Origin of the sequence: Nocardioides aequoreus, from assembly GCF_000720335.1 — a bacterium.
Lineage (GTDB): Bacteria > Actinomycetota > Actinomycetes > Propionibacteriales > Nocardioidaceae > Marmoricola > Marmoricola aequoreus.
The window spans coordinates 1-225283 of the sequence record NZ_JOJN01000002.1 but is presented as its reverse complement, the minus strand read 5'-3'; the positions used below and the strand labels follow the sequence as shown (position 1 = coordinate 225283).

At 73.1% G+C, this 225283-nt stretch carries 220 protein-coding genes and 1 tRNA gene (1 of these 221 cut by a window edge); 135 read left to right on the top strand and 86 right to left on the bottom strand.

All coding sequences use genetic code 11. From position 1 onward, the window contains the following. The 14 genes from rpsE to rplQ all read left to right on the top strand — a co-directional run. Window positions 1–125: the 3' end of a 30S ribosomal protein S5 gene (gene rpsE / locus IG63_RS0103600; protein ID WP_030483016.1), read on the top strand. It extends 496 nt beyond the left edge of the window; 125 of the gene's 621 nt are visible here — the last part of the coding sequence; its start codon lies off the left edge, out of view; the stop codon is at window positions 123–125. Beyond that, entirely contained in the window at window positions 125–307 is a 183-nt protein-coding gene (gene rpmD / locus IG63_RS0103595; RefSeq protein WP_030483015.1) for a 50S ribosomal protein L30, read from the top strand. Before rpsE ends, rpmD begins: the two co-directional genes overlap by 1 nt. A 1-nt stretch (window position 308) precedes the next feature. After that, window positions 309–749 carry a 50S ribosomal protein L15 gene (rplO, locus tag IG63_RS0103590; RefSeq protein WP_030483014.1) on the top strand — a complete coding sequence of 147 codons (441 nt, stop codon included), beginning with the start codon at window positions 309–311 and terminating at the stop codon, window positions 747–749. Window positions 750–882: 133 nt separating this feature from the next. Then, window positions 883–2178 (top strand): preprotein translocase subunit SecY, encoded by a 1296-nt coding sequence (gene secY / locus IG63_RS0103585; RefSeq protein WP_030483013.1) that lies wholly within the window; start codon window positions 883–885, stop codon window positions 2176–2178. Beyond that, window positions 2178–2753: an adenylate kinase gene (locus tag IG63_RS0103580; RefSeq protein ID WP_030483012.1), complete on the top strand. Its 576-nt coding sequence runs from the start codon at window positions 2178–2180 to the stop codon at window positions 2751–2753. The genes secY and IG63_RS0103580 overlap by 1 nt, the downstream gene beginning before the upstream one ends. 5 nt (window positions 2754–2758) lie before the next feature. Beyond that, entirely contained in the window at window positions 2759–3604 is an 846-nt protein-coding gene (gene map, locus IG63_RS0103575) for a type I methionyl aminopeptidase (RefSeq protein WP_030483011.1), read from the top strand. Between the two features lie 3 nt (window positions 3605–3607). Continuing rightward, window positions 3608–4345, top strand: a complete 738-nt coding sequence (locus IG63_RS0103570) for a glutamine amidotransferase (protein ID WP_030483010.1) — start codon at window positions 3608–3610, stop codon at window positions 4343–4345. Window positions 4346–4756: 411 nt separating this feature from the next. Beyond that, window positions 4757–4978, top strand: coding sequence for a translation initiation factor IF-1 (gene infA, locus IG63_RS0103565; RefSeq protein ID WP_030483009.1), 222 nt, complete (start codon window positions 4757–4759; stop codon window positions 4976–4978). A 26-nt stretch (window positions 4979–5004) separates the two neighbouring features. Continuing rightward, a complete protein-coding gene (gene rpmJ / locus IG63_RS0103560) occupies window positions 5005–5118 on the top strand; it encodes a 50S ribosomal protein L36 (RefSeq protein WP_004008316.1) in 114 nt (37 codons plus the stop codon). A gap of 198 nt (window positions 5119–5316) precedes the next feature. Next, entirely contained in the window at window positions 5317–5691 is a 375-nt protein-coding gene (gene rpsM, locus IG63_RS0103555) for a 30S ribosomal protein S13 (protein ID WP_030483008.1), read from the top strand. Window positions 5692–5747: 56 nt separating this feature from the next. After that, a complete protein-coding gene (rpsK, locus tag IG63_RS0103550) occupies window positions 5748–6155 on the top strand; it encodes a 30S ribosomal protein S11 (RefSeq protein ID WP_030483007.1) in 408 nt (135 codons plus the stop codon). A 33-nt stretch (window positions 6156–6188) separates the two neighbouring features. After that, a complete protein-coding gene (gene rpsD / locus IG63_RS0103545; RefSeq protein ID WP_030483006.1) occupies window positions 6189–6797 on the top strand; it encodes a 30S ribosomal protein S4 in 609 nt (202 codons plus the stop codon). 100 nt (window positions 6798–6897) lie between these two features. Continuing rightward, the gene (locus IG63_RS0103540; protein ID WP_030483005.1) at window positions 6898–7908 is read left to right on the top strand and encodes a DNA-directed RNA polymerase subunit alpha; all 1011 of its coding nucleotides are present in this window, start codon (window positions 6898–6900) and stop codon (window positions 7906–7908) included. A 69-nt stretch (window positions 7909–7977) separates the two neighbouring features. Then, window positions 7978–8658: a 50S ribosomal protein L17 gene (rplQ, locus tag IG63_RS0103535; protein ID WP_030483004.1), complete on the top strand. Its 681-nt coding sequence runs from the start codon at window positions 7978–7980 to the stop codon at window positions 8656–8658. 57 nt (window positions 8659–8715) lie between these two features. Here the strand turns inward: rplQ and IG63_RS0103530 are convergent, their stop codons facing one another. Together IG63_RS0103530 and IG63_RS0103525 are read right to left on the bottom strand one after the other, a co-directional pair. Next, window positions 8716–9069: a GatB/YqeY domain-containing protein gene (locus IG63_RS0103530; protein WP_030483003.1), complete on the bottom strand. Its 354-nt coding sequence runs from the start codon at window positions 9067–9069 to the stop codon at window positions 8716–8718. 43 nt (window positions 9070–9112) lie between these two features. Continuing rightward, window positions 9113–10798, bottom strand: a complete 1686-nt coding sequence (locus IG63_RS0103525) for an NAD(P)/FAD-dependent oxidoreductase (protein WP_030483002.1) — start codon at window positions 10796–10798, stop codon at window positions 9113–9115. 36 nt (window positions 10799–10834) lie between these two features. Between IG63_RS0103525 and truA the strand changes: the two genes are divergently transcribed. Then, window positions 10835–11677: a tRNA pseudouridine(38-40) synthase TruA gene (gene truA, locus IG63_RS0103520; RefSeq protein WP_030483001.1), complete on the top strand. Its 843-nt coding sequence runs from the start codon at window positions 10835–10837 to the stop codon at window positions 11675–11677. Here the strand turns inward: truA and IG63_RS0103515 are convergent. Beyond that, window positions 11596–11982 (bottom strand): single-stranded DNA-binding protein, encoded by a 387-nt coding sequence (locus tag IG63_RS0103515; RefSeq protein ID WP_051706118.1) that lies wholly within the window; start codon window positions 11980–11982, stop codon window positions 11596–11598. The two genes, truA and IG63_RS0103515, sit on opposite strands and share 82 nt — an antisense overlap. A gap of 124 nt (window positions 11983–12106) precedes the next feature. Here IG63_RS0103515 and IG63_RS0103510 point away from each other — a divergent pair, with 124 nt between their 5' ends. Continuing rightward, window positions 12107–12712 (top strand): class I SAM-dependent methyltransferase, encoded by a 606-nt coding sequence (locus IG63_RS0103510; protein ID WP_030482999.1) that lies wholly within the window; start codon window positions 12107–12109, stop codon window positions 12710–12712. Window positions 12713–12721: 9 nt separating this feature from the next. Here the strand turns inward: IG63_RS0103510 and IG63_RS0103505 are convergent, their stop codons facing one another. The 5 genes from IG63_RS0103505 to IG63_RS21260 form a co-directional block, all read right to left on the bottom strand. Next, window positions 12722–13978, bottom strand: coding sequence for an Nramp family divalent metal transporter (locus IG63_RS0103505; protein ID WP_030482998.1), 1257 nt, complete (start codon window positions 13976–13978; stop codon window positions 12722–12724). 51 nt (window positions 13979–14029) lie between these two features. Continuing rightward, window positions 14030–15181 (bottom strand): acyl-CoA dehydrogenase family protein, encoded by a 1152-nt coding sequence (locus IG63_RS0103500; RefSeq protein ID WP_030482997.1) that lies wholly within the window; start codon window positions 15179–15181, stop codon window positions 14030–14032. 190 nt (window positions 15182–15371) lie between these two features. Then, the gene (locus IG63_RS0103495; protein ID WP_030482996.1) at window positions 15372–16793 is read right to left on the bottom strand and encodes a YlbE family protein; all 1422 of its coding nucleotides are present in this window, start codon (window positions 16791–16793) and stop codon (window positions 15372–15374) included. Next, entirely contained in the window at window positions 16790–18214 is a 1425-nt protein-coding gene (locus tag IG63_RS0103490; RefSeq protein WP_030482995.1) for an AllF/FdrA family protein, read from the bottom strand. The genes IG63_RS0103495 and IG63_RS0103490 overlap by 4 nt, the downstream gene beginning before the upstream one ends. Next, window positions 18211–18885 carry an oxamate carbamoyltransferase subunit AllH family protein gene (locus IG63_RS21260; RefSeq protein ID WP_169741753.1) on the bottom strand — a complete coding sequence of 225 codons (675 nt, stop codon included), beginning with the start codon at window positions 18883–18885 and terminating at the stop codon, window positions 18211–18213. The genes IG63_RS0103490 and IG63_RS21260 overlap by 4 nt, the downstream gene beginning before the upstream one ends. A gap of 79 nt (window positions 18886–18964) precedes the next feature. Here IG63_RS21260 and IG63_RS0103480 point away from each other — a divergent pair, with 79 nt between their 5' ends. From IG63_RS0103480 to IG63_RS0103410, 15 genes are all read left to right on the top strand, one after another. Continuing rightward, window positions 18965–20233, top strand: coding sequence for a PucR family transcriptional regulator (locus tag IG63_RS0103480; protein ID WP_051706117.1), 1269 nt, complete (start codon window positions 18965–18967; stop codon window positions 20231–20233). A gap of 145 nt (window positions 20234–20378) precedes the next feature. Continuing rightward, on the top strand, window positions 20379–21737 hold the full coding sequence (locus tag IG63_RS0103475) for a uracil-xanthine permease family protein (RefSeq protein ID WP_211249184.1): 1359 nt from the start codon (window positions 20379–20381) through the stop codon (window positions 21735–21737). A gap of 7 nt (window positions 21738–21744) precedes the next feature. Beyond that, the gene (locus tag IG63_RS0103470; protein ID WP_030482991.1) at window positions 21745–22584 is read left to right on the top strand and encodes an FAD binding domain-containing protein; all 840 of its coding nucleotides are present in this window, start codon (window positions 21745–21747) and stop codon (window positions 22582–22584) included. Continuing rightward, on the top strand, window positions 22581–23120 hold the full coding sequence (locus IG63_RS0103465; protein WP_030482990.1) for a (2Fe-2S)-binding protein: 540 nt from the start codon (window positions 22581–22583) through the stop codon (window positions 23118–23120). Before IG63_RS0103470 ends, IG63_RS0103465 begins: the two co-directional genes overlap by 4 nt. Continuing rightward, entirely contained in the window at window positions 23117–25504 is a 2388-nt protein-coding gene (gene cutA / locus IG63_RS0103460; protein ID WP_030482989.1) for an aerobic carbon-monoxide dehydrogenase large subunit, read from the top strand. Before IG63_RS0103465 ends, cutA begins: the two co-directional genes overlap by 4 nt. Then, window positions 25501–26154: an SRPBCC family protein gene (locus IG63_RS0103455; protein ID WP_030482988.1), complete on the top strand. Its 654-nt coding sequence runs from the start codon at window positions 25501–25503 to the stop codon at window positions 26152–26154. Before cutA ends, IG63_RS0103455 begins: the two co-directional genes overlap by 4 nt. Beyond that, window positions 26151–27536 (top strand): amidase, encoded by a 1386-nt coding sequence (locus IG63_RS0103450; protein ID WP_030482987.1) that lies wholly within the window; start codon window positions 26151–26153, stop codon window positions 27534–27536. Before IG63_RS0103455 ends, IG63_RS0103450 begins: the two co-directional genes overlap by 4 nt. Window positions 27537–27778: 242 nt before the next feature. Next, window positions 27779–29854 (top strand): hydantoinase/oxoprolinase family protein, encoded by a 2076-nt coding sequence (locus IG63_RS0103445; protein ID WP_030482986.1) that lies wholly within the window; start codon window positions 27779–27781, stop codon window positions 29852–29854. Continuing rightward, window positions 29851–31785, top strand: coding sequence for a hydantoinase B/oxoprolinase family protein (locus tag IG63_RS0103440; RefSeq protein WP_030482985.1), 1935 nt, complete (start codon window positions 29851–29853; stop codon window positions 31783–31785). Before IG63_RS0103445 ends, IG63_RS0103440 begins: the two co-directional genes overlap by 4 nt. Beyond that, a complete protein-coding gene (locus tag IG63_RS0103435; RefSeq protein ID WP_051706115.1) occupies window positions 31782–32492 on the top strand; it encodes an SDR family oxidoreductase in 711 nt (236 codons plus the stop codon). Before IG63_RS0103440 ends, IG63_RS0103435 begins: the two co-directional genes overlap by 4 nt. Beyond that, window positions 32489–33493 carry a carbamate kinase gene (locus tag IG63_RS0103430; protein ID WP_245604292.1) on the top strand — a complete coding sequence of 335 codons (1005 nt, stop codon included), beginning with the start codon at window positions 32489–32491 and terminating at the stop codon, window positions 33491–33493. Before IG63_RS0103435 ends, IG63_RS0103430 begins: the two co-directional genes overlap by 4 nt. A gap of 23 nt (window positions 33494–33516) precedes the next feature. After that, window positions 33517–34611, top strand: coding sequence for a barbiturase (gene bar, locus IG63_RS0103425; RefSeq protein ID WP_030482982.1), 1095 nt, complete (start codon window positions 33517–33519; stop codon window positions 34609–34611). A 204-nt stretch (window positions 34612–34815) separates the two neighbouring features. Beyond that, window positions 34816–36501: an ABC-F family ATP-binding cassette domain-containing protein gene (locus IG63_RS0103420; protein ID WP_030482981.1), complete on the top strand. Its 1686-nt coding sequence runs from the start codon at window positions 34816–34818 to the stop codon at window positions 36499–36501. Window positions 36502–36535: 34 nt separating this feature from the next. Then, complete coding sequence (locus IG63_RS0103415; RefSeq protein WP_245604290.1) at window positions 36536–37432, top strand: EamA family transporter; 897 nt, start codon at window positions 36536–36538, stop codon at window positions 37430–37432. An 85-nt stretch (window positions 37433–37517) separates the two neighbouring features. After that, complete coding sequence (locus IG63_RS0103410; protein ID WP_211249183.1) at window positions 37518–39134, top strand: long-chain-fatty-acid--CoA ligase; 1617 nt, start codon at window positions 37518–37520, stop codon at window positions 39132–39134. Window positions 39135–39336: 202 nt separating this feature from the next. Here the strand turns inward: IG63_RS0103410 and IG63_RS0103405 are convergent, their stop codons facing one another. Further along, window positions 39337–40317, bottom strand: coding sequence for a hypothetical protein (locus IG63_RS0103405; RefSeq protein WP_157210007.1), 981 nt, complete (start codon window positions 40315–40317; stop codon window positions 39337–39339). A 67-nt stretch (window positions 40318–40384) separates the two neighbouring features. Here IG63_RS0103405 and IG63_RS21255 point away from each other — a divergent pair, with 67 nt between their 5' ends. Then, window positions 40385–42523: a glycosyltransferase gene (locus IG63_RS21255; protein ID WP_169741752.1), complete on the top strand. Its 2139-nt coding sequence runs from the start codon at window positions 40385–40387 to the stop codon at window positions 42521–42523. Window positions 42524–42577: 54 nt separating this feature from the next. Then, on the top strand, window positions 42578–43981 hold the full coding sequence (locus IG63_RS22535) for a glycoside hydrolase family 16 protein (protein WP_036194363.1): 1404 nt from the start codon (window positions 42578–42580) through the stop codon (window positions 43979–43981). 27 nt (window positions 43982–44008) lie between these two features. On the opposite strand, the gene IG63_RS0103390 is transcribed toward IG63_RS22535, so the two are convergent. Both IG63_RS0103390 and IG63_RS0103385 read right to left on the bottom strand, forming a co-directional pair. Next, on the bottom strand, window positions 44009–44440 hold the full coding sequence (locus IG63_RS0103390) for a hypothetical protein (protein WP_030482976.1): 432 nt from the start codon (window positions 44438–44440) through the stop codon (window positions 44009–44011). Continuing rightward, on the bottom strand, window positions 44398–45072 hold the full coding sequence (locus IG63_RS0103385) for a class I SAM-dependent methyltransferase (RefSeq protein ID WP_030482975.1): 675 nt from the start codon (window positions 45070–45072) through the stop codon (window positions 44398–44400). Before IG63_RS0103385 ends, IG63_RS0103390 begins: the two co-directional genes overlap by 43 nt. Before the next feature lie 102 nt (window positions 45073–45174). On the opposite strand from IG63_RS0103385, the gene IG63_RS0103380 reads away from it, so the two are divergent. From IG63_RS0103380 to wecC, 4 genes are read left to right on the top strand one after another with little or no spacing between them, the layout of a single operon-like run. After that, window positions 45175–46377: a glycoside hydrolase family 16 protein gene (locus IG63_RS0103380; RefSeq protein ID WP_030482974.1), complete on the top strand. Its 1203-nt coding sequence runs from the start codon at window positions 45175–45177 to the stop codon at window positions 46375–46377. A gap of 52 nt (window positions 46378–46429) precedes the next feature. Beyond that, complete coding sequence (locus tag IG63_RS0103375; RefSeq protein ID WP_030482973.1) at window positions 46430–47527, top strand: glycoside hydrolase family 16 protein; 1098 nt, start codon at window positions 46430–46432, stop codon at window positions 47525–47527. 58 nt (window positions 47528–47585) lie between these two features. Next, a complete protein-coding gene (wecB, locus tag IG63_RS0103370) occupies window positions 47586–48764 on the top strand; it encodes a non-hydrolyzing UDP-N-acetylglucosamine 2-epimerase (protein WP_030482972.1) in 1179 nt (392 codons plus the stop codon). Beyond that, window positions 48761–50026: a UDP-N-acetyl-D-mannosamine dehydrogenase gene (wecC, locus tag IG63_RS0103365; protein ID WP_030482971.1), complete on the top strand. Its 1266-nt coding sequence runs from the start codon at window positions 48761–48763 to the stop codon at window positions 50024–50026. Before wecB ends, wecC begins: the two co-directional genes overlap by 4 nt. 7 nt (window positions 50027–50033) lie before the next feature. Here wecC and IG63_RS0103360 read toward each other — a convergent pair whose 3' ends face one another. Then, window positions 50034–51335: a tyrosine-protein kinase domain-containing protein gene (locus tag IG63_RS0103360; protein ID WP_030482970.1), complete on the bottom strand. Its 1302-nt coding sequence runs from the start codon at window positions 51333–51335 to the stop codon at window positions 50034–50036. A 112-nt stretch (window positions 51336–51447) separates the two neighbouring features. Between IG63_RS0103360 and IG63_RS0103355 the strand changes: the two genes are divergently transcribed. The 6 genes from IG63_RS0103355 to IG63_RS0103330 all read left to right on the top strand — a co-directional run bounded on the left by IG63_RS0103355 (window position 51448) and on the right by IG63_RS0103330 (window position 58740). After that, on the top strand, window positions 51448–52719 hold the full coding sequence (locus IG63_RS0103355) for an O-antigen ligase family protein (protein WP_030482969.1): 1272 nt from the start codon (window positions 51448–51450) through the stop codon (window positions 52717–52719). 197 nt (window positions 52720–52916) lie between these two features. Beyond that, entirely contained in the window at window positions 52917–54752 is a 1836-nt protein-coding gene (locus IG63_RS0103350; RefSeq protein WP_157210006.1) for a polysaccharide biosynthesis protein, read from the top strand. 88 nt (window positions 54753–54840) lie between these two features. Then, window positions 54841–55983 (top strand): DegT/DnrJ/EryC1/StrS family aminotransferase, encoded by a 1143-nt coding sequence (locus IG63_RS0103345; protein ID WP_051706112.1) that lies wholly within the window; start codon window positions 54841–54843, stop codon window positions 55981–55983. Continuing rightward, window positions 55970–56626 (top strand): sugar transferase, encoded by a 657-nt coding sequence (locus IG63_RS0103340; RefSeq protein ID WP_030482966.1) that lies wholly within the window; start codon window positions 55970–55972, stop codon window positions 56624–56626. The genes IG63_RS0103345 and IG63_RS0103340 overlap by 14 nt, the downstream gene beginning before the upstream one ends. A gap of 97 nt (window positions 56627–56723) precedes the next feature. Further along, on the top strand, window positions 56724–57353 hold the full coding sequence (locus IG63_RS0103335) for a YveK family protein (RefSeq protein ID WP_030482965.1): 630 nt from the start codon (window positions 56724–56726) through the stop codon (window positions 57351–57353). 115 nt (window positions 57354–57468) lie between these two features. Beyond that, the gene (locus IG63_RS0103330; RefSeq protein ID WP_157210004.1) at window positions 57469–58740 is read left to right on the top strand and encodes a hypothetical protein; all 1272 of its coding nucleotides are present in this window, start codon (window positions 57469–57471) and stop codon (window positions 58738–58740) included. A 33-nt stretch (window positions 58741–58773) separates the two neighbouring features. On the opposite strand, the gene IG63_RS0103325 is transcribed toward IG63_RS0103330, so the two are convergent. The 7 genes from IG63_RS0103325 to IG63_RS0103295 all read right to left on the bottom strand — a co-directional run bounded on the left by IG63_RS0103325 (window position 58774) and on the right by IG63_RS0103295 (window position 67016). Further along, window positions 58774–60009: a glycosyltransferase family 4 protein gene (locus IG63_RS0103325; RefSeq protein WP_030482963.1), complete on the bottom strand. Its 1236-nt coding sequence runs from the start codon at window positions 60007–60009 to the stop codon at window positions 58774–58776. A gap of 3 nt (window positions 60010–60012) precedes the next feature. Then, window positions 60013–61722 carry a hypothetical protein gene (locus IG63_RS0103320; RefSeq protein WP_211249182.1) on the bottom strand — a complete coding sequence of 570 codons (1710 nt, stop codon included), beginning with the start codon at window positions 61720–61722 and terminating at the stop codon, window positions 60013–60015. A gap of 141 nt (window positions 61723–61863) precedes the next feature. Beyond that, a complete protein-coding gene (locus tag IG63_RS0103315) occupies window positions 61864–62952 on the bottom strand; it encodes a glycosyltransferase (RefSeq protein WP_084596710.1) in 1089 nt (362 codons plus the stop codon). A gap of 62 nt (window positions 62953–63014) precedes the next feature. Continuing rightward, window positions 63015–64319: a nucleotide sugar dehydrogenase gene (locus IG63_RS0103310; protein ID WP_030482960.1), complete on the bottom strand. Its 1305-nt coding sequence runs from the start codon at window positions 64317–64319 to the stop codon at window positions 63015–63017. A gap of 14 nt (window positions 64320–64333) precedes the next feature. Continuing rightward, window positions 64334–65326: a Gfo/Idh/MocA family protein gene (locus tag IG63_RS0103305; protein WP_030482959.1), complete on the bottom strand. Its 993-nt coding sequence runs from the start codon at window positions 65324–65326 to the stop codon at window positions 64334–64336. A 2-nt stretch (window positions 65327–65328) separates the two neighbouring features. Continuing rightward, window positions 65329–66420: a DegT/DnrJ/EryC1/StrS family aminotransferase gene (locus IG63_RS0103300; protein ID WP_030482958.1), complete on the bottom strand. Its 1092-nt coding sequence runs from the start codon at window positions 66418–66420 to the stop codon at window positions 65329–65331. After that, window positions 66417–67016, bottom strand: coding sequence for an acyltransferase (locus tag IG63_RS0103295; RefSeq protein WP_030482957.1), 600 nt, complete (start codon window positions 67014–67016; stop codon window positions 66417–66419). The genes IG63_RS0103300 and IG63_RS0103295 overlap by 4 nt, the downstream gene beginning before the upstream one ends. A 160-nt stretch (window positions 67017–67176) precedes the next feature. Between IG63_RS0103295 and IG63_RS0103290 the strand changes: the two genes are divergently transcribed. Further along, on the top strand, window positions 67177–68655 hold the full coding sequence (locus tag IG63_RS0103290) for a lipopolysaccharide biosynthesis protein (protein WP_030482956.1): 1479 nt from the start codon (window positions 67177–67179) through the stop codon (window positions 68653–68655). Window positions 68656–68769: 114 nt separating this feature from the next. After that, on the top strand, window positions 68770–70122 hold the full coding sequence (locus IG63_RS0103285; RefSeq protein ID WP_030482955.1) for a hypothetical protein: 1353 nt from the start codon (window positions 68770–68772) through the stop codon (window positions 70120–70122). A gap of 42 nt (window positions 70123–70164) precedes the next feature. Here IG63_RS0103285 and IG63_RS0103280 read toward each other — a convergent pair whose 3' ends face one another. From IG63_RS0103280 to IG63_RS20375, 4 genes are all read right to left on the bottom strand, one after another. Further along, window positions 70165–70812: a NeuD/PglB/VioB family sugar acetyltransferase gene (locus IG63_RS0103280; RefSeq protein WP_030482954.1), complete on the bottom strand. Its 648-nt coding sequence runs from the start codon at window positions 70810–70812 to the stop codon at window positions 70165–70167. Window positions 70813–70820: 8 nt separating this feature from the next. Next, window positions 70821–72122, bottom strand: coding sequence for a citrate synthase (locus tag IG63_RS0103275; protein WP_030482953.1), 1302 nt, complete (start codon window positions 72120–72122; stop codon window positions 70821–70823). Between the two features lie 145 nt (window positions 72123–72267). Then, window positions 72268–72441, bottom strand: a complete 174-nt coding sequence (locus IG63_RS23785; protein ID WP_157210003.1) for an SGNH hydrolase domain-containing protein — start codon at window positions 72439–72441, stop codon at window positions 72268–72270. Continuing rightward, entirely contained in the window at window positions 72432–74384 is a 1953-nt protein-coding gene (locus IG63_RS20375) for an acyltransferase family protein (protein WP_051706111.1), read from the bottom strand. Before IG63_RS20375 ends, IG63_RS23785 begins: the two co-directional genes overlap by 10 nt. Window positions 74385–74679: 295 nt before the next feature. Here IG63_RS20375 and rplM point away from each other — a divergent pair, with 295 nt between their 5' ends. The 3 genes from rplM to glmM are packed head-to-tail and all read left to right on the top strand — an operon-like array spanning window position 74680 to window position 77020. Then, window positions 74680–75123: a 50S ribosomal protein L13 gene (gene rplM / locus IG63_RS0103265; RefSeq protein WP_030482952.1), complete on the top strand. Its 444-nt coding sequence runs from the start codon at window positions 74680–74682 to the stop codon at window positions 75121–75123. 30 nt (window positions 75124–75153) lie between these two features. Beyond that, window positions 75154–75657, top strand: a complete 504-nt coding sequence (gene rpsI / locus IG63_RS0103260; protein ID WP_030482951.1) for a 30S ribosomal protein S9 — start codon at window positions 75154–75156, stop codon at window positions 75655–75657. A gap of 19 nt (window positions 75658–75676) precedes the next feature. Further along, entirely contained in the window at window positions 75677–77020 is a 1344-nt protein-coding gene (glmM, locus tag IG63_RS0103255) for a phosphoglucosamine mutase (protein ID WP_030482950.1), read from the top strand. 66 nt (window positions 77021–77086) lie between these two features. Here the strand turns inward: glmM and IG63_RS0103250 are convergent, their stop codons facing one another. From IG63_RS0103250 to IG63_RS0103240, 3 genes are read right to left on the bottom strand one after another with little or no spacing between them, the layout of a single operon-like run. After that, window positions 77087–77419 (bottom strand): antibiotic biosynthesis monooxygenase family protein, encoded by a 333-nt coding sequence (locus IG63_RS0103250; RefSeq protein ID WP_030482949.1) that lies wholly within the window; start codon window positions 77417–77419, stop codon window positions 77087–77089. A gap of 53 nt (window positions 77420–77472) precedes the next feature. After that, window positions 77473–77847, bottom strand: coding sequence for a YciI family protein (locus tag IG63_RS0103245; protein ID WP_030482948.1), 375 nt, complete (start codon window positions 77845–77847; stop codon window positions 77473–77475). Between the two features lie 54 nt (window positions 77848–77901). Further along, window positions 77902–78600: an NUDIX hydrolase gene (locus IG63_RS0103240; protein ID WP_030482947.1), complete on the bottom strand. Its 699-nt coding sequence runs from the start codon at window positions 78598–78600 to the stop codon at window positions 77902–77904. A gap of 63 nt (window positions 78601–78663) precedes the next feature. Between IG63_RS0103240 and nadA the strand changes: the two genes are divergently transcribed. Genes nadA through nadC form a run of 3 tightly spaced genes read left to right on the top strand, consistent with a single transcriptional unit; the run spans window position 78664 to window position 82012 of the window. Then, window positions 78664–79647: a quinolinate synthase NadA gene (gene nadA / locus IG63_RS0103235; protein ID WP_030482946.1), complete on the top strand. Its 984-nt coding sequence runs from the start codon at window positions 78664–78666 to the stop codon at window positions 79645–79647. After that, the gene (nadB, locus tag IG63_RS0103230; RefSeq protein WP_051706110.1) at window positions 79644–81143 is read left to right on the top strand and encodes an L-aspartate oxidase; all 1500 of its coding nucleotides are present in this window, start codon (window positions 79644–79646) and stop codon (window positions 81141–81143) included. Before nadA ends, nadB begins: the two co-directional genes overlap by 4 nt. Continuing rightward, entirely contained in the window at window positions 81140–82012 is an 873-nt protein-coding gene (gene nadC / locus IG63_RS0103225) for a carboxylating nicotinate-nucleotide diphosphorylase (RefSeq protein WP_030482944.1), read from the top strand. Before nadB ends, nadC begins: the two co-directional genes overlap by 4 nt. A 766-nt stretch (window positions 82013–82778) precedes the next feature. Here the strand turns inward: nadC and IG63_RS0103220 are convergent. The 5 genes from IG63_RS0103220 to IG63_RS0103200 all read right to left on the bottom strand — a co-directional run bounded on the left by IG63_RS0103220 (window position 82779) and on the right by IG63_RS0103200 (window position 87024). Continuing rightward, on the bottom strand, window positions 82779–83411 hold the full coding sequence (locus IG63_RS0103220; protein WP_030482943.1) for a hemerythrin domain-containing protein: 633 nt from the start codon (window positions 83409–83411) through the stop codon (window positions 82779–82781). Between the two features lie 179 nt (window positions 83412–83590). Then, window positions 83591–83977, bottom strand: a complete 387-nt coding sequence (locus tag IG63_RS0103215) for a universal stress protein (RefSeq protein WP_030482942.1) — start codon at window positions 83975–83977, stop codon at window positions 83591–83593. Then, a complete protein-coding gene (locus tag IG63_RS0103210) occupies window positions 83974–85494 on the bottom strand; it encodes a tripartite tricarboxylate transporter permease (RefSeq protein WP_030482941.1) in 1521 nt (506 codons plus the stop codon). The genes IG63_RS0103215 and IG63_RS0103210 overlap by 4 nt, the downstream gene beginning before the upstream one ends. A 1-nt stretch (window position 85495) precedes the next feature. Continuing rightward, window positions 85496–86026, bottom strand: coding sequence for a tripartite tricarboxylate transporter TctB family protein (locus tag IG63_RS0103205; protein WP_030482940.1), 531 nt, complete (start codon window positions 86024–86026; stop codon window positions 85496–85498). Further along, window positions 86023–87024, bottom strand: coding sequence for a Bug family tripartite tricarboxylate transporter substrate binding protein (locus IG63_RS0103200; RefSeq protein ID WP_030482939.1), 1002 nt, complete (start codon window positions 87022–87024; stop codon window positions 86023–86025). Before IG63_RS0103200 ends, IG63_RS0103205 begins: the two co-directional genes overlap by 4 nt. Window positions 87025–87117: 93 nt before the next feature. Here IG63_RS0103200 and IG63_RS0103195 point away from each other — a divergent pair, with 93 nt between their 5' ends. Both IG63_RS0103195 and IG63_RS0103190 read left to right on the top strand, forming a co-directional pair. Continuing rightward, window positions 87118–88803, top strand: a complete 1686-nt coding sequence (locus tag IG63_RS0103195; RefSeq protein WP_051706109.1) for a sensor histidine kinase — start codon at window positions 87118–87120, stop codon at window positions 88801–88803. Next, entirely contained in the window at window positions 88800–89492 is a 693-nt protein-coding gene (locus IG63_RS0103190) for a response regulator (RefSeq protein ID WP_157210002.1), read from the top strand. The genes IG63_RS0103195 and IG63_RS0103190 overlap by 4 nt, the downstream gene beginning before the upstream one ends. Before the next feature lie 2 nt (window positions 89493–89494). Here IG63_RS0103190 and IG63_RS0103185 read toward each other — a convergent pair whose 3' ends face one another. Next, the gene (locus IG63_RS0103185) at window positions 89495–90616 is read right to left on the bottom strand and encodes a 5-methyltetrahydropteroyltriglutamate--homocysteine S-methyltransferase (protein ID WP_030482936.1); all 1122 of its coding nucleotides are present in this window, start codon (window positions 90614–90616) and stop codon (window positions 89495–89497) included. 106 nt (window positions 90617–90722) lie between these two features. On the opposite strand from IG63_RS0103185, the gene IG63_RS0103180 reads away from it, so the two are divergent. The 4 genes from IG63_RS0103180 to IG63_RS0103165 are packed head-to-tail and all read left to right on the top strand — an operon-like array spanning window position 90723 to window position 94387. Continuing rightward, a complete protein-coding gene (locus tag IG63_RS0103180) occupies window positions 90723–91868 on the top strand; it encodes a FecCD family ABC transporter permease (RefSeq protein WP_245604287.1) in 1146 nt (381 codons plus the stop codon). Further along, on the top strand, window positions 91852–92853 hold the full coding sequence (locus tag IG63_RS0103175; protein ID WP_036194358.1) for an ABC transporter substrate-binding protein: 1002 nt from the start codon (window positions 91852–91854) through the stop codon (window positions 92851–92853). Before IG63_RS0103180 ends, IG63_RS0103175 begins: the two co-directional genes overlap by 17 nt. After that, window positions 92850–93647: an ABC transporter ATP-binding protein gene (locus IG63_RS0103170; RefSeq protein WP_030482933.1), complete on the top strand. Its 798-nt coding sequence runs from the start codon at window positions 92850–92852 to the stop codon at window positions 93645–93647. Before IG63_RS0103175 ends, IG63_RS0103170 begins: the two co-directional genes overlap by 4 nt. Continuing rightward, window positions 93644–94387, top strand: a complete 744-nt coding sequence (locus IG63_RS0103165; protein WP_051706108.1) for a class I SAM-dependent methyltransferase — start codon at window positions 93644–93646, stop codon at window positions 94385–94387. Before IG63_RS0103170 ends, IG63_RS0103165 begins: the two co-directional genes overlap by 4 nt. Here the strand turns inward: IG63_RS0103165 and IG63_RS0103160 are convergent. Both IG63_RS0103160 and coaA read right to left on the bottom strand, forming a co-directional pair. Then, the gene (locus IG63_RS0103160; RefSeq protein ID WP_051706107.1) at window positions 94371–95030 is read right to left on the bottom strand and encodes a class I SAM-dependent methyltransferase; all 660 of its coding nucleotides are present in this window, start codon (window positions 95028–95030) and stop codon (window positions 94371–94373) included. The genes IG63_RS0103165 and IG63_RS0103160 overlap by 17 nt on opposite strands. Continuing rightward, window positions 95027–95998, bottom strand: a complete 972-nt coding sequence (gene coaA / locus IG63_RS0103155) for a type I pantothenate kinase (RefSeq protein ID WP_030482931.1) — start codon at window positions 95996–95998, stop codon at window positions 95027–95029. The genes IG63_RS0103160 and coaA overlap by 4 nt, the downstream gene beginning before the upstream one ends. Before the next feature lie 62 nt (window positions 95999–96060). Here coaA and glmS point away from each other — a divergent pair, with 62 nt between their 5' ends. The 9 genes from glmS to tsaB all read left to right on the top strand — a co-directional run bounded on the left by glmS (window position 96061) and on the right by tsaB (window position 104339). Then, window positions 96061–97902 carry a glutamine--fructose-6-phosphate transaminase (isomerizing) gene (gene glmS / locus IG63_RS0103150; RefSeq protein ID WP_030482930.1) on the top strand — a complete coding sequence of 614 codons (1842 nt, stop codon included), beginning with the start codon at window positions 96061–96063 and terminating at the stop codon, window positions 97900–97902. Between the two features lie 4 nt (window positions 97903–97906). Further along, window positions 97907–98257: a holo-ACP synthase gene (locus IG63_RS0103145; RefSeq protein WP_030482929.1), complete on the top strand. Its 351-nt coding sequence runs from the start codon at window positions 97907–97909 to the stop codon at window positions 98255–98257. 254 nt (window positions 98258–98511) lie between these two features. After that, the gene (locus IG63_RS0103140; protein ID WP_030482928.1) at window positions 98512–98832 is read left to right on the top strand and encodes a GIY-YIG nuclease family protein; all 321 of its coding nucleotides are present in this window, start codon (window positions 98512–98514) and stop codon (window positions 98830–98832) included. A gap of 131 nt (window positions 98833–98963) precedes the next feature. Further along, window positions 98964–99164: a hypothetical protein gene (locus IG63_RS0103135; RefSeq protein ID WP_030482927.1), complete on the top strand. Its 201-nt coding sequence runs from the start codon at window positions 98964–98966 to the stop codon at window positions 99162–99164. Window positions 99165–99187: 23 nt separating this feature from the next. Beyond that, complete coding sequence (locus IG63_RS0103130) at window positions 99188–100561, top strand: bifunctional ADP-dependent NAD(P)H-hydrate dehydratase/NAD(P)H-hydrate epimerase (RefSeq protein ID WP_030482926.1); 1374 nt, start codon at window positions 99188–99190, stop codon at window positions 100559–100561. Between the two features lie 29 nt (window positions 100562–100590). Beyond that, window positions 100591–101766 carry an alanine racemase gene (gene alr / locus IG63_RS0103125; protein ID WP_036194356.1) on the top strand — a complete coding sequence of 392 codons (1176 nt, stop codon included), beginning with the start codon at window positions 100591–100593 and terminating at the stop codon, window positions 101764–101766. Next, a complete protein-coding gene (locus IG63_RS20370; RefSeq protein WP_036194354.1) occupies window positions 101763–102806 on the top strand; it encodes an alpha/beta fold hydrolase in 1044 nt (347 codons plus the stop codon). The genes alr and IG63_RS20370 overlap by 4 nt, the downstream gene beginning before the upstream one ends. After that, window positions 102803–103696, top strand: coding sequence for a tRNA (adenosine(37)-N6)-threonylcarbamoyltransferase complex ATPase subunit type 1 TsaE (gene tsaE / locus IG63_RS22525; RefSeq protein ID WP_030482923.1), 894 nt, complete (start codon window positions 102803–102805; stop codon window positions 103694–103696). The genes IG63_RS20370 and tsaE overlap by 4 nt, the downstream gene beginning before the upstream one ends. Window positions 103697–103709: 13 nt before the next feature. Beyond that, window positions 103710–104339: a tRNA (adenosine(37)-N6)-threonylcarbamoyltransferase complex dimerization subunit type 1 TsaB gene (gene tsaB, locus IG63_RS0103110; protein WP_030482922.1), complete on the top strand. Its 630-nt coding sequence runs from the start codon at window positions 103710–103712 to the stop codon at window positions 104337–104339. On the opposite strand, the gene IG63_RS0103105 is transcribed toward tsaB, so the two are convergent. The 8 genes from IG63_RS0103105 to IG63_RS0103070 form a co-directional block, all read right to left on the bottom strand. After that, window positions 104332–105111, bottom strand: a complete 780-nt coding sequence (locus IG63_RS0103105; RefSeq protein ID WP_245604285.1) for a DUF1295 domain-containing protein — start codon at window positions 105109–105111, stop codon at window positions 104332–104334. The genes tsaB and IG63_RS0103105 overlap by 8 nt on opposite strands. Before the next feature lies 1 nt (window position 105112). Continuing rightward, window positions 105113–106405 carry an SAM-dependent methyltransferase gene (locus tag IG63_RS0103100; protein WP_030482920.1) on the bottom strand — a complete coding sequence of 431 codons (1293 nt, stop codon included), beginning with the start codon at window positions 106403–106405 and terminating at the stop codon, window positions 105113–105115. Then, complete coding sequence (locus tag IG63_RS0103095; protein WP_030482919.1) at window positions 106402–107703, bottom strand: SAM-dependent methyltransferase; 1302 nt, start codon at window positions 107701–107703, stop codon at window positions 106402–106404. Before IG63_RS0103095 ends, IG63_RS0103100 begins: the two co-directional genes overlap by 4 nt. After that, window positions 107700–109757 carry an FAD-dependent oxidoreductase gene (locus tag IG63_RS0103090; RefSeq protein WP_030482918.1) on the bottom strand — a complete coding sequence of 686 codons (2058 nt, stop codon included), beginning with the start codon at window positions 109755–109757 and terminating at the stop codon, window positions 107700–107702. The genes IG63_RS0103095 and IG63_RS0103090 overlap by 4 nt, the downstream gene beginning before the upstream one ends. After that, window positions 109754–110542, bottom strand: a complete 789-nt coding sequence (locus IG63_RS0103085) for an anti-sigma factor (RefSeq protein WP_030482917.1) — start codon at window positions 110540–110542, stop codon at window positions 109754–109756. Before IG63_RS0103085 ends, IG63_RS0103090 begins: the two co-directional genes overlap by 4 nt. Further along, window positions 110539–111147, bottom strand: coding sequence for an ECF RNA polymerase sigma factor SigK (sigK, locus tag IG63_RS0103080; protein WP_030482916.1), 609 nt, complete (start codon window positions 111145–111147; stop codon window positions 110539–110541). Before sigK ends, IG63_RS0103085 begins: the two co-directional genes overlap by 4 nt. A 46-nt stretch (window positions 111148–111193) precedes the next feature. Then, entirely contained in the window at window positions 111194–111805 is a 612-nt protein-coding gene (locus IG63_RS0103075) for a fasciclin domain-containing protein (protein ID WP_245604283.1), read from the bottom strand. 126 nt (window positions 111806–111931) lie between these two features. Beyond that, window positions 111932–113446 carry a molybdopterin-dependent oxidoreductase gene (locus IG63_RS0103070; protein ID WP_051706106.1) on the bottom strand — a complete coding sequence of 505 codons (1515 nt, stop codon included), beginning with the start codon at window positions 113444–113446 and terminating at the stop codon, window positions 111932–111934. A 176-nt stretch (window positions 113447–113622) separates the two neighbouring features. Here IG63_RS0103070 and IG63_RS0103065 point away from each other — a divergent pair, with 176 nt between their 5' ends. After that, entirely contained in the window at window positions 113623–114105 is a 483-nt protein-coding gene (locus IG63_RS0103065; RefSeq protein WP_030482913.1) for a GNAT family N-acetyltransferase, read from the top strand. On the opposite strand, the gene IG63_RS0103060 is transcribed toward IG63_RS0103065, so the two are convergent. After that, window positions 114033–115268: a M20 metallopeptidase family protein gene (locus IG63_RS0103060; protein WP_030482912.1), complete on the bottom strand. Its 1236-nt coding sequence runs from the start codon at window positions 115266–115268 to the stop codon at window positions 114033–114035. The two genes, IG63_RS0103065 and IG63_RS0103060, sit on opposite strands and share 73 nt — an antisense overlap. A gap of 34 nt (window positions 115269–115302) precedes the next feature. On the opposite strand from IG63_RS0103060, the gene tsaD reads away from it, so the two are divergent. The 4 genes from tsaD to IG63_RS0103040 all read left to right on the top strand — a co-directional run bounded on the left by tsaD (window position 115303) and on the right by IG63_RS0103040 (window position 118541). Beyond that, complete coding sequence (gene tsaD / locus IG63_RS0103055; RefSeq protein ID WP_030482911.1) at window positions 115303–116346, top strand: tRNA (adenosine(37)-N6)-threonylcarbamoyltransferase complex transferase subunit TsaD; 1044 nt, start codon at window positions 115303–115305, stop codon at window positions 116344–116346. Window positions 116347–116410: 64 nt separating this feature from the next. Continuing rightward, on the top strand, window positions 116411–117520 hold the full coding sequence (locus IG63_RS0103050; RefSeq protein ID WP_030482910.1) for an S-(hydroxymethyl)mycothiol dehydrogenase: 1110 nt from the start codon (window positions 116411–116413) through the stop codon (window positions 117518–117520). Window positions 117521–117585: 65 nt separating this feature from the next. Next, window positions 117586–118194, top strand: coding sequence for an MBL fold metallo-hydrolase (locus tag IG63_RS0103045; protein WP_030482909.1), 609 nt, complete (start codon window positions 117586–117588; stop codon window positions 118192–118194). Next, window positions 118191–118541 carry a VanZ family protein gene (locus IG63_RS0103040; protein WP_030482908.1) on the top strand — a complete coding sequence of 117 codons (351 nt, stop codon included), beginning with the start codon at window positions 118191–118193 and terminating at the stop codon, window positions 118539–118541. Before IG63_RS0103045 ends, IG63_RS0103040 begins: the two co-directional genes overlap by 4 nt. Here the strand turns inward: IG63_RS0103040 and IG63_RS0103035 are convergent. Then, window positions 118492–119658 carry a class I SAM-dependent methyltransferase gene (locus IG63_RS0103035; RefSeq protein WP_030482907.1) on the bottom strand — a complete coding sequence of 389 codons (1167 nt, stop codon included), beginning with the start codon at window positions 119656–119658 and terminating at the stop codon, window positions 118492–118494. The two genes, IG63_RS0103040 and IG63_RS0103035, sit on opposite strands and share 50 nt — an antisense overlap. 194 nt (window positions 119659–119852) lie before the next feature. On the opposite strand from IG63_RS0103035, the gene groES reads away from it, so the two are divergent. From groES to IG63_RS0102995, 8 genes are all read left to right on the top strand, one after another. Beyond that, the gene (groES, locus tag IG63_RS0103030; RefSeq protein WP_030482906.1) at window positions 119853–120146 is read left to right on the top strand and encodes a co-chaperone GroES; all 294 of its coding nucleotides are present in this window, start codon (window positions 119853–119855) and stop codon (window positions 120144–120146) included. A gap of 83 nt (window positions 120147–120229) precedes the next feature. Beyond that, window positions 120230–121846 carry a chaperonin GroEL gene (groL, locus tag IG63_RS0103025; protein ID WP_030482905.1) on the top strand — a complete coding sequence of 539 codons (1617 nt, stop codon included), beginning with the start codon at window positions 120230–120232 and terminating at the stop codon, window positions 121844–121846. A 149-nt stretch (window positions 121847–121995) separates the two neighbouring features. Further along, window positions 121996–122814 carry a GNAT family N-acetyltransferase gene (locus IG63_RS0103020; protein ID WP_030482904.1) on the top strand — a complete coding sequence of 273 codons (819 nt, stop codon included), beginning with the start codon at window positions 121996–121998 and terminating at the stop codon, window positions 122812–122814. A 48-nt stretch (window positions 122815–122862) separates the two neighbouring features. Then, complete coding sequence (guaB, locus tag IG63_RS0103015; RefSeq protein ID WP_030482903.1) at window positions 122863–124371, top strand: IMP dehydrogenase; 1509 nt, start codon at window positions 122863–122865, stop codon at window positions 124369–124371. After that, window positions 124362–125456 carry a GNAT family N-acetyltransferase gene (locus IG63_RS21975; protein WP_084596558.1) on the top strand — a complete coding sequence of 365 codons (1095 nt, stop codon included), beginning with the start codon at window positions 124362–124364 and terminating at the stop codon, window positions 125454–125456. Before guaB ends, IG63_RS21975 begins: the two co-directional genes overlap by 10 nt. Window positions 125457–125465: 9 nt before the next feature. After that, a complete protein-coding gene (locus IG63_RS0103005) occupies window positions 125466–126572 on the top strand; it encodes a GuaB3 family IMP dehydrogenase-related protein (protein ID WP_030482901.1) in 1107 nt (368 codons plus the stop codon). A 112-nt stretch (window positions 126573–126684) separates the two neighbouring features. Further along, a complete protein-coding gene (locus tag IG63_RS0103000) occupies window positions 126685–128115 on the top strand; it encodes an APC family permease (RefSeq protein ID WP_051706104.1) in 1431 nt (476 codons plus the stop codon). 1 nt (window position 128116) lies between these two features. Next, window positions 128117–128569, top strand: a complete 453-nt coding sequence (locus tag IG63_RS0102995) for a universal stress protein (RefSeq protein ID WP_030482899.1) — start codon at window positions 128117–128119, stop codon at window positions 128567–128569. Between the two features lie 8 nt (window positions 128570–128577). Here the strand turns inward: IG63_RS0102995 and IG63_RS0102990 are convergent, their stop codons facing one another. Together IG63_RS0102990 and IG63_RS0102985 are read right to left on the bottom strand one after the other, a co-directional pair. Next, complete coding sequence (locus IG63_RS0102990) at window positions 128578–129108, bottom strand: SRPBCC family protein (protein ID WP_030482898.1); 531 nt, start codon at window positions 129106–129108, stop codon at window positions 128578–128580. Continuing rightward, window positions 129108–129428 carry an ArsR/SmtB family transcription factor gene (locus IG63_RS0102985; protein WP_030482897.1) on the bottom strand — a complete coding sequence of 107 codons (321 nt, stop codon included), beginning with the start codon at window positions 129426–129428 and terminating at the stop codon, window positions 129108–129110. Before IG63_RS0102985 ends, IG63_RS0102990 begins: the two co-directional genes overlap by 1 nt. Window positions 129429–129536: 108 nt before the next feature. Here IG63_RS0102985 and IG63_RS0102980 point away from each other — a divergent pair, with 108 nt between their 5' ends. The 14 genes from IG63_RS0102980 (at window position 129537) to IG63_RS0102915 (ending at window position 142582) form a co-directional block, all read left to right on the top strand. Next, window positions 129537–129956: a VOC family protein gene (locus tag IG63_RS0102980; protein WP_030482896.1), complete on the top strand. Its 420-nt coding sequence runs from the start codon at window positions 129537–129539 to the stop codon at window positions 129954–129956. Window positions 129957–130020: 64 nt separating this feature from the next. Continuing rightward, window positions 130021–133548 carry a transcription-repair coupling factor gene (gene mfd / locus IG63_RS0102975; protein WP_030482895.1) on the top strand — a complete coding sequence of 1176 codons (3528 nt, stop codon included), beginning with the start codon at window positions 130021–130023 and terminating at the stop codon, window positions 133546–133548. Beyond that, window positions 133545–134228 carry a hypothetical protein gene (locus IG63_RS0102970; protein ID WP_030482894.1) on the top strand — a complete coding sequence of 228 codons (684 nt, stop codon included), beginning with the start codon at window positions 133545–133547 and terminating at the stop codon, window positions 134226–134228. The genes mfd and IG63_RS0102970 overlap by 4 nt, the downstream gene beginning before the upstream one ends. After that, complete coding sequence (locus tag IG63_RS0102965; protein ID WP_051706103.1) at window positions 134225–134887, top strand: MazG nucleotide pyrophosphohydrolase domain-containing protein; 663 nt, start codon at window positions 134225–134227, stop codon at window positions 134885–134887. The genes IG63_RS0102970 and IG63_RS0102965 overlap by 4 nt, the downstream gene beginning before the upstream one ends. After that, window positions 134884–135591: a hypothetical protein gene (locus IG63_RS0102960; protein WP_030482892.1), complete on the top strand. Its 708-nt coding sequence runs from the start codon at window positions 134884–134886 to the stop codon at window positions 135589–135591. Before IG63_RS0102965 ends, IG63_RS0102960 begins: the two co-directional genes overlap by 4 nt. Window positions 135592–135666: 75 nt before the next feature. Further along, the gene (eno, locus tag IG63_RS0102955; protein WP_030482891.1) at window positions 135667–136944 is read left to right on the top strand and encodes a phosphopyruvate hydratase; all 1278 of its coding nucleotides are present in this window, start codon (window positions 135667–135669) and stop codon (window positions 136942–136944) included. Between the two features lie 26 nt (window positions 136945–136970). Then, on the top strand, window positions 136971–137516 hold the full coding sequence (locus tag IG63_RS0102950; RefSeq protein WP_051706102.1) for an FtsB family cell division protein: 546 nt from the start codon (window positions 136971–136973) through the stop codon (window positions 137514–137516). An 8-nt stretch (window positions 137517–137524) separates the two neighbouring features. After that, window positions 137525–138031 carry a DUF501 domain-containing protein gene (locus tag IG63_RS0102945; protein ID WP_030482889.1) on the top strand — a complete coding sequence of 169 codons (507 nt, stop codon included), beginning with the start codon at window positions 137525–137527 and terminating at the stop codon, window positions 138029–138031. Continuing rightward, the gene (locus IG63_RS0102940; RefSeq protein ID WP_030482888.1) at window positions 138028–138945 is read left to right on the top strand and encodes a Ppx/GppA phosphatase family protein; all 918 of its coding nucleotides are present in this window, start codon (window positions 138028–138030) and stop codon (window positions 138943–138945) included. The genes IG63_RS0102945 and IG63_RS0102940 overlap by 4 nt, the downstream gene beginning before the upstream one ends. Then, on the top strand, window positions 138942–139910 hold the full coding sequence (locus tag IG63_RS0102935; RefSeq protein ID WP_211249180.1) for a YihY/virulence factor BrkB family protein: 969 nt from the start codon (window positions 138942–138944) through the stop codon (window positions 139908–139910). The genes IG63_RS0102940 and IG63_RS0102935 overlap by 4 nt, the downstream gene beginning before the upstream one ends. Continuing rightward, window positions 139907–140638, top strand: coding sequence for a uracil-DNA glycosylase (locus IG63_RS0102930; protein ID WP_281174261.1), 732 nt, complete (start codon window positions 139907–139909; stop codon window positions 140636–140638). Before IG63_RS0102935 ends, IG63_RS0102930 begins: the two co-directional genes overlap by 4 nt. A 23-nt stretch (window positions 140639–140661) precedes the next feature. Further along, window positions 140662–140735 (top strand) — tRNA-Leu (locus IG63_RS0102925). A 41-nt stretch (window positions 140736–140776) separates the two neighbouring features. Then, window positions 140777–141574: a nucleotidyltransferase domain-containing protein gene (locus IG63_RS0102920; protein ID WP_030482885.1), complete on the top strand. Its 798-nt coding sequence runs from the start codon at window positions 140777–140779 to the stop codon at window positions 141572–141574. 156 nt (window positions 141575–141730) lie between these two features. Next, window positions 141731–142582: a Bax inhibitor-1/YccA family protein gene (locus tag IG63_RS0102915; RefSeq protein ID WP_030482884.1), complete on the top strand. Its 852-nt coding sequence runs from the start codon at window positions 141731–141733 to the stop codon at window positions 142580–142582. Window positions 142583–142625: 43 nt separating this feature from the next. Here the strand turns inward: IG63_RS0102915 and IG63_RS0102910 are convergent, their stop codons facing one another. Then, a complete protein-coding gene (locus IG63_RS0102910; protein WP_030482883.1) occupies window positions 142626–143660 on the bottom strand; it encodes an SGNH/GDSL hydrolase family protein in 1035 nt (344 codons plus the stop codon). 43 nt (window positions 143661–143703) lie between these two features. Then, complete coding sequence (locus IG63_RS0102905; RefSeq protein ID WP_030482882.1) at window positions 143704–144990, bottom strand: endonuclease/exonuclease/phosphatase family protein; 1287 nt, start codon at window positions 144988–144990, stop codon at window positions 143704–143706. 206 nt (window positions 144991–145196) lie between these two features. Here IG63_RS0102905 and IG63_RS0102900 point away from each other — a divergent pair, with 206 nt between their 5' ends. Further along, window positions 145197–146573 (top strand): cystathionine beta-synthase, encoded by a 1377-nt coding sequence (locus IG63_RS0102900; RefSeq protein ID WP_030482881.1) that lies wholly within the window; start codon window positions 145197–145199, stop codon window positions 146571–146573. 246 nt (window positions 146574–146819) lie between these two features. Here IG63_RS0102900 and IG63_RS0102895 read toward each other — a convergent pair whose 3' ends face one another. Next, window positions 146820–147467, bottom strand: a complete 648-nt coding sequence (locus IG63_RS0102895) for an IMPACT family protein (RefSeq protein ID WP_245604281.1) — start codon at window positions 147465–147467, stop codon at window positions 146820–146822. A gap of 98 nt (window positions 147468–147565) precedes the next feature. Between IG63_RS0102895 and IG63_RS0102890 the strand changes: the two genes are divergently transcribed. Beyond that, window positions 147566–148450: a TroA family protein gene (locus IG63_RS0102890; protein ID WP_030482879.1), complete on the top strand. Its 885-nt coding sequence runs from the start codon at window positions 147566–147568 to the stop codon at window positions 148448–148450. A 6-nt stretch (window positions 148451–148456) separates the two neighbouring features. On the opposite strand, the gene IG63_RS0102885 is transcribed toward IG63_RS0102890, so the two are convergent. The 3 genes from IG63_RS0102885 to msrA all read right to left on the bottom strand — a co-directional run bounded on the left by IG63_RS0102885 (window position 148457) and on the right by msrA (window position 151582). Beyond that, window positions 148457–150229 carry a glycoside hydrolase family 2 protein gene (locus tag IG63_RS0102885; protein WP_030482878.1) on the bottom strand — a complete coding sequence of 591 codons (1773 nt, stop codon included), beginning with the start codon at window positions 150227–150229 and terminating at the stop codon, window positions 148457–148459. 7 nt (window positions 150230–150236) lie between these two features. Continuing rightward, window positions 150237–150860, bottom strand: coding sequence for a hypothetical protein (locus tag IG63_RS0102880; RefSeq protein WP_030482877.1), 624 nt, complete (start codon window positions 150858–150860; stop codon window positions 150237–150239). A gap of 71 nt (window positions 150861–150931) precedes the next feature. Further along, complete coding sequence (gene msrA, locus IG63_RS0102875) at window positions 150932–151582, bottom strand: peptide-methionine (S)-S-oxide reductase MsrA (protein ID WP_051706101.1); 651 nt, start codon at window positions 151580–151582, stop codon at window positions 150932–150934. Between the two features lie 77 nt (window positions 151583–151659). On the opposite strand from msrA, the gene IG63_RS0102870 reads away from it, so the two are divergent. Together IG63_RS0102870 and IG63_RS0102865 are read left to right on the top strand one after the other, a co-directional pair. Next, window positions 151660–152844 carry a cystathionine gamma-synthase gene (locus IG63_RS0102870; RefSeq protein WP_030482875.1) on the top strand — a complete coding sequence of 395 codons (1185 nt, stop codon included), beginning with the start codon at window positions 151660–151662 and terminating at the stop codon, window positions 152842–152844. Beyond that, complete coding sequence (locus tag IG63_RS0102865; RefSeq protein ID WP_030482874.1) at window positions 152841–153161, top strand: YidH family protein; 321 nt, start codon at window positions 152841–152843, stop codon at window positions 153159–153161. The genes IG63_RS0102870 and IG63_RS0102865 overlap by 4 nt, the downstream gene beginning before the upstream one ends. Before the next feature lie 153 nt (window positions 153162–153314). Here the strand turns inward: IG63_RS0102865 and glsA are convergent, their stop codons facing one another. Next, window positions 153315–155132, bottom strand: coding sequence for a glutaminase A (gene glsA / locus IG63_RS0102860; protein WP_030482873.1), 1818 nt, complete (start codon window positions 155130–155132; stop codon window positions 153315–153317). A 43-nt stretch (window positions 155133–155175) separates the two neighbouring features. Between glsA and IG63_RS0102855 the strand changes: the two genes are divergently transcribed. Both IG63_RS0102855 and ilvA read left to right on the top strand, forming a co-directional pair. Beyond that, on the top strand, window positions 155176–156504 hold the full coding sequence (locus tag IG63_RS0102855) for an AI-2E family transporter (RefSeq protein ID WP_051706100.1): 1329 nt from the start codon (window positions 155176–155178) through the stop codon (window positions 156502–156504). Then, window positions 156501–157703: a threonine ammonia-lyase gene (ilvA, locus tag IG63_RS0102850; RefSeq protein WP_030482871.1), complete on the top strand. Its 1203-nt coding sequence runs from the start codon at window positions 156501–156503 to the stop codon at window positions 157701–157703. Before IG63_RS0102855 ends, ilvA begins: the two co-directional genes overlap by 4 nt. Before the next feature lie 15 nt (window positions 157704–157718). On the opposite strand, the gene greA is transcribed toward ilvA, so the two are convergent. Both greA and IG63_RS0102840 read right to left on the bottom strand, forming a co-directional pair. After that, complete coding sequence (greA, locus tag IG63_RS0102845; RefSeq protein WP_030482870.1) at window positions 157719–158213, bottom strand: transcription elongation factor GreA; 495 nt, start codon at window positions 158211–158213, stop codon at window positions 157719–157721. A gap of 133 nt (window positions 158214–158346) precedes the next feature. Next, complete coding sequence (locus IG63_RS0102840) at window positions 158347–158757, bottom strand: DUF4307 domain-containing protein (protein ID WP_169741750.1); 411 nt, start codon at window positions 158755–158757, stop codon at window positions 158347–158349. Window positions 158758–158791: 34 nt separating this feature from the next. Between IG63_RS0102840 and mca the strand changes: the two genes are divergently transcribed. Together mca and IG63_RS0102830 are read left to right on the top strand one after the other, a co-directional pair. Further along, the gene (gene mca / locus IG63_RS0102835; protein ID WP_030482868.1) at window positions 158792–159673 is read left to right on the top strand and encodes a mycothiol conjugate amidase Mca; all 882 of its coding nucleotides are present in this window, start codon (window positions 158792–158794) and stop codon (window positions 159671–159673) included. A 34-nt stretch (window positions 159674–159707) separates the two neighbouring features. Then, on the top strand, window positions 159708–159962 hold the full coding sequence (locus tag IG63_RS0102830) for a hypothetical protein (RefSeq protein WP_157210000.1): 255 nt from the start codon (window positions 159708–159710) through the stop codon (window positions 159960–159962). A gap of 20 nt (window positions 159963–159982) precedes the next feature. Here the strand turns inward: IG63_RS0102830 and IG63_RS0102825 are convergent, their stop codons facing one another. After that, a complete protein-coding gene (locus tag IG63_RS0102825) occupies window positions 159983–160579 on the bottom strand; it encodes a class I SAM-dependent methyltransferase (RefSeq protein WP_030482866.1) in 597 nt (198 codons plus the stop codon). A gap of 96 nt (window positions 160580–160675) precedes the next feature. Between IG63_RS0102825 and IG63_RS21970 the strand changes: the two genes are divergently transcribed. The 5 genes from IG63_RS21970 to IG63_RS0102800 all read left to right on the top strand — a co-directional run bounded on the left by IG63_RS21970 (window position 160676) and on the right by IG63_RS0102800 (window position 165109). Continuing rightward, entirely contained in the window at window positions 160676–160849 is a 174-nt protein-coding gene (locus IG63_RS21970) for a CsbD family protein (protein ID WP_084596543.1), read from the top strand. Window positions 160850–161004: 155 nt separating this feature from the next. Next, the gene (gene nhaA / locus IG63_RS0102815; RefSeq protein ID WP_030482865.1) at window positions 161005–162321 is read left to right on the top strand and encodes a Na+/H+ antiporter NhaA; all 1317 of its coding nucleotides are present in this window, start codon (window positions 161005–161007) and stop codon (window positions 162319–162321) included. 9 nt (window positions 162322–162330) lie between these two features. After that, window positions 162331–163104: a (Fe-S)-binding protein gene (locus IG63_RS0102810; protein WP_030482864.1), complete on the top strand. Its 774-nt coding sequence runs from the start codon at window positions 162331–162333 to the stop codon at window positions 163102–163104. Then, window positions 163101–164534 carry a lactate utilization protein B gene (locus IG63_RS0102805; RefSeq protein ID WP_051706098.1) on the top strand — a complete coding sequence of 478 codons (1434 nt, stop codon included), beginning with the start codon at window positions 163101–163103 and terminating at the stop codon, window positions 164532–164534. Before IG63_RS0102810 ends, IG63_RS0102805 begins: the two co-directional genes overlap by 4 nt. Beyond that, window positions 164531–165109, top strand: coding sequence for a LutC/YkgG family protein (locus IG63_RS0102800; RefSeq protein WP_030482862.1), 579 nt, complete (start codon window positions 164531–164533; stop codon window positions 165107–165109). Before IG63_RS0102805 ends, IG63_RS0102800 begins: the two co-directional genes overlap by 4 nt. Window positions 165110–165293: 184 nt before the next feature. Here IG63_RS0102800 and IG63_RS0102795 read toward each other — a convergent pair whose 3' ends face one another. Genes IG63_RS0102795 through trhA form a run of 4 tightly spaced genes read right to left on the bottom strand, consistent with a single transcriptional unit; the run spans window position 165294 to window position 170039 of the window. Then, a complete protein-coding gene (locus IG63_RS0102795) occupies window positions 165294–167051 on the bottom strand; it encodes an ABC transporter ATP-binding protein (protein WP_030482861.1) in 1758 nt (585 codons plus the stop codon). Beyond that, window positions 167048–168790 carry an ABC transporter transmembrane domain-containing protein gene (locus IG63_RS0102790; RefSeq protein ID WP_211249179.1) on the bottom strand — a complete coding sequence of 581 codons (1743 nt, stop codon included), beginning with the start codon at window positions 168788–168790 and terminating at the stop codon, window positions 167048–167050. The genes IG63_RS0102795 and IG63_RS0102790 overlap by 4 nt, the downstream gene beginning before the upstream one ends. Window positions 168791–168832: 42 nt before the next feature. Then, the gene (locus IG63_RS0102785) at window positions 168833–169264 is read right to left on the bottom strand and encodes a hypothetical protein (protein WP_030482859.1); all 432 of its coding nucleotides are present in this window, start codon (window positions 169262–169264) and stop codon (window positions 168833–168835) included. 13 nt (window positions 169265–169277) lie between these two features. Beyond that, on the bottom strand, window positions 169278–170039 hold the full coding sequence (gene trhA, locus IG63_RS0102780; RefSeq protein WP_084596541.1) for a PAQR family membrane homeostasis protein TrhA: 762 nt from the start codon (window positions 170037–170039) through the stop codon (window positions 169278–169280). 94 nt (window positions 170040–170133) lie between these two features. Here trhA and IG63_RS0102775 point away from each other — a divergent pair, with 94 nt between their 5' ends. Further along, window positions 170134–170910: an isoprenyl transferase gene (locus IG63_RS0102775; RefSeq protein WP_030482857.1), complete on the top strand. Its 777-nt coding sequence runs from the start codon at window positions 170134–170136 to the stop codon at window positions 170908–170910. Window positions 170911–171304: 394 nt separating this feature from the next. After that, window positions 171305–172615 (top strand): RNA 5'-3' helicase PhoH2, encoded by a 1311-nt coding sequence (gene phoH2 / locus IG63_RS0102770; protein WP_036194348.1) that lies wholly within the window; start codon window positions 171305–171307, stop codon window positions 172613–172615. A 430-nt stretch (window positions 172616–173045) separates the two neighbouring features. On the opposite strand, the gene IG63_RS23475 is transcribed toward phoH2, so the two are convergent. Continuing rightward, window positions 173046–174359, bottom strand: a complete 1314-nt coding sequence (locus IG63_RS23475; RefSeq protein WP_030482855.1) for an HNH endonuclease signature motif containing protein — start codon at window positions 174357–174359, stop codon at window positions 173046–173048. A 538-nt stretch (window positions 174360–174897) separates the two neighbouring features. Here IG63_RS23475 and IG63_RS0102760 point away from each other — a divergent pair. Together IG63_RS0102760 and IG63_RS0102755 are read left to right on the top strand one after the other, a co-directional pair. Further along, on the top strand, window positions 174898–175542 hold the full coding sequence (locus tag IG63_RS0102760; protein ID WP_030482854.1) for an aggregation-promoting factor C-terminal-like domain-containing protein: 645 nt from the start codon (window positions 174898–174900) through the stop codon (window positions 175540–175542). Between the two features lie 14 nt (window positions 175543–175556). Next, window positions 175557–176063: a mycothiol transferase gene (locus IG63_RS0102755; protein WP_051706095.1), complete on the top strand. Its 507-nt coding sequence runs from the start codon at window positions 175557–175559 to the stop codon at window positions 176061–176063. Between the two features lie 24 nt (window positions 176064–176087). Here IG63_RS0102755 and IG63_RS0102750 read toward each other — a convergent pair whose 3' ends face one another. Genes IG63_RS0102750 through IG63_RS0102740 form a run of 3 tightly spaced genes read right to left on the bottom strand, consistent with a single transcriptional unit; the run spans window position 176088 to window position 179117 of the window. Then, the gene (locus IG63_RS0102750; protein ID WP_030482852.1) at window positions 176088–177485 is read right to left on the bottom strand and encodes a class II fumarate hydratase; all 1398 of its coding nucleotides are present in this window, start codon (window positions 177483–177485) and stop codon (window positions 176088–176090) included. Between the two features lie 21 nt (window positions 177486–177506). Continuing rightward, window positions 177507–178457, bottom strand: coding sequence for a D-2-hydroxyacid dehydrogenase family protein (locus IG63_RS0102745; protein ID WP_030482851.1), 951 nt, complete (start codon window positions 178455–178457; stop codon window positions 177507–177509). A 9-nt stretch (window positions 178458–178466) separates the two neighbouring features. Beyond that, window positions 178467–179117, bottom strand: a complete 651-nt coding sequence (locus tag IG63_RS0102740) for an HNH endonuclease family protein (protein ID WP_030482850.1) — start codon at window positions 179115–179117, stop codon at window positions 178467–178469. A gap of 146 nt (window positions 179118–179263) precedes the next feature. On the opposite strand from IG63_RS0102740, the gene IG63_RS0102735 reads away from it, so the two are divergent. Further along, a complete protein-coding gene (locus IG63_RS0102735) occupies window positions 179264–180145 on the top strand; it encodes an SMP-30/gluconolactonase/LRE family protein (RefSeq protein WP_030482849.1) in 882 nt (293 codons plus the stop codon). Here the strand turns inward: IG63_RS0102735 and IG63_RS0102730 are convergent. The 5 genes from IG63_RS0102730 to IG63_RS0102710 form a co-directional block, all read right to left on the bottom strand. Continuing rightward, the gene (locus IG63_RS0102730; RefSeq protein WP_051706094.1) at window positions 180132–180848 is read right to left on the bottom strand and encodes a spermine/spermidine synthase domain-containing protein; all 717 of its coding nucleotides are present in this window, start codon (window positions 180846–180848) and stop codon (window positions 180132–180134) included. The genes IG63_RS0102735 and IG63_RS0102730 overlap by 14 nt on opposite strands. A 21-nt stretch (window positions 180849–180869) precedes the next feature. Then, window positions 180870–181892, bottom strand: coding sequence for a LacI family DNA-binding transcriptional regulator (locus tag IG63_RS0102725; RefSeq protein ID WP_030482847.1), 1023 nt, complete (start codon window positions 181890–181892; stop codon window positions 180870–180872). A 9-nt stretch (window positions 181893–181901) separates the two neighbouring features. Further along, window positions 181902–182840: a carbohydrate ABC transporter permease gene (locus tag IG63_RS0102720; RefSeq protein WP_030482846.1), complete on the bottom strand. Its 939-nt coding sequence runs from the start codon at window positions 182838–182840 to the stop codon at window positions 181902–181904. A gap of 67 nt (window positions 182841–182907) precedes the next feature. Then, window positions 182908–183873 carry a carbohydrate ABC transporter permease gene (locus IG63_RS0102715; protein ID WP_030482845.1) on the bottom strand — a complete coding sequence of 322 codons (966 nt, stop codon included), beginning with the start codon at window positions 183871–183873 and terminating at the stop codon, window positions 182908–182910. Window positions 183874–183960: 87 nt separating this feature from the next. Then, a complete protein-coding gene (locus IG63_RS0102710; RefSeq protein WP_030482844.1) occupies window positions 183961–185349 on the bottom strand; it encodes an ABC transporter substrate-binding protein in 1389 nt (462 codons plus the stop codon). Window positions 185350–185655: 306 nt separating this feature from the next. Between IG63_RS0102710 and IG63_RS0102705 the strand changes: the two genes are divergently transcribed. Continuing rightward, window positions 185656–186738 carry an ABC transporter ATP-binding protein gene (locus IG63_RS0102705; protein ID WP_030482843.1) on the top strand — a complete coding sequence of 361 codons (1083 nt, stop codon included), beginning with the start codon at window positions 185656–185658 and terminating at the stop codon, window positions 186736–186738. On the opposite strand, the gene IG63_RS0102700 is transcribed toward IG63_RS0102705, so the two are convergent. Then, window positions 186728–187726 carry an alpha/beta fold hydrolase gene (locus IG63_RS0102700; RefSeq protein WP_084596538.1) on the bottom strand — a complete coding sequence of 333 codons (999 nt, stop codon included), beginning with the start codon at window positions 187724–187726 and terminating at the stop codon, window positions 186728–186730. The genes IG63_RS0102705 and IG63_RS0102700 overlap by 11 nt on opposite strands. Window positions 187727–187792: 66 nt before the next feature. Here IG63_RS0102700 and IG63_RS0102695 point away from each other — a divergent pair, with 66 nt between their 5' ends. Beyond that, a complete protein-coding gene (locus IG63_RS0102695; RefSeq protein WP_157209999.1) occupies window positions 187793–188650 on the top strand; it encodes an alpha/beta fold hydrolase in 858 nt (285 codons plus the stop codon). Here IG63_RS0102695 and IG63_RS0102690 read toward each other — a convergent pair. Together IG63_RS0102690 and glpX are read right to left on the bottom strand one after the other, a co-directional pair. Beyond that, entirely contained in the window at window positions 188604–189527 is a 924-nt protein-coding gene (locus IG63_RS0102690) for a carbohydrate kinase family protein (RefSeq protein ID WP_030482840.1), read from the bottom strand. The two genes, IG63_RS0102695 and IG63_RS0102690, sit on opposite strands and share 47 nt — an antisense overlap. Further along, entirely contained in the window at window positions 189527–190558 is a 1032-nt protein-coding gene (gene glpX, locus IG63_RS0102685; protein ID WP_030482839.1) for a class II fructose-bisphosphatase, read from the bottom strand. The genes IG63_RS0102690 and glpX overlap by 1 nt, the downstream gene beginning before the upstream one ends. Window positions 190559–190600: 42 nt before the next feature. Here glpX and IG63_RS0102680 point away from each other — a divergent pair, with 42 nt between their 5' ends. Then, window positions 190601–191173, top strand: coding sequence for a DUF4245 family protein (locus IG63_RS0102680; RefSeq protein ID WP_030482838.1), 573 nt, complete (start codon window positions 190601–190603; stop codon window positions 191171–191173). Window positions 191174–191237: 64 nt separating this feature from the next. Here the strand turns inward: IG63_RS0102680 and IG63_RS0102675 are convergent, their stop codons facing one another. Both IG63_RS0102675 and xseA read right to left on the bottom strand, forming a co-directional pair. Further along, the gene (locus IG63_RS0102675; protein ID WP_030482837.1) at window positions 191238–191456 is read right to left on the bottom strand and encodes an exodeoxyribonuclease VII small subunit; all 219 of its coding nucleotides are present in this window, start codon (window positions 191454–191456) and stop codon (window positions 191238–191240) included. Beyond that, entirely contained in the window at window positions 191446–192696 is a 1251-nt protein-coding gene (xseA, locus tag IG63_RS0102670; RefSeq protein ID WP_030482836.1) for an exodeoxyribonuclease VII large subunit, read from the bottom strand. The genes IG63_RS0102675 and xseA overlap by 11 nt, the downstream gene beginning before the upstream one ends. A gap of 79 nt (window positions 192697–192775) precedes the next feature. On the opposite strand from xseA, the gene IG63_RS0102665 reads away from it, so the two are divergent. Then, window positions 192776–193774 (top strand): 4-hydroxy-3-methylbut-2-enyl diphosphate reductase, encoded by a 999-nt coding sequence (locus tag IG63_RS0102665; protein ID WP_051706092.1) that lies wholly within the window; start codon window positions 192776–192778, stop codon window positions 193772–193774. Window positions 193775–193791: 17 nt separating this feature from the next. Then, the gene (locus IG63_RS0102660; RefSeq protein WP_030482834.1) at window positions 193792–194412 is read left to right on the top strand and encodes an L-threonylcarbamoyladenylate synthase; all 621 of its coding nucleotides are present in this window, start codon (window positions 193792–193794) and stop codon (window positions 194410–194412) included. Here IG63_RS0102660 and IG63_RS0102655 read toward each other — a convergent pair. Genes IG63_RS0102655 through IG63_RS0102645 form a run of 3 tightly spaced genes read right to left on the bottom strand, consistent with a single transcriptional unit; the run spans window position 194361 to window position 196748 of the window. Then, the gene (locus IG63_RS0102655; RefSeq protein ID WP_051706091.1) at window positions 194361–194810 is read right to left on the bottom strand and encodes a DUF6542 domain-containing protein; all 450 of its coding nucleotides are present in this window, start codon (window positions 194808–194810) and stop codon (window positions 194361–194363) included. The two genes, IG63_RS0102660 and IG63_RS0102655, sit on opposite strands and share 52 nt — an antisense overlap. Before the next feature lie 20 nt (window positions 194811–194830). Continuing rightward, the gene (locus IG63_RS0102650) at window positions 194831–195913 is read right to left on the bottom strand and encodes a DNA recombination protein RmuC (RefSeq protein WP_051706090.1); all 1083 of its coding nucleotides are present in this window, start codon (window positions 195911–195913) and stop codon (window positions 194831–194833) included. A 58-nt stretch (window positions 195914–195971) separates the two neighbouring features. Next, the gene (locus IG63_RS0102645; RefSeq protein WP_030482831.1) at window positions 195972–196748 is read right to left on the bottom strand and encodes an exodeoxyribonuclease III; all 777 of its coding nucleotides are present in this window, start codon (window positions 196746–196748) and stop codon (window positions 195972–195974) included. A 40-nt stretch (window positions 196749–196788) separates the two neighbouring features. Here IG63_RS0102645 and IG63_RS0102640 point away from each other — a divergent pair, with 40 nt between their 5' ends. The 3 genes from IG63_RS0102640 to IG63_RS0102635 all read left to right on the top strand — a co-directional run bounded on the left by IG63_RS0102640 (window position 196789) and on the right by IG63_RS0102635 (window position 199903). Then, a complete protein-coding gene (locus tag IG63_RS0102640; protein ID WP_030482830.1) occupies window positions 196789–197115 on the top strand; it encodes a TraR/DksA family transcriptional regulator in 327 nt (108 codons plus the stop codon). Window positions 197116–197196: 81 nt separating this feature from the next. Then, window positions 197197–197373 (top strand): hypothetical protein, encoded by a 177-nt coding sequence (locus IG63_RS22520; protein ID WP_157209998.1) that lies wholly within the window; start codon window positions 197197–197199, stop codon window positions 197371–197373. Window positions 197374–197410: 37 nt separating this feature from the next. After that, window positions 197411–199903, top strand: a complete 2493-nt coding sequence (locus IG63_RS0102635) for a DEAD/DEAH box helicase (protein WP_030482829.1) — start codon at window positions 197411–197413, stop codon at window positions 199901–199903. A gap of 242 nt (window positions 199904–200145) precedes the next feature. Here IG63_RS0102635 and IG63_RS0102630 read toward each other — a convergent pair whose 3' ends face one another. Genes IG63_RS0102630 through IG63_RS0102615 form a run of 4 tightly spaced genes read right to left on the bottom strand, consistent with a single transcriptional unit; the run spans window position 200146 to window position 205418 of the window. Next, window positions 200146–201339 (bottom strand): acyl-CoA dehydrogenase family protein, encoded by a 1194-nt coding sequence (locus IG63_RS0102630; protein ID WP_030482828.1) that lies wholly within the window; start codon window positions 201337–201339, stop codon window positions 200146–200148. After that, complete coding sequence (gene phaZ / locus IG63_RS0102625; RefSeq protein ID WP_030482827.1) at window positions 201336–202196, bottom strand: poly(3-hydroxyalkanoate) depolymerase; 861 nt, start codon at window positions 202194–202196, stop codon at window positions 201336–201338. Before phaZ ends, IG63_RS0102630 begins: the two co-directional genes overlap by 4 nt. Next, window positions 202180–203922, bottom strand: a complete 1743-nt coding sequence (locus IG63_RS0102620; RefSeq protein WP_051706089.1) for a PHA/PHB synthase family protein — start codon at window positions 203920–203922, stop codon at window positions 202180–202182. Before IG63_RS0102620 ends, phaZ begins: the two co-directional genes overlap by 17 nt. Further along, entirely contained in the window at window positions 203919–205418 is a 1500-nt protein-coding gene (locus IG63_RS0102615; protein ID WP_030482825.1) for a long-chain-fatty-acid--CoA ligase, read from the bottom strand. The genes IG63_RS0102620 and IG63_RS0102615 overlap by 4 nt, the downstream gene beginning before the upstream one ends. A gap of 88 nt (window positions 205419–205506) precedes the next feature. Here IG63_RS0102615 and ychF point away from each other — a divergent pair, with 88 nt between their 5' ends. From ychF to IG63_RS23470, 3 genes are all read left to right on the top strand, one after another. Next, entirely contained in the window at window positions 205507–206583 is a 1077-nt protein-coding gene (gene ychF, locus IG63_RS0102610) for a redox-regulated ATPase YchF (protein ID WP_030482824.1), read from the top strand. A gap of 365 nt (window positions 206584–206948) precedes the next feature. Further along, window positions 206949–207953: a lytic transglycosylase domain-containing protein gene (locus tag IG63_RS22515; RefSeq protein ID WP_157209997.1), complete on the top strand. Its 1005-nt coding sequence runs from the start codon at window positions 206949–206951 to the stop codon at window positions 207951–207953. A gap of 10 nt (window positions 207954–207963) precedes the next feature. Further along, complete coding sequence (locus IG63_RS23470) at window positions 207964–208290, top strand: hypothetical protein (RefSeq protein ID WP_051706087.1); 327 nt, start codon at window positions 207964–207966, stop codon at window positions 208288–208290. A 91-nt stretch (window positions 208291–208381) separates the two neighbouring features. Here IG63_RS23470 and IG63_RS0102600 read toward each other — a convergent pair whose 3' ends face one another. Continuing rightward, window positions 208382–209347: a hypothetical protein gene (locus IG63_RS0102600; RefSeq protein ID WP_030482823.1), complete on the bottom strand. Its 966-nt coding sequence runs from the start codon at window positions 209345–209347 to the stop codon at window positions 208382–208384. Window positions 209348–209365: 18 nt separating this feature from the next. Between IG63_RS0102600 and IG63_RS0102595 the strand changes: the two genes are divergently transcribed. The 5 genes from IG63_RS0102595 to IG63_RS23175 all read left to right on the top strand — a co-directional run bounded on the left by IG63_RS0102595 (window position 209366) and on the right by IG63_RS23175 (window position 214085). Then, window positions 209366–209662 carry a hypothetical protein gene (locus IG63_RS0102595; protein WP_030482822.1) on the top strand — a complete coding sequence of 99 codons (297 nt, stop codon included), beginning with the start codon at window positions 209366–209368 and terminating at the stop codon, window positions 209660–209662. Between the two features lie 10 nt (window positions 209663–209672). Further along, window positions 209673–210605 carry an N-acetyl-1-D-myo-inositol-2-amino-2-deoxy-alpha-D-glucopyranoside deacetylase gene (gene mshB / locus IG63_RS0102590; protein WP_030482821.1) on the top strand — a complete coding sequence of 311 codons (933 nt, stop codon included), beginning with the start codon at window positions 209673–209675 and terminating at the stop codon, window positions 210603–210605. 3 nt (window positions 210606–210608) lie between these two features. Further along, on the top strand, window positions 210609–212471 hold the full coding sequence (locus IG63_RS0102585; protein ID WP_051706086.1) for a VanW family protein: 1863 nt from the start codon (window positions 210609–210611) through the stop codon (window positions 212469–212471). A 485-nt stretch (window positions 212472–212956) separates the two neighbouring features. Further along, entirely contained in the window at window positions 212957–213235 is a 279-nt protein-coding gene (locus IG63_RS0102575; protein WP_030482818.1) for a hypothetical protein, read from the top strand. 94 nt (window positions 213236–213329) lie between these two features. Next, window positions 213330–214085 carry a prealbumin-like fold domain-containing protein gene (locus IG63_RS23175; RefSeq protein WP_030482817.1) on the top strand — a complete coding sequence of 252 codons (756 nt, stop codon included), beginning with the start codon at window positions 213330–213332 and terminating at the stop codon, window positions 214083–214085. On the opposite strand, the gene IG63_RS0102565 is transcribed toward IG63_RS23175, so the two are convergent. Beyond that, a complete protein-coding gene (locus tag IG63_RS0102565; RefSeq protein ID WP_051706085.1) occupies window positions 214067–215056 on the bottom strand; it encodes a GNAT family N-acetyltransferase in 990 nt (329 codons plus the stop codon). The two genes, IG63_RS23175 and IG63_RS0102565, sit on opposite strands and share 19 nt — an antisense overlap. A 73-nt stretch (window positions 215057–215129) precedes the next feature. On the opposite strand from IG63_RS0102565, the gene fdxA reads away from it, so the two are divergent. Both fdxA and dapC read left to right on the top strand, forming a co-directional pair. Further along, complete coding sequence (fdxA, locus tag IG63_RS0102560) at window positions 215130–215453, top strand: ferredoxin (RefSeq protein WP_030482815.1); 324 nt, start codon at window positions 215130–215132, stop codon at window positions 215451–215453. 7 nt (window positions 215454–215460) lie between these two features. Further along, on the top strand, window positions 215461–216582 hold the full coding sequence (dapC, locus tag IG63_RS0102555; RefSeq protein WP_036194344.1) for a succinyldiaminopimelate transaminase: 1122 nt from the start codon (window positions 215461–215463) through the stop codon (window positions 216580–216582). A 9-nt stretch (window positions 216583–216591) separates the two neighbouring features. Here the strand turns inward: dapC and IG63_RS0102550 are convergent, their stop codons facing one another. Together IG63_RS0102550 and dapD are read right to left on the bottom strand one after the other, a co-directional pair. After that, window positions 216592–217440 (bottom strand): hypothetical protein, encoded by an 849-nt coding sequence (locus IG63_RS0102550; protein ID WP_051706084.1) that lies wholly within the window; start codon window positions 217438–217440, stop codon window positions 216592–216594. 9 nt (window positions 217441–217449) lie between these two features. Further along, window positions 217450–218436, bottom strand: coding sequence for a 2,3,4,5-tetrahydropyridine-2,6-dicarboxylate N-succinyltransferase (dapD, locus tag IG63_RS0102545; RefSeq protein WP_051706083.1), 987 nt, complete (start codon window positions 218434–218436; stop codon window positions 217450–217452). 155 nt (window positions 218437–218591) lie between these two features. On the opposite strand from dapD, the gene IG63_RS0102540 reads away from it, so the two are divergent. The 5 genes from IG63_RS0102540 (at window position 218592) to IG63_RS0102520 (ending at window position 224028) form a co-directional block, all read left to right on the top strand. Continuing rightward, window positions 218592–219116 carry a (2Fe-2S)-binding protein gene (locus tag IG63_RS0102540; RefSeq protein ID WP_030482811.1) on the top strand — a complete coding sequence of 175 codons (525 nt, stop codon included), beginning with the start codon at window positions 218592–218594 and terminating at the stop codon, window positions 219114–219116. A gap of 3 nt (window positions 219117–219119) precedes the next feature. Further along, on the top strand, window positions 219120–221615 hold the full coding sequence (locus IG63_RS0102535) for a xanthine dehydrogenase family protein molybdopterin-binding subunit (RefSeq protein ID WP_030482810.1): 2496 nt from the start codon (window positions 219120–219122) through the stop codon (window positions 221613–221615). Next, complete coding sequence (locus tag IG63_RS0102530) at window positions 221612–222466, top strand: FAD binding domain-containing protein (protein WP_030482809.1); 855 nt, start codon at window positions 221612–221614, stop codon at window positions 222464–222466. Before IG63_RS0102535 ends, IG63_RS0102530 begins: the two co-directional genes overlap by 4 nt. Continuing rightward, entirely contained in the window at window positions 222466–223194 is a 729-nt protein-coding gene (locus IG63_RS0102525; protein WP_030482808.1) for an SRPBCC family protein, read from the top strand. The genes IG63_RS0102530 and IG63_RS0102525 overlap by 1 nt, the downstream gene beginning before the upstream one ends. 93 nt (window positions 223195–223287) lie before the next feature. Next, the gene (locus IG63_RS0102520; protein ID WP_245604279.1) at window positions 223288–224028 is read left to right on the top strand and encodes a GntR family transcriptional regulator; all 741 of its coding nucleotides are present in this window, start codon (window positions 223288–223290) and stop codon (window positions 224026–224028) included. Window positions 224029–224125: 97 nt separating this feature from the next. On the opposite strand, the gene IG63_RS0102515 is transcribed toward IG63_RS0102520, so the two are convergent. Beyond that, window positions 224126–224476: a hypothetical protein gene (locus IG63_RS0102515; protein ID WP_030482806.1), complete on the bottom strand. Its 351-nt coding sequence runs from the start codon at window positions 224474–224476 to the stop codon at window positions 224126–224128. A 10-nt stretch (window positions 224477–224486) separates the two neighbouring features. Here IG63_RS0102515 and IG63_RS0102510 point away from each other — a divergent pair, with 10 nt between their 5' ends. Then, window positions 224487–225191, top strand: coding sequence for a copper homeostasis protein CutC (locus tag IG63_RS0102510; protein WP_051706081.1), 705 nt, complete (start codon window positions 224487–224489; stop codon window positions 225189–225191). The last annotated feature ends 92 nt before the right edge of the window (window positions 225192–225283 follow it).

Here is a 225283-nt window from a genome sequence, read left to right as displayed (position 1 = left end):
CCCTGGAGGAGCCCGAGGCCGTGGCGGCCCGCCGTGGTCTGCCCGTCGAGCACGTCGCCCCGGCGGCGCTGCTCAAGGCCAAGGCCGAGGTGCCCGACGGCGTCAGCCAGGAGGTGGCCTCCTGATGGCGCAGCTGAAGGTCCAGCAGAAGAAGTCCACCATCGGCTGCAAGCAGAACCAGCGCGACACCCTGCGCACGCTGGGTCTCAAGCGGATCGGTGACGTGGTCGTCAAGGAGGACCGCCCGGAGGTCCGGGGCATGGTCCACACCGTCCGTCACCTGGTGACGGTCGAGGAGGTCGACTGACATGACCCTCAAGGTCCACCACCTGCGTCCGGCTCCCGGCGCCAAGACCGCCAAGACCCGTGTGGGTCGCGGTGAGGCGTCCAAGGGCAAGACCGCCGGCCGCGGCACCAAGGGCTCCAAGGCCCGCAACCAGATCCCGGCCGGCTTCGAGGGTGGGCAGATGCCCATCCACATGCGCCTGCCGAAGCTCAAGGGCTTCAAGAACCCCTTCAAGGTCGACTACCAGGTCGTCAACCTCGACCGCATCGCCGCGCTCTTCCCCGAGGGCGGCGCGGTCTCGGTCGACGAGCTGGTCGCCCGCGGCGCCGTCCGCAAGGGCCGGCCCGTGAAGGTGCTCGGCGAGGGCGAGATCTCCGTGGCGGTCCAGGTGACCGCCGAGAAGTTCTCCTCCAGCGCCAAGGAGAAGATCGCGGCTGCCGGTGGCACCGCGACCGAGTCCTGAGGCACCGACCGACCTGTCTGCAGGGCAGGAGACCCCACTGCTCCGGTAGGGGCGCGGGTCTCCTGCCCTGTTAGGCTTCCACGGATCTTCTACCGCGTGGCCTCGTGGCCCGCCACACCTTGAGAGGGCGATCTTGCTAGGGGCATTCGTCAACGCGTTCCGCACGCCGGACCTGCGCAAGAAGCTGCTCTTCGTCCTCTTCATCGTCGCGATCTTCCGGCTGGGCTCGCAGGTGCCCGCTCCCGGGGTGCACGTGGCCAACGTCCAGGAGTGCTTCAACAGCATCGAGGACGGCAGCATCTACGGGCTGATCAACCTCTTCTCCGGCGGCGCGCTGCTCCAGCTGACCATCTTCGCGCTGGGCGTCATGCCCTACATCACCGCGAGCATCATCCTGCAGCTGCTGGTGGTCGTGATCCCACGGCTGGAGGCGTTGAAGAAGGAGGGGCAGTCCGGTCAGGCCAAGATCACCCAGTACACCCGCTACCTGACCCTCGCCCTCGCCGTGCTCCAGGCCACCGGCATCGTGGCGTTGGCCCGCACCGGCAACCTGCTGCCCAACTGCAACCGCGACCTGCTCTACCGCGACAGCTGGCAGACCGCGGCGCTGATGGTCATCACCATGACCGCCGGAACCGCGATCATCATGTGGTTCGGCGAGCTGATCACCGAGAAGGGGATCGGCAACGGCATGTCGATCCTGATCTTCACGCAGGTCGTCGCCACCTTCCCGGCCTCGCTCTGGGCCGTGCAGCAGTCGGAGGGCCCGTGGGTCTTCGGCTCGGTGATCCTGATCGGACTCATCGTCATGGCGGCGGTCGTCTTCATCGAGCAGGCGCAGCGCCGGATCCCGGTGCAGTACGCCCGCCGCATGGTGGGGCGCAAGATGTTCGGCGGGTCCTCGACGTACGTGCCGCTGAAGGTCAACCAGGCCGGCATCATCCCGGTCATCTTCGCCTCGAGCCTGCTCTACCTGCCCACGATGGCGGTGCAGTTCAACCAGGACTCTCAGTCGCAGTGGGTGCAGTGGATCTCGACCTACTTCGTGCGCGGTGACCACCCGCTCTACATGATCGCGTACTTCCTGCTGATCATCTTCTTCACCTACTTCTACGTCGCGATCAACTTCAACCCCCAAGAGGTTGCCGACAACATGAAGAAGTACGGCGGCTTCATCCCCGGGATCCGGGCTGGCAAGCCGACCGAGGAATACCTCTCCTACGTGCTGTCCCGGATCACCTTCCCGGGCGCCCTCTACCTGGGCCTGATCTCGCTCATCCCGCTGGTCGCGCTCATCCTGGTCAACGCCAACCAGAACTTCCCGTTCGGTGGCACCTCGATCCTGATCATGGTCGGTGTCGCGCTCGACACCGTGAAGCAGATCGAGAGCCAGCTCCAGCAGCGCAACTACGAAGGATTCCTCCGCTGATGCGAATCATCTTCATGGGCCCTCCCGGCGCCGGGAAGGGCACGCAGGCCCAGCGGGTCGCGGCCCGCTACGGCATCCCTGCGATCTCCACCGGTGACATCTTCCGCTCCAACGTCTCCGCGGGCACCGAGCTCGGGGTCAAGGCCCAGCAGTACATGGACGCCGGGGAGTACGTGCCCGACGAGGTCACCAACCTGATGGTGCGCGACCGCATCGACGAGCCCGACGCGGCGCCCGGCTTCCTGCTCGACGGCTACCCGCGGACGCTCGCCCAGGTCGAGGAGCTCGACGGGATGATCCGCCACACCGGCCACAAGCTCGACGCCGCCGTGGTGCTCACCGCCGACGACGAGGAGCTGGTGCGGCGGCTGCTCGCCCGCGCCGAGAGCGACGGCCGCGCCGACGACACCGAGGAGATCATCCGGCGGCGCCAGGAGGTCTACAACGAGCAGACCGCACCGCTGATCGACGACTACCGCGAGCGCGGCGTCCTGGTCGAGGTCGACGGCATGGGCGAGATCGACGAGGTCACCGCCCGCATCTTCGCCGCGCTCGAGGGCGTCTCCGAGAGCTGAGCGTCATGGGTTGGCTCGACCGGGGCATCGAGATCAAGACCCCGGAGCAGATCGCGCTGATGCGCCGCGCCGGGCTGCTCGTCGGGCAGACGCTCGAGCTGCTGCGCGACGCGGTGCGCCCCGGCGTCACGACCGCGCAACTCGACCGTCTCGCCGAGGAGCACATCCGCGACCACGGCGGCACCCCGTCGTTCCTCGGGTACGGCGAGCCGCCCTTCCCGGCGACCATCTGTGCCTCGGTCAACGACGCCGTGGTGCACGGCATCCCGGGCGACCGGGTGCTGGTCGAGGGCGACGTCCTCTCCGTCGACTGCGGGGCGATCGTCGAGGGCTACCACGGCGACGCCGCGGTGTCCGTGGCCGTCGGGCAGGTCGCGCCCGAGGTCGAGGAGCTGATGCGGGTGACCGAGGAGGCGCTCTGGGCGGGCATCGCCGCGGCGCACCTCGGCGGTCGCGTCGGCGACATCTCGCACGCCGTCGAGCAGCACGTGCGCTCCCAGCCCCACCCGTCGGGCGGCAGCTGGGGGATCGTGGAGGAGTTCACCGGTCACGGCATCGGCACGGCGATGCACCAGCCCCCCAACGTGCCCAACGTCGGCCGGCCCGGTCGGGGAGCCCGGCTGGAGCGGGGACTGGCCCTGGCCGTGGAGCCGATGATCACCCTGGGCAGCCGGCACCCGGTGCTCGACGACGACGAGTGGACGGTGCTGACCGAGGACGGCAGCTGGGCCGCGCACTACGAGCACACCTTCACCCTGACCCCCGACGGCGCGTGGGTGCTGACGGCGCTCGACGGGGGGCGCGCCCGGCTCGCGGAGCTCGGCGTCCCCTTCGGCGGCGGTGACGACTAGCCCATGCGGCCCTTCCTGCTGATCTCGATCCGGGGGGAGCGCGCCGCCGCGGACGACGAGTACGACGCGTTCCTGCGCCTCTCGGGTCTCGGCGAGGCCGACCTTCGCCGGGTCGACCTGCACGCCGCGCCGCTGCCCGAGCTCGACCTGGCCGACTGGGCCGGCGTGGTGCTGGGCGGGGGCCCGTGGAACGCCGGCGACCCCGAGGAGCGCAAGCCCGAGGCGCAGCGCCGTGCCGAGCGGGGGCTCTGGTCGCTGATGGACCAGGTGGTCGCCCGCGACGTGCCCTTCCTGGGCTGCTGCTACGGCGTCGGGGTCCTCGGCCTCCACCAGGGCGGCACCGTCGACCGGGAGCACCCCGAGGCGGTCGGCCCGCTCTCGGTGACCTTGACCGACGAGGGGATGGCCGACCCCCTGCTGGCCGGTCTCCCGCGCGACTTCGCGGCGTACGGCGGCCACAAGGAGGCCGCCGCCACGCTGCCCCCCGGCGCGGTGGTGCTCGCGACCTCCGCGGCGTGCCCGGTGCAGGCCTTCCGGGTCGGGCAGCACGTCTACGCCACCCAGTTCCACCCCGAGCTGGACACCGAGGGCGTCTGCACCCGCATCGAGGTCTACAAGAGCGCCGGCTACTTCCCCCCGGGGGAGGCCGAGGCGCTCAAGGCCTACAGCCGCAGCGTCGAGGTCACCCACCCCCAGCGCATCCTGGCCCGCTTCGTCGGGCGCTACGCCGAGGTCGCGTGAGGCGCCTCCTTGACCTCCCGCCGCCCACCAGGGCTTCGCCAGCTCACGTCGTCCCGCGGGTCTCGAGACGGTGGCTCTCGGCCCCTCCTCCGTCGGGTACGAGAGCCACCTCCTCGACCTCCCGCCGCCCGCAGGGCTTCGCGAGCTCAGCCCTGGCGGCGTGAATTAGGGATTGAACGCGGAGATCGCTAGACTCGGCTCTTGGCCCAACGTGGGTCCGTCTCGTGGTGCCTCGCGGCTGCCCGGATGCCCTCCCTCTCCTCGCTCGATGACCGAGCGGTGCGAGCGGAGCCGCGCCTGGGATCGGGGTACCGCACCGGGTCGGTCCACGAGGTCCACCGGGTCCTGAGTCAGGACCCGGGCGGTTCCCGGGCCACGGCAGACGATGACAGCGAGCAGATTGCGGAGGACATGCCGAAGAAGGAAGGCGTGATCGAGATGGAGGGCTCCGTCGTGGAGGCCCTCCCCAATGCCATGTTCCGGGTGGAGCTCTCCAACGGACACAAGGTGCTCGCCCACATCAGCGGCAAGATGCGCCAGCACTACATCCGGATCCTCCCCGAGGACCGCGTGGTGGTGGAGCTCTCGCCGTACGACCTCAGTCGAGGTCGCATCGTCTACCGCTACAAGTAAGCAGCCGACCCCGAGAAAGGGCTGACATGAAGGTCAACCCGAGCGTCAAGCCGATCTGTGACAAGTGCAAGGTGATCCGTCGCCACGGCCGCGTCATGGTGATCTGCGAGAACCCTCGCCACAAGCAGCGCCAGGGCTGAGGGCCTCCAAGGCTCGACCGCCTGACAACTGAAGACGACCACCACGTGATCGCTAGCCGGGGGAGACCCCGGTGAAGCCACCTCCGGAGCGGATGGCCGGAGCCCTGGTCCGTGCAGGCTCGACCGAGAGGTCGACCTTGCGGGACGACGGGACGCGACACGACGACACCGCCGCGAACCGAAAGGAAACGCCACTCCATGGCACGCCTTGTTGGAGTCGACCTCCCGCGCGACAAGCGCATCGAGGTCGCACTCACCTACATCTACGGCATCGGCCGTACCCGCGCCCAGAAGGTGCTCGCCGCGACCGGGGTCGACCCGAACGCGCGCGTCCACACCCTGGGCGACGACGAGCTGGTCAAGCTCCGCGACGAGATCGAGGCCAACTTCAAGATCGAGGGTGACCTCCGTCGCGAGGTCCAGGCCGACATCCGTCGCAAGATCGAGATCGGCAGCTACCAGGGTCGCCGTCACCGCATGGGCCTGCCCGTGCGCGGACAGCGCACCAAGACCAATGCGCGCACCCGCAAGGGTCCCAAGCGCACCGTCGCCGGCAAGAAGAAGGCCAAGTAACAGCCCCCGGGCTGTTGGCCCCCCACGTAGCTGACCAGCTAGTCAAGGAGTAACGCATGCCTCCCAAGAGCCGCAGCGCGGCCGGCGCCAAGAAGGTGCGCCGCAAGGAGAAGAAGAACGTCGCCCAGGGCGAGGCTCACATCAAGAGCACGTTCAACAACACCATCGTCACGATCACCGACCCCACCGGTGCGGTGATCTCGTGGGCCTCTGCCGGCACCGTCGGCTTCAAGGGCTCGCGCAAGTCCACCCCGTTCGCCGCCCAGATGGCCGCCGAGGCCGCGGGTCGCCGTGCGATGGACCACGGGATGAAGAAGATCGACGTCTTCGTCAAGGGCCCGGGCTCGGGCCGCGAGACGGCGATCCGATCGCTGGGTGCCATCGGCCTCGAGGTCGGCACCATCCAGGACGTCACCCCGACCCCGCACAACGGCTGCCGCCCGCCCAAGCGCCGGCGCGTCTGACCGAGCGACACCCCAGAACAGGAGACTTGCACCATGGCCCGATACACCGGCCCCATGTCGAAGAAGTCGCGCCGTCTCGGTGTCGACCTCGTCGGCGAGGACAAGGCGTTCGAGAAGCGCCCCTACGCACCCGGCCAGCACGGCCGGACCCGCATCAAGGAGTCCGAGTACCGCAACCAGCTGCAGGAGAAGCAGAAGGCCCGCTTCACCTACGGCGTGATGGAGAAGCAGTTCCACAAGTACTACGTGGAGGCTGCCCGCCGCACCGGCAAGACCGGTGACAACCTGCTGCAGCTGCTCGAGTGCCGCCTCGACAACGTGGTCTACCGCGCCGGCTTCGCGCGGACCCGTCGTCACGCGCGCCAGCTCGTCGTGCACGGTCACTTCCGCGTCAACGGCATCAAGGTCGACATCCCGTCGTACCAGGTCGAGGCGCACGACATCATCGACGTGCGCGAGAAGAGCCTCGAGATGACGCCCTTCATCGTGGCTCGCGAGACCCACGGCGAGCGGATCGTCCCGGCGTGGCTCGAGGCCATCCCGTCGCGCATGCGCATCCTGGTCCACTCGCTGCCCGTCCGCGCGCAGATCGAGCTGCCGGTCCAGGAGCAGCTCATCGTCGAGTACTACTCCAAGAAGTGAGCCGGCCCGGCGCACGCCGGGTCCCTCACTGCCACCGCACCACCCCCGCCAGAAGTTCGAGCCCGTCAAATAGCGGGTGGGCTCGGAAAGGAAGACACCAGTGCTCATCGCCCAGCGCCCGACCCTGTCGGAGGAGTCCGTCGAGGAGTTCCGCTCCCGGTTCGTCATCGAGCCGCTCGAGCCCGGCTTCGGCTACACCCTCGGCAACTCGCTGCGTCGCACCCTGCTGTCGTCGATCCCCGGTGCCTCGGTCACGAGCATCAAGATCGACGGCGCCCTGCACGAGTTCTCCACGATCGAGGGCGTCAAGCAGGACGCGACCGAGATCATCTTGAACCTGAAGGCCCTCGTGGTCTCCAGCGAGCACGACGAGCCGATGGTGATCGTGCTCCGCAAGTCCGGCGCCGGTGAGGTCACCGCCGCCGACATCGAGTGCCCGGCCGGCGTCGAGGTGCACAACCCCGACCTGAAGATCGCCACGCTCAACGACAAGGGCTCCATCGAGATGGAGCTCGTGGTCGAGCGCGGCCGCGGCTACGTCTCGGCCCAGCAGAACAAGGGCGCCGACAACGAGATCGGCCGGCTCCCGGTCGACTCGATCTACAGCCCCGTGCTGAAGGTGACCTACAAGGTCGAGGCCACCCGAGTCGAGCAGCGCACTGACTTCGACAAGCTGGTCATCGACGTCGAGACCAAGCCGTCGATCACCCCGCGCGACGCCATCGCCTCGGCGGGCAAGACCCTCGTCGAGCTCTTCGGCCTGGCCCGGGAGCTCAACGTCGAGGCCGAGGGCATCGACATCGGCCCCTCGCCGGTCGACGAGCAGCTGGCGCAGGACCTGGCGCTGCCGGTCGAGGACCTCAACCTCACCGTCCGCTCCTACAACTGCCTCAAGCGCGAGGGCATCCACACCGTGGGCGAGCTCATCTCGCGCTCGGAGCAGGACCTGCTCGACATCCGCAACTTCGGTGCGAAGTCGATCGACGAGGTGAAGGCCAAGCTGGTCGAGATGGGTCTGTCCCTCAAGGACAGCGCCCCCGGCTTCGACCCGGCGACCGCCCTCGCGGCGTACGACGACGACGACAGCTACGTCGAGGACGAGCAGTACTGAGCACCGGTCACTCCTGACCACCACCTCTACTCCGGTACCTGACACGGCCGGGGAGAATCGAGAGAAGCGATGCCTACCCCCAAGAAGGGCGCCCGGCTGGGCGCCGGTCCCGCCCACCAGCGTCTGATGGTGGCGGGTCTGGCCACCCAGCTCTTCGAGCACGGCCGGATCACCACCACCGAGGCGAAGGCGCGCGTGCTGCGTCCCGTCGCGGAGAAGCTGATCACCAAGGCCAAGAAGGCCGAGCTCGGCACGGTCGCGAGCCTGCACCAGCGCCGCGAGGTGCTGAAGACCATCCGTGACAAGGAGGTCGTGCACGCGCTCTTCACCGAGATCGCGCCGCGCTACGCGGAGCGTCCCGGTGGCTACACCCGGATCACCAAGATCGGCCCCCGCAAGGGCGACAACGCCCCGATGGCCGTCATCGAGCTGGTGACCGAGGACTACGCGCCGACCCAGCGTGCGACCCGGCCGGCCACGGCTGCTGCCGCGACGCCGGCCCCGGCCGACGAGCCCGTGACCGACGAGACCGTGACCGACGAGACCGCCACCGACGAGACCGAGGAGGCGCCCGCCGCCGACGAGGCCGCCGTCGAGGCGGAGGAGGCCGCGGTCGAGGCGGAGGAGGCTGCTGCGGAGGCCGAGGCTGCCGCCGCGAAGGCCAACGAGGCTGCCGCCAAGGCCGAGGAGGCTGCTGCGGACGCCGAGGAGGCTGCCGCCGAGTCGTCCTCCGACGACACCAAGGCCTGAGGCTCGACCCCAGGCTCACGAGGGCCCGTCACCGCACTGCGCGGTGACGGGCCCTCGTCACGTCCCGAGCAGCTCGCGCAGGACCGCGGCCTCGCTGCGCAGCGCCGTGGCGCGCCGGTCGTCACCGGCGGCGGCGTACGTCGTCGCGGCCTGCTCGCGCTCCTCGACCTCGAGGCGGATCACGGCGACGACCTCGAGCTCGCTGAGCGGGCGGCGCGCCACCTCGGTGGCACCCACCCCGGTCGGCGCCGACTCCAGGGCGCCCGCGGACGCTGCAGCCGGCACGGCCTCGGCGTTGTCGATCGCGGCCAGGGTGGTGCGCAGCACCCGCAGCCGGTCGCGGTCGCGGGCCTTCATGGCCGGACGCACCGCCTCGGTGAGGCGGGCGCGCAGGCCGAGGGTCGTGGTCACGCAGCGACGGTAGTGCCGGTGGGTGGGTCGCTCCCAGTGCTTTTCAGGGGGCGAGGTAGGCGTGCACGAGCGGGACCACGCTGGCGCCCTCGCCGGAGGCGGCCGCGACGCGCTTCATCGAGCCCGCGCGGGTGTCGCCCGCCGCGAAGACCCCGGGGAGCGTCGTGGCCAGCGCGGCCGGAGGACGGCCGTCGACCCACGCCTCCTGCGGCACGTCGCGACCGGTGAGCACGAAGCCGCGCCCGTCGAGCGCGACCTGCTCCGGCAGCCAGTCGCCGTGCGGGTCGGCGCCGAGCAGCAGGAAGAGCCCGCCGGTCTGGTGCCGGCTGACCTCCCCGGTCTCCAGGTCGCGGATGTCGAGCCACTGCAGCCGCTCGGCACCGCCGCCGTCGACGACCTCGGCGCACGGGCGCACCGAGACGTTGGAGGTGTAGCGCAGCTCGCGCACCAGGTAGTCCGACATGGTCTCCTCGATGCCGCGGCGGCGGACGAGCAGCGTGACCGAGCGGGCGTAGCGCGCGAGGTGCACCGCCGCCTGGCCCGCGGAGTTGCCGCCGCCCACGACGAAGACGTCCTGGCCGGCGCACTCGTGGGCGGCGCTGACCGCGGCGCCGTAGTGCACGCCGAGGCCCACCCGCTCCTCGATGGCCGGCACGCCGAGCCGGCGGTAGCTGACGCCGCTGGCCACCACCACCGCCCGGGCGCGCAGCGTGCCTCCACCCGTGACGACCTCGTGCGGGTCTCCCGCGACCGCCGCCGGGCGCAGCTCCCGGACCGGCCACCCGGTGAAGAAGCGCGTCCCGAAGCGGATCGCCTGGTTGCGGGCGCGCTGGGCCAGGCGCATCCCCGAGATGCCGCGGGGGAAGCCGAGGTAGTTGCGGATCATCGAGCTGGTGCCGGCCTGTCCGCCGACGGCGCCCGACTCCAGCACCACCGTGCGCAACCCCTCCGAGGAGCCGTAGACCGCCGCCGCGAGCCCGGCCGGTCCGGCCCCGACGACCACGAGGTCGACGACGTCGTCGAGGTCCACCTGCTCGGGCGCCCCGTAGATGGTGGCCGCGAGCTGCTCCACCGAGGTGATCAGCATGGGCTCGTGAGCCAGCGTCTTGACGAGCGGGTACGCCGCCTCGCGCGACCCGTCGGCGCCGGTCCACGCGGCCACCAGGGCAGCACCGACCTCGCTGTCGAGGTCGAGGACGGCGGCCTGCATCCCCATCTGGAAGCAGAAGTCGCGCAGCGCCACGGTGAGCGCGTCGAGGACGGGGGAGACCACGACCACGGCGGGCGCGTCGGGGGAGGGGTTGTGGGAGCCCCAGTCGGAGAGCAGCTCGGTGAGCGCGGCGTGGAACTCCTCGTCGCGAGGCCCCCGCGGCATCAGCAGGTAGGCGTCGTACTTGCCGCTGGCCATGCCGTGGCGCAACGCGTCGGCGCGCTCGCGGAAGCGCGTGAGGTGGGCGACCACCACCCGGCGGGCGCGGGGCACCAGCCGTCGCCAGGAGTGCACGGCGTACAGCAGGTCGGCGTCGGGCAGGTCGGCCTCGGTCACGAGCAGCGCGACGTCGTCGTCGGGCCCCAGGCCCCGGAGCAGCGCCTCGGTCTCGGCCGCGCCGGACGTCCAGCGCACGTCGTACTCCTCGACGTAGCGGCGCAGGGGCCGCGCGAGCTCGTCGCGGTGGTCGGGGGCGCAGACGACGACGAGGGGCCGGCGTGCGGCTGGCTCGACACTCATGACGCGATCATGACCCTCGCTGAGTAGGTTGGCGCGGTGCGACTGCGGATCGACCTGGGCTACGACGGGGCCGGCTTCCACGGCTGGGCACGGCAGCCGGGCCTGCGCACCGTGCAGGGGGAGCTCGAGCGGGCGCTCGACACGGTGCTGCGCACCAGCGGCACCGAGCTGACCGTGGCCGGGCGCACCGACACCGGGGTGCACGCCCGCGGCCAGGTGTGCCACGTCGACGTCGATCCCGACGCGCTGGCCGCGGCCGCGACCCGTCGCGAGGAGGGTCTGGCCGCGCTGCGCCGGCGGCTCGACGGCGTGCTCGACCCCGACGTGCGCGTGCACCGGGTGGGTGTCGCCCCGGAGGGCTTCGACGCCCGCTTCTCGGCGCTGTGGCGCCGCTACGCCTACCGCATCGCCGACCGGCCCGAGTCGGTCGACCCGCTGACCCGGGGGCACGTGCTCGCCTGGGGGCGACCGCTCGACCTCGAGGCCGTCGCCGCGGCGTCCCGGCTGCTCCTCGGCGAGCACGACTTCGCGGCCTTCTGCAAGCGCCGCGAGGGCGCGACCACGGTGCGCACGCTGCTCGACCTGGCGTGGGAGCGCGACGCCACCGGCGTGGTCACCGCGACGGTGCGGGCCGATGCCTTCTGCCACAGCATGGTGCGCTCGCTCGTGGGCTGCCTGATGGCCGTGGGTGAGGGGCGGCGGCCGCCCGCCTGGGCGGGGGAGGTGCTGACCGCCGCGGTGCGGGACCCGTCGGTGACGGTGGTGCAGGCCCACGGGCTCACCCTGGAGGAGGTCGCCTACCCGGCCGACGACGCGCTGGCCGCCCGGGCACGCGAGGCCCGCGCCGTGCGCACCACCCGGCCGGCCTCGACCTCGTAGCGACTGGTGCGGCCGGCGCCCGCGGCGAAGAAGCGCCGCCGCAGCGCGCCGGTCACCTCGACCACGTCGTCGGCGCGCAGCGCGAGCGCCGTGCGCTGGGTGCGCCTGGACCAGCACGCCACGTCGATGACGTCGACGCGTCGGCCGGCGGCGTCGGCCCGCGCCGGCCGGTCGACGACCAGGCGCAGGGTCACGAGCAGGTCGCCGCTGGGCAGCTCGCGCGACTCGGGCTCGGTGGAGACGCGGCCGCGCAGCCGCACCTCGTTGGTGTGCGCGGAGGAGGGGTCGGTGGTCCGGTCAGCCATGCGCGCAGTCCACGTCGTCCCTCGGACACCCGCACGGCCCCCTGCCCACCGTGTGGAAAGGTGGGCTTCGGTGACCGGCTGTGGACGCTGGTCGGTCGTGTCGGTGAGGCGAAGGGGCAGCAGGGTGACGGAGCACTACTACAGCTCCGATCCCTCCGCACCCTTCCGCCGCGTGCCCGTCCGCGCCGACGTGTGGGGCCACTGGCTCGAGCTGACCACCGGCTCCGGCGTCTTCGCCCAGGGCAGGCTCGACACCGGCACGGGCGTGCTGCTGCGCGAGGTCGGGCCACCGGTCGACGCGCGCGAGGTGCTCGACCTCGGCTGCGGCTACGGCGTCATCGGGGTGGCCGTCGCGCTGGCGGTGCCCGAGTCCCGCGTGACGGCCGTCGACGTCAACGAGCGTGCCCTGCTGCTGGCCCGGGAGAACGCCGCGGCGCTGGGGGTCGACGACCGGCTCGAGGTCTCGCTGCCCGACGCGGTCGACCCCGACCGGCGCTTCGACGAGATCTGGTCCAACCCGCCGATCCGCATCGGCAAGGAGGCGCTGCACGCCCTGCTGCTGCAGTGGCTGCCACGACTGCGCCCCGGCGGGCGCGCGGTGCTGGTCGTCGGCAAGAACCTCGGCTCCGACCCGTTGGCCCGCTGGCTCACCGAGCAGGGCTGGCCGACCGAGAAGGTCGCCAGCGCCAAGGGCTTCCGGGTGCTGGTGGCTCAGGCGTCGTCGAGCTGAGGCCGGTGCTCAGGCCCCCGAGACGGCCTTGCGCACCTCGTTGAGGCACAGCGCCGCGAAGGCGAGCGCGCACAGGACCATGGCAGCGTTGGAGTGCCACTTGTTGCGCCACTCCGGCGGCGTGCGGTCGGAGTTCAGCAGCCACAGCAGCGTCACGGCGAGGAAGGGCATGAAGAAGGCGCCCAGCACGCCGTAGGCGAGGATCAGCCACACCGGCTGGCCGAGGAAGAGCATGATCATCGGCGGGAAGGTCAGCCACGCCACGTAGGCCTTGTACCAGGTGCCGCCGGCGCGGCGGGCCGGGTCGTCGGCGGCCAGGCCGCGCGCGTGCCCCACGAAGTCGGCGAACATCAGGCTGACGCCGTTCCAGACCCCCACCAGCGACGACATGGCGGCCGCCCAGAAGCCGACGAGGAAGACGGTGCCGGCGGCGGCGCCGTACCGGTCCTCGAGCACCTGGGACAGGTCGAGCAGCCCCTGGTCGCCGGTGGAGACCGCGATGCCGGCGGAGTAGAGCAGCTCGGCGCCGACGATCAGCGTCGCGACGACGAAGAGGCCGGTGACGAGGTAGGCGACGGTGTTGTCGATGCGCATCACGCGCATGAACTCCGGGGAGCTCCAGCCCTTCTCGCGCAGCCAGTAGCCGTACGCCGCCAGCGTGATCGTGCCGCCCACCCCGCCGGCCAGGCTCAGCGTGTAGACCAGCCCGCCCTCGGGGATGAGGGGCACCAGGCCGGTCACCACCTCGCCGAGGTTGGGCAGGGTGAGCGCCGCGGCGCCGACCATCGTGACGAACATCAGCAGGACCAGCGAGCCGAGCACCTTCTCGAAGCTGGCGTAGTGGCCGGCCCACACCAGGGCCAGGCCCAGCAGGCCGGAGACGATGCCCCAGGCGGTGACGGGCAGGACGGGGAAGAGCGAGTGCAGCGGGAGGCCCGTGCCGGCCATGGCGGCGGCGCCGTACACGAAGCCCCAGATGACGATGTACGGCGCGAAGTACCACGTCGTCCACGACCCGAGGCTGGTCCAGCCCTCGTAGATGGTCTTGCCGGTCGACAGGCTCCAGCGGCCCGCGCCCTCGACGAGCACGATCTTCATCAGGCAGCCGACCACCGCGCACCACAGCAGCGCGTAGCCGTAGCCCGCGCCGGCGACGAGCGTCGCGACGAGGTCGGCGGCGCCGACGCCGGTGGCGGCCACGACCAGGCCCGGCCCGATCAGCCTCCAGCGGGTGGCAGGGACCTGGGCGTCGGTCTGGGACGACATGGGGGCCCGACCCTAGGCGGTGGACCGGTGGACTGGCCAATGTGGGACGAGTCAGACGAAGGCGCCGATCCCGGTCTCCGCGCGGCCGATGAGCAGCTTCTGGATCTGGCTGGTGCCCTCGTAGAGGGTCATCACGCGGGCGTCGCGCAGGTACTTCTCGGCCGGGTACTCATCGACGTACCCCGCCCCGCCGTGCACCTGGATGGCGAGGTTGGCGGCGCGCACCGCGGCCTCGCTGGCGAAGAGCTTGGCCTTGGACGCCGCGGTGCCGAAGGGCTCGCCGCGGTCGCAGAGGTCGGCCGCGCGCCAGACCAGCAGCCGCGCGGCGTCGGCGTCGAGCGAGATGTCGGCGATCATGTCCTGCACCAGCTGGAAGCCGGCCAGGGGACGGCCGAACTGGGTGCGGCTGGTGGCGTAGGCCACCGAGACCTCCAGGCAGCCCTGCACGATGCCGACGCAGCCTGCGGCGACGGCGATACGGCCCTTGTCGAGCGAGCTCATCGCGATCTTGAAGCCCTGCCCCTCCTCGCCGAGCATCGCGCTCGCCGGCACGCGCACGCCGGTGAGGAAGAGCTCGGCCGTGGCCTGGCCGCGGAGGCCGAGCTTGCCCTTGATCTCGCGCGCCTCGAAGCCCTCGGCGTCCGTCGGCACCAGGAAGGCGGAGATGCCGCGGGGACCGTCGCCGCCGGTGCGGGCGAAGACCAGGGCGACGTCGGCCCAGGTGCCGTTGGTGATGTAGAGCTTCTGCCCGTCGAGCACCCAGTCGTCGCCGTCGCGTCGCGCGCGGGTGGTGAGGTTGCCGGCGTCGGAGCCGACCCCGGGCTCGGTCAGGCCGAAGCAGCCGAGGATCTCGGCGCTCGCCAGCCGGGGCAGGTACGCCGCCCGCTGCTCGTCGTCGCCGAAGTGCAGGATCGACTTGCCGACCAGCCCGCTGGAGACCGACACGATGCCGCGCAGCGCCGAGTCGGCCCGGCCGAGCTCCTCCATGGCGATGGCGTAGGTGACGTAGTCGCCCCCGACGCCGCCGTGCTCCTCGGGGATGGTGAGCCCGAAGAAGCCGAGCTCGGCCATCTTGGGCACGACGTCGAGGTCGACCGCCTCCCGGCGGTCCCACGCCGAGCGGTGCGGCACCGCCTCCTTGTCGAGGAAGGCCCGTGCGGCGTCCTTGAACGCCCGCTGCTCCTCACTGAGCGAGAGATCCATGCTCCTCACTCTGGCACGCGCCGCCGACCCGCCTGAGATGCACGCCCATCCGCCTGAGATGCGCGCCCATCCGCCTGAGATGCCGGCATATGAGGCGGGTCGGCGTGCACATGAGGCGGGTCGGCGTGCACATGGGGCGGGTCGGTGTGCACATGAGGCGGGTCGGCGTGCATCTGGGGCGGGTGGGCGGTCAGGAGGGGGAGGGGGGCACGCGGCGGGCGAGGGCGTGGAGGGCCTTCGGGAAGATATCGGCGGGCGGGGTGACCAGGCCGGCGCCGACCTGGCCGACGCCGGCGACGGCCCCGGCCATGCCGGTGTTGATCTGCGGGAGGATGCCGGTGCGGCAGACCTTGGTGACGTCGATGCCGGTCGGGGTGCCCTGGAACTCCAGGACCGGGACCGACCAGCGGGGGTTCTCCGCCAGCGCGATCTCGTGCATCCGCCGCGTCGTCGCCAGGGCGTCGCCGACCGAGCCGCCGACGAGGCGGACGATCGCGGGCGCCGTGGCCATCGCGAAGCCCCCGATCCCGGCGGTCTCGGTGATGGCGGAGTCGCCGATGTCGGGGTTGGCGTCGTCGGGGCCGTAGTCGCCGAGGAAGAGCCCGTCGGCCACCTGGGCGGGGCCGGTGAACCACTCGTCGCCCGTGCCGGCGACCTGGATGCCGAAGTCGGTGCCGTTGCGCGCCATCGCGACGACCATCGTGGAGCCGTCGATGCCGCGAGCGGCGTCGAGGGCGAGCTTGCACGCCGGCATCGCGAGGTTGAGGAAGAAGTGGTCGTTGCCCCCGACGAAGCGCATCGCCTCGGCGACGTCGGCGGCGTCCGTTGCGTCCGGACCCCGGCTGCTCAGCACCATCGCCGGACCGAGGTCGCGCAGCAGCATCAGCGTGCCGGCGCGGTTGCGGTTGTGGGCCTCGTCGCCCATCTGCAGCATCTGGGTCAGGATGCCCGTGACGTCGACGGGGCCGGCGGAGTCGCGCACGGTGCGGACGGCGCGCTGCAGCAGCGGCCCGAGCACGTCGCCCATCCAGCGCAGCCGCTGCAGCACCTCGGGGCCGTAGGCGCCGTAGCGCAGCACCTTGCCCAGGCCCTCGTTGAGGGTGCAGTGCGTACGCCGCCCGGTGGCGGCGTCCTCGAGCACGAACATCCACATGCTCGGGGTGACGACGCCGGCCATGGGGCCGACCGAGTCGTGGTGGTGGCAGGGGTCGAGGGAGACCGAGTCGCCGGACTCGAAGAGCGCGGCGGCGTCCTCGGGGTCCTCCACCAGGCCCTCGAGGGCGGCGCCGCCCATGAGCGCCCCGCGCAGCGGCCCGGAGGCGCGCTCCCACGTGATCGGCGGGCCGGCGTGGAGGAACTGGCCGCGCTCGAGCCCCAGCAGCTCGGAGGCGGGGGCGACGTCGACCAGCGTGGCCGTGGTGCCGAGCACCGCCTCGACCGCGCGCTCGTTGGCCGTACGCCGCCGCGGGTCGGCCGCGACCAGGGCGAGGTCGGCCTCGGTGCCCTCCATGGGCGGGCGCCAGTCGACGCGGGAGACCGGCACGGCCTGATCGGCGACGGCGTCGGCCAGCAGGTCGGCACCGACGTTGACGACGGCGGTGGGGGCGCTCATGCGCGGGCTCCCTTCACGAGCTCGACCGCGCGGCGCGTCGCGCCGGCGTTGGAGAGGTGGACCTCGGCCCCGGCGTCGGCCAGCGCGCGCACCTGCCGGTCGAGGTCCTGGGGGTCGGCGGCGGTGCCGACGACGGCGACGACCACGGGCCGGGTCACCGCGGCGACGGCGGGCGCGAGCAGCGCGGCCGGGTCGGCCTCCGCGCCGTGGCCCAGCACGACGTCGAGCAGCACCACGGCCGTCTCGGGGTCGGCGGCGGCCCGAGCCAGGTGCTCCAGGCGCAGCGTCGGGTCGATCATCGGGTGGGCGCGGCCGCCGGTGTAGGCGTCGTCGCCGAAGTCGACGAAGGTGTGGCCGTCGCCCAGCTCGGCGGTGGCGACCAGGCGGGCCTCGCTCGCGAGGGTGCCGCCGACGAAGAGGCCCCGCAGTGCCGTGCCGCCCGACGGAGCGGCGGCCGAGCCCACGACCGGCCAGGCCGGCACCTCGCGGCCGAGCCGCCGGAGCACCCGCTCCGCGGCGGCGGTCAGGTCGGGCTGCCCGGGGCCGAGCAGGGCGAGCTCGACGGGGGTGCCGAGGCCGGCGGCGTGCTCCTCGATCTCGGTGGCGACGTCGTCGGCCGGCGGCTTGGAGACCAGCACGACCAGCTCGACCTCGGGGTCGTCGTCGAGGCGCCGCAGCGCCTCGCGCGTGGCGAGCCCGCGGACCTCGGCGGAGAGGTCGCGGCCGCCGACGCCGAGCGCGGAGGAGACCCCGACGCCGGCGTGGTCGAGCAGGGCCAGCAGCTGCTGGCACCCGGTGCCGGAGGCGGCCACGATGCCGACGGGGCCGGGGGAGACGGTGTTGGCGAAGCCGAGCCCGAGGCCGCCCACGACCGCGGTGCCGCAGTCAGGACCCATCACGAGCACGCCGCGCTCGGCGGCGGCGCGCTTGAGCGCGACCTCCTGCTCGACGGGCACGTTGTCGCTGAAGACCATCACGTCACGGCCCGCGTCGACGGCGTCCATCGCCTCGACGAGGGCGCTCGGACCGGGCACCGAGACCAGCGCCACCGCGTCGGGCGCACGCCGCAGCGCGCTGCCCGTGGTGCGGGGGGCGGCCACCTCGGCGGTGCCCTCGTCGCGCCGGCCGGCCTGCTGCAGCGCGGTGTCGACGCCGGCGAGCGCGGCGTCCAGCGCCGTGCCCTCCGCGAGCCGCAGCGCGACGACCATGTCGTTGGGGCCGGCCTCGGCCGGCACCTCGAAGCCCATCTCCAGCAGCACGTCGACGTTGAGCGGCGTGGCCATGGCGACCTGGGCCGCGACGACGCCGTCGAGCGCCTGCACGCTGCGGCTGACCTGCAGCAGGGTCACCGAGTCGGCGTAGGCGCCGGGGCGCAGCTCGACGTGGGAGGTCGTGGGCGCGGCGGACGTGGGGGTGCTCATGCGGCTCCTCGGGCGGGGGCGGACGGGTCGAGGTGGGTGAGCGCGAGGCGGGCGCCGGCCAGCAGGCCGCGACCGGAGGAGTGACCGACGGCGCTCAGCCTGGCGGCGGCCTCGGCCTCCTCGTCGCTGCCGCGGGCGGCGAGCCACGTGGCGAACTGGGGCAGCACCTCGCCGTGCGTGGCGCACTCGAGCAGGGTGGCCGAGAGCAGCGTGGTGCGGTGCGACCCCGTGCGCACGGCCTCGTCGACCTCGGGGGTCGCCAGCCCGGCGGCGCGGTGGACGGCGAGCCAGCCGCACAGCACGTCGTCGTCGTACGGCGTGAGGCCGTCGCCGCGGCCGATCGTGCGCACCTCGTCGGGCGTCGGCGCGGGCCCGGTGGCGGTGACGCGCAGCTGCGGGACCCGCACGTCGACGAGCCGCCCGACGAGCACCGGCTCGCCGTCGACGTGCAGGCGGCCGCCGACCAGCGCGGCCCCGCCGACCTCGACCCGGGCCAGCTCCGAGCGCAGGCCGCACGGCACCGCGACGGCGTGGCGGCCGAGCAGCCCGACGCAGCGGCCGGCCACCTCGACGTACGCCGCGTCGGCACCGCGGTGCAGCACGCGCAGCGGCCCGTCGGGCGCCGAGCGCAGCCACGAGTGCACCCGGGGGGACGCGCTCACGGGGATCACCCGGTCGACGGTAGTCGCGGCAGCGGCGCTCGGGTGATGTGAGAACCTCATCAAAGATCGACCCCGAGAGGCCCAAGACTTGATAGACGACGGCCAGGCCCTGACCCGTACGGCGCCGACGGCGCTGGCGCGGGTCGACGCCCTGCACACCGGCCTGACCCAGATCGTGCTCGAGGGCGGCGACCTGGCCGGCATCGCGGCCGAGGTGGGCCGTGCCCTCGACGTGGGGGTGGTCTTCACCTCCTCCGACGGCCGCGAGCGCGCCTCCGCGCTGCCCGACGACATGCGTGCGGCGCTCGCCGAGCGCGACCTGGTCGACCCGACAGGCCGGCTGCGCGTGGAGCGGATGGACCCGCGCGGGGCCTCCGTCGGCGACGGCGAGGCCCGCGCGCTCCGCGTCGCCGCGGGCGGGGCCGACCTGGCCCGGCTCGTCTGCCTGCGCCGTGACGACCGGCTCAGCCCCGACGACGTGCACGCGCTCGAGCGCGCGGCCGCGGTGGCCGCGCTGCTGATCACCCGCGAGGAGGCCGTCACCGCGGTCGAGAACAAGTACCAGGGCGACTTCCTGCGCGACCTGCTGCTGCGCCGCGCCACCGACCCGGCGTACGTCGCGGAGCACGCCACGACCTTCGGCTGGCGACTCGAGCGCCCCGTGGTGGTCGTCGTCGCCGAGCTCGACCCGGATCCCGAGGGCACCGGCTCGAGCACGCAGTGGCGCCACTGGCAGGAGCGCTTCTCCTCCGCGTGGCGGCAGGTGAGCCGCAGCCTGGGGGAGGGGATCCCGAGCGTCGACTTCTCCTCCGAGGTCGTGACGCTGCTCCCGGTCGCGGAAGACGACGCTCCGCCCGCGGGGCACGACGTCGTACGCCGCGCCGTCACCGCGGTGGCCGGCGACCGCGGCGGTGGGCGCCGGTCCTTCTCGGTCGGGGTGAGCCGGCTCGCCTCCGGCATCGAGGACCTGCCCGAGGCCTACGCGCACGCGCGGCGCGCGGTCGAGGTGGGCCGCCGGGTCGACGGGCCCGGCTCGACGACCTGGTTCGACCAGCTCGGGCTGCACCGCCTGGTGGCGCTGGTGCCCGACGTGGAGGAGGTGCGCCGCTTCGTCGCCGACGTCCTCGGACCGCTGGAGGAGCCGACCGAGGAGGCGGCCGACCTGCGCGAGAGCCTGCAGCTGCTGCTCGACACCAACTTCAACGTCGCGGAGGCCGCGCGGCTGCAGTTCTTCCACTACAACACGATGCGCTACCGGGTCGCGAAGCTGGAGCGGCTGCTCGGCCCGCTTTCGACCGATCCGCACGTCCGGCTCGACGTGGCGGTCGCCCTGCAGGTCCGCAAGCTGCGGGAGTGAGCGTCACCACCAGCCGTGGTGCTCCACAAGTTGCCATCTCGGTGGCAACCTCTTCGGCACAGATGGCCGTCGCAGTGAGTGGTCCGGGTCACTAACTTCGTGCAGACGGCTCGGGGACCGACCGACGGCGAAAGGCACGATGGCGATGTCGATGTTCAAGTGGGACGTGGTGGATCCCGCCCCTGGCGAGGCGGTCGCGCCGCACCAGCGGCTGGCATGGGGCAAGACCGTCGGGCTCGGCGCCCAGCACGTGGTGGCGATGTTCGGCGCCACCTTCGTCTTCCCCCTGGTGATGGGGCTCGACCCCAACCTCGCCATCATGTTCTCCGGCATCTGCACGATCATGTTCCTGCTCGTGTGCGCCAACAAGGTGCCGAGCTACCTCGGCACCTCCGCCTCCTTCGTGGGCGGCGTCGCGGCGATCCGCGCCCAGGGCGGTGACTCCGCCGACGTCACCGGCGCGATCCTGGTCGCCGGCCTGGTGCTGCTCGCCGTCGGCGTGCTGGTGCACTTCAGCGGCTCCGGCGTGATCCACAAGGTGCTGCCGCCCGCCGTGACCGGCGCGGTCGTCATGCTCATCGGCTTCAACCTCGCTCCCGTGGTCGCCAGCGTCTACTGGCCGCAGGACCAGTGGGTGGCGCTGCTCACCGCGACCTTCATGGTCATGGCCGCCGTGATGCTGCCGGGCTTCTGGTCGCGCATCGCGGTCTTCCTCGCGCTGGTCTTCGGCTACCTGCTCTCGTGGGCCTTCGACGGCATCTTCGGCCCCATCACCTCGGTGCTGGGCGGGGCCACGGAGGCCACCACCCACGACCGGGTCTCCTGGGCCGCGGTCGGCGATGCCAGCTGGATCGGGCTGCCGAGCGGCACCCTGGCCGACGGCGTCAGCGCCGTCCACGCCCCCAGCGTCTCCTTCACCTTCGTGCTGCTGGTGCTGCCCGGCGTCATCGCGCTGATCGCGGAGAACGCCGGCCACGTCAAGGCGGTCGCCGAGATGACCGGCGAGGACCTCGACCCCTACATGGGCCGGGCGCTCGGCGCCGACGGCGCCGCCACCGCGCTGGCCAGCCTCTTCGGCGGCAGCCCTACCACGACGTACGCCGAGAACATCGGCGTCATGAGCGCCACCAAGGTCTACTCGACCGCGGCCTACTACGCCGCCGCGATCTTCGCGATCCTGCTCGGCCTCTGCCCCAAGTTCGGCGCCATCGTCAACGCCACCCCCGGCGGTGTGCTCGGCGGCATCACCGTGGTGCTCTACGGCATGATCGGCCTGGTCGGCGCCAAGATCTGGGTCGACAACCGGGTCGACTTCGCCGATCCGGTCAACATCGTCGGGCTGGCCGCGGGCATCATCATCGGCGTCGGCAACGTCAGCCTCGTCGTGACCGACGACTTCGAGCTCACCGGCATCGCCTTCGGCACCATCGTCGTGATCGTCTACTACCACCTGGTGGCCCGCGGCAGGAGCCGCACGTCGGGCGAGGTGACCAGGGCCCTATGAGGTCACGGTGAAGCCCGCCCCCTTCGACTACGTCCGGGCCGCGTCGGTCGCCGAGGCGGTCTCCGCCCTGGCGGGCGACCCCGGCGCGAAGGTGCTGGCGGGCGGCCAGAGCCTGGTCCCGCTGCTCTCCATGCGGCTGGCCGCGCCGTCGCTCCTCGTCGACATCAACGAGGTCCCCGGCCTGGCCGACGTCACCGTCGAGGAGACCGGCGTGCGGGTCGGGGCCCTGGCGCGGCACGCCGCCGTGCTCGACTCCGACGACGTACGCCGCGTGCAGCCGCTGGTGAGCCTGGCGCTGGCCCACGTGGCCCACGCGACCATCCGCAACCGCGGCACCACGGTCGGCTCGCTCGTGCACGCCGACGCCGCCGCCGAGATGCCGGTGGTCCTGCGCCTGCTCGGGGGCTCGGTCGAGGTCGAGGGCAGCGCCGGACGCCGCACCATCGCGGCCGACGACCTCTACCTCGGTCCGCTCGAGAGCTCGCTGGCCCACGACGAGGTCGCGGTCTCGGCGCTCTTCCCCGCGCTCGCCCCGGGGGCCGGCGTCGCCTTCGACGAGATCGCCCGTCGCCACGGCGACTACGCGATGGCCGGGGCCGCCGCCCTGGTCGACGGCGACGCGGTGCGGGTCGGCTACCTCTCGGTCAGCGACGTGCCCACCGTCGTCGACCTCACCGGCGTACCCGACGACGAGCTGGGGGAGGCGGCGCTCGCCCGGCTCGAGCCGATGGACGACATCCACGCCACCGCGACCTACCGCGCCCAGCTGGTGCGCGTGCTCACCGCCCGGGTGGTCGCGGCCGCCCGCAGCCACGCCGCGGCCCACGACCAGCAGGAGGCGAGATGACCGAGCAGCTCCACGAGATCCGGCTCACCGTCAACGGCGCCGCGCACGAGCTGCGGGTGCCGGCCCGGCGGCTGCTCTCCGACGCGCTGCGCCACGACCTCGGGCTCACCGGCACCCACGTCGGCTGCGAGCACGGCGTCTGCGGCGCGTGCACCGTCCTGCTCGACGGGGCGCCCACCCGCGCCTGCCTCGTCCTCGCCGTGACGGCGGCCGACCACGAGATCACCACCGTGGAGGGGCTCACCGAGCCCGACGGCTCGCTCGGCCCCGTGCAGCAGGCCTTCGCGGAGTGCCACGGCCTGCAGTGCGGCTTCTGCACCCCGGGCTTCCTGACCACCATCCACGCCGGGCTGCGCGACAACCCCTCCCCGACGCACGAGGAGGCCCGCGAGATGGTCGCGGGCAACCTGTGCCGCTGCACCGGCTACCAGAACATCGTCAAGGCGGTCGAGCGGGCCGCCGCCCTTCGACAGGCTCAGGGACCGGCAGGACAGGCTCAGGGACCGGCCGGACAGGGGCAGGTGGAGCGGTCGTGAGCACCAAGCTGATGGGCCAGCCGGTGCAGCGGGTCGAGGACCAGCGCTTCCTGCGCGGCCTCGGCCGCTACGTCGACGACGTCGACACCGGTCCCGGCACGCTGCACGCCGCGGTGCTGCGCAGCCCCCACGCGCACGCCCGCATCCTCGACATCGACGTGGAGGCGGTGCTCGACCTCGACGGCGTGCACGCCGTCTACACCCACGACGACCTGACCGGCCCCATGGCCGAGCCGCTGCCGCTGCTGATCCCGCACCCGGCGCTGACCCACGGCCGCACGCAGCACGCCCTGGCCAAGGACGAGGTCAACTACGTCGGCGAGGCCATCGCCTTCGTGGTGGCCGACGACCGCTACGTCGCGGAGGACGCCGTCGCCCGCATCGTCGTGACCTACGACGTGCTGCCGCCCGTGGTCGGCCTCGAGGCGGCTCGCGCCGGCGAGCGGCTGGTGCACGACGACGTGCCCGGCAACCTCGCGGCGCGGCTGGAGCAGGAGGTCGGCGACGCGCGCGCCGCGATCGCCGCGGCTCCGCACCGCCTCGAGCTCGACCTCACCATCGAGCGCAGCGCGTGCATGCCGCTGGAGGGCCGCGGCACGGTCGCGCGCTGGGAGCCCGACCTCGACCGGCTGCAGCTGTGGACCTCCACGCAGACCTCCACCGGCGTCCGCGCGGCCGTGGCCGTCAAGCTCGGCCTCGACCTCGGCCAGGTCGACGTGATCACCCCCGACGTGGGCGGCGGCTTCGGCGTCAAGGTGGTGCACCCGTGGCCCGAGGAGCTGCTCGTGCCGTACGCCGCCCGGGCGCTCGGCCGGCCGGTGAAGTTCACCGAGGACCGCCGCGAGCACTTCATCTCCTCCGCGCACGAGCGCGGGCAGGTGCAGCACGTCGAGGTCGGCTTCGACGACGACGGCCGCGTGCTCGGGCTCGACGTGGAGTTCTGGCACGACAACGGCGCCTACACGCCGTACGGCCTGATCGTCCCGATCATCACCTCCACGCAGCTGCTCGGGCCCTACAAGCCCGGCGCCTACCGGGTCGTCTTCGAGTCGCTCTACACCAACACCGTCATCGTCACGCCCTACCGCGGCGCCGGCCGGCCGCAGGGCTGCTACGCGATGGAGCGCACGATGGACGCCGTGGCGGCGTACCTCGGCAAGGACCGCACCGAGGTGCGTGCCGCCAACTTCATCCAGCCAGACGAGTTCCCCTACGACCACGGCCTGGTCTTCCAGGACGGCCGCGAGCTGGAGTACGACTCCGGCGACTACCCCGCGTCGCTGGAGAAGCTCAAGGAGCTGGTCGGCTGGGACGACTTCCCCGCCTACCAGCGCGAGATGGCCGCGCAGGGACGCCGGGTCGGCATCGGCCTCGCCTGCTACGTCGAGGGCACCGGCGTCGGCCCCTACGAGGGTGCCCACGTGCACGTCGAGACCAGTGGCAAGGTCAAGGTCGCCACCGGGCTCACCACGCAGGGCCAGGGCCACGCCACCGTCTTCGCGCAGCTGGTGGCCGACGAGCTCGGGGTGCGCTTCGAGGACGTCGAGGTGGTCACCGGCGACACCCGGCGGATGCCGTACGCCGTGGGCACCTACGCCTCGCGCGCCGCGGTGATGAGCGGCTCGGCGGTGCACCTGGCCGCCCGGCGCGCGAAGGAGAAGGCGCTGCGGATCGCCGCCGACGCCCTGGAGGCCGACCCCGCCGACCTGCAGATCGTCGACGGCGTGGTCTCGGTCAAGGGCGCGCCCGACAGCGCGATCGACCTCGGCACCGTCTCGGTGCTCTCCAACCCGCTGCGCTACGCCTTCGACGAGGCCTCCAAGGCGGCCACGCAGTTCTCCGTCGGCGACAACAGCTTGCCGCCGGTGCCCGAGGACGAGGAGCCGGGCCTGGAGGGCAAGGACTTCTACTCGCCGCCGCGCGCCACCTTCGCCTCGGGCATGCACGCCGTGATCGTCGAGACCGACCCGGAGACCGCCGAGGTCACGATCCTGAAGTACGCCGTGGTGCACGACTGCGGCCACCTGATCAACCCGATGATCGTCGAGGGCCAGATCCACGGCGGCGTCGCGCAGGGCATCGGGGGCGCGCTCTACGAGCGGATGGCCTACGACGAGTCCGGCCAGCTGCTCAACGCCTCCTTCATGGACTTCCTGATGCCCTACGTCACCGAGATCCCCGACGGCATCGACATCGACCACCTCGAGACGCCCTCGCCGCTCAACCCGCTGGGCATCAAGGGCGCCGGCGAGGCCGGCGTCATCCCGTCGGCGGCGGTCTTCGCCGCGGCGATCGAGGACGCCGAGGGCCTCGCCATCCGCGCGATGCCGATCTCGCCCTCCGACCTGCACACCCTGCGACTCTCCCAGGAGCACCCCCGATGAAGATCTCCGGCAGCAACGTCGTCGCCCACCCGGTCGGCGAGGTCTGGGACGCGCTGCTCGACCCCCGCGTCCTGGTCGCGACGATCCCGGGCTGCGAGCGGCTCGAGACCACCGGCCCCGACGAGTACGCCATGACCGTCACCGCGGGCGTGGCGGCGATCAAGGGCACCTACGCCGGGTCCTGCGCGCTCTCGGACCTGCGCAAGCACGAGTCGCTGGTGATGCGGCTCAGCGGGGCCGGAGCACCGGGCACCATCGACGCCGCCGTCGACGTCGCCTTCGAGGACCTCGGCGCCGAGGGCACCCGGATCAGCTACGAGGCCGACGCCACGGTGGGCGGCATGGTGGGCGGCGTCGGCCAGCGGATACTCGCCTCGGTCTCCAAGCGGATGGCCGCGGAGTTCTTCGGCAACGTCGCCGGAGCCATCGGGCAAGCCACCCCCTCGGCCGCGCCCGTCTCACCCGGCGCGCCGGTCGAGCCTGTCGCGACCGCCCGGGCCGTCGAGACCTCGCCCGGCGTCTTCACCGCCCCGGCTGCCCCGACGTCGTCCGCGGGGGTCTCGCAGGACTTCTACCGCGGGGTCGGCGTGGGCGCCGGGCTGGTGCTGCTCGGCGTCGTCGCCGGCGCCGTGCTGGGCCGTCGACGATGACGCTGTCGGTCGAGTCGACGGCCCGCGAGCAGGCGGACGCCGTACGCCGCCGCGAGGTCTCCGCGCGCGAGCTGATGGACCTCCACCTCGCCCGCATCGCGGAGCGCAACCCGCAGCTCAACGCGATCGTCTCGCTCGACGAGGAGCGCGCCCGCGCTGGGGCCGCGGCCGCCGACGAGGCGCTTGCCCTGGGCGCCGACGTCGGTCCGCTGCACGGCCTGCCCTTCGCCTTCAAGGACACCCACGAGGTGGCGGGGTGGCGCACGACCTACGGCTCGCCGCTGCGGGTCGACCACGTGCCCGAGCGCGACGAGCTGATCGTCGAGCGGGTACGCCGCGCGGGCGTGGTGGTGCTGGGCCGCACCAACGTGCCGGAGTTCGCCGCCGGATCGCACACCTTCAACACCGTCTTCGGCACCACGCTGAACCCGGTCGACCCGACCCGGTCGGCGGGGGGCTCCTCGGGCGGTGCGGCGTGCGCGCTCGCCTCGGGCATGGTGCCGCTCGCCGACGGCTCCGACATGGGCGGCTCGCTGCGCAACCCCGCCTCGTTTTGCGGCGTGGTGGGGCTGCGGCCCTCGCTCGGCCGGGTGCCCGAGTGGCCGCTGTACAACCAGTGGGAGTCGACCTCGGTGGGCGGTCCGATGGCCCGCAACGTCGGTGACCTCGCGCTGCTGCTCTCCGTGATGGCCGGTCCCGACCCCCGGGCGCCGCTCGCGCTAGGCGATCCGGGCGTGCTCTTCGCGCCGCCGCTGCGGGGGAGCCTCGACGGCGTACGGGTCGCGGTGTCGCCCACGCTCGGCGGCGCGCTCGAGGTCGACCACGAGGTGGCCGCGGTCGTCGACGCCTCGGCCGGGGTGCTGGCGAGGGCCGGGGCCGTCGTCTCCGACGCGCACCCCTCGCTGCCCGAGGCCGACGACACCTTCCGCACGCTGCGCGCCTGGCACTTCCAAGCCAAGCTCGGCCCGCTGCTCGAGGCCCACCCCGACGCCTTCAAGGCCTCGCTGGCCGACAACATCCGGGCCGGTGCCGACCTCACCGGCGCCGACGTCGCCCGGGGCTACACCCAGCGCACGGCGCTCGCGGAGCGGATGCGCGAGTTCTTCGCCAACCACGACGTGCTGGTGCTGCCGGCCTCCCAGGTCCCGCCCTTCCCGGCCGACCAGGAGTTCCCCACCGAGATCAACGGCGAGCCGACGTCGTCCTACCTCGACTGGATGCGCGCGGCGTACGTCATCACCGTCACCGGCTGCCCGGCCGTCTCCGTGCCCTTCGGTCGCACCCGCGACGGCCTCCCCGTCGGCCTCCAGCTCGTCGCCCCCCACGGCCACGACCGGCGCCTGCTCGAGGTCGCCGCGGCCGTGGAGGCGCTGGCCGGCTGAGCGCGGACTTTCCGCGGGGAAAGCACCTCGACAACGGTTTCCGCGCGATCGGATCGTCGTACGTCGGCGTGTCGGGTGCCTTCGGCGCGGAAACGCGAGCGCGGAGGTCTTTCCCCGCGGAAAGCCACGCCGGCCACGCCGGCGGCGCACGCACCCCACTGGCAGAAGTTGGCACGCGTAGGCCGCCCCCTCAGCAAGGTTCGCCGTGGACCGGGCGCGTGGGGGTCGGTTGAATCGACGTCGTGAGCCAGCGCATCAGGATCGGCATCGACACGGGCGGCACCTTCACCGACGTGGTGGCCTTCGACGAGACGTCGGGGGAGATCGTCACCACCAAGACGCCCTCGACCCCGAGCAACCCGGCCGACGGCTTCCTGGCCGGCATCGACAAGGTGCTCGGGCTGCTGGGGGCCGACGGCTCGGCGATCGAGGCGGTCAGTCACGGCACCACGGTCGCGACCAACCAGCTGCTCGAGGGCAAGGTCGACCGGCTGGGCTTCGTCACCAACACCGGCTACGAGGCGATGCTGGAGATCGCTCGGCAGTCCGTGCCCGACGGCTACGGCAACTCCTACTTCTGGGTCAAGCCGTCGCGCATCGTGCCCCGCGACCTGGTCCGCGGCGTCGAGGGGCGGCTCGCCGTCGACGGCAGCGAGGTCCGGCCCTTCGACGAGGAGGGCGCCCGCGAGGTGGCGCGGTGGTACCGCGCGCAAGGGGTCACGACGCTCGGCGTCTGCTTCCTGCACGCCTACGCCAACCCCGAGCACGAGGAGCGGATGCGCGCGGTGCTCGCCGAGGAGCACCCCGACGCCGTGGTCTCGCTCTCCAGCCAGGTGCTGCGGGAGTACCGGGAGTACGAGCGGGCGATGACGACGCTCGTCGATGCGGCGGTCAAGCCGCGGCTCTCGGCGTACGTCAACAACATCAAGGCGCGGCTGACGTCGTACGACGACCGCGAGCTGCCCTTCTACGTGATGAAGAGCAACGGCGGCGTGCTGAGCGCCGACGAGGTCGTGCACCAGCCGATCACCACCGTGCTCTCGGGCCCGGCCGCGGGCGCGCTGGGCGCGGCCCTGATCGCGCAGGTCGCGGGCTTCGACAAGGTGCTCACCTCCGACGGCGGCGGCACCTCGACCGACGTCAGCGTGGTCATCGACGGCGAGCCGACCCTGACCACCGAGGGCTCGGTGGGCGCCTTCCCGTCCAAGATCCCGATGATCGACGTGGTCACGGTGGGGGCGGGCGGCGGCTCGATCGCCTGGCTCTCGCCCGAGGGCACGCTCAAGGTGGGGCCGCAGTCGGCCGGCGCCGACCCCGGCCCGCTCTGCTACGGCAAGGGCGGCGCCGACGTCACCATCACCGACGCCCACGTCTTCCTCGGCCGGATCCCCCCGCATCTGCTCGGCGGCGAGATCCCGCTCGACGTCGAGGCGGCGCGCACCGGCGTCGAGGAGCTCGCGGCGCGGCTCGAGCTGGCCCCGGAGGCCTGCGCGAGCGGGGTGCTGGAGATCTCGGCGTGGAACCAGGCCAACGCGCTGCGCCAGGTCACGGTCAAGCGCGGCCTCGACGTCCGCGACTTCACGCTGGTCACCTTCGGCGGCTCCGGCTCGCTGCTGCTGTGCCGGCTCGTCGACATCCTCGGGCTCGAGGCGGTGCTGGTGCCGCCCGACCCGGGCAACGTCTCCGCCTTCGGCCTGCTCACCGTCGACGTCAAGAACGACTACGTGCAGACCCACGTCTCGCTCGCCGAGTCGCTCGAGCCGGGCGACGTGGCCGCGGTGTACGACGACCTCGCGACGCAGGCGGCCGGGGCGCTGGCCAAGGAGGGCTTCGCGCCCGAGCAGCACCACTTCGTCCGCACCGCCGACCTGCGCTACTTCGGGCAGGCCTTCGAGGTGCGCGTGGCCGTGCCCGAGGGCGACGTCGACCGGGCGCTGCTCGACGAGGTGGCCCGGCGCTTCCACGCCGAGCACCGTGGCCTCTACGGCTACGACTTCGCCGACGACGCCGGCCAGCAGGTCGAGTGGGTCAACCTGCGGGTCTCCGGCGTCGGCCCGATCCAGCGCCCCGAGATCCGCAAGCACGCCAGTGGCGACGGCAGCGTCGTACCGCGGGGGGAGCGGGAGGTGTGCTTTGACGCGGCCGAGGGCTGGTCGTCGACGCCGCTCTACTGGCGGGCCGACCTCGCCCCCGGTGCCGTGGTCGACGGTCCGGCGGTGATCGAGGAGTTCGGCTCCACGGTGCCGCTGCACCCGGGCTTCACCGCCCGCGTCGACGACCACCTCAACATCATCGTGACCAGGAAGGCCGACCAGTGACGAGCGACAGCAGGCGCGCACCGACCGACTTCCCCTTCGGCCACCTCACCGACGACGCCGGGGCCAGCGCCGACCCGGTGCTGGTCGAGATCGTGCAGGGCTCGCTGGCCAGCGTCGAGATGGAGGTCGAGACGGCCATCGCGCGCACCAGCCGCAGCCCGATGATCCGCGACGCGCACGACTTCCGCGCCGGCATCCACGACCGGCTGCTGCGCAAGCTGACCGGGCGGTCCTACTCCGCGCTGGTGCACCCGGTCGCGCGCGACTTCCCGATCGAGGAGATGCGCGAGGGCGACGTCTTCTTCCACAACGACGTCTACCGCTCCGAGGGCGGCATCGGCCACCTGCCGGACCTCTGCGTCACCGTGCCCGTCTTCAGCGGCCCCGACGACGACCGCCGCGTGGTCGCCTTCGTGCAGGCCTTCGGCCACCACGATGACATCGGCGGCGCCGTGCCCGGCTCGATGCCGAGCAACGCCACCAGCGTCTTCGAGGAAGGGCTGATGGTGCCGCCCATCCGGCTCTGGGACGCCGGGGTGCCCAACCGTGCCGCCCTCGCCATCATGACCCGCAACTCGCGGATGCCGGAGTCCTTGGCCGCCGACCTCGACGCGGAGTGCTCGGCCTGCCTGATGGGGGCGCGCCGTCTCGGCGAGCTCTTCGACCGCTACGGCGTCGAGACCGTCGAGTCGTGCTTCGACGCCATCATCAGCCGCACCACCGAGACCTACCGGCGCGAGATCCTCTCGCAGATCCCGGTCGGCTCCTGGGTGTGGGAGGACTACGCCGAGCACGACGGCGTCGACGAGCCGCAGCTGCACACGCAGCGGATCACGCTCACGCGCACGGCGGCCGACGACCCCGACGGGGAGCGGCTGGTGCTCGACTTCGCCGGCACCTCGCCCCAGGCGAAGGGCCCCATCAACCACTGCGGCGACTACAGCGACGGCGTCTTCCTCAAGAAGTGGCTCGCCCCGATCCTGCGCAACCTCGCCGAGAGCCCCGAGCGGATGGCCGAGCTCGACGTCAACGAGGGCATCGTGCCGCTCATCGAGATGCGCTTCCCGCCGCCCGGCACGCTGCTCACGCCGGTCTTCCCGGCGCCGACCAACGCCCGCACCTTCGTGATCCTGCGGCTGCTCGGGGTGCTCGCCGGCGTCGTCGCCAAGGCCGTCGACGGCAGGATGCCCGCCGACCAGGAGACGATCCGCTACACCGGCGTCTACGGCGAGGACCACGAGGGCCGGCCCTACCTGATGCGCGAGGTGCTGGGGGGCGGCTCGGGCGGTCGCTACTACGCCGACGGGGAGGACACCATCCACGTGGTGCCCGACAGCCGCAACCTGCCCACCGAGTTCACCGAGGCGCGCTTCCCCTTCCGGGTCGAGTCGCTCTCGCTGGCCGTCGACAGCGGCGGCGCCGGGCAGTTCCGCGGCGGCCTCGGCTACGAGAAGCACGTCCGGATGCTCAAGGACGGCCACTTCATGTCGATCGCCGACCGGTCGATCCTCGCCTGCTGGGGCGTCAGGGGCGGCCGGGCGGGCAAGCCCTTCCAGGTCGTCATCGACCCGGGCGGGCCGCGCGAGCGCGAGGTCGACGCCCTGGCCGACGCCGAGCCGGTCACGGCCGGGGAGGTCATCCGCATCCGGACCACGGGCGGTGGCGGCTGGGGCGACCCGCTGCAGCGCGACCCGGCGCTCGTGGTGCGCGACGTGGTCTGGCGCAAGGTCTCGCCCGAGGCGGCGCTGGCCGACTACGGCGTGGTGCTGACCGGCTCCCTGGAGGCCGGCGACCTGTCCTTCGACGAGTCGGCGACGCTCGCCGAGCGCGCCTCGCGGCCCGCCGCGAGCGAGGCCTTCTTCGACCGCGGCCCGGGGTACGCCGCGCTGGCCGGCGGCGCGGCCCACGCCGAGGTGGACCTGGTCCGGTGACGGTCGTCGCGCTGCTGGGCGGCCACGGCAAGACCGGGCGGGCCGTGGCGGCGGCGCTGGAGGCACGCGGCGCGACCCCGCGGCCGCTCGGCCGGGCCGACCGGCTGCCCGACCGCCTCGCCGGCTGCGCGGCGGCGTACCTCGTGGCGCCCAACCTGCACCCCGACGAGCCCGCGCTCGTCGCCGGCTGGCTCGACGCGCTGCGCGAGGCCGGGGTGGGGCGCGTGGTCTACCACTCGGTCGCCTCGCCGTACGCCCCCGCGATGCCGCACCACCTGGGCAAGGCCGTGAGCGAGGACCTGGTGCGCCGCTCCGGGCTGGCCTGGACGGTGCTGCAGCCCGGCGCCTACCTGCAGAACCTCGACCTCTCCGCCGACGTGGTGGTGCCGTACGACGTGCACGCCCGCTTCGGCTTCCTCGACCTCGCCGACCTCGGCGCCGCCGCGGCGGCTGTGCTGCTCGACGACGGTCACGTGGGCGCGACCTACGAGCTGGCCACGCGGGAGGCCAGCGTCGCGGAGCTGGCGGCCGAGGCGGGCGTCGACGCGAGGCGGGGGGAGTGGGACGGCGCGGCCCTCCCGGCTCGGGAGCGGGAGTGGCTGGGCGCGATGTTCGCCTCCTACGACGACCACGGGCTCCCGGTGGGCACCCGGGTGCTGGCCGGCCTCTTGGCAGGTTGTGCCAGGGGCGGCGGGGTTTCCTCGTGACCCGCGACGACGACCGCACCGCCCGCGGCTCCCTAGGGTCGGTCGACATGGGAGAGCCGCGACGCAGGGTGCTGCTCGCGCTGGGCGGCAACGCGATGACCGGCGCCGACGGTCGCGCGCGGCCGGAGGACCAGCTCGCCGCCGCGGCGGTGGCGATGGAGGCGGTCGCGCAGCTGCTGCAGGACGACGTCGAGGTCGTCATCACCCACGGCAACGGCCCCCAGGTCGGCAACCTGCTGGTGAAGAACCAGCTCGCGGCGGCCGTCGTGCCCCCGGTGCCGCTCGACTGGTGCGTCGCGCAGACCCAGGCGACGCTCGGCTTCGTGCTGATGGACGCGCTCGAGGCCGCGCTCGCCCGCCACGGCGTGCAGCGGCGTACGGCGGCCGTGGTCACGCGCGCGGTCGTCGACCCCGCCGACCCCGGCTTCGCGCACCCCTCCAAGCCCGTGGGCCGCTACGTCTCCACCGACGAGGCCGCGGTCATGGTGGAGCACGGCGAGACCTGGGAGGACCGCGGCGAGCGGGGCTGGCGACGCGTCGTCGCGTCGCCCGAGCCGCGCGAGATCGTCGACGCGGGCGCCGTGCACGCGCTGGTCGAGGCCGGCTTCGTGGTCATCGCCAACGGTGGCGGCGGCATCCCCGTCGTCCGCGACGACGACGGCTCGCTGCGCGGCGTCGAGGCCGTGATCGACAAGGACCTCGGCGCCGCCCTGCTCGCCGAGGCGGTCGCCGCCGACGTGCTCGTGATCGCCACCGACGTGCCCCACGTCGTGGTCGGCTACGGCACCCCCGACGCGCGTCCCCTGGGCCAGGTGACGCAGCGCGAGCTGCGCGACCTCGCGGCCCAGGGGGAGTTCGGCTCCGGCTCGATGGGGCCGAAGGTCGAGGCGATCCTGCGCTTCGCCGAGCGCGGCGGCGACCACGCCGTCATCTGCGCCCTGGACGACATCGTCGCCGCCGTCGAGGCCGGCGCCGGCACCGTCGTCGGCGCTGCCCAGTAGACCCACCGAAGAGAGGAACTCCCATGCCCCAGGCCATCGAGGTCCGCAAGGTCCCGATCCACTCCGTCGCCGACGCCAGCGAGCTGACCAAGCTGATCGACGACGGCGTGATCGCCGCCGACCGCGTCATCGCCATCATCGGCAAGACCGAGGGCAACGGCGGCGTCAACGACTACACCCGCATCATCGCCGACCGCGCCTTCCGCGAGGTGCTGGTCGAGAAGGGCGCCGACCCCGCCGCCGTCAAGGAGATCCCGATCGTCTGGTCGGGTGGCACCGACGGCGTGATCAGCCCCCACGCCACCATCTTCGCCACCACCGACGCCGAGCCCACCGACGACAAGCGCCTCACCGTCGGCTTCGCGATGAGCGAGGTGCTGCTGCCCGAGGACATCGGCCGCACCGCGATGGTCACCAAGGTCGCCGACGCGGTGAAGGTCGCCATGGAGCGAGCCGGCATCACCGACGTCGCCGACGTGCACTACGTGCAGACCAAGACCCCGCTGCTGACCCTCTCGACCATCGAGGACGCCAAGTCGCGCGGCGAGACGGTCTTCACCGAGGACACGCTCTACTCGATGGACGTCTCCAACGGCGGTACGGCGCTCGGCATCGCGGTCGCGCTCGGCGAGATCGACATGCCCACCGACGAGCAGGTGCTCAAGGACCGCTCGCTCTACTCCGCTGTCGCCTCCTGCTCCTCCGGCGTGGAGCTCGACCGCGCCCAGGTCGTCGTGGTCGGCAACGCCACGGGCGTGGGCGGCCGCTACCGGATCGGCCACGCGGTGATGGAGGACGCGCTCGACCAGGACGGCCTCTGGGACGCCATCCGCTCCGCCGGGCTCGACCTCCCCGACCGCCCCCACACCTCCGACCTCGACGGTCGCGTGGTCAACCTCTTCCTCAAGTGCGAGACCAGCGCCGACGGCAAGGTGCGCGGCCGGCGCAACGCCATGCTCGACGACTCCGACGTGCACTGGCACCGCCAGATCAAGGCCGCCGTCGGTGGCGTCGCCGCCGCCGTCACCGGCGACCCCGCCGTCTTCGTCTCCGTCTCCGCCGCCCACCAGGGCCCGGAGGGCGGCGGTCCCGTCGCCGCCATCGTCGACCTCGGCTGACCCACCCGCCGAGAGGTCACTGCCTGACGCGCGAGAGGTCACTCCCTGACGCCCGAGAGGTCACTGCCCGACGCGGGAGAGGTCACTGCCTGACGCGGGATCGGTCCCTGCCTGTCAGGGAGTGACTCCTGGGCGGTCAGGGAGTGACCTCTCGGCGGAAATGGAGGTGCGGGGGGAGGGGTGCGGGAGGGAGAATCGCGGCCCGTGGGACATGTCGAGGTGGCCGGGGTGCGCTACGAGCTGCCCGACGGGCGGGTGCTGCTGGACGACGTGTCGTTCCGGGTCGGCGAGGGCCACAAGGTCGCGCTGGTCGGGGCCAACGGCGCCGGCAAGACCACCCTGCTGCGCCTGGTGAGCGGCGAGCTCGACCCGCACGCGGGGGCGATCACGCGCTCCGGCGGGCTCGGGGTGATGCGCCAGCACGTCGGCGCCGGGCTCGGCGAGGGGGCCGACGTCCGCGCCCTGCTGCTGTCGGTGGCGCCACCGCGGGTGCGGGCGGCGTACGACGAGGTCGACGCGCTCGAGCTGCGGCTGATGGAGACCGACGACGAGCCCACCCAGATGCGGTACGCCGCGGCGCTCGGCGAGCTGGCCGACGCCGGCGGCTACGACCTCGAGGTGCTCTGGGACGAGTGCTGCACCAGCGCCCTCGGCGTCGGCTACGAGCGGGCCAAGTACCGCGCCCTTGACACCCTCAGCGGCGGCGAGCAGAAGCGGCTGGTGCTGGAGCACCTGCTGGCCGGGCCCGACCAGGTGCTGCTGCTCGACGAGCCCGACAACTACCTCGACGTGCCGGGCAAGCGGTGGCTCGAGGGGCGCCTGACCGCCTCGCCCAAGACCGTGCTCTACGTCAGCCACGACCGCGAGCTGCTGAGCAGCACCGCGACGCGGGTGGTCACCGTCGAGCTGGGCCCGGCCGGCGGGACCACGTGGACGCACCCCGGCGGCTTCGCGTCGTACCACGAGGCGCGCCGCGACCGCTTCGCGCGCTTCGAGGAGCTGACCCGGCGGTGGGAGGAGGAGCACGCCAAGCTGCGCACGCTGGTGACCACGCTGAAGCAGAAGGCGACCTTCAACGACGGCATGGCCTCGCGCTACCGCGCGGCGCAGACCCGGCTCCGCAAGTTCGAGGAGGCCGGCCCGCCCGAGGGCCAGCCGCGGGAGCAGCAGGTGACGATGCGGCTGCGGGGCGGTCGCACCGGCAAGCGGGCGGTGGTCTGCGAGCAGCTGGAGCTGACCGGGCTGATGCGTCCCTTCGACCTCGAGGTCTGGTACGGCGAGCGGGTCGCCGTGCTGGGGGCCAACGGCTCGGGCAAGTCGCACTTCCTGCGGCTGCTCGCCGCCGGGGGGAGCGACCCCGAGGTGGGCCACCTGCCGGTGAGCGGCGCGACCGTCGAGCCGGTGCCCCACACCGGGCGGGCCCGGCTCGGGGCGCGGGTGCGGCCCGGCTGGTTCGTGCAGACCCATGCGCACCCGGAGCTGCGCGGGCGCACCCTGCTCGACGTGCTGCACCGGGGTGACGAGCACCGCGACGGGCTGCCCCGGGAGCCCGCGAGCCGGGCGCTCGATCGCTACGAGCTCGCGCACGCCGGCGAGCAGACCTTCGACTCGCTCTCCGGCGGTCAGCAGGCGCGCTTCCAGGTCCTCCTGCTCGAGCTCTCCGGCGCCACCCTGCTGCTGCTCGACGAGCCCACCGACAACCTCGACGTGCAGTCGGCCGAGGCGCTGGAGGAGGGGCTCGAGGCCTTCGAGGGCACGGTGCTCGCGGTCACGCACGACCGCTGGTTCGCCCGCGGCTTCGACCGCTTCCTGGTCCTGGGCGAGGACGGCTCGGTCTACGAGTCCGACGAGCCCGTCTGGGACGAGGGCCGGGTGCAGCGGACCCGCTGAACCGGCCGTCCCGCCACGGCCTAGCGTGACGCCCGTGGTGCGCGCAGCCGATCGGGTCCCGGCGCCGCTGCTGGTGCTGGGGGGCGTCTTCTCGGTCCAGTTCGGCGGCGCGCTCGCGGCGACCCTGATCCCGGAGATCGGCGCGGGGGGAGCGGTGATGCTGCGCATCGGCTTCGCCGCCCTCGTCATCGTGCCGCTCGTGCGCCCGCGGCTGCGCGGGCTGAGCCGCCGGGCGTGGACGACCGCGATGGCGTTCGGCGTCGCGCTCGGGCTGATGAACTGGACCTTCTACAGCTCCCTGGTGCACCTCCCGCTCGGGGTCGCCGTGACGGTGGAGTTCCTCGGGCCGCTGCTGCTGGCGGCGGTGCTCTCCCGCAAGCCGCGCGACCTCCTCGCCGTGGCTGCCGCGGCGGTCGGCGTGGTGCTGGTCTCCGAGGCGCTCACGGTGCCCTTCTCCGAGCTCAGCTGGACCGGTCTCGGCCTGGCCGCCACCGCCGGCGCGCTGTGGGCGGCGTACATCGTGCTGAGCGGACGCACCGGGGCCGAGCTCCCCGGCCTCGACGGCCTCGCGATCGCGCTGGTCGTCTCGACCGTCGTCGTGCTGCCGGCCGGCCTGCCCGGCGTCGGCGACTGGACGTGGGGCCACGTCGCGACCGGCCTCGGCCTCGCCGTGCTCTCGTCGCTGCTGCCCTACTCCCTGGAGCTGCTCGCCCTGCGCCGCCTGGCCGCCGCCGTCTTCGGGATCCTGCTCTCCCTCGAGCCCGCCGTCGCCGCCGTCGCGGGCCTGCTCGTGCTGGGCCAGGTGCTGCACCCCACACAGCTGGTCGGCATGGCCCTGGTGGTCCTGGCGAGCGCGCTGGTGCTCGGCACGCGCCGTGACGAGGGCGAGCGCGGGGAGCCCGAGGAGCCCGGTCTGCTCGGGGGCGCGTGAGCGTTGCCGGGGGTGGTGGCGTGTGTCACAGTTCACCGGACCTGACAGCGCCAGTGCCAGGGTCGCGCCCCGCGGAGGAGACCTCGTGACCACACCGACCACCCGCCACATCCCCGCGCAGCAGGTCCCGGTCGACGACCTGCCCACGCCGCGCTACCTCGACGAGCGGCTGGCCCACTGGGCGCGCACGACGCCCGACGCCGAGGCGATGACCTACCTCGGCCGCACGTGGACCTGGGCCGAGATGGACGAGCGCGTACGCCGCCTCGCCGGCGCGCTCGCCTCCATGGGCGTCGGCCGCGGCGACGTCGTCTCCTTCCTCGACAAGAACCACCCGGCCTGCGTCGAGCTCACCTTCGCCGCCGCGTCGCTCGGCGCGGCGAACGCGATCATCAACTTCCGCCTCGCCGGCGACGAGATCGACTACGCCGTCAACGACTCCGGGGCCAAGGTGCTGCTCGTCGGCAGCGAGCTGCTGCCCACCATCTCCGCGATCCGCGACAAGCTGGTCGCCGTCGAGGAGGTCATCGAGCTGACCCCGGAGGGCGACCACGGCGACCAGTACGAGGCCCTGCTCGCCCGCGCCACCCCGCTGCCGCGCGACCCCGCGGTCCGGCCCGACGACACCTGCCTGGTGATGTACTCCTCCGGCACCACCGGCCGCCCCAAGGGCGTCATGCTCAGCCAGGCCAACATGATCTGCCACACCGTGGCGGCCCACGACGGCTGGGGCTTCGACCCCGGCGACAAGAACATGGTCTCCATGCCGCTCTTCCACGTCGGGGGCTCCTCCTACGTGCTCTTCGGCATCCACGACGGCGTCCCGAGCGTGATGACCCGCGACCCCGACGGCGCCTCGCTGGCCGGCGCGATCATGCAGGGGGCCAACCGCACCTTCCTGGTGCCGGCCGTGCTGGCGCAGGTGCTGCAGTCGGGCGACGACGCCATCCGGCTCTTCGGGCGGCTCAAGACCTACTGCTACGGCGCCGCCCCGATGCCGCTGCCGCTGCTGCGCGCCGCGATCGAGGCCTGGCCCGACACCGACTTCATCCAGGTCTACGGCCTGACCGAGGTCGCCGGCGTGATCACCCACCTGATGCCCGAGGCCCACCGCGACCCCGAGCACCCCGAGCGCCTGGTCAGCGCCGGGCAGCCGATCCCCGGGGTCGAGGTGCGCGTCGTCGACCCCGCCACCCTCGAGGACCTCCCGGTGGGGGAGCACGGCGAGCTGTGGTTCCGCACCCAGCAGCTGATGCAGGGCTACCTCGGCAAGCCGGAGGCCACCGCCGAGGTGATCACCGACGACGGCTGGTTCCGCACCGGCGACATGGGCAAGGTCGACGCCGACGGCTTCGTCTACGTCGAGGACCGGCTCAAGGACATGATCATCTCCGGCGGGGAGAACATCTACAGCCCCGAGATCGAGCGGGTGCTCGCCGAGCACCCGGCGGTCATGGAGGTCGCGATCATCGGCGTGCCCGACGACCGCTGGGGCGAGACGGTCAAGGCCGTGGTCTCGCTGCACCCGGGGCAGAGCGCCACGGAGGCCGAGCTCATCGACTTCTGCCGCGAGCACCTCGCGAAGTACAAGTGCCCCACGTCGGTGGAGTTCCTCGAGGCGCTGCCCCGCAACCCCACCGGCAAGATCCTCAAGCGCGACCTGCGGGCGCCGTACTGGCAGGACGCCGACCGCCGCGTCTGAGACCGCGCCCGGGTCGCCGGGTCTCGAGACAGGCGCTGCGCGCCTTCCTCGACCACCCGATGCTCTCGGGTGGTCCAGGAGGTCGCTCGCCGACGCCCGGGTGGTCGAGGAGGTCGCGCAGCGACCGTCTCGAGACCCCGTGCGCCGCCCGCCGGCCGACCCCCGGGTGGTCGAGGAGGTCGCGCAGCGACCGTCTCGAGACCTAGGCCCGACGCTCCCGGGCGAGGTCCTCCAGGGCGATCTGGAGGTCGCGGCCCTGCACGGCCGAGGCGGCGGCGATGGCGGCGAGGTAGTCGTGGGTGAGGGCGGTGTCGCCGGCGGCGACCACGTCGCGCTTGGCGATACGGCGCTCGTGCTGGCGCAGCGAGATCTCGTGCTGCCTCAGCGCCTCCTCGAGGCGCGCGGTCTGCCGGTGCAGCTGTCGGGCCAGCAGCAGCACCCCGAGCAGGCTCGCTCCCGCGAGTGCGACGGCGCCGCCCCCCAGCAGCAGCACCAGCAGGCTGCTCCCGGCGGCCGAGCCCGTGGCGGCGAAGAGCGCGACGACGAGCAGCACGAGGGCGACGAAGCCGAGCACGCCGAGCGCCGCGGTGCGGCGGCGTCCGCGCGCCAGGCCCGACACGCGGTCGAGCGCGCGCACCAGGGGCGGCACGGGGCGGGGCGGGGGAGCGGCCTCACGCGTACGACGTCGCACCTGCCGGGCGCGGCTCGGCGTGGGCGAGGCGTTCTGACGGCGGGGTGCCCTGGTCGGCTGGGCGAACTCGGCCGTGGCGGACGACGCCGCGGCGACCGCCTGCAGCAGCAGCCGGTCACGGGCCGGGTCCGGCTGCCCGGGCGCGACGTGGAAGGAGACACCGCGCGTGCGTCCGCGGACTCCGAGGATCGCCAGGCCGTGCCGCTGCAGCAGGTCGAGCAGCAGGTCGTGGTGGGCGGCCTCGGCCGCGAGTGTCAGGTCGCTCCCCGGGCCGAGCCGCTCGACCAGGCTCGCGAGCGCAGCCTCGCACCCGGGCGCGACGAGCAGGTGCACCGACGCCGCGTGGTCGAGGTCGTGCGTCGCTCCGACCTCGTCGTACGCCGCCAGCACGAGGTCGTCGTGGTCAGGCCCGAAGGCGTGGCCGGCGGCCAGCGAGGACGGGCCGACACCGACCACCGGACGGCCGTGCGGGCCTCGGTCGTCTAGGGTCATGCTCGCTCCTTCGGGAGTCGGTGCCGGAGTCGACGGGAGGCTGCGCGAAGTGGCGGAGGAACCGGCCGTGCAGGCCTCGACGCGTCACGCCGCGGTCAGTGTAGTGGTGCCGACGTACCAGGGCGCGGGTCACGTGAGGGCGTGCCTGGAGTCGCTCGCGGCCCAGACGCTGCCCCTCACCGACTTCGAGGTCCTGGTCGTGCTCAACGGCCCCCCCGACGGCACCCGCGACGTGGTGGCGTCGGTGTGCCGGGAGCATCCCGGGCTCGACGTCCGCGTGCTGCAGACGGCGGTCGGCGGCGCCGGGCACGCGCGCAACGCGGGTCTCGCGGCGGCCCGCGGCGCGTGGGTCACCTTCGTCGACGACGACGACAGTGTCGCTCGCGACTTCCTGCGCGCCATGCTCGACGCCGCCGCTCCCGGAGTGGTCGTCGCCGCGCCCGTGCACCAGGTGAGCCAGGGGTCGACCCGCGGCCGGCCCGAGGGCTACATCGCCAAGGCGCTGGGGCGGGTGGAGGGCCGCACCCTGCCGGTCTCCGAGATCTCGGCGGTCTGCGCCTACAACGCCGCCAAGCTCGTCGACGTCGAGACCGCCCGGTCGGCGCGCTACGACGCCTCGCTGCGCAGCGGGGAGGACCACGTCTACTGGCTCTCGATCTTCGCTGCGCGCCGCTTCCGCGTGCGGGTGCTCCCGGGGGACCCGAGCACGGCGTACGTCCGCACCCTGCGTGCCACGGGCGTGGGCCGGCAGGCGGCGGGCTTCGACTTCGAGGTCACCCAGCGGCTCGAGTGCATCGCCGCCCTCCAGCGCGTCGACCAGGGTGATCCGGAGGTCGCTCTCGTCGCCGACCGGATGCGCCGCTGGCAGGCGCAGTGGGTCAACCGCTACCTGCGCCGCCACCCCGACGAGCGCGAGCGGGTCGTCGAGGAGGCCCGGCGGCTCGACGCCCACGACGTGCCGTGGGACGTCGTCAACCGCGGCCTCGCCCGCAGCCTCGCCGTCTGCTACTGCTTCCCGCCGGACCTCGACACCAGCGGCATGGTCGCCGCCAAGCGGCTGCGCGAGAGCGGTGAGGCGACCGACGTGATCTCGGTCGACATGGGCCCGGCGCGTCCCCACGACCCGCGCGCGCTGCAGGTGGTGGGGCCCGCGCTGGGGCGCCACCACATCGTGCGAGGACCGATGTCCTTCTACAGCTGGCCGCCGGCCGCGCACTTCGTGGAGCAGACCCTGCGCCGCTTCGAGCAGTGGGACAGCGACCCCGACAGCCCGCGCTACGAGCGGCTCTACAGCCGTGCGATGGCGGTGAGCGCCCACGTCGCCGCGGCGATGGTGAAGGTGCGCCGCCCCGAGCTGCAGTGGACGGCGGAGTTCTCCGACCCGCTGCGCTACGACACCCTCGGCCAGGAGCGTGCCGCGGAGATCCACGACGACGAGACCGGACGCCGCGTGCGTGCGGCCCTCGCCGACGCGGGCTACGTGGTGCCCAGCAGCAGGTACCTCTTCGACACCACCGAGCGGCTGGTCTACGCCTTCGCCGACCGGATCGTCTTCACCAACGAGCACCAGCGCGACGTCATGCTGGGCTACTGCGAGGGCGACCCGGCGCTGGTGGAGCGGGCCCGCGCCCACAGCGAGGTGTGGCCCCACCCGGTGCCGGCTGACGAGCTCTACGACGTGGGGCGGCCCGAGATCGCGCTCGAGCCCGACCGGGTGCACCTGGCCTACTTCGGGGTCTTCTACGCGACCCGCGACCTCTCCGTGCTGCTCGACGCCCTGCAACGGCTCGACGCGCGCGACCGCATCCGCTTCGCGCTCCACGTCTTCACCCCGAAGCCGCACGAGCTGGGGGTGCAGGCCGCCCGGCGCGGACTGGCCGACGTGGTCCGGGCGCGGCCGTACGTCGGCTACTTCGACTACCTCGCGCTGACCCGGCGCTTCGACGTGCTCCTCGTCAACGACGCCGCGACCGGCGACCACCACGCGCTGAACCCCTACGTGCCGAGCAAGATGGCCGACTACACCGGCAGCGGCACCCCGGTGTGGACGCTATACGAGCCGGGGAGCGTGCTGAGCCGGCTCCCCGCGGCCCACCGCTCGGCGCTGGGCGACACCGATGCCGCCGAGGCCGTGTTGCGGAAGTTGCTCACTGAGTCGCGAGTGACTTTCCCAATTCCGGACATCTCGGGTCTCGTATCTCGGTAGTCTCCACGCGTCGCGGGACCACGCGGCACTTCGGCTCGGGCTCGTGGAGGGCACATGTCACGCATCACCAGACTCGTCGCGGGGGCCGCAGGGCTTGCCCTCGTCCTGACGACGGGCACCATCGCCCTCGACGACACCCCGGCCCAGGCCGCGGGCGTCTCGGCCAAGCTCTCGGTGGCCCGCCCGCTGCCCAACGAGAGCGTCGCCGTCCGCGGCGCCGTGGCCCCGGCCAAGCGCAAGGTGGTGCTCCAGCAGAAGGCGAAGGGCCGCTGGAAGAGCGTGAAGTCGACGCGCACCAAGCGAGGTGGCGCCTACGCCTTCAGCGTGAAGGCGACGACGAGCTCGCGCACCTTCCGGGTCGTGGCCCCGGCGACGAAGATCGGCAAGAAGCGCTACAGCACCCGCACGTCACGTGGCGTCAAGGTGCTCGCCAGGGCCGCGTCCGCGCCGAAGCTCGACATCGCCCCGGCCCCCGTGGGCCAGCTGCGTGACCGCACCGCCTACCGGACGCCGGGCGTGGCGACCTTCAGCCCGGCGCGTCCCGGAACTGCCGTGCAGGTGCAGCGCTACGTCGGCACCTCGTGGGTGACCCAGGCCAAGGGCGCCCAGGACAGCAAGGGCTGGTTCCGCTTCAACCTGCCGCGGCTGGCCGACGGCACCTCCGCCCAGTACCGCGCCGTCACCTTCCCGGGCAAGGGCGCCGCCACCGTTGTGGGCGGGGCCGTGTCGGTCACGGCCCAGAAGCAGGTCTTCGCCGAGGACTTCAACGGCAGCGCGCTGAGCAGCAAGTGGGTCACGCGTGCCCCCGGGCTCTACCACGGGCGCCGCATGTGCGCGACCCCCAAGGCCGACCGGGTCAGCGTGAGCGGCGGCATCGCCACGCTCTCGGTCAAGCGCATCGCGAAGAACGGCACCCGGTCGCCCGCGGACTCGAAGTACAAGTGCGTGGGCGGGGTGTGGGACAACGCCATGGTCGGCACCGGCGGCGCGGCCTCGCCGTACACCTTCAAGTACGGCACGGCCGCCGCCCGGGTCCGCTTCCAGAAGGGCCAGGGCATGCACAGCGGCTTCTGGCTGCAGGGTCCCGCCGTCACCGGCGCCGAGATCGACATCGCCGAGTACTACGGCGACGGTCACCGCTCCGGCCTGCAGACCAAGGTCCACCGCACGCTCTCCAACGGCAAGCTCTCCACCAGCGGCGGCAAGATGAACGTGTCGTCCGTCGTGGCCAAGGGCCGGACGCCGGCCAGCGGATGGCACGTCTACTCCGTCGACTGGACGCCCACGCGCTACGTCTTCCGCGTCGACGGCGTGGTCACCTGGGTCTCGACCAAGGACGTGTCGCAGGCGCCGGAGGAGGTCGTGCTGAGCCTGCTCACCTCCGACTGGGCCCTCGACGACTTCAAGACCAGCGAGAGCTCGAAGATGTACGTCGACTGGGTGCGCGTCTGGCAGTAGCCCGTCGAGCTTGCAGGCGCAGCCCGGTCAGCGACGCTGGCCGGGCTGTGCTGCTGTGCGGACCGGCTTCTCCAGCACGGCGGTGAAGAAGTCGCGCTCGAGGTCCCAGCGGGGGATCCGGCCGAGCACGTCCTCGAAGCGGCGGTAGAAGTCCTCGTCCCACTCCGTCTTCTGGAAGCGCACCCGCCGCAGCCGGAAGCCGATGTCGTGCACGTAGCGCTCGTAGTGGTTCCAGGTGAGCTTGTTGACCCACGCCGCACCCTCGGGCGGGCGGCCGTGGGCGGCGTCCCACGCGGCGATGACGTCGTCGGAGAAGAGGTGATGGGGCCAGGGGAAGTAGATGTCGCGGTAGCGGTGGGAGGCGAGGGGTCCGGCCCACAGGTTGGCCCGCAGCCACTGCAGCGCTCCGGGCTTCATCACGCGGAAGGTCTCGCGCAGCAGGGCGTGGGGGTGCTGCACGTGCTCCAGACGGTGTACGACACGACGCGGTCGAAGGTGTCGTCGGCGAGGGGGTTGTGCTGGGTGAGGTCGGCGCGCTGCAGGTGCACCCGGTCGCCGGCCAGGTCGGCCCAGCGAGCCGACTCGTGAACGTCGACGCCGTGGGCGTCGGCCCCCAGGTTGTGCGCCATCGACCACAGCTCGTAGCCGTCGCCGCAGCCGACCTCGAGCACGGTCTTGCCGGCCAGGTCGACCGTGTGGTGCGCCCACAGCACCCGACGGTTGGCCTCCGCGGCGAGCCCCTCGGCCGTCCACGACCGCGGCTCGGGCACGACCGGCTTGTGGCGGTACTCCTCGTTGAGCTCCTCGAGCAGCTCGACGTCGAAGGGTCGCGGTCTTCGTCCGGTGCCCTGGGCGTGGAAGCCGTGCCCGATGCCCTCCTTCTGCGACGTGGGGGGCACCAGCCAGCTGTCGGCGTCCGTGACGGGTGGCACCGGCGGCAGCTTCGGTCCCGGCCTCAGGCCGAAGCGACGACGCCTCGGCTCACGCGGTGCCGCGACGGGAGCCGTCGCACCGGGCTCCTCGCGACCCGCCACGAGGCCGCGGACCGCCCGCCGGGCGGCTGCCGTGAAGTCGCTCCGTCGTCGCGTCATGGGCGGAGTGTGCCCTCATGGTCCACTTCTGTCCCGTTAGACTCACCTGCGTCGCGAACCCCGCGGTCTTGATCTCGGCTCGGCTCGTGGAGGGCTCCACCCATGACACGCACCCCCAAGCTCGTCGCCCTGGCGATGGCACTCACCCTCGCGGTCTCCAGCGCGAGCATCGCCCTCGACCGTGAGCCGGCGGAGGCCTCGGGCGTCTCGACCCAGACGAGCTCGCTGGCCGCGCAGCAGCAGGCCCGGCGGACGACGGGCCGGATCGCCTTCGCGCCGGCTCCGGTCGGTCAGAAGCGCTCCGACCGCAAGGCCGGCCTCACCCCCGGCACCGTGCGGTTCAGCCCCGCCCGGCCCGGGGCAGGGGTCCGGATCGAGCGGCTCGTCCGTGGCAAGTGGCTCAAGGCCGCGACCACGACCCAGGACAAGCGGGGCCGCGCGCGCTTCAACGTGCGCGCCGTCAAGCCGGGCAACACCTCGAAGTACCGCGCGGTCACCTCGCCGGGCAAGGGCAAGCGCAACGTCGCCACCCCGACGGTCGTGCCGCGGGCGCAGACGCGTGTCTTCGTCGACGGCTTCGACTCGGCGGCGAAGTACCGCAAGCAGTGGAAGACGCGCAACAAGGGGATGTACCACGGCCGCCGCATGTGTGCGGCACCGAGCCCGAGCCGGGTGGCAGTGATCAACGGCTCCGCCAGGCTCTCGGTCAAGCAGGTCGGGCGCAAGGGCCGTCCCTCGCCGGCCAAGCGCAGCTTCAAGTGTGTCGGCGGCATCTGGCACAACGCCATGGTGGGCACGGGTCGGGCCGCCAAGCCCTTCTCCTTCCGCTACGGCACCGCCGCCGCCCGGGTGAAGTTCCAGCCCGGCCAGGGCATGCACAGCGGCTTCTGGCTGCAGGCCATGGGTGCCGGCGGCGCCGAGATCGACATCGCGGAGTACTACGGCAACGGCTACTGGGCCGGGCTGCAGAGCAAGATCCACCAGACCCTCCCCAACGGCGGCCTGCGCACCCACGGCGGCACCATGAACCTCAGCCCCGTGCTGGCCAGGGGCAAGACCCCCGCGAGCGGCTGGCACGTCTACTCGGTGGAGTGGACGCCGAAGCGCTACGTCTTCCGCGTCGACGGCGTGGTCACCATGGTGACCAGCAGGCCGCACGTGTCGACGGCGCAGCAGGAGGTCGTGATGAGCCTGCTCACCTCCGACTGGGCGCTCGACGACCGCGTGCTGAAGACCAAGTCGAGCTCGAAGGTGGCCGTCGACTGGGTGCAGGTCTGGCAGGACCCGAAGCACATCGGTCAGTAGCGTGCGGAGACCTCTCGTCGCGACCCGGACCTCCCGGGCGCTCGCTGCGCCCGTGGCCCTCGGACTCCTCCTCACCGGCTGCGGCGGCGGTGGCGGCGCAGCCGAGCCGGAGGGCTCCGTCGAGCTGAGCATCGCCCCGGCCGCGATCGGGCAGTCGCCCTCGCGCGACGACCTGCTCACACCCGCGACCGTGGTGGTGGAGCCCGCCGACGAAGGGACGACCGTACGCGTTGAGCGCTCCACCGACGGCGGGGAGAGCTGGTCGGCCGTGCCGGACGCCGAGGGCGAGCAGGACGCCGACGGGCAGGCGCGAGTGATGCTGCCGGCCCTGGAGCCCGGCGAGGACGCCGACTACCGCGCGGTGGCCGGCGACCTGACGGGAGAGCCGGTCACGCCGGCGACGCAGACGGAGGTCTTCACCGAGGACTTCGACGACGTCGCTGCCTACGAGCGCCGCTGGGCGGCGCGCGACCCCGGCCTCTACCACGGGCGGCGGATGTGCGCGAGCCCCGACGAGGAGCGCGTCAGCCTGGCCGACGGCGTCGCCACGCTCTCGGTCAAGCGGATCGCCCCCGACGGTGCCGCGTCGCCCGGCGACGCATCCGTCGAGTGCGTGGGCGGGGTGTGGGACAACGCGATGGTCGGGACCGGTCGCGCCGAGGAGCCCTTCCAGTTCACCTACGGCACCGCTGCGGCGCGCATGAAGGTCCAGTCGGGGCAGGGCATGCACAGCGCCTTCTGGCTGCAGACCATGGGCGAGGGCGGCCTCGAGATCGACACCGTGGAGTACTACGGCGACGGGCACCGCTCGGGCCTGCAGACCAAGATCCACGACCCCCTGACCGACGGTGAGCTCGCCAGCGAGGGGGGAGAGGTCGACCCGTCGCCGGTGCTCGCCGAGGGCGCGACGCCGGCCGACGGCTGGCACGTCTACTCCGTCGAGTGGACACCGGAGGGCTACGTCTTCCGAGTCGACGGCCACGTCACGATGACCACCGATAAGCCCCGGGTGGCCGACGGTCCCGAGGAGGTCGTGCTCAGCCTGCTGACCTCCGACTGGGCGCTCGACGACGGCACCACCAGCGAGAGCTCGACGGTCGACGTCGACTGGGTGCGGGTCTGGCAGGACCCCGAGCGCGTCGGGCAGTAGTCGCCCCGCAGGGGTGGGTTACGGTCCTGTGGACCTGAGTACGACGTGGGAAGGCGCCATGCAGCGAGACGTCCTGGTCGTCTACGGGACGCGCCCCGAGGCGATCAAGCTGGCCCCGGTGGTGCGCGCCCTGCGCGACGACCCGGGGCTGCGGCCCGTGGTGGCCGTGACCGGCCAGCACCGCGAGATGCTCGACCAGGTCAACGGTCTCTTCGGCATCGAGCCCGACGTCGACCTCGACCTGATGCGCCACGGCGCCTCCGTCAGCGCGATCACCCGCGCCGTGCTCGAGAGCCTGGAGCAGGTGCTCGAGGAGCGACGTCCCGAGGCCGTCGTCGTGCAGGGAGACACCACCAGTGCCTTCGCCGCGTCGTACGCCGCCTTCCTGGCCGGCTGCCGGGTGGTGCACGTCGAGGCCGGGCTGCGCACCGGCGACCTCCGCTCGCCCTTCCCCGAGGAGGCCAACCGCAGGCTGACCTCGGTGCTCGCCGACCTGCACCTCGCGCCGACGCCGGCGGCCCGCGACAACCTGCTCGCCGAGGGCGTCGACCCCCGCACCGTGCTGGTCACGGGCAACACCGTCATCGACGCGCTGCACTGGGTCGTCGAGCAGCCCGTGCCCTTCTCCGACCCCGCGCTGGCCAGGCTCGACGACGCGCGTGACCTCGTGCTGGTGACCACCCACCGGCGCGAGTCGTGGGGCGGGCCCATGCGCCAGGCGATGGAGGGGCTGCGCGAGGTCGCCGAGGCCCATCCCGAGCTCGACCTGGTGCTGCCGATGCACCGCAACCCGGTCGTCCGCGACGCGGTGGAGCAGACGCTGGGGTCGCTGCCCAACGTCGTGCTCACCGAGCCACTGGCCTACGCCGAGTTCGCCCACGTGATGCGGCGCGCGCGGCTGGTCGTCACCGACTCCGGCGGCGTGCAGGAGGAGGCGCCCGGACTCGCCAAGCCGGTCCTGGTGCTGCGCGACACCACCGAGCGCCCCGAGGGGGTGCACGCGGGCGTGGTGCGCCTGGTCGGCACCGACCGGGCGCGGGTCGTCGAGGAGGTCGAGCGACTGCTGCGCGACCCGGCGGCGTACGCCGCGATGGCCCAGGCGGTCAACCCCTACGGCGACGGGCAGGCGGCCCCCCGCTGCGTCGGCGCCCTGCGTGCGCTGCTGGGGCTTGGCCCGATGCCCGATCCTTTCGACGCCGGCGCGCAGCAGCAGTCGCTCGCGGCGGGCGCCCGGTGAGCGGCGGCACCGCCCCGACCTACGAGCGCGGCGTGGCGGTCGTCGGGCTGGGCTACATCGGCCTGCCCACCAGTGCCGTGCTGGCCGACCGCGGGGTGCGGGTGCACGGCGTCGACCTCGACCAGCGGGTCGTCGACATGGTCAACGGCGGCCGCGTGCACATCATCGAGCCCGACCTCGACGACCTCGTGCGCCGCGTGGTCGAGCAGGGCCGGCTGACCGCCACCCGTGACCTGGTGCCCGCCGACGTCTACGTCGTCGCGGTGCCCACGCCCTTCAAGGGCGACCACGAGCCCGACCTCACCCACGTGGAGGCCGCGACGCGGGCCATCGCGCAGGTGCTGCAGGGCGGTGAGCTGGTGATCCTGGAGTCGACCTGCCCGCCCGGCTCGACGGCCGCGATGAGCGCCTGGATCGCCGAGGAGCGCCCCGACCTGCGGCTCCCGCACCAGCATCCCGACGACCCCGACGTGCACCTCGCCCACTGCCCCGAGCGGGTGCTCCCCGGCAAGACGCTGGAGGAGCTGGTCAGCAACGACCGGGTCGTCGGCGGGCTGACGCCCGAGTGCAGCCGCCGGGCCGCGCGGCTCTACGAGCTCTTCTGCGAGGGCGAGATCTCGCTGACCGACGCCGCAACGGCCGAGATGGCCAAGCTGGTGGAGAACACCTTCCGCGACGTCAACATCGCCTTCGCCAACGAGCTGGCCACCATCTGCGACCGGCTCGGGCTCGACGTGTGGTCGGTGATCGAGCTGGCCAACCACCACCCCCGCGTCAACGTGCTGCAGCCGGGACCCGGTGTCGGTGGCCACTGCATCGCCGTCGATCCGTGGTTCATAGCCGCCGCGGCGCCCGCGCAGGCACGGCTCATCCGCCAGGCCCGCGAGGTCAACGACGACCGGCCGCAGCAGGTGGTCGACCAGGTGTCGGTCCAGGCGCCCGAGGGCGGCACCGTCGCCTGCCTGGGCCTCGCCTTCAAGCCCGACGTCGACGACCTGCGGCAGAGTCCCGCGGTCGAGGTGGTGCGCCGCCTGGCCGAGGCCCGCCCCGACCTGACCCTGCTCGCGGTCGAGCCGTACGCCGACGCGCTGCCCGCCGAGCTGGCGGCGTACGACACGGTCGTGCTGCGCGACCTGGGCACGGCGCTGCAGGAGAGCGACGTGGTGGTGCTGCTGGTGCACCATGCCGAGCTCGCCGCGCTCGACCCGGCGACGCTCGCCGGTCGAGGGCTCGTCGACACCCGCGGCGTCTGGCGCAGCTAGCGCAGGCTCAGCCGATGACGACGGCGCCGACGACCTCGGCGCCGACCTGCTCGAGCTGCTTGGCCGTCGCGCGGAGCTCGGGGAGCTTCGTACGCCGCCGCGCCACCGCGACGAGCGTGGTGTCGCACTGGGCGGCCACCGCCGCGGCGTCGGTGCCGGCGTCGGTGGGAGGCGTGGTCACGAGCACGAAGTCGTAGCGGGAGGCAGCGTCGGCCAGCAGCCGGCCGAAGGACTGGCTGTGCAGCAGGTCGGCGGCGTCCTCGGACGCGCGACCAGCGGGGACGACGTCGAGACCCGAGGCGGCGTGGTGGTGCACCACCTCGGCCTGGTCCTGGCTGCCCTCCAGGTGCGGGGCGAGGCCGGTGGTCTTGTCGGTGTCGAGGTCGAGCAACCCGGCCAGGCGCGGCTGCTGCAGGTCGGCCTCCACGAGCAGCACTCGGTGGCCGGTGCCGACCAGGGACGTGGCGAGCGCGACGGTGACCTCCGCGAGGTCGGGGACCTCGCGGGGGCTGGTGATCGCGACGCTAAGGCTGCGGCCCGGGCCGGGGTGGTGGAAGAAGACGGCGGTGCGCACCGTCCGCACCGACGCCAGCACCGCGTCGCCGTGTTCGGCTCCCCGTCGGCGGCGACGGGGCGGGGGGACCGTGCCGATCACGGGGGCGCCCAGGGCCTCGACGACGTCGTCGTCGTCGCGCACCCGGCGGTCGAGCCGACCGGCGACGACGGCGGCGGCGAGACCGAGCACCAGGCCGCCGGCTGCGCCGAGGGCCGGGTTGCGCCACTCCGGGGGCGTCGAGGCCGAGTCGGTGGGCAGCTGGGGTGCGCTCTCGATCTCGGCACGCACCAGCGCGGTGCCGTCGGCTCGGCGCCGCTCGACCCGCGTGATCAGGGTGACGAGGCGGTCGGAGACGCCCTGGGCGATGACCTGGGCCTGCTCGGGGTCCTCGTCGGTGACCGTCAGGTTGAGCACCGTCGTGGCCGGGGTCGCCGTCGCGGTCACCTGGGAGGCCAGCTCGGCGGGGGTCAGGTCGAGGTCGAGGTCCTCGATCACGCGCTCGGTCACCGCGTCGTTGTCGGCGAGGTCGGCGTAGGACTGCACCCGGCCCTGCGCCAGCAGGTTGGCGGTGTAGGCCTCGGAGGAGGTGGCGCTGGCGACCTGGGTGGGGGAGAGCAGGATGCTCGACGACGAGGTGTAGGTGGGCGCGACGTCGTCGGTCGTCATCCAGCCCACCAGGGCGCCGAGCAGGACGCCGAGCAGCACCAGCCACCACCCGCGGGCGACGACCTTGCCGTACTGCAGTGGCGTCAACGTCCGGGCTCCTCGTGCTGGTGCGGCTCTCGTCTCCGCCAGACCCTAGAGGAGGCCGGGTCCGCGCTGCGGCACCACGGCGGTGACGCGCGGTCGGGCTAGGGTCCGCGCTGTGAGCACCCCCGCCACCGACCGGCACCGCTGGTCGCCACCGGTGCCGACGTCCGCGGGACGCTGGTGGCCCTGGGCGTACGCCGCTGCGCTGACGTGGTGGGCCGCGAGCTGGAACCTGCGCAACTCGGTGCTGATGTCGTGGTCGCCGGTCGAGCCGGTGTGGATCGGCAGCGGGCTCCTCGTGCTGTGCGTGGTGCACCGGCTGGGCCGTCCTGTTGTGCTGCCTCCCGGGGTCGTGGTGCCGCTCGCCCTCCTCGTCGCGGCCTTCGTGCCGGGGGCGATGCTGAGCGACGCCGACGGCTACGGCCCGACCAAGGTCGCCGCCCTCGCGGTCTCGCTGCTGCCGGCGCTCCTCGCCGCGGTGCTGCTGCTCGACCACGAGCGGGTGCGCACGAGCTGGGTCTGGTCGCAGGTGGTCGTGGGGCTGGCCGTGGCGCTCGCCGCCGTGATGACCGCCGACGCCGCCGACCTCGTCCTCGTCGGGGGCCGGCTGACGCTGCCCACGGTCGACACCATCTCCACCGGCCGGCTCGTGGGCGCAGCCGTGGTGCCGCTGCTCGTGCTCGGCCTCGCCTCGGCCCGGCTGCGCTGGGTCGCCTGGCTGGTCGCCGTCGCGGCCGGCGCGGTGCTGGTCCAGGTCGGCAGTCGCGGGCCGCTGCTGGCCGCCGTGGTCTCGCTGGTCGTCGTGATCTGCGCGGCGAGGTGCTTCACCGGTCGGCGGGCGTGGCCGCTGGCGATGGTCGCGCTCGCGAGCGCGGCGGCGTACGTCTTCGCGCTGCGCGGAGGTGGGGCCGGCGGTCGCCGGATCGTCGACTCCGTGCAGGGAGGGCTGGGCGACGAGACGCGCGCCGACCTCGTCGGCGAGGCTGTGGGGCTGGGGCTGCGCAGGCTGTTCGGCGTGGGATGGGGCGACTTCGCTCGGCACAGCGAGGCAGGACGGGCCATCGCCAACGAGGACGGTGCGGCGTACGCCCACAACGTCTTCGCCGAGGCCTTCGCGGAGGGAGGCGTGCTGGCGCTGCTGGGCGTGGTGATGCTGGTGGTGCTGGCCCTGGTCCGGCTGCGTCGGGTGAGCCATGCTCCGGCCGGCGCAGCCGCGCTGGGGATCGCGGTCTACTGGCTGCTCAACGCGCAGGTCTCCAGCGACGTCGTGGGCAACCGCTTCCTCTGGATCGCCCTTGTCGGCGGGCTCGTGGCGTCGGTGAGCCACTTCGCGACGGACCGCGCCGGGCAACGCCCGGTGGTCTCTGAGGCCTCGACGGACGCGTGAGTATGACCCGGAGCGGGTAGGAACGTACTATTCGGCTGGTTTGCAGGTTTGAGCGGATCGGGTGACACACCCGTCACTCGCGATATCTTGCGAAGCGCACGTCGTCAGGCTCGCGGCGTGCACCGGACCGAGAAACGACCTGGAGCCATCCGACCTCGGGGGTGTGCGTGCACGGCTTGTTCGCTGGGCTGCAGCTGGTGCGACCGCTGGTCCAGCGGCTCTTCGACCTCAGCGCCTGGGTGCTGGGCTACTTCTCGATGGCCTGGTTGCAGGCCGTCGTGGGCTACAGCGCCTACTCCCAGCTCGGCCCCGCGCTGATCACCGGACTGGCCTGCGGCATCGCCTTCCTCGCCCTCGCCGCGCCGCTGCGCCTCCACGAGGGTCGCTCGCCGGTGGGATCCTTCGACGACGCGCTGCTCGTCAGCCTGCTGGGCGGGGCCATCTCCCTCGTGGCGCTCGCGGTCAGCGCCTACACCACCGACATCCGGATCTCGGTCGCCGTCACGGGCGCCATGTGCGCCTTCCTGGGACTGCTGGGCGGCCGCGCCGTCTACCGCCTCGCCCGCGACTTCGCGCTCTCCCGGGAGCCCCACGCCGCGCCGGCCGACCGCACGCCCGTGGTCGTCATCGGCGCCGGCAACGCCGCGGCCCAGCTGGTGGGCGACATGGTGCGCAACCCCGACTCGATCTGGAACCCGGTCGCCCTGCTCGACGACGACCCCTACAAGCGGCACCGCCGGCTCAGTGGCGTCCCGGTCGTGGGTGACACCGCCAAGCTCGAGAGCGCGGCCGAGCGCTTCGACGCGACGATCGCGGTGCTGGCGATCCCCAGCGCGTCCGCCGACGTCGTACGTCGCTTCAACGCGCGCGCCTCCGCGGCCAGGCTCGAGCTGAAGGTCCTGCCGAGCGTCAACGACCTCGGCAACCCCGAGCACGTGCAGATCGAGGACCTGCGTGACATCGAGGTCTCCGACTTCCTCGGCCGGCAGCCGGTCGAGACCGACGTCTCCGAGATCGCCGACTACCTCACCGGGCGCAAGGTGCTGGTCACCGGCGCCGGTGGCTCGATCGGCTCCGAGCTGTGCCGCCAGATCGCGCGCTTCTCGCCGGCCGAGCTGATCATGCTCGACCGTGACGAGTCGGCGCTGCACGCCGTCCAGCTCTCGATCGAGGGGCGCGCGCTGCTCGACTCCGACAACCTGGTGCTCGGCGACATCCGCGACGAGCGCTTCGTCCACGAGCTCTTCGAGCGTCGCCGCCCCGACGTCGTCTTCCACGCGGCCGCCCTCAAGCACCTGCCGCTGTTGGAGGCCGCGCCCGGCGAGGCGGTCAAGACCAACATCTGGGGCACCCAGACCGTGCTCAACGCCGCGGCGGCCGTCGGCGTCGAGCGCTTCGTCAACGTCTCCACCGACAAGGCCGCCGACCCCTGCAGCGTGCTGGGCTACTCCAAGCGCGTGGCCGAGGGCCTGACCGCGGCTGCGGCGCAGGACTCCGCCGGCCGCTTCATGAGCGTCCGCTTCGGCAACGTGCTCGGCAGCCGGGGCTCGGTGCTCACGGCCTTCACCGCGCAGATCGCGCGCGGTGGGCCGGTCACGGTCACCGACCCCCGGGTGACGCGCTACTTCATGACCATCGGCGAGGCGGTGCAGCTGGTCATCCAGGCCGGCGCCATCGGCAGCGACGGCAAGGTCATGGTGCTCGACATGGGTGAGCCGGTCTCCATCGCGGCGGTCGCGCAGCAGCTGATCGACCTGGGCGGCAAGCCGATCGAGATCGTCTACACCGGCCTGCGGCCGGGCGAGAAGATGCACGAGGACCTCTTCAGCGAGGGCGAGGTCGACGAGCGACCCCACCACCCGCTGATCTCCCACGTCCCGGTCCCGCCCTTCGCCTCCTCCGACGCGGCGCGGCTCTCGCCGTACGGTCCGCGCCAGCAGGTGGTCGACCTGCTGGTCGAGGCCACGGAGCGGATGACGCTCGACGCGCCGGGCGACGACGACCGCCAGGTCGCCAGCCGTCGTCGAGACTGATCCCCACGAGCGTCGCCCGCTGGGTGACGCTGACGAGGTCTGCGCGGCGTTCGCCCGAGCGACCACCGGAGCGAGAGGAGACCGAGCCGTGCACTTCGACGTGCTGCTGTCGCCGCCCGACACCGGACCCCTCGAGGAGGAGTACGTCGTGCGCGCGCTCCGGTCGGGCTGGGTGGCTCCCGCCGGACCGGACCTGACCGCCTTCGAGGAGGAGGTTGCGGCACGAGCAGGTCGCGAGCACGCCGTTGGGCTCTCCTCCGGCACCGCTGCGCTGCACCTCGCGCTGGTCTGCTGGGGCGTGGGCCCCGGAGACGTGGTGCCGGTCTCGACCTTGACCTTCGCGGCGTCGGTCAACGCGATCCGCTACACCGGCGCGACCCCCTGGTTCGTCGACAGCGAGCCGGAGGCGGGCAACCTCGCTCCCGCGTTGCTCGACCGCGCGCTGCACCAGCTGCTCGGCGAGGGTCAGCGCGTGCCCGTCGTCGTCCCGGTCGACCTCCTGGGCGCCTGCGTCGACCACGACGCCGTCGCCGACGTCGCGCGCCGCCACGGCGTGCGTGTGCTGTCAGACGCCGCCGAGTCGTTCGGGTCGACGCTCGGGGGTCGTCCCAGCGCCTCCTTCGGCGAGGCTGCCGCGCTCTCCTTCAACGGCAACAAGGTCATGACCACCTCCGGCGGCGGCATGCTCGTCACCGACGACGAGCACCTGGCCGCGCACGTGCGCAAGCTCTCGACCCAGGCCCGGGAGCCGGTGAGCCACTACGAGCACACGGAGATCGGCTACAACTACCGCCTCTCCAACGTGTTGGCGGCGCTCGGCCGCGCCCAGCTCGCCCGGCTCGACGAGATGATCGAGCGTCGCCGCACGTGGCGGCGTCGCTACGCCGACCTCGTCACCGGCATCGAGGGCGTGCGCGTCCTGGGGGACCCGCGGGCGCGGGAGGACAACGCCTGGCTCACGGCCCTCGTCGTCGACCCCGACCTGGCTCCCTGGTCGGCACCGCAGCTGCAGCAGCACTTCGCCGACGCCGGCATCGAGACCCGCCCGCTGTGGAAGCCGATGCACTTGCAGCCGGTCTTCGCCGAGCACGGCGGCACCCTCGACGGGACGGCCGACCGGCTCTTCGCACAGGGGCTCACCCTGCCGTCGGGGTCGGGCATGACCGCCGAGCAGTTCGACCGGGTGGCCGCGGTGCTCGCCGGCGCGGGGGTGAGTGGTGCGCGGCCGTAGCTACGACCCGCTCAAGCGGCTCACGGACGCACTCGCGGCCGCGGTGCTGCTCGTGCTCACGCTCCCGCTGCAGGCCGTGATCGGGGTGCTGGTGCGTCGCCGGCTCGGCTCCCCGGTGCTCTTCCGGCAGCCCCGCCCAGGCAAGGACGGCCGGGTCTTCGAGCTGGTCAAGTTTCGTTCGATGCTGCCGGTCGACGCCGACGCCGACGTGGTCACCGACGAGCAGCGTCTGACACCCTTCGGAGCGCGGCTGCGCTCCACCAGCCTCGACGAGCTGCCGACGCTGTGGAACGTGCTGCGCGGTGACATGAGCCTGGTCGGCCCCCGCCCGTTGCTCGTGCAGTACCTCGACCGCTACTCGCCCGAGCAGCGCCGCCGCCACGAGGTCCGACCCGGGATGACCGGCTTGGCCCAGGTCCGGGGTCGCAACGAGGTGGCGTGGGAGGAGCGCTTCCGGCTCGACGTCGAGTACGTCGACAACCGCTCACCGCTCCTCGACCTCAAGATCATGGCCGCGACCCTGGGCACGGTGCTCGGACGCCGAGGCGTCAGCGAGTCCGGCGGCGTCACCATGACGGAGTTCCGTGGCGCCGAGCGTGCTCGTGCCGGTCGCCCGGGAGGGCTGTCGTCCGACGCGTCGTGATGCGCGTGCGGCGTCACCAGACCCGGGTCCCAGACCGGAGACCTCTGGGTGACTAGAGTCCTCCGGACGAGCGGGAGTCGACGGAAGGAGCGAGGGCGTGCAGCTGAGGGACTACGTTCAGGCCGTCAAGGAAGGACGCGTCATCGTCCTGGTGGTCACGGTGCTGGCGGTGGTGCTTGGCGGACTCCTGGTGCTCACTCAGGACTCCCGCTCTCTCTCGACGGCGCGCCTGTACGTTGCGACCCAGGTCGAGAGCGCCGACCCTGACGTGCTCCTCCAGCGCAACGCCGTCGCGCAGCAACGCCTCGCGTCCTACGTCGAAGTGATCGGCGGGGACGTCCTCGCTCGCCAGATCGCGGAGGATGTGGGCGGCGAAATCGACACCAGCGAGGACGACATCGACGTCTCGGTGCTGCCTGGGACGTCGATCATCGAGATCGAGGTCCTAGACGACGACGCGGACCGTGCCAGGACCGTGGCGGCGGCTTACGCCGACGCAGTGCCCGGCGTGGTCCGTGAGCTCGAACGTTCCGATGAAGGCGGCTGGGACGTCGTGGCCCGAGTCATCGACGAGGCGGACGAGGGAGAGCCTGTCGACTCGAGGTCGCCGCTGGTGGCACTGTTACTCGCTGCACTGCTCGGGATCGCTGCCGGGGCTGCAGCGGCCTGCCTGTGGTGGGCGGTGCGCCGAGAACTGGCTGCAGCGCCCGACTCTCCACGTGTCTGAGCGGTCCTTGGGCCCCGGCCCCTCCGGTGCCCTCCCAGCCGACATTTCGTCGGGAGGCTCACCTGGTCGGCAGCCAGGCGCGACAAGCACGGACGTCGTCGCGAGGGTCGGGGTGGTGACGGGGGTCGGGCTCTACACGCTGGCCCTCGTGTGGTCCGTCGACACCCTCATCGCCCCAGTCTTCGGTTATCAGGGCTACGTCGACCGGTCGTGGTCGCTCTTCGAGCTCGTTGGAGCGATCGTCGCCACCGTCGTCTTGTCGCTCACGGTCGACCCCGACGGACGCCTGCCGTCGGACGTCGCGCGGCTCTTCCTCCTGCTGACCACGGCCGTGCCCGTGGTGTGGATCCCGATGCTGTACGGCACGTTGTCCACGCTGCAGGTGCAGAACCTGATGCTCACGGTCACCGCGTCATTCGTGCTCATCGCCCTCGCCCTCCGGGGCGGTCGGCGGCGGCTGGTGGTTTTGCACGTCTCTAGGACTACGTTCTGGATCCTCCTGAGCGGCTTCGGGATCCTCTCGGTCGCCTACCTCGCGTCGCGAGGCATCGGCCTGCGGCTGTCTGGTTTCGCCGACGTCTACGCCCAACGCGAGCAGTACCGCACTAACGTGGATCGCCTGGGTGCATACCTCGTGGGCTGGCTGGCAGGGGGGACCTTCCCGGTCTTGATCGCGCTTGGGCTGCACCTGCGCAGGCTCGCGGTGACGTTGACGGGACTGCTCGGCGTCGTGCTGCTCTACTCGCTGACCGGCTACAAGTCCTACGCCATCGCCGTCGCCATCCTCATCGGCACGTTCGTCATGACCAGGCGTGGTCACGTGCGAACTTGGCACTGGGTGTCACTGCTCTCGGGGCTCATCGTCGCGGTCGGTGTGCTCGACCTCGCCAGAAGCGGGTACGGGTTCACGTCGCTGCTGGTGCGGCGAGCGTTGTCGACGGCCGGGATTAACACGGGGTACTACGTGGATCTCTTCGACGGAGGGCCGTACTACGCGCTGCGTCACAGCGTGCTTTCGTTCGCTGGACCCTCTCCATACGACACGCCCCCGGGTCTGCTCGTGGGCCGTACCTACTACGACGCGGGAACGGCAGCCAACGCCAACTTCCTCGCGGACGGCTTCGCCAACGCCGGGTGGATCGGCATGCTCGTGGCCGCTCTGCTGGTGGCACTGCTGCTGCGCGCCTACGACAAGGTCTCCGACGGGCTTCCCCTGTGCGTGTCGGCGCCGGCGCTCGTCTTCATCTTGCTGGCCCTGGCGAACACCGCCGTGCTGACGGTGGTCGCCACGCACGGCGCCGCCGTTCTCGTGGGTTGGGTGTCGTTGCTGCCGGCCTCCCTGGCGGTGGCACGACGACGAGACCAGCGCGCCGGGCCACCCTCCTGATGCCTAGCCGGGGTGCCGAAGAGGCGTCGAAGGTTACGTGCTGCCGGTTCCGGTAAGCACTTCGGCGTAGTCCGAGGCGAGTCGTGGGTAGGGGCGATGGGTCATCAACCACTCACGACCCCGCTGGCCGATCGCATCCCTTTCGGTGGCCTCCATGTCGCGGTATCGCTCGACCTCTCGCGCGACGGCCACAGCATCGCCAGCAGGAACGAAGGTGCCGCAACGGGCCTCGTCGACCATGGAGGGGTGCCCCGAGAACGAGGCCAGGATGGGCTTGCCGGCCAGCATGTAGTCGACCAACTTGTTCAGTGACTGCCCGTACCGCCACAGCTCCCCGGGTCTCGTCGACAGGTACAGCAGGTCGCACCGGGCCAACAACGAACCGACGGCGTCCTTGGGCACACGCGGCACGAAAGTGAGGTTGTCCAGGGAGCCGTAGGCGTCAACGTACTGCTGCCGAAGAGAGCCGTCACCGACCACGAGAAAGTGGATGTCCGTGCGCGCCCGGAGTGTCTCCGCCACCTCGAACAGGGTCTCCAGAGCGTTCGAGATGCCGATGGTGCCCGCGTACACGACCGTGAACCTGCCGCTCGGTGTGTGCTCCTCGAGGAACGACTCCGGGAGGGACACGCTGCCAGCTTTCAACGCGCGGGGAGAGTAACCCATCGGGATGCAGTGGACCGGACGATCCTGACCCAGCACGGTCCGTACGTGCTCGCGGAGGTTCGGCATCGTCCCGACGACGGCGTCCGCATGCCGGTAACCGAGCCGTTCGAGCGTGCCCAAGAGCCTGATCAGCGGGTTGCGGGGGCTGTAGCCACCCTCGTCGACGAGGGTGAGGGGCCAGATGTCGCGCACTTCGAACACGAGGCGCGCGCCGATGCGACGCTTGAGCCAGAGACCGTTGAGCAGGGTGAAGAGCGAGGGGCTGGACACGACCACGACATCGGGACGTGGAAGGTCGCGCTTCCGGAGTCGCGCCAGTCTCCACTCGAAGTGCAGCCAACCAGCGATGCGCTGCCACGACTTGGCACGTGCTGCCTTGAGGGTGCGGACCCAGCACACGAGGAGTCCGTCGCGCTTCTGAAGGAGCCGCCGTCCCTGTACGTGCGGCACGGTCGCCAGGTGGTTGGCGTCGGACGTGACGATGACGCAACGATGCCCGAGCGCGGCCAGTTCACGCATCAGCTCGTACCCGCGGCTACCGACGCCGTCGGGACCATCCGGGGGAGCGACGTACTTCGAGACGTACCAGATGCACCGCGTCATCGCTCAGCGCTCGTAGACCCGAGGCATGGCGTTCACGGTCCTGATGGTGGGTGCGAAGTCCAGCCCGACTGCGTCGAGGTACCACTTGATGTTGGCGTACCGCGGCTGGTTCTCGATCTTGACCAGGTCCAGCGCCTCGGCTCGGGTGAGATCGCCCTCCCGCACCTGGTTGCTGCGGAAGGTGTCGTGCTCCGAGAACCCGGCAGCCGTGTAGTAGGCGTAGTTGTAGAAGGCAGCGGTGCCGTCGCCGATGCGCCACGTGGTCTGGGTATCGGGAGCCCGCTCCCAGTCGTACAGGTCGAGAGTGTCATCCACCTCGCGCTCGTCCCAGCGCCAGTAGTCGAAGATGTGGAAGTAGTCGGTCTTCTCGGTGAAGCTTCGGTAGTACTCGCCGCTGAGCGTGTCCCACAGGGACCGGTTGAAGTAGCCCGGGCTCTGGAGCATGGCGCGGAAGCGCAGCGACTGGTAGCGCAGCTGCTTCATGGCCCCGTGTGAGTAGACCCGCTTCTCCTCGAAATCTGGAGGTACGCCCAGGAAGCCCGCCTTGAAGTGCGTCACCTCGAGCGGGTTGATGCCCCACAGGTTCAGCCCGATCCCCGTCTGCTTCTTCATGGTCTCGACGTGAGCGAAGAAGTGCTTGTCGCCGGCGGTGAGGATGCTGATCATCCCGAGGTGCGGCGACTTTAGCCATGCCCGGAGGTTGCGGGCGATGTAGTCCCGCTTCTTGTGGATGTCGTCGGCCACGATGATGTTCTCCACGCCGAGCTCCCCGCACATCCGGCTGATGTTGCGACGGCCCAGATCGGTGACCATGCCCCAGTCGTAGGTGTAGGTCACCGGGCGCATCCCGAGCTCGTGAACGGCCAGGTGGAGCGCGTAGCAGCTGTCTCGTCCACCGGAGAACGGGATGATGCACTCGTTGCCCTCGGCGCGACGGTACGGCGCGACCAGGTCGAACAGCTCCTCCTTCGGTCGCGGGTTGTTGCGCGGTTTGTAGTGCAAGCAGTAGTTGCAGACGCCCTGGTCGTCGAAGGTGAGGTAGGGCATCGTCTCGGGGAGCACGCAGCGAGTGCAGCGTCGCAGGTCCGGCTGCTCGTAGGTGAGCAGGTTCTCCTCGGCGCCCGACAGCACGAGCGGGGGGACGAGGTCCCGTGCACGCCCAGTCCACTCCTGGACCGGGACCGCGGCCACGTCGGCAGGCACGTCGAGCACGAGCGCGTCCGTGACCTGCTTCACGTCGGCACAACCGAGTTGCGTCAGCGGGTAGCTCTCGGAGGCAAAGACCTGCCCGGTCTCGGTGTGCCCGAGGTACAGGCTCCCGTTGTTGGAGAACAGGAGCAGCTTGCCGAGTCGGGGCAAGGCCACGGCGCAGGCGACGATCCCGGTGCAGTGCGCGAAGACCTTGGCGGCGGCCTCGGCGAGCTCACCCCCCTCCGCGAGGTGCTGGGCGATGATCGCCGCGATCACCTCGGTGTCGATCTGCTGACGCGGGTCCAGGCCCAGGTCGTCCCAGACCCGTTCGTGGTTGACCACGATCCCGTTGTGCAGCACGAAGACGTCGTCGCGAACCACGGGCTGGTTGTCGTTCAGCCCGTTGGTGATGAGCCGGCTGTGCCCGAGGAAGACGGAGGCCGCCCCCAGATTGGTCTTCCGGGCCAGGCGGGTGATCGCGAAGTCGGCCCGGAACGCGGAGTAGCGGTGGTCCAGGTGCACGATCAGACCGCTCGAGTCCCGACCGCGTTGCTCCGAGTGGCGGATGAGCAGGTCGATGCCCTGCTGCGGCAACGGAGTCGTGCCGACGTACCCGAACAAGCCACACACAGATGCCTCCAAATAGTCCCGAGTCGGGAAACTCTAGCTGCGCACTCGCGCGCGACGACTCTTCCGAGGCCGTGCCGCGAGCTTGCGGTAGGCCGTCACGAGGTCCGTGACCTCGGATTCCCATGTCCCTGCACCGGGCCAGGAGGCTCGGAAACCATCGACGTCGTCCCTGGTGATCCGGGACAGCGCCTGCTCCAGGTCCGCGACGTCGCTCAGCACCCATGTGTCCGCGTGCGAGCCGAGCACCCGTCGCGCCTCCGCGAGGTCGGTGCACAGGACCGGCGTGTCGGCCGCAAGGGCCTCCATCAACTTGTTGGGCGAGGAGAGACGCTTCGAGAGGTCCAGCCCAGTCTCGATCAGGCACAAGCCGACGTCCGCACCTCGTACGTGAGCCACGATCTCGTCGGGGGGCACGGGAGCCATCCAGTGGATGTTCGGATGCTGGGCGACAGCTGCGTCGACTTCGGGACGCAGGGGCCCGTCCCCGAGGAACACGAGGTGGTGCTCCACGCCAGCGAATGCCTCGAGCATGCGTGCGATGTTCCTGCCGCGTGCTAGGTGACCCGTGTGCACGTACAGGAGCGCGTGGTCCGGCACGCCCAAGAAGGATCTCAGGTCCACCCGGCCTTCTGTGGACGACGGCACGTTGCCGACGGTGACCGGCACAGCGACGCCGTAGCGGTCCGAGTACCACTCGGCGATCGAGCGGTTCACCGCCGAGACCAGGTCGCAGCGGCGAACCAGCGATCTCTCGATCGCCACGGCGACCCACTTCTTGGGCCCGCGCATGGTGAACGTCTCGGTCTCCAGCTCGTGGGGGTTGTAGACGAGTGCCGCCCCTGTCCTGCGGGCGAGCAGCCAGCACATGGGGAGGATCCACACGTTGTGGCACGCCAGGACGTCGACGGACCTCCGGCGGTAGCGTCGGTAGACACGTGGTTGCCACAGCGCCGCGCGGAGCACCCGGCCCAGGTTGCCTGTGCGTGCCGTGCCCGTCACCCGCACCACGTCCACACCGTCTGCGATGCTCTCGCGGGTAGGTAGACCCCCGCGATGCACGCCGACGAGCTCCGTCGCCGCGAAGCCCACGCCCTCGTGCACGCTGCGGCCGATGCGGAACATGCGGCTCGCGCTCTCGAGAGCGGAGGGATAGACCTGGACGTAGAGGCCGCGTCCCCATGGGGTCACGGGTGCGCGCCCTCCGCCGGCCTGCCGATCGTCCTGACGGCGATCCCGGGACCGAGGTCGGCGACCATGTCCCTGCCGTCGAACACCGCGCGAGCCCCGGGCAGATCACCAGCAGTCAGTCGCCGGTAGTCGTCGTGGTCCGTATGCACGACGGCTGCGTCGACCTGCTCTCCCAGGTGGTGCGGGACGAACCCCAGGGTCCCGAGCTCGTCGTCGGTGTACAGGGGGTCATGGACCGTGACGACGGCACCTCGTCGGCGTAGCTCGTCCACCAGGTCGAAGACACCGCTGAAGGCCGTCTCCTTCACCCCGCCCCGGTATGCGGCGCCCAGGACGGCGACGCGCGACCCCGCGAGGTCACCGAAGCTCGACTCGAGCACGTCCACTGCGTGTCGTGGCATCCGCCGGTTGGCCTCGCGCGCGGTGCTGACCACGGTCGCGGAGGGGTCGTTGGAGAGGTACAGCCGCGGGTAGACCGGGATGCAGTGCCCGCCGACCGAGATGCCCGGACGGTGGATGTGGCTGTACGGCTGGGAGTTGCAGGCCTCGATGACCTGGTAGACGTCGACGCCGGCCTTCTCGGCGAAGACGGCGAACTGGTTGGCCAGCCCGATGTTGACGTCGCGGTAGGTGGTCTCGGCGAGCTTGGCCATCTCGGCGGCCTCCGCCGAGCCGAGGTCCCACACCCCGTTGGGACGGGCCAGGTCGGGACGGTCGTCGAACTCCAGCACGGCCTCGTAGAAGTCCACCGCCGCTCGCGCACCGGCCTCGGTCAGGCCGCCGACGAGCTTGGGGTACTTGCGCAGGTCGGCGAAGACGCGGCCGGTCAGCACGCGCTCGGGGGAGAAGACGAGGTGGAAGTCCTCGCCCTCCACCAGATTGCTGATCTTCTCCAGCATCGGCTTCCACCGCGTGCGGGTGGTTCCCACGGGCAGGGTGGTCTCGTAGATGACGACGGTGTCGCGGCGCAGGTGCTCGCCGAGGCTCTGGGTGGCGCTGTCCATCCAGCCGAAGTCGGGGGCACCGTCGGCGTCGACGAAGAGCGGCACCACCACGACCACCACGTCGGCCTGGGGGACGGCGTCCCCGTAGTCGGTCGTCGCGCGGAGGTCCCCGGAGGCGACCAGACGGGTCAGGTACTCGCCGAGGTGGGCCTCGCCTGGGAAGGGGACCTCGCCGGAGTTCACTGACTCAACGGTGCTGGGATTGACGTCGATGCCCACGACACGGTGACCGCGGTCCGCGAACTGCGCTGCCAGCGGCAGCCCGATCTTGCCGAGCCCGACGACCGCGATCGTCAGCCCGTCAGGGGTGCTCACGCGTCGATCCTGACGGTGCGACCCTCGCGCGCGGAGGTCAGGCAGGCATCGGCCACGGTCACGGTCGCGAGCCCCTCGCGCATGGTGACGACCTCGGCGTCCTTCCCGAGCACGGCGTCGCGGAAGGCCTCGTGCTGCACGCGCAGCGGCTCGGGCTTGGCGATCGCGAAGCGGGTGCTGTTGCCCTCGGAGACGCCGCGGAAGGACGCCACCGCCTCCCACTCGGAGGCGACCTCGCCGTTCTCGTGGAAGGTCAGGTCGCCGGTAAGGGTGTCGGCGACGAAGGCGCCGCGCTCGCCGGTGGCGACGGTGACGCGCTCCTTGAGCGGGGAGAGCCAGTTGACCAGGTGGCTGGCCACGGTGCCGTCCGCCATCATCGCGGTGACCGAGACGAGGTCCTCGTGGTCGCGACCGCTCTTGTGGGCGGTCTGCGCCGTCACCGCCGCGTACGGCGACTGGATCACCCAGGCGGTCAGGTCGATGTCGTGGGTGGCCAGGTCCTTGACCACGCCGACGTCGGCGATCCGGTTGGGGAAGGGGCCCTGGCGGCGCGTGGCCACCTGGTAGATGTCACCCAGGTCGCCCTGCTCGAGCCGCGCGCGCATCGCCCGCAGCGCGGGGTTGCAGCGCTCGATGTGGCCGACGGCGTTGACAAGCCCGGCGGCCTCGAAGGCGTCGACGAGCTTCTGCGCCTCCTGCGGGTCCGCGGCGAGCGGCTTCTCGACCAGCGCGTGCACTCCCGCGGAGGCGAGCTCGAGGCCGGCCTCGAGGTGGAAGCGGGTCGGCACCGCCACGATGGCGGCGTCGATGCCGTGCGCGATCAGGTCCTGCACCGAGTCGACGAGCTCGGCGCCCCCCACCAGGCCGTGCTTGTCGCCGGCGGGGTCCGCGACCGCCACGAGGTCGACGCCGTCCATCGCGTGCAGGACGCGGGCGTGGTTGCGCCCCATCATGCCAATGCCGACGAGTCCGAAACGAAGGTTGCCCATGGTCAGCCTCCCGCGCTGGTCAGGGTGTTGACGGCGTGCACCACGCGCTCGAGGTCCTGCTGCGAGAGCGAGGGGTGCACCGGCAGGGACACCACCTCGGCGGCCGCGCGGGCCGTCTCCGGCAGGTCGGCGTCGACGTCGAAGGGGGCGAGGCGGTGGATCGGCACGGGGTAGAAGCGCCCCGACCCCACGGCGTACTCGTCCTTGAGGGCGTCGGCGAAGCCGTCGCGGTCGTCGGGCACCCGCACCGTGTACTGGTGGTAGACGTGCACCGCGCCGTCGGCGACGGCGGGCGTCCCCACGCCCTGCAGGTGGGCGTCGTAGAAGGCGGCGTTCTCCTGCCGCTGCTTGGTCCACCCGCCGACCTTGGTCAGCTGCACGCGCCCGATCGCGGCGTGGATGTCGGTCATGCGGGCGTTGAAGCCGACGACCTCGTTCTCGTACTGCCGCTCCATGCCCTGGTTGCGCAGCAGCCGGAGCCGGCGCTCGACCTCGGCGTCGGCCACGGAGACCATGCCGCCCTCGCCGGAGGTCATGTTCTTGGTCGGGTAGAGGGAGAACATCGCGAAGCTGCCGAAGGCCCCGACCGGGGTGCCCGCGAGGGAGGCGCCGTGGGCCTGCGCGGCGTCCTCGAAGACCTGCAGCCCGTGCTGCTCGGCGATCGCGCCGATCGCGCCCATGTCGGCCGGGTGCCCGTAGAGGTGCACGGGCATGATGCCGACGGTGCGCTCGGTGACCGCCGTGGCGACCGCGTCGGCGGAGAGGCAGAAGGACGCGGGGTCGATGTCGGCGAAGACGGGCGTGGCGCCGGTGAGGGCGACCGCGTTGGCGGTGGCGGCGAAGGTGAAGGACGGCACGATCACCTCGTCGCCGGGACCGACGCCGGCGGCGAGCAGGCCGAGGTGGAGCCCGGAGGTGCCGGAGTTGACGGCGACGCAGGCGCGGCCGAGGCCGAAGTGCTGGTCGAACTCGCGCTCGAAGGCGGCGACCTCGGGGCCCTGCGCCAGCATGCCGCTGCGCATCACGCGGTCGACGGCCGCGCGCTCCTCCTCCCCGATCAGGGGGCGGGCGGGCGGGATGAACTCGTCGGTCACTCGTCTCTCCAGGGGGTGAGGGCGTCGCCCTCCTCGGCGTACAGGTCGTCGGTCTCGGGGCAGCGCCAGCGGGCGTCGCCGTCGGCCACCAGGCGTCGGCCGGTCTTGCCGACCCACCCGATCCGGCGGGCGGGGTTGCCGGCCACCAGGGCGTGGGCCGGCACGTCGCGCACCACCACGGAGCCGGCGGCGACCAGGGCCCAGGCCCCGATGGTGAGCGGGGCGACGCACACGGAGCGCGCGCCGATGGAGGCGCCGGTCTCGATCGTCACGCCCACGGCCTCCCAGTCGCTGGCGCCCTTGAGGTCGCCGGACGGGGTGATGGCGCGCGGGTAGGTGTCGTTGGTCAGCACCACGGCGGGGCCGATGAAGACGCCGTCGGCCAGGCGGGCCGGCTCGTAGACGAGGGCGTAGTTCTGGATCTTGCAGTGGTCGCCCACCTGCACGCCGGAGCCGACGTAGGCGCCACGCCCCACGACGCAGCCCTTGCCCAGCGTGGCGCCCTCGCGCACCTGCGCGAGGTGCCACACGGACGAGCCGTCGGCGATGGAGGCCTGGGGGGACACGTCGGCGGAGTCCTCGATCCTGACACCCAAGAGAGGAATCCTTCGCGTTCGGGGAGAGCCGGTCGCCGAGGCGTGCGCGCTCGTGCCGCCGCCTACCGTAACGCCCCGGACGGGGATCGGTGGTGACCGACCGGGTCATCTCGGACACGTGGTCCGATGCCGCGCCCCTCCGTGACATGCTCGTGCGGCCATGGCAGCGAGCACCCCCCGTCCCGACGAGGGCGACTCGTCCGGCTCGGGCTTCCTGCGCAACTCGCTGCTGATGTTCGGCGGTGCTGCCGGGTCACAGCTGCTGACCTTTCTCGTGATGCCGCTGCTGACGCGGCTCTTCCCACCCGAGGCGATCGGCGTGCACGCGCTGGTGGTGTCGGCGTCGGCCGCACTCGTCGTCGTCGCGACCCTGCGTCTCGACCTTGCGCTCGTGCTCCCGGAGGACGACGGCGTCGCGGCCCGGCTGTGGTGGCTGGGCTTCTACCAGGGTGTCGCGACGTCCTTCGTCGTGGTCCTCGTGGCGCTCGTGGCGGGCGGCTGGGTCACGGCCTCCCTGGCTCCGGAGGTCTCGTCGTCGGCGTGGGTGTGGCTGCTCGCCCCCATGGTGCTGGCTGCCGTCGTGACGCAGATGGGCACCGGCCTCGCGACGAGGCGGGGGAAGTTCCACCTCGTCGTGGCGTCCAACCTGACCATCGCCGGGGTCTTCGCCCTGGTGGCGTTGCTCATCGGGTACCTCGACCCCGTCGACACCGGCGTGGTGGTCGCGCGCGTGGTAGCCGTCGTCGCCGGGTGCCTGGTCTTCCTCGCCCTGGTGGCGGCCTGCTCCCGGCCCGGTGCGAGCTGGCGACCACGCGACCTGGACCCGCGACGGCTGTGGCGGGACCAGCGGCAGTTCCTGGTCTTCAACACCCCCTACTCGCTCGTGGGCAGCCTGACCCGCGACCTGCCGCTGTACGTCTTCGCGATCGGGGGAGGGGCGGCGCTGACGGCGTCGTACGCCCTGGCCCGCACCATCACCCAGGCACCCACGAGCCTGGTCTCGGCGGCCCTCAGCAGCGTCTTCTACCGAGAAGCGGCGCTGCACCTGGGGACTCCCAGGCTGAAGACCCTGGCCCTCACCCTGTCGCGCTGGGGACTGGTGCTGACGATGCCCGGATTCGCCTTCGTGGCCGTGTGGGGCGACGAGCTCTTCGCTCTCGTCTTCGGACAGACCTGGCGCACCGCAGGAGACTTCGCGCGGCTGCTGGCGGTGCCGCTCTGGCTTGCCCTGCAGAACGGCTGGCCGCAGCGGCTCTACGAGGCCACGGGCCGCCAGCGCATCTCCTTCACGATTCAGATGTGCTTCGACGCCCTGCACGCGGTGGTCGTCATCGGCGTCTACGCCGGCACCGGCAGCGCGATGCTCGCCGTCGCCGCGTACGCCGTCACCTACTCGGCCTTCCACGTCACCTACCTGGTGACGGTCTTCGGCATCGCCGGCTTCGGTCACCGTGAGCTGTGGCGGGTCGGCGCCGCTGCCGTGCTCGGCTTCGCCGTGGTCGCCGCCCTGCTCGGCGGTGTCCGGTGGTGGTCGCCCCTGGGCACGACGGTCGGCTTCGTGCTGGCCGCTGCAGCCGTGGTGGTGCTGACGGCAGGTCTCGCGCTGGTGCTGCGTGGTCGGCAACGCGCGATGCCCTGACACCTCGGCGCTGTCGGGCGGAAGTGCGCGGGGGGGCCGGAGGCGTGACGGTAGGGTCTGGCACTCTGCTGCGTCTCGGGTTGCCAGCAGGATCCGGGTGCGGAGGTTGGGTCGATGACTGAGGTACGGGCGCCTCTCGCTGCGGCGGTCGGTGCGCTGCTCCTGATCCTCTCCGCGTGCTCCGGCACGGGCGAGGCCGCCGGGGAGTCGTCGACCGAGCTCCCTCGACCCGTCGCCGCCTCAGAGCTCGACGCCGGGTTCGAGCCCGATGTCCGGGCCCTGAGCCAGTGGCGTGACGTCGTCACCCCCTACCTGACCCAGGACCTGTGGACCGCCGACGAGGCCTACGACGCCGGCTCTGTCCTCATGATCCCGCTCGAGGCGGCCTTCCGCTCTGACAACGAGTCGTGGCGGCAGCAGTTCGACGATCACTTCGCGCGCTTCAGCGCAGCCGACCAGCCGGCGGTCGCGGAGTACACACTGGATCGACTGCAGTACCTGTACCTGGCGAGCAGGTACCTCACGTTCTCGGCTTCGTCCGACCCCGACGAGGAGCACCGCCAGCTCGCAGAGCTCCTCAGGACCACGGTGACCGAGCTCTGGACCGAGACTCCTGCGTGGCAGTGGGGCCGTGATCCCTTCCCCACGATGCGTGACCGGGTCGTCTGGAAGCTCGATCAGGACGCGACCGAGCCCAGCTACCTGAGAGCCATGATCGACGAGGAGCTCTTCACGCTCGCCATCGCGGCGGAGTACAGCGCCTACGAACGCTCCACGGACGTGCCGCAGGCCGAGAGGTCGGCGGCCGTCGCGGACATGGTCGAGACCTCGCGCCGGATGGTGGACCAGGAAGGATCCTGGACCGAGGAGGGCGGCTGGCTCTTCCAGGTCGGCGTCTGGACCGATCACCCCGACTATGCCTTCGCCGGGTACGAGAGCGCCCCCGACGGGTCAGAGGGCAAGGCGCGCGCCGACGTCGCTCCCGACAGCTCTCACTCCGCACGGTGGCCGGTGTGGCTCAGGAGCTTCGCCGCCGCTCAGGAGGACCCGGCAGACCGCGAGGAGCTGCTCGTGGTGCTCGCGGGACTCTCGCGCCAGTTCGTCGACGAGATGCTGGTGCCTCCGAGCGACGATTTCGAAGGCATCCGGATGACCAACTACACCGACGGCTGGAACGGTGTCTACCGCTGGGGCTACGCGACCGCGGGCCAAGGTAACGGCTACCGGGCCCACGAGCTGTCGGGCTCGCTCTTCGCGCTGTGGTGGGGACTGCTGCCCGATCGCGAGACCGGTGCCTCCTTCTGCGAGGCCGTCGACACGTTCCCGTTGGACCAGCAGGTGCTGCGGCTCTACACAGGCCCGAACACCACGCGCGAGCGCAACCCCCTCACGAGGTGGCCGGCCTTCTTCACCAACGGGTTCGCGGAGCTCGAGGCTCGGCTGGCCTGTGGGTTGGCGTCCACCTGACGCCGTGAGGCGAGGGGACTTGCCACCGAGGTGGCCGACCGGTCAGTGCCGCCGGGCAGGGACGCCGGCGACCGTGGCGCCGGGCTCGACGTCGCGCACCACGACCGCGCCGGCACCGACGAGCACGTCGTCACCCACGGTCAGGCCGGGGCCGACGATGGCGCCCGTGCCGACGAAGACCCGCGCTCCCAAGGTCACCGCTCCCGCGATGCCGGCCTGCGGGGTCACCGTGGTGTGGTCGCCCAGCACGCTGTCGTGGCCGACCGACGCGTGCGGGTTGAGGTGCACGTGCCGGCCGAGCCGGATGTTCGTGGTCGCCGAGGCGTAGGCGCACAGCACCGAGCCCTCGCCGACCTCCACCGAGCGACGCCCCACGACGGCGGAGGGGTGCACCAGCGTGGCCGCCGTACGGCCCCACCCGACGCACCTCGCGTCGATGGCGGCGCGTGCGGAGCAACCGCCGACGGCGATGACGTGGCGGACCTCGGCGTCGAGCGTCGGCAGAACCGAGACCGGGCCGAGGTGCGTCGTGCCGAGCCGGGAGAGCAGTGCGGCGTCGACCTCGCCGTCGTCGAGCACCCCCACGACCTCCCACGCTGGGGAGGTCGTGGCGGCGTTGACGTCGTCGACGAGCTCGAGCACCTCGCGGCCGAAGCCGCCGGCCCCGATGACGACCAGGGGCCGGGTCATGCGGTTGCTCAGGCCCAGCGCTGCGCGGCGGGCACGAAGTCGAGCGTGCGGTCGCCCGTGTAGATCTGCTTGGGGCGGGCGATCCGCTGGTCCTTGTCCTGCACCAGCTCGAGCCACTGCGCCAGCCACCCCGGCGTACGGCCGATGGCGAAGAGCACGGTGAACATCTCGGGCGGGAACTGGAAGGCCTCGTAGATCAGGCCGGAGTAGAAGTCGACGTTGGGGTAGAGCTTGCGCTTGACGAAGTACTCGTCCTCCAGCGCGATCCGCTCCAGCTCCTGGGCGATCTCGAGCAGCGGGTTGACCCCGGTGACCTCGAAGACGTCGTCGCAGGCCTTCTTGATGATCTTGGCGCGCGGGTCGTAGTTCTTGTAGACCCGGTGGCCGAAGCCCATCAGGCGCTCGTTGCCGTCCTTCACGCCCTTGATGAAGTCGGGGATGTTCTCCTTGCTGCCGATGCGGCGCAGCATGCGCAGCACCGCCTCGTTGGCGCCGCCGTGGAGCGGGCCGTAGAGCGCGCCGATGCCGGCAGCCACGGAGGAGTAGGGGTCGACCTGCGAGGAGCCGACCGAGCGCACCGCGTTGGTCGAGCAGTTCTGCTCGTGGTCGGCGTGCAGGATGAAGAGGATGTCGAGGGCCTTGACCAGACGCGGGTCGGCGTCGAACTTCTGCTCGCTCATCTTGAAGAGCATCGCCAGGAAGTTCTCGGTGTAGGAGAGCTCGTTGTCGGGGTAGACGTAGGGCTTGCCCTGCGCGTGTCGGAAGGCCCAGGCGCCCAGGGTCGGCATCTTCGCGATCATCCGGACGATCTGCATGTGGCGGTTGTCGGCGTCGTCGATGCGGCCGGACTCGGGGTAGAAGGTCGACAGCGCGCCCACCGAGGCCATCAGCATGCCCATCGGGTGGGCGTCGTAGCGGAAGCCCTGCATGAAGGTCTTGATGTTCTCGTGCAGGAAGGTGTGGTGGGTGATCTCGTGCACCCAGGTGTCGTGCTCGTCCTTGGTCGGCAGCGCACCGTGGATCAGCAGGTAGGCCACCTCCAGGAAGGAGGAGTGCTCCGCGAGCTGCTCGATCGGGTAGCCCCGGTACTCCAGGATCCCCTTCTCGCCGTCGATGTAGGTCACCGAGCTGCGGCACGACGCGGTGTTGACGAAGCCGGGGTCGTAGGTGCTCAGACCCGGGGAGTCGTCGTCGGTCCTGATCTTGCCGAGGTCCGCGGCGCGGATGGCCCCGTCGGTGATCTCGATCTCGTAGTCCTGCCCGGTCCGGTTGTCCCGGACGGTCAGGGTGTCCTTGCCACTGGCGCTCACGTGGGCTCCTCGCGTATCACGGTGAGGGGCGGTCTGCCCCTGTCGTACGTCGGGCGGCAGCGGGCACACGTCACCCGTCTCCCTGGTGAATCCCTGGCGCCAACCTAATGGGCGTGTGGAGAGGCCCACCAGCCGGTCCTCCGCGTCAGCGCTCCGGGCGCACGTCGACGTCGTCGAAGGCGTCGCCCAGGTACGGGGCGAGCATGGTGGCGTACTCGGCGCTGAGGTGGCTGCCGTCGCGGTAGACGATCACGTCTCCGACGACCGGGTAGCACCACGCCGCATCGCAGATCTGCGCGGTGAGGTCGATCAGGTGCACCCCTTCGCGTCGACGCTCGCGGCTGTCGCCTCGGCATCCGGCAGCAGGGCCTCGCCTCGGGGGAGCGCACAGGCCATGGGATCTCCGGAGCTGGCGAGCAGGCAGTCGGGAGTGTTGACCCGTTCCTTGACGACAGGGACGTCGCGCAGGGCGACCACCTGCTTGCCGGCCTGGACGAGCGGCGCCCACGCGCGCCGGAATCCGGCCTCGGCGGCTCCGGGCCCCTCGCGGCGGGCGTCGAGCCTCCACTGGTAGGCCGAGCTGAAGGCGGCCACGAAGACCGTGTCGACCTCCGGGTCGCCGACGAGCCGCTTGGAGACGCGCTCGTTGGCCCAGGCGCACACCTCCTGCTTGGCAGGGGTGGCCTCGGAGGCGGGCAGGAGCCGGACGGCCTCGGTGAAGGGGCACGAGGAGCGGCTGTAGGTGCGGATGCGCCAACCCCGCTCGCGGCCTAGCCGGTCGAGGGCCGGGAACCACATGGTGGCGTGGGAGTCGCCGACGAGTGCCACGGTGCGCACCGGGTCCTCACGTTCGCCGAGCGTGCACGACACGACCACACGACGGTCCTGATCGCCCTGGCAGCCCAGGAAGGCCTCCTGGGTGTTCTGTCGCGACGTCACCTCGGGCGAGACGAGCAGTGGGCCGCTGCCCGTCGGGGTCTCGCACCCGTTGTCGGGGTCGAGTGCGGGCGGTCCGAGGCAGCCGGTGACACCGGGGTCGCTGAGCGCCTCGGCGGCGCGTGCCCGCTCCGCCGCCACCTGCCGGTCGAGCGAGAGTTGAAGCTGGACGGCGGCGCCCGCGACCAGCGCCATCGCCGCCGCGGTGACGACGAGTGCCTGCCACCTGCGGCCCGGTCGGGAGCGGCGTACCCGCACCGGCTGCTCGACGTAGCGGGTGCTGAGCCAGGCGAGCAGCAGGGTCGCCAGGAGCACGCCGCCCTTGTCCCACCGGCTCAGGGATGCGCCGGTCACGAGGGGCACGGCGACGATGAGCGGCCAGTGCCACAGGTAGACGGCGTAGGAGATGTCTCCGAGGAAGCGGGCCGGGCGGATCCGGAGCGCTCGGCCGACCGAGCCGGGGGCGTCGAGCCCCCCGACGGCAAGCACCGCGGCCGTGCCGAGCACGGGGAGAAGAGCGATCCATCCTGGAAAGGCGCTCGACTCGTCGAGGAGGAGGGCGGACGCAGCGACCGCGCCTGCGCCGACCCACCCGAGCACCCAGCCGGCACGGCGGTGCGCGGCGGCGTCGGTGCGCCCGGCGCCGGCCAGCACCACGGCGAGCAGCGCACCCACGGAGAACTCCCAGACCCGGGTCTGGGTGACGAAGTACGCGGCGTCCGGGTCGGTTCTCGTCAGCGACACCGACCAGGCGAAGGAGACGAGGGTGACCACCGTCAGCAGGGCGAGCAGCCCCCGCCGCCGGACCGCTGGCCCTCGGTGCCGGAGCGCCCAGGCGACCAGCAGGACGAGGATGGGCCAACCGACGTAGAACTGCTCCTCGACCGACAGCGACCAGTAGTGCTGCACGACAGTGGCGGTGTTGCCCTGCGCCGAGTAGGCCACGGCGTCCGAGGCCAGCGCCCAGTTCTGCCAGTACAGCGCGGAGGCCACGATCTGGCGCAGGGTCTGGTCCCACTGGGTCGTGGGCACGACCACTGCCGTGAGCGCGGTGCACACCGCCAGGACGAGCAGGGCGGCAGGCAGCAGCCGTCGCGCCCGCCGCTCCCAGAAGCGCGTCAGCGAGATCCTGCCGGTGGTCGCGAGCTCGCGGTAGAGCTGCCCGGTGATGAGGTAGCCCGAGATGACGAAGAAGACGTCGACCCCCACGAAGCCACCCGTGAGTCGCGCCGGTGAGAGGTGGTAGCCGAGGACGAGCAGCACGGCGACCGCCCGTAGACCCTGGATGTCGGGTCGGTAGCCGGGCGCGGCCTCGCTCGGCGGCATGTCTCTCCCAGAAGGTGTGGGACGGTGTCCTGCGGCAGGCGCGCTCGGTGCGGGACGACGGCGCGCTCATCCTGCACGGAACGATTTGGCGGCCGCGCGCGCCGCGCCGTATCCTGGACCGTCGCGTCTCCTGCCGCGCCGTGGTGCCCAGGCACTCGGTGCAGATCCGGGGAGGCTGCCGCTCTCGACGTACGTCGGGCCGCGTCACGCCCCGGGCAGTGTTCGTCAGAAGGCGCGGTACCACCGCCGGCCCGACACCTCGGACCGGTCCCGACGAACAAGTGAGGGATCACCTGTGCGCACGTACAGCCCCAAGCCCGGCGACATCACGCGCGAGTGGCACGTCATCGACGCCACCGACGTCCGCATGGGCAAGCTCGCCGTCCAGGTCGCGAACCTGCTGCGCGGCAAGCACAAGCCGATCTTCGCCCCGCACGTCGACACCGGCGACTTCGTGATCGTGGTCAACGCCTCCAAGGTGTCGCTCTCGGGCACGAAGGCCACCAAGAAGATGTCCTACCGCCACTCGGGCTTCCCCGGTGGTCTGACGGCCACCCCCGTGGGTGAGCTGCTGGAGAAGGACGCCCGCAAGGCCATCGAGAAGGCGGTCTGGGGAATGCTCCCCAAGAACCGTCTCGGTCGTCAGATGCTCAAGAAGCTGAAGGTCTACTCCGGCCCCGAGCACCCGCACACCGCCCAGAAGGCCAAGCCGTTCGAGATCACGCAGATCTCCCAGTAAGCATCGCTTCCCCAGACCTAAGGACTTTTCGTGGCTGACAGCACCGACACCCAGGACACCGAGACCTTCGAGACCAACGAGCAGGGTCTCGCCTACACCTCCGAGAGCGCCCCCAGCGCCGACGCCCCCGAGCGCCCCGCCACCATCGCCCCCGCCGCGGCCACCGGTCGCCGCAAGGAGGCCGTGGCCCGCGTGCGCATCGTGCCGGGCACCGGCCAGTGGACCGTCAACGGTCGCGACCTCGACAGCTACTTCCCCAACAAGCTGCACCAGCAGGTCGTCAACGAGCCCTTCGTGACCACGCAGCTCGAGGGCCGCTTCGACGTCATCGCCCGCATCCACGGCGGTGGCATCACCGGTCAGGCCGGCGCCCTGCGACTCGGCGTGGCCCGGGCCCTCAACTCGGTCGACCTCGAGGCCAACCGCCCCGGCCTCAAGCGCGCCGGTCTGCTGACCCGCGACGCCCGCGTCATCGAGCGCAAGAAGGCCGGTCTGAAGAAGGCCCGCAAGGCTCCGCAGTTCAGCAAGCGCTGACCCCGGCCCAGGGATCTCAGTGCGGATCTTCGGCACCGACGGGGTCCGGGGGCTCGCCAACGGTCAGCTGACGGCCGAGCTCGCGCTCGGCCTCGGCGTGGCAGCCGCCCGGGTCCTCGTCGACCACGGGGAGTACGACCGCGACCGCCCGCTGGCGGTCGTCGGTCGCGACACCCGGATCTCGGGGCAGTTCCTCGAGCACGCCGTCGTCGCCGGCCTCTCCTCGGCCGGTGTCGACGTGCTGCGCCTGCGGGTGCTGCCCACGCCCGGCGTCGCCTACCTCGCCGACGTGCTGGGCGCCGACGTCGGCGTGGTCATCAGCGCCTCGCACAACGCGATGCCCGACAACGGCATCAAGTTCCTGGCCCGCGGGGGCGTCAAGCTCGACGACGCCCTGGAGCGCGAGATCGAGGACGTGCTCCACAGCGACTGGCACCGCCCCACCGGGGGCGACGTCGGCCGGGTCTCGCCGCACGTCGGCACCGTCGAGCGGTACGCCGCCCACCTCGTCGCCACCGTCGACTCGCCGCTCGACGGCCTGCGGGTCGTGCTCGACTGCGCCAACGGGGCGGCGTCCGAGGTCGGACCCCTCGCGCTGCGCCAGGCCGGCGCCGAGGTGATCGCGATCAACGCCTCGCCCGACGGCCTCAACATCAACGACAACTGCGGCTCCACGCACCTGGAGCCGCTGCGCAAGGCCGTGGTGGAGCACGGCGCGGCCGCGGGCTTCGCGCTCGACGGCGACGCCGACCGCTGCCTGGCGGTCGACCGCAACGGCGAGGTCGTCGACGGCGACCAGATCATGGCCATCCTCGCACTCGCGCTCCGCGACAAGGGCACCCTGCGTCACGACACCGTCGTGGCCACCGTGATGAGCAACCTCGGCTTCGTGATCGCGATGCGCGAGGCCGGCATCACCGTCAAGCAGACGGCCGTGGGCGACCGCTACGTGCTCGAGGAGATGAAGCGCGCCGGCCACACCCTGGGCGGCGAGCAGTCGGGCCACGTGATCATGAGCCGGCACGCCACCACGGGCGACGGCCTGCTCACCGCGCTGCAGCTGCTCGACCGGATGGTCGCCACCGACCAGCCGCTGCACCAGCTGGCCTCGGTGGTGACCCGGCTGCCGCAGGTGCTGGTCAACGTGCCCGGCGTCGACCGGTCCCGCGCCGACACCGACCCCGAGCTCGCAGCGGCCGTGGTCGCCGCCGCCCACCGGCTCGGCGACACCGGCCGCGTGCTGCTGCGCCCCTCCGGCACCGAGCCGCTCGTGCGGGTGATGGTCGAGGCGCCGACGTCCGAGGAGGCCCGCTCGGTCGCCGACGGCCTCGCCGACGTCGTACGCCGCCGGCTGGCGCTGTAGCCGCGCCCGCACGTCGACGTCCTGGTCACTCCTGCACCAGCGGCGGCCCGGGGTGTCGAGTCGTGCTCAGCCCGGCTGGGAGCCGCCGGCCACCTCGTAGCTCCAGACCTCGCTGTGCGTCGAGACGGGCTTCTGCGGGGCCTCGCCGCCGGCGCGCTCGACGGCGGAGCGGTGGCCCTCGGCGAAGCCGGGGGACTCCAGCCACGCCTGGAAGGACGCCTCGTCGCGCCAGCGCGTGATGACCAGCCACTGGTCGCGGTCGTCGGTGGGGCGCAGCAGCTCGAAGCCCTCGAAGCCGTCGGCGCCGTCGACGGCGCCCGCGCGGGCGGCGAAGCGGTGGGCGAGCTCGTCGCCGGACCCCTCCGGCACGGTGATGGCGTTGATCTTGATGGCGGTCACGCCACCAGGGTGCCAGCCGTGCGGGCGACCCGCTCCGGCGACCACTGCGTCACCTACTGGGGCGCCTCCTGCAGCGCCCGCACCTCGATGCGCGACTGCACGGCGGCGGAGCAGCGCTCGGCCCAGCCGAGGGCGGCCTGCTGGTCGGGGGCCTCGATCACCCAGTAGCCGCCGACGTACTGGGTGGCCTCGACGAAGGGGCCGGGGTGGTGCACGGGAGCGTCACCGGTGGCGTCGACGGTGATCGCGGTCGACGGCGGGTGCAGCCCACCGGCGGTGACCCAGGCGCCGGCCTCGGTGAGCGCGGTGTTGAGCTCGTCGACCGCGGCGATGATCGCCTCCAGCTCGGCGGGGTCCATCTCGGCCATCGACTCCATGGTCGGCTCGTCGGCGGTGTCGTGCGGCATGGTGAGGAAGTACTGCGGCATCTCGCGCTCCTTGGTCCGTGTGTGTGGTGGTGAGACCAGTCCCGGATCGGGGACTCATCGTTGCTGCTCGTCGTGCCCGCCCCGTGGCGGCCGCAGCACGGCGAAGGGGTCGGTGACGGTGAGGGTGCGGTCGCAGAAGCGGTACTCCGTGGCCGGGCGACCGCCGGCCGAGGAGTGGCTGCGGGTGCGGCCGGTGGGCTCGATCATCTGTCGCCGGGTCATCACGCGGGTCAGGTTGGTGGCCGTGACGTCGTAGCCGAGCGCGGCGGTGACCACGCCGCGCAGCGTCGCGATGGTGAAGTCGTGCGGCGCGAGCGCGAAGGCGATGTTGGTGTAGGACAGCTTGGCGCGCAGCCGGTCGACCGCGGCCGAGACGAAGTCGCCGTGGTCGAAGGCGAGCGGGGGGAGCGCGTCGACCAGGTGCCAGGCGGTGTCGTCGGGGAGCGTGGGGTCGACGTCGGAGGGCACCAGGCCGAGGTAGCCGGTGGCCAGCACCCGCGCCCGCGGGTCGCGGTCGACCTTGCTGTGGGTGGCCACCTGCTCGCGCCAGGCCAGGTCGTCGACGTGGACCTTGGCGGCGAGGTGCTCGGCCAGCGCCTCCTTGAGCCGCTGGTCCTCGCGGACGCCGCCGCCCGGCAGCGCCCAGCGGCCGGCGTACGGCGCCTGGGCCCGCTGCCACAGCAGCACCTGGAGCCGCCCCTCGCGGACGGTGAGCACGACGGCGAGCACCTCGTGCGGGTAGGCGGGGAACACGGGGTGATGCTAGCGTGGCACCAGTAGTTTTCGACCAATGGGCGAAAACCTGGAGGAGAGACCATGACCACCACCACCACGGCACCGACCACCACCTGGCAGGAGGAGGTGCACCGGCTCGCCGAGCAGCGTCACGCCGTCGTCCTGGCCCACAACTACGCGCTGCCGGAGATCCAGGACGTCGCCCACCACGTCGGCGACTCGCTCGCGCTCTCGCGGGTCGCCGCCGAGACCGACGCCGAGGTCATCGTCTTCTGCGGCGTGCACTTCATGGCCGAGACCGCCAAGATCCTCAGCCCCGCCAAGACCGTGCTGATGCCGACCGCGGAGGCCGGCTGCTCGCTCGCCGACACCATCGACGCCGACCAGCTGCGCGCCTGGAAGGTCGAGCACCCCGACGCCGTGGTGGTCTCCTACGTCAACACCACTGCCGCGGTGAAGGCCGAGAGCGACGTCTGCTGCACGTCGTCCAACGCCGTCGACGTGGTGCGCTCGATCCCCGACGAGACGCCCGTGCTCTTCTGCCCCGACCAGTTCCTGGGCGCCCACGTACGCCGCGTCACCGGCCGCGACAACCTGCACGTCTGGCTGGGGGAGTGCCACGTGCACGCGGGGATCCGGCCCGACGACGTACGCCGCCAGGTCGCCGCGCATCCCGACGCCGAGCTCCTCGTGCACCCCGAGTGCGGCTGCGCGACCTCGACGCTGTGGCTCACCGAGCAGGGCGACCTGCCCGCCGACCGGACCAAGATCCTCTCCACCGGCGGCATGGTCGACGCCGCGCGGGAGACCACCGCGAGCACCGTGCTCGTCGCCACCGAGGTCGGGATGCTCCACCAGCTGCGCCGCGCCAACCCGGCCGTCGACTTCCTGGCCATGAACGAGAAGGCCTCGTGCCGCTACATGAAGATGGCCACGCCCGAGCTGCTGCTGGCCGCGCTGCGCGGCGAGGGAGACGAGGTCGACGTGCCGCTCGACGTGGCGGCGCGGGCGAGGCGCGCGGTCGAGCGCATGGTCGCCATCGGGAGCCCGGGGAGCGGGGAGTGAGCGGCTCGACCGACGTCGACGTCGTCGTGGTCGGCGCGGGGGTCGCCGGTCTGACGGCGGCGACCACGCTGGCCCCTCACCGGCGCGTGCTCGTGGTGAGCGCGGGGGCCGGGAGCACCCGTTGGGCCCAGGGCGGGATCGCGGCGGCGGTGGGCCCCGGCGACACCCCGGAGCAGCACGCGGCCGACACCCTCGAGGCGGGTGCGGGGGCGTGCGACCCCGAGGCGGTGGCCGTGCTGACGACGGAGGGTCCGGGGCGCGTCGCCGACCTCGTCGCCGCGGGTGCTCGCTTCGACCGCGACGCCGAGGGCCGGCTGCTGCTCGGCCGCGAGGGCGGCCACGGCCGGCGCCGCATCCTGCACGCGTCGGGCGACGCCACCGGCGTCGAGGTGGCCCGCACGCTGGAGCTGCGCGCCCGCGAGCTGGGGGTGTCGTGGCTCGACGGCCGCGTCACCGGCCTGCTGGTGTCGCGGGGACGCGTGGTCGGCGTCGACGTGGGCGGGCGCCAGGTGCGTGCCCGTGCTGTCGTGCTGGCCACCGGTGGGCTCGGCCACGCCTACCCGGTGACCACCAACCCCACGGGCGTCACGGGCGACGGGCTGGCGCTCGCGCTGCTGGCGGGGGCGACGCTGGTCGACGTGGAGTTCGTGCAGTTCCACCCCACTGCGTTGTGGACCGGGGCGGCGTACGGCCAGGTGCCGCTCGTCACCGAGGCGCTGCGCGGCGAGGGCGCGGTGCTCCGCGACGCGGGAGGCGAGGCATTCATGCAGGGTCGCCACCCGCTGGCCGACCTGGCCCCCCGCGACGTGGTGGCGCGGGCGGTGCACGAGGTGATGCGGCGCGACGCGACGCCGTACGTGCTGCTCGACACGCGACCGGTCGCCGACCTCGAGCGCCGCTTCCCGACGGTGGCGGCGGCCTGCCGGGCACACGGCGTCGCCCTCGCGTCGGTGCCGGTGACGCCGGCCGAGCACTACCTCTGCGGCGGGGTGCTCACCGACGGGTGGGGCGCGAGCGACGTGCCCGGCCTGTACGCCGTCGGCGAGGTCGCCGCGACCGGCGTGCACGGCGCCAACCGGCTCGCCTCCAACAGCCTGCTCGAGGGCCTGGTGCACGGCCACCGCGTGGCCACCCGGCTCGCGCGCGAGCTGCCCGCGTCGGTCGTCGCCGACGCCGAGCTGTGTGCCCTCGCCCCCGCGACGGCGTGCTCGGCGCGCGCCCGGGAGCTGCTCGGCGGTGCCGGCGGCCTGGTGCGCGACGGCGTCGGGCTGGCCGACGCGCGCCGCGAGCTGCTCGCCCGGCCCGCCCCGGAGGTCGCGTGGCTCGTGGCGGCCGCCGTGCTGGGGGCCGCCGACGTACGCCGTGAGAGCCGCGGCTGCCACGTCCGCTCCGACGAGCCCGAGAGCCGGCCGTGGTGGCGGCGGCGCATCGGCGTACGGCTCGACGCGGCGGGGGTGCCGCGCGCGGCGGCCGAGCGCGAGGAGTGGGCGGCGTGAGCGCCGTGGAGCAGCTGCGCGAGGCCGGGCTCGACGCCGACGCGGTCGACCGGCTGCTGCGGCTGACCCTCGAGGAGGACCTCGGCGAGCGCGGCGACGTGACCTCGCAGCTCACCGTCACCGACGACGCCGTGCTCGACGTGGCCTACGCCGCCCGGGAGGACGGCGTCGTCGCCGGCCTCGTGGTGCTCGCCCGCCTCGTCGAGCTCGCCGCGCCGACCGCCGTGCTCGAGGTCTGCGGCGCGGACGGCGACCGCGTGGCGGCAGGCGCGGTGCTGGCGCGGCTGCGAGGACCGGCCCGCGACGTGCTTGCCCTCGAGCGCACCTCGCTCAACCTGCTCGGGCACCTCAGCGGCGTCGCCACCGCCACCCGCGCCTGGGCCGACGCCGTCGCCGGCACGGGGGCGCGGGTGCGCGACACCCGCAAGACGATGCCGCTGCTGCGCGCGCTGCAGAAGTACGCCGTGCGCTGCGGCGGCGGCGTCAACCACCGCGCGGGCCTCTACGACGCGGTGCTGGTCAAGGACAACCACGTCGCCGCGGCCGGCGGCGTCGGCCTCGCCACCCGCGCGGTCGTCGGCGCCGACGTCGTGGTGCAGGTCGAGGTCGACGACCTCGCGCAGCTCGACGAGGCGCTCGCCGCGGGTGCCCCGCAGGTGCTGCTCGACAACTTCACCCTCGACGACCTCCGCGCCGCCGTCACCCGCACCCGCGACGTCGCCCCCGGCACGCTGCTCGAGGCCAGCGGCGGCCTCACCCTCGACCGCGCCCACGACGTCGCCGCCACCGGCGTCGACTACCTCGCCGTCGGCGCCCTCACCCACTCCACGAGGTCGCTGGACATCGGGCTCGACCACGCCGCCCGCTGACCACGGTTGGTCGAGGAAGGCGCGCAGCGCGGCCCCCGGGTGGTCGAGGAAGGCGCGCAGCGCCTGTCTCGAGACCCGGTGGGCGGGCGGCGTGCGGGGGTCTCGAGACGGTTGCTGCGCAACCTCCTCGACCACCCGGGCGGGGTGAGTGGGCGGCGTACGGGGGTCTCGACGAGCTCGACCGACAGGGCACGGGTGGTCGAGGAAGGCGGGCAGCGCCTGTCTCGAGGCCCGGTGGGTGGGCGGCGTGCGGGGGTCTCGAGACGGTTGCTGCGCAACCTCCTCGACCACCCGGGCGGGGTGGGGGCGGCGTACCGGGGGTCTCGACACGCTCGACCGACAGGGCACGGGTGGTCGAGGAAGGCGCGCAGCGCCTGTCTCGAGACCCGGTGAGTCGGCGGCGTGCGGGGTCTCGAGACGGTTGCTGCGCAACCTCCTCGACCATCCGGGCGGGGTGGGTCGGCGGCGTGCGGGGGTCTCGACAAGCTCGACCGACAGGGCACGGTTGGTCGAGGAAGGCGGGCAGCGCCTGTCTCGAGACCCAGTGAGTCGGCGGCGTACGGGGTCTCGAGACGGTTGCTGCGCAACCTCCTCGACCACCCGGGGCGGGGTGGCGGGCGGCGTACCGGGGTCTCGACAAGCTCGACCGACAGGGCACGGGTGGTCGAGGAAGGCGCGCAGCGCCTGTCTCGAGACCCGGTGAGGGGGCGGCGTACCGGGGGTCTCGACAAGCTCGACCGACAGGGGAGTCGTCGGGGGTGGCAGGTCAGCGCCAGGCGCTGGCGACCTCGCGGCGGTAGCGGCGGCCGAGCACGCCGACGAGGAGGAAGCGGACGGGGGCGGGGATCATCCCGCGCAGCGCCCGGGTCTCCTCGGGGCCGGCGTCGTCGGAGACCCAGGAGAGCATCGTGGCGGCGCGGCCGAGGCCACCGGCGCGCAGCTGCTTCTCCATCACCTTGGCCTCCGGGCTCTCCAGGAAGCCGCCGTGCAGCACCGGCTCGAGCTCGCGCTCCTCGTGCTCGAGGTGGGAGTCGGTGACCGAGTACAGGTGGCGTACGCCGGCCAGCGCGCGGTCGCGGTGGGCCGCGGTGGGGTCGGCGCGCAGCAGGGTCATCGCCTCGTGGGTCTCGCCCAGCGCCGCAGCCATCAGCTCGTGCTCGCCGTCGAACTGGGTGAGCAGCCCAGGGTCGACGCCGTACGACGTGAGCGCGGGCCAGACGATGTCGTGCTCGCCGTGGTGGTGGTGGTCGAGCTGGAAGTGGAAGTTGTCCCACGCCCGGCCGAGCGCCGCGGCCCGCTCCCGGTCGCCCGGCGCCAGGGCGCCGAGCGCCTCCTCGAAGCGCCGCAGGTCGCGGCGTACGGCGCTGTGGATCACCCTGTTCATCGACATCTCCGCCATGGCGAGACGCTACGACGCGACGGCGGGGTTGGACAGAGCCTGTGACGTCGCGAGCGACCCGGACGGGACGAACCGCCCACTGGCGTCACGACGTTGCCACTGGAGGCCCGATGTTTCGGCGCTCCAGTGGCAGATTCACCGGCCGGCCGGTGAATCCGCCACCGGCCGACCGGCAGCGGTCAGGGTTTGACGGCGAGGACCGGGCAGGTGGCGTCGAGCAGGATGCGCTGGGAGACGCTGCCCATCAGCGCCTTGCCGACGGGGCTGCGGTGGCGGATGCCGACGACGATGAGGGCGGCGCCGGTCTCGGCCGCCACGTCGAGCACCAGCTGGGCGACGTCGGGGGCGACGTCGCGGCGCACGGTGACCTCGACGCCGTCGGCGGCCAGCCGCGACTGCAGCGCCGCGATCTCGTCGTCGTGGGCGTAGCGGGTGTCGACGAGCGCGTCGCCGCGGGTGCCGTTGACGACCACCAGACCCGTCTGGCGGCGGACGGCCTCTGCGGCGGCGTGCTCGAGTGCGGCTCTGCCGAACTCGTCGGGGGTGTAGGCGGCGATGACGCTCACAGGTTCGCTCCCTCTCGGGTCTCGGACGTCGGGGTGGCGTCCTGCTCACGGCGCGAGGCGGGACGCACCACGTTGATGATGGTCCACGCCACCAGCAGCGCGATGATCAGGTAGCACACGATCGCCACCGGCTCGCTCCACAGCGTGCCCAGGTCGCCCTGCGAGATGGCCAGCGCCTCGGCGAGCTGGCTCTCCAGGCGGGGACCCAGGATGACGCCGATGATCAGCGGCAGCACCGGGATGCCGAAGCGCCGCATCGCGAAGCCGAGCAACCCGAAGACCAGCAGCACGGCGAGGTCGAAGGCGGAGAAGTTGGCGGCGTAGGCACCGAGCGAGGCGAAGAAGAGGATGCCGGCGTAGAGGTAGGGCCGGGGGATCTGCAGCAGCTTGGCCCACAGCGGCGCCATCGGCAGGTTGATCACCAGCAGCAGCGTGTTGGCGATGAAGAGGCTCGCCAGCAGCGCCCACACCAGCGTGGGGTTGGCGCTCATGAACTGCGGGCCGGGCTGCAGCCCGTAGCTCTCGAAGGCGACCAGGATGACGGCGGCGGTGGCCGTGGTCGGCAGGCCGAGGGCGAGCATCGGCAGCAGCGTGCCGGCGGCCGAGGCGTTGTTGGCGGCCTCCGGACCGGCGACGCCCTCGATGGCGCCGTGGCCGAACTCCTCGGGGTGCTTGGAGAGCTTGCGCTCGGTGACGTAGGACAGGAAGGTCGGCACCTCGGCGCCGCCGGCGGGCAGCGCACCGAAGGGGAAGCCGTACGCCGTGCCGCGCAGCCACGGTCCCCACGAGCGGCGCCAGTCCTTCTTGCTCATCCAGGGCTGGCCGACGGGGATGATCTCCAGCGGCTTGCGGCGCAGGTGCGCCGCGACCCAGAGCGCCTCGCCGAGGGCGAAGATCGCCACGGCCACGACGACGACCTCGATGCCGTCGGCCAGCTGGCCCTGGCCGAAGGTCAGCCGCGGCTGGCCGGTCGAGGTGCCGACCAGGCCGACGGTCAGGCCCAGGAAGAGCGAGGCGAAGCCGCGCAGCTTGGAGGACCCGAGCACCACGGTGACGGCGAGCAGGGCCAGCAGCAGGATCGCGAAGTACGACGGCGCACCGAGCTGCACCACGAGCGGGCCGATCTGCGGCGCCAGCGCCACGAGCAGCACAGTGCCGATGGTGCCGGCGATGAAGGAGCCGATGGCGGCGGTGGCCAGCGCCTGCGAGGCCCGCCCGGCCTTGGCCATCTTGTTGCCCTCGAGCGCGGTGATGACCGAGGAGGACTCTCCCGGGGTGTTCAGCAGGATCGAGGTGGTCGAGCCGCCGTACATGCCGCCGTAGTAGATGCCGGCGAACATGATCAGCGCGCTGGCGGGCTCGACGTTGTAGGTCACGGGGAGCAGCAGGGCCACGGTCATCGCCGGGCCGATGCCGGGCAGCACGCCGACGGCGGTGCCGAGCAGCACGCCGATCACGGCGAAGAGCAGGTTGGTGGGGGTCAGGGCCTGCGAGAAGCCCTCCAGCAGCAGGTCCATGTCAGAGAATCCCGTCCAGGATGCCGGCGGGCATCGGGATGCCCAGGCCGACGTAGAAGCCGTAGAAGGTGCCCACCGAGAGCGCCACGCCGATGGCGACGTCGCGCACCGGGTGGCGGCTGCCGAGCACGCGGGCCGACGCCGCGAAGAGGAAGGCGCCGGTGATCGCCCAGCCGAGCCAGTCGATCAGCGCGATGTTGACCACGAAGACGAGGACCAGCAGGCCCACGGTGCGCAGGTCGGTGCCGGTGGTGAGGTCGATGTCCTCGCCCTCCTCGGCCTCGGCCACGTCGCCGCGGGCGGTCGCCACGGCCAGGGCGATGCCGAGTCCGATCAGCACGACGCCGAAGACGTAGGGGAAGGTCGCCGGGTGCAGTGCCTGGTCGGCGAAGCCGGGCTCGATGCCGCTGGCGTCGTAGACGGTGTAGGCGCCGACCAGCGCGAGGAAGCCGGCGAAGCCGTACTGCGCGGTGTCGACCACCTTGCGGGTGGTGCTCGTGCCCGCCCGGGCGGGCGGAGTGGTGGTGGTCATGCGAGTCCCAGCTCCTTCAGGGTGTCGGCCACGCGGGTGTCCTGCTCGACGAGGAACTCCTCGAACTCGTCGCCGGTGGCGAAGTTGTCGGACCAGCCGTTGCGCTCGAGGGCCTCCTCCCACTCGGGGGTGCCGTGCATCTCGGTGAAGAGGTCGATCAGGTACTGCCTGGTCTCCTCGTCGATGCCGGGCGGGGCGAGCACGCCGCGCCAGTTGGTGAAGACCAGGTCGACGCCCTCCTCGGTGAGGGTCGGCGCGTCGACGGTGGGCAGCCGCTCCTCGCCGGAGACGGCGAGCACGCGCAGCGAGCCGTCCTCGATCTGGCCCTCGAACTCGCCGAGGCCCGACATGCCGACGTCGATCTTGGAGCCGAGCAGGGCGGTGGTCAGCGGGCCGCCGCCGTCGTACGCCACGTAGGTGACGTCGACGGGGTCGATGCCCAGGGTGTCGGCCAGCTGCATCGGGAAGAGGTGGTCGGGACCGCCAGGGGACGAGCCGCCGCCGACGACGACGCTGTCGGGGTCCTCGGTCCAGGCGTCGACGAGGTCCTGCACGGTCTCGAAGGGCGAGTCGGCGGGCACCAGGATGCCCTCCTGCTCCTCGACGAGGCGGGCGATCGCGGTGGCGCGATCGACGGTGGCGTCCGACTTGTTGGTGTAGACGGCGCCGACGACGCCGAGGCCCATGGTCATCACGAGGTCGTCGGAGCCCTCCTCGTTGAGCAGCCGCTGCATCGCCAGGGTGCCGCTGGCGCCCTCGATGTTGGTGATCTCGAAGCGTCCGGTGAGCTCGTCGTCCTCCATCACCTTCGCGGCGCTGCGGCCGGTGAGGTCGTAGCCTCCGCCGGGACTGTTGGGGATCATCATGCGCAGCCGCCGGTTCGACGGGTCGTCGCTCCCGGCGGTGACGCCGGCGCAGGCCGACAGTGCGGCCAGCAGCACGACGACGAGCGTCGCGAGCGCCGTACGACGGCGGTGCGGGGACGGGTGGAGCGGCATCGGGCGAGCACCTCCTGGGTGGGGTCCGTGCGAGCATGGCCGCGGCGTGTGGTGGTCGTCACGCTTGCGGAAGCAAAGGAGGTTGTGGTCGTTGTGGTCACGCTGAGCCGGTCGCGCCACCGGCGTCGCGAGCGCTCCGTCGCCGGCCAGTTCCTGGTGCTCCAGCTGGTCGTCGTGGTGGCGGTGCTCGGCATCGTCGCGCTGATCTCCTTCCGCCAGTCGACGGTCGCCTTCACCGAGCAGACGGGCGCCCAGATGCGCTCGGTCGCGGCGTACGTCGCCAACCTCGACCAGCTGCGCGCGAAGCTCGAGGCTGCCCAGACCAGCCCTGCCGAGCTCGACACCATCCGTGAGCTGGCCCCCGCGGTCGACCAGGCGCTGAGCCTGCGCCAGGTCGACGAGATCGACGTCGTGGGCCCGGACGGCACGGTGCTGGTCTCCTCGGACCCGCTGCGCGAGGGCAAGCCCGCCGAGCTGGGCGACAGCCGCGCGCTGGAGGGCCGCAGCTGGACCGGCGAGGTCACGCGCGACGGCCACCGGGCCGTCGCGGCGCACGAGCCCGTGCTCTTCGCCGGCGAGGTCGCGGACCCCGACGACGACCGCTACATCGGCGACCTGATCGGCATCGTCGTGGCCGAGCGCGACTTCCCGAGCACGTGGGAGCGGCTGACGGGCGCGGCCACCGACCTCGCCCTCTTCCTCGGCCTGGGAGCGCTGCTCGGCGTGGTGGGGTCCTACGTTGTCTCGCGCGTGGTGAAGCGGCGCACGCAGGGGCTCGGGGCCAGCGAGATCGCCACCCTCGCCGACCACCGCGAGGCACTGCTCCACAGCATCCGCGAGGGCGTCGTGGCCGTCGGCACCGACCGCCGCGTGACGATGGTCAACGACGCGGCGAGGGTCGTGCTGGGGCTCGGGGAGGACCCGGTCGGGCGTCCCGTCGACGAGCTGGGCCTCAACCCCGAGGTGGTCGAGCTGCTGACGGGTGACAGCCCCGCGACCGAGGACGCGCTCGGGCTCGTGGGCGACCGGGTGGTGGTCTTCAACCGCCGGGTGGCCTCGAGCCGCGGCCAGGGCATCGGCACCGTCACCACGATGCGCGACCGCACCGAGCTGGTCTCGCTGCAGAACCAGCTCTCCTCCAACCTCTCCATCACCGACACCCTGCGGGCGCAGACCCACGAGTTCAGCAACCAGCTGCACACGATCTCCGGCCTGGTGCAGCTGGAGGAGTACGACGAGGTGCGCTCGCTGGTGGGCGCGCTGAGCCGCCGCCGGGCCGAGCTGAGCGACCACGTGACCGAGCGGGTGGCCGACCTGGCCGTGGCCGCGCTGCTGATCGCCAAGGCCACGACCGCCGACGAGCGGGGCGTGCTGCTCGAGCTGAGCGAGGACTCGTCGCTGCGCGCGCTCGACGCCGCCGACTCCGCCGACCTCACCACGGTGCTGGGCAACCTGGTCGACAACGCCGTCGACGCCTGCGCGGGCGGCGAGGACCCGCGGGTCACGGTCGCGCTGCAGTCGGGCACCGGCGCGGTGCACCTGGAGGTGGCCGACACCGGCCCCGGCGTACCTCCCGACCTGCGCGAGGCCGTCTTCGTGCGAGGCTTCTCGACCAAGCCCGAGGTGCTCGGCGGTCGCGGCATCGGGTTGCCGCTGGTGCAGCTGATCTGCACCCGTCGCGGCGGCAGCATCGAGGTGCACGACGGTGTGGGGCCGGGGGCCGGCGCCGTCTTCTCGGTCCGGATGCCGCTGGGTGCGGGGCAGGAGGTGGGCGCGTGATCACGGTGCTGGTCGTCGACGACGACTTCATGGTCGCGAGCGTGCACACCCGCTTCGTCCAGCGCATCGAGGGCTTCGAGGTCGTCGGGGCCGCCCGCACCGGCGCCGAGGCGCTGCACCTCGTCGAGGAGCTCGACCCCGACCTGCTGCTGCTCGACGTGCACCTGCCCGACATGAGCGGCCTGCAGGTGCTGGCGGCGCTGCGAGCGGCCGGCAACCACGTGGGCGTGGTGATGGTGACCGCCGAGCGCGGGGCCGACGCCGTGCGCACGGCCCTGCACGGGGGCGCGATGCAGTACCTCGTGAAGCCCTTCGAGCACGCCGACCTCGTCGCGCGGCTGCAGCAGGTGGCGACCACGCTGCGCTCCCTCGACGGCTCGCCCGGCCGCGAGCCCGACGACATCGACCAGAGCGCCATCGACCAGGTCTTCGGTGCCGGCGGCGCCGAGGTGACGACCGCGACGGGCAAGCGGCTGCCCAAGGGCCTCTCCACCGAGACCGGCGCCCTCGTGGAGCAGCTGCTCGCGGAGGTCGACGACGTCTCGGCCGCGGAGGCGGGGGAGCGCCTCGGGATGTCGCGGGTCAGTGCCCGTCGCTACTTGGAGTACTTCGTCGCGACGGGCGTCGCCGAGGTGCGGCTGCGCTACGGCACCGCCGGCCGGCCGGAGCGGCGCTACCGGAGGGTCTGAGGTCAGCCCCAGACCTCCTGGGCGACCTCGCAGACCAGGCGCAGCTTGGCGATCTCCTCGGCCTCGCTGAGGTCGTTGCCCTCGACGGTGGAGGAGAAGCCGCACTGGGGGGAGAGGCACAGCTGCTCGAGCGGCACGTACTTCGCCGCCTCGTCGATGCGCCGCTTCAGGTCGTCCTTGCTCTCCAGGCGGGCGTGCTTGGTGGTCACGAGCCCCAGCACGACCATCTTGTCCGGCGGCACGAAGCGCAGCGGCTCGAAGCCGCCCGAGCGCTCGTCGTCGTACTCCAGGAAGAAGCCGTCGACCGCCAGCTCGCTGAAGAGCGCCTCGGCGACGAAGTCGTAGCCACCGGACGCCGCCCACGAGGAGCGGTAGTTGCCGCGGCACATGTGCGTGGTCACGCGCAGGTCGTCGGGACGGCCCTCGAGCGCGGCGTTGAGCTGGCGGATGTAGCGCTCGTGCTGGTGCTCGGCGTCGCCGCCCTTGGCGGTGAGCTGCTCGCGCTGGGCCGGGTCGTTGAGGTAGGCGAGGCTGGTGTCGTCGAGCTGGAGGTAGCGGCAGCCCCGCTCGTGGACGAGCGCGACCTGCCGGGCGTACGCCGCGGAGAGGTCGTCCCAGAAGGCGTCCTCCTCGGCGTACACCGAGGGATCGATGGCGGCGGCGCCGCCGCGGTAGTGGACCATGCTGGGCGACGGGATGGTCAGCTTGGGCGTCATCCCCTCGGGTGCCACCCGCCGCAGGTGGTCGAAGTCGTCGCCGAAGATGGCCTCCTCGATCCGGACCGGGCCGTCGACCACGAGGCCGGCGGAGGTGAAGTCGAGCGCGCCCCCGGCATTCTCGAAGTGCACCTGCAGCTCCTCGTCGGTGCGCCGGATGCCCTCGATGGCGTAGATGAAGTCCATGTGCCAGGAGGTACGCCGGAACTCGCCGTCGGTGACGGTCTGCAGCCCCGCCTCCTGCTGCAGCCGGGCGACGTCGGCGATCGCCGCGTCCTCGACCTCGCGCAGCGACGCCGCGCTGCGGTCGCCGTCGGCGTGCTCCTGTCGGGCCAGGAGCAACGGCTCGGGACGCAGCAGGCTGCCGACGTGGTCGGCACGGAAGGGGGGGAGGTCTCGCCAGGTCACACTCCTGCACTACCCGGGTGGAGGGGTTCCGATGCCCCCGCTGTCCCGCGCCCTCACCGATTGCTAGGTTGTTGCGAACTGTTCGCAACAAGGGTCGGGGGTCGGGGTGACGGCGACGGAGGTGCGTGGCCCGCGGGGGGAGCAGCGCGCCGACGGCCGCCGCGGCCTCGAGAGCTCCGAGGTGCCCGACCCCCTCGGTCTCGGCGCCGTACGCCGCCGCGCGCGGGCGTGGACGGCTGGGCTGGTCGTGGCCCTCGTGCTCACCGTGGTGCTGGCCATCGGGACGGGGGCGGTCTTCGTGCCGCCCGACGTGGTGGCGCGCGTGATCGGCTTCCACGTGCTCGGGGTGGGCGAGATGACCTGGACCCGGCCGCAGGACGCGATCGTGTGGCAGGTCCGGGTGCCGCGGGTGCTGCTGGGCGCGCTGGTGGGCGCCGGGCTGGCCGTCTGCGGCACGGCGCTGCAGGCGATGGTGCGCAACGTGCTGGCCGACCCCTACCTGCTCGGCGTCAACTCCGGCGCCTCCACGGGCGCCGCCGCGGCGATCCTCTTCGGAGCGGGCACCGGCCTCTCCGCGGCGCTGGGGGAGCACCTGCTCCAGGGCAGCGCCTTCCTGGGCGCGCTCGCGGCGTCGGTGCTGGTCTTCCTCGTCGCCCGCACCGGCGGGCGGGTCACCTCGATGCGGCTGCTGCTCGCCGGCGTGGCCGTGGGCTACGCGCTCTACGCCGTCACGAGCTTCCTCATCTTCGCCTCCGGCTCGGCCGAGGGCGCCCGCTCGGTGCTCTTCTGGCTGCTCGGGTCGCTCGGGCTGGCCGCCTGGGGCACGCCGCTGGTGGCCGTCACGGTCGTGGTGCTGCTGACGGTGGCGGTGCTGACCGGCGCCGGGCGCGCCCTCGACGCGCTCGCCATCGGCGACGAGACCGCCCAGACGCTGGGCATCTCCCCGGAGCGCCTGCGCACCGCGCTGCTCGTGCTCGTCTCGCTCTGCGTCGGCGTGGTCGTCGCCTCCTCCGGGAGCATCGGCTTCGTCGGTCTCGTGGTGCCCCACCTGGCGCGGCGTGCCGTCGGTGCCGCGCACGCCCGCGCCGTGCCCGTCGCCGCCCTCATGGGCGCGGTGCTGCTGGTGTGGGCCGACGTCGTCGCCCGCGTCGCGCTCGCCCCCCAGGAGATCCCGATCGGCATCATCACCGCGCTCGTGGGAGCGCCCTTCCTGCTCGTGCTGATCCGGAGGCTGCATGCGACGTCCACGTGACCTGACCACCACCGCCACCACCGCCACCGCGGTCGCCGCGGTGCTGCTGCTCAGCGCCTGCGGGGCGGCCGAGACCGGCGCGCAGCGCGAGGTGCCGGCGGGCTTCGCGCCGGTGACGGTCGAGAGCTGCGGGGCGGAGGTCTCCTTCGACACCCCGCCGGAGCGGATGGTGCTGCTCAAGAGCGCCGCCGTGCCCTACCTGCACGAGCTGGGCGTGATGGACCGCGTCGTGGCCAGGGCGGGCCAGTACCCGGACGACTACTACGACGAGGAGACGCGCGCCGAGCTCGACGGGATCGAGCTGCTCACCGACCGCACCGACCCCAGCGGCCACCTGCAGATCTCGCGCGAGACCGTGATCAGCCAGGAGCCCGACCTGGTGCTGGGCGCCGTCGACAACCTCTCCCGCGAGTCGCTGGAGGCCGTCGGCATCCCGCTGCTCGAGGAGCCGGCGCTGTGCCCGGAGGGCGTCGACGACCCGTCCTTCGACGACGTGGGCGAGCAGATGCGGATGTACGGCGAGGTCTTTGGCGAGCAGGACCGCGCCGAGGCGGCAGCCGCCGCGATCGAGGAGCGGGTCGCGCGGCTCCGGCAGCGCGCGGGTGACGGCTCGACCACGGCGGCGGTGCTCTACCCGACTGTGGGGGGCGGCACGACCTACGCCTACGGCACCCGCAGCATGGCGCACCCCCAGCTCGAGGCGGCCGGCCTCGACAACGTCTTCGGCGACGTGGACGAGCGGGTCTTCGAGGTCACCCTGGAGGAGCTGCTCGGGCGCGACCCCGACGTGGTCGTGCTGCTCCACGGCGACGGCGCCCCCGCCGACGTCGAGGCGGCGCTCACCGACCTGCCCGGCGCCGACCAGCTCACCGCCGTGCGCGAGGGCGAGGTCATGACGCAGCTCTTCAACTTCACCGAGCCCCCCACGCCGCTCTCCGTCGACGGGCTCGAGCGCCTCGTCGACCGCTTCGGGGAGCGGTCGTGATCGAGGCCACCGGGGTGTGGTGGTCCTACGGCGCCACCCCGGTGCTCGACGAGGTCGACGTCGTCGCCGCCGACGGGCGGGTGCTGGGGCTGATCGGGCCCAACGGCAGCGGCAAGACCACGCTGCTCCGGCTGCTGCACGGCGGTCTGCACAGCCCCACGGGCAGCGTCCGGGTCGACGGCACCGACCTCGGCGACCTCGCGCCGCGCGAGCTCGCGCGCCGGCTGGCGGTGGTGGTGCAGGAGGAGGGTGGCGGCGACTCGGTGCTGACCGCGGGCGAGATGGTGCTGCTCGGCCGCACGCCGCACCTGCCGCCGCTGGCGCGGGCCCGCCCGGAGGACCACCGGGTCGCCGCCGGGGCGCTGGCCCGCGTCGGCGCGCTGCACCTGGCGCCGCGTCCCCTCCAGGCGCTCTCCGGTGGCGAGCGCCAGCGGGTGCTGATCGCCCGCGCGCTGGCCCAGCAGGCCGGGCACCTGCTGCTCGACGAGCCGACCAACCACCTCGACATCCGCTACCAGCACGAGGTGCTGGCGCTGCTGCGCCACGTCGGCGGCTGCTGCGTGGTGGTGCTGCACGACCTCGATCTCGCCGCCCGCTACTGCGACGACCTGCTGCTGCTCGACCGCGACGGTCGCGTCGTCGCCTCGGGCCCCGCCGGCGACGTGCTCGACCCGGACCTGCTGGAGCCGGTCTACGGGCTGCCGGTCCGGCGGCTCGAGGTCGACGGGGAGATCCACCTCGTCTTCCGCCCTGCCGACCCCGCCCTCCCCGCGACCGAGAGGACGTCCGCATGACCGAGCAGCTCACCGACCACGACCGCCACGACGGCGAGGTGCAGGAGCAGATCAACGGCTACTGGTCGCGCCGCGCCGCGGCGTACGACGACTACCAGCAGCGCCCCGAGCGCCGTGAGCTCGACCGCCGCGCCTGGACCGACGTGTGGCGCAGCGCGCTGCCGAGGGCGGCGTACGACGTGATCGACGTGGGCACGGGCAGCGGCCACGTGGCGTGCCTGCTGGCCTCGATGGGCCACCGCGTCACCGGTGTCGACCTCGCCGACGGCATGCTCGAGCGCGCCCGCGAGCACGCCGCGCGGATGCCGCGGGCGCCGTCCTTCGTGCGCGGCGACGCGGTCGACCCGCCCTTCCCGCCGGGCACCTTCGACGCCGTCGTCGGCCGCTACCTGACCTGGACGCTGCGTGAGCCCGACCGGGCCTTCGCCGCGTGGAGACAGCTGCTGCGTCCGGGCGGTCGCCTCGCGCTGGTCGACACCGCGTGGTTCCCGCGCGGCTGGGACGCCTCGCAGGAGTCGGCGCCCGACGAGTTCGGCGACGCCTACGACGCCACGGTGCGGCAGGCGCTGCCGCTGGCCGAGGGCGACACGATGTGGGGCCTGCAGCAGCGGCTGCGGGAGGCCGGCTTCGCCGACGTCGACGTGCACCCGCTGCACCGCATCCTCGAGCTCGACCTCGAGCACGGGGTGGCGCCGGGCCACGAGGTGCGCACGCAGTACCTCGTCACCGCCCGGAGGTGACCTCGGGCGTGACCCCGGTGGGCGCGGCCGACAGCACGGCCAGCACGTAGTCGTCGCTGGGTGGCCGCAGGTCCCACGTGCCGGCGACGAGGTCGGCCTGCAGTCCCGCGGCGCGGGCGTGCTCGAGGAAGGTCGCGACCGGGTAGTCGCGGCTGCCGGGGGGGCCCTCCTGCGGGTGGAAGCCGACCAGCAGGCGTCCGCCGGGCACCAGCAGCGCCGCCAGGGTGCGCAGCGCGATGACCTCGGTGTCGTCGGCGAGGTAGATCATCACGTTGCCCACCACCACGACCACGTCGTACGCCGTGGGCCGGCCGTGCGCCTCGAGCAGCGCGGGCGTGAGCGCGAGGATGTCGCTCTCGACCACCGTGACCTCGGGGTAGAGCTCGCGGGTCACCGCGATGAGCGCGGGGTCCTTCTCGACGGCGGTGACGTCGTGGCCGCGGCGCACCAGCGAGTGCGAGACCCGGGCGATGCCGGCCCCCGCGTCGAGCACGCGTCCGCCGCGCGGCAGCAGCACGTCGGCCAGCCGGGCCTCGCCGTCGACGTCGCGGTCGGGGCCCGGCAGCTCGCGGTGCGCCCGGGCGTAGGGCGAGTCGAGGGTGTCGCCGAGCTGCTCCCAGCGGGTGGGCGGGTGCTCGCTCACAGCTTGCGCAGCCTGACCCAGCGCACCGAGTGGTCGTGGTCCTTGCGGAGCACGAGGGTGGCGCGGGAGCGGGTGGGCTTGACGTTGGCCTCCAGGTTGGGGCCGTTGATCTCGTCCCAGATGCGGCTCGCCTCGGCGACCGCCTCGTCGTGGGAGAGCGACGCGTAGCGGGCGAAGTACGACTGCGGGTCTCGGAAGGCGGTCTCGCGCAGCCGCAGGAAGCGGTCGGTGTACCAGCGCCGGATGTCGGAGGTGGCGGCGTCGACGTAGACGGTGAAGTCGAAGAAGTCGCTCACGGCGAGGCCGGTGCGGCCGTCGGGGCGGCTGGCGGCCGGCTGCAGCACGTTGAGCCCCTCGATGATGACGATGTCGGGACGCCGCACCACCACGCGCTGCTCGGGCACGACGTCGTACACGAGGTGGGAGTAGGTCGGCGCCTCGACCTCGTCCTTGCCCGACTTGATGTCGATGACGAAGCGCAGCAGCGCCTTGCGGTCGTAGGACTCCGGGAAGCCCTTGCGGTGCAGCAGCCCGCGACGCTCCAGCTCGGCGTTGGGCAGCAGGAAGCCGTCGGTGGTCACCAGCGCCACCTGCGGGTGCTCGGGCCAGTGGGCCAGCATGTGCTGCAGCACGCGCGCCGTCGTCGACTTGCCCACCGCGACCGAGCCCGCGAGCCCGATCACGAAGGGCGTGCGCGGGGGCTGGGTGCGGTGCAGGAAGTCCTCCTGCTCGTGGTGCAGTCGCCGCGCGGCCTCGACGTACATGCTCAGCAGCCGGGAGAGCGGCAGGTAGACCTGCTCCACCTCGGCCAGGTCGAGCTGGTCGCCCAGGCCTCGCACGCGCTCGATCTCGACGTCGGTGAGCGGCTGGCCCGCCGCGCTGCCCAGCGCGGCCCAGGCCGCGCGCTCCAGCTCGACGTACGGCGAGCTCTCGGCCCCGCGGTCGCCCGACGCCCCGCCGTGTGACATGCCTGGCAGCGTAGGGCGTCGGGTGCGGCTCCCGACCCGCGACCTGCCTAGACTCGACTCCCATGTGCGGGATCGTGGGATACGTCGGCCACCGGCAGGCGCAGGACGTCGTCGTCGAGGGGCTCCGCCGGCTGGAGTACCGCGGCTACGACTCGGCCGGCATCGCGCTGGTCGACGCCGGCACCATCGCCTCCGACAAGCGGGCCGGCAAGCTGGCCAACCTCGAGGCGGCCATCGCCGCCGAGCCGCTGCCGCCCTCGACCACGGGGATCGGTCACACCCGGTGGGCCACCCACGGGGCGCCCACCGACCGCAACGCGCACCCGCACCTGGGCCAGAAGGCGCGGGTCGCGCTGGTGCACAACGGCATCGTCGAGAACTACCTGACCCTGCGCGAGGAGCTGGAGCGGGCCGGGCACGAGCTCGACTCCGAGACCGACACCGCGGTCGCCGCCCACGTGCTCGAGCAGGAGCTGCTCGAGTGCGACGACCTCGCCGAGGCGATGCGGCGCACCTGCCGGCGGCTCGAGGGCGCCTTCACCCTGGTCGCCGTCGACGCGCACGACCCCACCACCGTCGTGGCTGCCCGGCGCAACTCCCCGCTCGTGGTCGGGCTGGGGGAGGGCGAGAACTTCCTCGGCTCCGACGTCGCCGCCTTCATCGAGCACACCCGCGAGGCCCTCGAGCTGGGCCAGGACCAGGTCGTGGCCATCACCGCCGACGACGTCGTGGTCACCGACTTCGACGGGTCGCCCGCCACCGGCACCCGCTACCACGTCGACTGGGACCTCTCCGCCGCCCGCAAGGACGGCTTCGACTGGTTCATGCGCAAGGAGATCTTCGAGCAGCCCCGGGCCCTGGCCGACGCGCTGCTGGGCCGCCACGACGGCAAGGGCCAGCTGCAGCTCGACGAGGTGCGGCTCAGCGAGGACGACCTGCGCACCATCGACAAGATCGTGGTGATCGGCTGCGGCACCGCCAACTACGCCGGCCTGGTCGCGAAGTACGCCATCGAGCACTGGACCCGGATCCCGTGCGAGGTCGAGCTGGCCCACGAGTTCCGCTACCGCGACCCGATCCTGACCCGCAACACGCTGGTGGTCGCGATCAGCCAGTCGGGCGAGACCGCCGACACGCTGATGGCGATCCGCTACGCGCGCCGCCAGCGCGCCAAGGTGCTCGCGATCTGCAACACCAACGGCTCCACGATCCCGCGGGAGTCCGACGCGGTGATCTACACGCACGCCGGCCCCGAGATCGGCGTCGCCTCCACCAAGGGCTTCCTGACCCAGCTGGTGGCCTGCTACCTGCTCGGCCTCTACCTCGCCCAGGTGCGGGGCACGAAGTTCGGCGACGAGATCGCCGCCGTCGTCGCCGAGCTCGACAAGATGCCCGCGCACGTCCAGACGCTGCTCGACCGCGCCGAGGAGGTCTACGCGCTGGCACGCCAGCACGCCGACACCCGCTCGGTGCTCTTCCTCGGCCGCCACGCGGGCTTCCCGGTCGCGCTGGAGGGCGCGCTGAAGCTCAAGGAGCTGGCCTACATCCACGCCGAGGGCTTCGCCGCCGGCGAGCTCAAGCACGGCCCCATCGCGCTGATCGAGGAGGGCCTGCCCGTCTTCTGCGTGATGCCGCCCCGCGGCCGCGACCAGCTGCACGACAAGATGGCCAGCGCCGTGCAGGAGGTCCGCGCGCGCGGCGCCCGCACCTACGCCCTGGTCGAGGAGGGCGACGACGCGGCGGCGTACGCCGACGAGGTGATCCGGCTGCCGAAGGTGCCCACGCTGCTGCAGCCGATCGTCGCCACCGTGCCGCTGCAGCTCTTCGCCTGCGAGCTCGCGACGGTCATGGGCCACGACGTCGACCAGCCGCGCAACCTCGCCAAGTCGGTCACCGTCGAGTGAGCGCGTGATCGTCGGCGTCGGCACCGACGTCGTCTCGCTCGACCGCTTCGCCGCCTCCCTGGAGCGCACCCCGACGCTGCGCGAGCGGGTCTTCACACCGGCCGAGGCGGTCCTGGCGCCGGAGTCGCTCGCCGTCCGCTTCGCCGCCAAGGAGGCGCTGGCGAAGGCGCTCGGCGCCCCCGGCGGCCTCGCGTGGCACGACGCCGAGGTGGTCACCGACGCCGCCGGTGCGCCGTCGTACCTGCTCCGCGGCAGCGTCGCCGCCCGCGCCGAGGCCCTCGGCGTACGCCGCACCCACCTCTCGCTCTCCCACGACGCCTCCCGCGCCCTCGCCTTCTGCGTCCTCGAGTCGTGAGCCGGCCGGCCCCCGGGTGGTCGAGGAGGTCGCGCAGCGACCGTCTCGAGACCCGGTGAGACGACCACGCGGGCCGCTCTTCGTGCCCTTGGTCGGCGGCCCGGACCCCGGGTGGTCGAGGAGGTCGCGCAGCGACCGTCTCGAGACCCGGTGAGACGACCACGCGCCGTCCACAGGTCCCCCCGGGCACGCCGCCCTCCACAGCGCCGCCCACGAACCACCGCTCCGTCCGCGTCGTCGCGCACGATCCGTGGATGGCCTGGACCTACCTCCTGGAGTGCAGCGACGGATCCCTCTACGTCGGCAGCACGACCGACCTGATGGCGCGGCTGCACCAGCACCAGCAGGGCCTGGGCGCGATCCGGACCCGCACTCGGCTGCCCGTCAGGCTCGTGTGGTCCGCCGAGTTCGAGACCATCCCCGAGGCCTTCGCCTTCGAGAAGCAGGTCCGGAAGTGGGGCCGCGCCAAGCGGCTGGCGTTGATCCGCGGCGACTTCGACGCGCTGCCCGACCTCGCCTCCCGCTCGCACCACGGCAACCGGCGGCGGGGCGAGTACGAGGGGTGCGCGGAGTAGGTGGCCTCGAGGGGTCTCGAGACAGGCGCTGCGCGCCTTCCTCGACCACCCGGAGCGCGCTGCCCGACCTCGCCTCCCGCTCGCACCACGGCAACCGGCGGCGGGGCGAGTACGAGGGATGCGCGGAGTAGGTGACCCGGGGGGTCTCGAGACAGGCGCTGCGCGCCTTCCTCGACCACCCGGACCGCGCTCGGCGCGCCTTCCTCGACCACCCGGACCGCGCTCGGCGCGCCTTCCTCGACCACCCGGAGCGCGCTCGGCGCGCCTTCCTCGACCACCAGCGGCTCGGGTGGTCGAGGAGGTCGCGCAGCGACCGTCTCGAGACCTGGTGACCCGCGCCACCTACCGTGGGCACATGCGAGCAGCCCACACCGTGCAGCAGGTGCGAGACGCGGAGGCGGACCTGATGCGGGGGTTGCCCGAAGGGGCGCTGATGCAGCGCGCCGCGACGGGGCTGGCGACGGCGATCGCCGACCTGCTGGGGGCGACGTACGGCGCGCGCGTGCTGCTGCTGGTGGGGGGCGGCGACAACGGCGGCGACGCGCTGTGGGCGGGGGCGGTGCTCGCGCGACGTGGCGCCTCGGTGGAGGCGGTGCTGCTCTCCGAGCACGCGCACGCCGAGGGGCTCGCGGCGCTGCGGGCCCGCGGTGGTCGGGTCGTGACGGCGACGGAGTCGTCGCGCCCGGACGTCGTCGTCGACGGCGTCGTCGGCATCGGCGGGCGGCCCGGTCTGCGGCCGGAGGCGGTCGAGGCGCTGGCCCAGCACCCCGGCGTGCCGGTCGTGGCGGTCGACGTGCCCTCCGGGGTCGACGTCGACTCCGGCCGCGTCGATGGCGACCACGTGCGGGCCGACCTCACCGTCACCTTCGGCACCCACAAGGTGGCCCACCTCGTCGACCCCGCGGCCGAGGCGGCCGGCGTGGTGCACCTCGTCGACCTCGGTCTCGACCTGCCGGACGCGGCGGTCACCGCGCTGCAGGCCACCGACGTGGCCGCGCTGCTGCCGCGACCGGGCGGCGTCGACCACAAGTACACCCGCGGCGTCGTCGGCGTCCGCGCCGGCAGCGACGCCTACCCCGGGGCGGCGGTGCTGTGCACGGCGGGTGCGGCGACGGGCCTCGCCGGCATGGTGCGGTACGCCGGCGCTGCCGCCGACGCGGTGCGCGCGGCCCACCCCGAGGTCGTGGTCGGCGGGGGCCGGGTGCAGGCGTGGGTGGTGGGCTCCGGCGGCGACGCCGACGCCGAGCAGGCGCTGGCCGACGCGCTCGCCGACGGCGTGCCCACGGTCGTCGACGCCGACGCCCTGCAGCACGTCCGGACGCACGGCGGCGAGCTGGTGCTGACGCCGCACGCCGGCGAGCTGGCCCGGATGCTCGACCTCGAGCGCGCCGAGGTCGAGGCCGACGGGCTGGCCGTCGCGCGTCGCGCAGCAGCGACGTACGGCGCCACCGTGCTGCTGAAGGGCCGCCACACGCTGGTGGCCCGTCCCGACGGCGCGGTCCGCGTGACCACCAGCGGCGTGCCCTGGCTCGCCGTCGCGGGCGCCGGCGACGTGCTGGCCGGGATCATCGGCTCGCTGCTGGCGGGGGGTCTCGACCCCTTCGACGCGGCGTCGGTGGGCTCGTGGCTCCACGGCGCCGCCGCGACGCTGGTCAGCGACGGCGGCCCGCTTCGCGCGGGAGCCGTGGCCGACGCCGTGCCCACGACGGTGCGGCGGCTGCTGCTCTGACCCCACCGGGGTGGGAGCATGGTGCCGCCATGGACGTCCCCGCCCCCGGTCTCACGACCAGCCCCCGCGCCGAGATCGAGGTCGACCTCGGGGCCGTGCGGCACAACGTGCGCCGCCTGCGCGAGCTCGTCTGGGGCACCGAGCCCGGCTCCGCCGGCCAGGTCATGGTCGTGGTCAAGGCCGACGGCTACGGCCACGGCATGCGCCAGGTGGCCCGCGCGGCCCGGCAGGCCGGCGCGCAGTGGCTGGGCGTCGCCACGCCCGAGGAGGCGCTGGAGCTGCGCGCCGCGGGCGACGGCGGACGGCTGCTGTGCTGGCTGGCGGCGCCTGGGCAGGACTTCGCGCCCCTGGTCAGCGCCGACGTCGACGTGACGGCCTACTCCGTCGCCCAGCTGGAGGAGGTCGTGCGAGGAGCCCGCGAGGCGGGTCGCCCCGCCCGGCTGCAGCTCAAGCTCGACACCGGTCTCTCGCGCGGCGGCGCGCCCCGCGAGGACTGGCTAGCCCTCGCCACCGGCGCCAAGCACGCCCAGGACGAGGGCGACGTCGTCGTGACCGGGCTCTGGTCGCACCTCGCGTGCGCCGACGAGCCCGCCCACCCGGCCAACCAGTCGCAGCTCGACGCCTTCGCCGACGGGGTGGCGCTGGTGCGCGACGTCGGGCTGGAGCCCGAGGTGTGCCACCTCGCCAACTCCGCCGGCGCGCTGCTCCACCCGGCCGCGCGGCACGACCTGGTGCGCCTGGGCATCGCCGTCTACGGCTTCAGCCCCGCTCCCGACGTGGTCTCCGGCAGCGAGCTGGGGCTGGTGCCGGCCATGACGGTGCGCGCGCGCGTGGTGATCGCCAAGGACCTCCACGCGGGCGACGGCATCTCCTACGGCCACACCGCCCACGCCACCGAGGGCATGCGGGTGGCGCTGGTGCCGCTCGGGTACGCCGATGGCATCCCGCGACACGCCTCCTCGCGCGCGGAGGTGCTGCTCGGGGGAGCGCGGGCGCCGGTCGTGGGTCGGGTCTGCATGGACCAGCTCGTCGTCGCGGCGCCGGAGGCCCAGGCCGGCGACGAGGTGGTGCTCTTCGGCGCCGGCGTCCACGGAGAGCCCACCGCGACCGAGTGGGCGCGCTGGTGCGGGACCATCGACTACGAGATCGTCGCGCGGATGCGCGGTCGTCAGCACCGCACCTGGACGGGGGAGGAGCAGGAGTGAGCAGACGCTCGTGGGCGTGGGTCGGCGGCGGTGCCGTGGCCACGGCAGCAGCCCTGGCCACGGGGGTGCTCGTGGAGCGGCGCGTCGTCAAGGCCCGCCACACCGGGGCCGACGAGGCCGACAGCTACGGCACGTTGCGGGCCAAGGCGCGCCAGGTGACGTGCACCGACGGCGCCGTGCTGCACGTGGAGGTCGACGAGCCCGAGGACTTCGGGGGCGACCCCGACGCCCCGACCGTGGTGCTCGTGCACGGCTTCGCGCTCAACCTCGACTGCTGGCACTTCCAGCGCCAGGCGCTGCGCGGCAGCCACCGGGTGGTGCTCTACGACCAGCGCTCGCACGGGCGCTCCCCGCGCGCCGCGGGCAACGAGACCATCGACCAGTGCGGCAAGGACCTCGCCTCGGTGATCACCCAGGTCACCTCCGGCAAGGTGACCGTGGTCGGTCACTCGATGGGCGGCATGTCGGTGATCTCCTTCGTGCAGGAGCACCCGACGCTCTTCGCCGAGCGCGTGGGCGCCGTGGGCCTGATCTCGACCACGGCCGGCGGGCTGCGGCCCCACCGCACGCTGTCGCGCCTGATCCCCGACGGCCTGGGCCAGCTGGTCGCGCCCCGCGTCGTCGCCGCGCTGTCCAAGGCCCCCGAGCTGGTCGACTCCGCGCGCCGCAACGGCTCCAACATCGGCTTCCTCGTCGCCGAGCGCTACGCCTTCGGCCGCAAGCCGAGCCCCGCCGAGGTGGAGTTCCTCGACGAGATGCTGGCCGGTACGCCGTACGAGGTGCTGGCCGGCTTCTTCCCCGAGTTCGGCAAGCTCGACCGCTACGACGGCATCGAGGTGCTCGCGAAGGTGCCGACCACCGTGATCGGCGGCACCGCCGACCGGGTCACCTCGATCGGCCACAGCCGCAAGCTCGCCTCCCGGATCGACGGCGCCCGGCTGGTCGAGTGCGAGGGCGCCGGCCACCTGGTGATCTTCGAGGAGCACGAGGTGGTCAGCCGCGAGATCGCGTCGCTGGCCGAGGCGGTCACGAGGCTGTGACCGAGCTGCAGATCCTCGAGGTCGACGGGTCGCGGGCGGCCGACGTGCTGTCGGTGGTGCACGAGGCCTTCGCCAACCGTCCGCCCCTCGACCCGCCGGCGACCGCGCTGGAGGAGACCGAGGAGAGCATCAGGAAGGCTCTCGACGCCAACGGCGGGCTGCTGGTGATCCACGAGGGACGCCACGTGGGCGCGCTGCTCTTCGAGGAGCGTGGCCGGATGCTCGGGCTGCGCCGGGTCGGCGTGCTCGGCAGCGTGCGGGGGCTGGGCGTCGCCGCCCAGCTGGCCAGCCGCGCCTTCGAGATCGCCGCCGAGCGACACTGCGGCGGCGTCGAGCTGGAGGCACGCGTCGAGCTCCCCAGGACCGTGCAGTTCTGGCGCCGGATGGGCTACGTCGAGTCGGGCCGCAACGGCAACCGCCTGACCATGCTGCGGCTGCTGCCGGTGACCCGCACCCTGCCCACGGCCGACGACACCCGCGACTTCGGTGGCTGGCTGGCGGGGCTGCTGCGGCCGGGCGACGTGGTCATCCTCACCGGCGACCTCGGGGCCGGCAAGACCACGCTGACGCAGGGGATCGGGACCGGGCTGGCCGTGCGCGGCCAGGTCACCTCGCCCACCTTCGTGATCTCCCGGGTGCACCCCTCGACGCAGGGTGGCGCGCCCCTGGTGCACGTCGACGCCTACCGCCTCGACGACGAGCTCGAGCTCGACGACCTCGACCTCGACACCGACGTCGACCAGGCGATCACCGTGGTGGAGTGGGGCGAGGGCAAGGCCGAGGGCCTCGCGCACAGCCGGCTGCAGCTGCACCTGGCCCGGCACGACGACGACAGCCGCACCCTGACCCTCACCCCGGTCGGCCCGCGCTGGCGCGACCTGCACTTCTAGGAAGGAACGCCCGATGCTGCTGGCCTTCGACACCGCCACCTCCCGCGTGACCGTCGCGCTGCACGACGGCGACCGCGTCGTGGCGGCGTACGACGCCGACGAGGCGATGCGGCACGGCGAGATGCTGGCTCCGGGCATCGAGCGGGTGCTGGCCGAGGCCGGCGCCACCGTGGCCGACCTCGACGGCGTGGCCGTGGGGGTGGGCCCGGGGCCCTTCACGGGGCTGCGGGTGGGCCTCGTGACGGCCCGGATGCTCGCGCTCACGCGCGGCCTCGCCGTGCACGGCGTCTGCACGCTCGACGTGATCGCCGCCGAGGCCGCCCGGGAGGGCGGCGACGAGCTCACCGTGGTGACCGACGCGCGGCGCAAGGAGGTCTACCTGGCGTCGTACGGCGGCGGACGGCGCGTGTGGGGGCCCGAGGTCGTGCGCCCGGAGGACGCGCGGCTGCACGGCAGGGTCGTGGGTCGCGGCGGTGCGCTCTACCCCGACGCCTTCCCAGGCGCGACCGGCCCGGAGCACCCGTCGGCTGCGGTGATGGCCGAGGTGGTGCAGGGGGGCGAGGTCGAGCTGCTGCCGGCCGAGCCGCTCTACCTGCGGCGTCCCGACGCGGCCGAGCCCGGTCGCCCCAAGCGGGTCAGCTGACGCCGGCCGGCTGCCGCTTCGGCGGCAGCGGGAAGAACATCGAGGTGCGGGCGGCGTACTCCGGGTAGCCCTCGCGCTTCATCATGGTGCGCTCGAGGAGCCTCGCCCCGGTGGCGAAGACCAGGAAGTAGGTCATCGCGAGCGGGGAGAGCACCGTCGCCAGGCCCACCCAGCCGGCGCCCACGCCGACCAGCCAGACGCCCCACCAGACGCAGGCGTCGCCGAAGTAGTTGGGGTGGCGGGTGTAGCGCCAGAGCCCCTGGTCCATGACCTTCGGCCGCGACTCGCGCGGGCGGCTCCGGTAGGCCGCGAGCTGGGCGTCGCCGACGGTCTCGAAGACCAGCCCGACGGCCCAGACGACCACGCCGACGGCGACCACCCACCACCAGCGCGTGGGGGAGACGGCCGCCACCTGCACCGGCAGGGAGACGAACCACATCGCGACGCCCTGGGTCAGGAAGACCCGGGTGACCGCGAAGGACCAGGGCTTGCCCTCCAGGAGGGCGGCGTAGCGCGGGTCCTCCTCGTCGGTCGCCAGCACGCGCTGCAGCACGTGGCGGGCGAGCCGCAGCCCCCACAGCCCCACCATCGCGAGCAGCAGCCACCGGACCGGCTCGTCGCCGACCAGGGCGCAGGCCAGGGCGATGACGACGAAGCCCGCACCCCACGCGACGTCGACGACGACGACACGGCCCTGGCGTCGGGCCACGGCCATCGTGACCAGGATCGTCAGGGCCGCGGCAGCCGCCGCGGCCAGCATGGAGGCGAGCACCTCAGCAGCCTCGCACAGCGGGCAGCGTGTGGGCGGCACCCGGCCGCACCATGAGGATCTGGTCGACGCCCATCCGCCCGTCGCGGAAGGCCATCGCGCCGCCGACGAGGTAGAGCCGCCACACGCGGAGCACCTCCTCGCCGACCAGCTCCCGCAGCCGGTCCTGGTGCTTCTCGAAGTTCTCCAGCCAGCCCGCGACCGTCAGCACGTAGTGCTCGCGCATCGCGTGCACGTCCCGCACCTCCAGGCCGGCGCGCTCGAGGTGGCCGACGGTCTCGCCGACGGGACGCATGTGCATGTCGGGGGCGATGAAGGACTCGATGAAGGGGCCGCCGCCGGGGTGGCCCTTGCGGCCCCCGGAGCGCGACATCTGCTGCACCAGCACGCGCCCTCCGGGGCGCACGGCGTCGCGGAGCACCCGGGCGTACGTCGTGTAGTTGCGCTCGCCCACGTGCTCGCCCATCTCGAGCGAGCCGACGGCGTCGAAGTGGCCGTCACCGGAGGCCGCCTCGGGGATCTCGCGGTAGTCCTGCAGCCGGATGTCGACGCGGTCCTGCAGACCGCGCTCGGCGACCCGGGCGTCGATGAAGGCCTTCTGCTCCGCCGAGATGGTGACGCCGACGACGTCGGCACCGAAGTGCTGCGCGGCGTGCAGCGACAGCGACCCCCAGCCGCAGCCCACGTCGAGGAAGCGGCTGCCCGGCTCGAGGCCGAGCTTGGTGCACACCAGGTCGAGCTTGGCCCGCTGCGCCTCCTCCACGCTCACCTCGGGCGAGGCGTGGTAGCCGCAGGAGTAGGCCATCTGCGGCTCGAGGATCTGGGCGTAGAAGTCGTTGGAGAGGTCGTAGTGGTGGCTGATGGCGCTGCGGTCGCGGAGCTTGCTGTGCAGCCGGCCACGCAGCCGGGCCTGCGACGCCGGGGGAGCCGGCGGGCGGCCGGGGCGCAGCGCGCCCACGCCGACGGCGGCCCGGATCGCCCGGGCGAAGGCCTTCGGCGAGGGGCGGACGCCGGAGAGGCCGCGCTCGGCGACGACCGACCAGACGTGGGTCAGCGCGTCGTCGAGGTCGTGGCGCACCTCGAGCTCGCCGGTGACGTAGGCCTGGGCGGCGCCGAGCTCACCGGGCGACCACACCAGGCGGCGTACGGCGTCGGGGGAGTGGAGCTCGACCAGCGGGGCGTCGGCCGGCCCGGCCTCCGAGCCGTCCCAGCAGCGCAGCCGCACCGGGAGCTCGCCCCCGACGAAGGGCGCGAGCGCGTCGGCCAGCCGCGTGGCCACCGGCGTCGCGGCGCTCACAGCTGCTCCTCGGGCCGGGCGAGCACGAGCTGCTGCACGTCGAGGTAGCGCGAGGCGAAGCCGGCGCGGGAGTACTCCAGGTAGAAGTGCCACATCCGCACGAAGACGTCGTCGAAGCCGAGCGCCAGCACCTGCTCGCGGGCCGCGAGGAAGGCGGCGTCCCAGCGCGCCAGCGTCTCGGCGTAGTGGGTGCCGAAGCCGAGCCGGTCGACCAGGCGCAGCGAGGTGTCGGCGGAGGTGATCTCGTGGACGGCCTGCACCGACGGCAGGAAGCCGCCCGGGAAGATGTACTTGTTGATCCAGGTGAAGGTGCTCTTGGTCGCCAGCATCCGGTCGTGCGGCATCGTGATCGCCTGCACCACCGCGCGGCCGCCGGGCGCGAGCCGGGCGTCGAGCGTGCGGAAGTAGGTCGACCAGTACTCGTGGCCGACCGCCTCGATCATCTCGATCGAGACCACGGCGTCGTACTCCCCGGTGACGGCGCGGTAGTCGCACAGCTCGAGCGTCACCCGCTCGCCGAGCCCCGCCTCGTCGACGCGCTGCTGGGCCAGCGCGAGCTGCTCGCTCGACAGCGTCACCGAGTGCACGGTCGCGCCGCGACGCGCGGCGCGCACGGCCAGCTCGCCCCAGCCGGTGCCGATCTCGAGCACCCGCGTGCCGGCGGTGACGCCGGCCTCGTCGAGCAGCCGCTCCATCTTGCGCGCCTGCGCCTCGTGCAGGTCGCCCGCCTCGTGGCCGGGAGGGGAGGCGACGAGGTGGCCGCCGTGCTCGTCGGCCCCGCGGCGCAGCGAGGTGTCGAAGAGCGCCGAGGAGTAGGTCAGCGACTCGTCGAGGAAGAGCTGGAAGAGGTCGTTGGAGAGGTCGTAGTGGTGCGCGATGTTCTGCCGGGTGTTGGAGGTGGTGTTGCGGTGCATCGCCGGCGGACGGTGCACGTACGCCGCCCGCAGCCGCTGCATCCACCCCGGGACCAGGCGGGGCATCTCGGCGGCGAGCACGGTCAGGAAGCCGCCGAGGTCCTCGGCGTCCCAGGCGCCGGTGAGGTAGGCCTCGCCGAAGCCGATCAGGCCGTCGCGGCCGACCCGGCGGTAGAACTCCTCGGGCCGGTGCAGCACGGCGACGGGGCCGCCCCGCCCGATGACCTGGCCGCCCTCGTGGACGCTGACGTCGAGCCGGGAGACCGCGGCGTGGAAGATGCGCCGCGCGATCCGCCAGGCGACGTCGGAGCGCAGGTCGTCGGGCACGCGGTCGAGCCCCGGCCAGGCGGCGGCGAGGTCGGGCGGCGTCTCGTAGGTGGTCATCGGACCCCTTCCTGGTGTGCGTGGGCCGGCCGGGGCCGCACGCCGAGGCGGCGGGCCCACAGCCAGACGCCGTGGGCGTGGATGAGCAGGGTGTGGCGCAGCGACGCCGGGGCGGCGCGCAGCGGGGAGGTGGCGGTGCGCTCACCGTCGAGGGAGGCGCTGAAGGTGGCGCCGTCGTCGGTGTGCAGGGTCACGGCCACGTGGAGCCGGTCGCCCGGGAGCGGCACCGCGACGTCGTACCAGCCGTCGGTGCCGTGGAAGGGGGAGACGTACATCTGCTTCTCGGTGCGCGCGCGGCCCTGCTCGTCGGGGTGCAGCAGGTAGGCCTGGCGGTCGCCGTAGGTGTTGTGCACCTCTACGACGACGGCCGCCTGCGAGCCGTCGGGACGCAGGCACCAGAAGACGCTGATCGGGTTGAAGCACCAGCCCCAGGCGCGGGCGTTGGCCGCCATGAGGATCCGGCCGCCCTGCCAGTCGACGCCCTGGAGGCGCAGGAAGTGCTCGACGTTGTCCTTCAGCGTCGCCGCCGGGTCGCCCAGGTGGTCACGTGCCTCGAAGCTGCCGGTCAGGAGGGGCAGGCGTCGCTGCGGCAGGTGGTCGAGGTCGACGAGCCAGGTGTGCGAGAGGTGCGCGAAGCTGCGGCGGAAGGGGCGCCGGCGGGTGTGCCGGATGGTCGTGGCGTACGCCGCGGGCTCGCGCGGCAGCTCCTCGACCCCCACGTGGGGCCACTCGACGCCGAGCCGCCGAGCGGCGGCGACGCCGGAGCGGGCGCCGTCCTCGTGGAAGCCCCAGCCGTGGTAGGCGCCGGCGAGGACCACCCGGTCGGTGTCGATCTCGGGCAGCCGTCGCTGCGCCGCCACGGACTCGGGGGTGTAGATCGGGTGCTCGTACTCCATCGTCGCCAGCACCTGCTCCTGGTCGACCAGGTCCTCGCCGCCGAGCGTGACGACGTAGCGGGTGCCGTCGGGCAGCTCCGGCAGCCGCTGCAGCCGGTGCATGTCGTAGCTGACGGTGACGGGGAGGACAGTCCCCGTGTGGTCGGCCGGGTCACGGCGCAGGTAGTTCCACGACGAGCGCGCCCGCGGGTGGCGCGGCAGGATCGAGGTGTCGGTGTGCAGCTGGGCGGTGTTGCGGGAGTACGGCATCGCCCCGAGCACCTCGCGCTGCAGCGGCGTCGGGTCGGCCAGCACGGCGAGCGCCTGGTGCGGGTGCGTGGCGATCACGACGGCGTCGTACGCCGTCACGGCGCCGTTGCCGTCGGTGACCTCGACGCCGGTCGGGGTCTCGGCGACGGAGGTCACCTTGGTGCCCAGCCGGACCTCGGCGAGCCGCGCGGCGACGCGGTCGACGTACTCGCGCGAGCCGCCGGTGACGGTGCGCCAGGTGGGGGAGCCGAAGACGCCGAGCATGCCGTGGTGGCGCAGGAAGGCGAAGAGGTAGCGGGCGGGGTAGTCGAGCGCGACCGCCGGGTCGCAGGACCACACGCAGGCCACCAGTGACTCCATGAAGTGGGTGCGGAAGGTCGGGCTGTAGCCGCCGGCGTCGAGGAACTCCCGCAGCGTCTCGCCGTCCCTTCGAGACGCCTCGTCCCTCGGCTCCTCAGGACGGCGCAGGGTCTGGCCGTCGGTGCGCTGGAGCAGCCGGCGCGCGCGGCGGTGGAAGCGCGGGATCTCGGTGAGCATCCGCAGGTACGCCGGGCGCGCGAGGTTGCGCCAGGTCGGGAAGAGGCCCGACAGGCCCAGCGCGCCGGCCCACTCCAGGCCGGTCTCCTCGCAGCGCACCGACATCGACATCTCCGACTCCTGCGTCTCGACGCCGAGCTCGTCGAAGAGGCGGAGCAGGTGGGGGTAGGTGCGGTGGTTGTGCACGATGAAGCCGGTGTCGACCCCGAGGGTGCCGACCGGCGTCTCCACGTCGTGGGTGTCGGCGTGGCCCCCGAGCCGGGAGTCGGCCTCGTAGAGCGTCACGCGCACGCCCGCGCGCGTCAGCACGTGGGCGGCGAGCAGGCCGGCGACACCCGAGCCGACCACCGCCACGGTGGCGGGCGGGGTCACGCGGGGGCCTCCCCCAGGTCGAACATCGCGATCGGCTCGGTGGTCGGCTGCTCCGAGCCGCCCTCCGGCTCCACCGTGATCCCGACGGCCGTGGCCTCGGCGGCGTCGCCGTCGAGCACCATCTCGTGGTCGCCCCCGCTGCCCATGGTCCCCGCCGGCCGCGCGGTGCCCTCGTCGTCCATCAGCCACAGTTGGAACACGTGCCCCGAGGGCGGCTGATCCATGTCATGGGTCTCGAGCACGGCCTTGCCCTGGCTCGGCGAGCGGGTGACCGTGGCGCTGGAGCCGTCGGGGAAGCTCTGGGAGACCGAGGCCGCGTCAGGGGCCTCGAGCACCCGCTCCGTCGCGGTGTACGTCGCGGTGTCGGGCTCCCACGGCTGGGTGATGCCGACCCCGGCGGCCGTCACGACGACGGCGGCCGCGGCCACCAGGGCGAGGCGGGAGCGGCTCCCGAGCGTCTGGAGCCGTCGGCGGAAGGGCACCACGGTGGCCGACTCGGGCGTCGGCCGGGTCTCGGCCCGCGGGGCGGGCTGGTCGACCTCGGGCGGCAGCGGGCGCACCTGCGCCGCGGCCGCGAGCACGGCGTCACGCAGCCCGGCGGGCGGCGGCACCTCCTCGGGGAGGGCGAGCAGCGCCGCGGCCTCGCGGAGGCTGGTCACCTCCTCCTGGCACTCGGCGCACCGCTGCAGGTGCTGCTCGAAGGCCTGACGCTCCTCGTCGTGGAGGGCGTCGACCGCATAGGCACCGGACAGCGCGTGGATGGCGTCGTTGTGCGACTCGCTCACTGTCCCACCCCCATCGTGTCCCGGAGCCGGATGAGTCCGTCTCTGATTCTGGTCTTCGCGGTGCCCAGTGGCAGGTCGAGCAGGGCTGCGACCTCGGTGTGGGTGTAACCGCTGAAATAGGCGAGCTCCAGCGCCTCGCGCTGGACCTCGGTCAGGCTCTGCACGGCCTGGCGGACCCGGTGCGCCTCCAGCGAGGCGTGGGCCGCCTCGGCCGTGGAGTCGTGGTCCGGGACCTGCGTCTGCTGGTGGTACGTCGTGTCGCGTGCGGTGCTGGCCTCGGCCGAGCGGACCCGGTCGACGGCGCGACGGTGCGCGATGGTGAGCAGCCACGAGATGGCGCTGCCTCGCGCGGCGTCGTACCGGGCCGAGTGCCGCCAGACCTCCAGGAAGACCTCCTGGGTGACCTCCTCCGCCTGGTTGCGGTCGCGCACCACCCGCAGCACGAGTCCGAAGACCCGCGGCGAGGTGGCGTCGTACAGCGCGGCGAAGGCGGCCTCGTCGCCCCGGCCGCAGCGCTGGAGCAGCGCTGCCGGCTCGCTGGTGTCGGAGACCGCCCCCGACTCCCCCTCGGGAGAGCCGGGGGCGGTGGCCCGGAGATGCGTCACGGCGTCAACCTTGGCAGACGTTCGTCGCTCCGTGGTGACGTATGCGTCACGCGGCCGGCGGCATCAGCACGCCGTCGATGATGTAGACGGTCGCGTTGGCGGTCTGCACGTTGCCGCAGACGACGTTGGCGTCGGCGTCACCCACGGTGAACTCCTCGCCGGAGCCCTCCACGGTGACGTCCTCGCCCTGGAGGGTCTCGTGCGTGCCGGCCAGGTCCTCGGGGGCGAGCTTGCCCGGGACGACGTGGTAGGTCAGCACGTTGGTGAGCGCCTCCTTGTCGGCCAGCAGGCCGTTGACGGCCTCCTCGCCGACGGCCTCGAAGGCCGCGTTGGCGGGCGCGAAGACGGTGATGTCCTCGGTGGTGTTCAGCGTGTCGACCAGGCCGGCCTCGCCCACGGCGGTGACCAGGGTCGAGAGCACCGGGTTGGCGCTGGCGGCGGTGGCGACCGGCTCGGTCGACATGCCCTGGAAGGAGCCGGGGCCGTCGGCGGGGACGTCGGCGCACGCGGCACCGAACTCACCCTCGGCAGCGGCCTCCTCGGTGGGGCTCGACTCCTCGCTGGGGGTCGACTCGGAGGTGGACTCGGAGCTCGAGCTGCTCGACGCCTCGTCGTCGGAGCCGCACGCGGCGAGTCCGAAGGAGACGGTGAGGGCCATAGCGGCGAGGCTCGTGCGGCGAAGCGTGCTGTTCATGGTCATCCCTTTTCATTGACGATCAGTGGTGATGGGGATTCGGGGCCGGTCGGTGACCGGATGGGTCCGATGTCGGTTTTTTTTTCGCGCTCAGGCGACGCGCACGACGATCTGCTGGATGCCGCTGGAGCCCGAGGGGAAGGGGGTGGCGCGCTCGTCGGTCTGCACCTCGCCCCGGCTGTCGGTGGCGCGCACGGCGACGTCGTGGTTGCCCGACTCGGCCTCCCAGGGCAGGTACCACTGCCGCCAGTACGACGCGTTGACCTCCGGCCCGAGCCGGGCCTGCTGCCACTCGCCGCCGTCGATACGGACCTCGACCTTCGCCACCCCGTGGGGCTGCGCCCAGGCGACCCCCGCGATGACGGTCTCGCCGGCGTCGACGGGCTCGAGTCCCTTCGGTGTGTCGATCCGGCTGGAGAGCTTGATCGGCGCCGTCTCGGCCCACTGCCGCTCGGTCCAGTACGCCGCCTCCTCCTCGAAGGTGGTCAGCGTCAGCCGGGTGAGCCACTTGGTGGAGCCGACGTAGCCGTAGACGCCGGGCGTGACGAGGCGCACCGGGAAGCCGTGCTCGCGCGGGAGCGGCTCGCCGTTCATCCCGAAGACCACCAGGGTGCGGTCGAGCGCGACGTCGAGGGGCGTGGAGAGGGTGAAGCCGTCGTCGGAGGTGGAGAGCACCTGGTCGGCGCCCGTGCCGTCGATGCCGGCCCGCTCGAGCACCGCGCTCAGCGGGACGCCGAGCCAGCGGGCGCCGCCGAGCAGGTTGCCGCCCACCTCGTTGCTGACGCAGGTCATCGTGATGTCGCGCTCGACGACCTCCATGCCGGCGAGCTCCTCGAAGGTCAGGGAGACCTCCTGCTCGACGTCGCCGTCGATGGTGAGCGTCCAGCCCTCGACGTCGACGACGGGCACGGTGAGGTTGATGTCGACGCGGTAGAAGTCCTCATTGGGCGTCACCAGCGGCGTCACGTCGTAGCGGCCCTCGAGACCGGTCGGCTGGGCCGGGAGCGGCTCGGCCGGTCGCGGCAGCACGAGGTCGGCCACGGAGTCCTTGGCGCGGACGATCCACTGGCCCGCGCCGCCCGCGGCCGCCGCGAGCAGCGCCGTACCGGCGGAAGCGAGGAGGAACGCGCGGCGTCCACCGCCCCCCCGAGCGGTGGACGCCGCGCGGGTCAGGAAGGCCAGCATCGCGGCGCCCACGACCGCGGTGGCCGCGGCGGGGAGGATGTCGAGCGGCCCGGCGGCAGGCTGCAGCACCGCGGCGGCGCCGGCCAGGCCGACGAGCACCAGGAGCAGCACCAGCCCGGCGCCGAAGCGCCGGCGGGCGATGACCCCGGCGACCCCGGCCAGGATGAGCGTCACCGCCAGCACGCTGCCGATCAGGATCGGCTTGTCGGCGCTGCCGAGCTCGCGGACCGCCCACACCTTGACCGGGGTGGGGGTCAGGTCGATGACCTGGTCGCCCACGGCGAGCACGGGCGAGGCGGCCGGGTTGAGCAGCGCAGCCACCAGGTGACCCACCCCGGCCCCCGCCAGCGCCGCCAGCAGCCCCGCGGCGAACCCCGCGATCCAGCGGGCACGGTCACGGGTGGTCTCGTCTCCAGGCATGGGAGTCCTTCGGCGCCCGCCCCCTCCCCGGATTGCCCCCGACCCGCCCCAGATGTACGCCGACCCGCCTCAAATGCACGCCGACCCGCCTCATCTGCACGCCGACCCGCCTCAGATGCACGCCGACCCGCCTCGCATGCGCGCATCTGGGGCGGATGGGTGTACATCTGGGGCGGATGGACGTGCACACGAGGCGGGTCGACGTGCGTGACGGCACCCCGGACGACGCCACGGCGGTCGCGGACCTGGAGCGCGCCTGCCTGGGGCGCGACGCGTGGAGCGAGGGACTCGTGCGCGAGGGGCTCTCGGGCACGCTGCCGACGGTGCGCTACCTGGTCGCCGAGGTCGGTGGCGAGGTGGTGGGCCACGCGGTGGGCTCGCATGCCGGCGACGTCGTCGAGCTGCAGCGCATCGCCGTACGCCGCGACCACCGGCGCTCAGGCGTCGCGGCCGCCCTGCTCGCCCAGGTGGCCGCCGTGGCGGCGCCCGAGGACCGGGTGCTGCTGGAGGTGCGCGAGGACAACACGGGGGCGCGCGCCTTCTACGACCGCGCGGGCTTCGTCGAGCTCGCGCGTCGCGAGCGCTACTACGCCGACGGCGCCGCCGCGCTGGTGCTGGAGGCGAGCGCCTCGAGCCTGCGCACGGCCAGCTCGGCGTAGGTCGCGGCCGCGTCGGGCAGCACCGCCGGGTCGAAGTCGGCCCGGGGGCTGTGGTTGGTGGGTGAGGTCGCCGGGTCGAGCCCGGGCATGGTCGCGCCGATGCCGATGAAGGCGCCGGGCACGGCGGCGATCACGCGGGAGAAGTCCTCCGACCCCGCGATGGGGTCCTTCATCTGCTCCCAGCGCCCCTCGCCGAGCACCTCGCGCACGACGCCCTCGGCGAAGTCGACCTCGTCGTCGGTGTTGACGGTCAGCGGGTACTCGTCGCGGAAGAGCACGTCGGCCTCGAGCCCGTGCGCCGCCGCCACCCCGCCCACGACCTCGTGGATGGCGTCGCGGAGCCGGTCGTGGTTGGCCTCGGAGAAGCGCCGCACCGTGGCCTCGAAGCGCGCGGTGTCAGGGATGATGTTGCGCTTGCTGCCGCCCTCCACCTTGCCGACGGTCAGCACCACCGGGTCGAAGATGTCGAAGCGCCGCGTCACCATCGTCTGCAGCGAGGTGATGATCTCGGCCATCGCCGCGATCGGGTCGCGCGCCCGGTAGGGCATCGACCCGTGGCCGCCCTGGCCGCGCACCGTGACGACGAGCTCGTGCGAGGCCGACATCATCGCGCCGTGGCGGCTGCTGAAGCGGCCCGAGGGGAGCATCGAGCTGAAGACGTGCATGCCGTACGCCGCGTCGACCCGGCGTCCGGCGGCGTCGAGGACGCCCTCGTCGATCATCACGCCGGCGCCGTCCCAGCCCTCCTCGCCGGGCTGGAACATCAGGAGCACGTCGCCGCGCAGGTGGTCGCGGTGCGTCGAGAGCAGCCGCGCGGCCCCGACGAGCGAGGCGGTGTGCAGGTCGTGGCCGCAGGCGTGCATCGCGCCGTTGGTCGCGGCGAAGTCGAGGCCGGTCTCCTCCTCGACGGGGAGCGCGTCCATGTCGGCGCGCAGCAGCACCGTGCGCGGGTCGGCCTCGTCACGGGCCCCGCCGCGCAGCACCGCGACGACCGACGTGGTGCCGGTGCCGGTCGACAGCTCGTAGCCGAGCCCGTCGAGCTCGGCCAGCACCTTCTCCTGGGTGCGCGGCAGGTCGAGCCCGATCTCCGGCTCCGCGTGCAGTCGCTGGCGCAGCTGCGCGAGGTCGTCGGACATGGCCCGGGCGTCGTCGAGGAGGTCCATGGGTCGGACGCTACCCGCGTGGCACGATCCTCCCGTGAGCTCACCCCTCGTCCTCGGCATCGAGACCTCCTGCGACGAGACCGGCGTCGGCCTGGTGCGCGGTCACGAGCTGCTCGCCGACGCGGTGGCGTCGTCGGTCGACGAGCACGCCCGCTTCGGCGGCGTCGTGCCGGAGGTCGCCTCGCGGGCACACCTCGAGGCGATGGTCCCGACGGTCGAGCGGGCCTGCGCCACGGCCGGCGTCCGCCTCGACGACGTCGACGCGATCGCCGTGACGGCCGGACCGGGTCTCGCGGGCGCGCTGCTGGTGGGCGTCGCGGCGGCCAAGTCGCTGGCGCTCGGCCTCGGCAAGCCGCTGTACGGCGTCAACCACCTGGCCGCGCACGTCGCCGTCGACCAGCTCGAGCACGGCGCGCTGCCCGACCCGTGCCTGGCGCTGCTGGTCTCCGGCGGGCACTCCAGCCTGCTGCGGGTCGCCGACGTGACCACGAGCGTCGAGCCGCTGGGCAGCACCATCGATGACGCGGCGGGGGAGGCCTTCGACAAGGTCGCGCGGCTGCTCGGCCTGCCCTTCCCCGGCGGCCCGCACATCGACCGGGCGGCCCGGTCGGGCAGCTCGGTGGCCATCGACTTCCCACGCGGGCTGAGCTCGCGCCGTGACCTGGAGCGCCACCGCTTCGACTTCTCCTTCTCCGGCCTCAAGACCGCTGTCGCGCGCTGGGTGCAGGCCCGCGAGGACTCCGGCGAGCCGGTGCCCGTCGCCGACGTGGCGGCGTCCTTCCAGGAGGCCGTCTGCGACGTGCTCAGCCGCAAGGCCGTCGACGCCGCGGTGAGCCAGGGCATCGACGACGTGCTGCTCGGCGGGGGCGTGGCCGCCAACTCCCGGCTCCGGGTGATCACCGAGGAGCGCGCCACCCCCCACGGCATCCGGGTGCGGGTGCCCCGGCCCGGGCTCTGCACCGACAACGGCGCGATGGTCGCGGCGCTCGGCGCGGAGATGGTGGCGCGCGGGCGGGCGCCCTCGGCGCTGGACCTGCCGGCCGACTCGAGCATGCCGGTGCAGCAGGTCTCGGCGTAGCCCGTAGGTTGACGACGAGTCCGCCATCGCCACGGCGGGCCGCCACAGCAGAGGGAGCACACGCATGCCGCAGCAGGTCAGGGCCGTCGTCGCGAAGGCCAAGGGGGAGCCCGTCTCCATCGAGACCATCACCGTGCCGGACCCCGGTCCGGGCGAGGCGGTGGTGCAGGTCCAGGCCTGCGGCGTCTGCCACACCGACCTGCACTACCGCGAGGGCGGCATCAACGACGACTTCCCCTTCCTGCTCGGCCACGAGGCGGCCGGGATCGTGGAGTCCGTGGGGGAGGGGGTCACGGAGGTCGCGCCCGGTGACTTCGTCGTCCTCAACTGGCGCGCGGTCTGCGGCGACTGCCGCGCCTGCAACCGCGGCGAGCCGCAGTACTGCTTCGCCACCTTCAACGCCACCCAGAAGATGACGCTCGAGGACGGCACCGAGCTGAGCCCCGCCCTGGGGATCGGCGCCTTCGCCGAGAAGACCCTGGTGGCGAGCGGGCAGTGCACCAAGGTCGACCCCGACGCCCGCCCGGCGGCCGTCGGCCTGCTCGGCTGCGGCGTGATGGCCGGCATCGGCGCCGCCATCAACACCGGCGCCGTGGGCCGCGGCAAGAGCGTCGCCGTGATCGGCTGCGGCGGCGTGGGCGTCGCCGCGATCGCCGGCTCGGCGCTGGCGGGGGCCGACACGATCATCGCCGTCGACATCGACGACCGGAAGCTCGAGACCGCCAAGCGCCTGGGCGCCACGCACACGGTCAACAGCGCGGAGACCGACCCGGTCGAGGCCATCAAGGAGATCTGCGCCGCCAGCCTGCTGCACCCCGGCGCCGAGGGCGCCGACGTCGTCATCGAGGCGGTCGGCCGCCCGGAGACGTGGAAGCAGGCCTTCTACGCCCGCGACCTCGCCGGCACCGTCGTCCTGGTCGGCGTCCCCACGCCCGACATGAAGGTGCCCGACCTGCCGCTGATCGACGTCTTCGGGCGCGGCGGCGCGCTGAAGTCGAGCTGGTACGGCGACTGCCTGCCCTCGCGCGACTTCCCGATGCTGGTCGACCTCTACCGCCAGGGCCGGCTCGACCTCGACGCCTTCGTCACCGAGGAGGTCGGCCTCGACGACGTCGAGGCGGCCTTCGAGGCGATGCACGGCGGCAACGTGCTGCGCTCCGTCGTCGTCCTCTGACCCCGTCGTGGCCCGCGGAAGCCCGGCCGCAGGGCCGACGCGCCCCCCTCGCTACGCTCGCGGGCATGAGTGGACTCCGCGTCGACCACGCCGTCACGAGCGGCACCTTCAGCCTCGACGGGGAGACCCACGACGTCGACAACAACCTCTGGGTGGTCGGTGACGACGACGAGTGCGTGGTCATCGACGCGCCCCACAGCGTCGACGCCATCCTCGCGGCGATCGGCGGGCGCACCGTCAAGGCGATCGTGGCCACGCACGCCCACGACGACCACGTGCGCGTCGCGCCGGAGCTGCGCGAGCGGGTCGGGGCGCCGATCCTGCTGCACCCCGACGACAAGCCCGTCTGGGAGCTCACCCACCCCGACTACCTGTGGGACGTCGACCTCGAGGACGAGCAGACCATCCGGGTCGCGGGGTCGACGCTGAAGGTGCTGCACACGCCCGGCCACGCGCCGGGCGCGGTGTGCCTCTACTCCCACGACCTCGGCTGCGTCTTCACCGGCGACACGCTCTTCGAGGGCGGTCCCGGCGCCACCGGTCGCTCGTTCAGCGACGAGGACCTGATCAAGCAGTCGATCCGCGCGCGCCTGCTCGCCCTCCCCGACGAGACGGTGGTGCACACCGGCCACGGCCCCGACACGACGATCGGCGCCGAGCGCGCGAACGTGTGAGGCGGGCGCTCTTCGCGCTCGCGGTGGCGCTGAGCCTGGTGCTCTTCCTGACGCCGGTCCCGGAGGCCGGGCCGGGAGGCTCCGACAAGGTCGGCCACGTGGCGACCTTCGCCACCCTGGCGCTGGCGGGTCGCTGGGCGCGGATGCCGGCGGCCGGGCTGGCGCTCGGCCTCGCGGCGTACGCCGTGCTGACGGAGACGCTGCAGGCGACCCTGCCGCTGGGCCGCCACGGCGACCCGGCCGACCTCGCGGCCGACGTGGTCGGCATCGCTCTCGGCCTCGCGGCAGCGGCGGCGCTCAGGGCGCTTCGACCAGGTAGGCCCGCCCCTTCCCGGCGACCCGGGTGAGCACGAGCGTCGCCTGCTCCTCGCCCCGCAGCGCGAGCCGGGGCCGCAGCTGCTCGGGAGTGACGCTGACGCCGCGGGTCTTGATGGCGAGCGCGCCGATCCGTCGCTCGCGCAGCGCCGCCCGCAGCGGCTTCTCGCGGTAGGGCACCTCCTCCAGCACCCGGTAGGTCCGGGCGTACGGCGTGGGCAGCGAGGAGTCGCTGGTCACCCAGGCGATGTGGGGGTCGACCAGGTGGCCGCCGCTCAGCGCGGCCACGGCGCCCACGAGCCCGGCCCGGATCACGGCGCCGTCCGGCTCCAGGAGGTACGCCGCCGGGTCGCCGACGGGCGGGTCGTCCACGGGCAGGTCGTCGGTCGTCAGCGTGGCCAGCCCGCGCTCGCCGATCACGGTGGCGCGACGCGGGGTCGTGGCCAGCCGCCCCGACCAGAGCACGGCCTCCTTCACCCCGCCGCGGTCGCTGACCCACTCGGCCTCGACGTCCTCCGGCACCAGGTCGTGGGGGAGGCCGGGGGCGAGCTTGACGCAGGAGTCGCGCCGCAGCAGCGACTCCACGAAGGGCCACGGGGGCGACCAGTCGGCGGCGTCGAAGGAGCGGCCGCGCGCCGTACGCCGGGCGGGGTCGGCGAAGGCGAGGTCGAAGGGGGAGGTGTCCATCGTGGTGACGTCGCCGACCTCCACGGCCCCGCCGAGGCCGAGCGCCTCGAGGTTGGCGTGGGCCACCGCCACCCGCAGCGGGTCGTGGTCGACGCCGGCGACGACCATCCCGGTGCGGGCGAAGGCGACCAGGTCGCCCCCGATGCCGCAGCCGAGGTCGACCACGGAGTCGACCATCGCGGCGCGGGCCCGCGCGGCGCGGTGGGCGGCCACGCTCGCACGCGTGGCCTGCTCGAGGCCCTCGCCGGTGAAGTACATCCGGGCGGCGTCGGCGCCCAGCTTGTCGACCGCGCGCCGGCGCAGCGTGGCCTGGGTCAGCGCGGCCGCCACGTGCTCGGGCGCGGCCTCGCGCCGCAGCCGCTCGTGGGCGGCGAGCGAGCCGGCGTCGTCCAGCTGCTCGGCGACCTCGAGCAGGCGCTGGCCGGGGGCGCTGAGCAGCCAGCGGAAGGTGTCGGGGTCCACCGCGCCATTGTTCACCCGGTGGCCGCCCACCCCGTCTGGCACTCGCTGCGGGGGAGTGCTAGTTTCGGGTTAGCACTCTCCCCGTGAGTGTGCCAACGCTTGTACGGCGTGCGACCCCCGCGACGGCGTGCACCTGCAGGCGGTGACTTCGTCAGCAATCCATCGAACCCCGTGTGAAAGTGGAGGTCGACATCGTGTCGGTCAACATCAAGCCCCTCGAGGACCGCATCGTGGTCCAGCCGCTGGACGCCGAGCAGACCACCGCCTCCGGCCTGGTCATCCCGGACACCGCCAAGGAGAAGCCCCAGGAGGGCGAGGTCCTGGCGACCGGTCCGGGTCGCATCGACGACAACGGCAACCGCGTGCCGCTCGACGTCAACGTCGGCGACAAGGTCATCTACAGCAAGTACGGCGGCACCGAGGTGAAGTACGCCGGCGAGGAGTACCTCATCCTCTCCGCGCGCGACGTCCTCGCCGTCGTCTCCTGATCGACCGCTCCACCCAGCCGCGTGCCCGGCGCCGACCGGCGCGGGCACGCGGCTGTCCCCTTTCTTCTGCCTAGGAGGCACACATGCCCAAGATCCTGGAGTTCGACGAGCACGCTCGTCGCTCGCTGGAGCGCGGCGTCGACAAGCTGGCCGACGCCGTCAAGGTGACGCTCGGCCCGCGCGGTCGCTACGTCGTGCTCGACAAGAAGTGGGGCGCCCCCACGATCACCAACGACGGCGTCACCGTCGCCCGTGAGATCGAGCTGGACGACCCCTTCGAGAACCTCGGTGCGCAGCTCACCAAGGAGGTCGCCACCAAGACCAACGACGTCGCCGGTGACGGCACCACCACCGCCACCGTGCTGGCGCAGGCGATGGTCCACGAGGGCCTGCGCGCCGTGGCCGCCGGCGCCAACCCGCTGGCGCTCAAGCGCGGCATGGACGCCGCCGCCGGCGCGGTCTCCGAGGCGCTCGGCAAGGCCGCCCGCGACGTCGACGACGTCAAGGACATGGCCGCGGTCGCGACCGTCTCCAGCCGCGACAGCCACATCGGCGACCTGCTCGCGCAGGCCTTCGACAAGGTCGGCAAGGACGGTGTCATCACCGTCGAGGAGTCCAACACCATGGGCACCGACCTCGAGTTCACCGAGGGCATGCAGTTCGACAAGGGTTACCTCTCGCCCTACTTCGTGACCGACCAGGAGTCGATGGAGGCCGTCCTCGACGACCCCTACATCCTGCTGCACCAGGGGAAGATCTCGGCGATCTCCGAGCTGCTCCCGCTGCTGGAGAAGGTCATCGCCGCCGGCAAGCCGCTCTTCATCCTGGCCGAGGACATCGAGGGCGAGGCGCTCTCGACGCTCGTCGTCAACAAGATCCGCGGCACCTTCAACGCGGTCGCGGTCAAGAGCCCTGCCTTCGGCGACCGCCGCAAGGCGATGATGCAGGACATCGCCAGCCTCACCGGCGGCCAGGTCATCGCCCCCGAGGTCGGCCTCAAGCTCGACCAGGTCGGGCTCGAGGTGCTCGGCACCGCCCGCCGCGTCGTGGTCACCAAGGACAACACCACGATCGTCGAGGGTGGCGGCGACGCCTCCGAGGTCTCCGGCCGGGTCAACCAGATCAAGGCCGAGATCGAGGCCACCGACTCCGACTGGGACCGCGAGAAGCTGCAGGAGCGGCTGGCCAAGCTGGCCGGCGGCGTCTGCGTCGTCCGCGTCGGCGCGGCCACCGAGGTCGAGCTGAAGGAGAAGAAGCACCGCATCGAGGACGCCGTCTCCGCGACGCGCGCCGCGATCGAGGAGGGCATCGTCGCCGGCGGCGGCTCCGCCCTCGTGCACGCGGTGTCGGCGCTCGACGGCGACCTCGGCTTCTCCGGCGACGAGGCGATCGGCGTCCGCGTCGTCCGCAAGGCCGCCGACGAGCCGCTGCGCTGGATCGCCGAGAACGGCGGCGAGCAGGGTTACGTCGTGGTCTCCAAGGTCCGCGAGCTCGGCTCCGGCGGCTACAACGCCGCCACCGGCGAGTACGGCGACCTGGTCCCCCAGGGCGTGCTCGACCCGGTCAAGGTCACCAAGTCGGCGCTCACCAACGCCACCTCGATCGCCGGCATGCTGCTGACGACCGAGACGCTCGTGGTCGACAAGCCCGAGGAGGAGGAGCCCGCCGCGGCGGGTCACGGTCACGGCCACGGCCACTGACCCCACCTCTGCCAGCAGCGAGGCCCTCACCCCGTCCGGGGTGGGGGCCTCGTCGCGTCCGGGTCGGGTCCTGCCGTCGCCGGCCGAGTTGACCTGCTCGAAACACGGGGGCAGCAGCCAGGCAACACGACCCGACGACAGTGGCGCCCATGCTGTTCCGAGTGCGTGCGTCCCTGCGGGACCGTCCGGGTGCGCTCGCCGAGCTGGCCACGCGGTGCGGCGACGCGGGGCTCAACATCCTCGGGCTGCAGATCTTCCCGGACCTGGGCACGGTCACCGACGAGCTGGTGATCAGCGCTCCGGAGGCATGGACCGCTCGGGCGGTCGCTGAGCTCGTGGGTGGTGCGGGCGGGGACGAGGTGAGCGTCGAACCCTGCACCACCCACGACCTGATCGACCAGCCGACGCGTTGGCTGACCGCGGCGGCGGACGTCGTCGCGGGCACCGCCAGGCTCCCGGAGCTGCTGGAGCGGCTGCTGGGTCCGCACCCGGAGAAGTGGAGCCCCACGGAGCACTCCCGGGCAGCCGCGCTCGGCGCGCTCGCCAAGCGGGTGCGCGAGTCGGTCGGCCGCGAGCCCGTGGCGCCGGCCGTGCCCGCTCCGACGGGCTCGGGGGCCGGAGCGGTGCAGTACGCCGAGGTCGACACCGGCGTCGAGGCCTGGATCGGCCGCTACGTCGTGGGGCGCGCCCGGCTCGTCGGCGACGAGGAGCTGACCATCGAGGTCGACCCGTCGTGGCGCCGTCTGGGCATCGGTACGTCGCTGCTCCACCGCGCCTGCACCGTCGCGGCCGCCCGCGGCCGCGAGCACGTCGTGCTGGTCGCGCCGGCGTCCGACGAGGGCTTCGTGGGCATGGTCTGCGGGGCGGGCATGAGGGCCCGCATCCGGATGCGCGACGGTGCCCTCACCGCCCGCATCGGGTTGGCCGGGCGCACCCGTGGCCAGGTGCCGGAGCCCTCCTCGCACTGAACTAGACTCCGAGGCTCCTGCGGCTCCCTGCGGAAGGCTCGCCCCGAGATGACTGACGGCCACGACGACGTCCTCGCCCCCCTGGGGCTCACCTACGACGACGTGCTGCTCCTGCCCGGCGAGACCGACGTCATCCCCAGCGAGGTCGACACCAGCACCCGGCTGACGCGCGGCATCTCGCTGCGCACCCCGCTGATCTCCAGCGCGATGGACACCGTCACCGAGTCGCGGATGGCGATCGCGATGGCCCGGCAGGGCGGCATCGGCATCCTGCACCGCAACCTCTCGATCGAGGACCAGGCCTACCAGGTCGACCTGGTCAAGCGCACCCAGACCGGCATGATCTCCAACCCCGTGGTCATCGGGCCCGACAAGACGCTCGAGGAGCTCGACGCGATCTGCGGCGAGTACCGCGTCTCGGGTCTGCCCGTGGTCGACCTCGACAACCGGCTGCTCGGCATCATCACCAACCGCGACCTGCGCTTCACGCCGGTCGCCGAGTGGGCGACCACCAAGGTCGACGAGGTGATGACCCCGATGCCGCTGATCACCGCGCCGGTGGGCATCAGCCGCGACGACGCCACCATGCTGCTGCGCAAGCACAAGCGCGAGCGGCTGCCCATCGTCGACGAGCAGGGCCGCCTGGCCGGCCTGATCACGGTCAAGGACTTCGTGAAGTCCGAGCAGTTCCCGCACGCCTCCAACGACGCCCACGGGCGCCTGCTGGTGGGCGCGGCGGTCGGCTACTTCGGGGAGGCCTGGGAGCGGGCCACGACCCTGGTCGAGGCCGGCGTCGACGTGCTCGTGGTCGACACCGCGCACGGCCACGCCCGGCTGCTCCTGGAGATGGTCCAGCGGCTCAAGGCCGACCCCGCGCTGCGCCACGTGCAGGTCGTCGGTGGCAACGTCGCCACCCGCGCCGGCGCACAGGCGCTGGTCGACGCCGGCGTCGACGCCGTCAAGGTCGGCGTGGGCCCCGGGTCGATCTGCACCACCCGTGTGGTCGCCGGCGTCGGCGTCCCGCAGGTGACCGCGATCCACGAGGCGGCGAAGGCCTGTCGCCCCGCCGACGTGCCGCTGATCGCCGACGGCGGGCTGCAGTACTCCGGCGACATCGCCAAGGCGCTCGTCGCGGGGGCGGAGTCGGTGATGTTCGGCTCGCTGCTGGCCGGGTGCGAGGAGAGCCCCGGAGAGCTGGTCTTCGTCAACGGCAAGCAGTACAAGTCCTACCGGGGCATGGGCTCGCTGGGGGCGATGTCGAGCCGCGGCAAGAAGTCCTACTCCAAGGACCGCTACTTCCAGGCCGACGTCGACAGCGACGACAAGATCGTGCCGGAGGGCATCGAGGGCCAGGTCGCCTACCGCGGCCCGCTCTCGGCGGTGGCCCACCAGCTGGTCGGGGGACTGCACCAGTCGATGTTCTACGTCGGGGCCCACACCATCCCCGAGCTGCGGGAGCGCGGTCGCTTCGTGCGGATCACCTCCGCCGGGCTCAAGGAGAGCCACCCGCACGACGTGCAGATCACGGCCGAGGCACCCAACTACTCGTGGCGCTGACGGTCCGGCCGCTCGAGGAGCGCGACTGGGCCCAGGTGCACCAGATCGTCGTCGAGGTGGCCTCGGCGGGCACCACCTACGCGATGCCCGTGCCGGCCGACGAGGCGGAGACGCGGCGTACCTGGTCGGCGCAGCACGTCGTGGTCGCGGTCGACGGCGACCAGGTGCTCGGCACCGCCAAGGCCGGGCCCAACCGGGAGGCCCAGGGCAGCCACGTCGGCACCGCCTCCTTCATGGTCTCCCGGGCCGCCCGGGGTCGTGGCGTCGGGCGAGTGCTGGGCGAGCACGTCGTCGCGTGGCACCGGTCCGAGGGGTTCCGCGCCACCCAGTTCAACGCCGTGGTCTCCACCAACGTCGCGGCGGTGGCGCTGTGGCGACGGCTCGGGTTCGTGGTCGTCGGCACCGTGCCCGAGGCCTTCGCGCTGCCCGACGGCGGCCACGCCGACCTGCACGTGATGCACCTCGACCTGACCCGGCCGCAGCGCTACCCGGCCGGCACGCACGAGGCCGCGCGCGCCCGCCTGCTCACGGCCGCGGCGCGCCGCTTCGCCGAGCGCGGCTGGCACGGCACGTCGATCGACGACGTCGCCCACGAGGCCGGCCTGGAGCCTCACCTCGCGAGACGCCTGGTCCCCTCCAAGGGCGAGCTGCTGTGGGCAGCCCTGGCCCACGTCGTGCTGCCGCCGCACCGCGACGTCGACACCGCGGTCGCCGAGCTGCGGCTGGAGGAGCTCGACACCGTCGACGAGCGGCTCGAGCGCTTCGTCGACCTGGTCTGCCGGATCCACGAGCGCCTGGTCCCGCTGGTCTCGGCGCTCAACGAGGCCGCCTCGGTCGACCCCGACGCCCGGGCCATCATGCGCGGCTCCGACCTCAAGCGGCTGGGCACCTCGCGCCGGCTCACCCGGCTGCTCTGCCGCGGCGAGGAGCCCGTGCCCGACGCCGCCGACGTCCTGCACGTCATGATGACCACCGAGACCCACCTCGGCTTCGTGAGGGTGGGCTGGAGCATGCCGCGGTACGCCGCCTGGCTGCGCGGCGCGCTCGACCACGCCGTCAACGGCCCCGCCGCAGTCCCTCGCTAGAGTTCCCCGGTGACCGAGATCGAGATCGGCCGGGCCAAGCGGGCGCGGCGTGCCTACGCCTTCGACGACATCGCGATCGTGCCCAGCCGGCGCACGCGGGATCCCGAGGAGGTGTCGATCGCCTGGCAGATCGACGCCTACCGCTTCGAGCTGCCGGTGCTCGCGGCACCGATGGACTCGGTGATGTCGCCGGCCACCGCCATCCACTTCGGCCAGCTGGGCGGGCTCGGGGTGCTCAACCTCGAGGGGCTCTGGACCCGCTACGACGACCCCACCGAGCTGCTCGAGGAGGTCGCGACCCTCGAGGGGCCCGCGGCGATCGAGCGGCTCCAGGCGATCTACGCCGCGCCGATCCGGGCCGAGCTGATCACCGAGCGCATCCGGCAGGTGCGCGACGCGGGCGTGACGGTGGCGGCGAGCCTCTCGCCGCAGCGCACCAAGGAGTTCGCCAAGACGGTAGTCGACGCGGGCGTCGACATGTTCGTCATCCGCGGCACCACCGTCAGCGCCGAGCACGTCTCCAGCCAGTCGGAGCCGCTCAACCTCAAGGACTTCATCTACGAGCTCGACGTGCCCGTGATCGTCGGCGGCTGCGCGACGTACCAGGCGGCGCTGCACCTGATGCGCACCGGTGCCGCCGGCGTGCTCGTGGGCTTCGGCGGGGGAGCGGCGCACACCACCCGCACCGTGCTCGGGGTCGCGGTGCCCATGGCCAGCGCGGTGGCCGACGTCGCGGCCGCTCGGCGTGACTACCTCGACGAGTCGGGTGGTCGCTACGTGCACGTCATCGCCGACGGCTCGATCGGCCGCAGTGGCGACATCGCCAAGGCGATCGCCTGCGGCTCCGACGCCGTCATGGTCGGCTCGCCCCTGGCGCGGGCCAGCGACGCGCCCGGCAAGGGCTTCCACTGGGGCGCCGAGGCGCACCACCCCGAGCTGCCGCGGGGTCAGCGCGTCGAGTTCGGCACGGTGGGCACGCTGGAGCAGATCCTCTTCGGTCCCTCCCACGTCGCCGACGGCACCATGAACCTCGTGGGCGCGCTGCGGCGTGCGATGGCGACGACGGGCTACACCGAGCTCAAGGAGTTCCAGCGGATCGAGGTCGTCGTCAGCTGATCTGCGCCTCGCCGCGTCTGTCGGACGAAGGTTGACAATCGCCCCCTAGAGTCGGTCCACTACCGCATCGAGCACGACCGACCGCAGACATCTGCCCAGGGAACGAGGCCTCGTGTCCGACACCGCTGCCACCCACGTTCACCCCGACGACCACGAGGACGGCCTGAAGCGCTCGATCTCGGGGCGTCTGCTCTTCTTCTACGTGCTCGGCGACGTGCTGGGCTCCGGCATCTACGTGCTGATCGGCCTGGTCGCCGGCGCCGTGGGCGGTGCCTTCTTCCTCGCCTTCGCCGTCGGCGTCACCATCGCGACCGTCACGGGCATGGCCTACGCCGAGCTCGCGACGAAGTACCCGCGGGCCGCGGGCGCGGCGCTCTACATCCAGAAGGCCTTCGGCAACCGCACCCTGACCTTCCTGGTCACGGTGCTCTTCCTGGCCTCGAGCTTCGCCGCCGCAGGCTCGCTGGCCTCCGGCTTCGCCCGCTACTTCGGCGAGGTCTTCAGCTTCCCGCCCGCGGCCGTGGTCGCGATCGTCTTCGTGGCGCTGCTCGCGGTGGTCAACTACATCGGCATCACCGAGTCGGTGGTCGCCAACATGGTGATGACCTTCGTCGAGGTCTTCGGCCTGCTCATCGTGCTGCTGATCGGCTTCCTGGTGATCGTGCAGGGTGACGCCGACTTCGGCGTGCTCACCGAGTTCGACACCGACTCCAACCCGATCTTCGCCATCATCGCCGGCGTCTCGCTCGCCTTCTTCGCGATGACCGGCTTCGAGAACGCCGCCAACGTCGCCGAGGAGACCATCGACCCGGCGCGCAACTTCCCCAAGGCCCTCATCGGGGGCATGGCGGCCGCCGGCGTCTTCTACGTGCTCGTGTCGATCTCCGCGGCGCTGACGCTGCCCATCCCCGAGCTGGTCGACGCCGAGGCGCCGCTGCTCGCCGTGGTCGAGTCGGGCGTGCTGCCGGTGCCGGTCGGGGTGCTCTCGATCGTCTTCGCCTTCATCGCGATGACCGCCATCACCAACACGACCCTGGTCGCGATCGTGACCCAGCCGCGCGTGCTCTACGGCATGGCGCGCGAGGACGTCGTGCCCGCCGCCTTCGGCAAGGTGCACCCCACGCGGCGCAGCCCGGTGCTCGCCCTGATCTTCTCCGCGGCCGTGGTGATCGCCCTGCTGGCGATCAGCAACCTGCTGCTCTCGGCCGGCCTCGACCTCGACATCGTCGCGAGGCTCGCCACCGTGACCGTGGTGCTGCTGCTGATCATCTACTCGATGGTGATCGTCGCCTGCCTCAAGCTGGGCAGCACCGACGTCAACGCCGACCACTACCGGGCGCCCCGGCCGCTGCTCTACCTCGGCCTGGTGGGCAACGTCGCGGTGCTCTACTACACCGTCTACGACGACCCGACGTCCGTGCTGTGGTGCCTGGCCCTGGTGGGCGTCGGCGTGGCGCTCTTCGTCGTCGAGCTGATCTTCGGCAAGCGCGACCGTCCCGCCGGGACGCGCCGGGGCGAGCCGATCGAGGGGAAGGAGCTCTGACATGCACGTCGTCATCGCCACGGACGGGTCGAAGCAGTCGCTCGCGGCCGCCAAGCACCTGATGTCCTTCGCCGACCCCGACAAGATCGAGGCGGTCTCCGTGGTCGGGGTGATCAGCCCCTACGCCTCGGTCGCCTTCGCCGACGAGATCAGCGGCGGCCCGCGCGACCGCAGCTTCCGCGAGGCTGCCGAGGACGCCGTCCGCACGGTCGCCGAGGCGCTCGACGGCTGGGGCCCCAAGGTGCAGCGCAAGCTGCGCAGCGGCTCGCCGGCCAACGAGATCGTCAAGGCGGCCAAGGCCGTCTCCGCCGGCCTCGTGGTCGTCGCCAGCGGCAGCCGCGGCCTCTCCGACACCGTGCTGCTGGGCAGCACGGCGCAGCGGGTGCAGCACTCCGCGCCGTGCCCCGTGCTCGTCGTACGCCCCGCGCCGCGCAAGCGCGCCACCAAGAAGTAGCCAGGACGTCAGGCCGGCTCCTCGGGGAGCCAGCCGTCGTCGGGCAGGCCGAGCTGCTTGTACTTCTCCAGCACCGGCAGGAAGTCGGCCATGGAGCCCTCGCCCGGGCCTGCCGGGCGGGGGTCGCCACGGACCAGGCGCTCGAGGTCGGCCAGGCACATCTCCCAGCCCCCCGCGTTGCGCGAGGCCTCGCCGGGCTGCGCCAGCACGTTGAGCAGCTCGAGGCGGCAGCCCCCCTCGACCTCGGCGAGGGAGAAGTGCAGCTCGTTGCCGTCCCACTCGAAGCCGAGCCGGTGCGGCGGGTCCCAGGTGAGCACGGCCGTGGTCCTCGCCTCGCGGGCGTAGGGGTCGCCCGACATCGTGATCGTCCCGGCCGCCACGTCGATGCTGACCTCGGGGGAGGGGAACCAGTGGCGCAGGTCGTCGGACTCCGTGATCGCGCGCCACACCCGCTCGCGCGGCGCGGCGTAGACCCGGGAGAAGCGCACGGCCGGACGGCCGTCGACCTCGAGGTAGCTGCCGTCGTCGAGTGTCTGCATCAGCTGTCTCCCTGGGGTGTCTGCTCGAGGTGCTCCCCGAGACGGTCGAGGTGCCGGCTCCACAGCCGGCGGTAGGTCGCGAGCCAGCTGTCGAGCTCGGAGAGCGACTCCGGCTCGACGGCGTAGATGCGGTGCTGCCCGCGCTGTCGCACCCGCACCAGCCCGGCGTCGCGCAGCACGCGCAGGTGCTTGGAGGTCTGGGGCTGGGTCAGCGACAGCCGCGTCACCAGCTCACCCACCGAGAGCTCCTCGGCCGCCAGCAGGTCGAGCACGTCGCGGCGGTGCGGGTCGGCCAGGGCGGCCCAGACGGTCTGTGTCACCCGGACACCGTGCCTGCCACCGTATATGCCTGTCAAGGCATATGTTGGACCGGCGAGCGCACCGGAAAGGGCTGGCGGTACGGCGCGCACCGGACGAGGGTGGGCGCCATGACGGCCTACATCAGCCACACCAGCATCGACTGCGCCGACGCCTACGCCCTCTCCGAGTGGTGGAAGGTGGTGCTCGGCTACGTCGACGACCAGGACGACCCCAACGAGCCGGGCCACGACGAGTGCTGGATCCAGCGGCCCGACGGCGGCCACCCGCTGCTCTTCATCGAGGTCCCCGAGGCCAAGGAGCACGGCAAGCAGGTCAAGAACCGGATCCACCTCGACCTGCGCCCGAGCGCCGGGACCCGCGACGCCGAGCTGCAGCGGCTGCGCGACCACGGCGCCCGCGAGGTGGGGGACCTGCGCCGGCCCGACGGCGGGGGCTGGGTGGTGCTCGCGGACCCCGAGGGCAACGAGTTCTGCATCCTGCGTGGCAAGGCCGACGCCGACCCCGACGCGGTCGCGACCGCTTCGTAGACTGGAGGTCCACCCCCTCCCGCTCGGGCAGGGGGCCTGCACGCGTGCCTGGGAGTGACCCTCGTTGAGCCTTGCCGGACTGGCTGACCTCGTCCTGCGCGACCCCGTCCTCGCCGGGGCCGTCGACGACGCCAAGCGGGGTGTCGCGACCGCCGACCTCACCGGGCCGGGGGCGCTGCGGCCCTTCGTCGTCCGCGGCCTGGTCGACGCCGGCCGCACCGTGCTGGTGGTGGCCGCGACCGTGCGCGAGGCCGAGGACCTGGTGGAGGAGCTCGGCGACCTGCTGCCGCCGGACGAGGTGGTCCTCTACCCCGCGTGGGAGACGCTGCCGCACGAGCGCCTCAGCCCGCGCAGCGACACCGTCGGCCTGCGGCTGGCCGTGCTCCGCCGGCTCCGTCACCCCGACACCGCCGGGCTCGGTCCGGTGCGGGTGGTCGTGGCGCCCGTGCGCTCGGTGCTGCAGCCCCAGGTCGCGGGCCTGGCCGACCTCGAGCCGGTCGAGCTCCGCGCGGGCGACGAGGTCGAGCTCGACGACCTGGTGCGGCGGCTGGCCGGGGCGGCGTACGCCCGCGTCGACCTGGTCGAGAAGCGCGGCGAGTACGCCGTGCGCGGCGGCATCGTCGACGTCTTCCCGCCCACCGAGGAGCACCCGCTGCGCGTCGAGCTCTTCGGCGACGAGGTCGACGAGATCCGCAGCTTCGCCGTGGCCGACCAGCGCACCCTGGAGCCGGTCGAGCGGCTGTGGGCGCCGCCCTGCCGCGAGCTGCTGCTCACCGACGACGTACGCCGTCGCGCCGCCGAGCTCGGCGCCGCCCACCCGCAGCTGCGCGAGCTGACCGACAAGCTCGCCGAGGGCATCGCCGTCGAGGGCATGGAGTCGCTGACCCCGGCCCTGGTCGACGACATGGAGCTGCTCGTCGAGCTGCTGCCGGCCGACTCCCACGTGCTGCTGCTCGACCCCGAGCGGGTGCGCACCCGGGCCCACGACCTCGTGCAGACCAGCGAGGAGTTCCTCGGCGCCAGCTGGGCCGCCGCCGCCTCCGGCGGGCAGGCCCCCATCGACCTGGGCGCGGCGTCGTTGCAGGGTCTCGGCGACGTCCGCGACCGCACGCTGGAGCTGCACCACGGCTGGTGGGGGATCAGCCCCTTCGGCACCGACGAGTCCGGCGCCCGGCAGGTCTCGGCCCAGGAGGCCCCCGCCTACCGCGGCGACGTCGAGCAGGCCGTCGCCGACATCCGCGAGCACCTCGCCGCCGGCCGCCGGGTGGTCACGGTGCACCAGGGGCAGGGCCCCGCCCAGCGGATGGTCGAGGTGCTCGGCGAGCACGACGTGGCCGCGCGCCTCGTCGACGCGGTGAGCGCCGGCGACGACGCCGAGGGCGTCGTGCTGGTGACCCAGGGCTGCCTGCACCACGGCCTGCTCGCCGACGACCTCGTCGTGCTGACCGGCGAGGACCTCGCGGGCCAGCGGGCCACCACCCGCGACATGCGCAAGATGCCCGCGCGCCGCAAGAAGCAGATCGACCCGCTGGAGCTCAAGTCCGGCGACTACGTCGTGCACGAGCAGCACGGCGTGGGCCGCTTCGTGGAGATGCGCCAGCGCGAGGTGCAGGGCGCCACCCGCGAGTACCTCGTGCTCGAGTACGGCGCCTCCAAGCGCGGTCACCCGCCCGACCGGCTCTACGTGCCCGCCGACGCCCTCGACCAGGTGACCCGCTACGTCGGCGGCGAGCAGCCGAGCCTCGACCGGCTCGGCGGTGCCGACTGGGCCAAGCGCAAGGGCCGGGCCCGCAAGGCCGTGCGCCAGATCGCCGCGGAGCTGATCAAGCTGTACGCCGCGCGGCAGGCCACCAAGGGCCACGCCTTCGGCCCCGACTCGCCGTGGCAGGCCGAGCTCGAGGACGCCTTCCCGTTCCACGAGACCCCCGACCAGCTGAGCACGGTCGAGGAGGTCAAGGCCGACATGGAGCGGGTCGTGCCCATGGACCGCCTGGTCTGCGGCGACGTGGGCTACGGCAAGACCGAGATCGCGGTCCGCGCCGCCTTCAAGGCGGTGCAGGACGGCAAGCAGGTCGTCGTCCTGGTGCCGACCACGCTGCTGGTCAACCAGCACTACGCGACCTTCAGCGAGCGGATGAGCGGCTTCCCGGTGCGGCTCGCGGCGCTGAGCCGCTTCCAGACCGACGCCGAGTCCCGCGAGGTCGTCGAGGGCCTGCGCGAGGGCACCGTCGACATCGTCATCGGCACCCACCGGCTGCTCAACCCCGACATCCGCCTCAAGGACCTCGGCCTGATCATCGTCGACGAGGAGCAGCGCTTCGGCGTGGAGCACAAGGAGCAGATGAAGCGGCTGCGCACCAGCGTCGACGTGCTCTCGATGTCGGCAACGCCCATCCCGCGCACCCTGGAGATGGCGATCACCGGCATCCGCGAGATGTCGACCATCGCCACCCCGCCGGAGGAGCGCCACCCGGTGCTCACCTACGTCGGCGCCTACGAGGACCGCCAGGTGACGGCCGCCGTGCGCCGCGAGCTGCTGCGTGACGGCCAGTGCTTCTTCATCCACAACCGGGTGCAGTCGATCGACAAGGCCGCTGCGCGGATCCGCGAGCTCGTGCCGGAGGCCCGCGTGGCGACCGCCCACGGGCAGATGGGGGAGCACCAGCTCGAGCAGGTGATGCTGGACTTCTGGGAGAAGCGCTTCGACGTGCTCGTCTGCACCACGATCGTGGAGTCGGGCCTCGACGTCTCCAACGCCAACACCATGATCATCGAGCGGGCCGACGCCCTCGGTCTCTCGCAGCTCCACCAGCTGCGCGGCCGCGTCGGGCGCTCGCGGGAGCGCGCCTACGCCTACTTCCTCTACCCCGGAGACAAGCCGCTCACCGAGACCGCCCACGAGCGGCTGGCGACCCTGGCCCAGCACTCCGACCTCGGCGGCGGCATGGCGATCGCGATGAAGGACCTCGAGATCCGCGGCGCCGGCAACCTGCTGGGGGGCGAGCAGTCCGGGCACATCGCCGACGTCGGCTTCGACCTCTACGTCCGGCTGGTCGGCGAGGCGGTGCAGGAGTTCCGCCAGGACGGCACCGCCCCGGAGGAGGCGATCGAGGTCAAGATCGAGCTCCCGGTCGAGGCGCACCTGCCGCACGACTACGTGCCCAGCGAGCGGCTGCGGCTGGAGATGTACAAGCGCCTGGCCGAGGTGCGCGCCGATGACGACGTCGCGGTGCTGCGCGAGGAGCTCACCGACCGCTACGGCGAGCCGCCGGTCGAGGTGGTGCGGCTGCTGGCCGTCGCGAGCTTCCGGGCCCGCTGCCGCCAGGCCGGCGTGCACGAGGTGACCCTGGCCGGCAAGCACGTGCGCTTCCACCCCGTGGAGCTGCCCGACAGCCGCGTCGTCCGGCTGCAGCGGATGTACCCGAAGAGCCTGGTGAAGGCCCCGGTGTCTACGATGCTGGTGCCACGACCCCAGCACCACGGTGCGCGGGTCGAGCCGATGCGCGACGAGGAGCTGCTCGCGTGGGCGCGGCAGGTCCTGGACGCGGTGGTCGACCCGCCGCAGGTCACCGACGGGAGGCAGCAAGGGTGAAGGCACGCACGTGGGTCCCGCTGACGGCGGCGACGCTGCTGCTCGGCACCGGCTGCAGCGGGCTCGCCCCGGGCACCGCCAGCACCGTGGGTGGCGAGCGCATCTCGGTCGCCCAGGTCGACGAGGTCACCGCCGCGCAGTGCGAGCTGGCCGAGCAGGGCGTCGCCGCCGGGCAGGGGCAGGTCACCGCGCTGGCCACCCAGAAGCAGCAGATCCTCCGGGTGCTGATCGAGCTGCGGCTCAACCAGCAGTTCGCGGCCTCCCAGGACGCCTCGGCCCCGGCCGAGGTCGCGCAGTACGTCGTGACGCAGAGCACCCAGGGCATCGAGGAGCTCCCCGACGACATCGCCGGGGTGATCGGCCCCGTGGTCGAGGAGATCGCCGTCAGCCAGGCCGACCTGGCCCAGGTGGCCGCCGACGCCGCCGGCGAGGAGCTCACCCCCGAGAACCTCGACCAGCTCATCCAGGCCGGCGTGGCCCAGCGCGAGGAGTGGCAGTCCGGCGTCGACGTCGTGACCGACGCGCGCTTCGGGCCCGACGCCGACGGGCTCCCGGGCGCGGGCGACGGCTCGGTGTCGCGGGCGCAGTCCGACTTCGCGCAGCAGGCCCAGCAGGCGGCGTCGGGGGAGGACCCGGGCTTCGCGGCCGGGCTCCCGCCGGCGCAGCGCTGCGGCGGGTGACCTCCACCTCGACCCTGGAGGAGCTGGTGGGCATGATGCGCCGGCTCCGGGCCGAGTGCGGCTGGAAGGCCGCCCAGACCCACCGCAGCCTGGCGCGACACCTGCTCGAGGAGACCCACGAGCTCGTCGAGGTGCTCGACCAGCTCGACGACGCGGGACCCGCCCCCGGCGTGGAGACGCGCGACCACCTGCGCGAGGAGCTCGGCGACGTGCTGCTGCAGGTGCTCTTCCACGCGGCCATCGCCGAGGAGCGCGGCTGGTTCGACGCCGACGACGTGGCGCTCACGCTCCGCGACAAGCTGCTGCGCCGCAACCCGCACGTCTTCGGTGACGTCGCCGAGCGCGGGGGCGAGACCGACCCGGCGCGCATCAACGAGCTGTGGGAGGCGGCGAAGGCCGCCGAGCGGCCGCGGGCCGACCTGCACGACGGCATCCCGGCCGCGCTGCCGGCGCTGGCCCGGGCCAGCAAGGTGCTCGACCGACGGGAGCGGGCCGGGCTGCCGGTCCCCGAGGTCCCGGAGGTCCCCGGTGGCCGAGCGGACGTCGACCCCGGCACCGAGGTGGGCGAGGAGCTGCTCGGGCTCGTCGCACGTGCCCGGGCGCAGGGCGTCGACCCCGAGCAGGCCCTGCGCGACGCCCTGCGGCGGCTGCCCGGATGAGCCCGCGGCGCCGCACGCTCCGGCCCGGCCTGGCGGTCGTGGTGGCCGTGCTGCTGCTGGCCGGCTGCGCCCGCGGCACCGACGACGAGCTGCAGCCCCGCCCGACCCCGACCGTCACGGTGACCGCTGACCCGGTGCAGGAGCTGCCCGAGCGGCTCGACCTCGCCAGCGACCTCGACTTCACCGAGGAGGTGGTCTGGGCCGCGGGAACCGACCTGCACGTCGGCGGCCGCACCGTCGGGCTCGCCCCCCTGCAGCCCGAGGAGCTGGTGGTGCTGCCCACCGGCATCCTGGTGCGCACGGGCACCGAGGTGTGGTTCACCGCGGGCCGCCAGGCCCAGGGCCTGCCGCTGCCGCCCGTGACCTCGCTGGGCGTCTCGCGCGACGGGTCGCAGGTGGTCCTCGGCCTGGGCGACCGCGACGAGCCGGTGGCCTACGACCTCGTGGGCCGGTTGGTCGACCCTCGCGCGGTGGCCCCGCGACGCGACGAGCAGCGCGTGGTCGCCGGCCCCGGCGACCTGCCGGTCCCTGCGGGGCTGGAGGTGCGGGGCTGGCTCTCCGGCACCCGCCCCTACGGCCTGCGCGGACGCACCGTGGCCGTCTGCGACCTCGCCGGTCGGGGGCCGCAGTGCGACGAGGTCGAGCGGGTGCCCCGCTCCGACGACCTCGGCGAGCTCGTCTTCGGCGTCCACCCGGCGGGCTGACCCGTCGCGTCCCGACCGGGCTGCGCCAGGGCACGCCTCCGCGCGGCGGGCGCCCAGGACGGTTAGGGTCGGGTCGTGGCTTCCATCGACACCGTCATCGCCCGCGAGATCCTGGACTCCCGCGGCAACCCCACCGTCGAGGTCGAGGTGCTCCTCGACGACGACACGGTCGGCCGTGCGGCCGTCCCGTCCGGCGCGTCCACCGGCGCCTTCGAGGCCGTCGAGCTGCGCGACGGCGGCAAGCGCTACGGCGGCAAGGGCACGCTGAAGGCCGTCGCCGCCGTGCAGGACCAGATCGAGCCGGAGATCATCGGGCTGCCGGCCGCCGACCAGCGGCTGGTCGACCGGGCGATGCTCGACCTCGACGCCACCCCCAACAAGGCCTCGCTGGGCGCCAACGCCATCCTCGGCGTCTCGCTGGCGGTGGCGCGCGCGGCCGCCCAGAGCGCCGGGCTGCCGCTCTACCGCTACGTCGGGGGCCCCAACGCCCACCTGCTGCCGGTGCCGATGATGAACATCCTCAACGGCGGCGCCCACGCCGACACCAACGTCGACGTGCAGGAGTTCATGATCGCGCCGATCGGCGCCGCCACCTTCAGCGAGGCCGTCCAGCAGGGCGCCGAGGTCTACCAGGCGCTGAAGTCGGTGCTGAAGAAGAAGGGCCTGGCCACCGGTGTCGGCGACGAGGGCGGCTTCGCCCCCGACCTGAGCAGCAACCGCGCGGCCCTCGACCTGATCGCCGACGCGGTCAAGGCCGCGGGGCTCAAGCTCGGCAAGGACGTCGTGTTGGCGCTCGACGTGGCCGCGACGGAGTTCTGCAGCCGTGGCAAGTACGCCTTCGAGGGCAGCAAGCGCAGCTCGGCGCAGATGATCGACTACTACGCCGACCTCGTCGACTCCTACCCGATCGTCTCCATCGAGGACCCCCTCGACGAGGAGGACTGGGACGGCTGGAAGGCCATCACCGAGCGTCTCGGCGCCCGCACCCAGCTGGTGGGCGACGACCTCTTCGTCACCAACGTCGAGCGGCTCCAGCGCGGCATCGACGGCGGTCAGGCCAACGCCCTGCTCGTGAAGGTCAACCAGATCGGCTCGCTGACCGAGACCCTCGACTCCGTGGAGCTGGCCCACCGCAACGGCTACCGCTGCATGATGAGCCACCGCTCCGGCGAGACCGAGGACACCACGATCGCCGACCTCGCCGTGGCCACCAACTGCGGCCAGATCAAGACCGGTGCCCCCGCCCGCTCCGAGCGCGTCGCGAAGTACAACCAGCTGCTGCGCATCGAGGAGGAGCTCGACGACGCGGCCCGCTACGCCGGTCGCGGCGCCTTCCCCCGCTACCAGGGCTGACGCCCGCTCGGACGCAAGGGAGCCCCGTGCCCAGCCGACACCCGCAGCAGCGCCCGACCCGCCGCCCCGGCGGGCCGCAGCGGCGTACCCCGGCCACCTCGGGGTCGGCGCGCGCGACGGCCGAGGCCGCCCCGCCGCGCCGGCGCTTCACCCACCGCATGGCGGTGCTGGTGCTGGTGGTGGGCGTGCTGGTGGTCTCCTACGCCTCCTCGATGCGCGCCTACCTCGACCAGCGCTCCCACCTGGCCGACCTGCGGGCGCAGATCGCCAGCACCGAGCAGGACATCGAGTCGCTCGAGCGGGAGCAGCGGCGCTGGGACGACGAGGCCTTCCTCGAGGCCCAGGCCCGCGAGCGCTTCGGCTGGGTGATGCCGGGGGAGACCAGCTACCAGGTGATCGGCCGCGACGGCGAGCCGCTGGTCGCCACCGACGACCTGCCCGACCCGGGCTCGGTGCCCGAGGAGCTGCCCGAGGCCTGGTGGAGCAAGGTGTGGGGCACCGTCGAGACCGCCGACCACCCCGAGCGCGTGCGCACCCCCGCGACGCAGCTCGAGGCCCCCTCCAACGACTAGGCGCCGAGTTGAGCATCTCCGCCGACGACCGCGCGGCGGTGGCGGCCCAGCTGGGCCGGCCCCCGCGCGGGATCCACGAGGTGGGCCACCGCTGCCCGTGCGGCCACCCCGACGTCGTGACCACCGAGCCGCGGCTCGAGGACGGCACGCCCTTCCCCACCACCTACTACCTGACCTGCCCTCGCGCCGCGTCGCTCATCGGCACGCTCGAGGCCTCGGGCCTGATGCGGGAGATGACCGAGCGGCTGGCCGAGGACCCCGAGCTCGCCGCGGCGTACGCCGCCGCCCACGAGCGCTACCTGCGGGCGCGGCGCGAGATCGGCGAGGTGCCCGAGATCGACGGCGTCTCGGCGGGAGGCATGCCCGAGCGGGTCAAGTGCCTGCACGTGCTCGCCGGTCAGTCGCTGGCCCAGGGACGCGGCGCCAACCCCCTCGGCGACGAGGTGCTCGAACTGCTCGGTGACTGGTGGCGCGCGGGCCCTTGCGTCGGGGCCGCTCCCGAGGACCAGGCGTGACCCGGGTCGCGGCCTTCGACTGCGGCACCAACTCGCTGAGGCTGCTGGTGGCCGACCTCGACCCCGAGACCGGCAGCGCCACCGAGCTGGTGCGCGAGATGCGCATCGTCCGGCTCGGCCAGGGCGTCGACCGCTCCGGCCGCATCGCCGAGGCCGCGCTGGGCCGCGTCTTCGGTGCGCTGGAGGAGCTGATGGCGATGGTGCGCGAGCACGACGTCGCCCGGCTGCGCTTCTGCGCTACCTCGGCCGCGCGCGACGCCGACAACGCCGAGGACTTCCTGCAGGGCGTCCGCGAGCGCGTCGGCGTCGAGCCGGAGGTGCTCGACGGTGACGCGGAGGCGCGGGCGAGCTTCGCCGGGGCCGTGCGCTCGCTGCCGCCGCTCCCGGAGCCGCTGATGGTGCTCGACATCGGCGGTGGCTCGACCGAGCTGATCCTCGGCAGGGCCTCGGGGGAGGTGCTGCGGGGGCGCAGCCTCGACATCGGCTCGGTGCGCCTCAACGAGCGCCACCTGGCCGGTGACCCGCCGACCCGCGAGCAGGTGGAGGCGGCGGTCGCCGACATCGACGCCGCGCTCGACGCCTGCGAGGTCGATCCCGCCGAGGCAGGGGCCGTCGTGGGCGTCGCCGGCACCGTGACCACCGTCGCCGCGGCCGTGCTCGACCTCGCCGTCTACGACCGCAGCGTGATCCACCACAGCGTCCTGCGCCCCGACGCGATCCAGGGCGCGGTGCACCACCTGCTCGCGATGACGGTGGAGGAGCGGCGCCACCTGGGCTACATGCACCCCGGTCGTGCCGACGTCATCGGTGCGGGTGGCCTGATCCTCACGCGCGTGCTCGCCCGCACCCAGGTGCGCTCCCTCCTCGTCTCCGAGCACGACATCCTCGACGGCCTCGCGTGGTCGCTCGCGTGAGCAGGCGCTCGCCGCTCTTCGTGGCGCGACGGGTGGCGCGCCGCTTCGTCGCCGACTCCGGGGTCGACGCCGGCGCCGCCCTGACCTTCTACTCGATCCTCTCGCTGCTGCCCGCGCTCGTCGTCCTGGTCTCGCTCGTCGGGGTCGCGGGCCGGGCCAGCGAGACCGTCGGGGTGATCGAGGGGGTGGCCGCGCGGCTCTTCTCGCCCGAGACCGCCGCCGAGGTGGCCGACGTGCTGGGCGACGTGAGCCGCTTCGACGGCAGCGCCTACACGCTGCTGGTCGGCCTCGGTGGTCTGCTGTGGACCGCGAGCGCCTACGTCAACGCCTTCGGGCGCGCGATGAACCGCGTCTACCAGGTCGAGGAGGGCCGGCCCTGGTGGCGGCTGCGCCCGCTGCAGGTGCTGGTCACGCTGGCCACGCTGCTGCTGACGGCGGCGGGCGTCGTCGTGGTCGCGGTCACCGGTCCCGTGGCCGACGTGGTGGGCGCCGCCCTGGGGGTCGGCGACGACCTGGTGACGGTCTGGGGGGTCGCGAAGTGGCCCGTGCTGGGCCTGCTGGTGATGGTCGTCGTCGCGATGCTCTACCACCTCACGCCCAACGTGCGCTTCGGTCGCGTGCGGCTGATCACCGTCGGCTCCTGCAGCGCGATCCTCGCGTGGCTCGTGGTCTCCGTCGGCTTCGGGCTGTACGCCGCCACGCTGGGCGACTACAACCGCACCTACGGCGCCCTGGCCGGTGCGGTCGTGCTCGCGCTGTGGCTGTGGCTGACCAACATGACGCTGGTGCTCGGCGCGGTGCTCGACGCCGAGCTCGAGCGCAGCCGCCAGCTGCGGCGCGGCCCCCCGGCGGAGTCGCGGCTGCAGCTGGAGGTGCGCGAGGACGCCGCGGCGGTGAGGCGCCGCGAGCGCGAGGAGCGCGACGTCGCCCGGATGCGGCAGCAGCGCGAGCAGGCCGCATCGTGAGGGCGCGCTCGGCGGGCGGCGTACGCCGTGCGGCCGCCGGCGCCCGCGACCTCGACGACCTCGACCGGCGCATCCCCGACTGCTTCGCCTGCCCCCGGCTGGTGGCCTGGCGCGAGCAGGTGGCACGCGAGAAGCGCGCGGCGTACGCCGACGAGGACTACTGGGGCCGGCCGGTACCGGGCTTCGGCGACCCGGCGCCCCGCGTGCTCGTGGTGGGCCTCGCTCCCGCGGCGCACGGCGCCAACCGCACCGGCCGGGTCTTCACCGGCGACCGCTCGGGCGACTGGCTCTTCGCCTCGATGCACCGCGTCGGGCTGGCCGACCAGCCCACCTCGCGGCACCGGGACGACGGGCTGCGGCTGCGCGGCGCCCGGGTCACGGCTGCCGTGCGGTGCGCCCCGCCCGCCAACAAGCCGACCCCGCAGGAGCGCGACACCTGCGCGCCGTGGCTCGACCGGGAGCTGCGCGAGGTGCTGCCCACGCTGCGCGCGGTGGTCTGCCTCGGGGGCTTCGGCTGGGCGGCGGCGCTGACGGCGCTCGACGGCGCCGGCGTGGCCGTGCCGCGGCCCCGCCCGCGCTTCGGTCACGGTGCCGAGGTCGTGCTCGCCGGGCCGCACGGCCCGCTGACCGTGCTCGGCTGCTACCACCCCTCGCAGCAGAACACCTTCACCGGCCGGCTGACCGAGCCGATGATCGACGACGTGCTCGCGCGGGCGGCCGCTCGATAAGGTCGCCCGCGTGGTGACCGGGCGCCCCGGTATCCCAATCGGCAGAGGAAGCGGCCTTAAAAGCCGCGCAGTGTGGGTTCGAGCCCCACCCGGGGCACCGCGGGGCGTGGACGCCGCGGCACGGGGAAGGCTGGTGACGTGCTCGACCCGCGCGAGGGGCTCACGCCCGACGGCCTCATCACCACCGGCGCCGACCGGTCGCGGGTGCCGGCCGCCCACGAGGCCGTGCTCGAGCAGGCCGTGGCGGGTGCCGCCGGCCGCGTGGGGGAGCTGCACCTCTACGGCTCGGTCGCGACCGGCACCGCGAGGTCACCGGGCTCCGACGTCGACCTGCTCGCGATCGACGCCGACCCCGAGGAGATGGCGCGGCTCGCCGCCGACCTCGGTCGTCGCTTCGGCGCGCTCTGCCGCGAGGTGGCCGTCGGCGTCGCACAGCCGGACGACTACCGCGGGGCCGACGACGCGGCGTACGGCAACCGGGTCTTCCTGCGGCACTACTGCGTGCCCCTGCTGGGCGACGACGCCCACCGCAGCGCGCACCCCTTCCCCGGCGACCGGGACGCCGCGCGCGGCTTCAACGGCGACCTCGGCCGGCACCTGGCGCGGTGGCGCGCCGCCGAGCCGGGCCCGGACCTGGCCCGGCGGGTCGGTCGCAAGACCCTGCTCGCGGTCGCCGGCCTGGTGAGCGTCACCGACGCCACCTGGACCACCGACCGCGACACCGCGGCGCACCGGTGGGGCGAGCTCCGTCCGTCGTGGCGCGAGGACCTGCAGCGGCTGCTCCGCTGGGCCGGGGGGACCGACGACGACCCCGCCGCGGTGCGCGCTGCCCTCGGCGAGGGGGGCGTGGTCGACCGCGTCGTGGCGGACTTCGCCGAGCGGATCGGGCTGTGGCGGGACGGGGGGAGCGGCGTACCGTCGCGACGAGGTGGATGACCCCGACAACCACCTGCTGACCTGCGACAACGATCCGATCACGTCGGGGAACACCGGTGCCTCCCCGACCGTTCTGCTGGTGACGCCTCGGTAGGATCGGGGCGTCCGACGACCACCAGAGCGGAGGGTCGTCCACCAGGCATCCAAGGAGACGCCATGCAGAGCAACAACCCCGTCTTCACCCGCGCCGAGGGTTTCAACGGGCGCGGCTCCAGCAAGGTCAGCGACCCCTCGACGTGGGGCACCGGCTACGGCCAGGGCACCCCGCAGGCGCCCGGCGGCGGCTACGACGCCCCGACGGTCGACCAGGGCCGGATGACGCTCGACAGCGTGGTGCAGAAGACCGCGCTGACGCTCGGCGTCGTCACCGTGGTCGCGGCCGCGACGTGGATCATGACCGGCCCGATCACCGACCAGAGCGCGCTGGTCACCCTCAACACCCTGAGCATGGTGGGTGCGCTCGGCGGCTTCGTGCTGGCGATGGTCAACTCCTTCAAGCGCGTGGTCAGCCCCCCGCTGGTGCTGGCGTACGCCGCGATGCAGGGCCTCTTCGTCGGTGCCTTCTCCAAGGTCGTCAGCACGCTCTTCGACCAGCCCGACGCGAGCCCGCTGGTGATGCAGGCCGTGCTCGGCACGCTGCTGGCCGTGGTCGGCACGCTGGCGGCCTACAAGATCCTCGACATCACGGTCACGCCGAAGATGCGCCGCATGGGCGTGGCGCTGGCCGTCGGCCTGATCGGCGTCATGCTGGTCAACTTCGTGCTCTCGTTCTTCGGCGCCGACTTCGGCATCGCGGGCTTCGGCATGGCCGGTCTGATCTTCTCGGTGATCGGCCTCGCGGCCGGCATCTTCTTCCTGATCCTCGACTTCGACTTCGTCGAGCAGGGCATCGCCGCCGGGCTCCCGGAGCGCGAGTCCTGGCGCGCGGCCTTCGGCCTGACCGTCACCATCATCTGGATCTACATCAACATCCTGCGGATCCTCGCGATCCTGCGCGGCCAGGACTAGGTCTCGACAGGCTCGACCAGCGGAGCTGGTTCGAGCAGCAGCGCTACGCGGACGCCTCGGTCGACTCGTCGACCGGGGCGTCCTGCGCGTGCGGGGTCTCCGAGGTGCCGTCGGGCTGGACCCGGCGACGCATCAGGGTCACCCAGCGGCCGCCCACGCCGCGCTTGGCCCCGCCCACCTCGGTGCCGTCGACCTCGGTGCCGGCGTTCTCGCTCGCGCGCACGGCGGCGTGGCCGATCGGCATGACCGCCTCGCCACGGTCGGGTCGCGGGGTCTCCTCGCCGTCGGTGCGCAGCCCGAGGCTGGCCAGCACCGAGGGGACCAGCACCCGCGCCAGCGCCTCGTAGCCGGCGGCGGAGGGGTGGAACTGGTCGGGCCCGAAGAGGAGCGCGGGCGCGGCGGCGAACTCCGGGCCCAGGATCGAGGCCAGCGAGACGGTGCGCCCGTCGGCCTCGACGACCGCGATGGTCTGCGCGGCCGCCAGGCGCCGCGACCACAGCCGGGCCACCTGCCGCAGGGGCGGCGGCAGCGGCTGGATCGTGCCCAGGTCGGGGCAGGTGCCGACGACGACCTGGGTGCCGGCGTCGCGGAAGCGGCGTACCGCCTCGGAGAGGTGCCGGACGGAGGCCGCGGGCAGCACGGCGTGCGTGACGTCGTTGGCGCCGATCAGCACCACCGCGACGTCGGGCTCGGTGGCGAGCGCGGCGGTGACCTGGGCGTCGAGCTGGCTGGACTGGGCGCCCACCACGGCGTACTCGCGCACGTGCACCCGCCGGTCGGCGCGCTCGGCGACCAGCGAGCCCAGCCAGGCGCCGGGCGTCTCCTCGACGGTGCGGACGCCGTAGCCGGCAGCGCTGGAGTCGCCGAGCAGGGCCAGACGCAGCGCCGGGCCGGGGCGACCCCGGCCGTACCAGCCCGTGGCGTCGGGCACGCGGTCCTTGGTGGTGCCGATGGTGCGCCGGGCGATCCTCGCCTCCGCACGCAGCAGGGCGTACGCCGTCGCGCCCGCGGCCGTCAGTCCGCCGCCACCGAAGGCGGCGGCCGACGCGAGCTTGCGTGCTGCCGCTGCCTTCCCCACGACCCCGATCCTACGAAAGCCCCGGTGAGGCGGAGACCTCCGGTCAATCCTGCAGGTGGGCGCGGGCCAGGATGATCGGGTGGTCGTTGATCTTCGCGCGGAAGGGATACATGTCCTTGGCGAAGGAGGTGAAGCGCACCTGGCCCGCGCCGAAGATCCAGTCGATCGAGTGGAAGCTGCGCGGCATCGCGCAGTCGGTGCTCGGCAGGCTGTTGGGGGAGATCATCAGCTTGCCCGCGGTCATCGCGCAGAAGGCCTTGGTGTTCTCGTTGAAGTCGCCGAGCAGCAGCACCGGACGACCGGAGGCGCGCAGGTCGATCACCTTCTGGCGCTCGATGCGCAGCGCCTCGGCGCGCCAGCGGTCGTTGTTGCCCTGCTTCTTGTTGCTGGTCGGGTTGTGGATGTTGAGGAACCACGCGGTGCGCCCGGTGGCCTTCTCGCGCAGCAGGACGGCCGGCTTCGCGCGCGGCGTGCCACGGAAGTAGGGGACGTTGAAGGTGTGCTTCTCGACCAGGTCGAACTTGTCGCGGCGCCAGAGGATGGCGTTGTCGGTGTCGCGAGTCTTGCCCTTCTTGTAGAAGTAGCTGGCCCACTTCTCGTCGTAGCCGCGCCGCAGCGCGAAGTCGTGCTGCTTGACCTGGTACTCCTGCAGCCCCACCACGTCGACCCCCCGCATGTCGAGCAGGCGGAAGGCGCGCACCAGGCGCGACTCGTAGGACTTGTAGCCCTTGCGACCGCCGTTGGCGGTGTGGTTGGCGCCGAGGATGTTGAAGGAGGCCACCGTGAAGCCGGCCGAGCCGAAGAGTCGTGCCGTGGGCTGGGCCTTGCCGACGTAGCGGTCGAGCCAGATCGAGGCGTTGGTCGGCTTGGAGCCGGTGGCCACCTTGTAGCGCAGCGTGCAGCCGGGGTTGCCCGGCACCTGGCCGAGCCGGCCCAGGCGCTGACCGGCAGCCACGAGCTGTCCGTCGGCGACCGCGACCCGGCTCAGGTAGGAGTAGCCGGTCCACATCGAGTCGGCACCGGTGCGCACGCGGACGACGTAGCGCGTGGCGCCGCGCACGGTGCGCTCGTAGACGCTGGCGACGCCCGGCGTCGAGGTCCGCACGCTCTTGCCGCAGGGAGCGGTGATGCGGGTGTAGCCCCGCGCGGGGGTGTAGTCCTTGCGGTCCTTGACCCCGCCGTTGCCGACGAGCGGGAAGAAGACCTCGGGCGCCGAGGAGACCCGGTGCTTCGGCTCCGCCGCGGCGCTCGGGGAGGTGATCGCCAGGGGGCTCAGCACGACGGCGAGGCCCAGCGTGGTGGTCAGCAGGGCGCGCAGACGACGGCGCAAGGGAGACATGGTGGCGTCAGGCTCTCTGTCGGGGGAGCCGCGGGGGGCGGCCGGTGGCGGAGATGTGGGAAGTATGCACCAATTTCTTGGGTCAGACGGGGCAGATGTGAAAATAGAGCACGACACGCCGAGTCCGGTAGTTGCCAAGTCGGGCCCGCGCCCTTCCGGTCGAGCGCTCCTCTTCGTGCGCGACTAGGTTGTGCCGCATGGACTACGCCAACTCCCTCCTCGAGCTGATCGGCAACACCCCGCTGGTCAAGCTCGGACGCACGGCGGGCACCACCTCCGCCCTCGTGCTCGCCAAGGTCGAGTACCTCAACCCCGGCGGCTCGGTGAAGGACCGCATCGCGATCAAGATGGTCGACGCGGCCGAGGCCTCCGGCGAGCTGAAGCCCGGCGGCACGATCGTGGAGCCCACCTCGGGCAACACCGGCGTCGGGCTCGCGCTGGTGGCCCAGCAGCGCGGCTACTCCTGCGTCTTCGTGTGCCCCGACAAGGTCAGCGAGGACAAGCGCAACGTGCTCAAGGCCTACGGCGCCGAGGTCGTGGTCTGCCCGACCGCCGTGCCGCCGGACCACCCCGACAGCTACTACAGCGTCTCCGACCGCCTGGTCCGCGAGATCGACGGCGCCTGGAAGCCCAACCAGTACGCCAACCCCGCCAACCCCGCGTCGCACTACGAGCAGACCGGGCCGGAGATCTGGCGCCAGACCGAGGGCCGGATCACGCACTTCGTCACCGGCATGGGCACCGGCGGCACGATCAGCGGCGTCGGCCGCTACCTCAAGGAGCAGAGCCCGTCGGTGCAGGTCGTGGGCGCCGACCCCCACGGCTCCGTCTACTCCGGCGGCACCGGCCGGCCCTACCTCGTCGAGGGCGTCGGCGAGGACTTCTGGCCCGACACCTACGACCGCGACGTGGCCGACCGGGTCATCGAGGTCTCCGACGGCGACTCCTTCGCGATGGCGCGACGGCTGGCGCGGGAGGAGGGGCTGCTCGTCGGCGGCTCCTCGGGCATGGCCGCGCACGCCGCGGTGCAGCTGGCCCACGAGCTCGACGAGCAGGGCGTGACCGACGCCGTGATCGTGGTGCTGCTGCCCGACAGCGGCCGTGGCTACCTCACCAAGGTCTTCGACGACGCCTGGCTGGCCCGCTACGGCTTCCTGGCCGACCCCGACAGCGGTCGCACCGTCGGCGAGGTGCTGCGCGCCAAGAAGGGCGACATCCCCGCGCTGGTGCACACCCACCCCACCGAGACGATCGCCGAGGCCGTGCAGATCCTGCAGGAGTACGGCGTCTCGCAGATGCCGGTGGTGCGCGCCGAGCCGCCCATCATGGCCGCCGAGGTCGCGGGGTCGGTCTCCGAGCGCCGCCTGCTCGACGCGCTCTTCGCCGGGGCCGCCCGGTTGGCGGACCAGGTCGAGGACCACATGGACAAGCCGCTGCCGACGATGGGCGCGGGGGCCGGGGTGAGCGAGGCCGTGGCGGTGCTGCGGGAGGCCGACGCCGTGCTGGTGCAGGAGGACGGCAAGCCCATCGGCGTGCTCACCCGACAGGATCTGCTCGGCTTCGTCTCGGAGTGACCAGGCCCGCGTCGTCGGCGGGATCGGACGGGCAGATGGTGGGGCGACCTTGGGAGTGCCACCCCACCATCCTCGGACCGGCCGGGCGGACGTGGAGGGGCCTGCAGAGCAGGCGATCCGCCTCGCGGCCCGAGCGCCCCGCCGGTGCGGGCACACCGGCGACGGGACGCCACACCAGGATAGGCGTCCGCCGTCCGAATTGTCACGAAACTCGGGCGGTCTCCAGGGGCGGGGTCGCCGCCGGGCTCAACGCGGGGTGTCGACCCACTGCTCGCCGACCGCGACGGGCACCGCGCTGCCGCCCGTGAGCTCGGCGACGATCTCCTCGCTCACCCCGTGGGAGCCGGGCGGCACGGCGAAGCGCAGCTGCGCCTCACCGGTGTACTCGACCCCCAGGACGCGCGCCCCGCGGGCACGCAGGTCGTGCTCGAGCCGGCCCGCGTCGGTGAAGTCGACGGTCACCTCGTAGACGTGGTGGCGCACCCGCTCGACGAGTCCGGCCTCGTCGAGCGCCGCCCGCGTGGCGGCGCTGTACGCCCGGACGAGCCCGCCGGTGCCCAGCAGGGTGCCGCCGAACCACCGGGTGACCACGGCGACCACGTCGCTGAGCTCGCGGCCGCGCAGCTGCTGCAGGATGGGCGCCCCGGCCGTGCCGGGTGGCTCGCCGTCGTCGGAGGACTGCTCGGCCATCCGGTCGGGACCCAGCACGAAGCCGAAGCAGTGGTGGCGGGCGTCCCAGTGCTCGCGGCGGATCGACTCCACCACGCTGCGCGCCTCGCCCTCCTCGGTCACGCGGGCGACGGTGCAGCGGAAGCGGGAGCGCTCGACCTCCACCTCGGCGACGGCGTCGCGAGCGACGGTCAGGTAGGAGTGCTCGGTCAGTCGGTCGCTCACGCGCACATTCTGGGGATCGCGCGGCGGCGCAGGAACTCCGTCGCCGAGGTGGGCTAGCCCATGACCGGGCGCCGTGGGGCTGCTGGCAGGATCGCGGCATGCGGATCGTCTCGCTGCTCCCGTCGACGACGGAGATCCTCTTCGCCCTCGGCGCCGGTGACGACGTGGTCGGCGTGACCTTCGAGTGCGACCACCCGCCGGAGGCACGACAGCGCCGGATCGTCTCGACGAGCGCGATGCCCCAGGGTCTCGACGCGGCCGGGATCGACGCCTACGTGGTCGCGGCGATGCGCGCGGGCGAGGACCTCTACCGGCTCGACGAGGGAGCGCTGCGCGACCTCGACGCCGACCTGGTCGTGACGCAGGACCTCTGCGCGGTGTGCGCGGTCGACGTCTCGGTCGTCGACGACGCGCTGCGCCACCTCGGGTGCCGCGGCGAGGTGCTGACCATCGACCCGCACACCCTCGACGAGGTCGTCGCCTCGGTCGGGGTGCTCGGTGCCGCGACGGGGCGGGAGGAGGCGGCGCAGCGGCTGATGGCCGACCTGCGACGACGGCTGACGCTCGTCTGGGGTCGCACGCTGACGCTGCGGCACCGTCCGCGGGTGCTCGTGCTGGAGTGGACCGACCCGCCCTACGCCCCCGGGCACTGGGTGCCCGAGATGGTCGAGGTGGCCGGGGGCACCTCCGCGCTCGGCGAGCCCGGCGCGAAGTCGGTGCGCGTGACCTGGGACGACGTGCGCGCCTCGCGCCCCGAGCTCGTGGTCTGCGCCCCTTGCGGCTACCACCTGCCGGACGCCGTCGGCCTCGCGAAGGCGGTCGTGGCCTCCGGCGAGCTGCCCCCGGACGTGCCGGTCTGGGCGGTCGACGCCAACGCCTCGTGGGCCCGGCCGGGACCCCGGCTCGTCGACGGGGTCGAGACCCTGGCCGCCGTCGTGGCGGGCACCGCACCCGACCCCGCCGCGGCGCAGCAGGTCAGGTGACCCTGGTCAGGAGGCGGGGCCGGTCATCGCCGCGCGCAGCGACGCGGTGATCTCGCGCAGGCGCTCGGCCGGCACCTTGAGCACCTCGCGGTCCCACGTCAGCAGGCCGTTGACCTCGTCCTCGACGTCGGTGAGCTGGGTGTAGACGGTGGCGGCCAGACCGGCGGCGGCCTCCGCGCTCATCGCGTCGTGCAGCTCGACCAGCGCCTCGGTGAGCTCCTCGGCGGAGCCGAAGCCCCGGTAGCCGAACTCGTGGGAGCCCCAGGAGTGGCCGGGCACGAGCAGCGCGTAGCCGCCGTACTCCGAGAGCACCACCGGTCGTCGCCCGGCGCGTCCGCGACGCCGCCGGGGCATCGTGAAGTGGCGCAGGTAGGAGTGGTAGCCCCGCAGGTCGCCGCCGCCCTGGTCGACCCAGCCGCTCGCCTGCAGCACCAGCCGGGTGGGGTCGAGGCGCGCCATCCGGCGGGCCACACGGTTGGCGTCGAACTGGCCCCAGCCTTCGTTGAAGGGCGTCCAGACCACGACCGAGGGCGCCGAGCGCAGCAGCCGGACGGTCTCGTCGACCTCGCCGAGGAACTCCCGGCGCCCCCGGCGCGAGGACCGGCCGTAGACCCGGCGGAGCCGGTCGGGCAGCCGTCGCTCGGTCTCGGCGCGGTGCACGGCGCGCGGGTGGTAGCGCTCGCCGCCGTTGACGACGTCCTGCCACACCAGCAGCCCCAGCCGGTCGCAGTGGTGGTACCACCGCAGCGGCTCGACCTTGGCGTGCTTGCGCAGCACGGTGAAGCCGAGCGACCTGACCAGCTCGAGCTCGCTGACGATGGCGGCGTCGCTGGGCGGGGTCAGCAGGCTCTCGGGCCAGTAGCCCTGGTCGAGCAGCCCCACGTGGGGGTACGGCGCCCCGTTGAGCAGCAGCCGCCGGTGGCCGTCGGCGTCGGTGCCGACGCCCACCGAGCGCATGCCGGCGTACGACGTCACGCGGTCGTCGCCGTAGGTGACCTCCACGTCGTGGAGGAAGGGGTCCTCCGGCGACCAGCGCCTCGCGCCGGGCAGCGGCAGCGGCGCGGGGGTGCCGACCGGCACGTCGGCCCGCGCCACCTCGGCGTCGCCGGCTCGCACCACCACGGTGGCCGTGGCCGGTGCGTCGGCGGGACCGGCGCCACCCGGCTCGACGGTCACGAGGAGCAGGTCGTGGTCCAGGTCGGGCACCAGCGCCAGGTCGGCGACGTACGCCGCGGGCACGACCTCGAGCCACACCGTCTGCCAGATGCCCGACTGCGCGGTGTACCAGATCTCGCCGCGGTCGAGCCGCTGCTTGCCGCGGGCGTGCCACCCCGTCTCGGAGACGTCGCGCACCCGCACCACGAGCTCGTGCCGGTCACCCTCGGCGAGCGCCTCGGTGACGTCGAGGGTGAAGGGCAGGTAGCCGCCGACGTGGCCGCCCACCCGGGTGCCGTCGACCCACACCGTGCAGCGCTGGTCGACGGCGCCGAAGTGCAGCAGCACGCGGCCGCCGTGCTCGGGTGGCGCGACCTCGACCTCGCGGCGGTACCAGAGCCGCTCGTCGGGCTGCAGCTGACGGCCCGAGCCGGAGAGCCGCGTCTCGGGGGAGAAGGGGACGGTGATGGGACCGTCGTACTGCACGGGCGGCTCGTCGTCGGCGGTGAAGGCGTGCTGCCACGGGCCGTTGAGCGAGCTCCATCCCTCGCGCACCAGCTGCGGCCGCGGGTGCTCGGGGAGCGGGTGCGCGCGGTCGAGGTCGCGGCCCCAGCGGGTCAGCACGGCGGGCTCAGTCGACCGTCTCGACGTCGCCGCGCACGGCAGTCATCAGCGAGCGCAGCTGGTCGACCGTCCAGCCCTCGGTGGTCGTGAAGACCTGGCCGAAGCTGGTCGTGGTCGCCCAGATGCACAGCTGGGTCCCGGTGTCCTGCGAGGCGCACAGGCCCTGGGCGCCCTCGCCGGCCCCGACCCGCTCGACCTGCAGGCCGTTGCGCTCCGCGGTGGAGGCGGCCTGGTCGAGCAGCTGCTGGGGGTCGGTCTCGCCCTCGATGTCGACGCCCACGACGTTGACCGGCCCCGTGGGGCCGCGCTCCTCGTCGGCCTGGTCGTAGATGCCGAGCTGGGCGCGCGCCTGGCCGTCGAAGAGCGAGGCGAACTGCTGGGCGGCGGTGTCGAGCTCGCCGGACGCCCGCTGCTCCAGCGCCGCGTCGCGCGACATGCCGGCCACGGTGTCGGGCAGCGAGATGTCGCGCTCGGGCTCGCCGGTGAGCACGGTGAAGGCCACGAAGCCGGCGCCGAAGACGAGCGCGACGGCGACGACCGCGGCCACCACCTTGACCCACAGCGAATGGGCCGGGGAGCGGGGCTGGCCCTCGGGCTGGCCCTGGAGATGGTCGGGGTGAGGCTCGGTCATGGCCGTCAGTGTGCCGCAGCGCCGCCGGCCACCCCGAATCCTGTGCGCCGGCTCACGTCGGGCGCGGGGCGTCAGCCGCGGGGCACCGGCACCCCGGTGTTGCTGTGGCACCGGTAGCCGAAGGGGTTCTTCACCAGGTACTGCTGGTGCGGGTCCTCGGCGTAGTAGTACGGCGTCTCCTCGGCCGGGCGCAGCTCGGTGGTGATGGCGCCGTAGCCGCGCTTGTCGAGCTCGGCCTGGTAGCGCGCGACGACGTCCTCGGCCACCTGGCGCTGCTCGGGGGAGGCGTAGTAGATCGCGGAGCGGTACTGGGTGCCGACGTCGTTGCCCTGGCGCATGCCCTGGGTCGGGTCGTGGACCTCGAAGAAGGTCGCGACCAGGTCGGCGTAGGAGACCTGCGCGGGGTCGAAGACCACCCGCACGGCCTCGGTGTGGCCGGTGCGGCCCGAGCACACCTCCTCGTACGACGGGTGCGCGGTGTGGCCGCCGGCGTACCCGACCGACGTCGACCAGACGCCCGGGACCTGCCAGAAGACCTCCTCGGCACCCCAGAAGCAGCCCAGGCCGAAGAGCGCGACGTCGTACCCCTCGGGGACCTCGTCGGTGACGAGCGGTGCGTCGAGCACCCGGTGGCGCTCGGAGAGGGGGAACCAGCGCTCCTCGCGGCCGCGCAGGGCGTCCTCGGCGGTGGGCAGCTGGGTCTTGGCTCGGCTGAACAGCATGGTGGTCCTTCCTCGGGGCTCGCTGCTCCCAACGGTAGGCCGCGCCCGGGTGTTCCCGGACGAGTAGCCTCGCGAGGGTGACCGACGAGCACCTCGCCCAGGCCGGCTTCGAGACCCGCGCGATCCACGCGGGCTGGGAGCCGGACCCCAGCACCGGGTCGGTCATCCCGCCGATCTTCGCCACGTCGACCTACAAGCAGGACGGCGTCGGCGGGCTGCGCGGCGGCTACGAGTACAGCCGCTCGGGCAACCCCACCCGCACCGCGCTGGAGCAGACCCTGGCCGCGCTGGAGCAGGGGGAGCGGGCCTTCGCCTTCGCCTCCGGCCTGGCCGCGGAAGACACGCTGCTGCACGCCACCTGCGTGCCCGGCGACCACGTGGTGATCCCCGACGACGCCTACGGCGGCACCTTCCGGCTCGTCGACAAGGTCGCCACCCGCTGGGGACTGGAGTACGACGCCGCGCCGGTCAGCGACGTCGACGCCGTGCGGGCGGCGATCCGCCCCGGCCGCACCCGGCTGGTGTGGGTCGAGACCCCGACCAACCCGCTGCTCAACGTCGGCGACATCGAGGCGCTGGCCGCGGTGGCGCACGAGGCCGGCGCGCTGCTCGTCGTCGACAACACCTTCGCCTCCTCCTACCTGCAGCAGCCGCTGACGCTCGGCGCCGACGTGGTGGTCCACTCGACGACCAAGTACGCCGGGGGCCACTCCGACGTCGTCGGCGGCGCGCTCGTCGTCGGAGGCGCCTCGACGGGCTCCGGCGAGCTCGCGGAGGCGCTGGCCTTCCACCACAACGCGATCGGCGCGGTGGCCGGCCCCTTCGACGCCTGGCTGTCGCTGCGGGGGCTCAAGACGCTGGGGCTGCGGATGGACCGGCACTGCGACAACGCCGAGCTCGTCGTCGGCTTCCTCGCCGGCCACCCCGACGTCTCGCACGTCTACTACCCGGGGCTGGCCGACCACCCGGGCCACGAGGTGGCCTCGCGGCAGATGAGCCGCTTCGGCGGCATGGTCTCCTTCCGCGTCACGGGCGGGGAGCAGCAGGCGCTCGCGGTGTGCGAGCGCACCCGCGTCTTCACCCTCGGCGAGTCGCTCGGCGGCGTGGAGTCGCTGATCGAGCACCCCGGCAAGATGACCCACGCCAGCGTCGCGGGCACCCCGCTGGAGGTGCCCGGCGACCTGGTGCGGCTCTCGGTGGGCATCGAGACCGGCGACGACCTCCTGGCCGACCTCGACCGGGCCCTGGCGTCGCGCCCATGAGCGTGCCCGACCCCGACGTCCGCTTCTCGCTGGCCAACGAGCGCACCCTGCTGGCCTACCAGCGCACCGGGGTCGGCCTGCTCGCCGCCGCCGTGGCGGTCGCCCACTTCGTCGAGGGCCCGATGGCCGTGGTGCTGGCCGTCTGCTTCGTCGGCACCGCGGTGGTGTCGCTCTCCGCCGGCTACCGCCACTACGTGCGCACCGACCGCGCCATCCGCGCCGGCGAGCCGGCACCCCCCGGCGCTGCCGCCCACCTGCTCTCCCTCGGCCTGGCGATCTGCACCCTCGTCGTCGCCGTCTACATCATCACGGCCTGAGGTCGCGGGCCGGTCCGGTCGCAGACGCGCGGGCACAAGTCCGCCGGGCACCACCACATACCCGGACGACCCGGGCGCGATCCGTGACTTGTGCCCGCGCGTCTGCGAGATCCGCCGACCGCAGCACCGGCGGCGACGACGTACGCCGGGGGCTCAGCCCAGGGTGACCGAGGCGCGCAGGGCACGGTCGGCGACGCGGTAGCCGTCGTGCGTCATCGCCCGCCAGACCTCCACCGCCACCTCGGGACGCTCGGTAGTCAGCCGCTCGAGCGCGTCGGCGCCCAGGCGCAGCACCTCGAGGTCCCGCGAGGCGCGGATGCGGGTCTCCTGCACCCCGTCGGTGCCGAGCGCGAGCTCGCCGAAGGAGGTCCCGGGGTTCATCGTCACCAGCGTGCGGGGCTCGTCGTCGGGTCCGCCGGGGCCGTCGACGGTGGCCACGGCCTCGCCGCGCACGATCACGTGCACGCCGGCGAAGCTGCCGCCGGGCTCGAGCACCACCTCGCCCTCGGCGTAGGTCAGCCGCTCGAGCAGGCCGTCGACGACCTCGCGGGCGCCGGGGGAGAGGTCGCGCAGCAGCGGGTGCTCGGCGACGACCGCGTCGCCGTCGTCGGGGGCGTCCGGGTCGCGATCGCCGTGGCGGCGGACCAGCTCGTCCTCGGCCCAGACCACCGCGGCGACGAGGTCGGGGAAGACCGGGCTCGCCTCGCCGGTGCCGGCGTCGGGGTCGGGGAGGACCCCGTCGGGGTCGACGATGGCCGCCTCGGCCCCGGCCTCGCGCAGCGTCGTGCGCAGCCCGAGCAGGGTCTCCCGGGCGACCTGGGCGACGTCGTCGAGGCGGCGTACGTCGAAGACGGCGAGCTCGGGGTCGTCGGCCACCACCCGGCGGGCGACGTGCTCGGCCTCGGCGAAGAGCAGGTCGCCGTGCAGCTCGTAGACCCGCGCGCGGTCGCCGTGCGCCTCCAGCACGGCCTGGTCGTCCTCGGGGCGGCGGCGCCGCGAGGAGAGCCGCGAGAGCGGGTACGCCGCCCGCACCGCCGTGCGCGAGCTGCGGCCCACGTGCATCAGGTGCATCTCCATGTCGCGCGACATCCGCTCGCACAGCGTCACGCCGCGGGCGCTGTTGCCGTGGGCGTCGAGGCGGGGGGAGAAGACGGCGAGCCCCACCTGCCCGGGCAGCACCGCGATGATGCCGCCGCTCACCCCGCTCTTGGCGGGCATGCCGACGGCCGAGATCCAGTCGCCGGCGGCGTCGTACATGCCGCAGGTGGCCATCACGCTGAGCACGCGCTCGGTCGTGGGGCCGGAGAGCACCCGCTCGCCGGTCAGCGGCTGCACGCCGCCGTTGGCGAGGGTCGCGGCCATCCGGGCGAGGTCGACCGTGTCGACCTCGACCGAGCACTGCCGCACGTACTGCGCGAGCGTGTCCTCCGGGTCGCCCTCCAGCACGCGGAACTCCCGGAGCATGTGCGCGATGGCCCGGTTGCGGTGGGCGGTGGCCAGCTCGGAGTCGTGGATCGCCTCGTCGACCTCGAGCTCGCGCCCGGCGAAGCTGCCGTACCAGGCGAGCGTGCGGTCGAAGCGCTCCGCGCCGCTGCCGCCCGCCACCAGGGAGGCCGCGGTGATGGCGCCGGCGTTGATCATCGGGTTGCGCGGCCGCCCGGTGTCGCCGGCCAGGCTGATCTCGTTGAAGGCCTCGCCCGACGGCTCGACGTCGACCTTCTCGGCGACCGCCTCGGGGCCTTGGTCGGTCAGGGCGAGGGCGTAGGTGAAGGGCTTGGAGATCGACTGGATGCTGTAGCGCACGTCGGTGTCGCCGACCTCGTAGACGTGCCCGTCGACGGTCGCGAGGGCGAGCGCGAAGCGGTCGGGGTCGGCCGCGGCGAGCTCGGGGATGTAGTCCGCGACCGCGCCGTCGGTGTCGCCGCACTGGGCGACGATGTCCTCGAGGTACTGCTGCACGGGGTTGCGCATGCCGCCACCCTAGGGCGGGGTGCACACGCCCTAGGCTGACCGTGTGGCGACCCGAGCGCGTCTGATCGAGCGGCTCCGCAGCCGCGGCAGCCAGGTCCGCCGGGCGCGCGAGCAGGACGCCGCCCGGGCGGCGGAGCGCCACGAGCTGGAGACGCTGGAGCTCCGGGCCAGGATCGCGCAGCAGTGGGCCGAGACGCGGGCCGCCCGGCGTGCGGCCGACCTCCCGCTGGCGCTCGACCCCGGTCCCAGCAACCTGCGCCGCGCGCAGGTGCCGTACGGCGTCGACCTCGCGGCCGCCTGGGCGTGGCGCTTCCTCGTGATCGCCGCCGCCGGCGCGCTGATCCTCTGGCTGACCGGCTTCTTCATGGTCGTGGTGCTGCCGCTGGTGATCGCGCTGCTCCTCGCCGCCCTGGTCTCGCCGGTCGTCGCCCGGCTCCGTGGCTGGGGGCTGCCGCGCCAGCTGGCCTCGCTCGTCGTGGTCGGCGGCGGTCTCGGCGTGGTCGTGCTGCTGCTGACCTTCGTCGGCAGCTCGATCGTGGAGGGCGCGGCCGGCCTCAACGACCAGGTCGCAAATGGCCTCGGCCAGATCCGCTCCTGGCTGCGCGACGGTCCGCTCGGCATCACCGACTCGCAGATCAGCACGATGCTCTCGGAGGGCCAGCGCCAGCTCACCGCCTTCGGCGACGACGCGGTGGGGCGCGTCAGCGCGCTCAGCGAGACCGTCGGCCACGTCGTCGCCGGCGTCTTCATCGTGCTCTTCGCGACCTACTTCTTCCTCGCCGACGGTCCGTGGATCTGGGCCTGGCTGGTGCGGCTCTTCCCCCGGGCGGGCCGCACGCAGGCCGACACCTCGGGCCGGGTCGCCTGGCGCTCCCTGACCCAGTTCATCCGGGCCACGGTGGTGGTGGCGGCGGTCGACGCCGCGGGCATCGCGCTGGGCGCGGCGATCCTCGGCGTCCCCTTCGTGGGCGCCATCGCCGTGCTCGTCTTCCTCGGCGGCTTCGTGCCGCTGGTGGGCGCGGCCGTCAGCGGCGCGGTCGCCGTGCTGGTGGCGCTGGTCGCCCAGGGGCCGGTGACGGCGCTGATCATGCTCGCCGTCGTGGTCGGGGTGCAGCAGCTGGAGGCGCACGTGCTGCAGCCCTTCCTGATGGGCCGCTTCGTCGCGCTCCACCCGCTTGGCATCATCGTGGCCATCGCCATGGGCATCCTGGTCGCCGGCATCGCGGGCGCCCTCATCGCGGTCCCGCTCGCGGCGTCGGTCAACGCCGTGGTGCAGCACCTGGCCTCCGCGACCCGGATCGGGGAGGATCCGCTGGCGGCGGCGGCCCAGGACGACCTGCCGCCGGACCCGCAGGAGGAGGAGCCCGGATGAGCGTCACCATCGCCGACATCGAGGAGTGCCGCGAGGTCGTCACCCAGCTCGCGCTGCGCACCCCGATGGAGGGGTCGCGCTGGCTCACCTCGGTGGTGGGCGGCGAGGTGCGGCTGAAGTGCGAGAACCTGCAGCGCACCGGCTCCTTCAAGATCCGCGGCGCCTACCTGCGGCTCTCCCGGCTCTCGCCCGAGGAGCGGGCCCGCGGGGTCGTGGCGGCCTCGGCGGGCAACCACGCGCAGGGCGTCGCGCTGGCCGCCAAGGAGCTCGGGATGCGCGCCACCGTCTTCATGCCCGACGGCGCCCCCATCCCGAAGGCCAACGCCACCCGCGGCTACGGCGCCGACGTCCGCTTCCACGGCGAGTACCTGACCCAGGCGCTGGAGGCCGCCCGGGAGTACGCCGTCGAGACCGGCGCCGTCTTCATCCACCCCTTCGACCACCCCGACATCGTCACCGGCCAGGGCACCTGCGGCCTGGAGATCCTCGAGCAGGCGCCCCAGGTGCGCACGGTGCTGGTGCCCACCGGTGGCGGCGGGCTGCTGGCGGGGATCGCGCTGGCGGTCAAGGCGCTGCGCCCCGACGTCCACCTGGTGGGGGTGCAGGCCGAGGAGGCGGCGGCCTACCCCGAGTCGCTGCGCACCGGCGCGCCGGTGCAGCTGGAGCGGATGACCACCATGGCCGACGGCATCGCGGTCGCCAAGCCGGGCGACATCCCCTTCGCCGCCGTGCAGGAGCACGTCGACGAGGTCGTCACGGTCAGCGAGGACTCGCTCTCCCGCGCCCTGGTGCTGCTGCTCGAGCGGGCCAAGATGGTCGTGGAGCCCTCGGGTGCCGCGGCCGTCGCCGCCATCCTCGACGACCCGGGCCGCTTCGAGACCCCGGCCGTCGCGGTGCTCTCCGGCGGCAACGTCGACCCGCTGCTGCTGGGCAACCTGATCCGCCACGGCATGGCCGCGGGCGGGCGCTACCTCAACATCGGCTGCGTCATCCCCGACCGTCCCGGTGGGCTGGCGACGCTCCTGGCCGAGCTCGCCGGCCAGGGGGCCAACGTGCTGGAGGTCGCGCACGAGCGCACCTCGACCCGGTTGCACCTCGGCGAGGTGCAGGTGCAGCTGCAGCTGGAGACGCGCGGCCCCGACCACGCGGAGGCCGTGCTCGGGCGTCTGCGCGAGCTCGGCTTCCGGATCGTCGGCTGAGCCGACGGTGGCGGCTCAGCCCCGGTAGGGCACCGCGTCGACGATCTCGACCTGGAAGCTCTTGCCGTTGGGGGCCTCGTAGGCCACGGTGTCGCCCTTGCGGGCACCGTTGATCGCCTGGCCCATCGGCGACTGCGGCGAGAAGACGTCGATCTCCTCGCTCTCGTCGGCCATCTCCCGGGCGCCGAGGAGGAACTTCTTCTCCGAGCCGCCGAGCAGCACGGTGACGAACATGCCGGGCTCGACGACGCCGTCGTCGGCGGGCGTCTCGCCCACCTGGGCGCGGTCGAGCATGTCGGTGAGCTGGGCGATGCGGCCGTCGACCTTGCTGAGCTCGTCGCGGGCCGCGTGGTACCCGGCGTTCTCCTTCAGGTCGCCCTCGTCGCGGGCGTCGCTGACGCGCTTGACGATGTCGGCGCGGGTCTCGTTCTTGAGCGTGTCGAGCTCGGCCCGGAGCTCGTCGTACTTGGACTGCGTCAGCCAGACGGTGCCGGTGGTGGTCTCGGTCATCGAGTGACTCCTGTAGGGAGAGAGGTGCGTGTGGTGCGGCGGGCGGCACGGGGTGCCGCGCGGGCAAGTGGATGACACTACCAATGTCACCCGGGGCGTACCCAAATCTCGCGGACCCGCGATGGGCTCGTGATCAGCGCGGGCGCGACTGGCCGGGGGCGGTGCAGCCGACCATCTCGACGCTCGTGGCCTCGCGCTCGGTGCGCACCTCGACCTCGAGCCGCTGGGGCCCCTCGACGCCGGTGACCTGGAAGCTGCGCTCGCCCACGACGCTGCTGTCGGCGGCGCTGGCGCGCACCAGGCAGGAGGCCTCGACGTCGGGGTCGGCGAGGGTGACGGTGACCTGAGCGGTGGCGAGCTCGCCCGAGACCACGTCGTAGCCCTGCAGCTGCGACTGCGCCGCGGGGGTGCTCTCGAACCAGATCACCCACAGCAGCCAGGTGAGGGCGACCACCCCGACGATGCCGGACGCGACGACCACCCAGCGCCCGCGCTGCGACCGGCCGCGGCCGTACCGCTCGGCGAGCGGGTCCTGGGGGGTCACCTGCAGCATCCTCCCACCCGGGCGTGCTCCTACGATGGGCGGCATGCTGCGCCTGATGCACGTGCACGCGCACCCCGACGACGAGTCGAGCAAGGGTGCCGCGTCCACGGCGAAGTACGTCGCCGAGGGCGTCGACGTCCACGTGGTCACCTGCACCGGCGGGGAGCGGGGCTCGATCCTCAACCCCAAGATGGACCGGCCCGACGTGCTGGCCGACATCGCCGGGATCCGCAAGCGCGAGATGGAGGCGGCCCGCCAGATCCTCGGCGTCACCCAGGACTGGCTGGGCTTCGTCGACTCCGGCTGGCCCGAGGGCGACCCCAAGCCGCCGCTGCCCGAGGGGTGCTTCGGGCTGATGGACCCCGAGGTCGCGGCCGAGCCGCTGGTGCGCCTGATCCGGTCCTTCAAGCCGCACGTGCTCACGACGTACGACGAGAACGGCGGCTACCCCCACCCCGACCACATCATGTGCCACCGGGTGTCGATGGTGGCCTTCGAGGCGGCGGGCGACCCCGAGCGCTACCCCGACGCCGGCGAGCCCTGGCAGCCGCTGAAGCTCTACTACCACCACGGCTTCAACCGGCCCCGCACCCAGGCGCTGCACGACGCGATGCTCGCCCACGGCCTGGAGTCGCCGTACGCCGAGCGCCTCGAGGAGTGGAAGCCCGACCCGGCCCACGACGACCGCATCACCACGCGGGTGCCGTGCGCCGACTACTTCGGGGTGCGTGACCAGGCGCTGATCGCCCACGCGACGCAGATCGACCCCGACGGCCCGTGGTTCAGCGTGCCGCTGCAGGTGGCCCGGGAGGCCTGGCCGACCGAGGACTACGAGCTGGTCACCTCCCACGTGGAGAGCTCCCTGCCGGAGGACGACCTCTTCGCCGGCATCCGCGGACGCGACGACCTGGTCTGAGCCCGGGGCCGGGCCGCGAGGCACAATGGGTGGCATGGACCTCGTGCTGCTGCTCGCCTCCGCGGTCGACCCGGTGCCGGAGGCCGAGGACGTGCGCGCGGGCTGGGGCGCCTTCTGGCTCTTCGTGGCTCTCGTGGCGGCCACCGCGCTGCTGATGTGGAGCTTCGTCCGCCAGATCCGCAAGACCCGGGCCAACGCCGAGCGTGGCGTCTTCGGTCCCGTGGAGCGCCCCGAGGAGCCCACGGAGCGGGAGCACCGGGTCGAGCAGGACGGCGAGACCCGCGGCTGAGCCGCGATGGTCAGACGGGCTCAGCCGCGGTCGGCGACGACCACCACGTCGTACGCCGTGCCTGCCGGCCCGTGCCCGTCGGGCGCGACGACCTCACGGGTGACGCGCTCGGCGCGGTGCACCACGACCGGCAGGTCGGCGAGGTCGGCCAGCACGTCGTCGGCGGTGTAGAGCACCTCCGGGTCCCGCGGGCCCCCGGTGCCCTCGAGCAGGTTGCTGGCGTCGTGGGCGACGAGGAGCAGCCGGCCCCCGACGGCGAGCGCCTCCCACGCCCGGCGCAGCACCGTGCGGCGCTCCTCCGCCGTCAGCTGCAGGTAGGCCAGCAGCACCAGGTCGGCCTGCGTGGGCAGGGGCGCCGTGAGCACGTCGCCCACCTCCCAGGTGACCTCCGGGGCCGCCGCGCGGCCGCGGTCGACCGCCACGACCGAGAAGTCGACGGCGTGCACCCGCCAGCCCCGGCGTGCCAGCCAGACGGCGTTGCGGCCCTCGCCGCACGCCAGGTCGACGGCGAGTCCGGGCGACCGGTCGGCCAGCTCGGCCTCGACGAGCGCGTTGGGCCCGACGGACCAGACGCGCTGCGCGGCGGCGTACCGCGCGTCCCAGGCCTCGGCGTCCACGCGGCCACAGTACGGCGCGTCGCGGGGGAGTGAGGCGGGGCGGATCGGGAACTGCCGGGGGTGTAGGCACCTGACCCCACCAGAAGGGACACCACCATGGGACTCGCTGACAAGGCGAAGAACACCGCTGAGGACCTCAAGGGCAAGGCCAAGGAGGCGACAGGCGACGCCAAGGGCGACCGCGAGCTGCAGGCCGAGGGCAAGGCCGACCAGTCCAAGGCGTCGGCGAAGCAGGCCGGCGAGAACGTCAAGGACGTCTTCAAGGGCTGAGCCCCGCACTCCCGGAGGCCTTGACCGTCGTGCGACGGTCAAGGCCTTCGTCGTGCGTGACCCCGGTGCTGCGGTGGCCCGGCGTGGCCTAGGCTGACCGACGGTGTGCCGGGAAGTCTGGTCGGCGACGTCTTGACGACCCCCGAGGAGCACCAGTGGCAGACAAGAGCCGTGTCGTCTTCAGCCGGGGCTCCTGGCCGGAGGCGCGTCGCATCGCCGGCGTGCTGCGCAGCGAGACCCTCGGCGGTGGCCTGCTCATCGGCGCGGCCGCGGTGGCCCTCGTCGCGGCCAACATCGGCGGCGGGGCGTGGTACGCCGCCCTGCGCGACACGACCGTGGGCCCCTCGGCCCTGCACCTCGACCTCAGCCTCGGCACGTGGGCGGCCGACGGCCTGCTGGCGGTCTTCTTCTTCGTGGTCGGCCTCGAGCTCAAGCGCGAGTTCGTCGCCGGCGACCTGCGCGACCCCGCCCGCGCCGCCCTGCCCATCGCCGCCGCCGTCGGCGGCATGGTGGCCCCGGCGCTGATCTTCGTGCTGCTCAACCTGCGCACCGGCGACGGGGCGCTCAACGGCTGGGCGATCCCCACCGCCACCGACATCGCCTTCGCCCTCGCGGTGCTGGCCGTCATCGCCCACCACCTGCCGACGGCGCTGCGCACCTTCCTGCTGACCCTGGCCGTCGTCGACGACCTCCTGGCGGTGACGGTGATCGCGATCTTCTACACCGCCGACCTGCAGCCCCTCTACCTGCTCGCGGCGGCCGTGCCCCTCGGCGTCTTCGCCCTGCTGGTCCAGCGGCGGGTGCGCGCGGTCTGGCTGCTGGTGCCGCTGGCCCTGGCGTGCTGGTGGCTGGTGCACGAGTCGGGGGTGCACGCCACCGTCGCGGGGGTCCTGCTCGGCTTCACCGTCCCGGTGCTGCGCAGCCACGCGGCCGGTGGACCTGACGCCGGCCCGGGCCTGGCCGAGCACTTCGAGCACCTCGTGCGGCCGCTCTCGGCCGGCTTCTGCGTGCCCGTCTTCGCCTTCTTCGCCGCCGGCGTCACCATCGGCGGCCTCGACGGCCTGGTGGAGTCGCTCTCCGACCCCGTGGCCCTCGGCATCGTCGCGGGCCTGGTGCTCGGCAAGCCGATCGGGATCCTCGGCACCACGTGGGCGATGTCGCGCTTCACGCGCGCCAGCCTCGACCCCGGCCTGCGCTGGGTCGACGTGCTGGGCGTCTCGGTGCTGGCCGGCATCGGCTTCACGGTCTCGCTGCTCGTCGGCGACCTCGCCTACGGCGCCGGCAGCGAGCGCGACGACCACGTCAAGGTGGCCATCCTGACCGCCTCGCTCCTCGCCGCCGCGCTGGCCGGCGTCCTGCTGGGCCTGCGGGAGCGGGCCTACCGGCTGCTGCACGAGGCCGAGCAGGTCGACGCCGACGGCGACGGCGTGCCCGACGTGTACCAGCGCCCCACCCCCGGCGACGACGCGTAGCGTGGGCCCATGCGTGTGGCACTGATGGTGACGTGTCTCGGGGACACCCTCTTCCCCGAGGTCGGCAAGGCGGTCGTGCGGCTGCTCTCACGGCTGGGGGTCGAGGTCGACTTCCCCGAGGGTCAGACCTGCTGCGGCCAGCCGATGGTCAACTCGGGCTACCTCGACGAGGCGGTACCCGCGGTGCGCGCCTTCGCGGCGGCCTTCGAGGGGTACGACGCGGTGGTGGCGCCGTCGGGGTCCTGCGCGGGCTGCGCCCGCCACCAGCACGGCCTGGTCGCGCGCCGTGCCGACGACCCGGCGCTCGCCGAGGCCGTCGCCACGCTGGGTTCGCGCACCTACGAGCTGAGCGAGTTCCTGGTCGACGTGCTGGGCGTCACCGACGTCGGCGCGTCGTTCCCCCACTCGGTGACCTACCACCCGACGTGTCACTCGCTGCGGATGCTGGGGGTGGGCGACCGACCGCTCTCGCTGCTGCGCGAGGTGCGCGGCATCGACCTGCGCGAGCTGCCGGGGGAGGCGGAGTGCTGCGGCTTCGGCGGCACCTTCGCGGTCAAGAACGCCGACACCTCGGTCGCGATGGGCGCCGACAAGGCCCGCCACGTGCGCGAGACCGGCGCCGAGGTGCTCGTCGCGGGCGACTCCTCGTGCCTGATGCACATCGGTGGCCTGCTGCGCCGGCAGCGCGGCGGCGTCCGCACCATGCACCTGGCGGAGGTGCTGGCCGCCACCGAGGGAGCCAGCCCCGGTGCCTCGCCCGAGCCCGACCGGCTGCCGGCATGACGGGCGCGACCTTCGTCGGCATGCCGGCCTTCCCGGAGGCGGCCCGCGCGGCGCTCGCCGACAGCCAGCTGCGTCACAACCTCGCCCACGCCACTGGCACGATCCGCGGCAAGCGGGCGCGCGTGGTCGGCGAGCTCGACGACTGGGAGGAGCTGCGCACCCGTGCGGCGGGCGTCAAGGACGCCGCCCTGGCGGACCTCGAGACCCACCTGCTGACGCTGGAGGAGCGGCTCACCGCGGCGGGGGCGACGGTGCACTGGGCCCGTGACGCCGCGGAGGCGAGCGCGGTCGTCGCCCAGGTGGCGCGTGCCCACGAGGTCGACGAGGTCGTGAAGGTCAAGTCGATGGCGACCGTCGAGATCGGCCTCAACGAGGCGCTCGCCGCGGAGGGCATCGCCGCGTGGGAGACCGACCTCGCCGAGCTGATCGTGCAGCTGGGCGACGACCTGCCCAGCCACATCCTGGTGCCGGCGATCCACCGCAACCGCGCGGAGATCCGGCAGATCTTCGTCGACAAGATGGCCGCGGCCGGCCGCCCGGCCCCCGACGACCTCACCGAGGTGCCGTCCGAGCTGGCCAACGCCGCGCGACTGCACCTGCGCGAGAAGTTCCTCCGCGCCAAGGTCGGCGTCTCCGGCGCCAACTTCGCGGTCGCCGAGACCGGCACGCTGGTGGTCGTCGAGTCCGAGGGCAACGGCCGGATGTGCCTGACCCTGCCGGAGGTGCTGGTCTCGGTGGTCGGCATCGAGAAGGTGGTGCCGACCTGGGCCGAGCTCGACACCTTCCTGCAGGTGCTGCCCCGCTCCTCCACGGGGGAGCGGATGAACCCCTACACCTCGACCTGGTCCGGCGTGACCCCCGGCGACGGCCCCCAGGAGGTGCACGTCGTGCTGGTCGACAACGGCCGCACCCGCGCCCTGGCCGACGAGGTCGGACGGCAGGCGCTGCGCTGCATCCGCTGCTCGGCGTGCCTCAACGTCTGCCCGGTCTACGAGCGCACCGGGGGACACGCCTACGGCTCGGTCTACCCGGGCCCGATCGGCGCGATCCTCAACCCGCTGCTCAAGGGCGTGGGGGTGGACGAGCAGGTCGACTCGCTGCCGTACGCCTCCTCGCTGTGCGGGGCCTGCTACGAGGTCTGCCCGGTCAAGATCGACATCCCCTCGGTGCTGGTCGACCTGCGCGCCCAGGTCGTCGACGCGCACCGCGGCGGACGTCCCTCGGTCGAGGCCGCCGCGATGAAGGGGGCCGGCCAGACCTTCGCCAGCTCCCGCCGCCTCGGCCTCGCCCAGCGCCTCACCGGTCTCGGCACCGGCCTGGCGCGGCGCCTCGGACTGGCGCCGGCGTGGAGCTCGGCCCGCGACCTGCCGACGGCGCCGCCCGAGTCGTTCCGCGCGTGGTGGCGGCGTACGGACGGGGGTCGCTCGTGAGCGCCCGCGACGAGGTGCTGCGACGGGTGCGCGAGGCGACCGCCAGCGCCACCGCCACCCCGCCCGCCCGGGAGTCGCGTGAGCCGAGGCCCGGCGACGTCGACCGCTTCGCCGAGCGCGTCGCCGACTACAAGGCCGTCGTCGAGCGCTGCGGCCCCGACGAGGTCGAGGCTCGCATCGCGGCCGCCCTCGACGGCGCCGTCGCCGTCGTCCCCGACGGCCTGGGCTACGCCGTGCCCGGCTCGGTGCCCGACGACGGCCTCAGCGCCACTGACCTCGACGGGATCGACGCCGTCGTCACGCTGGCGCGCGTGGGCGTCGCGGAGACCGGCACCATCGTGCTCGACCACGGCCCGGGGCAGGGCCGTCGTGCCCTCTCGCTCGTGCCCGACCTGCACGTGTGCGTCGTCCGTGCCGACCAGGTCGTCGCCGACGTGCCCGACGCCGTCGCCTCCCTCGACCCGGCCCGCCCGCTCACCTGGATCAGCGGCCCGTCGGCCACCAGCGACATCGAGCTCGACCGCGTCGAGGGCGTCCACGGCCCCCGCACCCTGCACGTGCTGGTCGTCGGCTGAGGCAGGGCGCAGCCGACTGGTCGGTGGGGGCTTTCCGCGGGGAAAGGCTGTCGCCCCCGTGTTTCCGCGTGATCGGTACGCCGACGCACGGCGTGTCGCGTGCTGATCCGGCGGAAACCCCCGCTTTCCGCCGGCAGGTGCTTTCCCCGAGGAAAGGCCGCGGGCCGACTCCGCCGTGAGAAGGTCAGCGGGCGTGCCAGGCGTCCCAGAGCTCGGCGTAGCGGCCACCGCGGGCGACGAGCTCGTGGTGGGTGCCCTCCTCGACGACGCGGCCGTCGTCCATCACCAGCACGCGGTCGGCGCGCTCGGACTGGGTGAGCCGGTGGGCGACGACGAGCGCCGCCCGTCCCTCGGTCGCCGCCAGGGCCGCCTCCTCGAGCACGCGCGCGCCGGCCGACCCGGCCTCGGCGGTGGCCTCGTCGAGGACGACGACGGCGGGGTCGCGGAGCACCACCCGCGCCAGGGCGAGCTGCTGGGCCTGGGCCGAGGTCAGCGGGTGGCCGTCGTCGCCGACGCGGGTGTCGAGCCCGTCGGGCAGGGCGGCCACCCAGTCCCAGGCGAGCGTGCGCGTCAGCGCCGACCGGACCTCCTCGTCGGTGGCGTCGGCACGGGCCAGCGTCACGGCGTCGCGCACCGTGCCCGAGAAGACGTGCACGTCCTGGCTGACCAGGACGACGTGGTCGCGCACGGCGCGCTCGTCGAGGTCGTCGTACGCCGCCGCGTCGAGCGCGAGCGAGCCGCACGTGGGCCGGAGCACCCCGGCGACGATCGCCCCGAGCGTGGTCTTGCCGGCCCCCGTGGCGCCGACCACGGCGACGGTCTCGCCCGGGGCGAGGCGCAGGGAGACGTCGTGCAGCACCGGCCTGCCCTCGACGTAGGCGTGGGTGAGTCCGTCGACCCGGACCCCCGGGCGGCCACCGGTGGTGAGGGGCACGGAGGGCGGGGGAGCGGGCAGCGAGACCACGCCGGCGAGCCGCGCCAGCGACGCCCCGGTCGACTGGACCTCGTCGAAGAGGAAGAGCAGCGCGCCGATGGGGTTGAAGAGCCGGTGGAAGTAGAGCGCCGCCGTGGTGACGGCACCGACCGTGACGGCGTCGGCCCGCACCAGGAAGAAGCCGGTCAAGAGCACGGCGGCCAGGCCGATGAGCTCGGAGCGGTTGGTGCGCGCGCCGAAGCGGCACAGCATCCCGAAGACCCGCACGGCGATGCCCATGGTGCGCGAGGAGCGGGCGTCGACGGCCTCCAGGTGGGCCTGCTCGAGGGCGAAGGCGCGCACCGACGGCGCCCCCTGGAGGCCGCTCACCAGGGCCTGGGCGCGCTCGCCCTGGGCGACACGCTCCTCGCGGTAGAGCGGGCCAGAGCGGGGGAGGTACCAGCGCAGGGCGAGCACGTACGACGGCGCGGCCGCTAGGCCGGCGACCCCGAGCCGCCAGTCGAGCGCGAAGAGACCGGCGGCGGTGAGGACGACCGCCACGACGGAGGTCACCACGAGTGGCACCACCTCCTTGGTCGCCGTCGCGATGGTGCGCACGTCGTCGCCGACGCGGGAGAGCAGGTCGCCGACGCCGGCCGCCTCGAGCTGTCGTGAGTCGAGGTGCAGCGTGCGTGCGAGCACCTCCTCCCGCAGCCGCGCGAGGGCAGGTTCCGCGGCGCGGGCGAGGAAGGAGAGGGAGAGCGCCGAGGCCACGGCGCCGACGACCGCCGCGGCGGCGATCACCAGGCACAGGCGCAGCACGTCGCCGGACGTGCCGTCGCCGTCCGCCGCGTCGACGATCAGCCCGAGCACCCAGGGCGGCACCATCGCCGCCAGGCCGGCCACGGCGAAGGCGAGCGTCGCCGCGACCATGGCGCCGCGGTGGGCGCCGAGCAGGCGCCACAGCAGCCGCGCGGTCTCGCGCGTCCCGGCGACCGGGAGCAGCTGGCGGGCGGGCGCGTCGGTCATCGCAACACCGCCTCCTGGTAGTCCGCGCGCTCGCAGAGCTCGGCGTGGGTGCCGGTCGCGACCACCCGCCCGGCGCGGAGCAGCACCACCCGGTCGGCCTGCGCGAGCAGGGCGGGGGAGCTGGTGAGCACCCACGTGCACCGGTCGCTGCCCTCGCCGTGCCGGACCTCGCGCAGCCCCCGTGCCATCCGGTGCTCGGTCACGGCGTCGACCGCCGTGGTGGGGTCGTGCAGCACGAGCACCGGCGCGTCGCCGGCCAGGGCGCGGGCGTAGGCGACGCGCTGCCGCTGCCCACCGGAGTACGTCGCCCCGTCGGGCGTGACCTCGCGCTCGAGCCCATCGGGGTGCAGCGCGACCACGTCGGCCACCGCGGCGGCGTCGAGCACGGGGCCGAGGGCGTCGGCGTCGTACCTCCCCGCCGGGTCGACATTGGTGGCGAGCGTCCCCTCGAAGAGGTCGACGTGGTGGGGCGCCACCAGCAGGCGCTGTCGCCGGGTGGCCACCGGGAGCGAGCCCAGGGTGCAGCCGTCGAGGCGCACCGAGCCCGGGTCGGCGGGAGCCACCTCGCCGGAGAGCACGCCGACGAGGGCGGCGGCGTCGGCGGTGTCGGTCACCGCCAGGCCGAGCAGCTCGCCGGCGCGCGAGGCGAGGCTGAGGTCGGCGAGCGTGCCGGCGTCGAGCCCGACGAGCTCGAGCCGCGCGGCGCCGCCGGCGGCGCCGTGGTCCTGCCGGTGGCGATCACGGGGGTCGTCGTCGCCGACGGCGACCAACGTGGGCGCGTGCAGGTAGTCGACGACGCGCTGCGCCGAGGCCCGGGCCGCCGCGGTCTCCGCGAGCAGGTCGCCCAGGTAGCGCAGCGGCTCGGCGAGGAACTGGGTCAGCCCGACGATCGCCACCAGCTCGCCCAGCGTGATCCGGCCCTCGACGGCGAGCAGTCCCGCGACCAGAGCCACCACCGCGAGGAAGAGCGTGCTCAGCCCGGTGGTGACACCCGTGACCAGGCCGTAGGAGTCGGCGGTGCGGACGCCGGCCTGCTGCGCCTCGCGGCTGGTGCGGCGGTAGCGCTCGGAGGCGACGTCCTCGGCCCCGATGCCCTTGAGGCTGCGCACCCCACGCACCAGGTCGGTGGCCACGCCCGTCGTGCGGGCGAGCAGGGCCTGCTGCGCGCCGCTGCGTCGTGCGACCGCGGGCGTGATCACCTGCAGCAGCACGAGCACGGCCGGCACGCCGAGCAGCACCACCAGCCCCAGCACCAGGTCGATCCGCAGCAGCGCGACCGCGGCCACGACCACCGCGACGCCCGAGGCGACGCCGAGGCCGAGCGCGCGCAGCGTGACGCCGATGAGCTCGACGTCGGAGGTGGCGAGCGAGAGCGTCTCGCCCGGCAGCAGCCGGCTCCGGACGCCGCGGGGGTCGAGCGCCTTGCGCGCCACCCGCATCCGCAGCTCGTGCATCTCCTGCTGCATGAAGCCGAAGCCGACCTGCGCCCCGAAGCGGTAGGAGTAGCTGAGCACCACGAAGAGCCCCACCAGCACGCCCAGCCACAGCGCGAGCGCACCGACGTCACCGGTCACCACCGCGCGGTCGATGACGACGCCGATCAGCACCGGCACCAGCGCCTCGCAGACCTGCCAGGAGCTGATCAGGGTCAGGAAGACGGCGAGCCGCCCCTTGCGACGCCCGATCATCTGCAGGATCAGCCGGCCCCCGGTGGTGGGCACGGGAGCGGGATCTGGCACGGAGTGAGGCTAGCCTTACCGCGTGCCAGACCCGCGGCCCGGTCAGGCGCGCACGAGCAGGGCGCCGGCGGCGCAGCCCGCCAGCGCGACGGACCACGCCAGCCGTGCCCGGTCGACCCGCTGGAGCCGCCCCAGCAGCAGCGGACGGCGCTCCGCCGGCTCCCGGCCGAGGCGGCCGTGGGTGGGCGCGGCGAGCACGGCGGTGGTGAGCAGCAGCATCACCAGGCAGACGGCACCCGCCGCCACCCAGGTGCGCTCGGCCGCCTCCGCGGAGGACCAGGCGGCGGGCACGGCCGCCACCAGGCCGCCGTACAGCAGCACGACCGGCACGGCGATGCGTCGCGAGTGGCGGTCGTGGGCCGTCGTCCAGTCCTCGTCGCGGGTCTCCGCCAGCGTCGGGTAGACGACGAGGGTGACGGTGAGCTGGAAGCCCAGCTGGACCGCCGTCAGGACGGCCAGCAGGACCAGGGCCACGTCGCGCTCCGCCTCAGCGCAGCGAGTACGTCGCGATCGACGCGGCGACGTAGTGGCACACGAAGGCCGCGATGGTCAGCAGGTGGAAGACCTCGTGGAAGCCGAACCAGGTGGGGAAGGGGTCGGGCCGCTTGAGGCCGTAGACGAGGCCGCCGAGCGTGTAGAGCACGCCTCCGGCCACGAGCAGCCAGGTGACGGCCGGACCGCCGGAGCCGAGGTGGTCGGCGTAGAAGATCGCGACCCAGCCCAGCGCCATGTAGATCGGTGTGTAGAGCAGTCGCGGCGCGTGGCTCCAGAAGACGCGGAAGAGCACGCCGAGCACGGCACCGGTCCACACGATCGCGAGCAGCGCGGTGCTCTGCGGCTTGGGCAGCAGGATCAGCGCGAAGGGCGTGTAGGAGCCCGCGATGAGCAGGAAGATGTTGGAGTGGTCGATGCGGCGGAGCACCGCCGTCATCCGCGGACCCCAGTAGAAGCGGTGGTAGACCGCCGAGACGGCGAAGAGCAGCAGCGCGGTGCCGGCGAAGACCGCCGAGCCGACGCGGGTCTCGACGGTGGGCGAGAGCGCGATCAGCACGATCCCGGCGGCGAGCGCGAGCGGCGTGACCCCGGCGTGCAGCCAGCCGCGCAGCTTGGGCTTGACCTCGGCGGCGACCTCGCGGGCGCGCTCCCGCACCTGCTCGGCCGCCTCGTGCCCACGCTCGCGCAGCTGCTCGGCGCGGTCGTGCACGCGCGAGCCACGACCGTCGTCGGAGGCGGGGACGTCAGGGACCATGACGCCAGCGTACGGAGCAGATGGCTCCCGACCCCACGCCACGGGTGCCGGGGAGACCGACCTCACAGGCTTCGCCCGAGTACAGTCGCTGGACGTGGCGGACTGGAAGCGTGGCCTTCGGCGGGTGCTCTACCCGGCGTACGAGGCCAGGGTGGTGCGCCGGCTGCCGCCGGAGCGGATCCCGCAGCACGTGGGCGTCATGCTCGACGGCAACCGTCGCTGGGCGAAGGCCGTCGGGGCCGACACCGCCCACGGCTACCGTGCCGGCGCCGCCAACATCGAGCCGTTGCTCGGCTGGTGCGAGGAGATCGGCGTCGAGGTGGTCACGCTGTGGCTGCTCTCGACCGACAACCTCAACCGGCCGCCCGACCAGCTGCAGGGGCTGCTCACGATCATCGAGGGCGCGGTGGAGAGCCTCGCGGAGCAGCGCCGTTGGCGGCTGCACCCGGTCGGGGCGCTCGACCTGCTGCCGGCCGCCACCGCCGAGCGGCTCAAGGCGGCCGCCGAGGCCACCGCCGACGTCGACGGGCTGCTGGTCAACATCGCCGTCGGCTACGGCGGACGGCGCGAGATCGCCGACGCCGTCCGCGCGCTGCTCACCGAGCACGCCGGCCGCGGCACCACCCTGGAGGAGCTCGCCGAGGTCCTCGACGTCGAGCACATCGCCGAGCACCTCTACACCCGCGGCCAGCCCGACCCGGACCTCGTCATCCGCACCAGCGGCGAGCAGCGACTCGGCGGCTTCCTGCTGTGGCAGAGCGCCCAGAGCGAGTTCTACTTCTGCGAGGCCTACTGGCCCGACTTCCGCCGCGTCGACTTCCTGCGCGCGGTCCGCGCCTACGCCGAGCGCGAGCGCCGCTTCGGCTCCTGAGGCGCCGACGCAGGAGGCGCTCGGGAGTCGGAGCGACTCCGGTCCCTGAGGCGCCGCGAGGGACGAGCGGCACTCGAAGGGCGGCTCCTGAGGCGCCGCAACACAGAGTTCACCCGCCGCTACCCGCGTGTCGGTCCTGACGGCCTCCTGCCCCGACTTACCTTGCGAGTGTCGGACTGCGGGGAAGCAGGCCGATGCCAGGAGGGCGAGACCTGTTGTCCGACCACGACGACTGCACCACCGGGAGCCAGCACTCGGGCACCCGGCGTCACTCCCGGTCCGAGCACCACTAGAGGACCGGGCGCCACGGGTGCGCGCGCGGTCACCAAGGGGAACCAACGTGGTTACTGCCCAGGAGACGACCCAGCCCTCCCAGGACTCGGCCCAGGACACGGTGCAGGACGCCGGCCGGCGCTCGACCTTCGTCCTCGACACCTCGGTGCTGCTGGCCGATCCCAAGGCGGCGATGCGCTTCGCCGAGCACGAGGTGGTGCTGCCGGTGGTCGTCATCACCGAGCTCGAGGGCAAGCGGCACCATCCCGAGCTCGGCTACTTCGCGCGCTCCGCGCTGCGCATGCTCGACGAGCTGCGGGTCCTCCACGGCCGCCTCGACCAGCCGGTGCCGGTCGGCGAGGAGGGCGGCACCCTGCGGGTCGAGCTCAACCACACCGACCCGACGGCGCTGCCCTCCGGCTTCCGGCTCGGCGACAACGACACCCGCATCCTCGCGGTGGCCCGCAACCTCGCCGACGAGGGCCACGACGTCACGCTGGTCTCCAAGGACCTGCCGCTGCGCATCAAGGCCTCCGCGGTCGGCCTCGATGCCGCGGAGTACCGCGGTGAGCAGGTGCACGAGTCCGACGCCGGCTGGACCGGGATGAGCGAGATCGACGCCACCGCGACGGACCTCGACGCCCTGTACGACGAGGGTCGGGTCGACCTCGACGAGGCGCGCGACCTGCCCTGCCACACCGGGCTGGTGCTGCTCTCCGAGCGGGGCAGCGCCCTGGGCCGGGTGCGCGCCGACAAGCAGGTGCACCTCGTGCGTGGCGACCGCGAGGCCTTCGGCATCCACGGCCGCTCCGCGGAGCAGCGGATCGCCCTCGACCTGCTGCTCGACCCCGAGGTCGGCATCGTCTCCCTCGGTGGGCGCGCCGGCACCGGCAAGTCGGCGCTCGCGCTCTGCGCGGGCCTGGAGACCGTGCTCGAGCGGCGTACGCACAAGAAGGTCGTGGTCTTCCGCCCGCTCTTCGCGGTCGGCGGCCAGGAGCTCGGCTACCTGCCGGGCAGCGAGTCGGAGAAGATGTCGCCCTGGGCGCAGGCGGTCTTCGACACCCTCGGCGCGATCACCACCTCCGACGTGGTCGACGAGGTGCTCGACCGCGGGATGCTCGAGGTGATGCCGCTGACGCACATCCGGGGTCGCTCCCTGCACGACGCCTTCGTGATCGTCGACGAGGCCCAGTCGCTGGAGCGCAACGTGCTCCTCACCGTGCTCTCCCGCATGGGCGCCAACTCCAAGGTGGTGCTGACCCACGACGTCGCCCAGCGCGACAACCTCCGCGTCGGCCGCCACGACGGCGTCGTCGCCGTGGTCGACCGCCTCAAGGGTCACCCCCTCTTCGCCCACGTCACCCTCACCCGCTCCGAGCGCTCCCCGATCGCCGCCCTGGTGACCGAGATGCTGGAGCACGTCACCGTCTGACGCCGTGCCCTCCTCGACCACCAGGGTGGTCGAGGAGGGCAGGTAGGCCCGCTCGGGTGGTCGAGGACGCTCGCTGCGCATGGGGGGTCTCGACAAGCTCGACCGGCGGGGCTGGGGGCGCGCGAGGAGGCGCACAGGCCGATCCCGGGTGGTCGAGGAAGGCGCGCAGCGCCTGTCTCGAGACCCGGTGACATGCGCTTCGTGCAGGGGGTCTCGAGACGGTTGCTGCGCAACCTCCTCGACCACCCAAGGCGAGGTGCCTGGGCGTAGGGGTCTCGACAGGCTCGACCGACAGGGCACGGGTGGTCGTGGCAGGCGCAGCGACCTCGGGTGGTCGGGGAAGGCGCGCAGCGCCTGTCTCGAGACCCGGTGACATGCCTGTGAGCGCTAGGTCTCGACAGGCTCGACCGCCCGGAGTCCAGCCCGGTGGTCAGCGACAGGTGGCGAGGGGTGCGCGCGACGTGGGGACGACGGTGTAGGTCTGGCCCTGGGGACTCGACCACTCGTAGGTGCCGTCGCGGCGGCGGACGTAGGTCCAGCCGGCGTGGGTCTTGGCGCGGTGGTGGCGCCTGCACAAGGGCGCGAGGTTGGAAGGCCGGGTCTGGCCGGGCGGACCGTCCGGGTCGTAGGGCATGAGGTGGTCGAGGTCGCAGGAGCGGGAGTCACGCTGGCAGCCGGGGAAGACGCAGGTCGCGTCCCGCAGGGCGATCTGCTCGCGCATCGCCGGAGTTGGATCGTGGCGGTCGACGGCGTTGTCGGCACTGAGGTCGATGACCGGGCGGACCCGGACGGCGACGCCGTCCACGGCGTGGCGCGCCAGCCAGCCCGCGAAGAGCTCGGTCGACAGCGCGCCGAGCCGCTCGACGACGGCCACGCCGTCGCCCTCGAGGTCGGCAGGCGTGAGGTGGACGTTGAGGTCGAGGGTCCCGGTGGCGCGGGGCCGGGTATCAGCGGTCTCCCCGCTCATGAGGTTGAGCGCGTGCTGGGGGTCGGCGAGGACGCCGACGGCTTTCGCGCGGCGCACGTCGAGGACGTCGGTGTCACCGAGCTCCTTCAGGTCCGCGGCGAGCCGTCCGACGGTGGCGTCGAACGCCAGCGCATCCGGGGTGTCCAGGGTCAGGTGGACGTCGGTGACGCCGGGGGCGCGGCCGTCGCGCTGCAGCCACGCCCCACGACGCGCGGCAGCGGTTTCTTCGTCGGCGTGGGCGCGGTCGGGGTCGGCGTGGAGCCGGGCTTCGTGGACCAGCCGCTCGGCACCCGCGGCGGAGAGCTGGTCGAGCCGGTCCGGGACGGCGCAGAGCAGCCGGTCGGCGTGCAGCGCGGCGTCGAGGCTCAGGTCGCGGGTCTCGCGTGAGATCGCCCTCGCGCGCCACACCGCGATGCGGCCGGCGCACATCAGCTCCCACAACCGCGGCAGCCGGAACGCGAGCTCCAGCGTGTCGCCGAGCAGCTGCTGGGCGTGCTCGGTCGGACGCCCCAGCGCGGCAGCCAGCTCGAGTGGCGCGGCGGCCGCGACGAACGGGGCGCCGTCACCGGCGAGCGGGATGGGTCCGCCGACGCCGTCGCCAAGCACGAGGCCGTCGTCGCCCCAACCGGCGTACGCGGCACCCTCGGCAGCGGGGTGCAGCAGCGCCCACTGCAACGCGAGCCGCAGCTGCCGGACCTGCGCCTCGTGCTCCTCTGCGCGGGCCGCGACGAGGACGTCGAGGACCTGTCGCTTGGGGTGGTGGGGGCTGGGCTCCATGAGTTGATTCTACCCCGTCGACTGACAATCGAACGCATGTTCTATAGTCTGTGGACAAGTTCTTTGGTCGGGTGGTGGGGGTCTCGAGACGGTCGCTGCGCGGCCTCCTCGACCACCCGGGAGAAAGGTGGGCGGGCGTGCGGGCCCTTCGAGGCTCGCTGCGCTCGCACCTCAGGGACCCGGGGGTCTCGAGACGGTCGTTGCGCGACCTCCTCGACCACCAGTGGGCGCATCTGGGTGGGCGACGTAAGGGGTCTCGACAAGCTCGACCGACAGCGTTGGGCTCGACCGACAGCGCTGGTCTCGACAAGCTCGGCCACCGGGTCGGCGGGGTGGGTGGGGTCGCAGAGGGGGGTGGGGCGGATGGGACGTCGTCGACGTGAGGCGCGACACGCGGCGGGTGGTGGAACTTGCAACGACTCGTCGGGTCGTGCTTCGGTGGGTCCTCTTCCCCTGCGTGCTCCGGCGCCGCCTGCCCAGGCGGCCACTCCCCGTCGAGCACGGTTGACGATGCCGCCAACCCCCGGGACCTCACCTCGTGACTCACACGTCCAAGCACCGCACTGCCCGCGCGCCCCGGCGCCGACGCCGCCTCGCCGTGGGGCTCGGCGCCGCCGCCCTCGTGACCGGTGGCGTGGTCGCCGCCGGCACCCTGCAGGGGGCCGCGCCGCTCGAGACGGCCACCGTGTCGCTGGCCTCGCAGGCGACCGGCGAGGTCGGCGACGTCGAGGGTGTCGCCGCCCTCACCGCCGACGAGCTCGCCGAGCGCGAGCAGCGGGTCTCCCGCTCCACCGAGCGCGCTCCCGTGGCCGACGCCGCCAAGGCGCGGCAGCTCTCCAGCGGCTCCGGCCGGGCCGAGACGCAGCAGCAGGACCTGGCCGACGCCGACCCCAAGACGCTCGCCCAGGCGCTGATGCCGGAGTACGGCCTCTCCAGCGGCGAGTTCTCCTGCCTCGACCAGCTGTGGGAGAAGGAGTCGGGCTGGAGCACCACCGCCGACAACCCGAGCTCCTCGGCCTACGGCATCCCACAGGCGCTGCCCGGCTCCAAGATGAGCTCCGCCGGCGCCGACTGGCAGGCCAACCCGGAGACCCAGATCCGCTGGGGCCTGGGCTACATCCGCGACCGCTACGGCTCGGCCTGCGGCGCGTGGGGCCACTCCCAGAGCAACAACTGGTACTGAGGGGCGCTCGAGCGGTGGCCAGCGAGATGACCGTGGACATGACGCCGGCCTCCGAGCGCGCGGCGCTGGAGAACCTCCTGGAGGCCCAGCGGGTCGGCCTGATCCGCAAGGTCGAGGACGTCGACGACGCCGCCGCGCGCGAGGCTCCCACGGCCAGCTCGCTGTCGCTGCTGGGCCTGCTCAAGCACGCCACGACGTGGGAGCACCGCTGGTTCGAGGTGGTCGTGGCCGGCCGTCTGTCGCCCGAGGGGTGGCCCGAGGTCGTGCCCGAGCCGCGCGACGCCGACCTGGCCGTCCACGACGACGACACGGTGTCGGGCTGGCTGGCGCGCTACCGCGACCAGATCGCGGCGTCCGACGGGGTCATCGCCGCGACCGATCTCGACGCGCGGGGCGCGAGAGCCGACATCGTCGAGTGCAACCTGCGCTACGTGATGCTCCACATGATCCAGGAGACCGCGCGGCACGCCGGCCACGCCGACATCATCCGCGAGACCCTCGACGGGTCGCGCGGCATCTGAGCGCCGCCCGGCGGCCTGGTCGCGTCAGACCCGCGGGCGGGTCATCGCGGCGACGTCGAGGGCGTCGTCGAGCTCGGCCTCGGTGAGGTCGCCGCGCTCGACGTAGCCCATGGCGAGGACCTGCTCGCGGATGGTGCGGCCCTCCTTGAGGGCGGCCTTGGCGACCTTGGCCGCCTCCTCGTAGCCAATGTGCTTGTTGAGCGGCGTCACCACCGAGGGGGAGGACTCGGCGTACGCGCGGCAGCGCTCCTCGTTGGCCTCGATGCCGTCGACGCAGCGCTCGGCGAGCACCGGGGCGACGTTGGCGAGCAGCCGGATCGACTCGAGCAGGTTGCGGGCCATCACGGGCAGCATCACGTTGAGCTCGAAGGAGCCGCTGGCGCCGGCGTGGGCGACCGTGGCGTCGTTGCCGATCACCTGGGCGCACACCATGAGGGTGGCCTCGGGCAGCACCGGGTTGACCTTGCCCGGCATGATGCTCGAGCCCGGCTGGAGGTCGGGCAGGCGGATCTCGGCGAGGCCGGTGGTGGGGCCCGAGCTCATCCAGCGCAGGTCGTTGCAGATCTTGGTCAGGCCGACCGCGATGGTGCGGAGCTGGCCGGAGAGCTCGACGAGGGCGTCCTGGGAGCCCTGGGCCTCGAAGTGGTTGCGCGCCTCGGTGAAGGGCAGGCCGGTCTCGGCGGCGATGTCGGCGATGACCTTCTCGGCGAAGCCGGGCGGGGTGTTGATCCCGGTGCCGACGGCCGTGCCGCCCAGCGGCAGCTCGGCGACGCGGGGGAGCGCGGACTCGATGCGCTCGATGCCGTAGCGCACGATCGCGGCGTACCCGCCGAACTCCTGGCCGAGCATCACCGGGGTGGCGTCCATCAGGTGGGTGCGGCCCGACTTCACCACCGTCGCGAACTCCGACGCCTTGGCCTCGAGCGAGGAGGCGAGACGCTCGAGTGAAGGCACCAGGTGGTGCGAGGCGGCCTCGACGGCGGCGATGTGGATCGAGGTCGGGAAGGTGTCGTTGCTCGACTGGCTGGCGTTGACGTGGTCGTTGGGGTGCACCTCGACCCCGGCGCGACCGGCGAGCGAGGCGAGCACCTCGTTCATGTTCATGTTGGAGCTGGTGCCGGAGCCGGTCTGGAAGACGTCGATCGGGAACTCGCCCACGTGGCCGCCGGCGATGATCTCGTCGGCCCCCGCGGCGATCGCGTCGGCCTTGTCCTGGCTGATGATGCCGAGCTCGGCGTTGATGCGAGCGGCGCCCTTCTTGACCCGCGCGATGGCGACGAGGTGGGAGGGCTCCAGGGTCGAGCCGCTGATCGGGAAGTTCTCCACCGCCCGCTGCGTCTGGGCCCGCCACAGGGCCTCGCGAGGCACCTCGACCTCGCCCATGCTGTCGTGCTCGATGCGTACGTCGCGCTGGTCGCTCATGGGGGCGAACCTACCGAAGCCTCACTCCGCCTCGAGCAGCCGGACGGGCTCGCCCGCCGCCCACGCGGCGACGTCGTCGACGGCGTCGCCGTAGAAGAGTCGGTAGCCCTCGTCGGTGACGTAGCCGAGGTGGGGGGTGAGCACCGTGCGGGGCGCGCTGCGCAGGGGGTGGTCGACGGGCAGCGGCTCCTCGTCGTAGACGTCGAGCCCGGCGCCGCCGATCGCCCCGGCGTGCAGCGCCGAGAGCAGAGCCGACTGGTCGACCAACGGGCCGCGCGAGGTGTTGACCAGGACGGCGGTGGGCCTCATCAGCTCGAGCTCGGCGGCGCCGACGACGCCGCGGGTGCGCTCGGAGAGCCGCAGGTGCAGCGTGACGGCGTCGGAGCGGCGCAGCAGCTCCTCCTGCGACACCGGCTCGACGCCGTGGGAGCGGGCGACCTCGGGGTCGAGGTGCTGCGACCACGCCAGCACCTCCATCTCGAAGGCGAGGCCGACGCGCGCCACCCGCTGTCCGAGCCTGCCGAGGCCGATCACGCCCAGGGTCGCCCCGGCGAGGTCGGTGCCGGGGAGCAGGTCGTCCTGCCACCCGCCGGCACGGACGGCGCGGTCGGCCGCCGGCACCGACCGCATCGTGGCGAGCAGCAGCGCCCAGGTGAGCTCGGCCGCCGGTCCCGGCAGGCTCCGGGTGCCGCACACCGTGACGCCGCGCGCGTGCGCCGCCGCGACGTCGATCGAGGCGTTCTTCATGCCGGTGGTGACGAGCAGCCGCAGCGCCGGGAGTCGCTCGAGCAGGGCGGCGTCGAAGGGCGTGCGCTCGCGCATCGCGACCACGACGTCGGCGCCGCCGATGCGGTCGACCAGGGCGTCGCCGAGCAGGTGCTCGTGCACGAAGTCGACCTCGGCGCCCAGCCCCTCCCAGTCGGCGTACGACGCCGCGACGTGCTGGTGGTCGTCGAGCACCGCGATCCGCATGGCGCGAAACTAGCCGACGACCTCCACCGTCACGGTGGTGCCGGTGCACCCGGACGCCACCTGCTGCAGCGCGGACCGCTCGGCGGAGTCCTGCGAGAGGCCCCAGCGGATCTTGGTGGCCACCCACTCCTCGGCGTAGCGGCAGTGCTGACGGTCCGGCAGCCACTCGGCCGGGTCGCGGTCGCTCTTCGAGGAGTTCTCCGCCCCCGTGACCGCGATCAGCGGCCTCGGGTCGCCCAGGTCGTTGGCGAAGTCCTCGCGCTGGGCGGCCGACCAGCTGCGCGCCCCGCTGTCCCAGGCCTCCGCGAGGGGCACCATGTGGTCGATCTGGAGGTCGGCGGCGTCGTACTGCGAGACGCCGTCGTAGTAGGAGTACCAGCGCCCGCCGGTGAGCGAGCAGCCCGAGCCGCGCGTCGGCGCCTCCTCGGCCTCCTCGAGCAGCACCTCGCGGCGGGTGTCGCAACCGTCGCCGTCGGCGTCGATCCAGTGGCGGAAGAGGTCGCGGTCGTAGCCGGTGCGCACCTCGGAGGCGACGGACACGGCGCCGATCGCCTGCGACAGCGAGCCGCTGAAGGTCTCGGCCGCCTGCGCGGGGGAGGTGGTGAGCAGGGGGGCAGCGGTGGCCGCCGCGAAGGCGGCGGCGAGGAGGGTACGGCGCACGGAGGGGTCCTTGTCGCTCTCGTCGGTCGGAGACGCCTCATCGTGCGACCGCGCAGGCCGCGCGCCCAGCGTTGCGCCGCTGCACGATCGCGCGCTACACAGACCTGCGACAGCGCGTGACGCCCGTCACGCCCGGAGGAGGACGCATGCCCACCACCACGCCCGAGGTCTCGACGGTGCTCGAGGACATGAGCTTCCTGGAGGCACCACGCTGGCACGACGACCGGCTGTGGCTCTCCGACTTCTACCGCTACCAGGTCTACTCGGTGCGGGAGGACGGGAGCGACCTGCGGGTGGAGGCCGACGTGCCGGAGCAGCCGTCGGGCCTGGGCTGGCTCCCCGACGGGCGGCTGCTGGTGGTCTCGCAGCTCGACCGGAGGGTGCTGCGACGCGAGCACGACGGCTCGCTCGTCATCCACGGCGACCTCGCGTCGTACGCCGCCGGGCAGTGCAACGACATGGTCGTCGACGGTGAGGGTCGCGCCTACGTCGGCAACTTCGGCTTCGACCTGATGGGCGGGGCGCCGGTGGGACCGACCCAGCTGCACCGCGTCGACCCCGACGGCACCGTCACGGAGGCGGCCGACGGGCTGTGGTTCCCCAACGGCATGGTGATCACGCCCGACGGCGTGCTCGTGGTGGCCGAGACCTTCGGCAACCGGCTCAGCGCCTTCGACGTCGCGGCCGACGGCTCCCTCGGTCCGCGGCGCACCTGGGCGGAGCTCGGCCCGCTGCCCACCTCGAGCGACCTCGGCGAGGTGCTGCCGCAGCTCGTCGTCGCGCCCGACGGCATCTGCCTGGCGCCCGACGGCACCGTGTGGGTCGCCGACGCCACCCACGACCGGCTGCTGCGGGTGCGCGAGGGCGGCGAGGTCGTCGAGGAGGTGGCCCCCGGCTCGCCCGTCTACGCGTGCGCCCTCGGCGGGGCCGACGGACGCACGCTCTACGCCTGCGCCGCCCCCGACTTCCACGCCGAGGCGCGCAAGGCCGCCCGCGAGGCCAGGCTGCTCGCGCTCAGGGTCGGCTGACGGGTGTGCTGACGGGTGTGCTGACGGGGTCCTCGACCCGCGCGACGTAGAGGTAGTACGCCGTCTCGCGCTGCTGCAGCGTCACCTCCAGCGGCTGCTCCTCGGCGTCGCCGAAGACCTCGCGCAGCGTCTCCAGCAGCGCGGGGGCGGGGTCGGCCGACCACACCGCGACGGCGCCGCCGGGTCGCAGCAGCCGGCGTACGTCGTCGAGGAAGGTCGCGCCGTAGAGCGCGGCGTTGTCGTCGTGCACCAGGTAGCCGGGGCCGTTGTCGACGTCGAGGAGCACCAGGTCGTAGTGGTGCTGGGCCTCGGCGACCGCCTGCGCGACGTCGGCGGCCACCACGGTCACGCGCCGGTCGGCGAGCACCCCCGGACCGTGCGGCACGGTGCCGTCGCGCATCCAGCCGACGAGCGCGTCCTCGACCTCCACGACCCGCACCTGCTCGACGCGGTGGTCGGCCAGCACCGCCTGCAGCGTGTAGCCCAGGCCGAGTCCACCGACCACGACGTCGCGGGGGTCGTCGACCACCGCGAGCGCCGCCTCGGCGAGCCGCACCTCGCTGGTGGTCTCGTGGCTGTCCATCACGAAGACGCCGTTGACGCGCAGCTCCAGCACGTCGGCCCCGCGCTCGACGACCCGGCGACGCAACACAACCTCACCGCGGGGTCCCTCGGCGCGCGCCACCTCGACGTAGTCGGTCACGGGCCCAGTGTGCGGGTGGGGTCAGTGCAGGGGCGGGGGAGGGCCTGTGGTGCCCCGGACAACGAGCTCGGTCTCGAGCCGCACGTGCGACGGCAGGGGCGGTGAGCCCGGCAGCTCGCCGAGCTGCTGGAGCAGCTGGGTGGCGGCGAGCCGGCCGAGCTCCTCCACGGGCTGCCGCACGGTGGTGAGGTCGACGTGCTCGGAGAGCTCGTGGTCGTCGACGCCGATCACCGACACGTCGCCGGGCACGGCCAGGTGCAGCTCGCGGGCCGCGCGCAGCACGCCGATGGCCATCTCGTCGGAGGCGCACATGATCGCCGTCGGCGGGGTCGGCAGTCGCAGCAGGGCGCGCCCGGCCTCCAGCCCGCTGGCCAGCGTGAAGTCGCCGTCGTGGTCGTACTCCGGCGGCACCTTGTGCTCCGCGCGGTCCATCGAGCCCAGGAAGCCGCGGTGACGGGCGCCGGGCGTGGAGAACTCCAGGGTGTTGGCCTGCTCGCCGCCGACGTAGGCGATTCGCTGGTGCCCGAGGTCGATGAGGTGCTGCATGGCCACGACGGCGACGTGCTCGTCGTCGATGGTCACGCTGGGCCAGCCCTCGGCGACCGCGCCCACGAGCACGGCAGGAGTCCCGTGGCGGTCGCGCCAGGAGCGCTCGGCGTCGCTGGGCTGGAGGCCGGCGAGCAGCAGCGCGTCGGCGCGCTTGGTGGCCGCGTGCGTCCCGAGGACGCGGTCGCGCGCCTCCGCGGAGCCGGCCAGGTTGAAGAGCAGGAGGTCGTAGCCGTGCTTGCGCAGCACCTGCTCGGCGCCGTGGATGACGGTGCCGAAGTACCAGCGCGTGACGTGGGGGACCACGGCCGCCACGAGGTGGGTGCGCCCCGTCGCCAGCCCGACCGCGGTGCGGGAGGCGACGTAGCCCAGCCGCGCCGCGGCCTCCTCGATGCGCTCGCGGTTGCGCTCCGAGACGCCGCGCTGGCCCCGCAGGGCCCGCGAGACGGTGGCCTGGGAGAGCCCCACCTCGTCGGCGACCTCCTTGATGCCGGTCACGGGGGTCGGTCAGCCCTTCACGCTTCCGGCCAGCATCCCGCGGACGAAGTAGCGCTGCCCGAACACGAACACCAGCACGGGCACGACGAGGGAGACGAAGGCGCCGGCGGAGAGCAGGTGCCAGTCCTCGCCGCGCTGACCCGCGAGCTCGGCCAGGCGGACCGTGAGCGGCGAGACCTGCAGGTTGCCGCCGGCGAAGACCAGCGCGACGAGCAGGTCGTTCCACACCCACAGGAACTGGAAGATCGCGAAGGCCGCGATCGAGGGCTTGAGCAGCGGCAGCATGATGCGGGTGAAGATCTGCACGTGCCCGGCGCCGTCGATGCGCGCCGACTCGACCAGCTCGCCGGGGATCTCGCGCATGAAGTTGTGCATCAGGTAGATCGCCAGCGGCAGCGCGAAGATGGAGTGGGAGAGCCACACGGTCCAGAAGCCGCCACCGGGAGCCTGGCGACCGGCGAGACCCCAGTCGACGTAGAGCGTGAGCAGCGGGATCATCGTGACCTGGATCGGCACGATCTGCAGCGCGAAGATCGCGACGAAGAGCGTGTCGCGGCCCTTGAACTGCATCCACGCGAAGGCGTAGGCCGACATCGTCGCGATGGTGACGGGGATGACCACCGACGGGACGGTGATGACGATGCTGTTGACGAAGTACGTCGCCAGGTTGACGTCGGAGCCCGTGATGACCGAGCGGTAGCTGTCGAGGGTGAAGGACGGGTTGCTGAGCACCGTCCACCAGCCGGTGGTCTTGACGTCGGCCTCGGGCCGGAACGAGCTGATCAGCAGGCCGACGGTGGGCACCGTCCAGAGCACGGCGATGACCAGCGCGGCGGCGGAGCCCCAGCGACTGCTCAGGCCCTCCTTGGCGGCGGTGGAGGCCGACTTGCGGTGTTTGGTGGCCTCCTCGGCCGCGACCGTGTCCTCGACGGGAGTCGTGGTGCTCATCGGGGTCCCCTCACGGTGGTCGGGCGGAGGAGCGCAGCGGGGGAGCCCGGGAACCGGGTGGGGTGATTCATCGCGTGGCCTCCAGCTTGCGCATCTGACGGACGTTGTAGATCACGATCGGCAGCACCAGCACGAAGATCAGCGTGCCGAGCGCGGCTCCGAGACCGCGCTCGAAGGCGCGGAAGCTCTGGGTGTAGAACTCGTTGGCCAGCACGCTGGTGCCGAAGTTGCCGCCCGTGGCGGTGCGGACGATGTCGAAGACCTTCAGCGTCGCGATGCTGATGGTGGTGAGCACCACGATCAGGGCGGGCCGGATGCTCGGCACCGTGATGTAGCGGAACATCTTCAGGCCACCGACGCCGTCGAGCTTGGCCGCCTCGATGATCTCGGTGGGGATCGCCTTGATGGAGGCGGAGAGGATCGTCATCGCGAAGCCGGCCTGCACCCAGACGAAGATGACGATGAGGAAGAGGGTGTTCCACGGCTCGGTGAGCAGGAAGCGGTAGGTGTCGACGCCGATCGCCTGCAGGAGCGCGTTGAGGACGCCGATCTGGGTCTGGTCACTGGCCTTGTAGTCGTAGACGAACTTCCAGATGATCGAGGCGCCGACCAGCGAGATCGCGATCGGCAGGAAGAGCATCGTCTTGGCGAGGCGCTCGAAGCGCGACCCGTCGACCAGGACGGCGTAGACCAGGCCGATCAGCGTGGCGAGCGTCGGGCAGAGGACCACCCAGATCGCGGTGTTGCGGAGCACCTTGACCTGGGAGGGGTCGGTGAAGATCTTGACGTAGTTGTCGAAGCCCACCGACTCGCTCAGCGAGCGGTCGAGGAACGACTGGTAGATCGTGGTGACGGCGGGGTAGAGCAGCCCGACCGCCACGAGCAGCAGCGCCGGGGCGACGAAGGCGGCGACCTGCACGCGCTCGCCGGAGCGCGACTTCAGGCGTTGCGTCAGCAGCAGGATGACGGCCATCACGCCGAAGAACAGCGCGCAGGCGATGACCATCTGGATGAGCTTGTCGGGGGTGGTCATGACCGCTCCTCGAGGTAGACGGATCGGGCTGGCCGACCCGACCGTGGCGCCGCGCGGGGCGGCGCCACGATCGGGTCAGCCGGTGGATCAGGAGGGCCAGGCGTTCTCGATGTTGTCGAGCGTGGTCTGGTCGTCCTGCCCGGTGATCCAGGCGGTCATCTGCTTCCAGAAGGCGTCGGCGCCCACGGCGCCGGGCATCAGGTCCGAGCCGTCGAAGCGGAAGGTCGCCTCGGGGTCCTGGAAGATCTCCGCGGACAGCTGGTCGAGCGGGCTGGTCAGGTTCTCGATGTCCAGCCCGGTGTTGGCGCTGACCCAGCCGCCGTTGGGCGTGGCCTTGGCCTTCTCGTTGGCCCAGACGTCGGAGGAGAGGTAGACCTGGAAGGCCTGGACCTCGGGACGGTCGGCGAAGGCCGCCACGAACTCGCCACCGCCGAGGACGGGCTGGCCGAACTCCTCGCTGATGGTGGGCAGGTAGAAGGCGAAGACGTCGCCCTCCTCCGAGACGTCGGTGCCCTCGGGCCACTGGGCGGCGTAGAAGCTGGCCTGGCGGTGCATGCCGCAGTCGCCGTCGAGGACGGGGAGACCACCCTCCTGGAAGGCGGTCGTGGCGATCGACTTCACGTCGCCGATGCCGCCGTTGACGTAGTCCTCGTTCTTCAGGATGTCGCCGACGCGGCCGATGGCCTCGAGGACGGTGTCGTCGTTGAACGGGATCTCGTGGTTGACCCAGTCGTCGTAGTTGTCGGCGCCGCTGACGCGGAGCACCAGGTCCTCCATCCAGTCGGTGGTGGGCCACCCGGTGGCGTCACCGGACTCGATGCCGGCGCACCAGGGCTTGATGCCGTCGTCGACCATCTGGTCGGAGAGCGCAATCATGTCGTCCCAGGTCTCGGGGACCTCGTAGCCGTTGTCGGCGAAGACCTTCGGGGAGTACCAGACGAAGGACTTCACGTTGGCGCCGAGCGGGGCGGCGTAGAAGGTGCCGTCGACCGTGCCGTACTCCTTCCAGGCCGGGTCGAAGAACTCGTCGACGTTGGCGGCCGCGCCCTCGGGGGCCGCCACCACCTGGCCGCTGTCCTCGACGAGGGTGCGCAGCAGGCCGGGCTGGGGGATGTAGGCGATGTCGGGGGCGTTGCCGCCCTGGACGCGCACGGTGAGCTGGGCCTCGAACTCCGAGGAGCCCTCGTAGGCGATCTCGGCGCCGGTGCACTCGGTGAAGAGCTCGTAGCTCTGCTTCTGCGCGGCGTCCTCGGGCGCGATGATCGAGGTGTAGACGCTCACCTCGGTGTCGGACAGGTCGCCGAACTCGACCAGGCCGAGGTCCTCGCAGACCTGGTTGCCCTCGCCGGGCGAGGTGCCCCCGGCGGTGTTGGTCTCTCCGTCGTCGCCGCCACCGCCACAGGCGGTGAGGACCATCGCTGTGCTGGTCAGCACCGCGGCGGCGGCCAGTCGGCGGCGTTGCGTGAGTCGTCGCATCGCTTCTCGCTTCTCTCGTGTCGGGGTGGCCCGGGAGGGCGCGTGAGTGGGCCTGATGAAAGCGCTTGCGCGAGTGTGACGTCAAGCACGCGAGGTCACGAACCGGTAACAGCGCCGTGTCCCGCCGGAAACCCGGCGCAAGCGCTTGCGTCCGCACGTCACGAGGACTAGACCGGGGCGGAGGACGCCGTACCGGTGGGCCCTTGGCCTGCGCCGTCCGGTCCCCTACTGTGAGCGCCGTCACTTACCACGGATCGTCCGGCACGTACCTGCCGGTGAATGACGACAAGAGAAGAGAACCCACAGATGGCAACCATCAGCTTCAAGAAGGCCCAGCGCTGGTATCCCGGCGCCGACAAGCCGGCGGTCCCCGGCATCGACCTCGACATCCGCGACGGCGAGTTCATGGTCCTCGTCGGACCCTCCGGGTGTGGCAAGTCCACGACCCTGCGCATGCTCGCGGGCCTCGAGGAGGTCAACGACGGGCAGATCTTCATCGGCGACCGCGAGGTCACCAAGCTCCCTCCCAAGGACCGTGACATCGCCATGGTCTTCCAGAACTACGCGCTCTACCCGCACATGAGCGTGGCCGACAACATGGGCTTCGCGCTGAAGATGGCCAAGATGAAGCCCGAGGAGCGCAAGCAGCGCGTCGAGGAGGCCGCGCGCATCCTCAACCTCACCGAGTACCTCGAGCGCAAGCCCAAGGCGCTCTCCGGCGGCCAGCGCCAGCGCGTCGCCATGGGCCGCGCCATCGTGCGGCAGCCGCAGGTCTTCTGCATGGACGAGCCGCTGTCCAACCTCGACGCCAAGATGCGGGTGCAGACCCGCACCGACATCGCCAAGCTGCAGGCCGACCTGGGCATCACCACGGTCTACGTCACCCACGACCAGGTCGAGGCGATGACGATGGGCGACCGCGTGGCGGTGATGAAGGACGGCGTGCTGCAGCAGGTCGACACCCCGCTGGCGCTCTACGACCGCCCGGTCAACCTCTTCGTCGCGGGCTTCATCGGCTCACCCCAGATGAACCTCATGGGCGCCCACGCCAAGGACGGCAAGGCGCAGATCGGTGACTACCTGGTGCCGGTCGACGAGACGGCGGCGCGCAAGATGTCCGGCGACATCGTCGTCGGCGTGCGGCCCGAGGCCTGGCGCGTGGTCGGCCCCGACGAGGGTGGCCTCCCGGTCTCGGTCACCGTCGTGGAGGAGCTCGGCTCCGACGCCTTCGTCTACGGCACCAGCGGGGTCGAGGGCACGCCCAACAACATCATCGTGCGCGTCTCGGCGCGCGACACGGTGCACAAGGGCGACACGCTCCACGTGACCACTGACCCGCGCAGCGTGCACGTCTTCGACGCCGACTCCGGCGACCGGCTCAGCGACTGACCGTCGAGGAGTCCGTCTGCTCCGCCGGCCGCGCGGCTCCCGCGCGGTCGGCGGTGCGGCGTACCAGGTCGACGATGGTGCCGTAGAGCTGCTCGGGCAGGTCGTGGCCCATGCCCTCGACCAGCACCAGCTCGGCGCCCGGGATCGCGCGCGCCGTGGCGCGCCCGCCCGAGACGTGCACCATCTTGTCGGCGCTGCCGTGCAGCACCGCGGCCGGCACGTCCAGCGTGCGCAGCTGGCGGGAGCGGTCGGGCTGGGTGAGGATCGCGAGCATCTGGCGCAGCACGCCGCTCGGCGAGATGCCCCGGTCGTAGGTCTCCTCGGCCCGGGCGCGTCGCTCGGCCTCGTCGGTCGGGAAGTCGGGGGAGCCGATCAGCTGCCACATCCGCTCCGAGCCGGCGACGTAGGCCTCCCGGCTGCCCGCCTTGCGGGCGATCAGCTGCGGCAGCAGCACCGGGCTCTGCCACCCCACGGTGCGCCGTCCGAGCGTCGAGCTCAGCGAGGTGAGGGAGAGGGTGCGCGAGGGGTGCTCGACCGCCACCGTCTGGGCGATCATGCCGCCCATCGACACGCCCACGACGTGGGCGGCGTCGAAGCCGAGGTGGTCCATCAGGCCAACGGCGTCGCTCCCCAGGTCGGACATGGCGTAGGGCTTGCTCCCCACCGGCCGGCCGAGGAAGGCCCGCACCAGCTGGGCGCGGTGGACCCGGCCACGCACGCGCGAGGAGCGGCCGGTGTCGCGGTTGTCGTAGCGCACCACGTGGAAGCCGGCGCGCGCGAGCTGCTCGCACAGCTCCGGCGGCCACCAGGTCATCGGCCCGCCCAGGCCCATCACCAGCAGCAGCGGCTCGCCCCCGGGGTCGCCATAGGTCTGGTAGCACAGCTCGATGCCCGGGGCGACGGTGGCGAAGAGCTCCTCGGAGACCGGGACGGACCGGTCATCGGGTGAGTCGTCGGGTCGGGGGCCGGGTGGCGGGACGGTCGACATGCGAGTGACCTGCTCCTTTACAACGAATCACGAGAAGTCAACTGCCGCTCACGCTACCGTCCCGTCATGAGCCCAGCGTCGAGCTCACCCAGGCCGTCGCCGCGAGGACCCTTCCTGGCCGCGGACGGCTTCGACCGCCCCCGGGGGGTGCGGGCGCTGGCGCGCGAGGCGAGCGCGCTGACCGAGGCCGCCCAGCTGGTACGCCGCCACCGCGCCGGCCGGCGCCGCCGCACGGCGTACGTCGTGGCCGACCGTGTCGCGCCGCTGCACCCGGTCGTGCTGGTGCCGGGCTTCATGGCCGGCGATGCCACGCTGCAGGGGATGGCGGCGGAGCTGCGCCGCGAGGGCTTCCGCACCTACCGCTCGCGGATCCACGTCAACGTCGGCTGCACCCGCGACGCGGCAGACCACCTCGAGCAGCGCCTCGAGGCGATCGCGGAGCGGCGCGGCCGTCGGGTCAGCATCGTCGGTCACAGCCTGGGCGGGATGCTCGCCCGCGGGCTGGCCGCGCGTCGGCCCGACCTCGTGGCGGGGGTGGTGGCGCTCGGCTCGCCGGTGCTCGCGCCCGGCGCGGTGCACCGGCTGCTCGCGTGGGACGCGCAGCTGCTCAGCCGGCTCCACGACGCCGGGCTGCGACGGGTGATGGGCGCCGACTGCTTCGGTGGTGACTGCGCGCGGGGCAGCTGGGAGGAGAGCCGGCTGCCGCTGCCGCCGGAGGTGGCCTTCACCGCGGTCTACAGCCGGCGCGACGGCATCGTCGACTGGCGTGCGTGCCTCGACCCCGCGGCCGAGCACGTCGAGGTGCGCAGCAGCCACTGCGGGATGGCCGTCGACCCGGCCGCCATCGACGTGGTCGTGGCGGCGCTGCGGGGCCGGCTCAGCGGCGCGGGCCTGGCCACCCCGCCGGCAGCTCGTCCCGCGTAGGCGGGTTGGCCCCTCGCCGCTCGCAGGTGATCGCGGCCACCTCGACGGCGCCGGAGAGCAGCAGCGCGAGGTCGTCGTGGTCGAGGTCGCCCAGCCGGTCGGGTGCGTCGTACGCCGCCTCGTCGTGCAGCCGGGCGAGGGTGCCCGCCATGAAGGCGTCGCCGGCGCCGACGGTGTCGACCACGGCCGTCGGCCGCGGGAGCACGCTGACCTCGGCCTGCGAGGTGAAGGCGGTGCCGCCGTCGGGGCCGCGGGTGAGCAGCACCAGCCGGGTGCGCTCGCCGCCGAGCAGCTGCCGGGCGGTGTCGTCGGGCGAGGCGTCCGGCCGCAGCACCAGCGCGTCCTCGTCGCTGAGCTTGACCAGCGTGCACCGGGCGGCCAGGTCGGCGGCCGAGGCCCAGGCGGCGGCCGCGTCGTCGACGAAGCTCGGCCGCACGTTGACGTCGAAGCTGACCAGGAGCCCGCGCGCGCACGCCTGGTCGACGAGGTCGGCGACGCTCTCGCGACCCGGCTCGAGCACGGTGCCGAGCGAGCCGACGTGCAGGCCACGCGCCTCGGGGAGCGACTGCCGCGGCAGCGACCACTCCAGGTCGAAGTCGTAGGTGGCCGCACCGCCGGCGTCGAGGGTGGCGACGGCGACCGAGGTGCGGCCGCTGCGCGTGGGGGAGACCAGCACCTCCGCGCCGCTGGCGCGCACGTGCTCGACCAGCGCGGTGGCGCGCTCGTCGTCGCCGAGCTGGGTGATCAGCGTGGCCGGCACGCCGAGCCGGGCCAGGCCGACGGCGACATTCATCGGGGAGCCGCCGGGCGTCTCCTCGGTGCTGCCGTCGGCACCCCGGAAGACGTCGACCAGTGCCTCGCCGCAGACGACCAGCATCAGTGCTCGAAGTCGACGTCGGCGTAGGCGCGGAGCTTGGAGAGCTTGTGCTCGGAGTGGATCGAGCGGATGGTGCCGCTGCGCGAGCGCATCACCAGCGAGTGGGTGGTGGCGCCGCCGGAGCGGTAGCGGACGCCCTGCATCAGCTCGCCGTCGGTGATGCCGGTGGCGACGAAGAAGCAGTCGTCGGCCGAGACCAGGTCGTCGGTGAGCAGCACGGCGTCGGGGTCGAGGTCGTGGCCGGCGTCGATGGCGCGCTGGCGCTCGTCGTCGTCGGTGGGCCAGAGGCGTCCCTGGATGACGCCGTCGAGGCACTTCATGGCGCAGGCGGAGATGATGCCCTCCGGCGTGCCGCCGATGCCCATGAGCAGGTCGATGCCGGTGCCCTCGCGGGCCGCCATGATCGCGCCGGCGACGTCGCCGTCGGCGATGAACTTGATCCGGGCGCCGGTGGCGCGGATGTCGTCGACGAGCTGCTGGTGGCGCGGGCGGTCGAGCACGACCACCCCGACGTCCTCGGGCGAGCTCTTCTTGGCCTTGGCGACGCGGTGGATGTTCTCCTTCACCGGCAGCCGGATGTCGACGACGTCGGCCGCCTCGGGGCCGGTCACGAGCTTCTCCATGTAGAAGACCGAGGAGGGGTCGTACATCGTGTGGCGGGGGGCGACCGCAAGCACCGCGATGGCGTTGGCCATGCCCTTGGCCGTCAGCGTGGTGCCGTCGATGGGGTCGACCGCGACGTCGCACTCGACGCCGTTGCCGTCGCCGACCTCCTCGCCGTTGAAGAGCATCGGGGCGTCGTCCTTCTCGCCCTCGCCGATGACGACGGTGCCACGCATGCTGACCGTCGAGATCATCACGCGCATCGCGTTGACGGCGACGCCGTCGGCGCCGTTCTTGTCGCCGCGCCCGACCCACCGGCCGGCAGCCATCGCCGCCGCCTCCGTGACGCGCACGAGCTCGAGTGCGAGGTTGCGGTCGGGCCGCGAGGGAGCCACGGACAGGGCGTCGGGGAGACCGGTCTCGGACATGCACCCGATCCTAGTGCTCGACCCACTTGGCAGGATGGGGGCATGAGCCAGCCCTCCGCGTCACCCCAGCGGGGCGGCGGCTACCGGCGCAGCTCCGGCGGCCTGCTGGCGGCCCTGCTGGTCACGGTGGTCGCCGTGACCGCCTTCGCCGGGCTGCGGGCGCTGCTGCTGCCCGACGCGGCGCGCGACCAGCCGGGCGTCGACTGGGAGGCGCAGGTGCGCGCGGGCCGGGCCGACGGCAAGCTGCTGGTGGCCGCCCCGGCGTCGCTGCCCGAGGGCTGGCGCGCCACCACCGCGGCGTACACCACCGGGTCCGACCCGGCCTGGCAACTGGGGCTGCTGACGGGTGACGAGAGCTACGTCGGCGTCTACGAGCGGGTCGACTCGGTCGAGGACCTGGTCGAGGAGCACGTCGACGAGGACGCCGAGCAGGGCGACGAGATCGAGATCGCAGGGGAGACCTGGCAGGTCTGGACCGACCGGAGCGGCGACTACGCCGTCACCCGCGAGCTCGACGAGCCCGTCAAGGGGACGGGGGCGCTGCTCGTGGTCGGCGACGCCGAGGAGTCCGAGGTGCGCGACCTCGCCGGCTCGCTGGTGCTGCCGGGGGAGTGACCTCGGAGCGTCGTGGCGACGCTCCTCGGGCACCAGCGCGTGCGGTGAGCCTCGGGCGAGGCCCTCACACCTCGTCGGCGTCGTCGCCCTCGAGCACCGCGTCGAGCCTGGCGCGGGCGCCCTCGAGCGCGTCCTGGCAGGTGCGGGCCAGCTGCTCGCCGCGCTCCCACAGGGCCAGCGACTCCGCCAGCGAGGTGCCGCCCCCCTCGAGGGCCCGGACCACCTCGACGAGCTGCTCGCGCGCCTCCTCGTAGGTCAGCTCGGGCTCCTGCTCACTCGTCATCGTCGTCCTCTCCGATCAGGGCCACCTGCTCGACGCCGGTGACGGTGGTGGCGATGCGGCCGTCGGCGACCCGCACGTGCAGCGGCGCCCCGGCCCGGAGCCCCTCGACGCTCGAGCGGGCCTGCCCGGACTCGTCGGAGATGACCGCGTAGCCGCGGCGCAGCGTCGCGAGCGGTGACAGCGCCCGCACCCGTGCCAGGTGGTGGTGCAGGTCGTGCTCGGCGCGCTCGACGCGCCGCGCGAGCGAGCGCCGCGCACGGTCGCGCAGGTCGTGGACCTCGTCGAGCCGCTGGCGCAGGCCGTCGCGCGGGTCGGCCAGGCTCGGCCGCGAGCGCAGCGAGTCGAGCAGCGCCTGCTCGCGCTCGACGCCGTGGCGCACCGCGCGTCGTGCCCGTTGGCGCAGCTGGGCCACCCGGGCGACCTCCTCGGCCACGTCGGGCACCACGCGCTTGGCGGCGTCGGTGGGCGTCGCGGCGCGCAGGTCGGCGACGAGGTCGAGGATGGGGGAGTCGGGCTCGTGCCCGATCGCGGAGACGACGGGCGTCCGCACCGCGTGGACGGCCCGCACCAGCGCCTCGTCGGAGAAGGGCAGCAGGTCCTCGACCGAGCCGCCGCCGCGCGCGATCACGATCACCTGCACCTGCGGGTCGCGGTCGAGCCCCTGCAGCGCCTCGACCACCTCGCGGGCGGCGTGGACGCCCTGCATGGCGGCGTGGCGGACCACCAGGCGCACGCCCGGCCAGCGCCGGCGGGCCACCTCGACGACGTCGCGCTCGGCGGCAGAGCCCTCGCCGGTGACCAGCCCGACGGCGCCGGGGAGGAAGGGCAGCGGTCGCTTGAGCTCGGGGGCGAAGAGGCCCTCCGCCGCCAGCAGCCGCCGGCGGCGCTCGAGCCGGGCGAGCAGCTCGCCCTCGCCGACCAGCCTCACCTCGCGCACCTGGAGCGACATCGAGCCGCGGGGGGCGTAGAAGTCGGGCTTGGCGTGGCAGACCACCTGGGCGCCCTCGACGAGGGGGGTGGGCAGCGCGTCGATCACGCCGCGGGGCGCGGTGACCGAGACCGAGACGTCGGCGAGCTTGTCGCGCAGGGTCAGGAAGACGGTGTTGCTGCCGCCCCGCCGGGAGACCTGCGTCACCTGGCCCTCGACCCAGATGGCGCCCAGGCGACCGATCCACGAGGCGATCGCCTGGTTGACCTGCCGCACCGGCGCGGGGTGCTCGGGGGAGGTCTCCAGCGCCATGCCCGGCACCCTAGAGGTTGGCGGTGACAGCGCCCGCCACGAGTTCGGACAGATCGGTGCCGCCACCTACGATGGACCCATGACCGACCTGGGCACGCCGATCGTCCTGCGCCCCGAGGAGGCCGAGCGCGCCGTGCGCCTCGCCGCACCCCGGGGCTACTGCGCCGGCGTCGACCGCGCCGTCATCACGGTGGAGCAGGCCCTCGACCTGTACGGCCCGCCCGTCTACGTGCGCAAGCAGATCGTGCACAACAAGCACGTCGTGGCCGACCTCGAGCAGCGCGGCGCCGTCTTCGTCGAGGAGCTCGACGAGGTGCCGGAGGGCGCCACGGTCGTCTTCTCCGCCCACGGCGTCTCGCCGGCGGTGCACGACCAGGCGGCGGAGCGGAGCCTGAAGACCATCGACGCCACGTGCCCGCTGGTGACCAAGGTGCACCACGAGGCCCGGCGCTTCGCCTCCGACGACTACGACATCCTGCTGATCGGCCACGAGGGCCACGAGGAGGTCGAGGGAACCGCCGGCGAGGCGCCCGAGCACATCCAGCTCGTGCAGGGTCCCGACGACGTCGCCGGCATCACCGTGCGCGACCCCGACAAGGTCGCCTGGCTCTCGCAGACCACTCTCTCGGTCGACGAGACGCTGGCCACCGTCGACGCGATCCGGGCCCGCTTCCCCAACCTGCTCGACCCGCCGAGCGACGACATCTGCTACGCCACGCAGAACCGCCAGCTCGCCATCAAGGAGATCGGCCAGGACGCCGACCTCGTCATCGTGGTGGGCTCGGCCAACTCCTCCAACTCCGTGCGGCTGGCCGAGGTGGCGCTCGAGGCCGGGGCCAAGGCGGCGTACCGCATCGACGACGCGGGCGAGATCGACGAGGCCTGGCTCGACGGCGTGGAGAAGGTCAGCGTCACCTCGGGTGCCTCGGTGCCCGACTCGCTGGTCGTCGGGGTGCTCGACTACCTCGCCGCGCGCGGCTTCCCCGACGCGACCGCGGTGCACACCGCGGAGGAGTCGCTGATCTTCGCCCTCCCGCCCGAGCTGCGCCGCGACCTCCGGGCCGCCGGCAAGGCGTAGGCAGGCGGGAGCACGACGTGGCTCGGTACGTCGACGTGCACCCGGTCGACCCGCAACCGCGGTCGATCGCCCAGGTGGTGCAGCAGCTGCGTGACGACGCGCTGCTGGCCTACCCGACCGACTCCGGCTACGCCCTCGGCATCCAGCTGGGCAACCGCGACGGGCTGGAGCGGATCAAGCGGCTGCGCCAGCTCGACGACAAGCACCACTTCACCCTGGTGTGCTCCGACTTCGCGCAGCTCGGCCAGCTGGTGCACCTCTCCAACGCCCACTTCCGCTCCGTGCGCGCGGCCACGCCGGGTCCCTACACCTTCATCCTCCCGGCGACCGGGGAGGTGCCCAAGCGGCTGATGCACCCCCGCAAGCGCACCGTCGGGGTGCGGATCCCGGAGCACCGGGTGGTGCAGGCGCTGCTCGCCGAGCTGGGCGAGCCGCTGCTGAGCAGCACGCTGCTGATGCCGGGCGAGGACGACCCGCTCACCGACGGCTGGGACGTCAAGGAGCGGCTCGACCACCAGGTCGACGTGGTCGTCGACTGCGGGGAGTGCGGCATCGAGCCGACGACCGTGGTCGACCTCTCCGAGGACTACCCCGAGATCGTGCGCGTGGGCGCGGGCGATCCCGACCGCTTCGCCTGAGCGCGGCGGGCCACCACCCGCATCCGCACCAGCAGCACGAGCAGCACCAGGGCGTAGCCGACGGCGAGGCCGGTGGCCCGGTGGGTGATGCCGGAGATCAGCGCCTGCACCCACCCGTCGTCGGTGCGCGCCACCCACGAGGTGTCGATCGCGGCCACCAGCCCGACCAGCCCGGCGAGGAGCAGGGGCGGCAGCAGTGCCATCGCCGCGAAGTCGCGGGGCCGGACCGCCAGCACGGCCGCGAGGCAGATCGCGACGAAGGCGACGTCGAAGAGCGCGGTGAGCTCGCCGTTGACCGCCACGTCGAGCGCGAGCGCGAGCGTCCCGGCCAGGACCGCGAGCCGCGCGACGCGGCTGACGGTGAGCCGGCCTTCCTCCCACAGCGTGGGTGCGCTCACGTGGCCAACATAGGTGCAGGTCAGGCCGTCGAGCGGTGCGACTCGCCGGGGTCCTCGCCGGTCTCGGGCCGCCGCGCCTCCGGCGCCGTGAGCGGGCGGGTCGTCGCGGTCACGGGCGTCACCGGCGTGAGCGAGGCCCGGGTGACCCGGGTGTCCTCGAAGGTGCGCGCGGTCACCAGGACCCGGCTCTCCCACGACCCGACGGTGCTGTTGTAGGCGTCGACGGCGCCGCCCAGCGAGCGCCCCAGCCGCTCGAGGTGGCCGCTCATCACGGCCAGCCGGCCGTGCAGCTCGCGACCGAGCTCGTGGATCTCGCGGGTGCGCTCGGCGAGCGCCTCGCCCGCCCAGCCGTGGGCCGCGGTGCGGAGCAGGGCGATCAGGCTGGTGGGGGTCGCCAGCACGACGTCGCGGCCGGCGGCGTGGGCGATCAGGTCGGGGTCGGCCTCCAGCGCGGCGGCGAGGAAGGACTCGGCGGGCAGGAAGAGCACCACCAGCTCCGGGCTCCCGGGCAGCGCGCGCCAGTAGGCCTTGGAGGAGAGCTGGTCGACGTGGGTGCGCAGCTGACGGGCGTGCCGCCGCAGGTGGGCCGCCACCTCGTTGGGGGTGCTGGCGGCGAGGGCGTCGAGGTGGGCCTCCAGCGGCACCTTGGCGTCGACGGCGAGCGACCTGCCACCGGCCAGGTGCACGACGAGGTCGGGCCGCAGTCGGCGACCTGCCCCGTCGTGACCGTCGGGGTCGTCGAGGGTGGCCTGCTCGGTGAAGTCGCAGTGCTCGACCATGCCGGCGAGCTCGACGGTGCGCCGCAGGTGCATCTCGCCCCAGCGGCCGCGCACGTGCGGACGCCGCAGCGCCGTCGCGAGCGCCCCGGTCTCCTCGCGCAGCCGGTCGGCGCTGTCGCGCACGTGCTCGACCTGCTGGTGCAGCTGCCCCTGCCACGAGGCCCGCTGCCGCTCCACGTCGAGCAGCCGGTCGTGCAGCCGCTCCAGGCCGTCGCGCAGCACGGCGTCGTCACCGGTCTCGGCCGGCCGGGTGCGCAGCAGCGTGATCAGGCTGCCGAGCAGCAGGCCGACGACCAGCGTGAGCAGGGGGAGCAGCACGTCCATGGCCGCACCGTGCCACGACGTACCGACAGTGCTGGGGAGGCGCCGGCCGTCGCGCGCCTCAGTCGGCCAGGTCGACGACGACCGGGGCGTGGTCGGAGGCGCCCTTGCCGGCGCGCTCGTCGACGTCGATGAAGGCGCCGGTGACGCGGCTGGAGAGCGAGGGGCTGCCGAGGACGAAGTCGATGCGCAGACCGCGGTTGCGCTCGAAGCGCTGCCGGAAGTAGTCCCAGTAGGTGTAGACGCCGGGCCCTGGCGTGTGCGGTCGGACGACGTCGTCCCAGCCGTCGTCGAGGAAGCCCTGGAAGGCCTCGCGCTCGGGTGGCGTCACGTGCGTGCTGTTCTTGAACTGCGCCACGTCGAAGACGTCGTCGTCGGTCGGGGCGACGTTCCAGTCGCCGACGAGCGCGGTGTCGCCGGTCATGGCGCGGGCGGCCTCGCGCAGGGCGGCCAGCCACTGCAGCTTGTAGGTGTAGTGCGGGTCGCCCGGCTTGCGGCCGTTGGGCACGTACAGCGACCACACGCGTACGCCGCCGCAGGTCGCCGCCAGCGCCCGGGCCTCGGTGACGGCCGGCTCGCCCCAGCCCGGCTGGCCGGGGAAGCCCACGGCGACGTCCTCGAGCCCGACGCGACTGATCACCGCCACGCCGTTCCACTGGTCGACGCCGGCCGCGGCGACGTCGTACCCGAGCGAGCTGAGGCCCATCAGCGGCAGCTGCTCCTCGCGCGCCTTGGTCTCCTGCACCGCCAGCACGTCGACGTCGTGGCGCTGCAGGAAGGCCTCGACACGGCCGATCCGGCTGCGCAGGGAGTTGACGTTCCAGGTCGCGATCCGCACCGGGCCACCCTAGGCGGGGTGGGAGGGGCATGCTGGAGGGATGTCGGACCCACGAGAGCTGCTGCTCGCCAAGCGCGCCGAGGTCGAGGGGGAGCTCGCCGACCTGGAGCGGCCCCCCAGCGACCAGGGCTCGATCTCCTTCGGCAAGCGCGTGGGGGAGGGCACCTCGATGGCGGTCGACCGGCTCTCGCAGGTGGTCGTGCACGAGCAGCTGCAGCACACGCTCGAGGACGTCGACCGCGCGCTGGCCAAGCTCGACGAGGGCAGCTACGGCGCCTGCGACGTCTGCGGCCGCCCGATCCCGCAGGGCCGGCTCGAGGCGCTCCCGTGGGCCGTGCTGTGCGTGGAGCACGCCGCCGCGCGCTGAGCCGTCACGCCCCGCATGGGCGGGCGGTCCTGGGGCACAGGAGGGTCCTCGGGCGACGACGCCCAGGGAGGGAGCACCGTCATGGCACTGCGAGGGATCCTCAACCGACTGGTCGGAGGCGCGGGAGGCCGCCGCTCCGCCCACACCGGCGGCGCGGGCGGACCAGGCGTAGCCGGAGGCACGCCGGGCGGCCGCCGCTCGCAGGACGAGGCGATCGGCCGCGGGGTGCGCTCCCTGCTCGGCAGGCTGCGCCGCTGACCCGGGCCGTGGGGGGATCCGCCACGATGGACCCCTCATGCCTGCCTTCGAGACGCTGCCCGACGCGACCGACCCCGACGCGGTGTACGCCACCGTGGAGGAGTGGGCGACCGGTCTCGGCCTGACGCTCTATCCCGCGCAGGAGGAGGCGCTGCTCGAGCTCGTCACGGGCAGCAACGTCGTGCTGGCCACCCCCACCGGGACCGGCAAGAGCCTGGTGGCGGTCGGCGCCCACCTGGCGGCGCTCGCGCAGGGCAGGCGCAGCTACTACACGGCGCCCATCAAGGCGCTGGTCAGCGAGAAGTTCTTCGCGCTGGTGGAGGTCTTCGGCGCCGACCGCGTCGGCATGCTCACCGGCGACGCCGCGATCAACCGCGACGCCCCGATCATCTGCTGCACGGCCGAGGTGCTCGCTAACCAGGCGCTGCGCGAGGGCGCGGACGCCGACGTGGGCCAGGTGGTGATGGACGAGTTCCACTACTACGCCGAGCCCGACCGCGGGTGGGCGTGGCAGGTCCCGCTGCTCGAGCTGCCGCAGGCGCAGTTCTGCCTGATGTCGGCGACGCTGGGCGACGTCTCGTTCTTCGTCGACGACCTGACCCGCCGCACCGGCCGCGCGACGGCGTACGTCGCCAACGCGGAGCGCCCGGTGCCGCTGACCTACGAGTGGGCACTCACCCCGCTGCACGAGACGCTCGAGGAGATCCTCACCACCCACCAGGCGCCGGCGTACGTCGTCCACTTCACGCAGGCGGCCGCGCTGGAGCGGGCGCAGGCGCTGACCAGCGTCAACGTCTGCACCCGCGAGGAGCGGGACCGCATCGCCGAGGTCGTCGGGGGCTTCCGCTTCAGCGCGGGCTTCGGCAAGACGCTCTCGAGGCTGCTGCGGATGGGCATCGGGGTGCACCACGCCGGGATGCTGCCGAAGTACCGCCGCCTGGTCGAGCAGCTGGCCCAGGCCGGGCTGCTCAAGGTCATCTGCGGCACCGACACCCTCGGCGTCGGCATCAACGTGCCGATCCGGACGGTCGTCTTCACCGGCCTGACCAAGTACGACGGCCGCCGGCAGCGGGTGCTGCGCGCGCGGGAGTTCCACCAGATCGCGGGACGCGCGGGCCGGGCCGGCTTCGACACCGCCGGCACCGTGGTGGTGCAGGCGCCCGAGCACGTGATCGAGAACGCCAAGGCGCTCGCGAAGGCCGGCGACGACCCCAAGAAGCAGCGCAAGGTCCAGCGCAAGAAGCCGCCCGAGGGCCAGGTGTCGTGGACCGAGGACACCTTCCACCGGCTCGTCGGGGCCGAGCCCGAGCCGCTGGTCAGCCGGATGCGCGTGACGCACGCGATGCTGCTGCACCTGATCGCCCGGCCCGGCGACCCGGCGGCGGCCGCGCGCAGGCTGCTGCGCGACAACCACGAGGACGAGCGCACGCAGCGGCAGCTGATGCGGCGCGCGGCGGCCCAGCACCGCTCGCTGCTCGCCGCCGGCGTGGTCGAGCTGGTGCCGCGCGAGCCGGACGGGCGCCGGGTGCGGCTGGCCGAGGGGCTGCAGCTCGACTTCGCGCTCAACCAGCCGCTCTCGGCGTACGCCCTCGACGTGCTCGACACCCTCGACCCCGAGGCGCCGACCTACACCCTCGACATCGTCTCGGTGGTCGAGGCGACTCTCGACGACCCGCGCCCGGTGATCGGCGCCCAGGAGCACCTGGCCCGTGGCGAGGCGATCGGGGCGATGAAGGCCGAGGGCATCGAGTACGACGAGCGCATGGAGCTGCTCGAGGAGGTCACCCACCCGCAGCCGCTGCGCGAGCTGCTGGAGCACACCTTCGAGCTCTACCGCCGCAGCCACCCGTGGGTCGCCGACGACGCGCTGTCGCCGAAGTCGGTGGTGCGCGACATGTACGAGCGCGCGATGACCTTCGGGGAGTACGTCGCCTTCTACGGCCTCACGCGCTCCGAGGGGCTGGTGCTGCGCTACCTCGGCGACGCCTTCCGTGCGCTGCGCCAGACGGTGCCCGACCGGGTCCGCACCGACGAGCTCGACGACATCGTCGCGTGGCTCGGCGCGCTCGTGCGGCAGACCGACTCCAGCCTGCTCGACGAGTGGGAGCAGCTCAACGACCCGGACCGAGCCGCGGCCGAGGTGGCCCCCGACGTGCTGCCGCCGACGCCGGAGCGGATCACGGCCAACGAGCGGGCCTTCACGGTGCTGGTGCGCAACGCGATGTGGCGCCGCGTGGAGCTGGTGGCGCGACGTCGCCTCGCCGACCTGCAGGAGCTCGACCCTCGCGTCGACTGGGAGTCGGACCTGGTCGCCTACTTCGACGAGCACGCCTGGATCGCCACCGACGGCGACGCCCGCGCGCCCCGCCACCTCCAGGTCGAGCAGGGCCCGACCGTGTGGGAGTTGCAGCAGGTCCTCGTCGACCCCGAGGGCTACCACGACTGGCGGATCACCGCGACCGTCGACCTCGCCGCCAGCGACGCCGAGGGCGAGCTGGTGCTCGACGTGACCGGTCTGGCGCAGCTCTGACCCACGCGGCACGGCTGGTCGAGGAAGGCGCGCGGCGGCACGGATGGTCGAGGAAGGCGCGCAGCGCCTGTCTCGAGACCCGGTGACCGGGCGGCGTACGAGGTCTCGAGACGGTCGCTGCGCGACCTCCTCGACCAGCCGGGAGCGCGGGTGGTCGAGGAAGGCGCGCAGCGCCTGTCTCGAGACCCGGTGACCAGACGGCGGACGAAGGTCGGGTGCAGGCGTGGCCCGCGGCGTGCTGGTCAGACGAAGGCGGACTCGCCGGTGATGGCGCGGCCGACGATGAGGGTGTTGATCTCGCGGGTGCCCTCGTAGGAGTAGATCGCCTCGGCGTCGGCGACGAAGCGGCCCACGTGGTGCTCGAGCAGGATGCCGTTGCCGCCCAGCACCTCGCGCGCCCAGCCGACGGCCTCGCGCATCCGGGTGGTGGCGTGGGCCTTGCACAGCGAGGCGTGCTCGTCGCGCAGCTGGCCGGCGTCCTGGAGCTGGGAGGCGCGGGCGTTCATCGCCGTGGCGGCGGTGACGTTGGCCAGCATCTTGACGAGCAGGTCCTGCACCAGCTGGAAGCCCGCGATCGGGCGGCCGAACTGCTCGCGCTGCTTGGTGTAGCGCAGCGCGTGCTCGAAGGCGCCGCGGGCACAGCCGGCCGCCATCCAGGAGACGCCCATGCGGGTCAGCCGGAGCACGTCGGCGGTGGTGCGGAAGGAGTCGGCCCGCTGCAGCCGGTCGGCCTCGGGCACGCGCACCCCGGAGAGCTCGATCTCGGAGTTCTGCACCGCCCGCAGGGCGATCTTGTCCTGCTGCACGGTGCAGGTCATCCCCTCGACGCCGTCGGGACCCTGCTCGACGACGAAGCCCTTGACCTGGCCGTCGTCGGTGTCGCGGGCCCAGATCACGACGAGGTCGGCGAAGTCGGCGTTGCCGATCCACTTCTTGCGCCCCTCGAGCACCCACTCGTCGCCGTCGCGGGTGGCGGTGGTCGCCAGCCCCTGCGAGATGGCGGACCCGACCTCGGGCTCGGTGAGCCCGAAGGCGCCGATCTGCTCCATCCGCGCCATCGCCGGCAGCCAGCGCTCGTGCTGCTCGGGGGAGCCGCCGACGTGGATCGAGCCCATCGCCAGGCCGCCGTGCACGCCCATGAAGGTCGCGATCGACGGGTCGACGCGCGCCAGCTCCATCGCCACCATGCCGTCGACGAGGGCGCCCCGCCCCGGGCAGCCGGGACCGTCGTAGGCCAGTCCGGCGATGCCGAGCTCCGCGATCCCGGGCACCAGGTCGTGGGGGAAGGTGCCGCGCGTCCAGTGCTCGTTGATGACCGGCTCGACCTCGCGCGTCGCCCACGCGCGCACGCGGCTGAGCAGCTCGAGGTCCTGCTCCTCGAGCAGCAGCTCGAAGCCCAGGAAGTCGGAGAAGGGGGAGTCGTCGACCTCGCTCATGCGTGCTCCTCGTCCAGGAAGTCGTCGATCACGGGGGCCAGCTCGTCGGCCTCGGTGACCAGTCCGAGGTGGCCGCCGTCGTAGAGGTGCAGCCGCGCGCGCGGGATCATCGCGGCCTGCATCCGGGGGTTGGCCACGGGGATGATCGGGTCGTCGGTGCCGCCGACCACCAGCGTCGGCTGGCGCAGCAGGGGCAGGAAGGGCAGCGACGTCCAGCCCGCCATGGCGGCCAGCTGGTAGTAGTAGCCGCGCTTGGGTCCCGAGCGGGTGGCGGCGTGGAGCAGGGCCGCGCCGCGGGCGGGGTCGGTGCGCATCGAGCCGCCGTAGATCGTGGGCGCGACGGTGGCGGCGTACGCCGGGTCGCGGTGGCGCCGGGGCGTCGACATGATGCGCAGCACCTCGGGCTTGGCGGGGACCATCAGCGCGCCGGTGCCGGTCGCCACCAGCACCACGCGGCGTACCTTGCGCGGCGACTGCACCGCCAGCTGCTGAGCCAGCCCGCCGCCCCACGAGAGCCCCAGCACGTCGAAGCGGGGGTGGCCCAGCCTGGCCATCAGCGCGGTGACCCACGACGACAGCGCGGCGATCGGGTACGGCGTGGGCGGCAGCGCGGAGCCGCCCACCCCGGGCACGTCGAAGCGCACCACGCCACGCTCAGGATCGAGCGCGTCGACGAAGGGCTGCAGCGCCTCGAAGCTGATGCCGATGCCGTTGCACAGCAGCAGCGGCGGGGCCTGGGCGAGCCGCCCCACGCCCGGCCGCACGGAGACGCGGGCCGAGATGCCGCGGACGCCCACCTGCCGCACCCGGTCGGGGGCGGCGTCCGTGCGGGCCACGGGCTCAGCGGTCGTGGACATAGGTGCCAGGGGCGTCGGCGAGCGGCTCGTGGGCGGCATTGCCGAGCTTGCGGGGCTTGCCACGCTCGTCGCCCGAGCGCTCGGAGAGCCAGTCGGTCCAGGTCTCCCACCAGCTGCCCCGGACCTTCGACGCGGAGGCCAGCCACGCCTCGGGGTCGGCGGCGTTGACGGGGTGACCGTCGCGCACCGGTGAGGTCTGGAAGCTCGCCTTGGGGTTGCCCGGCGGGTTGACCATCGCGGCGATGTGACCGCTCGTCGACAGCACGAACTTCGTGTCACCGCCGAAGAGCTGGGTGGCCTGGTAGCAGGCCTGCCAGTCGCAGAGGTGGTCGGCGATGCCGGCGACGACGAAGGAGTCGGTGGTGATCCGCGACAGGTCGACGGGGGAGCCGAGCATCGTGGCCTCACCGGGCTCGACCAGCGCGTTGCGGATCGCGAGGTCCATGAAGTCGCGGTGCATGCCGGCCGTCATCCGCACCGGGTCGGCGTTCCAGTAGAGGATGTCGAAGGCCTTGGGGGCATGGCCCATCAGGTAGTTGTTGACCCAGTAGTTCCAGATCAGGTCGTTGGGTCGAAGCCACGCGAAGATCTCGGCGAGGGTGCGCCCGTCGAGGTAGCCCTTCTCCTGCGAGAGCCGGGTCGAGGCAGCCGCCGACTTGTGCGAGAGCAGCGCGCTGGTGACGCCGGCGCGCGCCTGGTCGAGCACGGTGACCGCCAGCGAGTACGACGCCACGCGGTCGAGCTCGCCGATCTCGGCGAGGTGGGCGAGCACCATCGAGGCGATCATGCCGCCGGAGCAGATGCCGAAGATCGACACCTTGTCCTGGCGGGCGATCGCCTGCGCGGCGTCCATCGCCTCCACGATCGCGGCGCCGTAGGTGTCGAGGTCCCACTCGGCGTGACGCACGTCGGGGTTGCGCCAGGAGATGCAGTAGACCATCTGGCCCTGCTGCACCAGGTGCTCCACGAGCGAGCGCTGCTCGGCGAGGTCGATGATGTAGTACTTGTTGATCGTCGGCGGCACGATCAGCATCGGGACCTCGCGCACCTTGTCGGTCTGCGGGGCGTACTGGATCAGCTCGAAGACGTCGGTGCGCAGCACCACCGCCCCGGGCGTGACCGCGATGTCACGGCCCACCTCGAAGGCGTCGGCCTCGACCATCGACGGCACGCGCGGCGGCGTCGCGAAGTCGCGGACGAAGCGGCGCCCGCCCTCGACGAGGTTGCCCCCGCCGGTGTCGAAGGTGCGCTTGACGACCTTCGGGTTGAGCAGCGGGTGGTTGGTGGGGGCGAGCGCGTCGACCAGGTTGTCCATGATGAAGCGGATGCGCATCTCGTCGCCCCAGCCCAGCTCGGCGTCGTCGACGAGCCCGCGCACGGCGGAGCCGGTGGCCAGGTAGCCCTGCAGGGTGCGACGGAAGAGCGGGTTCTTGGCCCACGCCTCGTCGGCGAAACGCCGGTCCTTCTCGTGGGGCGCGACCTGGGAGCGGCCCAGCCCGATGCGGGTGAGCTCCGCGGCGAGGCCCGCCGTGCGTCCCGCCACCCGACGGGGGTGGCGGGCCAGGCCGGCGGCGAACTTCAGCCCGGCGACCCCGGGCACGAAGCGGCGCAGCGGCCCGTGGCCGGCGTCGGCGAGCAGCAGCTCCAGCGGGGTGCCGAGCTCGTTGCCCCGCGGCTCCTCCCGGTCGGTGTCAGCAGCAGCCTCGGAGGCGGTGTCGGTGCTCACGCGCCGTCCTCGGGAGCACTGACCTCGCGGCGCAGGATCTTGCCGGTGGGGCCCTTGGGCAGCTCCTCGACGATCCAGACGGCGCGCGGGTACTTGTAGGAGGCGAGCCGCTCCTTGGCGAACTCCTGCAGCTCCTCGGGCTCGGCCGAGGCGCCCTCCTTGAGCGCGACGGCGGCCCCGACCTCCTCGCCGAGGTGGTCGTCGGCGATGCCGATGACCGCGACCTCGGCCACGGCCTCGTGCTCGTAGAGCGCCTCCTCGACCTCGCGCGGGTAGACGTTGTAGCCGCCGCGGATGATCAGGTCCTTCTTGCGGTCGACGATGAAGAAGTAGCCGTCGTCGTCGACCTTGGCCAGGTCGCCGGAGTGGAACCAGCCGTCCTTGATCGACTCGGCGGTCGCCTCGTCACGACCCCAGTAGCCCTTCATGACGTTCTCGCCCTTGATGACGATCTCGCCGACCTCACCGTCGGCGACGTCGGCGTCCTCGTCGTCGACGACCTTCATCTCCACGCCGCGCACCGGCGTACCGATGGAGCCGGGCTTGCGCTCCTGGTCCGGCTGGTTGAAGGAGGCCACGGGCGAGGTCTCGGAGAGGCCGTAGCCCTCCAGCACGATGCAGTCGAACTTCTCCTCGAACTGCTTCATCACCTCGACCGGCATCGCCGAGCCGCCGGAGATGCAGGTGCGCAGCGAGGACAGGTCGGCGTCGTCGGCGCTCTTGGAGTGCAGCATCGCGGCGTACATCGTCGGCACGCCCTCGAAGACGGTGACCCCGTCGCGGCCGACGACCTCGAGCGCCTTCTCGGGGTCGAAGCGGGGGATCAGCGTCAGACAGGCGCCCTTGAGCACGGCGGCGTTGAGCCCGCAGGTGAGCCCGAAGACGTGGAAGAGGGGCAGGCAGCCCATCACGACGTCGGTCTCGTCGATCTCGATCAGGGTCTCCGCGCTGGTGGCCGCGTTGGTGCCCATGCTGTGGTGGGTCAGCTGGGCGCCCTTGGGCTGGCCGGTGGTGCCGGACGTGTAGAGCAGCACGACGTCGTCGTCGCCGTCGCGCTCGACCACCTCGGTGTCGGGCTCGTGCCGGCCGAGCACCTCGGCCCAGTCGGCGGGGTCGACGGCGATGCAGGTGATGCCGACGTCGCTGGCGGCCTTGCCGGCCTCGTCGGCCATGTCCTTCCAGGCGAAGACGATGCTCGCGCCGGAGTCCTCGAGGTAGTACTTCACCTCGCGCGACTTCAGCAGCGGGTTCATCGGGACGACGACCGCCCCGGCCGCGAGCGCGCCGTAGAAGATCGCGGGGAACATCGGCACGTTGGGCAGCACCATGCCGACCCGGTCACCGGGCTCGATCCCCTCGGCCTTGAGGAGTGCCGTCACGCGCTGCGCCTGCGCCTGCACCTCCGCCCACGTGAGCACCAGGTCGTCCAGCTTCAGGGCCGGCCGGTCGGGGTGCGCCTCGGCGGTGGCGCTGAGGTTCTGGGCGAGGTTCGTCACGGGTCCTCCGTTGCTTGAAGTACGTCATCTCCTCACTACCCTGCCGTGAGCGCGGTCACACCCCACTGGAGACGTAGACTCCGCCCACGTGGCACTCACGATCGGCATCGTCGGACTCCCCAACGCGGGCAAGTCGACCCTCTTCAACGCCCTGACCAAGAACGACGTCCTCGCGGCGAACTACCCCTTCGCCACCATCGAGCCCAACGTGGGCGTCGTGGGCGTGCCGGACGCGCGGCTGCCGCGGCTCGCGGAGATCTTCGGCTCGGCCAAGGTCCTGCCGGCGACGGTGGAGTTCGTCGACATCGCCGGCATCGTCGCCGGCGCCTCGCAGGGGGAGGGGCTGGGCAACAAGTTCCTCTCCCACATCCGCGAGTCGGCGGCCATCTGCCAGGTGACCCGCGTCTTCCGCGACGAGGACGTCACCCACGTCGACGGCAAGGTCGACCCGGCCTCCGACATCGGCACCATCCAGACCGAGATGATCCTGGCCGACCTGCAGACCGTGGAGAAGGCGATCCCGCGGCTGGAGAAGGAGGTGCGCGGCGACAAGTCCAAGGCCGCCACCCTCGCCGCCGCCCAGGAAGCGCTCGCGGCGCTGGAGGCCGGCACCCCCGTCATCGCCACGAAGATCGACCGCGACCTGGTGCGCGAGCTGTCGCTGCTGACCGCCAAGCCCTACATCTACGTCTTCAACTGCGACGCCGACGAGCTCGGCGACGAGGACCTCAAGCAGCGGATGCGCGACCTGGTCGCCCCGGCCGAGGCGATCTTCCTCGACGCGAAGTTCGAGGCCGAGCTGGTCGAGCTCGGCGACGACGAGGAGGCCCGCGAGATGCTCGCCGAGACCGGCGTCGACGAGCCGGGCCTCGACGTCCTCGCCCGGGTCGGCTTCGACACCCTCGGCCTGCAGACCTACCTCACCGCCGGCCCCAAGGAGTCGCGCGCCTGGACCGTCCGCAAGGGCGCCACCGCCCCCGAGGCCGCCGGCGTCATCCACACCGACTTCCAGAAGGGCTTCATCAAGGCCGAGATCGTCTCCTACGACGACCTCGTCGAGGCCGGGTCGATGAACGCCGCCAAGGCCGCCGGCAAGGTGCGCATGGAGGGCAAGGACTACGTGATGGCCGACGGCGACGTGGTGGAGTTCCGCTTCAACGTCTGAGGCTCCCGGAGCCCGCTCACTGGGGCGCCAGGGAGTGACCTCTCGGCGGTCTGCGAGTGACCTCTCGGCGGTGAGGGAGTGACTCCTCGGCGGGGGCGTGTCTTGGTGCGTCGTTCGCCGACCCGACTAGCCCAGTGGGGGTGCTGCGGAGCTCGCCGAGAGGGCTCCAATACGTGACCAGAGTGGCTGATGTGAAGCGAATCGACCACTGAGGTGCCCGCGGTCTAGTCGACGGGTGCTGGCCTCACAAGATTTGTGGAAGGTTCGTCCCGTTGACTTTGTCCAGGGTGAGATCCACCGCACAATTACCGGACGGAAGGTGCGGAACGCCTCCGCTGAATCCGACAAAGGGGGACACTCGGGGCATGCGACGTAAGACAACCATGGCGGGCATCGTGGGCTGCGTACTGCTCACCACGCCCGTCGGTGCGACCCAGATGCCGGTCGCGCAGCAGGCCCCGGAGACCACCACCGAGCAGTCGTCGTCCCCGGCGGCCGTGGCGCTAGCCCAGGAGCCCGTCGTCGTGCCCACCACCCGCAACGCCCGCGACTGGGCCGCCAACGGCGCCGGCGTCAGCGGGATCGCTCCCGAGACCGTGCCGAGCGTCGTGCTCGACGCCTACACCACCGCGGTGGCCGTCGCCCCCGAGAGCTGCAACATCACCGTCCCGCTGCTGGCCGCCATCGGACAGGTCGAGAGCGGCAACCTCGTCGGCCACGGCCTCGACGACGACGGCCGCGTGACCCCGGAGATCATCGGCCCCCGTCTCGACGGCGGCGACTTCAAGGCGGTCGCCGACACCGACAACGGCCGCCTCGACGGTGACAAGAAGTGGGACCGCGCCGTCGGACCCATGCAGTTCCTGCCCGAGACCTGGCGCACGGTCGCCGTCGACCTCGACGGTGACGGCAAGCGCGACCCGCAGGACATCTACGACGCCGCCGGTGCCTCGATGGTCTTCCTCTGCGGCACCCGCGACCTCTCCGACGACAAGCAGCTGCGCGAGGCGGTGCTGGCCTACAACCGCTCCGGCTCCTACGTCGCCCAGGTGCTCGCGTGGAAGCAGACCTTCGAGAGCAAGGGCCTGACCTCCTCGACCGCGACCTTCGCCGACTTCACGGGCAACGCCACCGCCGTGACCAGCGACCCCGTGCTCGCCCGCGCCGTCTCCGACCTCGCCGTCACCGCCGGAGCCCTCGGACACCGCGAAGCCCTCGGACACCGCGAAGCCCTCGGACACCGCGAAGCCCTCGGACACCGCGAAGCCCTCGGACACCGCGAAGCCCTCGGACACCGCGAAGCCGACCCCGGCGAAGCCCACCACACCGACCACGCCGACCACGCCGACCGCGCCGGCCACCCCGGGTGAGACGCCGTCCGTGACCCCGAGCCCGACGCCGAGCCCGACTCCGACGCCGAGCCCCACCCCGACGCCGACTCCCACCCCGACGCCGACTCCCACGCCGACCCCGTCGCCGGAGCCGACTCCGGAGCCGGAGCCGGACTACGACGCGCTGTCCCCGCAGTGCACCGATGAGGCGACGCTCGCGATCGACGAAGCCGACTTCGCGGGGATGGTCTTCGCTGACGCCGACCACACGACGGTGAGGTTCACGGAGGGATTCGTCCCCACGAACTTCACCTTCCCCGAGGGGACTGACAGCGCGCCGCTGACGTCGCTCTGCCAGGGCACGCCGCTCCCGTAGCGCTGAACGTCAGATCGGGGAGGATCCCGCGCACCAGGTGCGCGGGATCCTCCCCGATCGCTGTCTCTGGGTGCTCTTGGCCCGGAAGCACCTACGCCGAGGGACGTACGGCGAAGACGTAGCGGCGACCCGGGTGCTCGCTCTGGCACCACAGCAGTCCGAGCTCGGGCCAGTAGGTGAGGTCCTCCGGGCCGGGGGGCAGCGCGCCGAGACGGATCCGCAGCGCCCCGGGGCGGCCGACGTGCAGCGTGCCGGGGAGCCGGGTGCCGTGGCTGCAGGTGACGTGCTGGACGCCGTCGACGACGACCAGCCCCTGCATCCGCACCGGTCCGTGCGAGACGGGCCGGGCCACGCAGCCGCCGCCGTCGCCAGCCAGCGGGAGGCCGGTCGTGGGGTCGAGCGGGTAGTCCACGACCCGGTGCGTCGCGCCGCTGCCGCCGTACTCACCCACGAGGAGCCGCGGGCTGTCGGGCTCGGCGGCGTCGATCGAGCAGAAGGAGTAGCGCAGCTGCGGCGCCTCGTCGTCCTGCTCGGCACGCAGCCACGAGGTCACCGGGAGGACGTCGCGCTCCCGGCCGCGCGCGTCGGTGAGGCGGCGTACGCCGGAGAGCGGGGCGACGCCCAGCCCGCGCTTGGTGGCGGCCACCAGCAGGTGGTCACCGCTCCAGGCGAGCCCGCCGGCGTGCACGGGCAGCGGCCGCAGGTCGGCTGTCACCAGCTCGACGTGGCGGTAGCGCAGCGACCCCAGCTCGACCACGCTCACGCGGCTGCGGCGGTGGGTGCCGTCGGCGTCCTTGGCGTACCAGGCGGCCAGCAGCACCCGTGGCCCGTCGTACGCCGCCCCGGCCTCGCCCGAGCTGGTGAGCCCCTGCGGCCACCAGGTGCGGGTCAGCGCGTCACCGCGCTCCCAGGTGAAGCCCCACTCCACCGAGAGGCCCGGCACGCGGGTGAGCCGTGCCTGGTGGTCGAGCCGGTCGAGCACGCCGGCCAGCCCGACCTGCTCTCCCTCCGTGCTGGGGGCGGACCGGGGGATGCGGTGGCGCAGTCGCAGGGTCACGCGGTCCAGTATTGGGGCATGGAGGTCGGCTTCCGCGCGGTGTTCTTCTCCGACGACGACGCCGAGGCCGTCGCGGCACGGCTGCGGGCCGACGGCTTCGCCGCGCAGGTGCGCCGCGACCGCTTCGCCGGCGAGGACGACGACGAGGACCAGCCGTGGGCGCTGGTGACCGACGCCCCGGCCGGGATCCTCGAGCTGCTCGCCGAGCAGCACGACGGCTGGGTCGAGCACGAGGCGCCCCCGACCCCCTCGGTGCGGCTCGACCTGCCCCGCGCGCCGAGACGCGCCCACCGGCCCGGTGGCGACGCTCTCTAGGATTCCGAGCATGGAACGCCGCCTGCTGCTCGTGCACGCCCACCCCGACGACGAGTCGATCGGGCAGGGCGCCACGATGGCCCGCTACGTCGCCGAGGGGGTCGGGGTCACCCTCGTCACCTGCACCGGCGGCGAGATGGGCGAGATCCTGGTGCCCGAGCTCGAGCACCTCGCGGCCGACCGCGAGGACGGCCTGGGAGAGCACCGTCGTGGCGAGCTCGCCAACGCGATGAAGGCGCTGGGCGTCACCGACCACCGCTACCTGGGCGGCTTCGGCGCCTACCGCGACTCCGGGATGAAGTGGCACCCCGACGGCCACGCCGTCGCCGCCGACGAGACCGACGACCGGGCCTTCGCCAACGCCGACCTGACCGAGGCCGCCGACCACCTGGTCGCGGTGATCCGCGAGGTCCGCCCGCAGGTGCTGGTGACCTACGACGAGTTCGGCGGCTACGGCCACCCCGACCACGTGCAGGCCCACCGCGTCGCGACGTACGCCGCCGCGCTGGCCGCCGTGCCGTCCTACCGGCTCGACCTCGGCCCGGCCCACGACGTGGCCAAGATCTACTGGAGCGCCATGTCGGAGACCCGCGTGCGCGCCGGGCTGCGGGCGCTGCGCGCGGCCGGCGACACCACGACCTTCGAGGGCATGGAGCCCGACGGTGACCTGCCGCGCATGTTCGTGCCCGACGAGGCCCTGACCGCGGCCATCCACGCCGAGCAGTACGCCGCCGCCAAGACCGAGGCGCTCAAGGCCCACCGCACCCAGATCGCCGTCGACGGCCCCTTCTTCGCGCTCTCCAACAACCAGGGCAACGAGATCTGGGGGACCGAGTTCTTCCGGATCGCCAAGGGCCGCCCCGGCCCGGTGGGCGACGACGGGCTCGAGGACGACCTCTTCGCCGGGCTGGGCCCCGACGCGGGCACCGGCGAGGTGGCCTGACCCGTGGGGATCTGGCGTGACAGCGGTGGCCGGGTCGCCGCGCTGACGGTGCTGGGCGTGCTGCTGCTCCTGGGTGGCGCCTACGCGGCCACCGCGCTGGTCGCGGGAGACTCGATGCCGCGCAACGCCTCCGTCGAGGGGGTCGACATCGGTGGCATGAGCGCCGCCGAGGCGGCCACGGCCCTGGAGGAGGCGGCGCAGCAGGCTCGCGGACCGGAGGGCGGGGTGCTGGTCACCTACCCCGACGGCCGCGACGTGGAGGTCGACCCCGCCGACGCCGGGCTGCGCCTCGACGTCGACGAGACGCTCGCAGACGCCGCCCACGGCTCCCGCTGGTCGCCGTCGCGCGTGTGGGCGACGCTGACCGGAGGCGGCGACGTCGACGCCGCTGTGGCGGTCGACGCCGACGACCTCGACCTCACCCTCGACGAGCTCGAGGAGGACCTCGGCGAGCCGGTCGAGGAGGGCTCGCTGGAGTTCCGCGACGGCGAGGCCGTGCCCGTCTACGGCAAGCCCGGACGCGGTCTGGAGCGCGCCGAGACCCGGTCGCTGCTCACCCGCCTGCTGGTCGCCGACGGCGACCGTGAGCTCCCGGTCGTCACCAAGAACCCCTCGGTGACCGACGACGCCGTGCGCGCCGCGCTCACCGAGATCGGCCAGCCGGCGATGTCGCGACCGGTGCGACTGGTCATGGGCGGCAAGCGGATCCTCGTCGAGCCGGAGGTCTTCGGCCGCGCGCTCGTCACCGAGCCCGTCGACGGTGCCCTGGAGCTGCGCGCCGACGGCGACGCCCTCGTCGAGGCGCTCGAGCCGCGGCTGGAGCGCATCGGCAGCGCCCCGGTCGACGCCCGCTTCGAGGTCGACGGCACCCGGGTCCGCGTGGTGCCCTCCGAGCCCGGGCGCACCCTCGACCCGGACGAGGTCGAGGAGCCCCTGGTGGAGGCGGCGCTGGCCGCGCCGGGGCAGCGCCGCATGGAGGTGCAGGGCGTCGAGGCCGAGGCCGACCTCACCACGGAGGAGGCCGAGGCGCTCGGCGTACGCCGCCGCGTGAGCAACGAGACGACGTACTACCCCTACGCGGAGTACCGCAACGTCAACATCGGCCGCGCCGCGGAGCTGGTCGACGGCACCCTGCTGATGCCGGGGGAGACCTTCAGCCTCAACGGCATCGTGGGGGAGCGCACCGCGGAGAACGGCTTCACCGAGGGCTACATCATCTCCGACGGCATCTTCCGCACCGAGCTCGGCGGCGGCGTCTCCCAGATGGCGACCACGACCTTCAACGCGATGTTCTTCGCCGGGCTCGAGGACGTCGAGCACAAGCCCCACTCCGTCTACATCGACCGCTACCCGGAGGGCCGCGAGGCCACCGTGGCGTGGCCGACCCTCGACCTGAAGTTCAAGAACGACACCGAGCACGGGGTGCTCGTCAAGGCGGCGGTCAAGCCGGCGTCGTACGCCGCGCAGGGCGAGGTGACCGTCTCGATGTACTCGACGAAGACCTGGGACGTCACCGCGCGCAAGAGCGAGCGCTACAACTACACCTCGCCCTCCACCCGCTACCTCACCGAGGCCGACTGCGAGCCGGCCACCGGCACGTCCGGCTTCACCGTCGACGTGTGGCGCGACTTCCGGCGCCCCGGCGAGTCCGAGGTCGTCAGGACCGAGAAGTTCAACACCGTCTACATCCCCGGCGACACCGTCGTGTGCGGACCCCCGCCCGGCTCCGAGCCCCCGCCCGAGCGCCCGCGCGGCGGCGGCACGACCGGTGGTGGCGGCGGCGACAACGACGGTGGCGGCAACGGAGGTGGCAACGGCGGTGGCGGCAACGATGGCGGCGGCAACCGCGGCGGGGACGACGACTGAGGCCTGTCGCCGGGGGCCGGTCCGGGTCTAGCCTGGGTGCTCCGACGACTCGGCGGACGGAGCAGCACCGATGCGCCCATGCTCGCTGCGCGCCGCCGCGGTCGCGCTGCTGGTGTCCGGGCTGACGCTCGTGCCCACCGCCCCCGCCTCGGCCGCCGTCGAGGGTGACTGGGGCGAGTGGTCGGCGGTCGGTGGTGCGGCCAACGCCTTGACCAGCTCGGTCTCGCTGCCGGGGCTGGGCGGTCCCCTCGCCGAGGTCACCTCGACCGCCTCCACGGCGACGGTGGTGTCGGGTGCCAGCACCTGGCTCGGTCCCTCGTCGCCGCCCGGTGGCGCCTTCGGCTCCAGCCGCGACCGCGCCTACCTCAACCAGTCGCCGCGGGGCAACGCAGCCGACGCGCCGGCCGTGACGACCTACACCTTCGCCGACCCCGGCGGTCGGGTGGGGCTTCACGCTCGGCGACATCGACGCCGACGAGGCCACGGTGAGCGCGGTCGGCCTCGACGGCGAGCCCCACGACGTGGCCCAGCTCGGCTTCCAGGGCGTCTTCAACCTCTGCACGACCACGCCCCGCCCGAGCGGGCTCTGCAGCTCCAACCCGACCGACCTCCCCACGTGGCTGCCCGGCGCCGCCACCCTGCGTGGCAACGACGCGGCCGCCAACACCTCGGGTGCCAGTGGCTGGTTCCGCCCCACCGTGCCGGTCCGGAGCCTCACCGTGGCCTTCCGCTGGCGGGCGGGCTTCCGGATCTACCAGACCTAGCTCGCCGGGCAGACCCGCACGGTCTCCGGGGCGCTCACGGGCGGGGGCTGCGACCTGGAGGGGGCCCCCGGTCAGCCTGCTCGACGGTGACACCGTGCTCGCACAGGTCCTGACCGACGCCGACGGCGGCTGGTCGGTCGCCGGCGTCGCGGCTCGCGACGGGCTCTCGGTCAGGCTCGACGCGGTGCCCGACGGGTGCCGGCTCGTCGCGGGTCAGGAGGCGTTGCTCCCCGTGGCCGCCGAGGCGGAGGACGACGGCGACCTCGACGTCGCGGTCGAGCCGGTGCCGCTGCCGGCCGTCGAGGTGAGCGCCGTGCTCGAGGACGGTGACGGCCGTCCCGTCCCGGGCGCCGAGCTCGCGCTGGTCGGGCCTGAGGGCGAGATCGAGCCGGCGCCGCTGCCTCCGGCGGTCTCCGACCTCGACGGCCGGGTGACGCTCCCCGCCGTGGTGCCCGGCACCTACCAGGCCACCCTGACCCCGCCGGACGGCTTCACCGTGTCACCGGCGACGACCACGGTGTTGGTGCCTCCCTCCGGCGGCGACGTCGACCTCGGCTTCGTGCTGGAGCGGGTGGCCGCCAGCCCGTCGCCCAGCCCGACGCCCAGCCCCACGCCCAGCCCCACGCCCAGCCCCACGCCCAGCCCCACGCCCAGTCCGACTCCCAGTGCCTCACCCAGCGCGGTCCCCTGTACCCCCGTGCCCCCGCCTGCCGGCGGCCCCTCGTCCGGGTCCGGGGTGCTGCCGGCCACGGGCGGCCCCTCGGGCGGCCTGCTGCCCCTCGGCGGCGTGCTGCTCGGCGTCGGAGCGGTGCTGCTCGCCGCCGGACGGCGTCAGGGCGCGCGCAGGTAGTCGTAGGTGTGGTGCTCCTCGAAGCCCAGCTCGCGGTAGAGCCGGCGGGCGCCGTCGTTGCGCGTCACCACCTGCAGGTAGGCCGTGGTGGCCCCGAGCTCGCCGCCGGCCTCCAGCAGCTCGGCGACGACCGCGCGCCCGAGCCCCTCGCCACGACGGTCCTCGCGGGTCCACAGCGACGCCAGCCCGAGCCAGTCGCCGTGCACGACGCCACGGCCGCGGGCCACGACGGCGTCGCCGTCGCGCACGGTGGCGAACCAGACGCCGTCCTGGCCGTCGCGCCGCTCCAGCACCCGCCGAGCGACGTCCTCCTGGCGCGCGGTGCGGTCGTCGGTGGCCAGCCAGCCGTCCTCGAGCCGGTCGTCGAGCCGCACCGGCACCGCCGGCACGCCGAGCCCCCGGAGCCGCCGCCGCACGCGTGACGGCGAGGCGAGCATCAGCAGGGTGTGCTCGTACGCCGTCCACCCGGCCTCGCGCAGCACGCCGTCGGCCTCGGAGCCGGGCAGCACGTGGGCCTGCGCCGGCAGCGAGCGGGCGGCGTACCACTCCTCGACGCGGCGGGCGGCGTCGTCGGGCGGGGTGCCGAGGGCGAGCGCGGAGCTGCCGCGGTTGGTGTAGCCCGCCGAGGCGCGCAGCAGCCAGTCGCCCAGCGGCTCGACCTCGAGTGCCGGCCAGCCGGGCTGGGCACGCCGGTCGGCCTCCTCGGCCCCGAGGCGGTCGTGGCGCGAGGGCCGGGGCGGCACGGGCTTGCCGGCGACCACGTCGCGCACCGGGATCCGGACCCGGTCGCCGCGCTCGCGGCGCACCACGACGTCGCCCTCGCCGTCGTCGGGCCACGCCTCGCAGACGCCCAGCACGTCGGTCATCGCCGGCCCCCCGGAGGGTCCGGTCTCGCCGCGCAGGAGGCGGCGCACGACGACCCGCTGGCCGACGACGTGTCCACCCAGCGCGGGCCGGTCGGGCTCGGTCACACGGGGATATTAGGCTGGGTCACATCCGCGACCGGACCCCGATCACTGCACCGCCCCCTCGAAGGAGGACCAGGTGACCTACGTCATCGCCCAGCCCTGCGTCGACCTCAAGGACCGCGCCTGTGTCGACGAGTGTCCCGTCGACTGCATCTACGAGGGCAAGCGGATGCTCTACATCCAGCCCGACGAGTGCGTCGACTGCGGTGCCTGCGAGCCCGTGTGCCCGGTGGAGGCCATCTACTACGAGGACGACACGCCCGAGGAGTGGAAGGACTACTACGACGCCAACGTCCACTTCTTCGACGACCTGGGCTCCCCGGGTGGCGCTGCCAAGATGGGCGAGATCGACCACGACCACCCGCTGGTCGCCGCGCTCCCGCCGCAGAACCAGGAGTAGGTCCCTGGTGGTCGCGCCTGTCGAGGCCTTCGGGCCCGTCAGCTCCCGGCTGCCCGACTTCCCGTGGGACCGGCTGGTGCCCTTCCGGGAGCAGGCCGAGGGTCACGCCGACGGCATCGTCGACCTCTCGATCGGCACCCCGGTCGACCCGACGCCCGAGGTCGTGCAGCAGGCGCTGCGCGACGCGGCCGACGCGCCCGGCTACCCGACGACGCTCGGGCTGGCCGAGACGCGGCAGGCCGCGGTCGACTGGCTGTCGCGTCGTCACGGCGTCACCGGCCTCGACGTCGAGCGGGGGGTGCTGCCCGTCATCGGCTCCAAGGAGCTGATCGCCGGGCTGCCCACCTTCCTCGGCCTGGGGCCGGGCGACCTGGTGGTGCACCCCGAGGCGGCCTACCCGACCTACGAGGTGGGGGCCCGGCTCGCCGGCGCCGAGACGCTGGCGACCGACTCGCTGACGGCGCTCGGCCCGCGCACGCCGGCCCTGCTCTACCTCAACTCACCCTCCAACCCGACCGGCCGGGTGCTGCCGCCCGACCACCTGCGCAAGGTCGTCGACTGGTGCCGTGAGCGTGGCGTGCTCCTGGTCAGCGACGAGTGCTACGTCGAGTGCGCGTGGGAGGCCGAGCCGGTCTCGGTGCTGCACCCCGACCTCTGCGGCGGCTCGCACGAGGGTCTGCTGGCGATCCACTCCCTCTCCAAGCGCTCCAACCTCGCCGGCTACCGCTGCGCCTTCGTCGCCGGTGACCCGGCGGTCGTCGGCGAGCTGCTCGCCGTGCGCAAGAACCTCGGGCTGATGGTGCCGCTGCCGCAGCAGCACGCGATGGTCGCCGCCCTCGACGACGACGCGCACGCCGACGAGCAGCACGCCCGCTACGCCGCCCGGCGTACGGCGCTGCGTCGCGCGCTGGAGGCGGCCGGCTTCCGCGTCGACCACTCCGAGGCGTCGCTCTACCTCTGGAGCACCCGCGGCGAGGACTGCTGGCAGACCGTCGCCGCCCTCGCCGAGCTCGGCATCCTGGTCGCGCCGGGCTCCTTCTACGGCGCCGCCGGGGCCCAGCACGTCCGTGTCGCCCTCACCGCCACCGACGAGCGCGTCGACGCCGCCGTCACCCGCCTCACCGCCTGACCGAGCAGGTCAGTCCATCCGGATGACGACCGCGGCGGCACCGACGCGGTCGGCGCCGGTGGCGTCGGTCCAGCCGTCGCGGGAGTCGGCACCGGCGCGCCACTGGCGCCCGGCGTGGTCGACGCCGGCCACGCCGTACGCCGCGCTGTGGGCGACGGCGAACTGCGCGACCGACCACCCGAGCCGCTGCCCGGCCTCGCCCTCGGGCACCGCGACGCGCAGGCCGGTGCCGTCGGCGGTGACCTCGAGCCCGCCGTAGGCGTCGCGCAGCAGGGTGGTCAGGCCGGCCGGCTGCGAGGTGTCGGGCGAGCCGACGCTGCAGCTGAATCGGCCGCCGGGGGAGTAGCCGGTGAGCACGGAGGCCAGCGCGCGGGCGTCCTCCGCGTGGTCCTCGTAGGCCTCGGGGAAGCCGGAGCGCTGCACCCGCTGGGCGGCCTCGGTGATCCGCATCTCCTCGTAGCCGTCGACCTGCTCGAGGGCGTCGTAGAAGGCGTCGATCGCGTAGCGCGCGTCCATGATCTGCGCCTCGGTGCCCCAGCCCTGCGAGGGCCGCTGCTGGAAGAGCCCGAGAGAGTCGCGGTCGCCGTAGTCGATGTTGCGGATCTTGCTCTCCTGGTAGGCCGTGGCCAGGGCGATCGAGACCGCGCGGGCGGGCAGCCCCCGCTGCACGCCGACGGCGGCGATGAGCGCGGCGTTCTCGGCCTGCTCCACCGAGAGGTCGACGGTCAGGCCGTCGAGCTCGGTGGTGCAGCCGCTGAGCAGCGGCACGTCGACGTGCCCACGCCACACGGCGACCCCCACGCCCGCCACGACCGCCAGCGCGACGACGAGCAGGACGCCGAGGAAGCGACCCCCCACCGACCGCGCCTAGTTGGCGTGCAGCACGGCGTTGAGCGCGATGCCCTCGCCGGTGCGCGGCACGGCCTCGACGGCGCCGGTCACGGAGTTGCGGCGGAAGAGTACGCCCGAGGTGCCGGAGAGCTCGCGGGCCTTGACCGTGACGGGGTCGGCGCCCGGCTCGTGCACGGCGAGCTTGGTGCCGGCGGTGACGTAGCAGCCGGCCTCCACGACGCAGTCGTCGCCGAGCGAAATGCCGATGCCGGAGTTGGCGCCGAGCAGGCAGCGCTCGCCGAGGGAGATGACCTCGGTGCCGCCACCCGACAGTGTCCCCATGATCGAGGCGCCACCGCCGACGTCGGTGCCGTCGCCGACCACGACCCCGGCGCTGATGCGGCCCTCGACCATCGAGGCGCCGAGGGTGCCGGCGTTGTAGTTGACGAAGCCCTCGTGCATCACGGTGGTGCCGGACGCGAGGTGGGCCCCGAGGCGCACGCGGTCGGCGTCGGCGATCCGGACGCCGCTGGGCACGACGTAGTCGGTCATCCGCGGGAACTTGTCGACCCCGAAGACCTGCACCGGGCCACCGTGCGGACCCCGGGCGCGCAGCGCTGCGCGCACCTCCTCGAAGTCGGTGACCGCACAGGGACCGGCGCTGGTCCACACGACGTTGCTGAGCACGCCGAAGATCCCGCTCGTGTCGAGGCCGTGCGGGCGCACCAGGCGGTGCGAGAGCAGGTGCAGCCGCAGGTAGGCGTCGGAGGCGTCGGCGGGAGGGGTGGTGAGGTCGATGGTGACGGTGACGACCTCGGTGCGCACGCGGCGTACGGCGTCGTCGCCGGCCAGCGCCGACAGGGACTCCGGAGGCGTCGACCCGTCCGGCTCGCCCAGCTGCGGGGAGGGGAACCAGGTGTCGAGCACGGTGCCGTCGGCGGTCCCGCCGGAGACCACCGTGGCCAGCCCGTGGCCCCAGGCGGTGGACGGCGCGGACAGGTCGGTGAGGGCGTCGGCGGACATGCGCCACAGGCTATCGGGGCGACGGAGCGCGGCCTGCGGCCGAGGCACGCGCGACCGGCTGCGACGCCAACCTTCCGCCAACCGAGTCCCCCCTAGCGTGAGCACTGTCACAGCCCTGACGCCTGCTCACAACTCGACGAGGAGTGGTTGCCGACATGACCAAGATCCAGCTGACGGTCGACGGGGCGAAGGTCTCCGACGACGTCGAACCGCGCATGCTCCTGGTGCAGTACCTGCGCGAGAAGCTCGGCAAGACCGGCACCGTGATCGGGTGCGACACCAGCAACTGCGGCGCCTGCACCGTGCACCTCGACGGGCGCAGCGTGAAGTCGTGCAACGTCCTGGCAGTGCAGGCCGACGGCAGCGAGGTGACCACGATCGAGGGCCTGGCCGAGGGCAGCGTGCTGCACCCGGTCCAGGAGGCCTTCCGCGAGTGTCACGCGCTCCAGTGCGGCTTCTGCACCCCGGGCATGATCATGCAGTCCGTCGACCTGCTCAAGGACAACCCGGACCCCTCCGAGGAGGAGATCCGCGTCGGCATCGAGGGCAACCTCTGCCGCTGCACCGGCTACCACAACATCGTGCGGGCCGTGCAGACCGCGGCCGCCGGCAAGGTCTCGGGAGACGCCGAGGCCGGGTCGCCCGCCGCGACCGCCGAGACCGAGAAGGTCGAGGTCTGAGCCATGACTGCCACCCAGGAGACCTCGACCGAGCCGGCCCGCGAGATCGGCCGCGACCGTCGTCGCAAGGAGGACCAGCGGCTGATCACCGGTCGCACCCGCTGGACCGACAACATCACGCTGCCCGGGATGCTGCACATGGCGATGGTGCGCAGCCCCTTCGCCCACGCCACCATCACCGCCATCGACACCACGGAGGCGGCCGCCGCCCCCAACGTCGTGGCGGTCTACACGGGCAAGGACCTCGACGAGTCCGCCGGCGTCCTGATCAACGCCTGGCCGATCACCCCCGACCAGGTCACCCCCGCCCACCCGCCGCTGCCCACCGACCGGGTCAGCTTCGCCGGCGAGGTCGTGGCCGTGGTGGTCGCGCGCTCCGCGGCCGAGGCCCGCGACGCGGCCGAGCTGGTCGACGTCGACTACGAGGAGCTGCCCGCGGCGCTCGACCTCAAGGAGGCCGCGGCCGACACGGTGCTGGCCCACCCCGACCTCGGCACCAACAAGAGCGCGCTGTGGGTCTTCGACTCCCAGGAGGCCGGCACCGGCGGCGACGTCGAGGAGGCGATCGCCAAGGCCCGCGAGAGCGGCGTGGTGGTGGAGCGCGAGTTCCGCCAGCAGCGCTTGATCCCGGCCTTCATGGAGCCGCGCTCGGTGGTCGTCGACCCGACCGGCGAGCAGATGACGATGTGGTCGGCCACCCAGATCCCGCACATCGTGCGCTTCGCACTGGCAGCCACGACCGGCGTGCCGGAGTCGAAGATCCGCGTCATCGCGCCCGACGTGGGCGGCGGCTTCGGCGGCAAGCTCCAGGTGACGCCCGAGGAGTGGATGGCCTGGTGGGTCGCACGCCAGCTGATGAAGCCGGTGAAGTACACCGAGACTCGCTCGGAGTCGCTGATGGCGGCCCACCACGGCCGTGACCAGTGGCAGAAGATCACCCTGGCCGCCGAGAAGGACGGCACGGTGACCGGCCTCAAGGTCGAGCTGCTGGCCGACCTGGGCTCGCACGTCGCCATCGTCGGCGGCGGCGTCCCGGTGCTGGGCGCCTTCATGTTCAACTCGATCTACAAGTTCCCGGCCTACCACTTCGCCTGCCAGACGGTCCTCACCAACAAGGCCTGGACCGACGCCTACCGCGGCGCCGGCCGGCCCGAGGCCACCTTCGCCATCGAGCGGATCATGGACGAGCTCGCCCTCGAGCTCGGGCGGGAGCCGCTGGAGCTGCGCGAGCAGAACTGGATCCGCCACGACGAGTTCCCCTTCACCACGGTCGCGGGCCTGGAGTACGACTCCGGCAACTACGAGGAGGCGACCCGCAAGGCCAAGGAGAGCTTCGGCTACGACGCCCTGCGCGCCGAGCAGCAGCAGCGACGCGAGAGCGGCGACCCGGTGCAGCTCGGCATCGGCATCTCCACCTTCACCGAGATGTGCGGTCTGGCCCCCAGCCGGGTGCTCGGCTCCCTCGACTACGGTGCGGGCGGCTGGGAGCACGCGAGCGTGCGGATGCTCGCGACCGGCAAGGTCGAGATCGTCACCGGCGCCAGCGCCCACGGCCAGGGCCACGAGACGGCCTTCAGCCAGATCGTGGCCGACCGGCTCGGCGTGCCCTTCGAGGACGTCGAGGTGCTCCACGGCGACACCCAGATCGCCTCCAAGGGGCTCGACACCTACGGCTCGCGCTCGCTCGTCGTCGGTGGTGAGGCGCTGGTCAAGGCGACCGACAAGGTGATCGAGAAGGCCAAGCCGATCGCGGCCCACCTGCTCGAGGCCGACGTCTCCGACATCGAGTTCTCCGCCGGTCGCTTCAGCGTCAAGGGCACCGACCAGGGGCTCGCGATGGCCGAGGTCGCCCTGGCGACCTTCGCCGCGCACAACCTCCCCGACGGGGTGGAGCCCTCCCTCGACAGCGACGCGACCTACGACCCCATCAACTTCAACTACCCGCACGGCACCCACCTGTGCGCGATGGAGGTCGACACCGAGACCGGCCAGGTCAAGATGCGCAAGTACACCTGCGTCGACGACATCGGCAACGTCATCAACCCGTTGATCGTCGCCGGCCAGATGCACGGCGGCCTGGCGCAGGGGATCGCCCAGGCGCTCTTCGAGGAGGCGGTCTACGACGACGCGGGCACCCTGGTCTCCGCGAGCTTCGTCGACTACCTGGTCCCGACCGCGGCCGACCTGATCAGCTTCGACGTCGGGCACAACTCGACGCCGTCGCTGACCAACACGCTCGGCACCAAGGGCGTCGGCGAGGCCGGCACCATCGCCTCCACACCGGCCGTGGTCAACGCCGTGCTGGACGCGATCCGGCAGTTCGGCGTCACGGACATCACGATGCCGTGCACCCCCGAGCGGGTCTGGCGCGCGATCCAGGACGGCACGGCCGGGGCCAAGGACCCGACGACCGGGGCGGCGGCCGCGCACTTCGACCCCGCCACCGACGGCGCGGGCCAGTCCAACATCGCCGACGGCACCGAAGGAGCAGGGCAGTGATCCCCACCCAGTTCGACTACGTGGCCCCGGGCTCGGTCGACGAGGCCCTCGCGGCCCTGGCCCAGCACGGTGACGACGCCAAGGTGCTGGCCGGCGGCCAGTCGCTGCTGCCGGTGCTGCGGATGCGGCTCAACGCCCCGGAGGTGGTGATCGACCTCGGCAAGATCGACGCGCTGCGCGAGATCCGCGACGAGGGCGACACCATCACCATCGGGGCGATGGCGACCTACCAGTCGATCCTCGACCACACCGGCATCAAGGGCAGCCTGCGGCTGCTGCACCAGGCCATCAGCGAGGTCGCCGACCCGCAGATCCGCCACCGCGGCACCCTGGGCGGCGCGCTCGTGCACGCCGACCCGGCGGGCGACTGCGGGGCGCCGACGCTGGCGCTGGAGGCCGACCTGGTGATCCAGGGACCGTCGGGGGAGCGCACGGTCGCCGCGACCGACTTCTTCGAGGACCTCTTCACCACGGCGGTGGGCGACGACGAGCTGCTCACGGCGATCCGCTTCCGCAAGCACGACGGCTGGGGCTCGCACTACGAAAAGTTCGTGCGGGTGGCCCACCAGTGGCCGATCGTGTCGATCGCCGCGGCGGTCAAGGTCGACGGCGGCACCATCAGCGAGGCCCGCATCGGCCTGGTCAACATGGGCAGCACGGCACTGCGCGCCTCGGCCACCGAGGCCGCGCTCGTCGGCGCCCAGGCCACGGCCGAGGGGGTCGCCGAGGCGTGCGCCAAGGCCGCGGACGGCACCAACCCGCCGTCGGACCTCAACGGCGACGCCGACTACCGCCGGCACCTGGCCACCGTGCTGACCAAGCGCGCCGTACTGAAGGCGGCGGGGGGCTGATGGACCTCACGCACGAGTTCACGGTCCCGGCCGGCCTCGAGGAGACCTGGGCGGCGCTCAACGACATCTCCGGGGTGGCCGAGTGCTTCCCCGGGGCCCAGGTCACCTCGGCCGACGACGACTCCTTCGCCGGCTCGGTGAAGGTGAAGCTCGGTCCCATCGCGCTCGTCTACAACGGCACCGGCACCTTCACCGAGAAGGACCAGGCCGCCGGGCGCATGGTGGTCGACGCCAAGGGCAAGGACAAGCGTGGCAACGGCACCGCCGGGGCCCACGTGACGGTGTCGATGACCGACCAGGGTGGCTCCACCAAGGTCACCGTGGTCACCGACCTCGCCATCACGGGCAAGCCCGCGCAGTTCGGGCGCGGCGTGATCCAGGACGTCAGCGACAAGCTGCTGGGTCAGTTCACCGCCTGCCTGGAGTCCAAGGTCGGGTCGTCGCCCGAGCCGGAGCCCGAGGAGCCTGACGAGCGGATGGGCAACATGCGCCGCGAGTCGGCGCCCCCGGCGGCGCCGTCCGCGCCGGCGGGGCCGGAGGCCTCGGAGAGCCGCATGGGCAACATGCGCGCCGTCCCGTCCGACCCGCCGCCGCGCGAGTCGGCGGGCGACGACGCGATCGACCTCGGTGCCACCGTGCTGCCCGTCCTGGCGAAGGCCTACTGGAAGCAGGCGGCCGCCGGTCTCGTGGTGCTGCTGGTCGTCCTCCGGGTGCTGCGCCGGCGCTGACGTCTCCGCTGTCTTCTGCCCCCGGACCTGGCTTTATGGATAGGTTGTGCCCGGATGGGTGGGGAAGTTCCTGGCCCGGAAGGAGTCTCGGCCGTGGCTGACGAGCGGACGTCGCGCGGCGGTGGCCGCCGAGGACGCAAGCACGTGCTGGTGCGTGAGTACGTCCGGTCGGTCATCGTCAACGCCGAGCCCGGTACGCCGGCCCCCTCCGAGCGCGACCTGGCCGAGCAGTTCGGCGTCGCCCGGATGACGGTGCGCCACGCGATCGACGCCCTGGTCGCCCAGGGTCTCCTCGAGCGCATCGCCGGTCGCGGCACCTTCGTGACCAAGCCGCTGATCGACATGCAGATGCGGCTCTCGGCGTACACCGAGGAGATGGAGCGCCGCGGCAAGCGCCCGGAGTCCAAGACCCTGCTGGCGCGTCGCGAGAGCGCCGGTCCCGGGGTGGCGCGCGCGCTGGAGATCGAGGAGGGCTCCCCGATCGTCCACTGGCAGCGGCTCCGGCTCGCCGACGGCGTACCGATGGCGATCCAGCACGTCTACCTCTCCCTCGACCTCTTCCCGAGCTTCCTCGACGAGGCGCTCCCGAGCAGCCTCTACATGTGGTTCGCGATGCGCGACCTGATGCCCACCTGGGGCGAGGACAGCGTCAACGCCGGCATCGCCACCGGCGACGAGGGCCAGCACCTCGACCTCGAGCCCGGCTCCCCGGTGCTGCACATCTCCCGCCGCGCCTTCTGCCGGGAGAACGTCGTCGAGGTCACCCGCAGCGTCTACCGCGCCGACCGCTACACCCTGTGGGTGCCGGTGCTGCGCCCCGAGCACCTGCGCTGACCTGCCGCCGGAATCCCAGGTTCACCTGGGAATCCTGCTCTCCACACACGTTGCAACGCGTGTGAAGAGCGAGTTTCCCGGGTTAACCTGGGAACCCTCAGGACGACAGCTGGCCGACGGGGGCGACCGAGACGCCCGAGCGCTCGCAGACCCAGGTGGGGTCGGGCCCGCCGAGGTCGGGGTGCACGTGCAGCGAGTGGGGGTCGGTGAGGTCGCAGGCGCGGCACAGCGGCCAGCGCCCCTTGGCGTCGAGCAGGGCGTCCTGCACGTCCTGCGCGACGAGCCCGACCACGAAGTCCTTGCCCTCGGCCCACTGCTCGAGCCACCACCCGCGGTCGGCCACGGCCGCCTCGAGGGCCGAGACCGTCTCGGCGTCGGCCACCCCGGTCGACTCCAGGTCGTGCAACACCAGGGCGCGTGCCACGAAGACCGGGTCATCGGATGTCACGATGACCATTGTGACCCCTCAGCAAGCCGAGCTCACCGTCGCCGTGACGGGCACCCGCGACGTCGCTCCCGCGCAGGCCGGCGGTGCCGACCGGCTGCTGCTCAGCGCCCGGCCCACCGAGGGGCACTGGTCGCCCGAGCCGGCCCTGGTCTCCGCCGTCACGCGGGAGACCGACCTGCCGGTCTGGGTGGTGCTGCGTCGCGACGAGCTGCCCTTCCACCGCTTGGCGCTGCTGGGGCAGACCTACCTCGAGCTGGGCGCCCGCGGGGTCGTCCTCGGCTTCCTCGACCGCGACCTCGAGGTCGACGTCGAGTCCACCGCCGAGCTCGCGGCCGACCTCGGCGTCCCGTGGTGGTTCCGCGGCGTCGACGAGACGCTGGAGCCGCACCGCGCCTGGCGTCGGCTGCGCTCGCTGCCGCACCTCGACGGCGTACCGACGGCCGGGTCGACGCGCGGCCTCGAGCACGGCATCGACGACGTGCTCGCGCGGCTCGACGCCGACATCGCCGTCTCCGACCTGCTGGTCGCCTTCGGGGGCCTCACCCCCGAGGTGGTGCCGTGGCTGGCCCGTGCCGGCTGCCGGCGCTACGCGATCGGCTCCGCGGCCCGCGCCGGGGCGTCGTGGCTGCGCGGCCACGTCGACGTCGACCGGGTGCGCACCTGGCGGATGCTGCTGGACGACGCCGTCGACCGGGCGATCGGCGTACCGCTCTAGCTGTACCCGGCCATGACGTTGGTTCCAGGCTCAAAGCGTTGACGTAACGAGAACCCCCGAGTGGGCTGTGGCTTGTCGAAGGTCACAACACC

What these genes read in the sequence shown, in the direction of transcription:
- rpmD (WP_030483015.1), top strand. Translation starts at nt 125, where the DNA reads ATGGCGCAGCTGAAGGTCCAGCAGAAGAAGTCCACCATCGGCTGCAAG.
- rplO (WP_030483014.1), top strand. Translation starts at nt 309, where the DNA reads ATGACCCTCAAGGTCCACCACCTGCGTCCGGCTCCCGGCGCCAAGACC.
- IG63_RS0103580 (WP_030483012.1), top strand. Translation starts at nt 2,178, where the DNA reads ATGCGAATCATCTTCATGGGCCCTCCCGGCGCCGGGAAGGGCACGCAG.
- map (WP_030483011.1), top strand. Translation starts at nt 2,759, where the DNA reads ATGGGTTGGCTCGACCGGGGCATCGAGATCAAGACCCCGGAGCAGATC.
- IG63_RS0103570 (WP_030483010.1), top strand. Translation starts at nt 3,608, where the DNA reads ATGCGGCCCTTCCTGCTGATCTCGATCCGGGGGGAGCGCGCCGCCGCG.
- infA (WP_030483009.1), top strand. Translation starts at nt 4,757, where the DNA reads ATGCCGAAGAAGGAAGGCGTGATCGAGATGGAGGGCTCCGTCGTGGAG.
- rpmJ (WP_004008316.1), top strand. Translation starts at nt 5,005, where the DNA reads ATGAAGGTCAACCCGAGCGTCAAGCCGATCTGTGACAAGTGCAAGGTG.
- rpsM (WP_030483008.1), top strand. Translation starts at nt 5,317, where the DNA reads ATGGCACGCCTTGTTGGAGTCGACCTCCCGCGCGACAAGCGCATCGAG.
- rpsK (WP_030483007.1), top strand. Translation starts at nt 5,748, where the DNA reads ATGCCTCCCAAGAGCCGCAGCGCGGCCGGCGCCAAGAAGGTGCGCCGC.
- rpsD (WP_030483006.1), top strand. Translation starts at nt 6,189, where the DNA reads ATGGCCCGATACACCGGCCCCATGTCGAAGAAGTCGCGCCGTCTCGGT.
- rplQ (WP_030483004.1), top strand. Translation starts at nt 7,978, where the DNA reads ATGCCTACCCCCAAGAAGGGCGCCCGGCTGGGCGCCGGTCCCGCCCAC.
- IG63_RS0103525 (WP_030483002.1), bottom strand. Translation starts at nt 10,798, where the DNA reads ATGAGTGTCGAGCCAGCCGCACGCCGGCCCCTCGTCGTCGTCTGCGCC.
- IG63_RS0103515 (WP_051706118.1), bottom strand. Translation starts at nt 11,982, where the DNA reads ATGGCTGACCGGACCACCGACCCCTCCTCCGCGCACACCAACGAGGTG.
- IG63_RS0103505 (WP_030482998.1), bottom strand. Translation starts at nt 13,978, where the DNA reads ATGTCGTCCCAGACCGACGCCCAGGTCCCTGCCACCCGCTGGAGGCTG.
- IG63_RS0103500 (WP_030482997.1), bottom strand. Translation starts at nt 15,181, where the DNA reads ATGGATCTCTCGCTCAGTGAGGAGCAGCGGGCGTTCAAGGACGCCGCA.
- IG63_RS0103495 (WP_030482996.1), bottom strand. Translation starts at nt 16,793, where the DNA reads ATGAGCGCCCCCACCGCCGTCGTCAACGTCGGTGCCGACCTGCTGGCC.
- IG63_RS0103490 (WP_030482995.1), bottom strand. Translation starts at nt 18,214, where the DNA reads ATGAGCACCCCCACGTCCGCCGCGCCCACGACCTCCCACGTCGAGCTG.
- IG63_RS0103475 (WP_211249184.1), top strand. Translation starts at nt 20,379, where the DNA reads ATGTCGATGTTCAAGTGGGACGTGGTGGATCCCGCCCCTGGCGAGGCG.
- IG63_RS0103465 (WP_030482990.1), top strand. Translation starts at nt 22,581, where the DNA reads ATGACCGAGCAGCTCCACGAGATCCGGCTCACCGTCAACGGCGCCGCG.
- IG63_RS0103455 (WP_030482988.1), top strand. Translation starts at nt 25,501, where the DNA reads ATGAAGATCTCCGGCAGCAACGTCGTCGCCCACCCGGTCGGCGAGGTC.
- IG63_RS0103450 (WP_030482987.1), top strand. Translation starts at nt 26,151, where the DNA reads ATGACGCTGTCGGTCGAGTCGACGGCCCGCGAGCAGGCGGACGCCGTA.
- bar (WP_030482982.1), top strand. Translation starts at nt 33,517, where the DNA reads ATGCCCCAGGCCATCGAGGTCCGCAAGGTCCCGATCCACTCCGTCGCC.
- IG63_RS0103405 (WP_157210007.1), bottom strand. Translation starts at nt 40,317, where the DNA reads ATGACCCTAGACGACCGAGGCCCGCACGGCCGTCCGGTGGTCGGTGTC.
- IG63_RS22535 (WP_036194363.1), top strand. Translation starts at nt 42,578, where the DNA reads ATGTCACGCATCACCAGACTCGTCGCGGGGGCCGCAGGGCTTGCCCTC.
- IG63_RS0103385 (WP_030482975.1), bottom strand. Translation starts at nt 45,072, where the DNA reads ATGACGCGACGACGGAGCGACTTCACGGCAGCCGCCCGGCGGGCGGTC.
- IG63_RS0103380 (WP_030482974.1), top strand. Translation starts at nt 45,175, where the DNA reads ATGACACGCACCCCCAAGCTCGTCGCCCTGGCGATGGCACTCACCCTC.
- wecB (WP_030482972.1), top strand. Translation starts at nt 47,586, where the DNA reads ATGCAGCGAGACGTCCTGGTCGTCTACGGGACGCGCCCCGAGGCGATC.
- IG63_RS0103325 (WP_030482963.1), bottom strand. Translation starts at nt 60,009, where the DNA reads ATGACGCGGTGCATCTGGTACGTCTCGAAGTACGTCGCTCCCCCGGAT.
- IG63_RS0103315 (WP_084596710.1), bottom strand. Translation starts at nt 62,952, where the DNA reads ATGTTCCGCATCGGCCGCAGCGTGCACGAGGGCGTGGGCTTCGCGGCG.
- IG63_RS0103305 (WP_030482959.1), bottom strand. Translation starts at nt 65,326, where the DNA reads ATGGGCAACCTTCGTTTCGGACTCGTCGGCATTGGCATGATGGGGCGC.
- IG63_RS0103290 (WP_030482956.1), top strand. Translation starts at nt 67,177, where the DNA reads ATGGCAGCGAGCACCCCCCGTCCCGACGAGGGCGACTCGTCCGGCTCG.
- IG63_RS0103285 (WP_030482955.1), top strand. Translation starts at nt 68,770, where the DNA reads ATGACTGAGGTACGGGCGCCTCTCGCTGCGGCGGTCGGTGCGCTGCTC.
- IG63_RS0103280 (WP_030482954.1), bottom strand. Translation starts at nt 70,812, where the DNA reads ATGACCCGGCCCCTGGTCGTCATCGGGGCCGGCGGCTTCGGCCGCGAG.
- IG63_RS20375 (WP_051706111.1), bottom strand. Translation starts at nt 74,384, where the DNA reads ATGCCGCCGAGCGAGGCCGCGCCCGGCTACCGACCCGACATCCAGGGT.
- IG63_RS0103245 (WP_030482948.1), bottom strand. Translation starts at nt 77,847, where the DNA reads ATGCCGCAGTACTTCCTCACCATGCCGCACGACACCGCCGACGAGCCG.
- nadA (WP_030482946.1), top strand. Translation starts at nt 78,664, where the DNA reads ATGACCACCACCACCACGGCACCGACCACCACCTGGCAGGAGGAGGTG.
- IG63_RS0103220 (WP_030482943.1), bottom strand. Translation starts at nt 83,411, where the DNA reads ATGGCGGAGATGTCGATGAACAGGGTGATCCACAGCGCCGTACGCCGC.
- IG63_RS0103210 (WP_030482941.1), bottom strand. Translation starts at nt 85,494, where the DNA reads ATGGACCTGCTGCTGGAGGGCTTCTCGCAGGCCCTGACCCCCACCAAC.
- IG63_RS0103205 (WP_030482940.1), bottom strand. Translation starts at nt 86,026, where the DNA reads ATGACCACCACCACTCCGCCCGCCCGGGCGGGCACGAGCACCACCCGC.
- IG63_RS0103200 (WP_030482939.1), bottom strand. Translation starts at nt 87,024, where the DNA reads ATGCCGCTCCACCCGTCCCCGCACCGCCGTCGTACGGCGCTCGCGACG.
- IG63_RS0103175 (WP_036194358.1), top strand. Translation starts at nt 91,852, where the DNA reads ATGCGACGTCCACGTGACCTGACCACCACCGCCACCACCGCCACCGCG.
- IG63_RS0103165 (WP_051706108.1), top strand. Translation starts at nt 93,644, where the DNA reads ATGACCGAGCAGCTCACCGACCACGACCGCCACGACGGCGAGGTGCAG.
- coaA (WP_030482931.1), bottom strand. Translation starts at nt 95,998, where the DNA reads ATGTCACACGGCGGGGCGTCGGGCGACCGCGGGGCCGAGAGCTCGCCG.
- glmS (WP_030482930.1), top strand. Translation starts at nt 96,061, where the DNA reads ATGTGCGGGATCGTGGGATACGTCGGCCACCGGCAGGCGCAGGACGTC.
- IG63_RS0103140 (WP_030482928.1), top strand. Translation starts at nt 98,512, where the DNA reads ATGGCCTGGACCTACCTCCTGGAGTGCAGCGACGGATCCCTCTACGTC.
- IG63_RS0103130 (WP_030482926.1), top strand. Translation starts at nt 99,188, where the DNA reads ATGCGAGCAGCCCACACCGTGCAGCAGGTGCGAGACGCGGAGGCGGAC.
- alr (WP_036194356.1), top strand. Translation starts at nt 100,591, where the DNA reads ATGGACGTCCCCGCCCCCGGTCTCACGACCAGCCCCCGCGCCGAGATC.
- tsaB (WP_030482922.1), top strand. Translation starts at nt 103,710, where the DNA reads ATGCTGCTGGCCTTCGACACCGCCACCTCCCGCGTGACCGTCGCGCTG.
- IG63_RS0103095 (WP_030482919.1), bottom strand. Translation starts at nt 107,703, where the DNA reads ATGACCACCTACGAGACGCCGCCCGACCTCGCCGCCGCCTGGCCGGGG.
- IG63_RS0103075 (WP_245604283.1), bottom strand. Translation starts at nt 111,805, where the DNA reads ATGGCCCTCACCGTCTCCTTCGGACTCGCCGCGTGCGGCTCCGACGAC.
- IG63_RS0103070 (WP_051706106.1), bottom strand. Translation starts at nt 113,446, where the DNA reads ATGCCTGGAGACGAGACCACCCGTGACCGTGCCCGCTGGATCGCGGGG.
- IG63_RS0103065 (WP_030482913.1), top strand. Translation starts at nt 113,623, where the DNA reads ATGGACGTGCACACGAGGCGGGTCGACGTGCGTGACGGCACCCCGGAC.
- IG63_RS0103060 (WP_030482912.1), bottom strand. Translation starts at nt 115,268, where the DNA reads ATGGACCTCCTCGACGACGCCCGGGCCATGTCCGACGACCTCGCGCAG.
- IG63_RS0103050 (WP_030482910.1), top strand. Translation starts at nt 116,411, where the DNA reads ATGCCGCAGCAGGTCAGGGCCGTCGTCGCGAAGGCCAAGGGGGAGCCC.
- IG63_RS0103045 (WP_030482909.1), top strand. Translation starts at nt 117,586, where the DNA reads ATGAGTGGACTCCGCGTCGACCACGCCGTCACGAGCGGCACCTTCAGC.
- groL (WP_030482905.1), top strand. Translation starts at nt 120,230, where the DNA reads ATGCCCAAGATCCTGGAGTTCGACGAGCACGCTCGTCGCTCGCTGGAG.
- IG63_RS0103020 (WP_030482904.1), top strand. Translation starts at nt 121,996, where the DNA reads ATGCTGTTCCGAGTGCGTGCGTCCCTGCGGGACCGTCCGGGTGCGCTC.
- guaB (WP_030482903.1), top strand. Translation starts at nt 122,863, where the DNA reads ATGACTGACGGCCACGACGACGTCCTCGCCCCCCTGGGGCTCACCTAC.
- IG63_RS0102995 (WP_030482899.1), top strand. Translation starts at nt 128,117, where the DNA reads ATGCACGTCGTCATCGCCACGGACGGGTCGAAGCAGTCGCTCGCGGCC.
- IG63_RS0102990 (WP_030482898.1), bottom strand. Translation starts at nt 129,108, where the DNA reads ATGCAGACACTCGACGACGGCAGCTACCTCGAGGTCGACGGCCGTCCG.
- IG63_RS0102980 (WP_030482896.1), top strand. Translation starts at nt 129,537, where the DNA reads ATGACGGCCTACATCAGCCACACCAGCATCGACTGCGCCGACGCCTAC.
- IG63_RS0102960 (WP_030482892.1), top strand. Translation starts at nt 134,884, where the DNA reads ATGAGCCCGCGGCGCCGCACGCTCCGGCCCGGCCTGGCGGTCGTGGTG.
- IG63_RS0102915 (WP_030482884.1), top strand. Translation starts at nt 141,731, where the DNA reads ATGCAGAGCAACAACCCCGTCTTCACCCGCGCCGAGGGTTTCAACGGG.
- IG63_RS0102900 (WP_030482881.1), top strand. Translation starts at nt 145,197, where the DNA reads ATGGACTACGCCAACTCCCTCCTCGAGCTGATCGGCAACACCCCGCTG.
- IG63_RS0102890 (WP_030482879.1), top strand. Translation starts at nt 147,566, where the DNA reads ATGCGGATCGTCTCGCTGCTCCCGTCGACGACGGAGATCCTCTTCGCC.
- IG63_RS0102880 (WP_030482877.1), bottom strand. Translation starts at nt 150,860, where the DNA reads ATGACCGAGCCTCACCCCGACCATCTCCAGGGCCAGCCCGAGGGCCAG.
- msrA (WP_051706101.1), bottom strand. Translation starts at nt 151,582, where the DNA reads ATGCTGTTCAGCCGAGCCAAGACCCAGCTGCCCACCGCCGAGGACGCC.
- IG63_RS0102865 (WP_030482874.1), top strand. Translation starts at nt 152,841, where the DNA reads ATGAGCGTGCCCGACCCCGACGTCCGCTTCTCGCTGGCCAACGAGCGC.
- glsA (WP_030482873.1), bottom strand. Translation starts at nt 155,132, where the DNA reads ATGCGCAACCCCGTGCAGCAGTACCTCGAGGACATCGTCGCCCAGTGC.
- ilvA (WP_030482871.1), top strand. Translation starts at nt 156,501, where the DNA reads ATGAGCGTCACCATCGCCGACATCGAGGAGTGCCGCGAGGTCGTCACC.
- greA (WP_030482870.1), bottom strand. Translation starts at nt 158,213, where the DNA reads ATGACCGAGACCACCACCGGCACCGTCTGGCTGACGCAGTCCAAGTAC.
- mca (WP_030482868.1), top strand. Translation starts at nt 158,792, where the DNA reads ATGGGCGGCATGCTGCGCCTGATGCACGTGCACGCGCACCCCGACGAC.
- IG63_RS0102830 (WP_157210000.1), top strand. Translation starts at nt 159,708, where the DNA reads ATGGACCTCGTGCTGCTGCTCGCCTCCGCGGTCGACCCGGTGCCGGAG.
- IG63_RS21970 (WP_084596543.1), top strand. Translation starts at nt 160,676, where the DNA reads ATGGGACTCGCTGACAAGGCGAAGAACACCGCTGAGGACCTCAAGGGC.
- IG63_RS0102810 (WP_030482864.1), top strand. Translation starts at nt 162,331, where the DNA reads ATGCGTGTGGCACTGATGGTGACGTGTCTCGGGGACACCCTCTTCCCC.
- IG63_RS0102805 (WP_051706098.1), top strand. Translation starts at nt 163,101, where the DNA reads ATGACGGGCGCGACCTTCGTCGGCATGCCGGCCTTCCCGGAGGCGGCC.
- IG63_RS0102795 (WP_030482861.1), bottom strand. Translation starts at nt 167,051, where the DNA reads ATGACCGACGCGCCCGCCCGCCAGCTGCTCCCGGTCGCCGGGACGCGC.
- trhA (WP_084596541.1), bottom strand. Translation starts at nt 170,039, where the DNA reads ATGGTCCCTGACGTCCCCGCCTCCGACGACGGTCGTGGCTCGCGCGTG.
- IG63_RS23475 (WP_030482855.1), bottom strand. Translation starts at nt 174,359, where the DNA reads ATGGAGCCCAGCCCCCACCACCCCAAGCGACAGGTCCTCGACGTCCTC.
- IG63_RS0102750 (WP_030482852.1), bottom strand. Translation starts at nt 177,485, where the DNA reads ATGAGCGACCAGCGCGACGTACGCATCGAGCACGACAGCATGGGCGAG.
- IG63_RS0102745 (WP_030482851.1), bottom strand. Translation starts at nt 178,457, where the DNA reads ATGCGGATCGCGGTGCTCGACGACCACCAGCACGTCGCGGCGTCGTAC.
- IG63_RS0102735 (WP_030482849.1), top strand. Translation starts at nt 179,264, where the DNA reads ATGCCCACCACCACGCCCGAGGTCTCGACGGTGCTCGAGGACATGAGC.
- IG63_RS0102720 (WP_030482846.1), bottom strand. Translation starts at nt 182,840, where the DNA reads ATGAGCACCACGACTCCCGTCGAGGACACGGTCGCGGCCGAGGAGGCC.
- IG63_RS0102715 (WP_030482845.1), bottom strand. Translation starts at nt 183,873, where the DNA reads ATGACCACCCCCGACAAGCTCATCCAGATGGTCATCGCCTGCGCGCTG.
- IG63_RS0102710 (WP_030482844.1), bottom strand. Translation starts at nt 185,349, where the DNA reads ATGCGACGACTCACGCAACGCCGCCGACTGGCCGCCGCCGCGGTGCTG.
- IG63_RS0102705 (WP_030482843.1), top strand. Translation starts at nt 185,656, where the DNA reads ATGGCAACCATCAGCTTCAAGAAGGCCCAGCGCTGGTATCCCGGCGCC.
- IG63_RS0102700 (WP_084596538.1), bottom strand. Translation starts at nt 187,726, where the DNA reads ATGTCGACCGTCCCGCCACCCGGCCCCCGACCCGACGACTCACCCGAT.
- IG63_RS0102695 (WP_157209999.1), top strand. Translation starts at nt 187,793, where the DNA reads ATGAGCCCAGCGTCGAGCTCACCCAGGCCGTCGCCGCGAGGACCCTTC.
- IG63_RS0102690 (WP_030482840.1), bottom strand. Translation starts at nt 189,527, where the DNA reads ATGCTGGTCGTCTGCGGCGAGGCACTGGTCGACGTCTTCCGGGGTGCC.
- glpX (WP_030482839.1), bottom strand. Translation starts at nt 190,558, where the DNA reads ATGTCCGAGACCGGTCTCCCCGACGCCCTGTCCGTGGCTCCCTCGCGG.
- IG63_RS0102680 (WP_030482838.1), top strand. Translation starts at nt 190,601, where the DNA reads ATGAGCCAGCCCTCCGCGTCACCCCAGCGGGGCGGCGGCTACCGGCGC.
- IG63_RS0102675 (WP_030482837.1), bottom strand. Translation starts at nt 191,456, where the DNA reads ATGACGAGTGAGCAGGAGCCCGAGCTGACCTACGAGGAGGCGCGCGAG.
- xseA (WP_030482836.1), bottom strand. Translation starts at nt 192,696, where the DNA reads ATGGCGCTGGAGACCTCCCCCGAGCACCCCGCGCCGGTGCGGCAGGTC.
- IG63_RS0102665 (WP_051706092.1), top strand. Translation starts at nt 192,776, where the DNA reads ATGACCGACCTGGGCACGCCGATCGTCCTGCGCCCCGAGGAGGCCGAG.
- IG63_RS0102650 (WP_051706090.1), bottom strand. Translation starts at nt 195,913, where the DNA reads ATGGACGTGCTGCTCCCCCTGCTCACGCTGGTCGTCGGCCTGCTGCTC.
- IG63_RS0102640 (WP_030482830.1), top strand. Translation starts at nt 196,789, where the DNA reads ATGTCGGACCCACGAGAGCTGCTGCTCGCCAAGCGCGCCGAGGTCGAG.
- IG63_RS22520 (WP_157209998.1), top strand. Translation starts at nt 197,197, where the DNA reads ATGGCACTGCGAGGGATCCTCAACCGACTGGTCGGAGGCGCGGGAGGC.
- IG63_RS0102635 (WP_030482829.1), top strand. Translation starts at nt 197,411, where the DNA reads ATGCCTGCCTTCGAGACGCTGCCCGACGCGACCGACCCCGACGCGGTG.
- IG63_RS0102630 (WP_030482828.1), bottom strand. Translation starts at nt 201,339, where the DNA reads ATGAGCGAGGTCGACGACTCCCCCTTCTCCGACTTCCTGGGCTTCGAG.
- phaZ (WP_030482827.1), bottom strand. Translation starts at nt 202,196, where the DNA reads ATGTCCACGACCGCTGAGCCCGTGGCCCGCACGGACGCCGCCCCCGAC.
- IG63_RS22515 (WP_157209997.1), top strand. Translation starts at nt 206,949, where the DNA reads ATGCGACGTAAGACAACCATGGCGGGCATCGTGGGCTGCGTACTGCTC.
- IG63_RS0102595 (WP_030482822.1), top strand. Translation starts at nt 209,366, where the DNA reads ATGGAGGTCGGCTTCCGCGCGGTGTTCTTCTCCGACGACGACGCCGAG.
- mshB (WP_030482821.1), top strand. Translation starts at nt 209,673, where the DNA reads ATGGAACGCCGCCTGCTGCTCGTGCACGCCCACCCCGACGACGAGTCG.
- dapD (WP_051706083.1), bottom strand. Translation starts at nt 218,436, where the DNA reads ATGTCCGCCGACGCCCTCACCGACCTGTCCGCGCCGTCCACCGCCTGG.
- IG63_RS0102540 (WP_030482811.1), top strand. Translation starts at nt 218,592, where the DNA reads ATGACCAAGATCCAGCTGACGGTCGACGGGGCGAAGGTCTCCGACGAC.
- IG63_RS0102535 (WP_030482810.1), top strand. Translation starts at nt 219,120, where the DNA reads ATGACTGCCACCCAGGAGACCTCGACCGAGCCGGCCCGCGAGATCGGC.
- IG63_RS0102525 (WP_030482808.1), top strand. Translation starts at nt 222,466, where the DNA reads ATGGACCTCACGCACGAGTTCACGGTCCCGGCCGGCCTCGAGGAGACC.